This window comes from Mesorhizobium sp. WSM4814 (assembly GCF_055811595.1).
The window spans coordinates 433,748-644,716 of sequence record NZ_JBVVQT010000002.1 but is presented as its reverse complement, the minus strand read 5'-3'; the positions used below and the strand labels follow the sequence as shown (position 1 = coordinate 644,716).

The 210,969-nt window shown below is 61.4% G+C and carries 198 protein-coding genes, 3 tRNA genes and 5 pseudogenes; 78 read left to right on the top strand and 128 right to left on the bottom strand.

The genetic code is table 11. The features are described from left to right. Positions 1 to 159: 159 nt before the first annotated feature. From AC0L2V_RS06430 to AC0L2V_RS06400, 7 genes are all read right to left on the bottom strand, one after another. On the bottom strand, positions 160 to 417 hold the full coding sequence (locus AC0L2V_RS06430) for a PepSY domain-containing protein (RefSeq protein ID WP_027151749.1): 258 nt from the start codon (positions 415 to 417) through the stop codon (positions 160 to 162). Positions 418 to 545: 128 nt separating this feature from the next. Beyond that, positions 546 to 1,625: an ABC transporter ATP-binding protein gene (locus AC0L2V_RS06425; protein ID WP_473519689.1), complete on the bottom strand. Its 1,080-nt coding sequence runs from the start codon at positions 1,623 to 1,625 to the stop codon at positions 546 to 548. A gap of 36 nt (positions 1,626 to 1,661) precedes the next feature. Further along, positions 1,662 to 2,537 (bottom strand): carbohydrate ABC transporter permease, encoded by an 876-nt coding sequence (locus AC0L2V_RS06420; protein ID WP_473507721.1) that lies wholly within the window; start codon positions 2,535 to 2,537, stop codon positions 1,662 to 1,664. 1 nt (position 2,538) lies between these two features. Beyond that, entirely contained in the window at positions 2,539 to 3,606 is a 1,068-nt protein-coding gene (locus AC0L2V_RS06415; protein ID WP_473507720.1) for a carbohydrate ABC transporter permease, read from the bottom strand. A gap of 69 nt (positions 3,607 to 3,675) precedes the next feature. Continuing rightward, positions 3,676 to 4,938 (bottom strand): ABC transporter substrate-binding protein, encoded by a 1,263-nt coding sequence (locus AC0L2V_RS06410; protein WP_473519688.1) that lies wholly within the window; start codon positions 4,936 to 4,938, stop codon positions 3,676 to 3,678. 448 nt (positions 4,939 to 5,386) lie between these two features. Further along, positions 5,387 to 5,461 (bottom strand) — tRNA-Val (locus AC0L2V_RS06405). 128 nt (positions 5,462 to 5,589) lie between these two features. Further along, positions 5,590 to 6,273 carry a phosphoglycolate phosphatase gene (locus AC0L2V_RS06400; RefSeq protein WP_473507718.1) on the bottom strand — a complete coding sequence of 228 codons (684 nt, stop codon included), beginning with the start codon at positions 6,271 to 6,273 and terminating at the stop codon, positions 5,590 to 5,592. Positions 6,274 to 6,442: 169 nt separating this feature from the next. On the opposite strand from AC0L2V_RS06400, the gene rpiA reads away from it, so the two are divergent. The 3 genes from rpiA to gor all read left to right on the top strand — a co-directional run bounded on the left by rpiA (position 6,443) and on the right by gor (position 9,259). Beyond that, a complete protein-coding gene (gene rpiA, locus AC0L2V_RS06395) occupies positions 6,443 to 7,171 on the top strand; it encodes a ribose-5-phosphate isomerase RpiA (RefSeq protein ID WP_473507717.1) in 729 nt (242 codons plus the stop codon). Next, the gene (locus AC0L2V_RS06390) at positions 7,158 to 7,724 is read left to right on the top strand and encodes a DUF2059 domain-containing protein (protein ID WP_473507716.1); all 567 of its coding nucleotides are present in this window, start codon (positions 7,158 to 7,160) and stop codon (positions 7,722 to 7,724) included. The genes rpiA and AC0L2V_RS06390 overlap by 14 nt, the downstream gene beginning before the upstream one ends. 146 nt (positions 7,725 to 7,870) lie before the next feature. Further along, positions 7,871 to 9,259, top strand: a complete 1,389-nt coding sequence (gor, locus tag AC0L2V_RS06385; RefSeq protein WP_473507715.1) for a glutathione-disulfide reductase — start codon at positions 7,871 to 7,873, stop codon at positions 9,257 to 9,259. A gap of 117 nt (positions 9,260 to 9,376) precedes the next feature. On the opposite strand, the gene AC0L2V_RS06380 is transcribed toward gor, so the two are convergent. From AC0L2V_RS06380 to AC0L2V_RS06370, 3 genes are all read right to left on the bottom strand, one after another. After that, positions 9,377 to 11,281, bottom strand: coding sequence for an ABC transporter ATP-binding protein/permease (locus AC0L2V_RS06380; protein WP_473519687.1), 1,905 nt, complete (start codon positions 11,279 to 11,281; stop codon positions 9,377 to 9,379). A 502-nt stretch (positions 11,282 to 11,783) separates the two neighbouring features. Next, positions 11,784 to 12,464, bottom strand: a complete 681-nt coding sequence (locus tag AC0L2V_RS06375) for a DsbA family oxidoreductase (RefSeq protein ID WP_473519686.1) — start codon at positions 12,462 to 12,464, stop codon at positions 11,784 to 11,786. A gap of 23 nt (positions 12,465 to 12,487) precedes the next feature. Next, entirely contained in the window at positions 12,488 to 14,302 is a 1,815-nt protein-coding gene (locus AC0L2V_RS06370) for an extracellular solute-binding protein (RefSeq protein WP_473519685.1), read from the bottom strand. Between the two features lie 233 nt (positions 14,303 to 14,535). Here AC0L2V_RS06370 and AC0L2V_RS06365 point away from each other — a divergent pair, with 233 nt between their 5' ends. Continuing rightward, entirely contained in the window at positions 14,536 to 15,165 is a 630-nt protein-coding gene (locus tag AC0L2V_RS06365; RefSeq protein ID WP_473519684.1) for an invasion associated locus B family protein, read from the top strand. A 151-nt stretch (positions 15,166 to 15,316) separates the two neighbouring features. Here the strand turns inward: AC0L2V_RS06365 and hspQ are convergent, their stop codons facing one another. Next, the gene (hspQ, locus tag AC0L2V_RS06360; RefSeq protein WP_023801843.1) at positions 15,317 to 15,640 is read right to left on the bottom strand and encodes a heat shock protein HspQ; all 324 of its coding nucleotides are present in this window, start codon (positions 15,638 to 15,640) and stop codon (positions 15,317 to 15,319) included. Between the two features lie 200 nt (positions 15,641 to 15,840). Continuing rightward, positions 15,841 to 17,052, bottom strand: a complete 1,212-nt coding sequence (locus tag AC0L2V_RS06355) for a UbiH/UbiF family hydroxylase (protein WP_091591743.1) — start codon at positions 17,050 to 17,052, stop codon at positions 15,841 to 15,843. Positions 17,053 to 17,115: 63 nt separating this feature from the next. Here AC0L2V_RS06355 and AC0L2V_RS06350 point away from each other — a divergent pair, with 63 nt between their 5' ends. The 8 genes from AC0L2V_RS06350 to AC0L2V_RS06315 all read left to right on the top strand — a co-directional run bounded on the left by AC0L2V_RS06350 (position 17,116) and on the right by AC0L2V_RS06315 (position 25,482). Beyond that, entirely contained in the window at positions 17,116 to 18,054 is a 939-nt protein-coding gene (locus tag AC0L2V_RS06350) for a DUF2182 domain-containing protein (RefSeq protein WP_091590986.1), read from the top strand. A 12-nt stretch (positions 18,055 to 18,066) separates the two neighbouring features. Next, positions 18,067 to 18,681, top strand: coding sequence for a DUF1326 domain-containing protein (locus tag AC0L2V_RS06345; protein WP_023801840.1), 615 nt, complete (start codon positions 18,067 to 18,069; stop codon positions 18,679 to 18,681). Beyond that, the gene (gene pcsA / locus AC0L2V_RS06340) at positions 18,678 to 19,514 is read left to right on the top strand and encodes a phosphatidylcholine synthase (protein ID WP_023801839.1); all 837 of its coding nucleotides are present in this window, start codon (positions 18,678 to 18,680) and stop codon (positions 19,512 to 19,514) included. Before AC0L2V_RS06345 ends, pcsA begins: the two co-directional genes overlap by 4 nt. Positions 19,515 to 19,548: 34 nt before the next feature. Continuing rightward, positions 19,549 to 20,526, top strand: coding sequence for a quinone oxidoreductase family protein (locus tag AC0L2V_RS06335; RefSeq protein ID WP_473519683.1), 978 nt, complete (start codon positions 19,549 to 19,551; stop codon positions 20,524 to 20,526). 229 nt (positions 20,527 to 20,755) lie between these two features. Continuing rightward, the gene (locus AC0L2V_RS06330; protein ID WP_473519682.1) at positions 20,756 to 22,333 is read left to right on the top strand and encodes an ABC transporter ATP-binding protein; all 1,578 of its coding nucleotides are present in this window, start codon (positions 20,756 to 20,758) and stop codon (positions 22,331 to 22,333) included. Next, positions 22,330 to 23,442, top strand: a complete 1,113-nt coding sequence (locus AC0L2V_RS06325; RefSeq protein WP_128169542.1) for an ABC transporter permease — start codon at positions 22,330 to 22,332, stop codon at positions 23,440 to 23,442. The genes AC0L2V_RS06330 and AC0L2V_RS06325 overlap by 4 nt, the downstream gene beginning before the upstream one ends. Continuing rightward, positions 23,442 to 24,362 (top strand): ABC transporter permease, encoded by a 921-nt coding sequence (locus AC0L2V_RS06320; RefSeq protein WP_031255985.1) that lies wholly within the window; start codon positions 23,442 to 23,444, stop codon positions 24,360 to 24,362. The genes AC0L2V_RS06325 and AC0L2V_RS06320 overlap by 1 nt, the downstream gene beginning before the upstream one ends. A 52-nt stretch (positions 24,363 to 24,414) precedes the next feature. Next, positions 24,415 to 25,482: a BMP family ABC transporter substrate-binding protein gene (locus AC0L2V_RS06315; protein WP_023801834.1), complete on the top strand. Its 1,068-nt coding sequence runs from the start codon at positions 24,415 to 24,417 to the stop codon at positions 25,480 to 25,482. A gap of 172 nt (positions 25,483 to 25,654) precedes the next feature. Here AC0L2V_RS06315 and rimO read toward each other — a convergent pair whose 3' ends face one another. Together rimO and AC0L2V_RS06305 are read right to left on the bottom strand one after the other, a co-directional pair. Next, on the bottom strand, positions 25,655 to 26,968 hold the full coding sequence (gene rimO / locus AC0L2V_RS06310) for a 30S ribosomal protein S12 methylthiotransferase RimO (protein ID WP_023801833.1): 1,314 nt from the start codon (positions 26,966 to 26,968) through the stop codon (positions 25,655 to 25,657). A 192-nt stretch (positions 26,969 to 27,160) separates the two neighbouring features. Then, positions 27,161 to 27,847 carry a TerC family protein gene (locus AC0L2V_RS06305; protein ID WP_023801832.1) on the bottom strand — a complete coding sequence of 229 codons (687 nt, stop codon included), beginning with the start codon at positions 27,845 to 27,847 and terminating at the stop codon, positions 27,161 to 27,163. Positions 27,848 to 28,163: 316 nt separating this feature from the next. On the opposite strand from AC0L2V_RS06305, the gene AC0L2V_RS06300 reads away from it, so the two are divergent. The 6 genes from AC0L2V_RS06300 to AC0L2V_RS06275 all read left to right on the top strand — a co-directional run bounded on the left by AC0L2V_RS06300 (position 28,164) and on the right by AC0L2V_RS06275 (position 31,779). After that, entirely contained in the window at positions 28,164 to 28,958 is a 795-nt protein-coding gene (locus AC0L2V_RS06300; protein WP_473519681.1) for a DUF6597 domain-containing transcriptional factor, read from the top strand. A gap of 68 nt (positions 28,959 to 29,026) precedes the next feature. Further along, positions 29,027 to 29,425, top strand: a complete 399-nt coding sequence (locus AC0L2V_RS06295; RefSeq protein ID WP_473519680.1) for an SRPBCC family protein — start codon at positions 29,027 to 29,029, stop codon at positions 29,423 to 29,425. 29 nt (positions 29,426 to 29,454) lie between these two features. Continuing rightward, the gene (locus tag AC0L2V_RS06290) at positions 29,455 to 29,811 is read left to right on the top strand and encodes a VOC family protein (RefSeq protein WP_473519679.1); all 357 of its coding nucleotides are present in this window, start codon (positions 29,455 to 29,457) and stop codon (positions 29,809 to 29,811) included. Positions 29,812 to 30,167: 356 nt separating this feature from the next. Then, a complete protein-coding gene (locus AC0L2V_RS06285) occupies positions 30,168 to 30,653 on the top strand; it encodes a hypothetical protein (RefSeq protein ID WP_473519678.1) in 486 nt (161 codons plus the stop codon). Beyond that, entirely contained in the window at positions 30,650 to 31,243 is a 594-nt protein-coding gene (locus AC0L2V_RS06280) for a hypothetical protein (RefSeq protein ID WP_473519677.1), read from the top strand. The genes AC0L2V_RS06285 and AC0L2V_RS06280 overlap by 4 nt, the downstream gene beginning before the upstream one ends. Then, positions 31,219 to 31,779: a hypothetical protein gene (locus AC0L2V_RS06275; RefSeq protein ID WP_473519676.1), complete on the top strand. Its 561-nt coding sequence runs from the start codon at positions 31,219 to 31,221 to the stop codon at positions 31,777 to 31,779. The genes AC0L2V_RS06280 and AC0L2V_RS06275 overlap by 25 nt, the downstream gene beginning before the upstream one ends. On the opposite strand, the gene AC0L2V_RS06270 is transcribed toward AC0L2V_RS06275, so the two are convergent. The 5 genes from AC0L2V_RS06270 to AC0L2V_RS06250 all read right to left on the bottom strand — a co-directional run bounded on the left by AC0L2V_RS06270 (position 31,760) and on the right by AC0L2V_RS06250 (position 37,083). Next, entirely contained in the window at positions 31,760 to 32,911 is a 1,152-nt protein-coding gene (locus tag AC0L2V_RS06270; RefSeq protein ID WP_473519675.1) for a hypothetical protein, read from the bottom strand. The two genes, AC0L2V_RS06275 and AC0L2V_RS06270, sit on opposite strands and share 20 nt — an antisense overlap. Positions 32,912 to 33,246: 335 nt before the next feature. After that, positions 33,247 to 33,456 carry a hypothetical protein gene (locus AC0L2V_RS06265; RefSeq protein WP_023801824.1) on the bottom strand — a complete coding sequence of 70 codons (210 nt, stop codon included), beginning with the start codon at positions 33,454 to 33,456 and terminating at the stop codon, positions 33,247 to 33,249. A 118-nt stretch (positions 33,457 to 33,574) separates the two neighbouring features. Beyond that, entirely contained in the window at positions 33,575 to 33,808 is a 234-nt protein-coding gene (locus AC0L2V_RS06260; RefSeq protein WP_473519674.1) for a hypothetical protein, read from the bottom strand. A 642-nt stretch (positions 33,809 to 34,450) separates the two neighbouring features. Further along, positions 34,451 to 34,675 (bottom strand): hypothetical protein, encoded by a 225-nt coding sequence (locus AC0L2V_RS06255; RefSeq protein ID WP_473507700.1) that lies wholly within the window; start codon positions 34,673 to 34,675, stop codon positions 34,451 to 34,453. Positions 34,676 to 35,367: 692 nt separating this feature from the next. Continuing rightward, the gene (locus AC0L2V_RS06250) at positions 35,368 to 37,083 is read right to left on the bottom strand and encodes a hypothetical protein (protein ID WP_473519673.1); all 1,716 of its coding nucleotides are present in this window, start codon (positions 37,081 to 37,083) and stop codon (positions 35,368 to 35,370) included. A 353-nt stretch (positions 37,084 to 37,436) separates the two neighbouring features. Here AC0L2V_RS06250 and AC0L2V_RS06245 point away from each other — a divergent pair, with 353 nt between their 5' ends. The 3 genes from AC0L2V_RS06245 (at position 37,437) to AC0L2V_RS06235 (ending at position 40,218) form a co-directional block, all read left to right on the top strand. Further along, positions 37,437 to 37,748: a hypothetical protein gene (locus AC0L2V_RS06245; protein ID WP_473493192.1), complete on the top strand. Its 312-nt coding sequence runs from the start codon at positions 37,437 to 37,439 to the stop codon at positions 37,746 to 37,748. 366 nt (positions 37,749 to 38,114) lie between these two features. Then, complete coding sequence (locus AC0L2V_RS06240) at positions 38,115 to 38,876, top strand: porin family protein (RefSeq protein ID WP_473519672.1); 762 nt, start codon at positions 38,115 to 38,117, stop codon at positions 38,874 to 38,876. Positions 38,877 to 38,955: 79 nt separating this feature from the next. After that, entirely contained in the window at positions 38,956 to 40,218 is a 1,263-nt protein-coding gene (locus tag AC0L2V_RS06235) for an alpha/beta hydrolase (protein WP_473519700.1), read from the top strand. An 88-nt stretch (positions 40,219 to 40,306) separates the two neighbouring features. Here the strand turns inward: AC0L2V_RS06235 and AC0L2V_RS06230 are convergent. Continuing rightward, positions 40,307 to 40,417: pseudogene (locus AC0L2V_RS06230) on the bottom strand (mechanosensitive ion channel domain-containing protein); the annotation flags it as partial. Between the two features lie 236 nt (positions 40,418 to 40,653). Between AC0L2V_RS06230 and AC0L2V_RS06225 the strand changes: the two are divergent. The 6 genes from AC0L2V_RS06225 to AC0L2V_RS06200 all read left to right on the top strand — a co-directional run bounded on the left by AC0L2V_RS06225 (position 40,654) and on the right by AC0L2V_RS06200 (position 48,155). Then, the gene (locus AC0L2V_RS06225; protein WP_473519671.1) at positions 40,654 to 41,529 is read left to right on the top strand and encodes a peptidyl-prolyl cis-trans isomerase; all 876 of its coding nucleotides are present in this window, start codon (positions 40,654 to 40,656) and stop codon (positions 41,527 to 41,529) included. Positions 41,530 to 41,576: 47 nt separating this feature from the next. Continuing rightward, positions 41,577 to 42,566 (top strand): HupE/UreJ family protein, encoded by a 990-nt coding sequence (locus tag AC0L2V_RS06220; protein WP_473519699.1) that lies wholly within the window; start codon positions 41,577 to 41,579, stop codon positions 42,564 to 42,566. A 21-nt stretch (positions 42,567 to 42,587) separates the two neighbouring features. Beyond that, complete coding sequence (locus tag AC0L2V_RS06215) at positions 42,588 to 43,703, top strand: hypothetical protein (RefSeq protein ID WP_473519670.1); 1,116 nt, start codon at positions 42,588 to 42,590, stop codon at positions 43,701 to 43,703. 116 nt (positions 43,704 to 43,819) lie between these two features. Continuing rightward, positions 43,820 to 45,703: a DUF3604 domain-containing protein gene (locus AC0L2V_RS06210; RefSeq protein ID WP_473519669.1), complete on the top strand. Its 1,884-nt coding sequence runs from the start codon at positions 43,820 to 43,822 to the stop codon at positions 45,701 to 45,703. Positions 45,704 to 46,361: 658 nt separating this feature from the next. Beyond that, positions 46,362 to 47,918, top strand: coding sequence for a DUF1254 domain-containing protein (locus AC0L2V_RS06205; RefSeq protein WP_473519668.1), 1,557 nt, complete (start codon positions 46,362 to 46,364; stop codon positions 47,916 to 47,918). A 3-nt stretch (positions 47,919 to 47,921) separates the two neighbouring features. Next, a complete protein-coding gene (locus AC0L2V_RS06200; protein ID WP_473519667.1) occupies positions 47,922 to 48,155 on the top strand; it encodes a hypothetical protein in 234 nt (77 codons plus the stop codon). A gap of 155 nt (positions 48,156 to 48,310) precedes the next feature. On the opposite strand, the gene AC0L2V_RS06195 is transcribed toward AC0L2V_RS06200, so the two are convergent. After that, a complete protein-coding gene (locus AC0L2V_RS06195; RefSeq protein ID WP_473519666.1) occupies positions 48,311 to 50,386 on the bottom strand; it encodes a mechanosensitive ion channel domain-containing protein in 2,076 nt (691 codons plus the stop codon). 152 nt (positions 50,387 to 50,538) lie between these two features. Continuing rightward, a pseudogene (locus AC0L2V_RS06190) lies at positions 50,539 to 50,795 on the bottom strand (hypothetical protein); the annotation flags it as partial. Positions 50,796 to 51,239: 444 nt separating this feature from the next. Between AC0L2V_RS06190 and AC0L2V_RS06185 the strand changes: the two are divergent. The 8 genes from AC0L2V_RS06185 (at position 51,240) to AC0L2V_RS06150 (ending at position 59,993) form a co-directional block, all read left to right on the top strand. After that, entirely contained in the window at positions 51,240 to 52,877 is a 1,638-nt protein-coding gene (locus tag AC0L2V_RS06185) for an arylsulfatase (RefSeq protein ID WP_473519665.1), read from the top strand. A gap of 72 nt (positions 52,878 to 52,949) precedes the next feature. Beyond that, positions 52,950 to 53,549, top strand: a complete 600-nt coding sequence (locus AC0L2V_RS06180; protein WP_473507686.1) for a hypothetical protein — start codon at positions 52,950 to 52,952, stop codon at positions 53,547 to 53,549. 56 nt (positions 53,550 to 53,605) lie between these two features. Further along, entirely contained in the window at positions 53,606 to 54,613 is a 1,008-nt protein-coding gene (locus AC0L2V_RS06175; protein WP_473519664.1) for an HAD family hydrolase, read from the top strand. 17 nt (positions 54,614 to 54,630) lie between these two features. Beyond that, positions 54,631 to 55,599 carry a formylglycine-generating enzyme family protein gene (locus tag AC0L2V_RS06170; protein ID WP_473519698.1) on the top strand — a complete coding sequence of 323 codons (969 nt, stop codon included), beginning with the start codon at positions 54,631 to 54,633 and terminating at the stop codon, positions 55,597 to 55,599. A 66-nt stretch (positions 55,600 to 55,665) separates the two neighbouring features. Then, positions 55,666 to 57,024 (top strand): DUF3300 domain-containing protein, encoded by a 1,359-nt coding sequence (locus tag AC0L2V_RS06165; RefSeq protein ID WP_473519663.1) that lies wholly within the window; start codon positions 55,666 to 55,668, stop codon positions 57,022 to 57,024. A 20-nt stretch (positions 57,025 to 57,044) separates the two neighbouring features. Then, on the top strand, positions 57,045 to 58,031 hold the full coding sequence (locus tag AC0L2V_RS06160; protein WP_473519662.1) for a DUF2950 domain-containing protein: 987 nt from the start codon (positions 57,045 to 57,047) through the stop codon (positions 58,029 to 58,031). Between the two features lie 217 nt (positions 58,032 to 58,248). Then, complete coding sequence (locus AC0L2V_RS06155; protein ID WP_208602475.1) at positions 58,249 to 58,764, top strand: hypothetical protein; 516 nt, start codon at positions 58,249 to 58,251, stop codon at positions 58,762 to 58,764. Further along, positions 58,761 to 59,993, top strand: coding sequence for an HlyD family secretion protein (locus AC0L2V_RS06150; RefSeq protein WP_473519661.1), 1,233 nt, complete (start codon positions 58,761 to 58,763; stop codon positions 59,991 to 59,993). The genes AC0L2V_RS06155 and AC0L2V_RS06150 overlap by 4 nt, the downstream gene beginning before the upstream one ends. Before the next feature lie 186 nt (positions 59,994 to 60,179). Here AC0L2V_RS06150 and AC0L2V_RS06145 read toward each other — a convergent pair. Next, a pseudogene (locus AC0L2V_RS06145) lies at positions 60,180 to 61,828 on the bottom strand (alpha/beta hydrolase). 694 nt (positions 61,829 to 62,522) lie between these two features. Continuing rightward, a complete protein-coding gene (locus tag AC0L2V_RS06140) occupies positions 62,523 to 64,571 on the bottom strand; it encodes a family 16 glycosylhydrolase (RefSeq protein ID WP_473519660.1) in 2,049 nt (682 codons plus the stop codon). 702 nt (positions 64,572 to 65,273) lie between these two features. On the opposite strand from AC0L2V_RS06140, the pseudogene AC0L2V_RS06135 reads away from it, so the two are divergent. The 5 genes and pseudogenes from AC0L2V_RS06135 (at position 65,274) to AC0L2V_RS06115 (ending at position 69,452) form a co-directional block, all read left to right on the top strand. Continuing rightward, a pseudogene (locus AC0L2V_RS06135) lies at positions 65,274 to 66,166 on the top strand (tyrosine-type recombinase/integrase). 10 nt (positions 66,167 to 66,176) lie between these two features. Next, a pseudogene (locus AC0L2V_RS06130) lies at positions 66,177 to 66,917 on the top strand (IS91 family transposase); the annotation flags it as partial. A 674-nt stretch (positions 66,918 to 67,591) separates the two neighbouring features. Further along, on the top strand, positions 67,592 to 68,005 hold the full coding sequence (locus AC0L2V_RS06125) for a DUF5602 domain-containing protein (protein ID WP_473507740.1): 414 nt from the start codon (positions 67,592 to 67,594) through the stop codon (positions 68,003 to 68,005). Further along, positions 68,002 to 68,526, top strand: a complete 525-nt coding sequence (locus AC0L2V_RS06120; protein ID WP_473507679.1) for a plastocyanin/azurin family copper-binding protein — start codon at positions 68,002 to 68,004, stop codon at positions 68,524 to 68,526. Before AC0L2V_RS06125 ends, AC0L2V_RS06120 begins: the two co-directional genes overlap by 4 nt. 107 nt (positions 68,527 to 68,633) lie before the next feature. Next, positions 68,634 to 69,452, top strand: coding sequence for an ATP-binding protein (locus AC0L2V_RS06115; RefSeq protein ID WP_473519659.1), 819 nt, complete (start codon positions 68,634 to 68,636; stop codon positions 69,450 to 69,452). Positions 69,453 to 69,466: 14 nt separating this feature from the next. Here the strand turns inward: AC0L2V_RS06115 and AC0L2V_RS06110 are convergent, their stop codons facing one another. After that, a complete protein-coding gene (locus AC0L2V_RS06110) occupies positions 69,467 to 70,318 on the bottom strand; it encodes a LysR family transcriptional regulator (RefSeq protein WP_027153958.1) in 852 nt (283 codons plus the stop codon). Between the two features lie 141 nt (positions 70,319 to 70,459). On the opposite strand from AC0L2V_RS06110, the gene AC0L2V_RS06105 reads away from it, so the two are divergent. Then, positions 70,460 to 70,777, top strand: a complete 318-nt coding sequence (locus AC0L2V_RS06105; protein ID WP_139172500.1) for a hypothetical protein — start codon at positions 70,460 to 70,462, stop codon at positions 70,775 to 70,777. Positions 70,778 to 71,833: 1,056 nt separating this feature from the next. On the opposite strand, the gene AC0L2V_RS06100 is transcribed toward AC0L2V_RS06105, so the two are convergent. Continuing rightward, positions 71,834 to 72,109, bottom strand: coding sequence for a hypothetical protein (locus AC0L2V_RS06100; RefSeq protein WP_473519658.1), 276 nt, complete (start codon positions 72,107 to 72,109; stop codon positions 71,834 to 71,836). A gap of 229 nt (positions 72,110 to 72,338) precedes the next feature. Between AC0L2V_RS06100 and AC0L2V_RS06095 the strand changes: the two genes are divergently transcribed. The 6 genes from AC0L2V_RS06095 (at position 72,339) to AC0L2V_RS06070 (ending at position 78,304) form a co-directional block, all read left to right on the top strand. Then, positions 72,339 to 73,481 (top strand): helix-turn-helix domain-containing protein, encoded by a 1,143-nt coding sequence (locus tag AC0L2V_RS06095; RefSeq protein WP_031255952.1) that lies wholly within the window; start codon positions 72,339 to 72,341, stop codon positions 73,479 to 73,481. 484 nt (positions 73,482 to 73,965) lie between these two features. Next, a complete protein-coding gene (locus AC0L2V_RS06090; protein ID WP_473507676.1) occupies positions 73,966 to 74,640 on the top strand; it encodes an ATP-dependent DNA ligase in 675 nt (224 codons plus the stop codon). A 146-nt stretch (positions 74,641 to 74,786) separates the two neighbouring features. Beyond that, a complete protein-coding gene (locus AC0L2V_RS06085) occupies positions 74,787 to 75,005 on the top strand; it encodes a DUF3072 domain-containing protein (protein ID WP_091591041.1) in 219 nt (72 codons plus the stop codon). A gap of 141 nt (positions 75,006 to 75,146) precedes the next feature. Continuing rightward, positions 75,147 to 76,607 (top strand): phospholipase D-like domain-containing protein, encoded by a 1,461-nt coding sequence (locus tag AC0L2V_RS06080; RefSeq protein WP_473519657.1) that lies wholly within the window; start codon positions 75,147 to 75,149, stop codon positions 76,605 to 76,607. 153 nt (positions 76,608 to 76,760) lie between these two features. Next, positions 76,761 to 77,561 carry an endonuclease/exonuclease/phosphatase family protein gene (locus AC0L2V_RS06075; protein ID WP_287193318.1) on the top strand — a complete coding sequence of 267 codons (801 nt, stop codon included), beginning with the start codon at positions 76,761 to 76,763 and terminating at the stop codon, positions 77,559 to 77,561. A gap of 449 nt (positions 77,562 to 78,010) precedes the next feature. Continuing rightward, entirely contained in the window at positions 78,011 to 78,304 is a 294-nt protein-coding gene (locus tag AC0L2V_RS06070) for a hypothetical protein (RefSeq protein WP_091591761.1), read from the top strand. 433 nt (positions 78,305 to 78,737) lie between these two features. On the opposite strand, the gene AC0L2V_RS06065 is transcribed toward AC0L2V_RS06070, so the two are convergent. Continuing rightward, a tRNA-Ser gene (locus AC0L2V_RS06065) sits at positions 78,738 to 78,827 on the bottom strand. A 408-nt stretch (positions 78,828 to 79,235) separates the two neighbouring features. Between AC0L2V_RS06065 and AC0L2V_RS06060 the strand changes: the two genes are divergently transcribed. The 8 genes from AC0L2V_RS06060 (at position 79,236) to AC0L2V_RS06025 (ending at position 87,356) form a co-directional block, all read left to right on the top strand. After that, a complete protein-coding gene (locus AC0L2V_RS06060) occupies positions 79,236 to 80,456 on the top strand; it encodes a septal ring lytic transglycosylase RlpA family protein (protein ID WP_473507674.1) in 1,221 nt (406 codons plus the stop codon). A 208-nt stretch (positions 80,457 to 80,664) separates the two neighbouring features. Further along, complete coding sequence (locus tag AC0L2V_RS06055; RefSeq protein ID WP_473507673.1) at positions 80,665 to 81,831, top strand: D-alanyl-D-alanine carboxypeptidase family protein; 1,167 nt, start codon at positions 80,665 to 80,667, stop codon at positions 81,829 to 81,831. A gap of 64 nt (positions 81,832 to 81,895) precedes the next feature. Then, complete coding sequence (gene tmk / locus AC0L2V_RS06050; protein WP_473507739.1) at positions 81,896 to 82,567, top strand: dTMP kinase; 672 nt, start codon at positions 81,896 to 81,898, stop codon at positions 82,565 to 82,567. Then, the gene (locus tag AC0L2V_RS06045; protein WP_473507672.1) at positions 82,564 to 83,619 is read left to right on the top strand and encodes a DNA polymerase III subunit delta'; all 1,056 of its coding nucleotides are present in this window, start codon (positions 82,564 to 82,566) and stop codon (positions 83,617 to 83,619) included. Before tmk ends, AC0L2V_RS06045 begins: the two co-directional genes overlap by 4 nt. Before the next feature lie 81 nt (positions 83,620 to 83,700). After that, on the top strand, positions 83,701 to 85,254 hold the full coding sequence (gene metG, locus AC0L2V_RS06040; protein WP_473507671.1) for a methionine--tRNA ligase: 1,554 nt from the start codon (positions 83,701 to 83,703) through the stop codon (positions 85,252 to 85,254). Further along, positions 85,254 to 86,048, top strand: a complete 795-nt coding sequence (locus AC0L2V_RS06035; protein WP_473507670.1) for a TatD family hydrolase — start codon at positions 85,254 to 85,256, stop codon at positions 86,046 to 86,048. Before metG ends, AC0L2V_RS06035 begins: the two co-directional genes overlap by 1 nt. Before the next feature lie 3 nt (positions 86,049 to 86,051). Next, complete coding sequence (locus tag AC0L2V_RS06030; protein ID WP_473507669.1) at positions 86,052 to 86,870, top strand: MBL fold metallo-hydrolase; 819 nt, start codon at positions 86,052 to 86,054, stop codon at positions 86,868 to 86,870. A gap of 15 nt (positions 86,871 to 86,885) precedes the next feature. After that, positions 86,886 to 87,356 carry a YbaK/EbsC family protein gene (locus AC0L2V_RS06025; protein ID WP_473507668.1) on the top strand — a complete coding sequence of 157 codons (471 nt, stop codon included), beginning with the start codon at positions 86,886 to 86,888 and terminating at the stop codon, positions 87,354 to 87,356. Positions 87,357 to 87,412: 56 nt separating this feature from the next. Here AC0L2V_RS06025 and AC0L2V_RS06020 read toward each other — a convergent pair whose 3' ends face one another. Beyond that, complete coding sequence (locus AC0L2V_RS06020) at positions 87,413 to 88,066, bottom strand: TetR/AcrR family transcriptional regulator (protein ID WP_091591074.1); 654 nt, start codon at positions 88,064 to 88,066, stop codon at positions 87,413 to 87,415. 243 nt (positions 88,067 to 88,309) lie between these two features. Here AC0L2V_RS06020 and AC0L2V_RS06015 point away from each other — a divergent pair, with 243 nt between their 5' ends. Further along, positions 88,310 to 89,257 (top strand): homocysteine S-methyltransferase family protein, encoded by a 948-nt coding sequence (locus AC0L2V_RS06015; RefSeq protein WP_473507667.1) that lies wholly within the window; start codon positions 88,310 to 88,312, stop codon positions 89,255 to 89,257. A gap of 509 nt (positions 89,258 to 89,766) precedes the next feature. Here AC0L2V_RS06015 and AC0L2V_RS06010 read toward each other — a convergent pair. The 4 genes from AC0L2V_RS06010 to AC0L2V_RS05995 all read right to left on the bottom strand — a co-directional run bounded on the left by AC0L2V_RS06010 (position 89,767) and on the right by AC0L2V_RS05995 (position 92,621). Next, positions 89,767 to 90,954: a MalY/PatB family protein gene (locus tag AC0L2V_RS06010; RefSeq protein ID WP_473519656.1), complete on the bottom strand. Its 1,188-nt coding sequence runs from the start codon at positions 90,952 to 90,954 to the stop codon at positions 89,767 to 89,769. A gap of 44 nt (positions 90,955 to 90,998) precedes the next feature. After that, on the bottom strand, positions 90,999 to 91,145 hold the full coding sequence (locus tag AC0L2V_RS06005; RefSeq protein WP_473507659.1) for a hypothetical protein: 147 nt from the start codon (positions 91,143 to 91,145) through the stop codon (positions 90,999 to 91,001). Positions 91,146 to 91,193: 48 nt separating this feature from the next. Beyond that, positions 91,194 to 91,763, bottom strand: a complete 570-nt coding sequence (locus AC0L2V_RS06000) for an OsmC family protein (protein WP_473519655.1) — start codon at positions 91,761 to 91,763, stop codon at positions 91,194 to 91,196. A 204-nt stretch (positions 91,764 to 91,967) separates the two neighbouring features. Beyond that, positions 91,968 to 92,621 carry a TetR/AcrR family transcriptional regulator gene (locus AC0L2V_RS05995; protein ID WP_473507658.1) on the bottom strand — a complete coding sequence of 218 codons (654 nt, stop codon included), beginning with the start codon at positions 92,619 to 92,621 and terminating at the stop codon, positions 91,968 to 91,970. A gap of 496 nt (positions 92,622 to 93,117) precedes the next feature. On the opposite strand from AC0L2V_RS05995, the gene AC0L2V_RS05990 reads away from it, so the two are divergent. Both AC0L2V_RS05990 and AC0L2V_RS05985 read left to right on the top strand, forming a co-directional pair. Continuing rightward, entirely contained in the window at positions 93,118 to 93,612 is a 495-nt protein-coding gene (locus AC0L2V_RS05990; protein WP_473507657.1) for a cysteine hydrolase family protein, read from the top strand. A 222-nt stretch (positions 93,613 to 93,834) separates the two neighbouring features. Beyond that, a complete protein-coding gene (locus tag AC0L2V_RS05985; protein WP_473519654.1) occupies positions 93,835 to 95,163 on the top strand; it encodes an acyl-CoA dehydrogenase family protein in 1,329 nt (442 codons plus the stop codon). Here AC0L2V_RS05985 and AC0L2V_RS05980 read toward each other — a convergent pair. The 4 genes from AC0L2V_RS05980 to AC0L2V_RS05965 all read right to left on the bottom strand — a co-directional run bounded on the left by AC0L2V_RS05980 (position 95,064) and on the right by AC0L2V_RS05965 (position 97,463). Beyond that, positions 95,064 to 95,300: a DUF2076 domain-containing protein gene (locus AC0L2V_RS05980; RefSeq protein ID WP_473507655.1), complete on the bottom strand. Its 237-nt coding sequence runs from the start codon at positions 95,298 to 95,300 to the stop codon at positions 95,064 to 95,066. The two genes, AC0L2V_RS05985 and AC0L2V_RS05980, sit on opposite strands and share 100 nt — an antisense overlap. A 124-nt stretch (positions 95,301 to 95,424) precedes the next feature. Continuing rightward, positions 95,425 to 96,141 (bottom strand): Bax inhibitor-1/YccA family protein, encoded by a 717-nt coding sequence (locus AC0L2V_RS05975; protein WP_091591079.1) that lies wholly within the window; start codon positions 96,139 to 96,141, stop codon positions 95,425 to 95,427. A 21-nt stretch (positions 96,142 to 96,162) separates the two neighbouring features. Then, positions 96,163 to 96,936 (bottom strand): anti-sigma factor family protein, encoded by a 774-nt coding sequence (locus tag AC0L2V_RS05970; protein ID WP_023799216.1) that lies wholly within the window; start codon positions 96,934 to 96,936, stop codon positions 96,163 to 96,165. An 8-nt stretch (positions 96,937 to 96,944) separates the two neighbouring features. Next, positions 96,945 to 97,463 (bottom strand): sigma-70 family RNA polymerase sigma factor, encoded by a 519-nt coding sequence (locus tag AC0L2V_RS05965; protein WP_027153985.1) that lies wholly within the window; start codon positions 97,461 to 97,463, stop codon positions 96,945 to 96,947. A gap of 362 nt (positions 97,464 to 97,825) precedes the next feature. Between AC0L2V_RS05965 and AC0L2V_RS05960 the strand changes: the two genes are divergently transcribed. From AC0L2V_RS05960 to mazG, 3 genes are all read left to right on the top strand, one after another. Further along, entirely contained in the window at positions 97,826 to 98,992 is a 1,167-nt protein-coding gene (locus AC0L2V_RS05960) for an OpgC family protein (protein ID WP_473519653.1), read from the top strand. 182 nt (positions 98,993 to 99,174) lie between these two features. Next, on the top strand, positions 99,175 to 100,359 hold the full coding sequence (locus AC0L2V_RS05955; RefSeq protein ID WP_473507653.1) for an amino acid aminotransferase: 1,185 nt from the start codon (positions 99,175 to 99,177) through the stop codon (positions 100,357 to 100,359). A gap of 87 nt (positions 100,360 to 100,446) precedes the next feature. Further along, positions 100,447 to 101,271, top strand: a complete 825-nt coding sequence (gene mazG / locus AC0L2V_RS05950; RefSeq protein ID WP_473507652.1) for a nucleoside triphosphate pyrophosphohydrolase — start codon at positions 100,447 to 100,449, stop codon at positions 101,269 to 101,271. A 6-nt stretch (positions 101,272 to 101,277) separates the two neighbouring features. Here mazG and hflX read toward each other — a convergent pair whose 3' ends face one another. The 8 genes from hflX to dusB all read right to left on the bottom strand — a co-directional run bounded on the left by hflX (position 101,278) and on the right by dusB (position 111,541). After that, positions 101,278 to 102,669: a GTPase HflX gene (gene hflX / locus AC0L2V_RS05945; RefSeq protein WP_473507651.1), complete on the bottom strand. Its 1,392-nt coding sequence runs from the start codon at positions 102,667 to 102,669 to the stop codon at positions 101,278 to 101,280. Further along, the gene (gene hfq / locus AC0L2V_RS05940; RefSeq protein WP_006202172.1) at positions 102,670 to 102,915 is read right to left on the bottom strand and encodes an RNA chaperone Hfq; all 246 of its coding nucleotides are present in this window, start codon (positions 102,913 to 102,915) and stop codon (positions 102,670 to 102,672) included. A 145-nt stretch (positions 102,916 to 103,060) separates the two neighbouring features. After that, positions 103,061 to 103,921: a D-amino-acid transaminase gene (locus AC0L2V_RS05935; protein ID WP_473507650.1), complete on the bottom strand. Its 861-nt coding sequence runs from the start codon at positions 103,919 to 103,921 to the stop codon at positions 103,061 to 103,063. Between the two features lie 188 nt (positions 103,922 to 104,109). Then, positions 104,110 to 105,471, bottom strand: coding sequence for a nitrogen assimilation response regulator NtrX (gene ntrX / locus AC0L2V_RS05930; RefSeq protein ID WP_027153990.1), 1,362 nt, complete (start codon positions 105,469 to 105,471; stop codon positions 104,110 to 104,112). After that, positions 105,461 to 107,746: a sensor histidine kinase NtrY-like gene (locus tag AC0L2V_RS05925; protein WP_473519652.1), complete on the bottom strand. Its 2,286-nt coding sequence runs from the start codon at positions 107,744 to 107,746 to the stop codon at positions 105,461 to 105,463. Before AC0L2V_RS05925 ends, ntrX begins: the two co-directional genes overlap by 11 nt. 170 nt (positions 107,747 to 107,916) lie before the next feature. Then, complete coding sequence (ntrC, locus tag AC0L2V_RS05920) at positions 107,917 to 109,377, bottom strand: nitrogen regulation protein NR(I) (protein WP_023799224.1); 1,461 nt, start codon at positions 109,375 to 109,377, stop codon at positions 107,917 to 107,919. Then, complete coding sequence (locus tag AC0L2V_RS05915) at positions 109,374 to 110,516, bottom strand: two-component system sensor histidine kinase NtrB (RefSeq protein ID WP_287056874.1); 1,143 nt, start codon at positions 110,514 to 110,516, stop codon at positions 109,374 to 109,376. The genes ntrC and AC0L2V_RS05915 overlap by 4 nt, the downstream gene beginning before the upstream one ends. Then, the gene (dusB, locus tag AC0L2V_RS05910; RefSeq protein WP_473519651.1) at positions 110,513 to 111,541 is read right to left on the bottom strand and encodes a tRNA dihydrouridine synthase DusB; all 1,029 of its coding nucleotides are present in this window, start codon (positions 111,539 to 111,541) and stop codon (positions 110,513 to 110,515) included. Before dusB ends, AC0L2V_RS05915 begins: the two co-directional genes overlap by 4 nt. Before the next feature lie 218 nt (positions 111,542 to 111,759). Here dusB and AC0L2V_RS05905 point away from each other — a divergent pair, with 218 nt between their 5' ends. Together AC0L2V_RS05905 and AC0L2V_RS05900 are read left to right on the top strand one after the other, a co-directional pair. After that, positions 111,760 to 112,989 carry a bifunctional 2-C-methyl-D-erythritol 4-phosphate cytidylyltransferase/2-C-methyl-D-erythritol 2,4-cyclodiphosphate synthase gene (locus AC0L2V_RS05905; RefSeq protein WP_473507647.1) on the top strand — a complete coding sequence of 410 codons (1,230 nt, stop codon included), beginning with the start codon at positions 111,760 to 111,762 and terminating at the stop codon, positions 112,987 to 112,989. Further along, positions 112,986 to 113,495, top strand: a complete 510-nt coding sequence (locus AC0L2V_RS05900; RefSeq protein WP_473507646.1) for a CinA family protein — start codon at positions 112,986 to 112,988, stop codon at positions 113,493 to 113,495. Before AC0L2V_RS05905 ends, AC0L2V_RS05900 begins: the two co-directional genes overlap by 4 nt. Here the strand turns inward: AC0L2V_RS05900 and AC0L2V_RS05895 are convergent. The 17 genes from AC0L2V_RS05895 to AC0L2V_RS05815 form a co-directional block, all read right to left on the bottom strand. Then, positions 113,471 to 113,929, bottom strand: a complete 459-nt coding sequence (locus tag AC0L2V_RS05895) for a type II toxin-antitoxin system RatA family toxin (RefSeq protein WP_023799229.1) — start codon at positions 113,927 to 113,929, stop codon at positions 113,471 to 113,473. The genes AC0L2V_RS05900 and AC0L2V_RS05895 overlap by 25 nt on opposite strands. Before the next feature lie 12 nt (positions 113,930 to 113,941). Next, complete coding sequence (gene lipA, locus AC0L2V_RS05890) at positions 113,942 to 114,907, bottom strand: lipoyl synthase (protein WP_473507645.1); 966 nt, start codon at positions 114,905 to 114,907, stop codon at positions 113,942 to 113,944. A 132-nt stretch (positions 114,908 to 115,039) separates the two neighbouring features. Then, positions 115,040 to 115,297, bottom strand: coding sequence for a GlsB/YeaQ/YmgE family stress response membrane protein (locus AC0L2V_RS05885; RefSeq protein ID WP_023799232.1), 258 nt, complete (start codon positions 115,295 to 115,297; stop codon positions 115,040 to 115,042). 96 nt (positions 115,298 to 115,393) lie between these two features. After that, positions 115,394 to 116,857, bottom strand: coding sequence for a dihydrolipoyl dehydrogenase (gene lpdA / locus AC0L2V_RS05880; protein WP_473519650.1), 1,464 nt, complete (start codon positions 116,855 to 116,857; stop codon positions 115,394 to 115,396). 19 nt (positions 116,858 to 116,876) lie between these two features. Further along, complete coding sequence (locus AC0L2V_RS05875; RefSeq protein WP_473507643.1) at positions 116,877 to 117,515, bottom strand: SGNH/GDSL hydrolase family protein; 639 nt, start codon at positions 117,513 to 117,515, stop codon at positions 116,877 to 116,879. Between the two features lie 148 nt (positions 117,516 to 117,663). Next, on the bottom strand, positions 117,664 to 119,076 hold the full coding sequence (locus AC0L2V_RS05870) for a pyruvate dehydrogenase complex dihydrolipoamide acetyltransferase (protein WP_473507642.1): 1,413 nt from the start codon (positions 119,074 to 119,076) through the stop codon (positions 117,664 to 117,666). Between the two features lie 9 nt (positions 119,077 to 119,085). Then, positions 119,086 to 119,379: a DUF5076 domain-containing protein gene (locus tag AC0L2V_RS05865; protein WP_473507641.1), complete on the bottom strand. Its 294-nt coding sequence runs from the start codon at positions 119,377 to 119,379 to the stop codon at positions 119,086 to 119,088. 4 nt (positions 119,380 to 119,383) lie between these two features. Continuing rightward, positions 119,384 to 120,772, bottom strand: coding sequence for a pyruvate dehydrogenase complex E1 component subunit beta (locus tag AC0L2V_RS05860; RefSeq protein ID WP_128169073.1), 1,389 nt, complete (start codon positions 120,770 to 120,772; stop codon positions 119,384 to 119,386). 15 nt (positions 120,773 to 120,787) lie between these two features. Further along, a complete protein-coding gene (gene pdhA, locus AC0L2V_RS05855; RefSeq protein ID WP_473507640.1) occupies positions 120,788 to 121,834 on the bottom strand; it encodes a pyruvate dehydrogenase (acetyl-transferring) E1 component subunit alpha in 1,047 nt (348 codons plus the stop codon). 171 nt (positions 121,835 to 122,005) lie between these two features. Next, positions 122,006 to 122,329 carry an FtsB family cell division protein gene (locus AC0L2V_RS05850; protein ID WP_023799238.1) on the bottom strand — a complete coding sequence of 108 codons (324 nt, stop codon included), beginning with the start codon at positions 122,327 to 122,329 and terminating at the stop codon, positions 122,006 to 122,008. Between the two features lie 199 nt (positions 122,330 to 122,528). Next, positions 122,529 to 123,803, bottom strand: coding sequence for a phosphopyruvate hydratase (gene eno, locus AC0L2V_RS05845; RefSeq protein WP_473507639.1), 1,275 nt, complete (start codon positions 123,801 to 123,803; stop codon positions 122,529 to 122,531). A gap of 403 nt (positions 123,804 to 124,206) precedes the next feature. After that, a complete protein-coding gene (locus AC0L2V_RS05840; protein ID WP_023799241.1) occupies positions 124,207 to 124,572 on the bottom strand; it encodes a PRC-barrel domain-containing protein in 366 nt (121 codons plus the stop codon). A 97-nt stretch (positions 124,573 to 124,669) separates the two neighbouring features. Then, positions 124,670 to 124,873, bottom strand: coding sequence for a dodecin family protein (locus tag AC0L2V_RS05835; protein WP_023799242.1), 204 nt, complete (start codon positions 124,871 to 124,873; stop codon positions 124,670 to 124,672). A gap of 101 nt (positions 124,874 to 124,974) precedes the next feature. Next, the gene (kdsA, locus tag AC0L2V_RS05830) at positions 124,975 to 125,805 is read right to left on the bottom strand and encodes a 3-deoxy-8-phosphooctulonate synthase (RefSeq protein ID WP_023799243.1); all 831 of its coding nucleotides are present in this window, start codon (positions 125,803 to 125,805) and stop codon (positions 124,975 to 124,977) included. Then, positions 125,802 to 126,713, bottom strand: coding sequence for a VOC family protein (locus tag AC0L2V_RS05825; RefSeq protein WP_473519649.1), 912 nt, complete (start codon positions 126,711 to 126,713; stop codon positions 125,802 to 125,804). The genes kdsA and AC0L2V_RS05825 overlap by 4 nt, the downstream gene beginning before the upstream one ends. 210 nt (positions 126,714 to 126,923) lie before the next feature. Continuing rightward, on the bottom strand, positions 126,924 to 127,214 hold the full coding sequence (locus AC0L2V_RS05820; RefSeq protein ID WP_027154007.1) for a Dabb family protein: 291 nt from the start codon (positions 127,212 to 127,214) through the stop codon (positions 126,924 to 126,926). Positions 127,215 to 127,322: 108 nt separating this feature from the next. Then, positions 127,323 to 127,457, bottom strand: a complete 135-nt coding sequence (locus tag AC0L2V_RS05815) for a hypothetical protein (protein WP_023799246.1) — start codon at positions 127,455 to 127,457, stop codon at positions 127,323 to 127,325. A 242-nt stretch (positions 127,458 to 127,699) separates the two neighbouring features. Here AC0L2V_RS05815 and AC0L2V_RS05810 point away from each other — a divergent pair, with 242 nt between their 5' ends. Continuing rightward, the gene (locus tag AC0L2V_RS05810) at positions 127,700 to 128,956 is read left to right on the top strand and encodes a class I SAM-dependent methyltransferase (protein ID WP_473507637.1); all 1,257 of its coding nucleotides are present in this window, start codon (positions 127,700 to 127,702) and stop codon (positions 128,954 to 128,956) included. A gap of 207 nt (positions 128,957 to 129,163) precedes the next feature. Here AC0L2V_RS05810 and AC0L2V_RS05805 read toward each other — a convergent pair whose 3' ends face one another. Continuing rightward, positions 129,164 to 130,429: an NAD(P)/FAD-dependent oxidoreductase gene (locus AC0L2V_RS05805; protein WP_473519648.1), complete on the bottom strand. Its 1,266-nt coding sequence runs from the start codon at positions 130,427 to 130,429 to the stop codon at positions 129,164 to 129,166. Positions 130,430 to 130,633: 204 nt separating this feature from the next. Between AC0L2V_RS05805 and AC0L2V_RS05800 the strand changes: the two genes are divergently transcribed. Then, complete coding sequence (locus AC0L2V_RS05800) at positions 130,634 to 131,290, top strand: 5-formyltetrahydrofolate cyclo-ligase (protein ID WP_473519647.1); 657 nt, start codon at positions 130,634 to 130,636, stop codon at positions 131,288 to 131,290. On the opposite strand, the gene AC0L2V_RS05795 is transcribed toward AC0L2V_RS05800, so the two are convergent. Beyond that, the gene (locus AC0L2V_RS05795) at positions 131,287 to 131,760 is read right to left on the bottom strand and encodes an Lrp/AsnC family transcriptional regulator (RefSeq protein ID WP_023799250.1); all 474 of its coding nucleotides are present in this window, start codon (positions 131,758 to 131,760) and stop codon (positions 131,287 to 131,289) included. The genes AC0L2V_RS05800 and AC0L2V_RS05795 overlap by 4 nt on opposite strands. Positions 131,761 to 131,919: 159 nt before the next feature. Between AC0L2V_RS05795 and ald the strand changes: the two genes are divergently transcribed. Both ald and AC0L2V_RS05785 read left to right on the top strand, forming a co-directional pair. Then, positions 131,920 to 133,035, top strand: coding sequence for an alanine dehydrogenase (gene ald / locus AC0L2V_RS05790; RefSeq protein WP_091591151.1), 1,116 nt, complete (start codon positions 131,920 to 131,922; stop codon positions 133,033 to 133,035). A 200-nt stretch (positions 133,036 to 133,235) separates the two neighbouring features. Beyond that, a complete protein-coding gene (locus tag AC0L2V_RS05785; RefSeq protein ID WP_473519646.1) occupies positions 133,236 to 134,537 on the top strand; it encodes an outer membrane protein in 1,302 nt (433 codons plus the stop codon). A gap of 221 nt (positions 134,538 to 134,758) precedes the next feature. Here AC0L2V_RS05785 and AC0L2V_RS05780 read toward each other — a convergent pair whose 3' ends face one another. The 6 genes from AC0L2V_RS05780 to AC0L2V_RS05755 form a co-directional block, all read right to left on the bottom strand. Then, on the bottom strand, positions 134,759 to 135,226 hold the full coding sequence (locus tag AC0L2V_RS05780; RefSeq protein ID WP_091591155.1) for a DUF1203 domain-containing protein: 468 nt from the start codon (positions 135,224 to 135,226) through the stop codon (positions 134,759 to 134,761). Between the two features lie 77 nt (positions 135,227 to 135,303). Next, positions 135,304 to 136,110: a 4-hydroxy-tetrahydrodipicolinate reductase gene (gene dapB / locus AC0L2V_RS05775; protein ID WP_473519645.1), complete on the bottom strand. Its 807-nt coding sequence runs from the start codon at positions 136,108 to 136,110 to the stop codon at positions 135,304 to 135,306. Between the two features lie 112 nt (positions 136,111 to 136,222). Further along, positions 136,223 to 136,786: a GNAT family N-acetyltransferase gene (locus AC0L2V_RS05770; protein WP_027154015.1), complete on the bottom strand. Its 564-nt coding sequence runs from the start codon at positions 136,784 to 136,786 to the stop codon at positions 136,223 to 136,225. A 5-nt stretch (positions 136,787 to 136,791) separates the two neighbouring features. After that, on the bottom strand, positions 136,792 to 137,643 hold the full coding sequence (sseA, locus tag AC0L2V_RS05765) for a 3-mercaptopyruvate sulfurtransferase (protein ID WP_473519644.1): 852 nt from the start codon (positions 137,641 to 137,643) through the stop codon (positions 136,792 to 136,794). Between the two features lie 83 nt (positions 137,644 to 137,726). Continuing rightward, positions 137,727 to 138,470: an alanyl-tRNA editing protein gene (locus AC0L2V_RS05760; protein ID WP_473519643.1), complete on the bottom strand. Its 744-nt coding sequence runs from the start codon at positions 138,468 to 138,470 to the stop codon at positions 137,727 to 137,729. Continuing rightward, positions 138,470 to 139,504: a cysteine synthase A gene (locus tag AC0L2V_RS05755; protein WP_077377624.1), complete on the bottom strand. Its 1,035-nt coding sequence runs from the start codon at positions 139,502 to 139,504 to the stop codon at positions 138,470 to 138,472. Before AC0L2V_RS05755 ends, AC0L2V_RS05760 begins: the two co-directional genes overlap by 1 nt. A 214-nt stretch (positions 139,505 to 139,718) precedes the next feature. Between AC0L2V_RS05755 and AC0L2V_RS05750 the strand changes: the two genes are divergently transcribed. Then, positions 139,719 to 140,540: an SDR family oxidoreductase gene (locus tag AC0L2V_RS05750; protein WP_473519642.1), complete on the top strand. Its 822-nt coding sequence runs from the start codon at positions 139,719 to 139,721 to the stop codon at positions 140,538 to 140,540. A 96-nt stretch (positions 140,541 to 140,636) separates the two neighbouring features. Beyond that, positions 140,637 to 141,611 carry an alpha/beta hydrolase gene (locus AC0L2V_RS05745; RefSeq protein WP_473519641.1) on the top strand — a complete coding sequence of 325 codons (975 nt, stop codon included), beginning with the start codon at positions 140,637 to 140,639 and terminating at the stop codon, positions 141,609 to 141,611. A gap of 94 nt (positions 141,612 to 141,705) precedes the next feature. Here the strand turns inward: AC0L2V_RS05745 and AC0L2V_RS05740 are convergent, their stop codons facing one another. From AC0L2V_RS05740 to AC0L2V_RS05730, 3 genes are all read right to left on the bottom strand, one after another. Next, positions 141,706 to 143,127: a DEAD/DEAH box helicase gene (locus AC0L2V_RS05740; protein ID WP_287194174.1), complete on the bottom strand. Its 1,422-nt coding sequence runs from the start codon at positions 143,125 to 143,127 to the stop codon at positions 141,706 to 141,708. Between the two features lie 345 nt (positions 143,128 to 143,472). Further along, positions 143,473 to 143,703 carry a type II toxin-antitoxin system RelE/ParE family toxin gene (locus tag AC0L2V_RS05735; protein ID WP_473519697.1) on the bottom strand — a complete coding sequence of 77 codons (231 nt, stop codon included), beginning with the start codon at positions 143,701 to 143,703 and terminating at the stop codon, positions 143,473 to 143,475. Between the two features lie 63 nt (positions 143,704 to 143,766). After that, positions 143,767 to 144,003: a transcriptional regulator gene (locus AC0L2V_RS05730; protein ID WP_473519640.1), complete on the bottom strand. Its 237-nt coding sequence runs from the start codon at positions 144,001 to 144,003 to the stop codon at positions 143,767 to 143,769. Between the two features lie 375 nt (positions 144,004 to 144,378). On the opposite strand from AC0L2V_RS05730, the gene AC0L2V_RS05725 reads away from it, so the two are divergent. After that, positions 144,379 to 145,911, top strand: coding sequence for an acyl-CoA carboxylase subunit beta (locus AC0L2V_RS05725; RefSeq protein ID WP_473519639.1), 1,533 nt, complete (start codon positions 144,379 to 144,381; stop codon positions 145,909 to 145,911). A 35-nt stretch (positions 145,912 to 145,946) separates the two neighbouring features. Here AC0L2V_RS05725 and AC0L2V_RS05720 read toward each other — a convergent pair whose 3' ends face one another. Both AC0L2V_RS05720 and AC0L2V_RS05715 read right to left on the bottom strand, forming a co-directional pair. Beyond that, complete coding sequence (locus tag AC0L2V_RS05720; protein WP_473519638.1) at positions 145,947 to 147,950, bottom strand: hypothetical protein; 2,004 nt, start codon at positions 147,948 to 147,950, stop codon at positions 145,947 to 145,949. Beyond that, positions 147,947 to 149,479, bottom strand: a complete 1,533-nt coding sequence (locus AC0L2V_RS05715) for an NAD(P)H-hydrate dehydratase (protein ID WP_473519637.1) — start codon at positions 149,477 to 149,479, stop codon at positions 147,947 to 147,949. Before AC0L2V_RS05715 ends, AC0L2V_RS05720 begins: the two co-directional genes overlap by 4 nt. A 437-nt stretch (positions 149,480 to 149,916) precedes the next feature. Here AC0L2V_RS05715 and AC0L2V_RS05710 point away from each other — a divergent pair, with 437 nt between their 5' ends. The 4 genes from AC0L2V_RS05710 to AC0L2V_RS05695 all read left to right on the top strand — a co-directional run bounded on the left by AC0L2V_RS05710 (position 149,917) and on the right by AC0L2V_RS05695 (position 161,236). Continuing rightward, on the top strand, positions 149,917 to 150,255 hold the full coding sequence (locus tag AC0L2V_RS05710) for a P-II family nitrogen regulator (protein ID WP_006205430.1): 339 nt from the start codon (positions 149,917 to 149,919) through the stop codon (positions 150,253 to 150,255). 57 nt (positions 150,256 to 150,312) lie between these two features. Beyond that, the gene (glnA, locus tag AC0L2V_RS05705) at positions 150,313 to 151,722 is read left to right on the top strand and encodes a type I glutamate--ammonia ligase (protein WP_023799265.1); all 1,410 of its coding nucleotides are present in this window, start codon (positions 150,313 to 150,315) and stop codon (positions 151,720 to 151,722) included. 317 nt (positions 151,723 to 152,039) lie between these two features. Further along, a complete protein-coding gene (locus AC0L2V_RS05700) occupies positions 152,040 to 155,333 on the top strand; it encodes a hypothetical protein (RefSeq protein WP_473519636.1) in 3,294 nt (1,097 codons plus the stop codon). Beyond that, complete coding sequence (locus AC0L2V_RS05695) at positions 155,330 to 161,236, top strand: DEAD/DEAH box helicase (protein ID WP_473519635.1); 5,907 nt, start codon at positions 155,330 to 155,332, stop codon at positions 161,234 to 161,236. Before AC0L2V_RS05700 ends, AC0L2V_RS05695 begins: the two co-directional genes overlap by 4 nt. A 397-nt stretch (positions 161,237 to 161,633) precedes the next feature. Here AC0L2V_RS05695 and AC0L2V_RS05690 read toward each other — a convergent pair whose 3' ends face one another. Together AC0L2V_RS05690 and AC0L2V_RS05685 are read right to left on the bottom strand one after the other, a co-directional pair. Next, positions 161,634 to 162,674, bottom strand: coding sequence for a glutamine synthetase beta-grasp domain-containing protein (locus AC0L2V_RS05690; protein ID WP_473494207.1), 1,041 nt, complete (start codon positions 162,672 to 162,674; stop codon positions 161,634 to 161,636). A gap of 21 nt (positions 162,675 to 162,695) precedes the next feature. After that, complete coding sequence (locus AC0L2V_RS05685) at positions 162,696 to 162,992, bottom strand: hypothetical protein (RefSeq protein WP_473519634.1); 297 nt, start codon at positions 162,990 to 162,992, stop codon at positions 162,696 to 162,698. Here AC0L2V_RS05685 and AC0L2V_RS05680 point away from each other — a divergent pair. Next, a complete protein-coding gene (locus AC0L2V_RS05680; RefSeq protein WP_473519633.1) occupies positions 162,992 to 163,186 on the top strand; it encodes a DUF2735 domain-containing protein in 195 nt (64 codons plus the stop codon). The two genes, AC0L2V_RS05685 and AC0L2V_RS05680, sit on opposite strands and share 1 nt — an antisense overlap. A gap of 85 nt (positions 163,187 to 163,271) precedes the next feature. Here the strand turns inward: AC0L2V_RS05680 and AC0L2V_RS05675 are convergent, their stop codons facing one another. The 7 genes from AC0L2V_RS05675 to AC0L2V_RS05645 all read right to left on the bottom strand — a co-directional run bounded on the left by AC0L2V_RS05675 (position 163,272) and on the right by AC0L2V_RS05645 (position 171,582). Beyond that, positions 163,272 to 165,158, bottom strand: a complete 1,887-nt coding sequence (locus tag AC0L2V_RS05675) for an MFS transporter (RefSeq protein ID WP_473519632.1) — start codon at positions 165,156 to 165,158, stop codon at positions 163,272 to 163,274. Between the two features lie 286 nt (positions 165,159 to 165,444). After that, positions 165,445 to 166,236, bottom strand: a complete 792-nt coding sequence (locus AC0L2V_RS05670; protein WP_473519631.1) for an ATP12 family chaperone protein — start codon at positions 166,234 to 166,236, stop codon at positions 165,445 to 165,447. Positions 166,237 to 166,247: 11 nt separating this feature from the next. Next, positions 166,248 to 167,162 carry a DMT family transporter gene (locus tag AC0L2V_RS05665; protein WP_167366359.1) on the bottom strand — a complete coding sequence of 305 codons (915 nt, stop codon included), beginning with the start codon at positions 167,160 to 167,162 and terminating at the stop codon, positions 166,248 to 166,250. A gap of 11 nt (positions 167,163 to 167,173) precedes the next feature. Beyond that, positions 167,174 to 168,154 carry an RluA family pseudouridine synthase gene (locus AC0L2V_RS05660; protein ID WP_091591186.1) on the bottom strand — a complete coding sequence of 327 codons (981 nt, stop codon included), beginning with the start codon at positions 168,152 to 168,154 and terminating at the stop codon, positions 167,174 to 167,176. A gap of 132 nt (positions 168,155 to 168,286) precedes the next feature. Continuing rightward, positions 168,287 to 168,664, bottom strand: a complete 378-nt coding sequence (crcB, locus tag AC0L2V_RS05655) for a fluoride efflux transporter CrcB (protein WP_128169094.1) — start codon at positions 168,662 to 168,664, stop codon at positions 168,287 to 168,289. Between the two features lie 68 nt (positions 168,665 to 168,732). Then, entirely contained in the window at positions 168,733 to 170,043 is a 1,311-nt protein-coding gene (locus AC0L2V_RS05650; RefSeq protein WP_473519630.1) for a replication-associated recombination protein A, read from the bottom strand. Between the two features lie 51 nt (positions 170,044 to 170,094). Then, positions 170,095 to 171,582: a DegQ family serine endoprotease gene (locus tag AC0L2V_RS05645; RefSeq protein ID WP_473519629.1), complete on the bottom strand. Its 1,488-nt coding sequence runs from the start codon at positions 171,580 to 171,582 to the stop codon at positions 170,095 to 170,097. A 135-nt stretch (positions 171,583 to 171,717) separates the two neighbouring features. Between AC0L2V_RS05645 and AC0L2V_RS05640 the strand changes: the two genes are divergently transcribed. Then, the gene (locus AC0L2V_RS05640) at positions 171,718 to 172,323 is read left to right on the top strand and encodes a hypothetical protein (protein WP_473519628.1); all 606 of its coding nucleotides are present in this window, start codon (positions 171,718 to 171,720) and stop codon (positions 172,321 to 172,323) included. Between the two features lie 66 nt (positions 172,324 to 172,389). On the opposite strand, the gene rplQ is transcribed toward AC0L2V_RS05640, so the two are convergent. The 31 genes from rplQ to rpsL all read right to left on the bottom strand — a co-directional run bounded on the left by rplQ (position 172,390) and on the right by rpsL (position 191,738). Next, the gene (rplQ, locus tag AC0L2V_RS05635) at positions 172,390 to 172,821 is read right to left on the bottom strand and encodes a 50S ribosomal protein L17 (protein ID WP_023799277.1); all 432 of its coding nucleotides are present in this window, start codon (positions 172,819 to 172,821) and stop codon (positions 172,390 to 172,392) included. 136 nt (positions 172,822 to 172,957) lie between these two features. Then, positions 172,958 to 173,968: a DNA-directed RNA polymerase subunit alpha gene (locus AC0L2V_RS05630; RefSeq protein ID WP_023799278.1), complete on the bottom strand. Its 1,011-nt coding sequence runs from the start codon at positions 173,966 to 173,968 to the stop codon at positions 172,958 to 172,960. A gap of 206 nt (positions 173,969 to 174,174) precedes the next feature. Continuing rightward, positions 174,175 to 174,564: a 30S ribosomal protein S11 gene (gene rpsK / locus AC0L2V_RS05625; RefSeq protein WP_023799279.1), complete on the bottom strand. Its 390-nt coding sequence runs from the start codon at positions 174,562 to 174,564 to the stop codon at positions 174,175 to 174,177. A gap of 158 nt (positions 174,565 to 174,722) precedes the next feature. After that, complete coding sequence (gene rpsM / locus AC0L2V_RS05620; RefSeq protein ID WP_023799280.1) at positions 174,723 to 175,091, bottom strand: 30S ribosomal protein S13; 369 nt, start codon at positions 175,089 to 175,091, stop codon at positions 174,723 to 174,725. A gap of 191 nt (positions 175,092 to 175,282) precedes the next feature. Beyond that, the gene (locus AC0L2V_RS05615; RefSeq protein ID WP_287176086.1) at positions 175,283 to 175,903 is read right to left on the bottom strand and encodes an adenylate kinase; all 621 of its coding nucleotides are present in this window, start codon (positions 175,901 to 175,903) and stop codon (positions 175,283 to 175,285) included. Next, positions 175,900 to 177,240: a preprotein translocase subunit SecY gene (secY, locus tag AC0L2V_RS05610; RefSeq protein ID WP_091591192.1), complete on the bottom strand. Its 1,341-nt coding sequence runs from the start codon at positions 177,238 to 177,240 to the stop codon at positions 175,900 to 175,902. The genes AC0L2V_RS05615 and secY overlap by 4 nt, the downstream gene beginning before the upstream one ends. A 190-nt stretch (positions 177,241 to 177,430) precedes the next feature. Then, the gene (gene rplO, locus AC0L2V_RS05605) at positions 177,431 to 177,904 is read right to left on the bottom strand and encodes a 50S ribosomal protein L15 (protein ID WP_027154037.1); all 474 of its coding nucleotides are present in this window, start codon (positions 177,902 to 177,904) and stop codon (positions 177,431 to 177,433) included. Positions 177,905 to 177,926: 22 nt separating this feature from the next. Then, positions 177,927 to 178,124, bottom strand: a complete 198-nt coding sequence (rpmD, locus tag AC0L2V_RS05600; protein ID WP_006205449.1) for a 50S ribosomal protein L30 — start codon at positions 178,122 to 178,124, stop codon at positions 177,927 to 177,929. Positions 178,125 to 178,149: 25 nt separating this feature from the next. After that, a complete protein-coding gene (rpsE, locus tag AC0L2V_RS05595) occupies positions 178,150 to 178,713 on the bottom strand; it encodes a 30S ribosomal protein S5 (protein WP_006333394.1) in 564 nt (187 codons plus the stop codon). A 156-nt stretch (positions 178,714 to 178,869) separates the two neighbouring features. Continuing rightward, positions 178,870 to 179,229, bottom strand: a complete 360-nt coding sequence (gene rplR / locus AC0L2V_RS05590) for a 50S ribosomal protein L18 (protein ID WP_023799284.1) — start codon at positions 179,227 to 179,229, stop codon at positions 178,870 to 178,872. A 191-nt stretch (positions 179,230 to 179,420) separates the two neighbouring features. Next, positions 179,421 to 179,954 (bottom strand): 50S ribosomal protein L6, encoded by a 534-nt coding sequence (gene rplF, locus AC0L2V_RS05585; RefSeq protein ID WP_023799285.1) that lies wholly within the window; start codon positions 179,952 to 179,954, stop codon positions 179,421 to 179,423. Between the two features lie 113 nt (positions 179,955 to 180,067). Next, a complete protein-coding gene (gene rpsH / locus AC0L2V_RS05580; protein WP_006205453.1) occupies positions 180,068 to 180,466 on the bottom strand; it encodes a 30S ribosomal protein S8 in 399 nt (132 codons plus the stop codon). A gap of 12 nt (positions 180,467 to 180,478) precedes the next feature. Beyond that, entirely contained in the window at positions 180,479 to 180,784 is a 306-nt protein-coding gene (rpsN, locus tag AC0L2V_RS05575) for a 30S ribosomal protein S14 (RefSeq protein ID WP_023799286.1), read from the bottom strand. Between the two features lie 27 nt (positions 180,785 to 180,811). Then, positions 180,812 to 181,390 carry a 50S ribosomal protein L5 gene (gene rplE, locus AC0L2V_RS05570; protein ID WP_023799287.1) on the bottom strand — a complete coding sequence of 193 codons (579 nt, stop codon included), beginning with the start codon at positions 181,388 to 181,390 and terminating at the stop codon, positions 180,812 to 180,814. Next, entirely contained in the window at positions 181,383 to 181,697 is a 315-nt protein-coding gene (gene rplX / locus AC0L2V_RS05565; RefSeq protein ID WP_013531428.1) for a 50S ribosomal protein L24, read from the bottom strand. The genes rplE and rplX overlap by 8 nt, the downstream gene beginning before the upstream one ends. A gap of 12 nt (positions 181,698 to 181,709) precedes the next feature. Next, complete coding sequence (gene rplN, locus AC0L2V_RS05560; RefSeq protein ID WP_006205457.1) at positions 181,710 to 182,078, bottom strand: 50S ribosomal protein L14; 369 nt, start codon at positions 182,076 to 182,078, stop codon at positions 181,710 to 181,712. Positions 182,079 to 182,150: 72 nt separating this feature from the next. After that, complete coding sequence (gene rpsQ, locus AC0L2V_RS05555) at positions 182,151 to 182,390, bottom strand: 30S ribosomal protein S17 (protein WP_023799288.1); 240 nt, start codon at positions 182,388 to 182,390, stop codon at positions 182,151 to 182,153. Positions 182,391 to 182,401: 11 nt separating this feature from the next. Continuing rightward, positions 182,402 to 182,602, bottom strand: a complete 201-nt coding sequence (gene rpmC, locus AC0L2V_RS05550; RefSeq protein ID WP_023799289.1) for a 50S ribosomal protein L29 — start codon at positions 182,600 to 182,602, stop codon at positions 182,402 to 182,404. Between the two features lie 13 nt (positions 182,603 to 182,615). Continuing rightward, the gene (gene rplP, locus AC0L2V_RS05545) at positions 182,616 to 183,029 is read right to left on the bottom strand and encodes a 50S ribosomal protein L16 (RefSeq protein WP_023799290.1); all 414 of its coding nucleotides are present in this window, start codon (positions 183,027 to 183,029) and stop codon (positions 182,616 to 182,618) included. A gap of 27 nt (positions 183,030 to 183,056) precedes the next feature. Further along, complete coding sequence (gene rpsC, locus AC0L2V_RS05540; RefSeq protein ID WP_023799291.1) at positions 183,057 to 183,782, bottom strand: 30S ribosomal protein S3; 726 nt, start codon at positions 183,780 to 183,782, stop codon at positions 183,057 to 183,059. Further along, entirely contained in the window at positions 183,782 to 184,171 is a 390-nt protein-coding gene (rplV, locus tag AC0L2V_RS05535; RefSeq protein WP_023799292.1) for a 50S ribosomal protein L22, read from the bottom strand. The genes rpsC and rplV overlap by 1 nt, the downstream gene beginning before the upstream one ends. 2 nt (positions 184,172 to 184,173) lie before the next feature. Beyond that, a complete protein-coding gene (gene rpsS / locus AC0L2V_RS05530) occupies positions 184,174 to 184,452 on the bottom strand; it encodes a 30S ribosomal protein S19 (RefSeq protein ID WP_006205463.1) in 279 nt (92 codons plus the stop codon). A gap of 16 nt (positions 184,453 to 184,468) precedes the next feature. Further along, a complete protein-coding gene (rplB, locus tag AC0L2V_RS05525) occupies positions 184,469 to 185,302 on the bottom strand; it encodes a 50S ribosomal protein L2 (protein WP_027154041.1) in 834 nt (277 codons plus the stop codon). Positions 185,303 to 185,325: 23 nt separating this feature from the next. Continuing rightward, entirely contained in the window at positions 185,326 to 185,619 is a 294-nt protein-coding gene (locus AC0L2V_RS05520) for a 50S ribosomal protein L23 (RefSeq protein WP_010909275.1), read from the bottom strand. Further along, on the bottom strand, positions 185,616 to 186,236 hold the full coding sequence (gene rplD / locus AC0L2V_RS05515) for a 50S ribosomal protein L4 (RefSeq protein WP_027154042.1): 621 nt from the start codon (positions 186,234 to 186,236) through the stop codon (positions 185,616 to 185,618). The genes AC0L2V_RS05520 and rplD overlap by 4 nt, the downstream gene beginning before the upstream one ends. Further along, complete coding sequence (gene rplC, locus AC0L2V_RS05510; protein WP_091591200.1) at positions 186,236 to 186,982, bottom strand: 50S ribosomal protein L3; 747 nt, start codon at positions 186,980 to 186,982, stop codon at positions 186,236 to 186,238. Before rplC ends, rplD begins: the two co-directional genes overlap by 1 nt. 93 nt (positions 186,983 to 187,075) lie before the next feature. Further along, positions 187,076 to 187,384 carry a 30S ribosomal protein S10 gene (rpsJ, locus tag AC0L2V_RS05505; RefSeq protein ID WP_006205468.1) on the bottom strand — a complete coding sequence of 103 codons (309 nt, stop codon included), beginning with the start codon at positions 187,382 to 187,384 and terminating at the stop codon, positions 187,076 to 187,078. Positions 187,385 to 187,447: 63 nt separating this feature from the next. Continuing rightward, on the bottom strand, positions 187,448 to 188,623 hold the full coding sequence (gene tuf / locus AC0L2V_RS05500) for an elongation factor Tu (protein WP_091591201.1): 1,176 nt from the start codon (positions 188,621 to 188,623) through the stop codon (positions 187,448 to 187,450). 66 nt (positions 188,624 to 188,689) lie between these two features. Next, positions 188,690 to 190,780, bottom strand: a complete 2,091-nt coding sequence (gene fusA, locus AC0L2V_RS05495; RefSeq protein WP_023798114.1) for an elongation factor G — start codon at positions 190,778 to 190,780, stop codon at positions 188,690 to 188,692. A gap of 30 nt (positions 190,781 to 190,810) precedes the next feature. Then, on the bottom strand, positions 190,811 to 191,281 hold the full coding sequence (gene rpsG / locus AC0L2V_RS05490) for a 30S ribosomal protein S7 (RefSeq protein WP_008875664.1): 471 nt from the start codon (positions 191,279 to 191,281) through the stop codon (positions 190,811 to 190,813). Positions 191,282 to 191,366: 85 nt separating this feature from the next. Continuing rightward, the gene (gene rpsL / locus AC0L2V_RS05485; RefSeq protein ID WP_006333356.1) at positions 191,367 to 191,738 is read right to left on the bottom strand and encodes a 30S ribosomal protein S12; all 372 of its coding nucleotides are present in this window, start codon (positions 191,736 to 191,738) and stop codon (positions 191,367 to 191,369) included. A 462-nt stretch (positions 191,739 to 192,200) separates the two neighbouring features. On the opposite strand from rpsL, the gene AC0L2V_RS05480 reads away from it, so the two are divergent. Continuing rightward, on the top strand, positions 192,201 to 192,482 hold the full coding sequence (locus tag AC0L2V_RS05480) for a transcriptional regulator (protein ID WP_473519627.1): 282 nt from the start codon (positions 192,201 to 192,203) through the stop codon (positions 192,480 to 192,482). Between the two features lie 109 nt (positions 192,483 to 192,591). Continuing rightward, positions 192,592 to 193,527, top strand: a complete 936-nt coding sequence (locus tag AC0L2V_RS05475) for a Gfo/Idh/MocA family protein (RefSeq protein WP_473519626.1) — start codon at positions 192,592 to 192,594, stop codon at positions 193,525 to 193,527. Positions 193,528 to 193,864: 337 nt separating this feature from the next. On the opposite strand, the gene rpoC is transcribed toward AC0L2V_RS05475, so the two are convergent. The 14 genes from rpoC to AC0L2V_RS05405 form a co-directional block, all read right to left on the bottom strand. Next, positions 193,865 to 198,061 (bottom strand): DNA-directed RNA polymerase subunit beta', encoded by a 4,197-nt coding sequence (gene rpoC / locus AC0L2V_RS05470; RefSeq protein WP_128177802.1) that lies wholly within the window; start codon positions 198,059 to 198,061, stop codon positions 193,865 to 193,867. A 184-nt stretch (positions 198,062 to 198,245) separates the two neighbouring features. Then, positions 198,246 to 202,382 carry a DNA-directed RNA polymerase subunit beta gene (gene rpoB, locus AC0L2V_RS05465; RefSeq protein WP_023798118.1) on the bottom strand — a complete coding sequence of 1,379 codons (4,137 nt, stop codon included), beginning with the start codon at positions 202,380 to 202,382 and terminating at the stop codon, positions 198,246 to 198,248. Positions 202,383 to 202,635: 253 nt separating this feature from the next. Next, positions 202,636 to 203,013 carry a 50S ribosomal protein L7/L12 gene (gene rplL, locus AC0L2V_RS05460; RefSeq protein WP_023680442.1) on the bottom strand — a complete coding sequence of 126 codons (378 nt, stop codon included), beginning with the start codon at positions 203,011 to 203,013 and terminating at the stop codon, positions 202,636 to 202,638. 54 nt (positions 203,014 to 203,067) lie between these two features. Then, positions 203,068 to 203,586, bottom strand: a complete 519-nt coding sequence (rplJ, locus tag AC0L2V_RS05455; RefSeq protein WP_023798119.1) for a 50S ribosomal protein L10 — start codon at positions 203,584 to 203,586, stop codon at positions 203,068 to 203,070. A gap of 412 nt (positions 203,587 to 203,998) precedes the next feature. Next, positions 203,999 to 204,697, bottom strand: a complete 699-nt coding sequence (gene rplA / locus AC0L2V_RS05450) for a 50S ribosomal protein L1 (RefSeq protein WP_027155818.1) — start codon at positions 204,695 to 204,697, stop codon at positions 203,999 to 204,001. A 4-nt stretch (positions 204,698 to 204,701) separates the two neighbouring features. Next, the gene (gene rplK, locus AC0L2V_RS05445; protein ID WP_023798121.1) at positions 204,702 to 205,130 is read right to left on the bottom strand and encodes a 50S ribosomal protein L11; all 429 of its coding nucleotides are present in this window, start codon (positions 205,128 to 205,130) and stop codon (positions 204,702 to 204,704) included. 169 nt (positions 205,131 to 205,299) lie between these two features. Further along, positions 205,300 to 205,827 carry a transcription termination/antitermination protein NusG gene (gene nusG / locus AC0L2V_RS05440; protein WP_006333333.1) on the bottom strand — a complete coding sequence of 176 codons (528 nt, stop codon included), beginning with the start codon at positions 205,825 to 205,827 and terminating at the stop codon, positions 205,300 to 205,302. A gap of 27 nt (positions 205,828 to 205,854) precedes the next feature. Beyond that, positions 205,855 to 206,058: a preprotein translocase subunit SecE gene (secE, locus tag AC0L2V_RS05435; protein WP_013531408.1), complete on the bottom strand. Its 204-nt coding sequence runs from the start codon at positions 206,056 to 206,058 to the stop codon at positions 205,855 to 205,857. Positions 206,059 to 206,430: 372 nt separating this feature from the next. After that, positions 206,431 to 206,506, bottom strand: a tRNA-Trp gene (locus AC0L2V_RS05430). A gap of 35 nt (positions 206,507 to 206,541) precedes the next feature. Then, positions 206,542 to 207,051 carry a metal-dependent hydrolase gene (locus tag AC0L2V_RS05425; protein WP_473519696.1) on the bottom strand — a complete coding sequence of 170 codons (510 nt, stop codon included), beginning with the start codon at positions 207,049 to 207,051 and terminating at the stop codon, positions 206,542 to 206,544. Between the two features lie 112 nt (positions 207,052 to 207,163). Then, positions 207,164 to 208,831, bottom strand: a complete 1,668-nt coding sequence (locus AC0L2V_RS05420; protein WP_473519625.1) for a COG3904 family protein — start codon at positions 208,829 to 208,831, stop codon at positions 207,164 to 207,166. Positions 208,832 to 209,009: 178 nt separating this feature from the next. Next, the gene (locus AC0L2V_RS05415; protein ID WP_473519624.1) at positions 209,010 to 209,498 is read right to left on the bottom strand and encodes a hypothetical protein; all 489 of its coding nucleotides are present in this window, start codon (positions 209,496 to 209,498) and stop codon (positions 209,010 to 209,012) included. Beyond that, on the bottom strand, positions 209,486 to 210,649 hold the full coding sequence (locus tag AC0L2V_RS05410; RefSeq protein ID WP_473519623.1) for a hypothetical protein: 1,164 nt from the start codon (positions 210,647 to 210,649) through the stop codon (positions 209,486 to 209,488). Before AC0L2V_RS05410 ends, AC0L2V_RS05415 begins: the two co-directional genes overlap by 13 nt. A gap of 244 nt (positions 210,650 to 210,893) precedes the next feature. Then, positions 210,894 to 210,969, bottom strand: a 76-nt coding sequence (locus tag AC0L2V_RS05405) for an EF-Tu C-terminal domain-related protein (protein ID WP_454589835.1), incomplete at its 5' end; no start/stop codon positions are given.

Genomic DNA, 210,969 nt, shown 5'->3' with positions numbered 1-210,969 from the left:
ACACCGTCACATCAAAGGAATGCGCCAACTACTTCACCGAGGCCGGCTATGTCCCAACCTAAAATCATCGCGCTCTAACGCAGGGAGAGCGGGCGCCGGAACCCGGCCGCGCCGCCATGAGCGTCGCCGAGCTGGGCACGTATTGCCTGGAGGGCCGATCTATTTGGGTTCGGCTGTCACCGGATCGTAGGTGATTTCGACCTTCGCCTTGTCGGTCGTGTAATAAGTAACGGTGTAGGCGCCGCTGTCCCAAGCGACCTCGTCGACGTAGCGAAAGTCGTCGCGTTGCTCGACCTTGGCGATTATCTCCGACAGTTTCCTGGCATTCTGCGGCGGCAACGGACTTCCGTCTGCGGCAAGGGCCGGTTCACCGAAAAAGAGAACTACGACGCCTGTCGCCAAAACAAGTCTGAACATGGCTTTCCCTCGCTTCTCGCGAAAGTAGAAACTCGCGGCCATGCAGGTTTGTTCCGGGCAGGTTTGTTCCGGGTTCCGGAATGGACACAAGCGAATTGCGCCGACGCATCCTGTTGTCGTTGCTCACGCTAATGCGTCTGCAACTCGTCGGGGAAGAGGTGGGCCAAGGCCGCGTCGAAGGTGAGCTCCAGAGCGTCACCCGGTTGAAAGACCTTGTCTTCATTGAAGGCGGCAATGAGCTCGCTGTTATCGCGAAGTGTCAGGTCCACGACCGTCTCGCTGCCCAATCGCTCGGCATGGGCCACGATGCCATGCAGCAAGCCTTTTCCAGATTGCACCGGCCGCAGGTACTGCGGACGGATACCCAGGATGGCCTTGCCGTCTTTCCGGAAGGCGCGCCTTCTGGTCGCTACCCTGATCGGCTCCAGGGATTGGTTGCCAACCATTGCCGCTTCGCCATCGAGGGCGAGGACGTCGACGTTCAGGAAATTCATCGACGGGGCTCCGAGAAAGCCGGCTACGAACCTGTTGGCCGGCTCGTGATAGAGCTCCATCGGTGCTCCGATCTGCATGACTTGACCGTCCTTCAGCACGACGATCCTGTCAGCCAGCGTCATCGCCTCGACCTGGTCGTGGGTGACGTAGATCATCGTTGTGCCCAGTTGCCTGCGCAGCCGGCCGATTTCCATGCGCATGTCCATGCGCAGTGCGGCGTCGAGGTTGGAGAGCGGCTCGTCAAACAGGAAAACAGCCGGTTTCCGGGTGATTGCGCGCCCGATGGCGACGCGCTGGCGCTGGCCGCCCGAAAGCTGACTTGGCCGGCGGTCGAGCAAATGTTCCATTTGCAGGATGCGTGCGGCCTCGGCCACCTTCTGCTGCTTTTCCTGCCTGGAAGCGCCCGCGATCGTAAGGCCGAACGCGATGTTCTCGCGCACGGTCATGTGCGGAAAGATGGCATAGCTCTGGAACACCATCGCAACACCGCGTTGCTTGGGCTGCAGCTGGTTGACCACCCGGCCTCCGATCTCGAGGGTGCCTTCGGTTATGTCCTCGAGTCCGGCGATCATGCGCAGCAAGGTGGATTTTCCGCAGCCCGACGGTCCGACAAAGACGACGAACTCGCCATCGTTGATGTGGATATCGACGCCTTTGATGATTTCGACGCGACCGAAGGATTTCTTGACGCCCTTGAGTGAGACCTCAGCCATGAGCGATGGCTCCCGTTTCCTGATTCATGTGCGGCGTCAGCCCTTCACGCCGGTCGAGGCGATCGACGCGATGAAGGCGCGCTGCAGCAACAGGTAGAAGATCAGCACCGGGACGGTGATAAGGGTGAGATAAGCCATGACTTCGCCCCAGGCGACGTTGAGTTGAAAGAAGTAGCCGAGGCCGACCATGACCGGGCGATAGCTTTCCTGCTGCACCACGATGAGCGGCCAGAGATATTGGTTGTACATGACGAGGAATTTCAGGATGGCGGCAGTCGCCAGAACCGGCCCTGAAAGCGGCATGACGACGCGATAGTAGACCTGCCACCAATTGGCGCCCTCCACCCGGCTCGCCTCGATCAGTTCGCCCGGCAGCCCTTTGAAATACTGCACGAACAGGAAGATCGTCAGCCCGTCGGCGATCCACGGGACAATCTGCACCCGGTAGCTATTGAGCCAGCCCCAATGCAGCCCATCAAGCCCGATCCAGGGCAGTTTCGAGACCAGCAGCAGGAGCGGGATAGCGATGGTCTCGAAAGGGATGATCAGCGTCGCGATGACGATCGAGAGCAGGACATCGCGCCCCTTCCACCGCAGGAAAGCAAACGAGAATGCGGCCAGCGAACAGATCAGCAACGAGAGAAGGACGGTCGCCCCGGTGACCAGAACCGAGTTTAACACGAACAGGCCGACCGGCGCCCGCCGGAACGCTCCGAAATAATTGTTGAGGCTGATGTCGCCGACGGGCAGGAAGGCACGCAGGCTGGAAGTGTCCGCGAGAAGCTGACTGTCCGGCTTGAAGCTCGAGTTGATCATGAACACGAGCGGAAAGACGAAGATCAGCGCGATCAGGCACAGCACCAGATAGCGGACGAACAGCCTGAGGCCGTAATTGTCGGGATCGAAGGCCATCCTAACGCTCCCGTGTCAGCCAGCGCTGGATGAGTGAGATCGCCAGCACGATCACGAACAGGATGACCGAGATGGTCGAGCCGCCGGAGATGTCCTGCTTGCCGTAGCCGCGCTCGACCGCCTGGAAGACGAGGGTCTGGGTGCTGTCGAGCGGACCGCCATTGGTCATCACGTCGATCTGGGCGAAAAGCGCGAAGCCCTGCATGGTGATCACGACAAGCACAAGCACGGCGGTGTTGCGCAGGCCCGGCCAGGTGACATAGCGGAAGGTCTGCCATCTTGAAGCCCCCTCGATGGCGGCGGCCTCGTAGAGCGTGGGGCTGATCGTCTGCAACCCCGCCAGCCAGATGACCATGTGGAAGCCGACGGCCTGCCAGATCGACATGGCCATGACTGCGGGCAGCGCCGTCGAGGGATTGCCGAGCCAGTCGACGGGCTGGAAGAGGCCGAAGGTGAGGGCCTGGAGGATGCTGTTCAACAGCCCGTTCTGGCCGTCATAGATGAACCGCCAGAGGAGCGAGACCACGACGATGGAGACCACCACCGGCATGAAGTAGATGGTCCGGAACAGGTTGATGCCCCTGACCTTGTGGTTGATCAGCAAAGCAAGCATCAGAGCGAGGCTGCCCTGTACCGGCGCCACGACCAGGACGAACAGGAAGGTGTTTACCAGCGCCTTCATGAACACAACGTCGCTGGCGATGACGATCATGACGTTTTCGCCGGACTGCCAGCGAAACCACTCGCGCATGCCGCGATACTGAGGATAGGCCTCGCTACGGGTGATCTCGCGCAGGCGCGGATACTGGATTTCGCCGGCCTCGTTTCGGATCGTTTCGCCAGCATCGTTGCGCTCTGGCTCAAGGGTCACCACCGCAAGGCCCAGCAGCTGCTGATAGTTTTCCAACCCGACGAACTGGGTGGGATTCGGCGACAGCAGCCGCTGATTTGTCAATGACAGACCGATCGCGAAGAAAAACGGCAGCACGATGAATGTGAAGATGAGTGCGAAGCCCGGCAGGGCGAATGTCCAGCCCGCCCGGTTCGACAGGGTTAGCTTCGACGCCATTTGCGGTATCCGCCCAGCAAGCCACAGAGGGTGGAGTCCGCGGCTGGCGAGGACCCCGGCGCGACAGAACTAGCGGTGACCGTAGCCACCATTGCTTTCGATGTCAGCGTCGATCTCGTCGACCGCCGCGTCAAGCGTGTCGGCCACGTCGGCGCCATTGGCGATATCGGCCAGTGCTTTGGTGAAGACCTTGGCCTGGACCACGTAGCCCGGGGTGACCGGGCGCACCAGGGCTTGTGCCTTGGAGAGGTCGAAAAACACCGCGAGCGGGCCGCCATCCTTGTAGTTCTTCGTCATCTGCGCCGCCGAGGGCGTCGGCGGGATCAGGCCGATGCCGTCGGAGAAGGCGGCCAGGTACTTGTCCTGCGCGGCGAACTTGATGAACTCGGCAGCGCCTTCCGGATGTTTCGACTTGGCCGACACGCCGAATTGCCAAGATCCCGCGCCGATCTTGTTGCCGGCGCCGAAATCGGGGGCTGGAAGGAAGACAACGTCATCCACGGCTTCCATCGTTGCCACCGCGCGCCAGTTGCCGTTCCACTGGAAGGCGAACTTGCCGCCGATGAAACCGGTCTGCTGATCGGCCGGGTCCTCGCTGGTGCCAGGCGCATAGCCTCCGGTAAACAGCGCTTGCCACCACTTGCCGAACGCCCGCGCAGCCTCGCCGTTCAGCGCGCCTTCCGCGGTCTTGTAGGTCGAACGGTCGACAATGTCGCCGCCGGAGCTCTGCAGGAACGGCGAGAAGGCGTAGGAATACCACTCGGCCTGGTCGTTCATGCCGAGATCAAGGGCGAATTCATACTTGCCGGAGGCCTTGGCGGCATCGAGCGCGGCCATGAATTCCTCGCGCGACCAAGGCTTGTCGAGGGTCGGGGTGCGCAAGCCCAATTCATCCAGCGTCGATTGGCGTGCAAAAAGCGCCACCGCCGCCTCCCACAGACCGACCGAATAGAGCTTGCCATCCCACACGCCTTTGGCGCCGGGCAGGAAGTCGGCGAACTCGCTCTCGTCGATCGGCAGCGGCTGCAGATAGCCGGCCCAGGCCCAATTGGGCATGACGGGCCCGTCCACATCCAGGATGTCGGGCAGGTTGCCCGCCAGGGCCGCCGCCGCGACGGAATCGTTGTAGCTCTTCTCGGGGAAGCTCTCGATGGTCACCGTCCAGTCGGACTGGCTGGTGTTGAAGTCGGAAATAATCTGGTTGAGGATTCGCGACTCCACCTCATTGCCGGCGCCGTGATACCACATGGTCAACCTGGTCTGCGCCAGCGCGGGCGCACACAGACAGGTCGACGCGATCACCACACCGGCAAGGTGTTTTGTCAGGTTCATCGGTTATTCCTCCCTTTCGACTTTAAGGTCGCCGGCTGGATCCAAGGTCGAGGCCGCCAGGACAGCGGGCCGGGAAGCCAGCGCTCAGTTTCGGGTCGGCCGCTACGGGCCCTTGATGGGGTCCAGCAATGTTCGCGGAAGCCGGACGCATTTGCAATTGCGCAGTTTCACCTAATCGGAGCAGGAGGTCGACGGCGATTTCCCCTCGTCAGTTCGCGGGCCACTGAGATAGCAGTTCACCTAGGACGATTTTGTCCTGCGTCAACTTTCTCCCGGCCGCGTTCAATGTGCAGCTTGAGCGATTCCAAGGGTAGACAGCGCCTTGTGATGTGTCCCCGGCTGCCTGGCGAATCGCATGAACCGGGTCTTGGCAGACCTTGCGATGAGGCGGAAGTTCGAAGCGTAGGCGGCTCCGAAGCGGACGGCACTTTGTACGGGAAGCGGGTATTGGTGGGCGATGCAGGGATTGAACCTGCGACCCCACCCGTGTGAAGGGTGTGCTCTCCCGCTGAGCTAATCGCCCGCTCGTTGCCCGAAGGCCAAGCGCGCCGCGATATAAGGGAGGCCGGCCGGGGAAGTCAAGGCGATGTGCTGGCGTTCCGACGAAGACCGAATGCAGGCCCGCCGGCAGCGGCCCGGTCGCCGTCGCGCTCAGTGCCCGGCAGCGGTAATCAGGCGTTCGGTCAGACCAAGCGTCAGCGCATCGAAATGCGAGATCACCGCCGACGGTTCGAATTCGCGCACATGGCGGTCGGTGTAGCCGAAATCGACCGCCACCACGGGAATGCCGGCCGCCTTGGCCGTATCAATGTCGGTCTGCGAATCACCGACCATCAGCGCGCGGTGCGGATCGCCGCCGGCGAGCAAAATGGTTTCGGTCAGATGGCGCGGGTCGGGCTTGCGGAACGCAAACGTGTCCTGACCGCAAATCGCCGCGAAATGCTTCGCCAGGCCGAGCGCCTCGATCAGCGCCACCGAGTTGGCTTCGTATTTGTTCGTGCAGACGGCCAGGAGATAGCCAGCCGCCTCGAATCGCTCGATCGTCTCGACGACGCCGGGGTAGGGGCGCGATTTGCCCGGGATGTTATCGGTGTAATGATCGAGGAAGAGTTTTAGCAATCGGTCGTGTTCCTCCACCACCAGCGATCTCTGCTGCGCGGCGTGCGCGCGCTCGATCATCACCCGGCCGCCATGGCCGACGAAGCGCTTGAACCCGGCCTCATCGACGGCTGCGAGTTCGCTGGCGGCAAGGCTGTGGTTAAGGCTGTCGAGCAGGTCCGGCGCTGTGTCGATTAGCGTCCCGTCGAGGTCGAACACGATGATCGGTCGGGTCATGGCCTGTCCTGTGACGATTACGCTGCCTGCAGGCGATAGCCGCTGCAGCCCATCCAGGCAAGCCGTGCCGGCTCAATCCACAGGGCGTCAATCCACAGGGCAAAGTCTTTGACCGGACGGGCAAAGATGCTAGGAGCGCCGAAACAAATTTTGGGGCTAGACACACGGCATGGATGCGAGACAATTGAAGGTCGAGGCCGCGCGGGCGGCACTTGCCCATGTCAGCGATGGCATGCGGCTTGGCATCGGCACCGGCTCGACGGCCGACGAGTTCGTGCGGCTGCTCGCCGAAAAGGTCGCCACCGGACTTACCATTATCGGCGTGCCGACCTCGGAGCGCACCGCTATCCTCTGCGGCGAGCTTGGCGTGCCGCTGTCGACGCTGGAAGAAACGCCCGAGCTCGACCTTACCATCGACGGCGCCGACGAGATCGATCCGGAGCTGACATTGATCAAGGGCGGCGGCGGTGCGCTGCTGCGTGAAAAGATCGTGGCGGCGGCTTCCGCCCGCATGATCGTCATCGCCGACCGTTCGAAGATGGTCGAGACGCTCGGCCGTTTTCCACTGCCGATCGAGGTCAACCCGTTCGGCCTGCGTGCCACTGAAATCGCGGTCGCCGCGGCAGCCGGAAGGCTCGGCCTTTCCGGCCCCGTCACATTGAGGATGACGGGAAGCCAGCCTTTTGTTACAGACGGCGGCCATTTTATCCTCGATGCATCTTTTGGCCGCATTCCGGATACAAGAGCGCTTTCGAATGCTCTCCATGCCATTCCGGGCGTGGTCGAGCATGGTCTTTTCATCGGGCTGGCATCAGCGGCCGTCATAGCCGGCGACGGCGTCCAAACCGTCCATGCCGCCCGAAAACCAGGGAGTTCTACCGATCATGACGTTGCATAACCGGGTTCGCCGTTTTTCTGCAATTCTGGCAGCTTCGGCCGTCTTTGCGTTTTCATCGCCGGCGTTCTCGCAGGACGTCAGCGAAGGGCACCTGAAGGCGGCCCGCGCCGCAGTCGCGGCGATCGACGCGACGGACCCGTTCGACAACATCCTGCCGCAGGCCGCCGCCGCGCTTCAGCAGCAGCTTATCCAAAAGAACCCGGACATGCAGGAGCTGATCGGCAGAACGGTTAGCGAAAAGGCTCTGACGCTGGCCTCGCGCCGCGCCGATCTCGAGAAGGAAGCGGCCCTGGCCTATGCCAAGGTATTTTCCGAAAAAGAGCTTACCGAAATCGCCGCTTTCTACAATTCCGATACCGGCAAGAAACTGCTCGACAGCGGCCAGGCGGTGACGCGTGAGCTGCTCAAGGCCGCCGAGATATGGCAGAACGGCCTCGCTCGCGATCTCGCCCAGCAGGTCGGCGAAACGCTGGCCGCGGCGGCAAAGGCCACAGCACCGGCAAATGCCGCGGCTCCTGCTGATGGCACGCAGCCGGAAGCACCGAAGAACTGAGGATAGTTTCCGGCGGCGTTATCGCCGCTGGACCGGAAAGCCCGCCTCCGTTGCGCGTCCGACAGGATGGGCTGCGTCCGGGCTTTTCTTTTGCTGGTTTGCAGCCTACCTGTCTCAGACATTTTTGAAGGGCAAGGAGCCGCGCCATGGCCGTCTATGACTACGATCTTTTCGTCATCGGCGGCGGCTCCGGCGGGGTGAGGGCGGCGCGCATGGCGGCGGCACTCGGCAAGCGCGTCGGCATTGCCGAGGAATACCGCTATGGCGGCACCTGCGTCATCCGCGGCTGCGTGCCGAAGAAGCTCTATGTCTATGCCTCGCAATTTCCCGAGCACTTTGCCGACGCCGCCGGTTACGGCTGGACCGTGCCGCAGGCGAGCTTCGACTGGCAGAAATTGGTTGCCAACAAGGATCGCGAGATCAGCCGGCTGGAAGCCATCTACAGGAAAAATGTCCAAGGCGCCGGCGGCGAGACGTTTCAGTCACGCGCCATGCTGGTCGATCCGCATGCGGTGCATCTTCTCGGCGAGGACCGCACCGTCACCGCCGACCAGATTCTCATCGCCACCGGCGGCCGCCCGGCACCGCACCCGGCTCTGCCCGGCCATGAGCATTGTATCTTTTCCAACGAGGCCTTCGATCTCAAGGAATTGCCTGACGCGATCATGATCGAGGGCGGCGGTTATATTGCCGTCGAATTCGCCAACATCTTTCACGGCCTCGGCGTCGACACCACGCTGGTCTATCGCGGCAAGGAGATCCTCTCCCGCTTCGACATGGATCTCAGGCGCATGCTGCACGAGACGATGGAAAAGAAGGGGATAAAAATCCTCTGCCATGCCGTATCCGAATGGGTCAGGAAGCGTCCGGACGGGCGCCTCGACGCTGTCGTCACAGGTGGCAAGGTGCTGACGGTCGATCAGGTCATGCTCGCCATCGGGCGTCTCCCCAACACCGAAAACATGGGGCTTGAGGGCGTCGGCATCGAGATGACCAGGACAGGCGCTATCCATGTCGACCAATATTCGCGCACCAGCATCGACAACATCTGGGCCATCGGCGACGTCACCAACCGCGTACAATTGACGCCGGTGGCGATCCATGAGGCGATGTGTTTCGTCGAGACCGCCTTCAAGGACAACCCGACCGCGCCCGACCATGACACGATCGCCACCGCGGTGTTCTCGCAGCCCGAGATCGGCACGGTCGGCCTGTCGGAAGACGAGGCCATAAAGCGGTTTTCCGACGTCGAGGTCTACCGCGCCAGCTTCCGGCCGATGCGCAACACGCTGTCGGGCCGCGACGAAAAGATGCTGATGAAGCTGGTGGTCGACGGCGCCTCGAAAAAGGTGCTCGGCGCGCATATCCTCGGGCCTGATGCCGGCGAGATGGCGCAGCTTCTCGGCATTCCGCTGAAGGCCGGGCTGACCAAGGATGACTTCGATCGCACGATGGCCGTGCACCCGACCGCGGCGGAAGAACTCGTCACCATGTACAAGCCGACCTACCGGGTGAGGGACGGCGAGCGCGCCTGACGTTTTTCCCACACCCTCGCCAACGGAGCACTCGATGCTCGCAAGCAATGGCGCCGCACCACCCGACCACAGATCACCAATCCGATGCGACACTGTGCAACGATATTCTGTTCGCCGCTATTTCTGCCTGATGCGGCGAGGGAAGCGCAGCCATCTTTCCTCGACCGGCCTTGGTTCCGCGACTGGCCTGGGGTGCGCGAGGATGGTGGTGAGCTCGACCGGCAGGCTCGGCGCCAGCGGCTTCTTGATGGCGACGCCATCCGCGATGGCAACGATGCTGTGGTAGAATTCGGCGCCCGAAAGCGACCTTGGCGGCACGGCCTCGTGCATGATCGAGATCACCGTGACGTCTGGACAATTGTCCTTGATCGCCTGATGGAAAGCGATCTTCCCTTCCGGATCGAGCGCCCCGGTCGCCTCGTCAAGGAACAGAAGCCCCGGCTGCTGCAGCACGATACGAGCGACAACCAGCTTCTGTTTCTGGCCGCCCGAAAGCACCTGGTCCCAGCTCATTCCGTCACGGCTTTCATCGGCCATGTGTTCGATGAAATCGCCAAGGCCGGCCTTGTGCATCGCCGATGCAACCTGGGCGTCGGTGTGATCGCGCTCTGAACCGGGCAGGCAGACCAGTTGCTTCAGCGAGACCTGCTGCAGCTTGACCTCCTGGGCGGCATAGAAACTTTCGACCCCTTCCGGGAAGACGATGGAGCCGCGGCCATAGGGCCACAGGCCGTTGATCGCCTTGATCAGCGATGTCTTGCCGCAGCCGGATTCGCCCTTCAGGAACGTCCACTCGCCACGCCGGAAGCGCAAATTCGCAGCACTCAGGAAGGGGGTGGCGTCCTCGCCCTGGTGGGTCAGCTCGAGTTTCTGGATGGTCAAGCCGAAAACCGGGTTCTGACGGTCGTAGCGGAAATCGGAACAGCCGGTGAGACTGTAGAATTCCTGCGGGTGTTGGACGTTTTCGATCGCGTTGGCGAGTTCGGTCACGCGTTGGCTGTTGGCGCGCAGCGCCGCAATGGAAGGCATGACATGGATGAACCACGAACATTGACCGATGAGCGAGTTGACCATCTCGGAGCCGGTTATGTAGCCCTTGAGGTCGAAACGGTTGTGGATGTAGGGCACCAGGCCCGGCGCATAGGCGACAATGCGGGCGCCGATGAAAGTGTAGACCAACTCGAAAGAACGATAGCTGGTGTTGACGATGTTCAGCCTTGCCCAGGTACGGTCGATGTCGACATAAAGCCGGTCGTGCATCGTCTTTTGCACATTCTCGCCCTGGGAGGCGGCGACGTGGAAACTGCGGCGCAGGAACGTGGTCAGTTCGCCGCGATAACTGCCTTCGGATTGCTGCATCCGGATGTTGAGCCGTTCCAGCAACCTGCCGAGCTTCACCGCGATCCAGGTGTTCAGCGGCACGTAAATGGCGACCGCCAGGAAAGCCAGGACCGCGCTGCCATAGCTGCCGAGGAACTCCAGCCCTTTCACCTCTGCCGAGGTTTCAAGCAGTTTCTGGCCGACGAAAAAAAGCGATGTGGCGACAGCCATGACCCCCATGGCGAGGCCGATGGCTCCGCCGGTCATGTCCTTGATCGATTCCTGGACGCGCTGGTCGATGTTGTCGGGAGCAGCAGCGCCGGAGGAACCGTGCTGAGCATGGAAATGGGTGTGATTGGTGTCGAGAAGCGCTGCGTTGAAACCGCTATCCAGCCAACCGCGCCATTTGCGATGCAGCGTCGCGGAGACAAAAGTGCGGATGCCGGTAAAGCCCGCGTCCTTGAGCACGACCAGAAGGATGAGCACGCCGGCGTTGGTGAGCAGCGATGCGAGCGGCGTGGTGTTCGCGGCATCGTGGTAGAAGGCAATCGAGTTGACCAGTTCTCCGGATGCTTCGGCGAACCAGACGCCAGCCTTGCTGGAGAGCGCGGTAAACAGGGCGATGACCAGCGTCAGCGTCCAGGCCTCCACCCAGCGGTCCGAGAACCAGTAGGCCCGCATCAGTCCCCAGAAGCTGCGCATCGAGGAAACTGGTGTCAGGAGCGGCGGCCTTGCGGCACCGCGGAGCCATTTTTCCGATATTGAATGTCGCTCTGGTCTACCGACCCGAATCACAATCCCGCCCAACCCTCTTTTAGTTTTGTTACAGACAGTAACACCAATTGATCATTTTCCATTATCTTTTCTCGGACCGTCGAGGATTGAACCCCTGGCCGTTGCCATTAAGCAACAGCGGCAACGCCTTGCGACGTCGCCCTCGACGCAGATTATCCGTGTAATATCAATGAGTTGCTGATTCACGTGTGCAAGCGTCAGCATCTTCCCCAAGGGAAAGCTTTTTGCACAGTTTTGTTGGGAAGAGCGTGATCGATCGGCCGATTTTATGCTGCGGAAGACGAATCGACGCAAAGCGCGCCGTCATCTTTGTTGCCTTATCGACCGGGAAAGTGACCGGAGGGCGTTGGCCCGGAGGGCGTTGGCTGCTGTGGCGATGTCGCCAAACGCGCCTATGGAAGGACGTCTATCAGTTCGCTTTCTTCAACTCGCCCCGCGCCTTCGCCGCCGCAACCTGGCGAATGGCGTCGGTGAGCGTGTCAACGTCTTGCGCGCCCATCACCGCATACTTGCCCTCAAGCAGAAAGCACGGCACGCCCGTGATGCCCATGCTCGATGCGGTGGCGATTTCGGTGCGCACCGCCTCGACATCGGCGTCCGTCGGCAAAAGCGTCTCGACGACGGATGCATCCATGCCGGCCTCGCGGGCGGCGTTGATCAGCACGGCATGGTCGCCGAGATTGGCGCCTTCCTCGAAATTCAACTGGAACAGACGTCGAACCAGCCGGTTCTGCATGACCTCGCCGGCGGCACCAGCCCAGCGGATGAGGCGGTGCGCGTCCAGCGTGTTGGGCGCAACCTGTATGGCGGCGAAGGCGAAATTGATGCCCTCGGCTTCGCCCAATGGCTCGATGCGGGCGTGGATCTCGCTGACGCGTTCGTCACTGCCGAATTTGGCCATCATGTATTCGCGGCGATCCTTGCCTTCGGGCGGGATGGTTGGGTCGAGCTGGAACGGCCGCCAGCGAATATGCACCTCGACCTCGTTTGCCGCGGCGATCGCCTTGTCGAGCCGCTTCTGGCCGATGAAGCACCAGGGGCAGACGACGTCGGAGACCACATCGACGGTAATCGACTTCTCGTCGCTCATCTTGATCTCCTGTTCCGAAGAGGTCACTTCGGCTTGCGCCACCATGTCGGCAGTCGATAACCGGATATGGGGGTCTTTCGCGGATGTTCCAGATAGCTCCAGTAGGCGAGCCATTGCTGCGTGTTGTGCTGCATCGGAACCATGTAGTGGCCGGAGATCAACAACCTGTCGAGGACCCGGACGGCGGCAACATAATCTTCGCGGCTGCGGGCGTCGACAATCGCCTCAAGTGCTGCATCAATCGCCGGATCGGCGACGCCGGCAAGGTTGAACGACCCTTCGGCATTGGCGGCAGCCGATCCCCAGCGCCCGAATTGCTCGATGCCCGGCGACAGCGAGTTCTCGAAGCCGCTGGCGCCGATCAGCACCTCGAAATTGAAACGTTGCTTGCGTGACTGGATCTGGTCGCCGTCAAGGCTGCGGATGGTCACATCGATGCCGATCTTCGCAAGCGTGCGCTGGTAGATGGCGGCAAGGCGCTCCTCGTTCTGGGAGGCGGTCAGGATCTCGAAGCCGAAGGATTTCCCCTCGGGATCGAGCATCACTCCATCCTGCAAGGCATAGCCCGCGCCCTTGAATATGTCGAAGGCGGCTTTCAGCACCTTGCGGTCCTGGCCCGAGCCGTCGGTGACAGGTGGCCGCCAGGTGCCGTCCATGACATCGGCTGGCACACGACCCGGGTAGGGCGCCAGGAGCGCCTTTTCCCTGTCGTCGGCCGGATGGCCGAGTGCCGACAACTCGGAATTCTGCCAATAGCTCATGGTGCGCATGTACTTGCCGCCAAACAAGTTCTTGTTGGCCCATTCGAAGTCGTAGAGCATGCCGAGCGCGCGTCGAACCACCGGATTGGAAAACTTCTGCAGCCGCGTGTTGAACAGGAACCCCGTCACCACTGGCGGGATGCCGGTGTCGAACGTTTCGGCGATCACGTCGCCCTTGTGGAAGGCCGGGAAGTCGAGATCTCGCTCGCGCTTGACCGGATCGCTGTCGTCAGCGATGGCGCAGATGCCTTTCTTGAAAGCTTCCAGCTTGGCGTTGGCGTTGAGGAAATATTCGATGGTGATCTGGTCGTAATTGTCGAAACCGCGCTTGGCGGGGATGTCCTTGCCCCAATAATTCGGGTTGCGCTTGAACACGATGCGCTGGCCAGGCGCCACATGCGCCACGGTGTAGGGGCCGCTGCCGAGCACCGGTTTCAGCGTGGTCCTGTCGAAGGTCGCCTTGTCGAAGGCGTGCTTCGGCACGATCGGGGTCATCGCGATAACCAACGGAGTCTCGCGATTAGCCTTGTCGTTGAATGTAAAGCGCACGCTGCGGTCGCCGGTCTTTTCCAGTTTGGCGACCATGCTCATGCGGGCGCTGTAGGGTGGCCGGCCTTTCTCGGTAAAGACCTCGTAGGTGAACAGCACGTCTTCCGCAGTCACCGGTTGGCCATCAGACCATTTGGCCCTCGGATCGAGGTGGAATTCGATGCTCTTGCGCTCCGGATCCATGTCGGCAGTGTCGGCAAGCAGGCCGTAAAGACTGAAGGCCTCATCGTCATTGCGCTGCATCAACGGCTCGAAGACGAGATTGCCGAAAATCCTGTCGATCATGCCGCGTGCCGTCGTGCGCAGGCTTTTCAGGATGAAAGGGTTGAGATTGTCGAAGCTGCCAACGACGCAATAGGTGATGCTGCCGCCCTTCGGCGCATCGGGATTGGCGTAGTTGAAATGTGCATAGTCGGCCGGCAGCGCCGGCTCGCCCTGCATGGCGATCGCGTGTTTCGGCTCCGACAAGGCCGGCTGGGGCGAAAGGGTGATAATCGCGGCGATCAGCCAAACAAGAACGCGGCCCATGACCGTCTCCTTACCGGGTCGGCTTGATGATTCGGAGCGCACCCTAACATGAGCCGACCGCCTCCCGGTCAATCGCGAGCTCAAGAATTGCTGACATCAGGCTGGATTCGGCACCGCTTGCAGTGTAACACGCCGTTCGAAGTCATTCTGTTGCCTCATTTCGGCAACAGTTAGCTGGACCGCCACGGCGCGAAGAAGCCGGTCCCGGGATCATTTGAGAGGAAGTGCACGATATGACGAGCCTGAACAGCAACGCATACCGCCTGTCGGTCATGGCCGCTGGCGTGGTCGGCTTTTTGGGCGCACAGCTTCCCGCTGCTCTCGCGCAGCAGCAACAGCAGATTCCGCAGGGCTGGTTCAAAGCCTGCACCAAGCAGGAAGACGTCGACATCTGCAATGTCCAGAACATCACCACTGCCGGCAACGGCCAGCTCGTCACCGGCGTCAGCCTGATCGAATTGAAGGGCAAGGTAAACCGCAAGGTGTTCCAGGTGACGGTTCCGAGCGGTCGCCTGATTCCTCCCGGCATTGGCCTCCAGATCGACACCGCGAAGGCGCAGAAGCTCGACTATGTGATCTGCTTCCCCGACCGCTGCGTGGCGGAAGTGCCGCTGACCGACCAGCTCATCAATTCCTTCAAGAAGGGTTCGAACCTGACGCTGACCTCAGTCAATTTTCAGAACCAGCCGAACCCGATCAAGGTCGCTCTGGCCGGCTTCAGCGGCGCCTTCGACGGGCCGCCGCTGCAGCAGTCGGACATCGAGGATCGGCAGAAGAAGCTTCAGGATTTCGTTGCCAAGAACAATCAGGACTTCGCCAAGAAGCTCAAGGAAGAGCAGGACAAGGCGAAGACCGCCAACTGATTCCTGAGGCAAACAAGACAATTTCTCAAGCCAACAAAAAGCGGGGTCATGCCCCGCTTTTTTGTTCTGTCCGGCCATTTCTTGATCCCACGAGGCCCGCAATCGCGTCAGGTCCCCGCGATTTTCGTCAGGTCCCGCAATTTTTATCAGGTCAATGTCTTGACTGGCGTCTCGGCTCGTAGCGTCCGTCCGGCCTCTTGTCGAACATCTCGCCGATCTCCGGATGCCGCACCGGTTCGCCAGACCGGTCCTCGAGCAGGTTCTGCTCAGACACATAGGCGATGTATTCCGTTTCCGAATTCTCGGCGAGCAAGTGGTAGAAGGGCTGGTCCTTGCGCGGCCGCACATCCGCCGGGATCGCCTCGTACCATTCGTCGGTGTTGGCGAATTGCGGGTCGACATCGAAAATGATGCCGCGGAACGGAAACAGCCGGTGGCGGACCACCTGTCCGATCGAAAATTTGGCTGTTTTCATCATGGTACTCACCACTAAGTCCTAGAGTGCCGCGTCCTTGGAATGCGCAAAGACTCCCTAAGACCTTGAATTTACGCGTTACGCTTCAAAAAATCGAGCCCGACTTATGGCTGATACCTGACCTATTTGACGCAGACGCCGCATGATTTCAATGCCGAACGCTTGACGCCCCGCCAAGCTACGGGCCAGCCCGCCCTTCGCTAGCGCCGGATCTGTTTCCTTAAGCCGCCGGCGAGCGCTGCAAAACCACTGCCGGGCCGCAGCCCCTCGCGCATGAAAAAGGCGCGGAGCGGCGCGAATCCGCCGAGCACGCCAAGGCCAGCACTGCGCGCCATCTGTGCCGGCAGCATCTGCGAGAGCAGCGACTTGTTGAGCAGGTTGACCGCATTGCTGCGCGCCAGGATGTCGGGCCGGCGCTTGAAATCATAGGCTGCGAGGGCCTTGACGGCGCCCGGGTCGTCCCTGTTTTTGCAAGTAATTCCAATCAGATCATCGATATCCCTGATACCAAGGTTGAGACCTTGCGCGCCGATCGGCGGAAACACATGGGCGGCTTCGCTGACAAGTGCCACCCGGTTGCGCGCGAAGCACCGCGGCGTCACGCCGGAAAGCTGGTAGACCTGCCGCCCGGGTTCGACGGAAACCCGGCCCAGCATCGATTGCATCCGCTGTTCGATCCGCATCGAAAGCGCCGCGTCGTCCAGTGCGGCGAGTTCCTTCGCCGTTTCCGGCTCTACCACCCAGACAAGGCTCGACCGGTTGCCGGGCAGGGGAACCTGGGTGAACGGGCCGGTCTCGGTGTGGAACTCGGTCGAAGTGAACGCGTGGTCGCTGCGGTGGCCGAAATTGAGAACCAATGCCGCCTGCGGATAGGACCGCGCCGACGTCGAGATGCCGGCAGCCTCGCGGGCCGGCGACAGACGGCCATCGGCAGCGACGGCCAGCGATGCCGTGATCTCGCTGCCGTCAGACAGGATCGCATGCGCATGGTCGCCCTCGAGGCGCCAGGTCTCTATCATCGCTTTTCGCCATTCGATGCCGGAATGGGCGGCAACAACACGGGCAAGTGCGGGGTTGAGCGCACTGTTGGGTAAATTCAATCCGAACTGCTCCTCGCCGATTTCGCTGGCGCGGAAAATGACCACCGGGCTGCGGATCAGCCGGCTGGTTGCATCGACGATGCGCATCACCTTCAGCGGTGCGGCCTGGGACCTCACCGCATCGAGGACGCCCAACCGTTCGAGGATCTTCAGGGCCGGGTTCATCAGGGCCGTCGTGCGGCCGTCCTGGCCATTTGCCTCGGGTCCAACGAGCGTCACGGGAAAGCCGGCGTCTGCGAAACCAAGCGCTGCAATCTGCCCTGCCGGGCCACTGCCGGCCACCAGTATCCGTGCTGTGTCCCGACGGTCCAATTTCGGCTTCCCGGTTGCGATGCGAGGCGGTCGGTCCGACCTGATGAGCATATAGATCAGATCATGCAGCTTGATCAACGCGGCGATTCGGCCCATTCGATTGCCATGACCGCCGAAGACCATGATTTCAGTCATCTCGACCGTTTCGGCCGCGCCGCGGCGAGCGTCTCGCGCAATCCTCGACTGGCGGTGAACATCGTTTTGGGCGCAGCCGTCGTCCTGGCCTGGCTGCTGCTTGGCGCCGTGGCCATACGTGGCGCCGAAAGCCGGGTTCCGGGTATCGATGCACCCGGCGACACGATGCTCAGGTACCTGCCGGGGCTGCCGCTGCCGGATCTTCTCGAGCGCTTCTTCAGTCTTTGTCTTGCACCTGCGCCGCTCGACGGGGGCGTCGGCGCGCAGGCCGGAGCGCTCATCGTCATGTGGTTCCTGATGGCGGTCGCCACCATGCTGCCTTCGGCGGGGCCGATGATCCGCACCTATTGCGAGATTGCCGATACCGCGCGGATCAAGGGCGAAGCGGTTGTCCATCCGCTGATCCTGGTCGCCGGTTACCTCAGCGTCTGGTTGGCTGCGTCGGCAGTGTTTGCGGCGCTGACGCTCATCGTTCACGCCTTCGCCTCATCTGTGCAGATGCTCGATCCGGTGGTCGGAGCGACAGGAGCGGCTGCGCTTCTGGTTGCTGGCCTCTACCAGTTCAGCGGCCTGAAGGAAGCCTGCCTGACAAAATGCAAAAGCCCGTTCTCGATCCTGTTTTCGAACTGGAGCGCGAGGCCCGGCCGCATTTTCCGGCTCGGCATGGAGCAGGGTGTCTGGTGCCTCGGCTGCTGCTGGGCGCTGATGCTGGTGATGTTCGCCGTCGGTGTGATGAACGTGTTCTGGTTGGCGTTGATCGGCCTCTTCACCCTGATCGAAAAACAGACGGCGGGCAGGCTGCCAACCCGGATCGCCGGTGCGATACTGCTTGTCTGGGCAACCGCCCTGCTAGTAGTCTCGGCATAGGGAGAGAATTCTATGGCGGATCAAGGCTGGGCAATGAAAGGAGAGTTGGTGCTCTCCTGCAATTGCACGGTTTTTTGTCCTTGCGTGCTGTCTCTCGGCAGTCATCCGCCGACCGAGGGCTATTGCCAGACCTGGGCGGGGTTCCGCATCGATGCCGGCCATTTCGGCGAGGTCGAGCTGTCCGGCCTCAATCTTGGGCTGGTCATGGAAATCCCCGGCTATATGAGCCGCGGCAACTGGACCGCCGGACTGTTCATCGACAAGCGCGCCTCAGTCTACGCGGTAAAGGCGCTGACCAGGATTTTCACCGGCAAGGCTGGCGGGACCACCTCGCTGCTCTCCATCCTGGTCGGAAAGTTCCTCGGCGTCGAGCAGGCGCCGATCACTTATGAGACGCGCGACAGGACGCGGATCTTCCAGATCCCGAAGATCATCGATGGAGCGGTGACGCCGATTTCCGGCAAGGACCGCGACAAGGATACGGTGATCAGCAATTCGGAGTACTGGATCGCACCGGAAATCATCGTCGCCAGGTCCGACAAGAGCAAGATGCGGGCCTTCGGTCGCAACTGGAATTTTGCCGGCCGCTCGGCCGAAATCTGCAAGCTGGACTGGCGGGGCCCGTGAGCAAAAAAACAACGGCCAGAAAAATCACGGCCGGAAAAATCACGGCCAGGAAAATCGCCGACAAGATTCCGAGGCCGAAGAAGAAAGTCACATGGCCGCAGGCGCGCGCATTTTCGGTTCATCTGCTGACCGCATCGGGCTCGTTCCTGGCGTTCCTGTCGCTGGTTGCGGCGAGCGAGCAGCGCTGGACGGCGATGTTCTGGTGGCTGGGGCTGGCGCTGTTCGTCGACGGCATCGACGGGCCGATCGCCAGGAAGCTCGAGGTCAAGGAAATCCTGCCGACGTGGTCGGGCGAACTCCTCGACAACATCATCGATTACGTCACCTATGTGCTGATACCAGCCTTCGCGCTTTACCAGCGCGGCTTCATGGGTGAGGGCCTGTCGTTCCTGTCGGCGGCGATCATCGTCGTGTCGAGCGCGATCTACTATGCCGACACCGGGATGAAGACCAAGGAAAATTTCTTCAAGGGGTTTCCCGTGGTCTGGAACATGGTGGTGTTCACGCTGTTCGTCATCGAGCCGGGACAATGGGTTTCCTTCGCCGTGGTCGTGGTGGCCGGCATCCTGACCTTTGTGCCGATCAATTTCATCCACCCGGTGCGGGTGGCGCGGCTGCGGCCGATCAACCTTGGCATGACGCTGCTATGGTGCGCTTTCGGAGCGCTGGCGCTGGCGCAGGCAGCTCTTGCCGCCTTCTACGACCAGATCGGCGTCCTGGGCGAGCAGGTGAGTGTCTTCACCAAGATCGGCATCACGGTCACCGGACTTTACCTCGCATGCATCGGCGGTATCATGCAGCTCTTTCCAACGCTCGGCGCCAAGAAAACCTGATCCCATAGAGTCTGGTCCCAAGAGAGCCTCATCAATGTCCAAAGCAATACGCATCCACGCCCATGGCGGTCCGGAGGTCCTGACCTATGAGGACGCCGATCCGGGCCAACCCGGCTCGGGGCAAATCCTGGTCAGGCACACGGCGATCGGCCTCAATTTCATCGACGTCTATCATCGCTCCGGCCTTTACCCGCCGCCAGGCGGTTTCCCGCTGATACCCGGCAGCGAGGCGGCCGGGGTGGTCGTGGAAGTGGGCGCGGATATCGACTGGCTGAAGCCGGGCGATCGCATCGCCTACGCCGTGACGACTGGCGCCTATGCCGAGCAGCGCGTGATCGCGGCCGATCGCGTCGTCAAGGTGCCGGACGGTATCAGCGACGAACAGGCGGCCGCCATGATGCTGAAAGGGATGACGGCGGAATATCTGCTGCGCCGTACCTTCAAGGTGAAGGCGGGCGACACGATCCTGTTTCACGCGGCGGCCGGCGGTGTCGGGCTGATCCTCGGCCAATGGGCCAAGCATCTTGGCGCAACCGTGATCGGCACCGCCAGCTCCGCCGACAAGATCGAGCTCGCCAGGGCGCATGGCTTCGACCACGTCATCAACTACCGCGAGCAGGACTTCGTCGCCGGCGTCCTCGCCATCACCGGCGGCAAGAAGTGCGACGTCGTCTATGATTCGGTCGGCAACGACACCTTTCCGGCCTCGCTCGACTGCCTGAGGCCGCTCGGCATGTTCGCCAGCTTCGGTCAATCGTCGGGACCGGTCCCGCCGTTCAGCATGTCATTGCTGGCGCAGAAAGGTTCGCTGTTTGCAACCCGTCCGACGCTGTTCGTCTACAACGCCAGGCGCGAAGACCTGGAGGCGTCCGCCGCCGCGCTGTTCGAAATCGTGCTCAGCGGCGCGGTCAAGATCAAGATCAATCAGCGGTACGCGCTCCAGGATGCCGGCAGGGCGCATTCCGACCTCGAAGGCCGCAGGACGACCGGGACAACCATTCTTGTCCCCTGAGCCTTGCCATCGCTTTGAGCGACGTGCGTCCACTTGGACGCACAAAAGCATGCTCTGACATTTTGAATCCACGCATCGTGCTTTCCGAAAATCGATTTCGATTTTCGGGCCGATGCGTTAGGTTTCCGCTGAAATTCTTGAAGCTCTTTCAAGACGGGTGCCGCTTTGCGACGACAGCAGGCCGCGCATACCATGCCTGCGGGAACACAGAACATATCTGGCAAACCAGATGGGAGGCACTGTGAGTGCAAATCAGGACGACGCCAACCTGCTTGAGGTTCGTGGCCTTACCAAGACGTTCGGCACACTGACAGCGTGCGACGATATCGATCTCACCGTCGCAAAAGGCGAAATCCATGCGTTGCTCGGCGAGAACGGCGCCGGCAAGTCGACGCTCGTCAAAATGCTGTTCGGAACGCTGGAGCCCAATTCGGGCGAGATTTTCTGGAACGGCCAGGCGGTCAAGATCACCAATCCCGGCTTTGCGAAGAAGCTTGGCATCGGCATGGTGTTCCAGCATTTTTCGTTGTTCGAGGCACTGACTGCGGCCGAGAACATCGCGCTGTCGCTGGACGACGGTTCGCCGATCAGCACGATTGCCGCGAAGGCGAGGGCGCTTTCCTATAGCTACGGCCTGCCGCTCGATCCGCAATCGCTGGTCGGCGACCTCTCTGTCGGTGAGCGTCAGCGTATCGAGATCATCCGCTGTCTGCTGCAGACGCCGCAACTCATCATCCTCGACGAGCCGACTTCGGTGCTGACGCCGCAGGAAGCCGACAAGCTGTTCGAGACGCTCGAACGGCTGCGCTCGGAAGGAAAGTCCATCCTCTACATTTCGCACCGGCTGGAAGAGGTCAAGCGTATCTGCGACCGCGCCACTGTGCTGCGCCACGGCAAGGTGGTTGGCCATTGCAATCCGCGCAAGGAAACCGCGGCATCGCTGGCCCGCATGATGGTCGGCAACGACGTGCAGGCCGTGGTGCGCGCGCCGGCCCAGGGTATCGAGACCGCGCAGCCGCTGCTTGAAATCCGCGCGCTCAGCCGCAAGCCGGCAACGCCGTTCTCGATCCCGCTCAGAAACATCAACCTGACCGTACGCGCCGGCGAAGTGATCGGCATTGCAGGCGTCGCCGGCAACGGCCAGGGCGAGTTCTTCGAATCCGTTTCAGGCGAAGTGCCGCAGCAGGATGCCGCCTCGGTACGCATCCGCGGCAAGGACGCCGGCGGCCTCAGCATCACCGGCAGGCGGCTGATGGGCGCTGCCTTCGTGCCGGAAGAGCGGCTCGGCCACGGTGCAGCACCGCGCATGAAGCTTTCGGAAAACCTGCTGCTGTCGCGCCATGCCACCGACGGCAAGGTGTTTGTCGGCGCCGGCGGAATGGTCAAAAGCGATGCGATCTATGCCGCTGCCCAACGCATCATCAAGGCGATGGATGTGCGCAAGAGCGCTGCGGACCCGGAGGCGGCAGCGCTCTCAGGCGGCAATCTGCAGAAATTCATCGTCGGCCGCGAACTCGACCGCAGGCCAAGCGTCATGGTCGTCAATCAGCCGACCTGGGGCGTCGACGCCGGTGCGGCCGCCCATATCAGGCAGACGCTTATCGAATTGGCGCGCAGCGGCTCGGCAGTGCTGGTCATCAGCCAGGATCTCGACGAATTGTTCGAGATATCCGACGCGATCGCGGTGATGCACAATGGCGAGTTGTCGAAGCCTTTGCCGATCGCCGAGGCGACGTTCGAAAAGATCGGACTGCTGATGGGCGGGGCCGAGCCGGGCCACGCCGAACACGCTCTGGAGACGTCATGATGCGCCTCGAACTCGTCAAACGGCCGCAGCGCTCGATGCTGTTCTCGGCGCTGTCGCCCTTCATTGCATTCGTGCTGACGATCATTGCCGGCGCCATCCTGTTCGCGCTGCTTGGCGTCAATCCCTTGAAGGCGTTCCAAATCTACTTCCTCGAGCCTGTCAGTCAGGTCTGGCAGCTGCATGAGCTGGCGATCAAGGCGGCACCGCTCATCCTGATCGGGGTCGGCCTGTCGGTTTGCTACAGAGCCAACATCTGGAACATCGGCGCGGAAGGCCAGTTCATCCTGGGCGGCATCGTCGGATCGAGCATTCCGGTGCTGTTTCCGCAGTTTGAAGGGCCGCTGGTGCTGCCGCTGATGCTGCTGTTCGGCATGGTCGGCGGTGCCGCCTACGCCGCCATTCCCGCCCTGCTCAAGGCGCGCTTCAACACCAACGAGATCCTGACCAGCCTGATGCTGGTCTATGTCGCGCAGCTGTTCCTCGACTGGCTGGTGCGCGGGCCGTGGCGCGATCCGAAGGGTTTCAATTTCCCGCAGACGATACAGTTCAACGACTCGGCGATATTGCCGGAACTGATGCCGGCCTCCGGCCGCGCCAATTGGGGTTTCGTGTTCGCGCTGGTCGCGGCGGTGCTGGTCTGGATCCTGATGAGCCGCATGCTGAAGGGCTTTGAGGTCCGCGTGCTCGGCTCAAGCCCCAGGGCAGGGCGCTTCGCCGGCTTCGGCATCCACCGGATGGTGTTCTTCGCCTTCATGCTGTCGGGGGCACTGGCCGGACTTGCCGGCATCTCGGAAGTCTCCGGCGCCATCGGCCAGCTGCAGCCGGTGATTTCGCCCGGCTACGGCTTTGCCGCCATCATCGTGGCGTTCCTCGGCCGGCTCAATCCATTAGGCATTGTCGCGGCGGGCCTGGTGCTGGCGCTGACCTATCTTGGCGGCGAGGCGGTGCAAAGCGCGCTCGGCATCTCCGACAAGGTGGCGCGCGTGTTCCAGGGCATGCTCCTGTTCTTCGTGCTCGGCTGCGACACGCTCATTCACTACCGCATTCGTCTGATCGGCCTGGCTGCGCCGACGCTTGAAGCCGCGCCGAAGCTGGAGGAGGCCCGCTGATGGACATCACCGTCAACATTCTTTTGACCATCGCAACCGCGGCGACGCCTTTGCTGATCGCGGCGATCGGCGAGCTGGTGGTCGAACGTTCCGGCGTGCTCAATCTCGGCGTCGAAGGCATGATGATCATGGGGGCGGTCGGCGGTTTCGGCGCCGGCTATCTCACCGGATCGCCATGGATCGGGTTGTTGGCGGCGATCGCCCTGGGTGCGGTGTTTTCACTGCTGTTCGCCGTCATGACCTTGTCGCTGGCCACCAACCAGGTTGCGACCGGCCTGTCGCTGACACTGCTCGGCCTGGGGCTTTCCGGCATGATGGGCACCAGCTTTGTCGGCCAGCCCGGCGCGAGGCTGCCAAACCTCGACATTCCCGGCCTGACAGCGATGCCCGTCGTCGGCAGGTTGCTGTTCGGCCAGGACCCGATCTTCTACATCTCGATTGCATTGACCGCCGCCGTCATGTGGTTCCTGTTCAAGACCCGCACCGGACTGACGCTGCGCTCGATCGGCGACAGCCACACATCGGCCCATGCACTTGGCATCAAGGTCATCCGCTACCGCTATCTGGCAGTGATCTTCGGCGGCGCCTGTGCGGGCCTTGCCGGGGGCCACCTGTCGCTGGTCTATACGCCGCAATGGGTGGAGAACATGACCGCCGGGCGCGGCTGGATTGCGCTGGCGCTGGTCGTGTTCGCATCATGGCGGCCATGGCGGGTGCTGGCGGGCGCCTATATCTTCGGCGCGGTCTGGATCGGCCAGCTTCATGCACAGGCTTTCGGCATTCCGGTTCCCTCGCAACTGCTTTCTTCGTTGCCCTATCTGGCAACCATCGTGGTTCTCGTTCTAATCTCGCGCAACAAGCGTTTGACGATGATGAACACACCGGCTTCCTTGGGGCAGCCATTCGTTCCGGATCGCTGACGATAAAAAGACAAACGGGAAGCTCCAAGGCTTAACTCAGAGAGGTAACACGATGAAAAAACTGCTTATTGCGCTGATGACCGCGGCGGCGGCATTGTCGCTGGCGGCGACCGCCGAAGCGCAGGAAAAGCTGAAAGCCTGTTGGGTCTATACCGGCCCGATCGGTGATTTCGGCTATTCGTACCAGCATGACCAGGGCCGCCTGGACGTGGAGAAGGCGCTCGGCGACAAGGTCGAGACCGCTTATCTGGAGAACGTCTCCGAGGGTCCCGATGCCGATCGTGCGTTCGAGCGCCTGGCGCGCGAAGGATGCAAGATCATTTTCGGTACGTCCTTCGGCTTCATGGACCCCGAAGTGAAGGTCGCCAAGAAATTCCCCGACGTGATGTTCGAACACGCGACCGGCTACAAGACATCAGAAAATCTCGGCATCTACAACGCACGCTTCTACGAAGGCCGCTACATCCTCGGCCAGATTGCCGCCAAGCAATCGAAGTCGGGCGTCGCCGGCTACATCGTTTCGTTCCCGATTCCCGAAGTGGTGATGGGTATCAATTCCTTCATGCTCGGCGCCCAGTCGATCAAGCCGGATTTCAAGGCGAAGATCGTCTGGATCAATTCATGGTTCGATCCGGGCAAGGAAGCCGATGCCGCCAAGGCTCTGTTCGACCAGGGCGCCGACATCATCGTCCAGCACACCGACTCGACCGCTGCCCTGCAAGTCGCCGAAGAGCGCGGACTGCAGGGCTTCGGCCAGTCTTCGGACATGATCAAGTTCGCCCCCAAGGCGCAGTTGACCTCGATCGTCGACGATTGGGGCCCGTACTATATCGGCCGGGTGAAGGCCGCGCTCGACGGCACATGGAAACCCGGCAATGTCTGGCTGGGCATCAAGGACGGCGCCGTTAAAATGGCCCCTTACACCAACATGCCCGACGACGTGAAGGCGATGGCGGAAGCCACCGAGAAGAAGATCGTCGAAGGATGGAACCCGTTCACCGGCCCGATCGCCAAGCAGGACGGCACGCCGTGGCTGAAGGAAGGCGAAGTCGCCGACGACCCGACGCTGCTCGGCATGAACTTCTACGTCAAGGGCGTCGACGACAAGCTGCCGCAGTAAGCGCAAGATGGGCCAAAATCTTGACAGGAAGGGCGCCGCGCGGCGCCCTTTCGTTTAGCAAGAGCCCGAAATAGGGATCGATTTCGGGAAGGGTCATGCGCAAAATCAGGTGCTATGTTATGCGGCGTCCTTTGTCGCCCGAAAGGACGCGGCGCCGTAGGGCGAGATGCGGTCAGACCGCTGAGCCGTAAAGATCGTAGGCGTCGGCACGGTCGATCTTGACGGTGACGACATCGCCGGCGCGCAACGGGCGCCGCGACTGGATATGCACCGAGCCGTCGATTTCGGGTGCGTCGTATCTGGTGCGGCCCTTCGCCGAGGTGCCATGCGCCTCGTCGATCAGCACTGGCAGACGCTTGCCGACCTTCCTGGCGAGTTGCGTTGCCGAGATCTTCTGCTGGCGCTGCATGAAACGGTGCCAGCGCGCCTCCTTGATCTCCTGCGGTACCTGTTCGAGGCCGAGGTCGTTGGAGCGGGCGCCCCTGACCGGCTCGTATTTGAAGCAGCCGGCGCGGTCGATCCTGGCTTCGTCCAGCCAGTCGAGCAGCATCTCGAAATCGTCGTCCGTCTCGCCGGGGAAGCCGACGATGAAGGTGGAGCGGATCGCCAGATCCGGACAGATTTCGCGCCAGCCGCGAATGCGGTCGAGCGTCTTTTCGCCATGGGCGGGCCGACGCATGTTCTTCAGCACTCGCGGCGAGGCGTGCTGGAAAGGAATGTCGAGGTAGGGAAGGATCGTTCCTTCGGCCATCAGCGGGATGACATCGGCGACATGCGGGTAGGGATAGACGTAGTGCATGCGTACCCAGACGCCGAGCTTGCCGAGTTCCTCCGACAGATCGAGGAATTTGGCCCGCACTTCGCGATCGCCGAACATGCTGGTCTGGTATTTGATGTCGATGCCGTAGGCGCTGGTGTCCTGCGAGATCACCAGGATTTCCTTGACGCCGGCCTTGGCCAGTTTCTCGGCCTCGCGCAGCACGTCGGCCGCCGGCCGCGAAACGAGATCGCCGCGCAACGCCGGGATGATGCAGAACGTGCAGCGGTTGTTGCAGCCCTCCGAAATCTTGAGATAGGCATAGTGGCGCGGCGTGAGCTTGACGCCTTGCGGCGGCAAAAGGTCGACATAGGGATCGTGGCTCGGGGGCGCGGCCTCATGCACCGCAGCCATCACGCTCTCGTAGGCCTGCGGACCGGTGATGGCGAGAACGTTGGGATGTTTTTCGCGGATGACGTCCGGTTCGGCGCCGAGACAGCCGGTGACGATGACCCTGCCGTTCTCCGAAAGGGCGGAGCCGATGGCATTGAGCGATTCATCGCGAGCCGAATCGAGAAAGCCGCAGGTGTTGACGACGACCAGATCGGCGCCGTCATGCTTGCGCGCGATCTCATAGCCCTCGGCGCGCAGGCGCGTGATGATGCGCTCCGAGTCCACGAGGGCTTTGGGGCATCCAAGGCTGACGAAACTGACGCGAGGGGCAGACATTTGCGCTTTCCAATGGACGCGGGCCGGAAACCCTTAGGCCCGGCCCGGAAGTCTCGATGCATGTTGATCTTTTGAACTTTCGCAGAAGCTCAATTCGCACGGCGCAATAGCATAGTTCCGCAATCAGGCAAACCGAGGAATGGCTTGGCGCCTCGGGCGGGCCTGCACGCTAAGACCGGCACTGCTCAGGTTTCAATGACCGCCCGGCCCGAACCAGGGCGCCAGGAACGCAAACTGTTCGGGCCACTGCTGCACAGCACCATCCAGAAGCATCTTCACGGCGACATAGAAAATGATCACCAGGCCGATATAGGCGATCCAGCGGTACTTATGCAGGAGGCGAGCGACAAACGAAGCGGCGAAGCCCATCAGCGCAATCGACAGCGCCAAGCCGATGATCAGGACCGTCGGATGGTCCATCGCCGCGCCGGCGACTGCAAGGACGTTGTCGAGAGACATCGAAACGTCGGCAATGACGATCTGCCAGGCTGCCTGAGCGAAGGTCTTGCGCGGCCCCTTGCCGCCAATCGTCCCGCTTTTGTCATAATCGACATTCGACAACGCTTCCGTCGCGTCATGTTCCTGCTCGTAGCTGACACGCAACTCGCGCCACATCTTCCAGCACACCCAAAGCAGCAGCAGGCCGCCGGCTATGAGGAGAATGGGGCCGATGGTGAGAAGCCACTGGGTGATCAGAGCGAAGAAGATGCGAAGCACGGTGGCCGCCGCAATGCCGACGAGAATCGCCTTCTTGCGCTGATCCGACGGCAGGCCCGCCGCAGCAAGGCCGATGACGATGGCATTGTCGCCGGCAAGCACAAGGTCGATGGCAATGACCTGGAGCAGGGCCGCGAGGCCGGCGGCGGTAAAAATTTCCATCAGCTGGAATTTCCTTGCTTGGTCGCCAATCGTTCGTGCCCGGACGCCCTAACGTGTATGGTTCCCGTGCGTCAAGGCTCCATGGCGATAAAGACGGCAAACTGCCTATCGCGGGCGACATCTCCAGCAGCCGGTGAAAGCTGCCAATCGAACGGCGCCCCGGTCGTCAAGACGCATTGCACCGCAGACGCCCGCTCACAGTGCAGGCCCCAAACGAGAGGTGGAGCACAGAGGACAGGGTTGAAGCCCGCCGCCAGCGCAATAGATTTCGGGGACCGAAGGGTACGATGCCTAAAGTTCCTCACAGGAGAGGCTCGTGACGTCCGACAACACACCCGTCCCTTCCGGGGCACCAATCCTTTCCGGGGCAATCGGGGAGTACCGCGAGTTCGATCCTGCGGCCGCACTCGAAGGGCATTTCCAGTGTGCCTGGTCCAATACATTGCGCCCGGACGCGGCGAGCCTGTCGGCCGTGGTCCCCGACGGCTGCGTCGACATCACCTGGATCGACGGCGATTTGGTCGTGGCGGGCCCCGACGTGGCCGTTGCCCTCTCTACTCTGACACCTGGCTCTACGGTGATCGGCGCCCGCTTCCGACCGGGTGCGGCAAGCCGATGGCTCGGCCTGCCGATGTCGGAAATTGTCGGCGGCCGGGTGGCGCTCAGCCACTTCTGGGGAGCGCTTGCGCGCGAAATCGCCGAAAAAATTGGCGAGGCGTCCTCGACGATAGAGCGGATGCGGGCGATGCAAGCGGCACTCTGCAGGCTTGCGCCGGATGTCGAGCCGCCGCCTGCGGACATGGGATTTGCCTTCAACGCGCTGAAAACCGAATCCGCCGGTCCGGGCATGGCGGTGATCCTCGACCGGCTCGACGTCAGCCCGCGAACGCTTCGCCGCCGCTGCCAGGAGGCTTTCGGCTATGGCCCGAAGACGCTCGACCGCATCCTCCGCTTCCAGGGGTTCCTGAACCTGGCGCGGCAGTCCACCGAGCCGCGCCTGGCCGGTCTGGCGTTCGAGGCGGGCTATTCCGACCAGGCGCATCTGACGCGCGAGGTGCGGCGCCTGTCGGGCTTCTCGCCGGCGACGGTTCTGCGGCAGCTCGGCGCCTGAGCTGGCCGTTTCGTTCAATACGCCACCGCCAACGCGGCCTAGTCTGCCTTCGTTGAAAGGAGGCAGATATGACGATCTACAAATCCCGCATCATCACCCTGTCCATCGACCGGGACTGGCGCGAAGTCTATGACTTCGCCTCCATCCCTGAGAATTTCCAGCGCTGGGCGGCAGGCCTCGGCAGGCGCTTCGAAAGATCGGGCGAGGAATGGACCGCGGAGGACTTCGACGGCCGGCCCATCCGCATCCGCTTCTCCCGGCCGAACGAATACGGCGTCCTCGATCACATCGTCTTTGCCGATGACAAGGAAACCCGCAATGCGGTGCGCGTGGTTCCTAACGGGACCGGCGCGGAGGTCATGTTCGTGCTGTTGAGGACGCCGGACATGACGGAGGAGATATTCGCTGCCGACGCCGAGGCCGTGCAGCGCGACCTCAACAGCCTGAAGGCAATGCTCGAGCGCTGAGCATCCAAAAACCGCGAAAGGAGAAGATCATGGCCAGATCCAGCAACGACATGCGCATCGATTATGTCGAGTTTTCCGTCGGCGACATCGCGCGCTCGCGCGATTTCTATGGAAAGGCTTTCGGCTGGTCCTTCAAGGACTACGGGCCGAGCTATTGCGAGTTCAACGACGGCCGCCTGACCGGCGGCTTCGCTCTGGGCGGCCAGGGCAAGGCGGCAGGCGGGCCGCTGGTGATCCTTTATGCTGACAAGCTCGACGAGACCCAGCGCCATGTCGAGGAAGCCGGCGGAAAGATCGTCAAGCCCGCCTATTCCTTCCCGGGCGGCCGCCGCTTCCACTTCTCCGATCCCGACGGCTACGAGCTGGCGGTGTGGTCGGATAAGTGAAGAGGTGAGGGGGCGCCGAGCCGAGCCCGGCGCCTCTATCGAATGGTGTGGGGCCGAATGGTTTAGGCGAGCCCATCGGACTTAATGCCGCTCTTGGCGTCAGCCGCGGAGATTGAACACTGGCCGGGCGGGCCACGATCCGATTGCGCGGCTGGTGGCCTGCGCTGAACCCCTTTGGAGATGCCTGCCACTGCTGTTGTAACAAATCATTTTCGCATCGTATAAGGCTGGCCCGAGGACCATCGCATACCGCACGGCGCATGACGGAACCGACACGAACGACAATACGGCAACGGCTGTATGCTTTTCTGATTGCAGGCCTGGGCGGGCTGGCCGCATCGGCAATCTCGTTTTCAATGACGCTCTACGAAGCTGCCCACCCGCCAAGGACGCCGGTTGTGCAGGCGGGCCAGCAAATCGATGCCGGTCGCTGGTTTGTGACCTTGCGAACGGCACGTGTCGGAACCGTTCCGCCGACAGGCGTTCCGCCATCGCGGCCCGTGCAGCTTGTGATGGTGGATATGGATGTGGTGAACCGTTCCGCCACTCCCAACAACGTGCTCCATCGCGTCGTCACGCTCAGCGCGCCGGCGCAAAAGCTGCCCATGCCAACGGTTTATCTCGAGCGTGACAAGTACCTGGCGGGATATTTCAATCCCAACATGCCGGAACGCCTGACCATGGCCTGGGAGTGGCCGGCCGGTGTGCCCGTGCCCGACAAGGTGACGATCACCGTCACCGGCCAGATCTACAAGTTGCGCGACAATGTCTACGGTGCAAGCGGGTGGTTCGAACGTGATCCCGTTGCGACGGTCGATCTGCCGGTGGAGAAGGCGCCATGATACGCATGTTGCGTTCGGCGCTGGCGCTGCTGTTCGCTGCCGCCGTGCTCTACGGCATGCAGCATACGCGTCCGCTGTACAGCGACATTACATCGCCGATAGTCGCTTCGGGCGGCATGAACAAGCGTGTGGAGGCCCGCGCCTTCGCGCTTTCGCTGGACAGCGCCAGGGTGGCGCGTGTGCTCAACGTCGAGACCTTCGGCAAGTCAAAGACCTACACGAGTTCCGGCGTATGGGTTGTGGTCGAAGGCGAGGCCGAAGCGAAATTCAAGTCCCTGGGTCTCACATCGGGCGAGTGGCTGAGCCGCAGCGGCATCCGTTATGTCCTGACCGACCGCTTGTGGGCGACGATCGAAATGATGCCGGGCGATGTCTACCAGCCCGGGCTGCCACGCCGGGTCCTTCTGGTCTTCGAAGTGCCGGAGGATGCCGTCGCCGGCGGCACCGTCGTGGTCGCACCCACAAAATTGCTGCCGCTCGACGACGAGATCCGCATCGCCACGACTATTTCCGGCAAGGACATCGAGCCGGCTATCATCATACGCCGCAACGAAGAAAGGCCGCCATGGACAGTTCTCCCGCAAAGGTGACGTCAACGCGGCGAGGCTACTGGCTGAGCATGATGGCGCTGGTGGTCGCACTGCCTGCCGCGCTGGCCGTGCAGACGTGGGGAAGCATCAAGGACTGGCGCTCCCAACATCTGCGCCAGCCGCTATCTGCGAGCTTGGGACAGCCGATCGATTATGCCGGCGCCAGTTGGACCGTGACACGCTTCACCAGACTGGCAGGCAGCGCGGGCAGCGTCGTCGTGCTTGCCGAATTCGAAGCTCTCGCTGCTGACCCGAAAGCGCTCGGCTCGGTACCTTGCGAGGTGCGGCTTTCCGATGGCAGCGGTCGCGAATGGCGGCCAACCCTGTTTGCCGATCCGGTGGTCAGGAAGCAGTATCCGGGGGCCGAGCAACGGTCCCTGTGCGGCGGCATGGCATTCGCGGCGACGGAGCCTGGCAAACCGGCACGGATGGCTGCCAGCTTTTCGATCCCACCTGCGGCGAGCGGCCTCAGGCTGTCGATCGCCCTCTACTCGGCGCTGCCGAGTTATCTCAGCGTCAGCGAGCCGCGGACCTGACGCCATTCGCTGCGCCAGCCATCGCGACTGCGGTTTCGAGCACGGCTGCAAGCAGCGCGACCCTGACCGCGTCGAGCAGGATTCCTCCGTCGAGTTCGCTTGGGCTGCCGATGAACAGGCTGATGGCATCGGCGAAGACCTGCCAGGTCCCGAGATCATGCGCTCCGATCAGCCTCGTCAGGCCATACCATGCCCAGGCGCCGGCCCAGGAGATGGCCTGATAGGCGATGACGAAGGTGACAAGCGTGGCCAGGCCGGCACTGAGCGTCAGCTTGACGCAGGTCCAGACCGGCGAATAGCGGCTGCGGTAACCGCCAACGAAGTGAGACGCGAAATCCTTCAGCCACTTCTGCCAGGAGGTCGCTTGGGATGGCGCAGGACCGGAAGCGGCCGGCGCGGAAAGCTCATAGCCGTTGATGATCGCTGCCATCACCAGCCAGACAATCGGCAGCAACGCGAAAAAGAATAGATTGTGAAGCTGCTCGCCGAAGGGAAGCGGCCGGAACTCCACGGGAACGAACTGGCCGGCCGCGGCCGCCTGACTTATCGGCGCAAGCAAATCGAGGCTGAATTGTTGCAAAGCGGCGCCTGCGCCAAGCCAGCGGATGAACTGGTCCTTCCATACGCCGAGCGCATAAAGGCCGATGAAGACCCAGGTTGCGTCCGTCGCCACGATCAGCAGCCGCCAGTAGGGGTGAGACGCGCGCGCATCCAGTCGCTTGGCGGCAAAACGCACCAGCCAGCATATGACGATCGACAGTGCCACGCCGCTTGACTGAAGAATGGCGAAGATGTCGACGCTCTTGCCGAACTCGGCCTGGGCGAGCGCCATGCGCGAATATTCGCGAACCGTATCGCCAAGAAAACCCCAGGCGGCGTAATAGGCGAAGAACGGCAGGATCGCAGCGGCGGTAATCGCCAGGACCGGCTCCCGTTTCGTTTCGTCCACTGTCTTTTTGGCTTTTTGCCTCAGTGCCGCCACCGCCGGCATATGCGGCCGGAGCACCACGAACATCATGACCAGCACCGTCAGCTTGGCGAGGACCACCAGCGACAGCATGACCATTCCGCCCAGCGGGAATTGCAGGCCGATCGTCACGGCGCCCTGAAGCAGCAGACCACGAGCGATCATGCCCAGGCAGCCGACAAGCAATAGCTGCGGCCAGCACTGGACAAGCAACCGCGCGGTTAATGCAAGCGGCCGAAAAATGTCCTCAATTGCCGTGGTCAAATTCAAACCACCTGGAGTTGAATACGATCGGAGGCCCTTGCAGGCGATGGGAGCTGCGGTTCAACCATGGCGTTCGGCCTCCGTCAAATAAGTTCATGGCGCAGCCATGCTCGGCCAAGTTGTTTCCGGGCGATCGGGGATCCTATCATCTTACAAATCAATTCATCAATTCGCCAAAACCCTTTGGAATCACAGGGAAGTCGAACCTGGCTCTTAACCGCATAAGCAGCGTTGAGTTATTGCCATGCCCCATGCGCAGTCAATAGCTTGTGCTTTTCGAAGATCGCCAGTTTCTGCGGATAAGTGATCCGCACCTTGGCGTTGCACCCGTCGCATCTGAAGTGGGCGATCGTTTTCAGCGCAGAGCCCTTCCTTACCGCCGGATGCGAGCAATCCGGACAAGCGAATGTGAGGGCAACATCAGACAGGTCTTCGGCCAAACCCATTTCCATCTCCTTCGCAAGCGCTGTGGCTACACTCTGGCGAGACTCAAAAAGCAATTACGATGCCAATCCGGCTGTGCCAAAGCGGGACAAGAACGATTCGTCAGGGAAAGCCGCCAAGCTAGCGCGCCTGTTCTGCGCCCTTTGGACGACGAAGCGACCTGACCTCCTCCAGCAGTTCGCGCTCACTGGTCGTAATGTTTCGGAAGATTGCGACAATCATCACCGCCAAGGCTTCGGCATCCCGGCTCAAAGGGTCGATGTGTTCTTCTGCACAAACCTGATCATACACGCGTTCACAAATAGCCAGATCGTGAGGGCTGAGGCGGGTGCGATTGAAACGCCGGTGCGGCATTGCGAACCTTCGAGGCTCGCTGCCTGTGCAAAGAAGCGGGCCTTCACAACAAACGCGAGTCGTCGAGTGGTCGTTCCCGGCTACAAGCTTTTGTTACGCCGACCAACGGCAGGATCCGCGTCTCGGCTCCTTGCGATTACGCCAAAGTGGCCTTCGTGGGATGACGTATAAATTCGTCTGTGGTCGTCATTTGACGACTGTTCAAAGCGGTATCCGTTGAGCATTCTCAGCGCCAAGCGCGGGGGCGGAGATGTTTTTCAAACAGAATCCACAGAATCCAATGGATCATCTAACAGACGATCCCATTATCCGCTGCGATATCGCAGATCGGGTATTAAAGGCCGCCGAGAGCGATGGGAATCTCCCGATTGCGTGGCGCGTGTACAGATCGCCGCAAGTCGCAGAAAAAACCCGTCAAACCGGCGCGTCTGCTGGTCCAATGCACGTTGTGCAAAAGCATGCTCTCGGGCCTGACACGAGGGTGCGCAGCCGAGCGGCCGGCGCCGCTTGGGGGGCGTGGGGTAAGAACGCTTGACGGCGCCGGCCAGGCGGATTGGGGGGTCCGCCACCGCTGGATAGTATCGATCTTGGCAAATCAAGTAATTCCGTTATCGCGGAATGTCAGGAGCCGGTCGACAACGCTCAGTCCTTTGCATCGTCATTGTCCTGCACTGAGCCGTCGTTTTCATCTGCCGGGCCTTCATACCCGGCCAACTGCCGATCGGCCACTTCTTTGGCGAGGCCTACCAAGGCGTCGACCTCTTGCATCTGGTCCACATGACCGCCATTGGCGACGTGTTTCCGGATCCTCTTCAGTTGATCAGAGGTTCGTCGCAACGTTTGCGCGATTGACAGCTTCTTGGCCACGCCTCGCATCTCCTGCATCCCAACCAACCATCCAGACGAGCAAGCGTTCCGGCGCGAAACCGTTTGCGGCAAAAAAGTCGATACTCCATCGACCGGCTCGATACAGCCCTCGCAACTGCGACAGGCCGTCGTGGCATCAAAGGTGCGCCGCAATGGGTCAACACGTCTGGCACCGCAATTGCGTGGGCATCAATGGGGGGCGAGTGGGGGGCCCCCGCCGCTTCGCAAATGGAGCGGCGGGGTTTTTTTGCGTTTTCAGCCATTATCCTTCATTGGCAAATGCTCAATGACGCAGCACCTCGCCAAAGATGATGCCTCTGATGTGCCTGTTGGTTCTAATCCTGGAAGTCCGCGCCTTCCATTGAGCAAGTTCGAGTGGCCCGGCAGCTCTATTGGGGGACTGTCAGCAGGCAGCCGGGCCAAGACCGCCAGCGTGCTTAAGAGGAGGCGCTGTGCTGGCTGAGCAAAACCTGCGCTCAAGACAACGCAATGGCATCATTCGAACGAACACTTCCGTCCATCCAGATCTCGTTGTTTTTGATGCCGGCTTCGCCGCAGGGCAGGTGAGAGGCGGGCGCCGCTGACTTCCGAGGTAAAGCCGCCGGACTGCTTGAGCTTCTTCGAGACGGCCCGGGAGTCGTTGGGCAGCTCTGCACGTAACAATTAGTCGGATCCTGTCTGCAGAATTATGGTCAGTCTGCGACGCCAAGGCCCGCTTTCCTTAGCGAGCCGAGGAAAAACTCGACATCTTGCGAACGGGCCAACCGCGCCGAAACCACCTGGCGCATGTTGTTCACCAAATCAGGTTGATTTTGGTTCAGCCATGCGACCTCGCGATCAGCCGCGATTTTGTATCCTCCCTCGCCGAAAACGGCAGCGGCAAGCAGATGATAGATCGGATTCGACGGAAATGGCGATTTGTTGATCCACATGGCTGCCTGCGTATAATCCCCGCTGAAATACGAGCAAAGAGCCAGATCCACGTCATAGTAGCCTGGCCCTGGGTTCTTCTGACGCGCCTCCGCTATCAACTGGCATCCGTCATGCCAATTTCCAGAAACCGCCAGGCGCTCTCCATATTCACCCATAAACTCGGTGTCGTTCGGGTTGATGGTTAAAGTCTGCTTGCCCACTTTCAATGCGGCATCGATCTCCTTGTGGAAATAGAGCGCAACCATTTCGGCCTGGCGTCCCCGGATGTTGACAGGATCAAGCCCCACAGATCGCCTTGCCGCCGCCAAGGCGCGATCGAGCGCAGCGGCGGACTCTGCCGGGTCGGCTGAAAACTCGAATCGGTAGTCATCTATGTAGATTAGCGAGAGAAGACCCCAGGCGGTGGCGTAGGTCGGAAAGCGGTCCACCGCCTTCTCAAGGCACGCGCGTACCGATGACCGGCTTTCTGCATCGACACCGACCCGATATGCGTAAAAAGAAAGCGTGCAAGAGTAGGCGGCCCAATCGTCGGGCGGATTGACGACGTGGAGATTGGCGTCTGCCTGGAAGATGACGCCGTATGCCTGGGCCAGGCTAGATGACACATTACGCGCGATGTCCGTCTGGACTTCCACAAGCTGCGCCACTTTCAGCCCGCCATCATAGCTTTCTGCCCATAGAACCGAGTTGTCCGCCCGGTTGAGCAGCCGGACCCGAAGCCGGAAGGCATCGGTCGACAGGTTCACGCTTCCGGCCAGGACAAATCTTGCCGGCGAGATCGATGGATCCTCCTCCTTTGCGGCCGACTCCACGACCACGATATCCTTGAACTTGGAAAGCTGGCTGACGACTTCCTGCCTCAATCCGCTCGCAATCGCCCTGGAGGCTTCCGTTCCTGAAAGGTCGTCAAACGTCTCGACCAGCAGTCGCGGGATCTCAGGCGAAGTCGGGCGAACGTCGCTCCTCGCCAATCCCAATGCCAGAACAGCCAATGCCGCGACGATTGCCGCAAGAGCCACCGTCAGCCATGATGCCTTCATCCATCGAGCAGGGGGCGAGACTTTCTCTGCTCGGTCGACAGGCAAGTCCGGCTCAATGGTCTCGAGGGGCGATCGCACCGAGAACGTTGGAACGTAACCGCCTTTCGGGATCGTGATGAGAATAGGATCGTCGTGTCCGGCAGTCAGGTAGTATCGCTCGAGCCCGCGCCGCAGGTGGCCAGCCTCGATCCGGACAATCGGATCGGTCTGCGGGTCGAAGGACATGTCACGGCCGAACACTTCGACTGCGATCGAATAGGCCTTGATACGATCACCGCGACCCGCCAGCGTCTCCTCAACCACATGGCTGAGGAAGCGGCGCTCGCGACCGGTTGCATCGAAGTCCGCGCTGTTGAGGATCAGGGCAAGCTGGGCACGACAATCCTCTGGGGCGAGCCCATGCTCCCTCCCTATGGCTGGTTCCGCCCGGATCACCTTGGTTCCCTCACCTGACGTTCTGGGGGTGACCACTCCCAGTTATATTTCTTTTTTCGCCGGTTACCCTCGCTGCGCAATTTATAACCGCGAGCCTGTTCTTGCAATACTCCCAGTAGTCTGAACGGATAACGCTGGGACGACGGCGACGGTTCGCGCAATGCACCGGCGGATGACAACGGATCAAAGAGTTAGGCGGCCTCGCCGGCAGCGCAATTTGAATTTGCGATTTTAGGCTTGGTGCCGACCGCTATGGATGTTCAGAAATTACCCTGTCGCCCACGTAACTTACATTCCGCAGCCGCCTCCCTGCGATAGGCTACGGTGGTTTCGGAAAAACACGAATTTGCGCCATGAGGATGGACGACGAACCGGCTGATAGACAAAGAGCGGTCTCGGCGGCGGTTCGTCGGTTCCCGCAATTTGAATTGGCGATCCATCGGCTGTTGGGCCGAAGTGAGGGCTTTCAGGATATGTGCGAGGAACTTGCAGAAGCGGAGCTGGCACTCTTGAGGATCGACAAGGTGCCGCCGGCATTGCGCGAGTCCAGACGAGCCGAATGGCAGGAACTGGTGGATCGGTTGGTTGGGGAGGTCGGAGCCGTGCTGCGCGCGGATGCCGCCCGGAAACCGCACGTCATTCCTTGGCCGCCACGCCAGAATTAAGCGGAGGCTGGCTTGGAATTTCTGTCTGGCAATCGACCTCCACAAATTATAGCAGCCGTGCTCCCGGCCCTGCTTGTCGTCACGGTAAGCCCCGATAGCGGACCCGACGGGCTCGATTCCGCACGGGAATTGCCCTGAAGTAAGCCCAGCACTGTCCGTCCGTGGCAGCCACGAACCAAACGAACCGCTGTCGACATCAAAAAAGATCGGAATCCGATATCCATTGGCTGAGCAGCGCGAATACAGATATGTTGTCACTGTGGGCGCGATCGCATCGGCCATGAAGTAAAAGACGGAACTAGAGGGGACTTCGATATGGGAATCATCCGAGCTCTCGTGTTGGCTTCGGCGGGAACAGCAGCAGCGTTGTTTGCGGTGCCGGCGATCGCTGCTGACGCTGCGACGCAACTTCCTGAAGCCGCGCCCGTGCCTGCTGAAGCCGTGCCGGCCTGGACCTTCACCGCAGAACCCTATTTCTGGATGGCAGGAATGAAGGGCAGGGTCGGCGTCAGGGGCCTGTCGCCGGTAGATATCGACGTCGATTTCGGCCAGATCTTCGACCACATCGATTGGTCTCCCCCGCCGGTCATGCTTGCCGGCGAGGCGCGCAATGGCCGCTACGCTCTTTTCACCGACTTCATCTACCTGGGACTCGAGGCCGATGGCACGTCGCCCGGCCCATTGGCTCTTTTTTCGGCCGAAGCGAACATGAACACGGTGGTGTGGACCTTCGGCGGCTCCTATCGGGTCGTCGACAATGGCACCGCGACCCTGGACGTTCTGGCCGGCGGACGGCTTTGGCACCTCGATGCGGATCTGACCGTTACTGGCCCTCTCGCCGTAAGAGAGGCCAGCGGCAGCAAGACCTGGGTCGACCCCATTATTGGCGTGGCCGGCGATGTTGCTCTCGGCAACGGTTTCGGACTCCATGGCGAGGCGGATGTCGGTGGCTTCGGCCTTGGCGCCGACATCGATTGGCAAGTGCAGGGCACGCTTCAATACCGGTACCGTGATTGGGTCACGCTGGAAGCGGGATATCGCTACCTTGCCGTAGACTACGACGACGACCGATTTGTGTTTGACATAGCAATGCAGGGACCAATCATCGGCGCCAGATTTCGGTTCTGATCGGATCTGAGCCTGGGACGACTTCCAACGGGAGAAGAGTTTGGGGAACTGTTTCGTGAGCCCGTCCAAAGTCAGGCGTATCAGCAACGTCTTGTTGGCATCGGCGTTGGTTGGCCTGCTGTGGGGGTGCGCGTCCCGTCCGACGAATGTGCTGCTGCCCGTGGCCGATACCTCGCCGTCCTCCAGCAAGGTGGAGATGCTGGTCGCAACGACACGCAGTCGTTCCTCCAATCCGGCACAAATGTATACGGGCGAGCGCGGACTGGCCCCCTCGTTCGCCGAAATTACGGTTTCGATCCCTCCGCCATCGGTCCGCAAGGTTGGAGAGGTTGCATGGCCCAAGAAGCTGCCATCAAACCCGGCGACTGATTTTGCAGTCGTGCAGGCCCAGGAATTGACGCTCGAGACAGCGAAGGGGTGGCTTAGCGCCTCGGTCAGGAAGAGCCCGGATCACAGCGTCCTCGTCTTTATTCACGGGTTCAACAATCGCTTTGAAGACGCGGTCTATCGCTTTGCGCAGATCGCAAAGGACACGGACACGCAGAGCGTCCCGATCCTGGTCACCTGGCCCTCCCGAGGCAGTGCGCTGGCGTATGGCTACGATCGTGAAAGCACCAACTACACGCGAAATGCGCTTGAACTGCTGTTCCAATATCTTGCCCGCGATCCCCAGATAAAGGAAGTTTCGATCCTAGCCCATTCGATGGGCAACTGGCTTGCGCTGGAAGGCTTGCGCCAGATGGCCATCCGCAATGGCGGCCTTCCGAAAAAGTTCAAGAACGTCATGCTGGCCGCGCCAGACGTCGACGTCGATGTGTTTCGCACTCAGATTGCCGACATGGGCAAACAGCACCCGCAGTTCACCCTCTTTGTCTCGCAGGACGATCGCGCGCTCAAAGTTTCGCGACGGGTCTGGGGCGATATCCCCCGGCTCGGATCGATTGATCCGGAACAAGCTCCATACAAGGAAGATCTCGCCAGCAACAACATAACCGTCATCGATCTGACGAAAGTCAAATCCGGAGATCCTTTGCATCACGGCAAGTTCGCCTCGTCACCGCAGGTCGTGCAACTGATCGGGGCGCGTATGGCCGGCGGCCAGACGTTGACCGACAACAGGATAGGCCTGGGCGACACCATCATTCACGCAACGACCGGTGTGGCGGCAGCGGCGGGCAGCGCAGCAGGGTTGGTGATTGCCGCACCCGTTGCAGCCGTCGATCAAAACAGCAGAGAAAATTTGGGCAATCACATCGGCGCCTTGACGGGTTCCCAGGCCAGCCAGAAATCGGGTGCAGGCAAGGAATGTGTTGGCTCCGCCACAAAAGATTGCAAGAGGTAGCCCCTCGGTTGGCCTGCGCGGCGTAATTTCGAGGTTCGTCTCCGGCTCCAAGTGGCTCGGCAAAACTGTGCCAGGGACCGCTAGAATTGCACAGTGTCACTGATCGTATCGAAATCTTCTCCACGGTCCCTTTGGTGCCGGATGCTTTGATGAATTCGCCGGAGCGAGAGCATCGTCGTGCGACGTGATCGGCTCGCAATCGATGCTCACCGTAATTTTGGCACGACTCCTCACACGCTCAGCAGCGGCTTTGTTGTTGCCCTGTTACGTGCTTGCCCACGTAAATTACATTCCGCCCCGGATCTTTGGGGCCTACCATCCATGCAGGAGCGAAAGAAGTAGTCTTCGAAGTATCACACTCGAATGGCTCTGATGCGAGATGCTGTCGTCTTGGACCGAACCATGGATGCGACAGCAGGGGGCGCAGGAAAGCGTATGATATTGCTCAGGGAGCCTCTGCTGCATTTTGCCGTCATCGGTGCGATCCTGTTTGGCGGCTATTCCTGGCTCAACGACAGGCGTATCGAAGCCACAGCCGCCGAGCCGATCCGGATCGGTGAAGGCGACGTGCGCTGGCTCAAGCAGACCTGGTCGAGCCAATGGCTGCGTGAGCCAACCGCCGATGAGCTCAAGGGTCTTGTCGACGATCTGCTGAATGAGAAAGTGATGGCGCGCGAAGCGCAGGAGATGGGCCTTGAGCAGGACGACACCATAATCCGCCGCCGCCTGGCGCAAAAGCTGAAATTCCTTGTCGAGGACACGGCCCAGCTTGCCGAGCCGACCGAAGCGGAACTGCGGCAGTTCCATGCCGCCAACTCTGCACACTTCGAGACGCCCGGAAAACTCTCGTTCAGGCAGGTCTACTTCAACCCGGAGCATCGCAAGGATGCCGCGGCGGACGCGACCGCCGCGCTGGGTGCGCTGTCAGCGAATACAGAGGACGGTTCGACCGCGGGCGACCGGCTGCTGTTCGGCGACAGCTTCGCCGATATCGACGAGTTGGCGCTGTCCGGGATGTTCGGTGCCGATTTTGCGCGCGCGGTGTTTGCACTCGAAGCCGGCGGATGGCAGGGGCCGATGAAATCCGGCTATGGCTTTCACCTGGTGCTCGTCACGCAGCGTACAGCGACCGCGCTGAAGCCCTTCGAGACGGTCAGGGATGCGGTCCTTTCTGAGTGGCGCTCTGCGAAGCAGACCGAGTTCAGCCGCGATTATCTGATCGGGCTGCGCAACAAGTATGGCGTCGAGCTGGACGACACCACGAAAGCGGTACTGGGGCCCGAGCCCGCACCGAAAGTGGCCACGCAATGAACCCGCTGGCCAAATGGTGTGCACTCGTCCGAGGTGCCCGCGCCGCGATGCAGTGCGTTCGGCCGGTCGTGCTGTCAGCGGCCATCGCCACGCTGTTCTCGGCGGTTGCATCGGCGCACGAGGTGCGCCCAGCCTATCTCAGCGTTCAGGAAGAGGCGCCGAACGAGTTCAGCGTGCTGTTCAAGACACCGATGCAGGGTGACGCGCGTTTGGCGCTGTCGGCAGCATTCTCGGGCAAGGTCGAGAACCTCACGCCGGTCGTCTCGCGCCCGACCGGCGACGCAATGGTGCAGACCTGGCAGATGCGCGCGGTCGAGCCGTTGGAAGACCAGGTGGTATCGATTGACGGCCTGCAAAACACGATGACCGATGCGCTGGTGCGCGTCGAGTTCGCCAGCGGCAACGTGTGGATCGAGCGGCTGACGCCCGGCGCACCGGAAGCGACGATTCCTGCAACGCCAAGCCGCTGGTTTACGGCCGCCACTTATTTCAAACTTGGCGTCGAGCACATTCTGTCAGGCTTCGATCATCTGCTTTTCGTGCTGGCCCTGCTCATCATCACCGAGGGCTCGTGGCGGCTCATCAAGACGGTGACCGCCTTTACCGTTGCGCACAGCATCACGCTCGCGCTGGCGACGCTCGGCTTTGTTCACATCCCTTCGCCGCCGGTCGAGGCGGTGATTGCGTTGTCGATCGCGTTCGTCGCCGTCGAGATCGTCCACGTACGGCAGGGGCGCAGAAGTTTAGCCGCTCGAGCACCCTGGCTGGTGGCATTTGCTTTCGGGCTTCTCCATGGCTTCGGTTTTGCCGGCGCCCTTAGCGAGATTGGACTGCCGGCGGGACAGATTCCCGTTGCGCTGCTGTTCTTCAACCTCGGAGTGGAAGTCGGACAGCTTCTTTTTGTCGGAGCCGTGCTTGCGCTGGTCGCACTGGGGGTTCGCAGGCGATCGCTGCCGGCCTGGCTGGATCTCGTACCGCCATACGCTATCGGCACGATTGCAATGTTCTGGGTGATCGAACGTGTGGCGGCCTTTTGAGATTGTCGGGAAGGGCGACATATGAACACCTCGCTCAGGGATCGGCGAACCGGGCTGACAAGCGCAGCACTGGCATCGCTGATGTGCATGATTGCCGCGGCGTTCCTGCTGACCGCCACGCCGGCGCATGCTTGTGTGCTCTGTATGCCCTATCCCAAGGTGACGAATGCCGACCAGGTTGTCGGGAGCGGCACGGCGGTTTTCGCGCGCGAGAACCCGGCAAGACCTTTCTCCTACGCAGTGCGGGAAACATTCAAGGGACGCTACGACGGCAGCGCCATCCCTTTGTTCCTCGATTCGACGACGGCGCGCGCCCTCCAGCTGTATCCGGCTCTCCAGGTTATTCTTGTCCAGAACGGTCCCGGCGGGGCCTGGAGGGCGCTTGGCATGGCGGGGCGCGAGTATCAAAGTGTAATGCGCCAGGTGGCGCAATGGGACAAGAGCTCGAAGACGCTGGCCGAACGCGCGGTGTTCTTCGCCACTTACCTCCGGCACGAAGATCGCAGGCTCGCCGAACTGGCCTTCCTCGAGGTCGCGCGCGCGCCCTACGCAACGCTGCGCGAACTCAGAACAAGAGTTGCGCGTGACGACATCTATCGAATCGTCAACGACTTGTTTCACGTCGAATGGCATGGGCTCTACATCCTCATGCTCGGCATGTCGGACCGCCCGGACGACATCGCCTTCGTTCGCGGAAAACTGAAGACCGCGGCGGAGTATGAGCTGACGATCAATCTCGGTGCCTATGCCACTGCGCTCATCGAAATGACCGGCGCGGACGGGGTGACGCGGCTCGCGGAAGAATACTTCGTCGAGCCGGGCCGAAGTAATGCTGAGATGCTCGAAATCGTGAAAGCACTGTCGGTACAGGGGACGGGCGGGGCAGTCGAACTGCGGTCCGCGATCATCGAAGCTTACGGTCGCCTGCTCGCGCATCACCCCGAGCTTGCCGGGAATGTCGCAAATGACCTGTCCAATTGGAAAGTGGTTCGTTTCGTGCCCCGGCTGCGTGAAATTCTGAATGCGGGCGTTGGCCTGGACGAAGCATCGCATTTCGCGATCGCCATGTACCTTTCAAGCGCTGATCAAGGCGGGAGTTCCAAGGCCGTGTTGACGCGGTCCGGTGGTCTCCGATGAACAGTTTTCCAGGGAATGATTGGCTTGGGCATGCACCAAACAGTTGGAGGAGGACTATGATGAGAACGCTCGGACTTTTGCACTTTGTTTCAGTCGCCGCTCTTGGAGCTGCAAGCATGACAGGCGCGCTGCCCGCTGCAGCGCAGGATTCCGGCACCCTGGACAAGGAAGCGGCAGAGAAGGTCTTTCCCGCCAAGAAGCCCTATTCGCCGGCGGCCGGCCGAAATTTCCCGACGCGGCCGCTGTTTGGCGACACGCATACTCATACCTCGTTCTCGATGGATGCCGGCGCTTTCGGCGCGCGCCTGGGACCACGCGAGGCCTATCGGCTCGGCAAGGGCCAGGAGGTGATGGCTTCGTCTGGGCAATTGGTGAAACTGTCGCGGCCGCTCGATTTTCTCGTCGTGACCGACCATTCCGACAATATGGGCTTTTTCCCGGATCTGCTTGCGGGCAAGCCGGCGCTTCTCGCCGATCCGCTCGGCCGCAAATGGTACGATATGGTCCAGTCGGGCAAAGGTGCGGAAGCTGCGATCGATATCATCACCTCCTTTGGCGCCGGCAAGTTCAAGGGCCCGATCCTCTATTCCCCCGACTCCGCCCCCTATCGCTCGGCATGGCAGGAAACCATCGACGCGGCAGAGGAAGCGAACGAGCCGGGACGCTTCACGGCGGTCATTGGCTATGAGTGGACATCCAACACGGGCGGCAACAATCTGCATCGCAACGTCCTGTTCCGCGACAATGGCGACCGCGCCAGCCAGGTCGTCCCATATACGGTCCTTCCTCCTGGCAGCGATAATCCGCGCGACCTGTGGAAATGGATGTCGGCCTATGAGGAAAAGACCGGCGGCGACGCGCTGGTGATCGCGCACAATGGCAACCTCTCGAACGGCCTCATGTTCCCGATGGTGGAACCGGGCATTAACAAACCCATCGATCGGGAATATGCCGAAACGCGATCCAAATGGGAGCGGCTTTACGAAGCGACCCAAATTAAAGGCGATGGAGAGACGCATCCTTTCCTGTCGCCGAACGACGAGTTCGCCAGCTTCGAGCGGTGGGACAAGGGCAACCTCGACCTGACGGTCGTCAAGACGCCCGACATGCTGGAGTTCGAATATGCGCGCTCGGCGCTGAAGAATGGGCTCAAGCTGGAGAAAGAACTCGGCATCAATCCATACAAGTTCGGCATGATCGGCTCGACCGATGCGCATACTGGGCTGGCCGCGGTCGAGGAGGACAATTTCTTCGGTAAGACATCGAGCAGCGAGCCCAGCGCCGAGCGGGCCACGCACCCGTTCATCAAGACCGAGAAGGCGACCATCATGGGCTGGGAGCAGACGGCGTCCGGCTATGCCGCGGTGTGGGCGACCGAGAATACGCGTCATGCCATTTTCGATGCGATGGAACGCAGAGAGACCTATGCAACAACGGGTCCGCGGATGCTGGTTCGCCTGTTTGGCGGCTTCGACTTCGTCGCCGCGGATGCCGATACCCGTAGCCCGGCGCTGGCCGGCTATACCAAGGGCGTGCCGATGGGTGACGATCTCACTGCCGCACCGGAAGGCAAGGCGCCGACCTTCCTGGTTGCAGCGCTGAAGGATCCGATCGGCGCAAACCTCGATCGCTATCAAATCGTCAAGGGATGGCTGGATGCTACCGGAAAGGTGCAGGAAAAGGTCTACGACGTTGCGTGGTCGGGCGATCGCAAGCCGGGCGCGGACGGCAAGGTGCCCGCTGTCGGCAGCACAGTCGATGTCGCCGACGCCACCTGGACCAACACGATAGGCGCCCCGGAACTGGTCGCCGTCTGGACCGATCCAGAGTTCGATCCGACGCAGCGGGCGTTTTATTACGGCCGCGTCCTGGAGATTCCGACGCCGCGCTGGACGGCCTACGACGCCAAGTATTTCGGAGTGAAAATGCCGCCGGAAGCCACGATGGAGATGCAGGAGCGCGCGTACACCTCGCCGATCTGGTACAATCCGGCCGGCTAAAGGAAACGCCGGTTTTTTGCTTGGCTGGCGTTGGGGCAGGCGGATCGCGCGCCGCCTGCCAAGACAGGAAGGCTCAAACATGCGACAAGCTCCTTCCTCAAAACGACCTGCCTGATTGTTGTGTTGCCGGTCTGGCTCATTGTTCTGGCGCTCATTCGCGCCGAGTCGGATCAAGTCCGCGATCGAGCCGCTGAGCCAGCAAGCCCCAGGCAGTCGCATAGTTAGGAAATCGCCCGACCACCCAAGGCAAACGCGTGGGAACGAGGCCCACCGGTATGCCGTCCGCGATCCGGTGGACTTGGGCACGACAGTCTTTCCGCGCAGGGGGATTGAACTTCCTTACTGCGGAGGCATCCGCCGGATCACCGTACCCTCGCGTGTTGAGGTTTTCGACCGCTCGTGCCTCGTTTCTTCGTCAACTACGGGTTGGTCCACGTAATTTACATACTGCGGCTGGCACTGCACGAATGCCGAGCCTAAGTTGCTTTGAATAACGTGGCGCAATGCCAGCGAGTATCGGCCAAAAGGCAAGAAAAGCATTTTCAGCGCAGCGCGTCGGTTCCCGATCTGTCGGTTGATGGACCGGACGCTTCTGTTCCCGAAAAAATGAGAAGACCGGCCGCCCCGCGGCCTGAACCGCTGTGAAGGATGAAAAGCCATGAAACACTACCTGAAATTGGCCGGCTCTATTGCGACCGCTGCACGCACGACGAGACTGCTTTGCGCCACCGCCGCGGCGGTACTGATCGGCATGAGCACCGCTTCCGCCGAAGCGCCGAAGATGAAGATGACGACGCCGATACCGGATTCCATCGTTACGCCGGAAAGTGTGGACACCAGGATTGGCAAACTGAATTTTTTCGATGGCTTCCCGGATGACGCCACTTCGGAGAAGATCTACGACAATCTCGATTTCATGCGCGGCGTCGATGCTTTTCTCAACGCCATGCCTGGTGCATCCGTCGAAGCTATGCGGGTTGGATTTGCCAGCCAGGGAGCCGACAACAACCAGACCATCCTGGTGTTCGAAAACCTGGCGGACTCGCATTCGCTGTTCCTGACGGCCAACACCGAAAGCATCTACAATCTCATGTGGCTGGACACCAAGGCTGGCCCGCTGGTCATCGAGACACCGCCCAATATCCTGGGCATGATCGACAACCACTGGTTCCAATATATCGGCGATGTCGGCAATGCCGGACCGGACAAGGGCAAGGGCGGAAAATACCTGCTTTTGCCGCCGGGTTACCAAGGCGAGATACCTGACGGCTATTTCGTGTTTAAGACGTCAACCTACGGAAACCTGTTCTTCTGGCGCGGCTTCCTCGAGAACGGCAGTACCGCCACTGCTGTCGAAAACACCAGGAAATTCGCCAAGGTTTATCCTCTTTCGGAAGCTGACAACCCGCCGCCGATGAAGATCATCAATTCTTCCGGCAAGGAGTTCAACACCATCCATGCCAATGATTTTCATTTCTACGAGGAAGTGAACGACATCGTCCAATACGAGCCGGAGGAGTCCTATCACCCGGAAGTGTTGGGACAACTCGCCGCCATCGGCATCGTAAAAGGCAAACCCTTCGCGCCGGACGAGCGGATGAAGAAGATCCTCACTGAAGCCGTGGCCGTCGGCAATGCGACAGCGCGCACCATTACCTTCAAGACTCGTATGAAGGACGCCTACTACTATCCGGACAGTGCCTGGTTCACCGGCTTTGTCGGCGGCAGCTACGAGTTTCTTCTGCAGCCCGGCGTTCGCTATCTGGATGCCCGTGTCCTGTTCCACTACTATGCGACGGGCATCACGCCGGCCATGGCGATAAAGCGCGTCGGCATCGGTTCGCAGTACGCAGGCGCCACGACCGACAAGGACGGCAAGCCGTTCGATGGCGGCAAGACCTATAAGGTGCATCTGCCGCCAAACATTCCGGCAAAGAATTTCTGGTCGTTTGTCTTGTATGACAACCAGACCCGTTCGATGCTGCAGACGGACCAGCAATTCCCCAGCATCGGCAGCGACAAGAAAGACATCGTGATCAACGCGGACTCCTCGGTCGATGTCTGGTTCGGCCCGACAGCGCCGGAAGGCCATGAGACCAACTGGGTCCAGACGGTTCCCGGCAAGGGCTGGAACGTTCTTCTTCGCCTCTATGGTCCGCTGCAACCATGGTTCGACAAGACCTGGAAGCCCGGCGAGATCGAACTCGTCCCGTGACAAGTGGATACGGTTGGCCATGGGGCGCGGATCCCATGGTCCCGCTGGCGCTCTTCTCATTTCAACGTCGGCGTCGAACTTGGCCAGCTGATATTTATTGCCGTCGTGCTGGTCGCCATTCATCTAGTCCAGCGCGTTTATAAATTGCCGCGGCAGGCGGTTGTCGCCTCAGCCTATGTCATCGGGACGATCGCAGCGTTCTGGAGCATTGAGCGCTTTGATTCAATGTTCATGTAGCGGGCGTGGAGCGCGATCCCAAGGGTACAATGAAATCCGAGCAGCGATCCGATCCACACGAAGACTCCGACCCGTGGTGGATGCTCGCCCCCGCTTCATGCCTTTCTCAGAAAGGACAGGCCGAGTTCGGATGACGTGGACAGGACCGCGCAGCTCTATGGCGTGTCGCTCACCGCCTCCAAGGGGGCCTTGCTCTTTTTCAGGATTTGGTTTGCCTGATGAGCAGCGGCCGCAGTCTCCCCGCCACCCTCGACGTGAACGGTGGGAACCGCGATCTTGATACCGTTCTCCTCGAAGGCCTTCTTGATCATCATGAAGGCGCGCCGCTTGATGCCGAATTGGGTCCCGGGCTTTGTCATCAGCTTCATCCTGAGAACGATCGCGTAGTCCCCGAAATTGTCGATGCCTTGCATCTTGAGCGGCTCGATCGTGTCAGCCGCAAATTCCGGGTCTGCCGCCAGCTCCTGGCCTATCTTCTTGATCAGCTTGCGCGCCAGGTCCACGTCGGAATCATAGGTCACGCCGATCGTGATCTTGTCCATCACCCAATCCCTGCTCATGTTCTGGACCGCCCCGAGTTCACCGAACGGGACGGTATAGATGGGGCCGCGATGATGCCGCAGACGCACCGACCGCAGGCTGAAGGATTCGACCGTGCCTTTGTAGCTGCCGCTCTGGATGTATTCACCGACCCGGAAGGCGTCGTCCATCATGTAGAACACGCCGCTCAGCACGTCCTTGACCAGGGTCTGCGAGCCGAAGCCGATGGCGATGCCGAAGATGCCGGCGCCGGCAATCAGCGGGAGTATCTTCACGCCGAGCCCAGCGAGGATCGTTAGCACGGTGACCGCGGCTATGAACACGGCAAGGGCGTTGCGGAATATCGGCAACAGCGTGCGCAGCCGGCCGCTGCGGGCCAGCTGGTCGGCGCTGCTCCCATCCGCCTGCGCGAGGTTCATGCGATATTCGATCAAGGCCTTCGACAGTTGCCAGAGCAGGTCGGCGATCAGCAAAATGATGATGCCGTGGAGCAGCCCGGTTATCAGGAAGCCGCCGGTTTCGCTGCCGGCGAGGCTCGCGGCCCTGATCCGCCAGATGTGGGCGAGCCATGCGACCGCCGCGGCAATGACCGCCGCCCTGGCGCCCCTGACAATGAGCACGTTGAGTGCGACGCCCATCGCGCCGCTGCGCTTCGACCTGCCGGCGAAGGCCTGTGCCGCGGCGCCGACGCCGCGCAAGGCTGTCGGCAGCACCAGGGCGAAAATCCCAAGCCACAGGACGCCGAGCAGGCCGGCGACCCAAGCCATCCAGAGCACGATCAGGGACAAGGTGAGAAACCATTGCTTGACCAGAGAGCCTCGCCCGTCGGGCCGTTGCCAGACGACCTCGATTGCGGTCGCCAGAACGCCAAGCCCGAACAGGAAGGCGGCGAGCTCTGCAGCCTCTTGAGAAAAGCCCAAGCCAGGCATGAGGCTGGCGATCGCCCAGCCGAACAGCAGGAACCCGGCCACAAGGCTGACACGCCACCGCCAGAAACGGGTCGAAGCTTCGCTTTCGAAAAGCCGAGTCGGCTTGTCCGAGGGGGCGCTTGTCGCACCGCCGAACGCAAACAGCAATCGGGCTGCCGCCCGAACGATACGGAACGCGATGAACGCAAGAAGCAGGGTCAGAATGATCCTGCGGAGCAAGGGTGGCCATCCGAGTGCCAAGAAAGAACCGGCGCTGGCGAGAGCAAAAGTCAGCAGGGCGACAGTCTCGAAGAGGACCGCTTGTCCGGCGTCTTCCTGAGCAACCGCGCTCCTCGTCCTGGCGAGCGCTCGTCGGACCGCCCACTCGGCTCCGAAACCGACCGCGATCAGGACCGCCAGGATGCCCATGACCAGCCCTGGCCTGCCGGAGTTCACGTCACGCGAGACAATTTCGGCGGCTCGCGAAAATTCTTCCGGCAGGCGCGGGATCGCGGCGCCGAGCGCACCGATACGGGCACGAATACCCGTCTCCACGCTCAAGATGTCCTCGGAAATCGACAGGCCGGGCTCGTCCGTGGCCGCTGGAATCTTTCCCTCGAGCCATGCCTTTAGTTGCGGATCGGACAAAAGCTCGAGGAACTGCTTTGCCTTTTCGGGCGGAAGGTCGGGGGAGGGCTGTTGAGCTAGCGAAGTTCCCTGCAAGAGCGCTAGCAAGAGCACGACGATAACTGGCAAGAACCCGAGCCGTAGCTTGTAATTCATGAGTGCCTCGAGTTTTGAATGCCGCAGCTGTACATATTGGCTCCTCGCCCTTTTATGGGCACTGTTCTGGCTGCATGCTACGTCTCCGGGCAGAGTGGCTGCAAGCTAAGGGCGCAGTCAAAATCCATCGGACTCTTTGTGCCCATAAAAGACCGGACAACGAGTCCCAGAATCGGACCTTCCTGCACGACATCGAGGAAACCGTCGTCGTTGCTGTAGTCGACGCCCAGTGCCCGGTACCCGATGACCGATGAGACGCGGTCGTTGAAACGATGGCCGATCGCCCCGGCGACATCCCAGTCGATGTCGGCTTCGCCGGCGCCGACGAGCCCCACCGGTCGACCTCGGGCCTGACCGAAGAGTTTCCGCGAAGACCGGCCATGGCATCCACCCAGGCTGCGCCGTCGCTTCACTGAAGGGGAAGTCGATGTCGACCGTCCACACCCTCCTGTCGCGGAATGCCTCATTTGCGGATCGCAAATTCGGCATGCGGCAGGCGTCGCTTGCCGCCGAATATCACTGCTCCCTGCCAGGAGTTTTGCCGTTTGCTGCCATAGCGCCATCCCTTATGCGCTAGAATGCGCACAGTCTTTTTGATGTTGCCAGTATCAGTATGTAAGTTACGCAGTCGCCCGACACTTGCGCTGGCCGAGCGGATTCCGTCCGTAGGTTACCGTTAATTACCTTCCGCCCCGAGCGGCAATAGGCGAACCTCACGAAGGGCGATTTTGTCGGGGGCATGTCTGAAGCGTCCTGCCACCAGTTTCGTCTCGTCGACAGAACGCGGAGCATGCCAGGGAACCGAAAACTCGGGTCATCCTGGAAAAGCGATACAGTCAAAGGAGGACGTCAGATGAGTGACAAGCAGGCGAATCCAGACCGACAACCGAACCGGCGCGACATTTTGCTGACCGGAGGATCTGTGCTCGCCATTTCGGCTGTCGCATCCGGAATAGCCACGAGCGCGAAAGCTCAAGCAGCCGGCGCAAAACCCAACATCCTCGTCATTTTCGGCGATGACGTCGGTTATTGGAACCTCAGCGCCTACAACCGGGGCATGATGGGCTATCGCACGCCGAACATCGATCGGATCGCCAAAGAGGGCGCGATCTTCACCGACCACTATGCCCAGCAGTCCTGCACAGCCGGGCGCGCCGCATTCATTACCGGCCAATCCTGCTTCCGCACCGGCCTGCTGAAGGTAGGCCTGCCGGGTGCCAAGGAAGGGCTGTCGGAGAAAGACCCGACACTTGCGGAACTGCTCAAGCCGCAGGGCTATGTTACCGGGCAATTCGGCAAGAACCATCTCGGCGACCGCAACGAGCATCTGCCCACCGTTCACGGCTTCGATGAGTTTTTCGGCAATCTCTATCACCTCAATGCCGAGGACGAGCCTGAGCATCCCGACTACCCGAAGAACCCCGAGTTCAAGGCCAAGTTCGGTCCACGCGGCGTGATGAAATGCAAGGCCAGTGCAACCGACGATCCTACCGAAGATCCGCGCTTCGGGCGGGTGGGTAAACAGGAGATCGAGGACACCGGTCCGCTGACGAAGAAGCGCATGGAAACTGTAGACGAAGAGTTCCTCGGCAGCGCGCTCAACTTCATCGACCGCTCGAACGCCGACGGGAAGCCGTTCTTCTGCTGGTTCAATTCGACCCGGACCCACATCTACACGTTTCTCAAGGAGGCCTCGAAGGGCAAGACCGGCTTGGGCATCTATGCGGACGCCATGGTGGAGATGGACGGCATGGTTGGCCAGCTTCTGGGCAAGCTCGATGACCTCGGCATCGCCGACAACACCATCGTCCTTTGGACGACCGACAACGGCGCGGAGGTTTTCTCGTGGCCGGACGGCGGCACCACGCCTTTCAAAGGCGAGAAGAACACAAACTGGGAAGGTGGCTACCGCGTGCCGTGCATGATGCGCTGGCCGGGCGTCATCAAGCCCGGAACCGAAATCAATCACATAACGTCACACGAAGATTTCGTGCCGACGCTGGTCGCAGCCGCAGGCGAACCAGACGTGACGGCCAAGCTGTTGAACGGATACGAAGCTGCTGGCAAGACGTTCAAGGTGCATCTGGACGGCTACAACCAACGCGACGTGTTGGCCGGCGAAGGCGAAGGCAAGCGCCACGAATACTTCTACTGGACCGATGACGGCAATCTCGCCGGCTTGCGTTACGAACGTTGGAAGATGGTCTTCCTCGAGCAGCGCGAGGAGGGGCTGGCCGTGTGGGAGAACCCGCTGATTCCGCTGCGGTTCCCGAAGCTTTTCGACATCAAGGGCGACCCGTTCGAACGGGCGCAGACGGACGCCGGGGAATACGACAGATGGCGTGTCGAGCACGCCTTCGCGCTCGTGCCGGCGCAGGCTTATGTCGCCAAACACCTGCAGACCTATGTCGAGTTCCCGCCGCGGCAGAGGCCCGGCAGCTTCGCACTCGACCAGGTCCTGGCGAAACTGCAGGAGGGTGGCAGAAACTGAGTCTTCGCTTTGAATAGGCCGCGCTCGCACTATCGGCAGGCGCGGCCTCCAGGCCAACTCGGAAGCAGGTCAATGGCAGTCGCAAACAACAATCCTTCGACCGAGACCATTGCTCAGAGGGCAAAGAACGAGCTGCGCGAGTACGCGCTCCTGTCCTTGTATCTATTCGTCTGCTTTGGTGCGCTCGTTCTCTACAAGGCAGCGATCCTTGGCGAGGAGGGCATCAGCTATCTGCCATCAGGCCTGGCGGCCATCAAGGCACTGATCCTGGCGAAGTTCATAATGCTCGGGCAGATGATTCGATTGGGCGACCGGCGCGGAGGAGGAAGAATCGCCTACGTCATAGCCTACAAGGCCTTGCTCTATCTGATCCTGCTTCTCGTTCTCTCGGTCATCGAGGAAGTCGTCGTCGGTTTGATTCATGGGCGATCGGTCGCCGCCTCGCTCGCTGAGTTCGGAGGCGCCAAGCTGCCTCAGACGCTGGCGACAAGCCTGATCATGCTGCTGATATTGATCCCCTATTTGGCGTCCAGGGAACTGAATGTCGCCCTTGGCGAAGGCAGGCTCTGGACGCTGCTGCTCGAACGCCGCGACGGACCTCGGTCAGCCGGTTTGGCAGCTGCCGCGAAAGAGCCAGGCCCAACGAACCCGAGCGATCACCCTTACCAGTGATCGCTTTTTGATGATGGCGCTCCTGATGGGCGCTGACCTACGGGAGACATCAAGCCATGACCAATCTTGCTTGCGCCGCGAAGCGCTACCTGGTGTCCATCCTCCTGTTGCTGGGGGCCGCTGCCTCTGCCACTGCGCAAGGCACCGATCAGCTACCATCCTGGAATGACGTCCAGTCCAAGCAGGCGATCGTCGCGTTTGTCGAACGTGTGACTGCGGAAGGCGCGGCGGACTTCGTGCCCGAAGCAGAGCGCGTCGCCGTCTTCGACAATGACGGCACGCTGTGGGGCGAGCAGCCGCTGTACTTCCAGCTCCTGTTCGCACTCGATCGGGTCAAGGCAATGGCCCCGCAGCATCCGGAGTGGAAGGACAAGGAGCCCTTTGCCTCGTTGCTCAAGGGCGACGTGAAAGCTGCACTCTCAGGCGGCGAGCCGGCGATCGTGGAGATCGTCATGACCACCCACTCCGGTATGACAACAGTGGAATTCGACCAGATCGTTCGCGAATGGATTACCACCGCCAAACACCCAAAGAGCGGCCGGCTCTACACCGAGATGGTCTACCAGCCGATGCTGGAGCTGTTCGCGTATCTTCGCGCCAACGGTTTCAAGACTTTCATCGTCTCCGGCGGCGGCATCGATTTCATGCGTCCCTGGACGGAGAAGGTCTACGGTATACCGCCCGAACAGGTCGTCGGCAGCAGTGGCAAGACCAAGTTCGAGATGCGCGACGGAACGCCGGTGCTCATGCGGTTGCCGGAAATCAACTTCATTGACGACAAGGCGGGCAAGCCTGTCGGCATCCACCAGCACATCGGTCGCCGGCCAATCGCGGCGTTTGGCAATTCGGACGGCGACTTGCAGATGCTGCAATGGACATGCTCGGGACCTGGCCCGCACTTTTGCCTTTATGTGCACCACACCGACGATGAGCGCGAATGGGCCTACGACCGCCAGTCGCACATCGGCCGTCTGGACAAGGGTCTCGACGCCGCAGCCGATTCTGGTTGGACGGTTGTCGATATGAAGAAGGACTGGAACCGGGTGTTCGCCTTCGAGAAGTAAGGATTCGGAGCAAGACGATGCGTCAAGTTGTGGAACGCCAGGCTCAATCTACACAGGTCGAAGAGCCATTCCTGAACATGGTGTGGATTCCCGGCGGGACATTCGTCATGGGATCGGACAAGCACTATCCCGAGGAGGCGCCGGCGCATAGGGTGGCAGTGGGCGGCTTCTGGATGGACGCCTGCACCGTCACCAACCGCGAGTTTGCTCGCTTCGTCGATGCAACTGGTTATGTCACCTCGGCCGAACGTCCGGTAAATCCCGACGACTATCCCGGAGCGAAGCCGGACATGCTGGCGCCATCGTCCGTGGTGTTCAGCAAGGCCAAACAGCGTGTCGATCTTCGCGATCACTACAATTGGTGGGTCTACGTGCGCGGCGCCAATTGGCGCCATCCGCGCGGGCCGGCGAGTTCGATCAAGCGGCTGGCCGACCATCCGGTCGTGCATGTGAACTTTGAGGATGCCGAAGCCTACGCATCGTGGGCGGGCAAGGAATTGCCCACCGAGGCTGAGTGGGAATTCGCGGCGCGGGGCGGGCTCGACGCGGCCGAATTTGTCTGGGGCGATGAAATGGCACCCGATGGCCGACACATGGCCAATATTTGGCAAGGTGAGTTCCCATGGCAGAATCTCTGCGAGGACGGCTACGAGGGGACGTCACCCGTCGCCTCCTTTGCCGCCAATGGCTACGGCCTCTACGACATGGCTGGCAATGTCTGGCAGTGGACCACGGACTGGTACCAGGAACACGGCAAGATCGACAGCCCGTGCTGCACGGTTGACAACCCCCGCGGTGCCAAACGGGACGACAGCCTCGATCCACGGCAGCCGCAGATCAGAATCCCGCGCAAGGTGATGAAAGGCGGATCGCATCTTTGCGCGCCCAACTATTGCCGGCGCTACCGCCCGGCCGCGCGGATGGCGCAGCCCGTCGACACGTCGACGTGCCATTTAGGTTTCCGCTGCATTGCACGCAGAACGTGACAAACACTGCCAAAAACGCCCGGCGCAAAGCCTGCCGGGACAGAGACAGACAGGGAGGATCGAAGCATGACGGGCAATGAGATGTTGAAGGTCGGCGCGGCGGCGCTGGCGCTGCTGCTTGCCGGGTTTGGCTCGGCGCATCCTGCCCTTGCACAAGAACAGGTCGCGGCGGCTGACGCTTCGGGTGATGCGACGACTTCGCCGGAGCCGCTGAGCGCCGACGAGATGGAGGTCCTGGTTGCGCGGATTGCGCTCTATCCGGACGAGCTGATCGCAGTGATCACTGCGGCAGCGCTCTATCCGCTTGAGATCGTCGAGGCGGCGCGCTTCCTCGACCGCTACGAGAAGGACAAGAGCCTGAAGCCGAAGGAGAGCTGGGACGGCTCCGTGGTGTCGCTGCTCAACTATCCCGGCATCGTCAAGATGATGAGCGACGACCTCGAATGGACGCAGACGCTCGGCGACGCCATCGCCTACCAGCAGAAGGACGTGCTGGTTGCCATCCAGCAGCTGCGCGACGAGGCGGTCGCCAAGGGCGTCATCAAGACCGACGACAAGATCCAGGTGGTCAAGGAGAACGACAATGTCGTCATCAAGTCGGCGAGTTCCGAAGTGATCTACGTCCCGCAATATCCGCCGCAGATGTTTTATGAGCCGGGTTACGTGTGGGAACCGATCCGCTATTATCCCGATCCTTACCCCTATTACTGGTATCCGGGAGCGACCTTCTTCGCCGGGGCGGTGACTGGCGCCATCTGGGCCGCCGCCGTCGACTGGAATGATTGGGGCGTGTGGGGCGGCCGCTGGAACGGCAACGACATCAACATCGACTGCAACAATTGCTTCAACAACCGCGACTTCAACGGCAAGATCAACCTCAACGACGTCGACTGGAAGAACATCGATCGCAGCAAGATCAACATCGACCGCAACCAGTTCAACAAGTTCGACCAGACCAACATCAAGAACCGGATCGAGAAGAATGGCGACAACGCCATCCGCGACCGCGCCCGCGACATCAAGAAGAACGACAAACTCGCCAACAGGGTGCCGGGCAAGACGGCCGCAACGAGAGATGTCCGCAAGAGCACGCTCGACGGGCTGAAGAGCCAGGGCGGTCAGGCGGCAAACAGGCCGGGCAACCGGCCGAACGTCAACCGTCCAGAAGCCAGGCCCGCCGTCGCCGACCGCCCCACCGCCAACCGCCAAACCGCCAAACCGGCAAAGATCAACCGCCCGGCCGGCAAGCCGAAACCGGCGGCAAGGGTCGACAATCGGCCGAAGAAGCCTTCGGGGCTTGGCAACGTCGATCGCGGAAAGGTGACCAAGGTCAGCTCCAACCGCGGCCACCAATCCATGGGTGGCGGCAGCCGTGGTGGCGGCCACAAGCAGATCAAGCGCGGCGGCGGCGGACGCCGGCGTTAACGGAACGGGAGGACCGGATCATGACACAGTTATTTAGCACCCCCCGTCACACGGGAGTATTTCATATAATCCTTCTCCACTCTGTCTGCGCCCTGGCACTTGCAGTGGGCATCGCTGTCTCGCAGCCAGCATTCGCGCAGGACGCGCCGCAAGCGCCGGAGATCACTGCGTTTGCGGCCGCTGCCGAGCCGCCCGTCTTCGACACGCCAGAAGCGGCTGTCGAGGCGTTCAAGAAGGCGCTGAACGATGCCGGCAACGGTGCGGTTGCGGCCCTTCTCGGCCTCGATGCGGAGAAGCTGAAGGCCGACGAGAACGCGGACGAGACGCTGGCGGCGATCAAGGAGGGTGTGGCCAAGCAGCTCGTCCTCGATGGCGAGGGCGACCGCCGCACGCTGCAGATCGGCGACAAGTTATGGCCGCTGCCTTTTCCGATCGTCAAGGGCGAGGACGGCAAGTGGGCTTTCGACACCTATGCCGGGCTCGAAGAGATCGTGAACCGGTATGTCGGCGAAAACGAGCTCACCGCGATCGAGACGATGCGCGCCTATGTCGATGCGCAAGAGGACTATGCATCGCAGGACCGCGACGAGGATGGCGTGGAGGAGTTCGCGCAGAAACTGATCAGCTCGGAAGGCGCGACCGACGGGCTCTACTGGCCTACCGACGACATCAACGGTGAGAGCCCGGCCGGTGCCAATATCGATCAGGCCGAGCTTGAGGACGCGGCCAAGGGCGAAGGCTATTTCGGCTACAAGTACAAGATCCTGACCGGCCAGGGCGACCAGATCGCCGGCGGCGCCTACGACTACGTCATCAACGGCAACATGATCGCCGGCTTTGGCCTTATCGCCTGGCCGGCCAAATATGGCGAGACGGGCGCAAAAACCTTCGCCGTCAACCAGCACGGCGTCGTCTACGAGGCGGATCTCGGGCCAGCCACCGAGCAGATCGTCAAATACATCGACCGCTTCAATCCGGACGATACGTGGCAGGTCGTGGGCGACTGAGAGAAATGGATCAAAAGCCGGGTTATTTTCGAGTCGATCGGCAAAACCCTGCGCTGTGGCAGAAGAGGTGGTATGGAATTGAGCTTCGCATTCATGGCCAAGCCCGGCCACCAGTCCGTCGTCAGGCTTGCCCAGCAGAAAGCCGCCCAGACCGCACAGGGTGGCGAACAGGAAGCGGCGATCATCAGGCAGCGCCTGATATTTTGGAGTGATGGCAATGTCCGAAGCGATGCATCCCCTAGCACCCCATCATCTGCCGGGCTTTATTGTGGCTCCGGGAGAGACCGATGTTCTCTTCACCGGAACGGTAATATTCATCATCGCACTGCTCATGATGCTTGGCAGCCTGTATTTCTGGCTCCATTCGCTGCCTGAGCGCATCGCGCATGGGGCCAGCCAGGTCCAGTTTCAGTTGGTGGCGGTTCTGGCGTTGCTCGCGCTGTTCACTCACATCAATGTGTTCTGGGTTGCGGCATTGCTGCTTGCGATCGTTCCCATTCCCGACTTCTGGACGCCGTTGTCCACCATGGCTGAATCGCTTTCCAGGATGGCCGCCGACAGGCGCCAGGCGCCCGCACCTGCAGCATCTGCGCCGGAAGCAATTGCTGCGGGATCGCCGCTGTCGGTGAACGACGCGCCATTTTCCCAGGTGCGGGTTGTGGAGCTCGAGGCTCCATCCACGCCGCCCGACGACCAACACCGTGTTCCAGCAAACGAGGAGCGCCGGCCATGATCGAGTTACTGCTATGCTCAGTCGTGACGATCCTGCCCGATTTTCTCGTCCGGCGTTTTGTCCAGGGAAAGAGGATCGGACGTGAGATCACGCTCTATTCGGTGTGGTATGAACTCCGTTATGGCATAACCGCCTGCCTGGGACTCACCATCGTTCTCCTGACGCTGATCCTTTATTACCATCCATCGACAACCAGCGCCGTTTCTTTCTTTCGCACGGTGCCCATTCTTCCCGAAGGCTCCGGCCGCGTTGAAGAGGTCTATGTGGGTCTCGGGGAAAAGGTGAAATCGGGACAGCGGCTCTTCAAGCTCGGCAGTTCGACCCAGGAAGCCGCGCTTGAAACTGCGCGGCTGCGTGTGTCGGAGATAGATGCGGCGCTGGAGTTGGCGAAGACCGAGTTGGTGACGGCCGATGCCCGGATCCAGGAAGCGCAGAGCGCCTATCAGCAGGCCGTGGACGAACTCGCGACCAGAACCGAACTTCAGAGGCGAAACTCCGGTACGGTTGCGCAACGGGAGATCGAGAAGCTTCAGAATATCGTCGATGGTCGCCAAGCCGCGGTGTCTGCCGTCCTGGCTAGCAAGCAGTCCGTCGAAGCCCAGATCGCTTCGGTACTGCCGGCGCAGAAAGCCAGCGCCGAGGCAGCACTTGCCCAGGCGCAGGTCGAACTGGACAAGACGGTCGTCTATGCGGGAGTGGACGGAACGCTCGAGCAGTTCACGCTACGCAAGGGAGATATAGTCAATCCTATCATGCGGCCCGCGGGAGTGCTGGTTCCCGCGGAGGCAGGCAGGCGGGCGCTTGTGGCGGGCTTCGGCCAGTTGGAGGCGCAGGTCATGAAGGTAGGCATGGTTGCCGAGGCCACCTGCATCTCCATGCCGATGACCATCATCCCGATGGTTGTGACCGAGGTGCAGGATCTTATCGCAACCGGCCAGGTGCGCGCGTCGGATCAACTGATCGACGCTCAGCAAGTGGTCAGGCCCGGGACGATCACCGTCTTTCTGGAACCGCTTTTCCAGGGCGGGTTCGAAGGCGTTCCGCCGGGAAGCAGCTGTATTGCCAATGCGTATACCAACAACCACGACCGGCTGTCCGAAGAAGGACTGAGCACCTCGAAATGGCTGTTTTTCCACGTCATAGACACGGTCGGGGTCGTGCACGCCGTCATCCTTCGAATTCAGGCGCTGCTCCTTCCGGTACAGACGCTTGTCCTCTCCGGGCACTGAGAACCACGTCGGCAGCGGCCTGCCGACCCTTGCGAGATCGCCGACGTGGGCGTTGAGGCCGATCACGGTGAAGAAGTAGACGAGCAGGATGTCGCGCGCCGTCAGGTCGAAATCGACCTTGATACCGGAGAAGAGATAGACCAGCCCGATCGCACCGCGAACTTGGCCTTCGCCAGCCGCGCCCCTTCACCGCCGTCGCAAAAATTCCAGCTTCAGCCGGTTGATCTGCTCCGCGGTCCATCCCCGAACGTCCGTCACTTCGATCCAGGCATCGAGGTAATGCTCCGGCGCATAGACATGCCCGTACCCCATCGGGGCCGTTGTGGCCATCGCCATGTCGACGGTGAGCTGGAGAAGCGTCACGACCGGATACCATTTGAGCTCGGGAGACACGTCGGAACCGCGCGGCCCCGCCATCCATTCCGGCTGTCGGTACAGGGACCGGTAGTCGAAGAACGTCACCGGGTCGCTCGCATATTGAAGATAGACGATCCGCATCGGTCCCCAATGTGCGTCCGGGATCGCCAGGCCGTTCTCCTGGCTCGTGAACCGCACATACGACCCGTCCCTGAAGCGCGGCAGCCAGGCTGGCGATCCTCGCTCGCGGTCGTCGGTGACGGAACGCCAGATCCTGCTCGGAAATGGCGGGCCGCTCCAAAGTGCCCCCTGATACGGGTCGCCGATCACTTCGAACAACTCGGCGGATTTCTCGGAGCTCAAGGCGCCAAGGCTCAGCCCATGCAAACAGAGCCTGGGGCGCCTTTCCTTGGGAAGCGTGGTCCAATGCGCGTAGACTTCCGCAAACAGGGCGCGAGCTGCCTCGGCGCCATAGCCGGGCTCGACCAGGAGGGACAGCCAGCTTGTGAGATACGAATACTGCATGGCGACGCTCGCGACGTCGCCGCCGTGGAGATATTCGACGGTGTCCATTGCAGCAGGGTCTATCCAACCGGTGCCTGTCGGCATCACCACGATCAGCACCGAGCGATCGAATCCGCCGACGCGCTTGAGCTCCTCGAGGGCGAGCTTTGCGCGCTCCTCGGCTGTCTCCGCAGACCGCAATCCGACATAGACGCGGATCGGCTCACGCGCATCCATCCCCAGGAACGAGCCTAAATCCTTGCTCGTCGGCCCGGTCGCGATGAACTCCCGTCCCGCCCTTCCTAGCTCATCCCACTCGATCAGCGAGGTATCGCTTCCGGTCTTGCCGGGGTCGGCAGGCTGTTGGGTCTCGGGCTCGATCAGTTCATCGAATGCCCGGAAGGACGAATCCGCGGCATGGAGCGCAACCCTGAAGAAAACGCCGTTGACCACCGTCCAGAATAACGCAGCCGCAGCGGCAATGCCGATCACGTATGACACGCGTTTCGGCACGATCCGGCCAAGCATTCGCGAGATGAACAGGAACGTGACCTGAAACAATCGCGCCAAGAGGATCAAGAGCACGAAGGTCAGCAACGCGATCAGACCGACCTTCAGGGGGTGCGCAGTCTCTACCGGCTCGAACCTCATGTGCTGCCGGATCGAATTTTGCCATTCCGAAGCCTGCCAGAGAAACGCCACGGCAACCAGGATGCAGGTGGCCGCAGCGACGAGTTTGATGGCCCGCAAGATGCGGCCGGTGGACTTGGGCAACTCCAGGTAGTCGGCCAGCCGGCGCCCGAACACGCCAAGCCCATATCCGGCCGCGAAAGAGCATCCGGATAGAACGCCTTGCGTCACAAACTTGCGTGAAGCAGCGTAGGGGTGAGCGAGGCCGCAAAGAAGAGTGTTCCGAACAGCAGGCCAGCGGCTGAGAAGGAACGCCAGAACCTGAAGATCCAGAATAGCCTCATTGGAGCAGCCACGTGCGATCGCTGGAATGCTTCGAGGCAGCTTGCCGTGCAAGATACGTCGGCGCAACCCGCATGCGCGGGCGACGCCACGAACTCGATACCAATCTGGAGCAGTCTTTGTTCTGGAGCAGTCTTTCCAAACTTTAGGGGTGCGGTCGCTCGCCGTTCACCGCGCGTGTCAAAGGAGACTGAGCAGCGCGGCACGATGGCCGAGCTTCATCGTTTGTGGAGGTTAGAAACGGAGTTTGGCCACAACTCACAAAGCGCAAGGATAATAACCACCGAGTTTCGCCAAAGCCAGCCTATTCGCCGCCGACCGTATAGCTGGGGCGGGGCGAAAGAACATCGCCAGCTTCAAGCTTGCCGCTATCCGTCCGGCCCGGTTGTGGCCCGGAATGCGCTCCGCGATAACCGCTCAGGGTCAGAGGTTCACCATTGGCAAAGTTGAGACTTCTGCGGCCGGAGAGCGCGTCGGAAAAGAAAGTGTCCCGTGAAGCGTATCCTTCGGCGCCCGGCCAACTGCGGACTGTGACGAATGCCAGGGTGACACCCAACACAGTTTATGACGCAGTAGAACTAATTTAGAGCATCCCTCGAAAAAGAAGTCACCGGTTTTCGGACAAATCGATGCGCAAACAAGAAGTTACAACGGTGCGCTTGATCGCTTTTTCACGCGCACCGCTGTAGCGCCGGATCAGATCACGAAAAAATCGTCGGCCAGCAGCGTCGGCCTGTTCGTCAGCGTCGCAAGCTGTGTCATGCCGCCTGCGACGTTTCCGTTGGAATCGTAAAACAACGCACCCGTAACCTTGTCATAGATGATGTGGTCGTCGGCGTCGTGCGCGCTAGTCCCAGCGAAGAAGTAGCTCGGCTTGAGGGCTCCCGTGGTGGCTCCAAGCCCCTGCATTACCGAATTCTGGAGCCTGAATGCATCGGCCGTATGGTTGAAATCCGTGATGATGTCGCGGTTGGCCACTGAGAGCGGCGCGCTGAAAACGAAGAAATCGTTGCCGGCGCCACCAGTAAGCCGGTCAATGCCCAGGCCGCCCATTAGTGCATCGTTGCCACCCCGCCCAAGCACGGTATCATTGCCTCGGCCGCCGTCCAGTTTGTTGTCGCTGTCGTTGCCGTCGAGCACATTGTCGAGGGAATTTCCCGTGGCTCCGACGTTGGCGTTTCCGGTCAGACGCAGATTTTCTACCAGCCGGCGATCGACCGCCAGTGAGTACGTGACCAAGCTGAAAATCTGGTCGAGGCCCGCTTCGTCGATGACGTTGTCCAGCACATTGTCCACATAATAGGTATCGTTGCCGGCTCCGCCATTCATCTGGTCGGCCCCGGTCCCGCCATCGAGAAGGTCGGCGCCATCATAGCCCGCTAACCGGTCGCTACCCGCCCCGCCCCTTATGGTGTCGTTGCCGGCAAGGCCGACCAGCGTGTTGTTCCCATTGTTCCCGGTCAGCTCATTGTCGGAAGAATTGCCGCGACCATCGATAGCGGCAAGGCCGATGAGAGTCAGATTTTCGACATAGGATGGCAGTGAATAGGTGCTCGAGCTGAACACCCAATCTTTGCCCGCCGCATCGCCCTCGACCACGCGGTCGAGCGCATTGTCGACATAGTAGGTATCGTTGCCTGCGCCGCCCTCCATCTTGTCGATTCCGACTCCGCCGTCGAGCAGGTTGCTGCCAGCGTTGCCGACCAGCGTGTTGTCGAGTTCGTTACCCATCGCGTCGATGTCGGCAACGCCGGTGAGTGTGAGCTGCTCTATTTGCTGGCCGGACAGCGAATACGTCATCGACGTGATGACCACATCGATGCCGGCGCCGTCAGCCTCGATGACGACGTCGAATGCGTTGTCGACGCGGTAGGTATCGTTGCCGAAACCGCCGGACATTTTGTCAGCACCGGCTCCGCCGTTCAGAACGTCATCAAAGCTGCCGCCGTTCAGGATATCCGCTGCATCCGTCCCGGTCAGGTGCTGCTCCATCACGCCCGGCGCGGCATAGGCGCGCACGTAGTCGATGACCATCTTGTAGGTGCCGGACGCCCGCTCGACCTCAAGGGGATTCATGGCAAGCGAGGCCAGCATATAGAGCGGCGTGCGGAAGGACTCGCTCATTGGAAAGCGGCTCAGCTCCTTGCCGTCATAGTACACGGTGATCCAGTCCGTCGTGATCCTCGCGCCGTAGGTGTGAAACGCCCCGTCGAACATCGAACCGGGGAGGCCCGTATAGTTGCTTTCCCAAGCGTGGCTTTCCTTATTGCGCAAGTGCACCGCCTGGTGATGACCATCGGGATCGCCCCCATACGCTTCAACGATGTCGACCTCGACGCGTGGCAAAGTCTGATCGGGCGACAGCATCCAGAAAGCCGGCCAGGCTCCCGCCCCGCCGTGAAAGGCTGCGCGCATCTCGAAGTACCCGTACTCTTGCGCGAAACCCTGGCCGGCGCTGTTAACCGTTTGCATCGTTCCCGACTGCCAGGCGCCGTCCACCTGCTTCATGGTAATGGTCAGCTTCCCGTCAGAGACGGAGAACGGATTCGTTGCCCCCACCGGCGACATGAACGTGGCGGCCCCATAGGGGGCATGCACAGGCGCGTACCACTTGCCGGTGCCGTTGTTCGGCACGACATCAAGCGTGTTGAACTCGTCAGAAAAGGAGAGCTTGAACCCGGAGAGGTTCAGCTTCGATCCCTTGTACTGTTCGGTCCAATCGCCAGGAAGAGCAATCGCAGCCATTGATGGGCTCCTCGTTCTCGCAACATTTTCGCGGTTGACCCCCCACCAAGATCAAATCGTCCATTTGTTAACGGAAGGATAATGGACACCGATTCCGCTGCAAATGGGGTCAGTGCGGTTATCCCCAACGCTCTACGAGAAATCTTGGAGATGTCGCAAATCGGTTGACGTAGCCGGCACACGGTACTGCGAATCCTCCGATACCGTCACGTCGGGCTCGAACGTCGCCGCCAACCAGCCGCTCCTTCTCCGCCCGCGACCAGCGCCGCCGGCGCTGCCCCAAGGTGATCACTTCCACGCGCAATCGTCATAGGACACCTCCCCAGGATTATTCCCCGGACTTGCAATGTTCTTCCTAAGGCGACAAGGCGGCCTTCACCGTAGGCTTACGTTGTAGGCCGGCGGAGGCGGCCTACAGTCGGGGTTTCAAGAGGCTCACGACGCCTCGCCAGCGGGGTGGCGCGACGGTCGGCGCAGATAGCGTGGCCGAACGTCCGTTTTCTCAATCCGATTCGGACCTGCAATCTCGCCTCCGGAATGACCATTAGGGGTCACAGAACGAACCCGCTCGCGCGGGAGGGCGCGGGTTCGAGGCTTGGTGGTTTATCGGCAGCGCCGGTGAGGTTGTAATCGACGAGGGGTGACGGACAGGCTCGGCCTCCGAGCATGAAGGGTCAACCTTCAGCTTGAGAGGAGCATCCGATGACCATCTCTTCGCATCCGTCCGGCAGCGCGCTTCGCGAGCGCATGATCGAAGACATGAACGTGCGTGGCTTCACCGAAGACACGCGCCGTAACTACATCCGCTGCGTGAAGAGATTTGCGGCGTTCATCGGCCGCTCGCCCGGCGCGGCAACGGCTGAGGATCTCCGCCGTTTCCAAGTGCACCAGACCGAGAGCGGCATGCGGCCGCCGGGCATCAACAGCTCGGTTTCGGCGCTGCGCTTCTTCTTCACCGTCACGCTCTCTCTCGTCGTCTCGCGATAGTCCACCAGCCACCCAAGCTGCCGCTGGTGCTGAGCGCCGAGGAGGTAGCGCGGCTGCTCGAAGCGGCGCCGGGGCCGAAATACAAGGCGGCGCTCGGCACGGCCTATGGCGCCGGGCTGCGGGTTTCCGAGGTGGCGGCGCTCAAGGTGACCGACATCGACTCGGCGCGCATGCTGATTCGCGTCGAACAAGGCAAGGGCCGCAAGGATCGCCACGCCATGCTGTCGCCGCATCTGCTCAAACTGCTGCGCGCCTGGTGGCGGGAGGGCAAGCGCCGCGGCGTGATGTTGCCGCGGGGCTGGCTGTTCCCAGGACGCAATCCGGTCATACCGCTCTCCAGCCGCCAGCTGAACCGCGCTGTTCATGCCGCTGCGGAGGCGGCCGAGATCAGGAAACGGGTGACGCCGCACACGTTGCGCCACAGCTTCGCCACCCATCTCCTGGAGCAGGACATCGATATCCGCATCATCCAGGTCCTGCTCGGGCACGCCAAGCTCGACACCACGGCGCTCTATGCCCGCGTCGCCACCAACACGATCCGCACCGTGATGAGCCCACTCGACCGGATCAAGCTGCTGACGGAGGACGAGACGCGACCGGACAGATGACGCCGCGGCGGTGAGCCGCCCGTCACTGGAAGTCGCCGACATCTTCCATCGCCATGGCGCCACCTGGCGCGCGGCGCATGCCGGTCATCTCAGCCTCGGCCAGATGAAGGTGATGTCGGCGATCGAGAGCTGCCGTACCGCTGCCCTCGGCGGCCATGTCGAGGCTTGAGAGGACTGCGGCCACAGCCGGATCGCCTATAACAGCTGCCGGAACCGGCACTGCCCCAAATGCCAGAGCGCGGCGGCACGGGACTGGCTCGCCGCGCGCCAGGCCGATCTCTTGCCGGTCGGCTACTTCCACGTCGTGTTCACGCTGCCGGCCGAGATTGCCGACATCGCCTACTACAACAAGGCCGTGATCTACGACCTTTTGTTCCGCGCCGCCTCCGAGGCGCTGCTCACGATCGCGGCCGATCCAAAGCACCTCGGCGCGCGCATCGGCATCACCGCCGTGCTCCACAGCTGGGGCTCGGCGATGACCCATCACCCGCATGTGCACATGATCGTGCCCGGTGGCGGTATCTCGCTCGACGGCGAGCGCTGGGTGCATTGCAGGCCGGGCTTCTTCCTGTCCGTGCGCGTGCTGTCGAAGTTGTTCCGACGGCTCTTCCTGTCGAAGCTCGCCGACGCCCATGCTGCTGGGCGACTGCAGTTCTTCGGCGGTCACGACGGTCTGAATGAGCACAGCGCCTTCGCTCAATTCCTGGCGCCGCTTCGGAGGAAGAACTGGTTCGTTTATGCCAAGCCGCCAATCGTCGAGTGGCGGAGGGAGAGCAACTGAGATCCAACCTTCTCCAACTCGCACTGGTTCGCGCACGCTGGCAAATGGGATCTAGGCATGGCTCAAGTGCCTGGACACCAGAACGCCAGGCTCGACGCAGCAAATATGCAAATTGGTGGAAATTGCCGGAAGCGGCTTAGCTTCGAGAATCGCCAACGCCTCATCGGATGACCGTGCCTGTCGGAGTCGCGCCCGAACCTGAGATGCCCGAAGCAGCCGGCATATTTGGGAAAGGGCAGGGAGGAAGGCGGACGTGGCAGAGGGCGGCCAAAGTATAGTGTAAATAGTTCTCAGTGGACTGAGGAGTGGAGATGAGGCTGGCTGTCCCGGACGCGAACTCTCTCGCGTCCGGGCTAATGGCCCGTTTTGAGGCGTTTAGGCTCCCGCCGGAAATTGAGGCTGAACATATTCATAGCAATTCAGAGGTAATGGTAGATTTTTTGAAAATCAAGCAAAACAGGTACGGGCCTGACTAGCAGAAATAATGCTTTTAAATGCCAGTTATTTTCGTTTGACGAACAGAACAGTCTCCTGCTTGCTAGCTGGGCGCGAACATGCCGTGTCAGAAAGTGAAGATCGAATTTTTAGACGGACTTCCAGATCTTCAGCCGTTGCAATTTTTATTTCAACCAGGAGATGCCGTGATGAAAAAACTCGTCCTCGCAGTTGCCTTGACAGTGGGCAGTTCGCTTTGCGCCATGGCGGCGAATGAGGTCACCAAAGCTCCGCCAGCCGCTCCTTACGAACAGGTCAGCAAGCTTGTGAAACTGCCCGACTTCCTGCCGGGCATGGGCCAACTTTTCGTCGATCCGACGACATTGCCTGCCGGACCATTCTTTGCCTATGACCACGATGGCGAGCTTGTCAGCACGATTTACATGCTGCCGATCAAAGACCTCAATCCGGACAAGCGTTTTGACGACCTCGCTTCACCCGGCGGCAATGTCGACCATGTGGACGTCTACTACAATGCCGGCCATCCGGGGGTAGAAGAGCCGCATGTCCATGTCGTGCTGTGGCATGTTTCAGCGGCTGACGAGGCACAGGTCGCCAAATGACACTGACGCGTCGTGAGATACTGGGCGCTGGCGGCGGGCTCGCCGCCGCCCTTTCCCTCTCTTCTCTGGCCGTGTTGGGTGGCGAGATGATCGAAGTCAAGATGCAAGGGCGCGACGACGGTTCACACGTCTGGTTCGACCCGATAGGCATCCTGATCAAACCAGGACAGACGATCCGTTGGACCAATCTCAATCCCGGCAATTCGCACACGACGACGGCATACAATCCCACAAACTTCGAGCGGCCGCTCCGCATGCCCAAAGCGGCAAAATCTTGGGATTCTGACTATCTACTGCCCAACGAAAGCTTTTCGGTTACTTTCACCGAGCAGGGGGTCTATGATTATTACTGCATTCCGCATGAGCATGCTGGAATGGTCGGTCGTATCGTCGTCGGCGAGCCCGAGGCGCATGACTGGACGGAGCTAACCGGAGCGAAGGGAGACCTACCGGAAGAGGCCGTCAAGGCCTTTCCGATGGTCGAAGACATCATGACGAAAAGGATCGTGCGGCGCGCCTAGGCATACGTGCAGGATGCATGACACCAGCAACAGGAGAACCCAAACGACGATGCGAATGGGAGCCCGAGTTTCCTGTTTGTCGTCAATGATCGATAGGGGCGACCATCATGACCGGCAGCGCGTTTCCATACGATAATGAAACACGAGCGAAGCGCGACGAGCGTCCGGTAGATATGCCTCCCGGTGCTCGGGCTGCAGCCCAACAACGTGAGCGTGCCACACATCGGCTTGCCGCCTTAGGCGAGATGACTGGCGGTATTGCCCATGATTTCAGAAACCTCCTGGCAGTCATCGGATCCGGCCTGAGGCTTGCCGAAATAAGAGCCGAGGAGCCCGAAAGCGTGAGGACCTACATTGCTGCAGCGCGGCAGGGAATCGATCGAGGTATCGAACTGACGTCACTGGTACTGGCCTTCGCAAAACATCAGGAACTCGAAATCCACGCTGGCAATTTGAATGAATTCCTCAGGTCTTTTGAGCCTTTCCTGAGATATGGCGCAGGCCCCGATGTCCGCGTCAAGCTGGAGCTTGGTTCCGATATCCCGAACTGCTTGATCGACCCGGCGCTGTTCGACTCTGCAGTGCTTAATCTCGTAATGAACGCACGAGATGCGATGCCAAGTGGCGGGGAGATCCGCGTCACCACTGAGCGATTGGTGCAGCCGGCCCCGACGCCTGACCTGCCCGGGCCCGAAACCTACGCATGCGTTCGCGTCAAGGACGGTGGTTGCGGCATGGCTCCGGAAGTCTTGCGAAAGGTGTTCGATCCTTTCTTCACGACGAAGGGTGAGAAGGGCACCGGGATAGGGATGTTGCAAGTGCAGGCATTGGCGCAAATGGTTGGTGGTCGGATCCGGATAAAGAGTGAGCGAGGGATTGGAACAACGGTCGACCTTCTGTTCCCGTCAATCCAAGCGGACCTTTAGACGCCCAACAACTCCTACAATTTGATGTCGGCGCTCGCGACGGAATGCAATCCTGCCAGGGCGGGACCTACCACGCTCTCGTCCGCACTTGCGGATTGCACCGCGTAAACCGGATAGGAGAACTGCGGCATTTCAGGCACAAGGTGCAGCCGGCCGGCCTCCATGTGAGGCCGCACAGAACTCATCCTGAAATATCCGGAGCCGCCAGTCGCAAGAACATAGCTCAGTGCGAGCGGACCGAGATCGAAAGAAAGATCCGGCGCAGCACTCGGGAAATTCATCCCGTGGTGAAGTTCAAAATCCGGCCCCCAATCCATATAAACATAATCGGATTCGTCCAGGAGGCGCGCTTCGGAATTGGTCGTCACGAGGACGAGTTTTTCCTCCAGAAGCAGATCGATCTTCAAACCCGGTCTGTGGGGGGGCGCGTACATGATAGCCAAGTCGACCATTCCTGACGCAACCTGATTGATCAAATCCTTCGGCACATCGACGTGTACTCGAAGTGCAATATCCTGAAGCGACCCGCGCATCCATCGGACCCAATCGAGCAGAAGAGGTTGCGCTAGGCTGACTTCGCTGCCGACCGTCAGAACAGCTCGACGTCCCGGGGGCACGGCAACCTGGTGAAGGGTGCGTTGCCATAGTTGGACGAACATCGGCGCGTGGCGCAGAAATTGCTCACCGGCCGGGGTGAGAGAAGCTCCGCCTTTGTGGCGAACAAAAAGCGCGCGGCCCAATTGCTGCTCGAGGTTGCGAATCCGTGCGCTTACGGTCGTCTGGGCGACATTCAAGCGCTCCGATGCCCGAATGAAACTCCCTGTCGAAACGATCTCGATGAAAGTCCGGGCGAGTTCAATGTCCATAAAACATATAGCATAAAAATTGCGTTTAAATGTCAATCAATTTCGTTTGCTAGATAGCTAGTCAGAGCAATAGGCTTCGAGATTATCCACCCAGCTCTGCGCTGAATGCTGCGCAGCGCCGGTGGGAGGGAGCGCAAGCAAATGACCGACAGGAGTTCGACCATGTCCCCAGTGCAGCAGGAACTTAGCGTCACCAGTGGTTTGCGCACGGTTGCACCCGCCCGGCACCATTCAAAGGTCGTGAAATTCATCAGCGAGGTCGCCAAGGCGGCGGCCAACGATGCACCGACCTCGGTTGAGATCTTCTCTGACAGCGGCCACTGGTACTGTCGGGTTCGCCGCGGCCATGAAAAGACCCGGCCGATGGGTCCCTATACCAAACAACAGGCCGAGCGGATCCAAGAAGCTCGGAGAATGTCGATCGCAGAAAGAGGAACCTCTCGGATCATGTTCGAGTAAGCGAGGATCTCACGATCACGCCGGCCTGACGGCAAGATCCACTGGCACGCGGAACGATTCCGAGGGTGAGCCCCATCAGTGGAACATTCCTTCTGTCCGCATGCTGGTTTGTGAGCGCGTCGTGCGCTTAAGACAGGAGAAAGGAATACGAAACGAATCGTTTTGACCTCGGCCGTGTTGGCGCTTTCCGCCGGCCTTTCCTTTGCCCAGACGACGAGCGGAACTTCGGGCGAGACCTCCACGACCACAACCACGACCACGCTTTATCTGCCGGGCTTTCTAACCCGGCCAGTTGCCGGTGGGCCATTTCTTTAGCGAGACCCACTAGGGCATCGACCTTTTGCAGCTGGTCCGCGTCACCGCCATTGGCGACGCGTTTCCGGATCGTCTTATCGCAATGCCCCTTGGGCGGCTAATAGCCTGTACTTTTCGAAGATCGCTAGCTTCTGCGGATAGGTGATCCGTACCTTGGCGTTGCACCCGTCGCATCTGAAGTGCGCGATCGTTCTTAGCGCAGAGCCCTTCCTTACCGCCGGATGCGAGCAATTCGGACAATCGAATGTGAGCGCAACATCAGACAAGTCTTGGGCTAAACCCATTTCCATCTCCTTCGCAAGCGCTGTGGCTACACTCTGGCGGGACTCAATGGGGCAATGCAGATGCGAATCCGGCTGTGCTAACGCGAACAATTCGTCAGGGAAAGCCGCCAAGCTAGTGCGCCTTCTCTGCGCCCTTTGAGAGACGAAGAGACCTCAATTCATCCAGCAGTTCGCGCTCCTTGGTAGTAATGTTTCGGAAGATTGCGACAATCGCCACCGCTAAGGCCTCGGCATCCCGGCTTGAAGAGTCCATGTGTTCATCTGCGCAAACCTGATCGAACACGCGTTCGCAAATAGCCAGATCATGAGGGCTGAGGCAGGTGCGATTGAAACGCCGACGCAGCATCTGTGCGAACCTTTCAGGGCCTGTTGCCAGTGATTGAGGCGGACTTTTTTTGTCGATGAACCGCTGAGGCGTGATTGGAATAAGTTTACTCGCTGACCGATAATTGGTCTTTCAATAGTCCCAAATCAGGGCGCACTCGCGAGATCTATACTGTCCAGCAATCATAAGTTGGCGGTAATCCCGCAATTTTTGTTCTGGGACATGAAATCCTCGCCGAAATTCCGCCGCCTCTTTCGGAGTTCGTGTGCAACCGAGTCTACTGGCGGTGACTTTCAAACTCGCCAGTGAGCATCCGACCTTGGCTGCAATATCTTTCAAAGGTTCGTTATTAAAATATCCATCAAGAATTATCTTGCGACGAGCTTCTGTTTTGAGGTTTGCGTTCATTTCGTTGCCTCCTCAACTACGCTTTCACCGTGCCAGACTCTATACGCACCACGTTGAAGAGTGTCGTTATCGTCGCATCCAGAAACTTATCTCGGAATGCATTTCTTGCTGTAACCCAGTGTGATAGCCCTCTGTGGACTCGCGTTCAGCTGGTCTTGCCAGATGGCTGTGATACACCACATGATTGCGGTGGCGATGGGCATACCGGAATCGGATACGGCACTACGCGATGGACGCTAAGAGGCAGGACAAGGCGCTTGCGAGGCAGGCGCTTGAGCGCGATCGACGTCGTTGGCCGCGCGAAGCTCAGCCTTACAATGAGGCTGCCCCGTCACTTGCGCCGGCGCTCGAACCTTTGCCCTTTTCGACGCTCGAACTGGCGCCAGAAGATCAATTCGTCGCTTGGCAGGCGCATATGGCTCCGCTTGTCGAGATCAAGTTGCCGGATGACAAATCGCTCGACGATGGCTTTCCCGCCGACCACACGGCTTGGAACCTCGGCGGCATGCTGATCGTTCAACAGCGCGCACCGGCACATAGTTATATGCGTTCTGCTGCGAAGCTTCGGTCCAGCTCGATCGATCACTGGTATATCGCTTTGCCGCATACTGGCCGGTCGTGGACGGAGGTCGATCGCCGCGTAGCGGAAAACCAGCCGGGCAAATTGGAGATTAGATCGCTTGGCTACCCGTTTCGGGGGAGGGCAACGGAATCCCAAAGTCTCTTTCTCTATTTGCCGCGTGATTTGTTCGCCGATGCGGCGGCAACCCTGGACGCAAAGAATAATTCAATTCTGTCCGGCAACTTTGCCAACCTTTTGCTCGACTACCTCAAGAACATCGAAGCAAGACTGCGCAGTCTCACGGTTGACGATCTGCCCCGCATCGTGCACGCAACACGCAGCATGATCATTGCCTGCCTCTCGCCCCCGGCGGAACATGCCGCGGCCACCGAACAATTGGTGAGTGTCGCGCTGATGGAGCGAGCCCGTCGATACGTCCACAACAATCTGGATGCGGCTCATCTGACGCCGGATTCAATGTGCCGGGCGCTCGGCGTCTCGCGCTCTCGTCTTTATCAGTTGTTCGAACCGAGCGGTGGTGTTCTCCACTACATACAAAGTCGCCGACTTCTGGCAGCCCATGTTGCGCTTAGCAATCCGGCGGACAGCCGGCGCATTGTTAATATTGCCGAAGCCGTCGGGTTTAGTTCAGCGGCTAATTTCAGCCGAGCTTTTAGCAAGGAATTCGGCTACAGCCCCCGCGAAGTCCGAAGCTCCGTGGTGTTACCGCGCCCCGCCCACTCTGTTTCGCATGCCGGACACGAGGAGGCCTCTTCCTTTGAACATTGGCTCAAAGCGCTCGGAAGCTGAGTACAGGATCGGGAAGCTCATGGACCAGAATATTTTCGTGTCGCGTCCACCGCGCCATCAATTATAGCCAATTCCCGATTTATCGACCAACTGTTCATCGATGTCGCCGCGCATCACAGCGGAGCATACATTGCAACTACGCAGCATAAGACACTTGTTGAGACCGCGAGTCGTATGTTTGCCAAGTCAAGAAACAAAGAGATAGAGCGGTTCTGCGGTTCCTTGAAATGACGAACCGCTCTAGCCCGGATTATCTCACCAGCAAAGGGCTGCGTAGGCTGGCGGCGATCCCGGACAGCAATTAGCCGGTCGGGAACGGTGCAAGAGCGCCGCGCCGGGCAAGATATGTACGCCGGGATAAGTATTAGGATGCAAAGCTAACGACAGATCGGCTTCGTGCGTAGATGCTTGCAATGCTTGGCGGGGGCTCGGCGGCTTGGCGGGGGCTCGGCACAGGTGGCAGGCATCATGTTGGGGAGATGTCGTGCTGCCTGTGCCGATAGCCGCCGCTGCGCGGTCAAAGGTGGCGTCATTGAGTAAGCGTGCCAAGGTCGTTGGCGGCCGGCTGGAGTTTCTTCCGCCGCAGATCCCGACTCGGGTCGAGCGGCCGCCTGAAGGTGAGGGCTGGGTCCACGAGGCCAATCTCGACGGCTATCGAACCCAGATCATCATCGATAATGGCGGTGTGCGTCTTTACAACAAGAACGGCCGCGACTGGACCACGAAATACTGGCCCATCGCACTAGCCGTCGATCTGCCATGCCGGACTGCCATTCTCGACGGCGAAGTCATTGTTCCCGGCGAGCAGAGCGCTTTCGATTGCCCTGCGCTGGAAGCGGCGATCTGGAACGAGCCGAGCCGGCTGGTGTTCGTCGCGTTCGATATCCTCCATCTCGACGGCCACGATCTAGGCTCCTTGCCGCTGCTGCAGCGCAAGCAGGCGCTGTGGCAACTGATTGAGCCTGGCCTCGGCAAGATCCAATACAGTGAGCATTTCGAGGGCAGCGCGCTGGCGCTCTTCCGCACCGTCGAGAAGATCGGGCTCAATGGAATTATCTCGAAGCGCGCCGACAGCCGCTACAGGAGCGGACTGTCGAGCACATGGCTGAAGGCCAAAAAATTTGAAGAAGCCGACTCCCGAGTTGGGGGTCGTTTATGAGCCAGGCACGGCTCCAATGCCCTGATCGCTGCTCACGGGCGTCCTCACCGATTTGAGGCCTACGCGGGCGGACGCGACGCGCATACCAATCTGGCGGAACAAATCATGATCATTCTCATTGTGGTGATCATCAAGGGAGATTGATCATGGGTGACCGGCACAACCCAAAAATCGAGGCACCGGCAAATGTCGAAAAGGACCCGGAAGATTGGATCAGCGGAGATGATCCCATGACCCCCGCACAAGCCTCCTATTTGAAAACTTTGGCCGAACAGGCCGACGACCCTGACGCCTATGCTGACGGCCTCAGCAAGGCGGAAGCCTCTAAACGCATCGATGCACTCCGGGAGAAGTTAGGCCTGTAGTGCCCGCTCGTGGCTGTTGGCCTCCGGCGACGGGGCCGTTCCATCGAACCCGACAGCGGCTCTGTCCAGTTTGTTACCGTGGTCTGACCCCGGGGATGAGTTGCATTGCGTTCTGCAACCGCTCGCTGGATAGTCCTGGCGATGTTGCAGACCTTATTGACTCATTGGCCCCAGGTCCTCGCGATCATTTCGGTGGTGATGGCGGCCATCGGCATCGTCCACGCCATAATGACGAAGGAAGACGTCCGCGCCGCCACGGGTTGGGTCGGCGTGATGTTCCTGTCGCCATTCCTCGGCGCGATCATCTACGCCGTTGCCGGCATAAACCGCATCCGTCGTGCCACGATCAGCGCCATGCGGCCCCTTTCCAGCGAGGCGGCTTCCGCAAAACATGAGCGCAACTTTGCCGCCGAGGAACTGATTGCCGAGCGGTACGGCCAACGCTTCACCGGCCTGAAGACATTGGGCGACAGGGTGGCCCGGCGTGCCCTGACCTCGGGAAACGCGATTGCGATATTGGAGACAGGTGACGAGGCCTATGCCGCAATGTGCCGAGCGATTGACGGCGCTCAACGCACTGTCCTGCTCGAGACCTACATCTTCGACAATGACGATGTCGGGCGGCTTTTCGTGGAATCTCTCGCGCGAGCCGTCCAGCGGGGTGTCAGCGTTCGCGTGCTGATCGATGCCGTCGGGGCGCGTTACTCCGTCCCCAGCATTCTTGGGCGCCTGCGAGAGGCGGGAATCCCGGCAGACCTCTTCAACGGCAACATTGTCATGGGCCTGCGTCTTCCCTACGCCAACCTCAGAACGCACCGGAAGATCCTGGTCGTCGACGGCACGATTGCGTTCACCGGAGGGATGAACATCCGAAAGGGATTCTCAGCCGAGTTCGCCGGCTCCTCCAGCGCGAGGGACACGCATTTTCAGGTCACCGGGCCGGTCGTTGCCGACCTTTTTTCGGTTGCCGCCGAAGATTGGCGCTTCGTGAGCGGCGAGTTCCTGAAAGGCGACACCTGGCAAGTGGCCGCGCTTCCCGCGGCTCCCGGTCAACCGATGCTGGCGCGGGCGGTTGCATCCGGGCCGGATGCCAGCATCGAAACGAACCACAACTTGCTGATCGGGGCATTTTCCGTCGCCCGCAAATCGATCCGCATCATGTCGCCCTATTTCCTGCCGGATCGGGAACTGATCAGCGCGCTGACGACCGCAGCCAGGCGAGGCGTCGAGATCGACATCGTGGTACCGGCGATGAACAATCTTTTCCTTGTTGACCGGGCGATGACGGCGCAATTCGATCAGGTCCTGAAGCACTATTGCCGCGTATGGCGCACGCAGGGCTCGTTCGATCATTCGAAGCTGCTGTCGGTCGATGGAGTTTGGGCTTTTATAGGATCCTCCAATCTTGACGCCCGGTCCCTGCGGCTGAATTTTGAGATTGATGTAGAGGTTCTTGATGCAGGCTTTGCTGCGGAGATTGAAGCGCGGATCGGATCGGCAATCGCCTCCGCCACGTCTGTAACGATCGAAACCTTGAGAGCCCGGCCATTCATCGTCCGCCTGTTCGACCGAGTGTTGTGGCTGGGATCGCCCTACCTTTAGAGGCTTTCTCGTTCTGCCCGAGGCAATTCGGGCGACGCAGCCATCGCTCCTTTCGAGCGCCGCATCTCGTCAGGGCAGGAAGCAGCGATTGCAGATCCTGTTTGAGTGAGACAAAGCTAAGTCTTGAAGGTAGTGAGGACGAGCAGCAGACTCATGCAAAGAACTGGACAGAGCTTTCCTGCAAGTGTGCTCAAATCCATTCGCGACAGAAAGAAGCAGAAGGCGAAGGCTGCGCCGTCCGAAGGGACACGCCCTGCGGGGACTCTGGTCGCATCTTACAATGTTCACAAATGCGTGGGCGTCGACAGAAAGTTCGATCCCGAACGAATCGGTCGCGTCATCCGGGAAATCGGCCCGGATGTCATTGCGTTGCAGGAAGCGGACAATCGCTTTGGAGATCGTGCCGGCCTTCTGGATCTGCTGCGTCTCGAATTGGAAACAGGCCTGGTGCCGGTGCCGGTGTCCGGAAACGGCAAAGGACACGGCTGGCACGGCAACGTTCTGCTTTTCAAACGGGGCATCGTTCGCAATGTCCATCAGATAAAGCTCCCGGGGCTGGAGCCGCGCGGAGCCCTGGTTGCCGAAATCGATCTGGACGAGAAACGAACTCTGCGCATTATCGCAGCCCATCTCGGCTTGCTGCGCCGATCGCGCTCCGAACAGGCCCGTGTCGTGCTCGAAATCATGAACAGACCGGACGAAAAACCAACACTGCTGCTCGGCGATTTGAACGAATGGCGACTCGGAAACCGTTCCGCGCTGAATACGCTGCACACGACTTTCGGTCCCGCGCCACCGGCGGTCCCCACCTTTCCATCGAGTCTGCCGCTGCTGTCGCTCGACCGGATCATGGCAAACCGACACGGAATGATCTCATCCGTCGAAGCCCATGACACGCCGCTTTCGCGGGTCGCCTCCGATCATCTGCCGCTTATAGGATTCGTTCGCCTGTGATGGTGCTGCCCAGCCCCATGAATGGAGATCGGTTCAAAGGGAAGCTCTAGCCGGACTGGCGGAGCGGGGCGGCCCAGCGGCTTTGGTTGCGGAGGAGGTCGCTGGGCCTGGCGAGCCTTCGGGGGCGTGCTCCACTTGGCTGGTGAATATGTGCTGCAGATCGACGAAGCTCGACATCCAGGCGCTGATTGACAGGCTCCGCCGTGACCACGGCTCGATGCATGACGACCTGGTCGGGCTATTTGTTTGCTCAAATTGCAAGGCTGCCGGCCGTGACCGCCGGCACGTTGAGAGCGTCCTCGGTTGCGGGCTCCAGCGGCACGCCGTCAATTCGCACGGGGCGGGCGGTTTGCTCCAGTCCGGAAATTCCGATTTGGAGGCCGCCATTGCACAGCTGCCCTGCGACATGCGAGTTTGTCAACCAAATGGCTCATCATGGGAGTCTCGTCATGTCCATTCGCCGGATTGCGTTGACCTCGGCAGCGGTCACGCTTGCCTTCACAACCCTCGCCCAGGCCAGGCCGGACACCCGCGCCATGACCTGCCAACAGACGCAGGCGCTAATCCAGAGCCATGGCTCGGCGGTGCTGACCACCGGCCCGAACACCTATGCCCTCTACGTCCGCCGGTACAGCAATGCGTGCGACTGGTCGGAAATCCCAGCGGTAGGGTTTGTGCCGACGCTCGATGGCCAGTGCTTGGTTCATCGATGCAGAGAGCCGCTCTACACTCCTCCCGGCTGACGGTGACGAGCATAGCTATTCTGCTGCGCCTTTCGGCAGGTAGCCCTTTTCCCGCAGATACGTGGTCAGGATCTTCTCGACCATCGATGACCGCCGCTACGCCGCTCGCTCGCCACAGCGCTGTTGAGGGCGCGCTCGCCAGCGGCTTCGCTACCGCCGACCTACGCCACGCGGTGGGACACGACCGGAAGTAGCCAGAAGTGCTCCCCAAAGAGTCAAATCTCATGTTCCAGTCTTGGAACTGGTTTCCCCAGATTACGGCATAACCCAAGATCGGAACGAGGCTCGCAAATTGCGGGAGCCTAGTCCGGGTTAACGAAGCAGCATATGTCCATCTTGGGCTGCATTTCATCGGTGGCCTGCAAATCACTGTCCGTAGATTAGTGCGTAACTCTGGCAAATCGATAAATTACTTAGATAAATCAACGGCAGTTGGCGGAGGGAGTGGGATTCGAACCCACGGTGGGCTTGCACCCACGCCGGTTTTCAAGACCGGTGCCTTAAACCGCTCGGCCATCCCTCCATCGTGATTTTTCAACCACCTGGATGCTCGTCCTGATCGCAACGCGTACCCTGTGGGCACGCCTCGGAGATCGTTCGCTCTTCATTGCTCTAGTGCGCCCAACGAAGTCCTGTCAACCGGCTGTTGCCGGTTCCTGCCAGGGGCAGGGCACGGGTGCTTGACGGCGGGGCTTGAGCAGGACGAGCAGCGCTGCGCCGAAGCTCGAAACGCCGTGATTTCTCACAGCGATCGCCGGGACGGCTTGTGCCACAATCTCGCCCGGTTCCGACCATAATCGGTTAATACGGTGATAAACAATTCCTGTGCACAAGGGATTGCGAATCAAGGTGTCGCTGGCATTGTCGGGTAGGTTTTGGCCCTGCCGACGGTCAAGTTGCGGCGCCTTTGTTGAGAGGGGACAATCGAAAAATGCCAAGCACGACGCGCCCGCGTCTTCGTCGCGCTTCCGCTTTCGCGTTGTGTGCCCTGTCGGCTGCCTTGCTGGCGGCTTGCGCGGCGCCGCCACAGCCAAAGGCAATGGTCAACAAGAAGCCTCGCTCCAAGGAATATTTTGCCGAATCCGAATATGGCGTAAAAGCCAGCCCGCGCGTTAGCTTCAAGATGTCGGGCCTGCAGCGTGGCGGCGGACGCGATCAGCTCGGCAAGCCCTATCAAGTGCGCGGCAAGTGGTATTATCCGAAGGAAGACAAGCGCTACGCCAAGAAGGGTCTCGCCTCCTGGTATGGCGAAGCCTTCCACGGCAGGCTGACCGCCAACGGCGAAGTCTACGACATGACACATCTGACCGGCGCGCATCCGACAATGCCGCTGCCGAGCTATGCGCGGGTCACCAATCTGAAGACCGGCAGCTCGGTCATCGTGCGCGTCAACGATCGCGGTCCTTACCATGAGGGGCGCATCATCGATGTGTCGAAGCGCGCCGCCGAAATGCTCGACTATGCCAATATCGGCACGGCCAAGGTGAAGGTCGAATATGTCGGACGGGCGCCGCTTCACGGCAAAGACGAACACTATCTGATGGCCTCTTACCATCCCGGCAACAGGGCGCCGGATCCGTCGGACGGCCTGCCCACCGGCGTCATGATCGCCATGAACGGACCATCGCCGAGCACGGCGTTGGCCGCCGCCGCTGCCTTTCCCGGTCAGTTGACGAATTCCGCATCGGCACAGCCGGTCGTGGCGGCGCAGACGCCGGCCGCCGGCAGCGTGACGCTGCCCGATTTCGGGCCGATCGTGCCGGAACGGCCGCAGATCAATCTGCCGCAATCGCCGTTCAGGGTAGCGACGCTGTCTTATGCGAGCGAACGCGTGCAGCGCGCCTCCACTGTCTTTGCCGCGCTGGATGGCGCCGGGCCCGCCGAAATCCTGCAATCGTGGAAGCGGCAAGTTCCTTCGGCCGCTTCGCCCACCGACTATATCGCGGCGGGCTCGTTCGAGGATGCCGCCGAGGCGCAGCAGGTGGCAACCCAGCTTTCCGGCTTCGGCAACACCGAAATCCAGCGCTCGGAATTCGAGGGCAAGGACTGGTATTCGGTCAATCTCTATCCGGACGGCCATGGCAGCCTGGACGACATGCTGCAGGCGGCATGGTCGCATGGCGCGCCGGACGCGCTCGTGGTTCGGAATTGACCGGCAAAACTTGAAGTTTTGGCCGGTTGTCCATCGCGCGGTTGCTCGGCCGGGACAAAGCCTGATAATGCATGTCGCGCAAAAATGTGCAGCGGTTTTGCGATAACGACATGCATAAAACAACAGCCTAAAGCACGTCGCGTGAAGTCGTCGACGGCGACGCGCTTTAGGCTTGCCCGGAACTACCGGCTGACAGGTCGAACTTCTCATGAAATTTCGCTTCGCCGCGCCTCTCGCCGGGCTTCTGGGTTTTGGCCTGCTGCTGCTTTCGCTGGCTCCGGCCGCGGCGCAGCTTTTCGAAACCAAGGCCGCACAGGCCTTCATGATCGATGCCGAAACCGGAACGGTGCTGTTTTCCAAGGATGCCGACAGGCCGATTCAGCCGGCGTCACTGGCCAAGCTGATGACGATGGAGGTGGTGTTCAACGCCATCAAATCGAGGCGCGTGACGCTTAACGATACATACGTGGTGAGTGAGAACGCATGGCGCACCGGCGGCGCGCCATCCGGCACGTCGACGATGTTTGCCCAGCTCAAGTCGACGGTCCGGCTTGAAGACCTGATCCAGGGCGTGACGGTCCAGGCCGCCAATGACGGCTGCATCATCATCGCAGAAGGGTTTGCCGGGTCGGAGGCGAATTTCGCGACTGGAATGACCGAGCGCGCAAGGCAGATTGGTCTCGAGAAATCGACATTCGTCAATGCAACCGGCCTGCCGGCCGATGGTCAGCAGACGACGGTTCGAGAGCTTGCGCTCCTTGCCCTGCATATCTGGCGCGAGTACCCGGACCTCTATCGCTACTACGGCCAGAAGGATTTCACCTGGAACAAAATCACCCAGAGGAACCGCAACCCGCTGCTGGCGATGGATATCGGCGCCGACGGCCTGGCGATGGGCAGGAGCGAGGCATCCGGCTTCGGCATCGTCGGCTCGGTCAGCCAAGGTGGCAGGCGGGTCATTGCGGCGATGAGCGGCCTGGCAAGCGACCGCGAGCGCGCCGAGGAAGCGCGAAAGCTGCTCGACTGGGGCCTTCGTTCCTTTGAGAAAACCGAGATTTTCGCCAAGGATGAGGTGGTCGGCGAGGCCCAGGTTTTCGGCGGTGCGAAATCCGGCGTGGCGCTGAAGGCAAAAGCGCCCGTGGTCATCTTCCTGCCGATCGCCAACCGCGACAAGCTGACCGCCAGGATCGTCTATGAGGGACCGGTTGCAGCCCCCGTGGAGGAGGGGCAACCGGTGGGTGCGCTGCGGGTCTGGATCGGTGACACGCTGAGCCAGGAAACGCCGCTTTTCGCCGCCGAAAGGGTTGGCGTCGGCTCGCTGCCGCAACGCGCGCTCGATGCCGCCAAGGAACTGGCGGTCGGCTGGCTGCGTTAGCAGCCGCGGCGTGGACCTTTTCTCAAGTCCGGACTATTACGGTCCCTCAGCATGGACAAAGGCTTTGGTGAGCGGATTCTTCATCACCTTCGAAGGCGGAGAAGGGGCAGGCAAGTCGACGCAGATCGAGCGCCTGGCCGGCAAGATGCGCGCCAAGCAATACGATGTCGTTGTCACACGCGAGCCGGGCGGCTCGCCAGGCGCAGAGGCGGTCCGGCATGTACTGCTTTCCGGCGCTGCCGAGCCATTCGGCCCCAGGATGGAGGCGCTGCTGTTCGCCGCCGCGCGTTCCGACCATGTCGAGCAAGTCATCCGGCCGGCGGTCGAGCGCGGCTCGGTCGTGCTTTGTGATCGCTTCATGGACTCCTCGCGCGTCTACCAGGGCGTCACCGGCGGCCTCGATCCAGCCTTCATGGACGCGCTGGAAAAGGTCGCCATCAACGGCATGGTGCCCGACATGACGCTGATCTTTGATCTCGACCCGGCCGAAGGACTGCGGCGCGCCACCGCACGGCGCGGCACCGATGCCGGCGCCGACCGCTTCGAAAAGGAAACGCTTGATATCCATCAGCGCCGCCGCGAAGCGTTTCTGGCGATCGCCGCGGCAGAACCCGAGCGCTGCATCGTCGTCGACGCGTCCGCCGACCCCGACACGGTGGAGAATGTCGTCGCCGGCGCCGTGTTCGCGGCGCTGGAGACGATGACGCCGAGACACAGGAAGCAGTCGCCGGGATGATTTTCGAACGGATCGCACCAGAACAGCACGACACGCTTGACGGCATACCGGAGCCATCCGAGACGCCGCGCCTGGTCGGACATGACCAGGCAGCGAACATGCTGGCATCAGCCTATCGCTCCGGGAAGCTGCCGCATGCGCTGATCTTTGTCGGGCCGGTCGGCATCGGCAAGGCGACGCTCGCCTTTCATCTGGCGCATCATCTGTTGAAGCATCCGGCGTTCGAACAGGCGCCGGAGGTCCTTGCCGTTCCCGATCCGGCGTCATCGCTGTTTCGCCAGATCGCCACCGGCGCGCATCCCTCGGTGCTGCATCTGACCCGCCCACCGAACGACAAGACGAAAAGCTTCAAGACGGTCGTCACCGTCGACGAGATCCGCAAGGTCAGCCGTTTCCTGTCGCTGACCTCGCATGACGGCAGCTACCGGGTGGTGATCGTCGACCCGGCCGACGACATGAATACCAATGCGGCCAACGCCTTGCTGAAGAATCTTGAAGAACCACCTGCACGCACCTTGTTCATCCTCATCGTCCACGCGCCGGGCAGCCTGTTGCCGACCATCCGCTCTCGCTGCCAGATGGTGCGGCTGACGCCGCTGGATGCCGAGAGCCTGATGACGGTCCTGGAGAGCGTCGAACCACCGCCACCGGACGATCCTGCGGCGCGCGCGGCTTTGGCCAAGCGGGCAGGGGGCAGCGCGCGCACCGCAATCCTGTTGACGCAGTATGGCGGGCTGGAAATCGCCGAGACGCTCGACGCCCTGGCGACAGCGGCAAAGAGCGATGTTGCCGGCGCCTATCGCCTCGCGGAGGCGGTCGCCGGGCGCGACCGGGCAATCCAGTTCGATATCTTCAATCGCCGTGCGCTCGACCTGCTCTCGACCGGCGCAAGCCAGGCCGCGCTGGCGGGCGATCTGGCGCGGGCCAAAACGCTGTCCGATACTTGGCACGAGGCCTTGAACGCTATATCTGAGACCGACACCTACAATCTCGACAAGAAGCAGCATGCCTTGACCATGATCGACCGCCTGAATTCTGCAATGCGAATGTGACGGCCCATCGGGATGGCAATCGCCGTTTCGATGCGATATCCACCGCTACATCTTCATTCAGACATTCATGACGGCTCATCCATGGCACGCGACAAATACTACCTCACAACGCCGATTTTCTATCCGAACGGCAAGCCGCATATCGGTCACGCCTACACTGTCATCGCCAGCGACACGATGGCCCGCTTCCAGCGGCTCGACGGCAAGGACGTCTTCTTCGTCTCGGGAACCGACGAGCACGGTTTGAAGATGCAGCAGACGGCGGACGCCGAAGGCCTGACGCCGAAAGCGCTTGCCGATCGCAATTCGGCGATCTTCCGCTCGATGTATGAAGCGATCGGTTGTTCGAACGACGTTTTCATCCGCACCACCGAGGAGCGCCATTACAAGTCCTGCCAGGCGATCTGGACGCGCATGGCGGAGAATGGCGACATCTACCTCGACCGCTACAGCGGCTGGTATTCGGTGCGGCAGGAAGCCTATTTCGACGAGGCCGAAACCAAGGTCGGCGACGACGGCGTGCGCCGCGAGCCGCTCGGCTCGCCGGTCGAGTGGACCGAGGAAGAGAGCTATTTCTTCCGCCTTTCCGCCTATCAGGACAAGCTGCTCGCGCTCTATGAAAGCAACCCCGAATTCGTCGGTCCGGCCGAGCGGCGCAACGAAGTCGTCAGCTTCGTCAAATCCGGACTGAAGGATCTGTCGATCTCGCGCACCACGTTCAAATGGGGCGTGCCGGTGCCGGGCGACGACAAGCATGTGATGTATGTCTGGGTCGATGCATTGACCAACTACATCACGGCTGCCGGTTATCCGGATGCGGCCGATGACAGATGGTCCTTCTGGCCGGCGAACGTCCACGTCATCGGCAAGGACATCGTCCGCTTCCATGCCGTCTACTGGCCGGCCTTCCTGCTGTCGGCAGGGATCGAACTGCCGAAGCGCGTATTCGCGCATGGTTTTCTGTTCAACCGCGGCGAAAAAATGTCGAAGTCGGTCGGCAACGTCGTCGATCCGTTCGCGATGATCGAGCATTACGGTCTCGACCAGGTGCGCTATTTCTTCATGCGCGAAGTGCCGTTCGGCCAGGACGGCAGCTACAGCCACGACGCCATCGTCAACCGCACCAATGCCGACCTCGCCAACGGCCTTGGCAATCTGGCGCAGCGCTCGCTGTCGATGATCGCCAAGAACTGCGGCGGCGTAGTGCCGAAACGCAGCGAACTGGCGGAGGCCGACAGGGCAATCCTCGATCAGACTGTGGAGGCGCTTGCTGCTGCACGCAAGATGATGGCGGAGCAGGGCATCCATCTAGCGCTGGCGGCGATCTTCGGCGTCGTGGCGGAGGCCGATCGCTACTTCGCCTCGCAGGAACCGTGGGCGCTCAGAAAGACCGATCCGGCGCGCATGGAAACGGTGCTGTGGACGACCGCGGAAGTCGTCCGACGCGTGGCGCTGCTGTGCCAGCCCTTCATTCCGGGGTCGGCCGCCAAGCTGCTCGACCTGCTGGCCGTACCGGCGGACAGCCGCGATTTCGTGCATGTCCACGCGGACCATGCGCTGGTATCGGGGGTTACTCTGCCCGCGCCGGAGGGCGTGTTTCCGCGTTACGTCGAGCAGCCGGACGCGAACATCTGATGTTGGTCGACAGTCACTGCCATCTCGACTTTCCGGATTTCGCAGAGGAGCGGGCGGCCATCGTCGCCCGCGCCTTGGCCGCTGGAATCGGTCGCATGGTGACGATCTCGACGCGTGTGAAGCGGTTCCAACAAGTGCTTGAGATCGCTGAATCTTTCGACGAAGTCTATTGCTCTGTCGGCACCCATCCTCACAACGCCGCCGAGGAGATGGACGTGACTGTCGAGGCGCTGGTCCGGCTGTCCGCTCATCGCAAAGTGGTGGCGATCGGCGAGGCCGGGCTCGACTATTTCTACGATCATGCGCCGCGCGATGCGCAGGCGCAGGGCTTTCGCACGCACATCGCCGCAGCGCGCGAGACGGGCCTGCCTCTGGTCATCCACGCGCGTGATGCCGACAGCGACATGGCTGATATCCTCGAGGACGAAACAGGGAAGGGCGCCTTCCCCTTCGTCCTGCACTGTTTTTCGTCAGGGCGCAGGCTGGCCGAAATCGGCGTGGCGCTCGGCGGCTATGTTTCGTTTTCCGGCATCGTGACTTTCAAGAATTCAGCCGAGCTGCGCGCCATCGCCGCCGATGTGCCACATGACCGCCTGCTGGTCGAAACCGACGCGCCGTACCTTGCGCCGGTACCGTTTCGCGGCAAGCGCAACGAGCCTGCCTATGTCGCGCACACGGCCAAGGTGCTGGCCGAAACGATCGGCGTCAGCGAGGCTGACATCGCCGCTGTCACCACGGACAATTTCTTCCGGCTGTTCAGCAAGATGCCGCGCCCGACCGCGCTGAGCGTTTGACGCATGAGCGACCGGCTGCGCCTCACCATTCTCGGCTGCGGCTCATCGCCGGGCACGCCGCGCATCACCGGCGACTGGGGCAATTGCGATCCGGCCAATCCGAGGAACCGGCGCATGCGCACCGCAGCGCTCATCGAGCGGATCGCGGCAAACGGCGACAGGACCACAGTCGTCATCGACACCGGGCCGGATTTCCGCGCGCAGATGCTGCTGGCTTCAGTCAGGCGCATCGATGCGGTCGTCTTTACGCATCCGCATGCCGACCACATCCACGGCATCGACGATTTGCGCGGCTTCGTGCTCGAGCAGCGTCATCGGATCGATATCCACGCCGACCAGCCGACCATGCTGCGGTTACGGGAAGCGTTCGGCTATTGTTTCGAAACACCGTTAGGCAGTTCCTATCCGCCCATTGTCGAGCCCCATATCATCGACCATGCCAGGCCGGTGGTGATCGAAGGCGAGGGGGGTGCCCTGACCCTCGAGCCGCTGCCGCAGATCCATGGCGACATCATATCGCTTGGGTTTCGCATCGGCGGCCTCGCCTATTGCCCCGATGTCAGTGATTTCCCCGACGCCACCGCCGAACGGCTGCGCGATCTCGACGTGCTGGTCATCGATGCGCTGCAATACAGGCCGCATCCGAGCCATCTGTCGCTCGGCCAGGCACTCGGCTGGATCGAAAAACTGGCGCCGAAAAAGGCCGTACTGACGCATATGCATGTGCCGCTCGACTACGCTGCGGTGGTGGCCGAGACGCCGGCCGACGTCGACCCGGCCTATGACGGCATGACGATCGAAATCCTTTATGAATCTGCATGATAGGTTCGGTTCTTCATGGCTGGAAGCATTGATCGTGTGACCAGGGCAGCGGCCGATGCCGGCCTCGACATCGAAATCAGGCGCATGGGCGCCTCGACACGAACCGCCGAGGAAGCCGCCGCGCAATGCGGCTGCACAGTCGCCCAGATCGTCAAATCCCTGGTGTTCCAGGGAGAAACCAGCGGAAAGCTGTTTCTCTTCCTGGTTTCCGGCTCCAACCAGCTCGACCTGGCCAAGGCTGCAGCACTGGCCGGCGAGCTGCTGAAGCGCGCCGACCCGCGGCAGATCCGCGACGAGACTGGATTTGCAATCGGCGGCGTGGCGCCGATCGGCCATCTGATTGCAATCCCGGCGTTCGCCGACGAAACGCTGCTCGGTTTCGATCGTGTTTGGGCAGCGGCCGGCGCGCACGACGCGGTGTTCGCCGCCGAACCACAGGCGATGGTCCGGGCAGCGCAAGCTGTCGTGGCGACGCTGGCAGTCTGAATCGAACGCGCCTGATACGCAGTCTCGAGGCTGCAGCGAGCGCCGACCGGCGCACTCTATTCGGCGGCGACTGCGGTGGGCGGCTGCATGATTTCGGGCGCCGCCGGCGCGAACAACATCTTTACGACGTTGCGGAAGGCGAGGATCTGGCGTTCAAGGACACGCGGGTCGCCGAGCCCGCGCGACATGATGATGCCGCCATCGATCACACAGGAGAACATGATGGCGACGTCGTCGAGGTCCATGCCCTTGCGGGCAGGATAAACGGCCGCGATCTCGTTCAGCGCATCGCGAAACCGCCCGTTCCAGGAGCGGACGGCGGCGGCGGCGATGTCGCGAACGGTGCGGTCAAAGAGGCGCTCCTGATAGGTGAACGTCGCGATCAGGCAGCCGGGGTGGCCGTTCGGCAAGTCACCCATCAGCTCGGCAAGCAGCTTGAGCGTGATCAGGAACGACTGCAACGGATCATCGGACAATTGCCGGCCGCGGTGAAACACATCATCGAAGATGCGGTCGTTCTCCTCGACGTAGCGCAGCATCAAGGCGCGGGCGAGTTCGTTCTTGTCTTTGAAATGATAGAAGAAGCCGCTCTTGGTGATGCCGGCTTCGGCGATCACCTCCTCGATGGACGTCGCGCCGAAGCCCTTGGCGAGCACCGAGGCCTCGGCGATCTCCAGAATGCGTTCGCGCGTTTCCGCACCTTTGCGCATGGCCGAATGCCCTCAGATCTACTGTACCGGCGGTATGGTTTTCACACCCGCCACCATCGGCACCGATAGCAATATGACCGGCCCAGCGCGGCTATCCGTCTGTAATTGCTGCGGTTTCCGCTTCGGTGGAGTACCGGACCACAAGCCTTCTACCGCACCGGCGGCACGTACTGCTAAAACCTGGCTATTGCGAACCGGCCGCCATCAGGTCGGCACGGTGTCATCTTACCACTGGAGACAAACATGGCCAAGTACCGCCAGAATCTGCCGCAACTCGCCAACAGAACATTCCTGAGCGATGGCGGCATGGAAACGACCCTCATCTTTCACGAAGGCCTCGACCTTCCGCACTTTGCTTCATTCACGCTGATGGCAACGGCTGAAGGCCGGCAGAAGCTGAGGGAATATTTCGTTCGTTATCTGACCATTGCGCGCAGAAGCGGGACCGGCTTCATCCTCGACACGCCGACGTGGCGAGCCAACCCCGATTGGGGAACCTTGCTCGGCTACGGGCAGGAAGCGTTGCGGGCCGTCAACGAGGCCTCGATCGAGCTTCTTCTCGACCTGCGCAATGAGTTCGAGACCGCCGAAACGCCGTGCGTCATCAGCGGCGCGATCGGGCCGCGCGGCGACGGCTACAAAGCCGGCAAGATGGACGCCAGCGAGGCGGAAGCCTATCACGCGGCGCAGATCGAGAGTTTCGCGCGGACCGAGGCCGACATGGTTGCAGCCTATACGCTCACCAATTTCCACGAGGCAATCGGCGTGGCGCGGGCTGCCAAGGCGCATGAGATGCCGTGCATGATCTCGTTCACGGTGGAGACGGACGGCAAGCTGGTGACCGGCACGACGCTCGGCGAGGCGATCGACAGGGTCGACGACGCGACAGACGGTGCGCCGGCCTACTATATGATCAACTGCGCCCATCCGACGCATTTCATGCAGGCGCTGAACAAGGGCGAGCGCTGGCTCGATCGCGTCTATGGCGTGAAGGCGAACGCTTCAACCAAAAGCCATGCCGAACTGGACGAATCGGAAACGCTCGACGCGGGCGACCCGGACGATCTCGGGCGGCGCTACAGCAGGCTGACAGCCTCGTTTCCGACGATGCGCATCCTGGGCGGCTGCTGCGGCACCGACCACCGGCACGTCGCGGCGATCTGCGAGGCCTGCGTGCCACAGGCGGCGTAGGAACTTGTGTGCGTCGCAGGAGACGCAACGCCATCAACCGCAGTTCCGCTGGTTCCAAAGGAAACAAGGAACTGCGGTTGGGCCGAAAAGCAACGCAATCACAACGCACATCAGTTCCATAATCTATCTTATGCGACTTTCTGATGGGTGGAATTCTCAGCGTGAACCGACGGAAAGCCTCTCTGATTTTGCGTCGATCGGCTTAGCGTAGGATTTCGTCCCCTACAGCACCGAAATCCTCAAGACCATCAAAATGACCGCCTCGCCTCCCTTTTCGGCTTCCCCGATCGTCTCGCCAATGGCCACACGCCCGTGCTGTGATCTTCGGAGCCGGTCACGGCAGCACCTATCCCGGCACGGCAAGCCGGTCTGCTGCATCGACGCCGGCGACATCCCGACCACCATGCATGCGGCGACTGAGGCCGAGCACAAGACCCCCGGCCGAACAGGCCGGTGCCTTCCGCTTTGTCAGCAAAAACCGAAACTTCCCGCCGAAGCGATCTTCGGGGTTACCAAAGCGGCTTTGCATCCGCGTTGATTGTTTGGGCCCCTCGCCCCGCAAGCGCCTGGTGTATATGCATGAGGGCGCGCGACAGCACTGGCCGTGGGCATGCGATGTTGAGGCGAACATGGCAGCCACCGTTCGACACGAACATCTCACCGCCTTCCAGTACGACGCCTGCTTTTTCCAGGAAGAAGCGCGTCAGGTTGATCGGCCGTGGGAAATAGGCCGACAAGTCGACCCAGGCGAGATAGGTCGCATCGGGGATCTTGAAGCGGGCTTGTTGCAGATGTTGGCCAAGGAAGGCCGCAACCATCCGAAAGTTTTCGTCGAGATAGGTGCATAGCGCGTCCAGCCACGCACCTCCATCTGCGTAAACCGCGACCGCCGCGGCAAGGCTGATCGGATTGACGAACGGATAGTGCCGCTCGCGCCACTGCGCGCGAAGCGACGGATCCGGGATGATGACGGTCGCGAGCATCAGTCCAGCGAGGTTGAACGTCTTGCTGACCGCCATACAGGTGACGATGTCCTTGCTGTCCGGAAACAGCTTCGCCAGCGGGAGGTGCCGTTTGCCCCGACGCAACAAATCGGCGTGAATTTCGTCCGACACCACACGAACGCCATTGGCGAAGCAGAATTCGCCCACACGGCGCAGTTCGTGCTCCGTCCAGGCGCGGCCGGTTGGATTGTGTGGGTGGCACAGGAAGAACAGCGTGACAGACGGGTCCTTCACCTTCGCCTCGAAATCGACGAAGTCGATTTCATAAAGCCCATCCTTCAAGACGAGCGCGGATGACACCAGTTCATGGCCGGTCTGAACGGCTGCGCGCTGGAAATAGCCATAGGCGGGCGTCAGGGTCAGAATTTTGTCCCCTGGCGCGCAAAGATACTCCGCAAGCGCATAGAGCGCCGGGATAACGCCCAGCGACACCTGCAAGGCCTCGCGTTCGAAGCGCCAGTCGTATCGCTCGACGCACCAGGCATGGAACGCGTCGTAGAGTTCGTCGCCCATGTTCATCGTGTACCCGAAGATCGGGTGCGCCAGCCGTTCCGTCATTGCATCGAGGGCAGCTTGCGGCGCGGCGAACTGCATGTCCGCGACCCACATCGAGATCAATTCAGATCGAGGGACTGGCAACTTCAAATCGGCGTCGCCGCCGAACAGATAGTTCTCGAAACCGTCCTCGGCCACGGCGTTGGTCGCGGTGCGTGGAATGATGCGGTCGAAGTCGAAGGTCATGGGTGCGCCAGTATCAACAGGACTGCGAGCGACGGCATTGCCGCCATCATGTTGGGAGGGCCGGCCGACATTGGACGGCCAATGACGACGCGATTGGCAAGAGTGGCGCCCGACAGGTCGCAGGAGGTGAATAGCTTGCTCATGGTAGTTGCGGGCGCCCGGTGTCGACAGGAAGGTTGGCTTGGAGGGACCTAGGCCTCGACGATCTCCAGCTTCGAGACCATCCGGATCGCCTTTGAGAAGTTCGCCAGGTTGACCGATGTCCTGGTGACGACGGCGTGAAGTTCTTCCAGCCGGTCGCGCGGGGCGTCGGTCGTCAGGCGAACGACGTAGCTGACCTCGTCGTAGCCGGGGTTGACGCTCTCATCGAGCCCGAGGAAACCGCGAAGGTCGAGTTCGCCGTCGGTCTCGATCTCGAGGCTGTGTACGGTGATGCCCATCGCCGCGGCATTGACGACGTGACCGACGGTCAGGCAGGCATTAAGCGCCGCCATCAGCAGTTCCTGGGGGTTGGGCGCCGAATTCTGGCCGAGCAGTTCGGTCGGCTCGTCCGCGGCGATCTCGAAGTTGCGCTGATGCTCCAAACCGCCCAGCGAATAGTGGCTGACGGTCGCGACGGAGCGGGTCTGGCCGGCCCACTTCGTCTTGACGTTGAACCGCGCGCTGCGCTTCGACGGGTCTTCGGCGACCCCCATTGCGAACTGTTGAAGGGCGGCAACATCGATGCCATTGGGGTCGATGCTATTGGGATTGTCAGTCATGTGAGAATGTCCTTGTTTCTGGATGTGGAGTGATGGTGGAAGAGGATCGACCCCAGGCGGCGGGTAGCCGCCTTTTTAGGTCGCGAGATGTGGTCACCACGGACTTTGTCGTTGCCGCTCCAACCCGACTAGTTGGTTGGCTCTCAAGGGAAATGGATGCCGCCACGGTTCACCGAACCCCGGGGCCCGACCGCGTGGCCGTTCTCAGGTGCCTTCTATGATGAGGCGGATGATGCCGTCGTCGATGACATCGCCGTCTTTGGTTGCCCAGTCGATGAAGCTGGAACCCTCCAGCAAACTTAACAGCATGAAGGCCTTCTGCCTGGCGCCGCACCCGAGTGGAATTTCGCCGCGGCCTATTCCCTGCTCGATGATCCCGCTCAGCCACTTGAGCTGAATGTCGAAGAAGCGTTTGGTCATCTTTTGCAGCCCAGCCGGGAGCGCCGACATTTCCGCGGCCAGCGCACCACACAAGGGCAAAAACCCGCTCTCGGTGCTCCTCCGGAACATTGCAAAGAAGGCTTCGAGACGTGCGATGACGCCACCGTTCTCGGCCTCGATCCGATCGAAGTCACGCCGGACCCGATCAATATAGGCTTCGACGATGGCGGTCCCGAGATCCTCCTTGGCGGGGAAATGATGGTGGATGGTCGGCTTGCTGATGCCCACCGTTTTGGCCAGATCGGCATAACTGAAGGCCGCATACCCTTTGGTCCGTATCAGACCCTCCGCGGTCCTTATCAGTGCATCACGTGTTCCGATTGCCATGGCCTTTCCATCCGCCTCGCCTCTTGGCGCGCGCCGTTCCAATTGCTTCACCTTACCGGTCGGCGCGCAGCCAGCCGATCGCTCGATCAAAGCTGCTCATAGGTTTCGAGCGCGCGGGAGGAATAGACGATAGGCCCCTCTCTCGCGTGGCGGCTTCCACCTTATGGAAGGCGCTCGTAACCGGCGGGTCGCATTTGCCAATCCGCCGACCCGCTTGACCAGCGCGCCCAGTCTTTCGTTCCAGGTGTCGGATTGTCCCGCCAGCATGAACTTTGACTCTCTTAACCTACCTACTAGTCGGTAGATAGAGGAGCGATCGCCATCTATCAAGCTGGGAACGTCTGTTTGACAGCGATCTTGGCCTGTCGGCTCCGGGCGGTCCTGGCCGAGGCCTATCTTATGCGACTTTCGGATGGGTGGATTCCGGCATCATGCCGGCGTGGCGCCGGGCGGCCTCACCTTGCGCAGGTGATCGACCTGATCGCAGGCCTCGGCAAACGGTGTCGTGTCTCTAAACCGCTTTGACAACCGTCCAGAGATACGACGTCGTCACAAAGCTGCATTCGGCGCTTCATACAGCTCGACCATGGTCAAACGCTGCCTCATCATCATCGACCTGCTGAATGAGTATCTCGACCTTTGGGACGCAGATAGGGCCGATCGACTGGTTCAGAATACCAACCGGTTGGTGGGCGCTTTCAGAAGTTTACAGCTCCCGGTTATCTGGGTGCGGCAGGAGTTCCGTTCGGATCTCAGTGACGCATTCCTTGAGATGCGCGACAAACGTATCGCCGTTACAATTCAGGACACGAGAGGTGCCCAGCTTCACGCGGGGCTCGATTGGCAGCCAAGGGATGCGACGATCATCAAGAAGCGTTACAGCGCGTTCTTCAAGACCGGGCTTGACGAGCTACTGGCGGAAATGGGCATCGATGAACTGGTCTTATGCGGCGTGAATACGCACGCCTGCATCCGAATGGCTGCGGTAGACGCCTATCAACGAGATTTCGGGTGGTCCTGGCCGAGGAATGCGTCGGCTCCTACGACGCAGAGCACGCGCGCGTCTCCCTGGATTACATGAACGGCAGGATAGCCAAAATAGTGACTGTTTCTGAGATCGTTAAAGCTCTCGGCGCAATCCAATGAACATCTCAAAGGCGCCGCAACCTGCCGTCAGACGGTCGTACCTCGAGTCACGGGACAGTAGCTTCCATGTTTCGGATGTAACCGAATTCCCCTTCTGGTGAAATTGTCCGGTAGTCCGCTGCTCCGATCATCGCGCTCCGGAAGTCAGGAGGATCGGATGGACAGTTATGACGTCGACAATTGTTTCGCTGCCGAGCGCCACAATCAGATTCGCGATAAGGCACGGGCCTTTGCGGAGGCCGAGATCCGGCCCCGTATATCTGCCATGGAAGCCTCGCGGTCTGTTGACTATGACCTATCTCGGCGGATCGCCCGCCACGGCTGGATCGGCATCACCATCGGCAAAGAATTTGGCGGCCTGGGTCTCGGGCATCTGGCCAAGACCATCGTCATCGAGGAAATCTCGCGCGTCAGCGGCGCCATGGGAGCGATGGTGCAGGCCTCGCAGCTAGGCGTCGCGAAAATTCTCCATTTCGGCAACGAAAGCCAAAAGCGGAAATGGCTTCCGGCCATCGCCAAGGGGGAATGTCTGCCGACCATTGCCGTAACCGAACGCCAGTCCGGCAGCCACGTGCTCGGCATGGCGTCCAGCGCAGAGCGCGACGGCGACGGCTATATCCTCAACGGCCACGAGACGTATGTCGGCAATAGCCATGTCGGCGATCTGCATGGGGTGATCGTCCGGACCGGAGGCGGCTCGAAGGGTCTGTCCGCGTTCCTCGTAGAGGCGGATCGCCCCGGCCTCTCACGCGCCGCACTGAAGCCGGCGATGGGCTTGCACGGCTTCGGTTTTGGGGAACTTGTCTTCGACAACTGCCGGGTCCCCGCTGAAAACCTGCTCGGCAAGGAGGGCGACGGCTTGGCTGTGGCCTATTCTTCCAGCATCCTCTACGGGAGGCCCAACCTGACCGCCGTCGCGCTCGGAATCCACCATGCGCTTGTCGACGAAACCGTGGCATTTGCCGCACAGCAGCACCGTTACGGCAGCCCTCTTTGCGAACTTCCGACCATTAAGCAGAAACTCGGCCAGATGCAGTCGCGGCTGATGACCGCCCGGCTCGCCGCCTATCACGCAGTGCATATGCTGGACCGCGCCGTGCCGTGTGACCCTGAACTGATAAATGCCAAGCTGATCAACGTCGAGCACGCCTTGGGTTCGGCCCGCAATGCCATGGAGGTGCATGCCGCCTGTGGATTGTTCGCCGACCGACCCATCGAAAGATTGCTGCGGGATGCGCACCATATCTTCGCGCCGGCGGGCATCTCTGACGTGCAGCTCCTCAGGTTGGCAGAGTTCGCCTTGGGCACCTCGAAGACACAGTGGTCACAGCGGCTTGCTTCGTCGGCTGGATCGCAAGCGTATCGCCACCATGGATGCCCGGTCTCCTACCAGCCAGCTTCGCCCGAGGCAGCCACCCAGCGACAGGCCCGTATCAGCCCGACCTTTTCCTCGATTGCCGTGCCTACCCTCCCCGGCGCCATGTAGTATGGGGCGCCGGGCTGCCGGGCAATCTGATCGTTGATGAAGCGTTCCGCTTCGGCGTCGCGCGGCGGCGTCTGCCGCTCGACATTGGCAAGTTTCTCGAAAAGATTGGCGATCGCCTGCTGGTCGTTCCTGTCCATGGCAAGCAACTCCGATATCCAGGCGCGCCGCGTTCCGAAAGATTTTCGCGACGCGCTTCAAGTCTCTGTTCATGCATGTCGCTGCTCCAAAAATGCTGCCGCGACATGCATGGATTTGACGCGGCTATTCGCGCTCGCCGGTGAAGTTCAACAGCAGCTGGAAGATGTTGATAAAATTCAGATAGAGCGAGAATGCACCGAAGACGGCGAGCTTCTGCTGCGATTCCGCACCGAAGTTTTCAGCAAATTGCTCCTTGATCGTCTGGGTATCCCAGGCGGTGAGGCCGATGAACACGGCGATGCCGATCACCGAGATGGCGAACTGGAGCGCGGTCGAGCCGAGGAAGATGTTGACGATGCTGGCGATCACCACGCCGATCAGACCCATGATCAGGAAGGACGAGAACTGGGTCAGGTCGCGTTTGGTCGTGTAGCCGTAAAGGCTGGTCGCGCCGAACATGGTGGCGGCGATGAAGAAGGTGCGCGCGATGCTGGTCCCGGTGAACACCAGGAACACGGACGCCAGCGACAGGCCCATGACCGCACAGAATGCCCAGAACATCGCCTGAGCGCCGGCCGCGGACATCGTCTGCATCCGGAACGAGAACAGCAGCACGAAGGCGAGCGGTGCCAGCATCACCACCCACTTCAACGGAGTGGAAAAGATCGGCACGTAGAGGGCTGGCGTGGAAGCCACGACGAAGGCGATCACGCCGGTAACGACGAGGCCAACGCCCATGTAGTTGTAGACGCGCAGCATGTGCTGGCGCAGGCCTTCGTCATAGACGGCGCCGGTTTGGGCTCCAACGCCGGTGCGGTATCCTAGATTGGGGGTGTTCATGCGGGTTCTCCTTTGTGAAGGTCAGTAAAGCGTGTTGGCGAGCGTTTCTGCGGTGCGATCGAGATCGCGGACACCGCTTCGGGCGACGACTGCGTAAGCAACTTCGCCGATCTGGAAATAGGCCGAGGAAATTTCGCCCGACGGGGCGACGGTCGGCTGGACCACGTCGAACGTTCCGGGCCTGATCGCGAAGAGCGAGACCAGTCCCAGGTCTGTTGTTTCGACAGCCATCTCGACGCTCGGGCCGAACTGCGATGGATAGATCTGGACGTCACGGACTTTCCAGTCCTTCGGCAGCGACGGCATGACGATCGCCGTGGCGGCGCGGATTTCGTCCGCATCGTAATCCGGCGCTTCGGGCTGGGATGACATCGCCTCGCGTATGATCGTCGTCCTGTGTGCCCGGATCGCCTCTTCCAGATAGACGGGCGGCTGGGTCGAGGCGACGACTTTCGTCACCGATATCGGCCCGACGATCCCGTTGGCCAACCAGCCCGCAGCCAGCAGGACTGCGACCGCCGCAGCCCGCTGCAACGTGCGCAAGGCGCGCCCTCGAGCCAGTCCCCGTTCCAGCCGCCGTGCCGCATCAGCCGTCGCCGGCCGCGCCATGCCCTTGCATCCGGCAAGCGCCAGGCGCAGTTCGTCGCGCGTCCTGAGGTCGGACATCACGCGGGCGGCAGCCTCCGGACGGGCGGACAGAAACGCCTCGACCTCAATGCGGCGGGCAACGTCTAGCTGGTCGTCGACATAGGCGTCGAGGTCGGCATCGGTCACCGGGTCGCGCAGTTCGCTCATCATGGACATCACGGGCCTCCCACGATCTTGAGGTGGCTTTTCGCATGTGCCGGCAATTTGTCCTCCATCTCGCGAAGCGCTGCGCGCGCCCTGCCGATGCGCGACATCAGCGTACCCAGCGGTACGCCGCTGGCCTCTGCCGCCTGGCTGTAGGTAAGTCCCTCGATGGCGACGAGATGCAGCGCCGATCGCTGCTCATCCGGCAATTTGAAAAAAGCTTCGCGCACCTGTGCCAGGCGAACGGAATGCTCCTGGGGTGCCTGCATGCTGGCGTCGGCAAGATATCCGGCCTGCTCGACGCGTACCGCTTCGGATTTGCGGGACCGCAGGCCGTCAATGAAAGCGTTGTGGACGATCGACAGCAGCCATGCGCGCAGGTTTCCGCCGGATCGAAAGGTGCCGCGCCGCTCATAGGCACGCACCAGCGCGTCATGCACAAGATCCTCTGCTTCCGCGCTGTCGCGCGTCAGAGAACGCGCGTAGCGGCGCAAAGAACCAAGCTGTCCTACGATATCGAAGCGTGGCATCGACCCTCTCACGTCCTGTTTACGGAGCATGGCAGGCTTTTAATCCCGCTCTTTGAGTTTTTTGAGTTTTTTGCGATCCGGGATGTCAGGCACAGCCGGTACAACGCCACCAGTGCGCGTACGGCTTCCTTGTCCGGGAATGAGCGGCCCTCCCCGCAGCCGCCTCAGTTCGCCGCGCGGTTTTAGCGCCACCGGGGATTTCGATGTTTATCCCTGAATTAATTTGTGACGCGAAAAATCGCGAAAGTGTCATCTTTTTCGGGGCACTTGCGAGTTATAGGCAGGAAACATTCACCGCCGAATCTTCCCTTCGCCGACGGCGCTTTGGGCCCGCTTTTGTTCAACGAATTTATCGACCCGACATGACAAGCCCCGACATGACAGGCAATGTGCCAGCCCAGCGGGATACCCGCATCGATGTCTTCCGCGCGCTAGCGCTGCTGACGATCTTCGTCAACCACGTGCCGGGGACGATCTTCGAGTATGTCACGCACAAGAATTTCGGCTTTTCCGATTCGGCCGAAGCATTCGTGCTGATTTCGGGGATTGCCGTTGGGCTCGCCTACGGACTGAAGTTCCAGCCGGGGAATCGGTTGCTCATCACCCTGAAGGCCTGGCGGCGTGCCGGTGTCCTCTATGTCACCCACGTCATGACCACTGTCGCGACGCTGGCGATCTTCTCGGCGGCTGCATTGCATTTCTCGCGGCCCGATCTTTTGAAGCTGATCAACATCCAGATGATCATTGAGGACACGCCGGAAGCGCTGCTCGGCATCGCGGCGCTCGGGCATCAGATCGGCTATAACAACATTCTTTCCATGTATGCCGTCGTACTTCTGATGATGCCGGTTTTCCTGTGGATCGGCACTTTCAGCCTGCGCCTGATGCTTGCTGCGTCCGCTCTCCTCTGGCTCATCGCCGGCATTTTCCAGATCGCGCCTTCGAATTTCCCCGGCGACGGCTTCTGGTTCCTGAACCCGCTCTCCTGGCAGTTTCTTTTCGTCATCGGCATCGCCGGCATGCTGCATATCAAGCGCGGCGGCGAAATCCGCTTCAACTGGATGATGGCGAGCGCGGCCGTCCTGTATCTGGTCGGCGCGCTGATCTGGGTGCGGCTGCCGCTGTGGGGCATCGAGACGGCCTCCGGCCTGCCTACTGTGCTGACTGGCTTCGACAAGACGTTCCTGTCGCGGTCGCGCCTCATGCACATTCTGGCGATCGCCTATCTGATCGTGGCAATCCCGGCGCTTTCCAACCTGGCGAAGACGAGGCCCGGACACCCGCTCGCGGTTCTCGGCAAGCATTCGCTGCCGGTCTTCATCGCCGGAACGATCCTCGCCATGATCGCGCAGGTCATGAAGGTCGTCAGCCCGGGCGGCCTCCTCTACGACGCGATCCTGATCTCGACAGGCATCGCGCTGCAGTTCGGCTTCGCCTACTACCTCGAATGGTTGCCGCGGATCGGTTGGGGCGGCAAGAAGCGGCAATCTGGAGCCGCCTTGCCGTCTGCTGCTCTCAAACCGGCATGATAGAACGGCGCGACGCGCCGTGCGATCAAGGCCTTTCGACGGTGCGAGCCTCGCCTCCAAGCCACGCTTTGGATTGCTGTGTCCAGTCTCCCGGTTGGCGGTTTCAGCCTGGCGCAAATGAAAACCGCTGGCGCAGCGCAGCCGATTTGCGTATCACTCCGCCGCCAACGGAAACCGCGCCGATGTTCGAAGACCTCCAGCCTGCCCCAGCCGACAAGATCCTCGCCTTGATCGGCCTCTATCGTGCCGATCCCCGCCCCGGCAAGGTCGACCTCGGGGTTGGCGTCTACAAGGATCGCGATGGCAAGACGCCGGTGATGCGCGCATTGCGCGAAGCCGAAAAGCGATTGCTGCAGAGCCAGGACACCAAGACCTATCTCGGCCTTGCCGGCGACACCGGCTTCAACACGGCGATGGCGAGGCTGGTCTTTGGCCCTGCGGCCGAGCTGACGCGCATCCGTGCGGCGCAGGCGCCCGGCGGCTCGGGCGCGCTGCGGCTGGTGGCCGAGCTGCTCAAGAGGACGCGATCCGACGCGACGATCTGGCTGTCGGACCCGACCTGGCCGAACCACATGCCGGTGATGCGCGCCGCCGGCCTGCAGATACGCGAATATCCCTATTTCGACGCAGTCTCAGGTGCTGTTCGCTTCGCCGACATGATGAGCGCGCTGGCGACCGCCAGGAGCGGCGACGTGGTTCTGCTGCATGGTTGCTGCCACAATCCGACAGGCGCCAATCTGGACATCGCGCAGTGGGCTGAAATAGCAGACATCGTCGTCGAGCGCGGCCTGCTGCCCTTTGTCGACATTGCCTATCAGGGGTTTGGCGAGGGCCTTGACGCTGACGCCGCCGGCTTGCGCCTGCTGGCAGCGAAAGTCCCGGAAATGGTGGTTGCCTCGAGCTGCTCGAAGAACTTTGCCGTGTATCGCGACCGCGTCGGCGCGGCGATGATCCTGGCAAAAGACAGCGCGCAGGCGGATGTCGCAATGAGCCAGATGCTGTCGGCGGCGCGCGCCATGTACTCGATGCCGCCGGACCACGGCGCGGCCGCGGTGCGCATCGTGCTTGAAGACGCCACGCTGCGCGCCGACTGGGAAGCGGAGCTCGAGGAGATGCGCCTGCGCATGCTGCGGCTTCGGGTGCAGTTCGCCGAAGCGCTGCGGCGGCAGTCCAATTCCGATCGCTTCGATTTCGTCGCCAGCCATCGCGGCATGTTTTCCCGGCTTGGCCTGTCCGAAGCGCAGGTCGAGCGGCTGCGCGCCGAGCACGGCGTCTATATGGTCGGCGACAGCCGCATCAACGTCGCCGGCCTGCCGGAGGACGGCATGGACGCGCTCGCCAAGGCGATCGTCTCCGTGCTCGACTGAGGTTTTGAGCAGCAGCGCTGTGGACAATCGCCCCTCGCCTGCCGACGGCGTTGGCTGCACCGTCGGACGCAGGGTAGCATTCGACCGATGAAACCTTCGAAAGATATTTCCCGGCTGATCGAGATCATGGCGGCGCTGCGGGCGCCGGAAACCGGCTGCCCGTGGGACGTCGAGCAGGATTTCTCGAGCATCGCGCCCTACACGATCGAGGAAGCCTACGAGGTGGCGGACGCTATCGCGCGTGGCGACCTGGACGATCTGCGCGACGAACTCGGCGACCTGCTGCTGCAGGTCGTCTACCATGCGCAGATGGCCGAGGAGGCCGGCGAATTCACCTTTGGCGACGTGGTCCAGGCCATCACCACAAAAATGATCCGCCGCCATCCGCATGTCTTCGGCGACGATGAGGCGCGCAGCGCCGGCATGGCCAAGGGCATGTGGGAGAAGATCAAGGCCGAGGAAAAAGCCGAAAAGCGAAACGCCCGCCTCGCCCGCGGGCACGATCCGGAGGATCATGGCAAGGGTTTTCTGGACAGCGTACCGGTCGCCCTGCCCGCTTTGACGCGGGCGCTCAAGCTGCAGGAAAAAGCGGCCCGCGTCGGCTTCGACTGGAGCGAGGCCGCGCCGATCCTCGACAAGATCGAGGAAGAGATCGGCGAGTTGCGCCAGGCCCTTGCCAAGGGCGATACGGCTTCGATCAAGGACGAGTTCGGCGACATGCTGTTTGCCGTCGTCAATCTCGGGCGTCATCTCAAGGTTGATTCCGAAGCGGCGCTCAGCGGCACCAACGAGAAATTCCGGTCGCGGTTCCACTATGTCGAGCAAGCGCTGGAAAGGTCCGGAAACACCCTGGAAAAGGCGACGCTCGACGAGATGGAGGCGCTTTGGCAGCAAGCTAAAAGCGCGAAGTAACAGAAATTACCCGTTGTTTTTACGGTGCAATCTGGCTTCTATCTCTTCGTGTGCGCTTCGCGTCGCTTTGAGCGACACGGTTATACCGCCATCTTCATTGTCGGTGCGCGAGACGACGTCGCCATTGCGGTAGAGCCAGTCGACGAACCCAAGCTGGTCAGGCTTGAGCGTGACGGTCTGCGTTTCCAGTTCGCCTGAAACTCGTGTCTCGATGATCGCCTTCAGCACATCGATGCCCTCGCCGGTGGCGGCCGATATGGCAATCGGCGGTGCCTTGCTGCCGTCGATGCCGTCGGCGAGCAACCGCTCCCGGTTGCCCGCATCGAGCCGATCGATCTTGTTCCACACTTCGATGACGCGCCTGCTGTCGCCGGCATCGACGCCGAGATCGGCGAGGATACGCTCGACATCCTCGGCCTGGGCGGCCGTGTCGGGATCCGAAATATCGCGCAAATGGATGACGAGATCGGCCTCGACCACCTCTTCGAGCGTTGCCCGGAAGGCCGCGATCAGATGCGTCGGCAGGTCCGAAATGAAACCGACGGTGTCCGAAAGGATGACCGGCGTGCCGTGCGGCAGCCGCACCCGACGCAGTGTCGGGTCGAGCGTGGCGAACAGCATGTCCTCGGCCAGCACCCCAGCTCCGGTCAGCCTGTTGAACAGCGTCGACTTGCCGGCGTTGGTATAGCCGACGATGGCCACGACCGGGAACGGCACCTTCTTGCGCTTGGCGCGGTGCAGGTCACGCGTGCGTCGCACTGTTTCCAGCTCGTGCTTGAGCTTGTTGATCTTGTCCTGCAGGACGCGGCGGTCCGATTCGATCTGCGTTTCGCCAGGGCCACCGAGGAAACCGGCACCGCCGCGCTGGCGCTCGAGGTGAGTCCAGCTTCGCACCAGCCGGCCCTTCTGATAGTTGAGGTGCGCCAGATCGACCTGCAGCGTGCCTTCCTTGGTCCGCGCGCGCTCGCCGAAAATTTCCAGGATCAGGCCGGTGCGATCCAGCACCTTGGCGTTCAATTCCTTCTCCAGGTTGCGCTGCTGCACCGGCGTCAGCGGATGATCGACAATGACCAGTTCGGCACGGCCCTCTTTGACGATCTCGGCGAACTCCACGACCTTGCCGCTGCCGAGCAGGGTGGCAGGCCGGGGATCATTGACGGTCACCACAGCGGTATGGATCGGGTCGAGGTTTATGGCTTGGGCAAGGCCAACCGCCTCGTCGTGGCGGGCCTCGGCAGATCGCGTCAGACGCGGACGATTGGTGTCCTCGTCGCCGCGCGGCTGGCGGGTAAGCACCGGCACGATGACCACGGCGCGGGTCGGGCCTTCGGCCTCCGCCCCCGGCTGATTTGCTGGTTTTTCGCGAACGCTGCGATCCGCGTCTTTCTTACGTGCCAATCAGGCGCCCTGGCTTTCCTCGCCATCGAACATCTGAACCGGCTGGCTCGGCATGATCGTGGAAATGGCGTGCTTGTAGACGAGCTGGGAGTGGCCGTCTCGACGCAGCAGAACACAGAAATTGTCGAAGGAAGTGACCACGCCGGTCAACTTCACGCCGTTGATGAGGAAGATGGTGAGTGGGTTTTTGCTTTTGCGAACTGAATTCAGGAACAGGTCCTGAAGATTTTGCGATCGTTCCGCCATTGTTCTTGTCTTTCGCCGATCCCCTTCGGTTTGCAGGCCAATGCGCCAAATTAACTGGCACATGTCAAGCGCGCAAACACCGTCTTGCCGTCAATAACGACAAGCAGAACGAGATATATTGATGTTCATTCCACCTGTGCGGTTATCAGGCTGGACTTTTTTCCGCAACGTCAAAAAAGGCGTGCCGCAAGGAAAGTGTTATCGAGCCTGGGTGGCCGTTGGCGACCGGAGCACCGTCGATCGCCACGATCGGCATGGCGATTGTGGTCGCGGAGCTGATGAAAACCTCGCGCGCGGCCTTGGCTTCGGCGACCGAAAAGCCCCGCTCCTCGATCTTCAGGCCGAGCTTGGCGGCCACGTCGAACAGCGTGGTGCGGGTGATGCCGCGCAGGATGCCGTGCTCGGCCGGACGCGTCACCAGCACGCCGTCCCTGGTGATGATCCAGGCGTTCGACGACCCACCTTCCTTGACGGTGCCGTCGGCATCGATGAACCAGGCTTCCTGGGCGCCGGCTTCCTTGGCCTTCTGCTTGGCGAGCACGTTTGGCAGCAGGCCGACTGACTTGATGTCGACCCGGTCCCAACGGTTCTCCGGCACGGTGATGACCTTGATTCCGCTTTCGGCCCTCCTGGCGGCAGCAGCGGGGTCGACTTTCCTGGCGGTAATCACCAGCGACGGCTTCGTGCCCGCCGGGAAAACAAAATCACGGCTGGCGACGCCGCGCGTCACCTGAAGATAGACCAGGCCATCGGCGACATGGTTGCGGCGGACCACCTCGCGCAGGATGATCGGCAACACGCCAGGGGTGACCGGCCAGTCGATCGACAATTCGGCCAGCGAGCGGTTCAGCCGTCCGAGATGGCGAGGCATGTCAACGATGAAGCCGCGCGCCACCTCGCAGACCTCGTAGACACCGTCGGCGAACTGATAGCCACGGTCCTCGATATGCACGAAAGCGTCGGCGTGAGCGACATAGCGCCCGTTCACATAAGCAATGCGCGGCATGGGTCACCCCTGAAGAAGTCAGCGCATGGCCCCCGAAAATCGGAATCCATTTTTCGGGGAAGACCATGCGCAAAAAACAAAATGCTACAGCGTCCGTTGCGCGTCCCGAAAGACGTGCGGCAGCGTTTCTTATGCGATTCCGCCGCCGCCGTAACCGATAATTGCGTAGGCCACGACCGGATTGGCTGTCAGACGCCCAGCGACTTCAGCTTCCGGTGAAGCGCCGAGCGCTCCATGCCGATGAACTCGGCCGTTTTCGAGATGTTGCCGCCAAAACGGTTGATCTGGGCGATCAGATAGTCCTTCTCGAACTGTTCGCGCGCCTCACGCAACGGCAGCGCCATGATGTGCTGATCGGATTGGTTTGGCGTGCGCGGCATGACATCGCCGATCTCGGCAGGCAAGAGATCGGCGGTGATCGGTGCGTCGATATCGTCGCCGCGCGCCAGGATCATCAACCGCTCGACGTTGTTGCGCAACTGGCGAACGTTGCCTGGCCAGTTGTGCGCCTGCAGCACCGCCAGCGCGTCGTCGCCGATGCGCCGCGGCCGGATGCCGGCCTGGCGAGCGATCTGCTTCATAAAATTGTCGACAAGATAAGGGATGTCCTCGCGCCGCTCGGCCAATCCCGGCACCATGACCGGAACCACCGCCAGGCGGTGATAGAGATCCTCGCGGAAACGACCGTCGGCGATCATCGCCTCCAGGTTCTGCGAGGTCGACGAAATGATGCGGACATCGACCTTGACCCGTTTGGTGCCCCCTACCCGCTCGAACTGCTGTTCGACCAGCACGCGCAAGATCTTGTTTTGCGTTTCGCGCGGCATGTCGGCCACTTCGTCGATGTAAAGAATGCCGCGATGGGCTTCCTCAAGCGCGCCGACCTTACGTTCGACACCGTTGGATTCGGTGCCGAACAGCTCGACCTCCATGCGTTCGGGCGTGATGTTGGCGGCGCTCAGCGTGACAAACGGGGCGCCCTTGCGCGCCGACAGCGTGTGGATGGCGCGTGCCGCGAGTTCCTTACCCGAGCCGGAGGGGCCGATGATCATGACGCGGCTGTTGGTCGGCGCGACGCGCTCGATGGTCTGGCGCAACTGGCTCATCGCCGACGACATGCCGATCAGGTCGAAGGTTTCGCCGCTGCGCAGCTTGAGATCCGAAACCTCGCGTCTCAGCTTCGAGGTTTCAATGGCACGTTCGGCGATGAGGATCAGCCTGTCGGCCTTGAACGGTTTTTCGATGAAGTCATAGGCGCCGCGGCGGATGGCCGAGACCGCCGTCTCGATGTTACCGTGGCCCGAGATCATCACCACCGGCAGGCTCGGATGCATCGTCTTGATCTCGTCCAGCAACGCCAGTCCGTCCAGACGCGAGCCTTGCAGCCAGATGTCGAGGAAAATCAGCCTCGGCGCCCGGTCGGCGATCGCCGCCAGGGCGCTGTCGGCATCGAATGCCGTGCGGGTTTCGTGACCTTCGTCGCTCAGGATACCGGCGACAAGCTCGCGGATGTCTTCCTCGTCATCGACGATGAGAATGTCAGACGCCATTATCGACCTTTTCAGTTTCTCTTTCGGGTTCCGTCCTGCCTTCGCCGCGCGACGGCACGGTGGCGGCGAGCGGCAGGATGATGCTGATCATCGCGCCTCGCCCGTCGTGGAAATCGGCCGGCGCATCATGCAATTCGAGCCGGCCGCCATGGTCCTCCACTATCTTCTTGACGATAGCGAGGCCGAGGCCGGTGCCCTTCTCGCGTGTCGTCATGTAAGGCTCGAGCAATCGCTGGCGGTTCTCGCGCGGCAAGCCCTTGCCGTTGTCGATGACATCGATGCGAATCGTACCATTCTGGCGCCCGGCTTGAATCCGGATTATGCCGTGCGAGCGGTCCTTTTGATCAAGTCCGTCAATCGCCTCGGCTGCGTTCTTGATGACGTTGCCAAAGGCCTGCGCCATCAGGCGGCTGTCGAACGTGCCTTTGAGCGGTTCGTTGCCGAATACGCGCTCGAAGGTGATATCGGAGCGGCTCACCTCGACGAGGAACGAGGCTTCGCGCAACGATTCGCGCAAATCGAGGGCCTTCATTTCGGGCTTGGGCATGCGTGCGAAAGCCGAGAACTCGTCGACCATGCGGCCGATGTCCTCCACTTGCCTAATGATCGTATCGGTGCACTGATCGAAAACCTCGCGGTCTTCGGTGATGACCTTGCCGTAGCGGCGCTTGATGCGCTCGGCCGAAAGCTGGATCGGCGTCAGCGGGTTCTTGATCTCGTGGGCGATGCGCCGCGCCACATCCGCCCAGGCCGAGGAACGCTGCGCCTGGACCAGATCGGTGATGTCGTCCACCGTCACGACATAGGATTTCTCCTCCGAACCGTCGTCGCCGGCCTCGACCGTGATCTGCACGTTGAAGGTGCGCTCCGCACCGGCGCGATAGAAGGTCACCTGTTCGCGATGGACAGGCTTGCCCGACTTGCGGCCGATCTCGAAGACGCGGCCAACATGCGGCAGCATGGCGGAGAGATTTTGCCCGAGTGCGGCGGTGGCGGATATGGCCAGCATCGTTTCGGCCGACCGGTTGACGATGGTGACGATGCCATACGGATCGACGCCGATAACGCCGGCGGTGACACCGGCAAGCACGGCTTCCGAAAAACGCCGCCGCTCGTCGATCAAATCCTTGGCGGACAGAATCTCGTTACGCTGCGATTTCAGTTCCAGCAGCATCTTGTTGAAGGTGTCGCCGAGCGAGGCGACGTCGCCGTCGGAGGGCCGAACCGGCACGGCAACGTCGAGATTGCCGGTCGCGACCTCGTCGGCCGCGCCGATGAGCTGGCGGATCGGCCGCACCAGGCGGTCGGCCACGGCGATGCCGGTCCAGATGGCGGACAGGATGATGATCAGCGTCAGCGACAAATAGGGAAGTGCAAAGGCCACCTGCGAGGTGCGGCGACTGTCTTCGAGGCCGCGATATTCGTCGCTGTTGGACCTGACAATCTGCCGCGCCTTGATCACCTCGGGATCGACGAGCCGGATGGTGTAGAGATAGAGCCCTTCGATCTCGCGCAGTTTGACGATGGCGCCCATGATGTTGCGCGTCTTCGGCTCGATCAGCACCGGCCTGCCGTCAGCGGCACCGCTCATGGCGCCTTCCGGCGGCTCCGGCATGGCAAAATCGGCGTCGGTCTTGGCGCTCATGACGAACGAACCGTCGGACCTGATCAGTGCGGCATGGGCCAGCGAGCGTCCAACGGCTTCCTTGTTCATCAGATCGAGGAAGCCGGTTCGATCGAGGCCGTAGAGCGTGCGGGAGGCGTCGAGATCGTAAGCCATCGACAGGGTCGTTCCCTGGAGGTTGCGCGCGTTCTCCTGCACATAGGCATCGGCTATCGACAGCGACGAATTGACGATCGTCTTGGTGCGGATTTCGAACCAGCGATCAAGACCGATATCGAGCGTGATCGAGGCGATGATCGCCACCATGATGGCGGGAATCGCGGCGACCAGCGCGAACATCGCGACGATCCGCACATGCAGCCGCGACGCCGCCTTGCCGCGCCGGCGCGCCATCACGATACGATGTACTTCGCGGCCAACCAGCGCGATCAGGAACAGGATGAACGCCGCATTGACGGCGATTAGCGCCAGCGTTGTGCTCTCGTCCGGCGTGATCGGCGTGGCACCGACGAGGATGGCGAAGGAGATCGCCGCCGTAACCAGCGCACCGGCAATTGCCACCACGCCCGGCAGCGCAAGCAGCCGGCGCCCGTCACTTGTGCGGGGTTCGCTGAAAAGCGTTTCGCTCAGTCTCGATGCCCGTGGAGCCATGTCGCCGTCTAGAGCCAGTGATTGCGTCGGATGTATGCAACGCATTGTGGCGATTATGCAACAAGTGTGGCCTGGACGGAACTGTTTCGGCGCTCGATCCCCCGGAAAAGGCTTCGCTCTGTCACACCGGCCCGAAATTCGGGATCGATTTGTTGAAAGAAAACGGCGCTCTATGCTTGCCTGGTCGATTTGTAGACGTTGACGCCGAGTTCGCGAATCTTCTTGCGCAGCGTGTTGCGATTGAGCCCGAGGAGCTCCGCAGCCTTGATCTGGTTGCCGCGGGTTGCCGTCATCGAAGCAAGCACCAGCGGATATTCGACCTCGGAAAGGATACGCTGATAGAGGCCGGCGGGCGGCAAGTCGCCGGCGAACGAAGCAAAATAGCGCTGCAGGAAATGTTCCACCGCCTGGCCGATGGACAGGTCGTCGGGAATGAGGTTGCCGCCGCCGGGAACGACCGGCCTCTCGCCGGTCTTCAGTTCCGCCTCGATGACTTCGGCAGAAATCTCGTCCTGCGAATAGAGCGCGGCAAGTCTGCGGACAAGATTTTCGAGCTCGCGCACGTTGCCCGGCCACGGATAGCGCTTCATCAGCTCGATGCCGCCCGTGGAAATGCGCTTGGTCTGCAGGCCTTCGCTGGCGCCAAGCTTGAAGAAGTGCCGGACGAGATCCGGAACGTCCTCGGACCGCTCGCGCAGCGCCGGCAGCCTTAGCGGCACGACATTCAGGCGATAGAACAGATCCTCGCGGAAAAGCCCTTGATTGATCAGCGTGCGCAGATCCTTGTTGGTGGCGGCGACGATGCGCACGTCGGTCTTGATCGGCGTGCGGCCGCCGACGGTGGTGTATTCGCCCTGCTGCAGGACACGCAGCAGGCGGGTCTGCGCCTCCATCGGCATGTCGCCGATCTCGTCAAGGAAGAGCGTGCCGCCTTCGGCCTGCTCGAAACGGCCGGTGGAGCGGTTCTGCGCGCCGGTGAAGGCGCCCTTCTCGTGCCCGAACAGTTCCGATTCGATCAGGTCGCGCGGGATCGCAGCCATGTTGATCGCGACGAAGGGGCCGCCGCGGCGGCGGCCATACTCGTGCAGCGCGCGCGCGACCAGTTCCTTGCCGGTGCCCGATTCGCCTGAAATCATCACCGTCAGGTCGGTCTGCATCATGCGCGCCAGCATGCGGTAGATATCCTGCATGGCGGCCGAGCGGCCAACTAGCGGCATGGTTTCCGGCGGCTCGTCCGCCCGCGCATCGATCTTCGGCCGTCGGGGCTCGGAAAGCGCCCGGTTGACGATGTTGAGAAGCTCGGTCAGGTCGAACGGTTTCGGCAGATATTCGTAGGCGCCGGTTTCGGAGGCGCGAATCGCGGTCATGAACGTGTTCTGGGCGCTCATGACGATGACGGGCAGTTCCGGTCGCGCCTTCTTGATGCGCGGCAGCATGTCAAAGGCGTTTTCGTCGGGCATAACCACGTCGGTGATGACGAGATCGCCCTCGCCCGCCGCCACCCAGCGCCACAGCGTCGAGGCGTTGGACGTCACGCGCACCTCATGGCCGACGCGCGAAAGCGCCTGATTGAGGACGGTGCGGATGGCCGCATCGTCGTCGGCGACGAGAATATTGCCGCGAACCGTCATTTGCGGTCTCCTTCGCCATCGTCGTCAGTGCCGAACGGCGTTTCCTTCCAGGCTGGCATCAGGATGCGGAAGGTGGTTGCGCGCGGCGTCGAATCGCATTCGATGATGCCGCCATGCTCGCCGACGATTTTTGCGACCAGCGCCAGACCAAGCCCCGACCCGTTCGGCTTGGTGGTGATGAAGGGGTCGAACAGGATCGGCAGGATATCTTCGGAGACGCCAGAACCGTTGTCGCGCACGCAAAATTCCAGCGGCAGCGACACGCGGCCCTGCGATCCTGGAACGGAAACACGGATGCCCGGCCGGAACGCGGTCGACAGGGTGATCTCGCCTTGCGGATCGCCGCCAATGGCCTCGGCCGCATTCTTGACCAGGTTGAGGAACACCTGGATGAGCTGGTCGCGGTTGGCGAAAACCGGAGGCAATGATGGATCATAATCCTCCAATATCTTGATCCGCTTGGCAAAACCGTTCTTGGCAATCGCTTTCACATGGTCGAGCACGACATGGATGTTGACCGGATAGCGATCGACGGGCCGCTCGTCGGAAAACACCTCCATGCGATCGACCAGCGAGACGATGCGGTCGGTCTCGTCGGTGATCAGCCGGGTCAGCGCGCGATCCTCGTCGGAAGCCGACAATTCGAGCAGTTGGGCGGCGCCCCGGATGCCGGATAGCGGGTTCTTGATCTCGTGGGCAAGCATCGCGGCAAGGCCGGTCACCGAGCGTGCCGCACCGCGGTGCGTCATCTGCCGGTCGATCTTGTCGGCCATCGACCGTTCCTGGAACATCACCACGACGGAGCCCGGGAATTCCGACACCGGCGCGACATAGAGATCCACGACCTTCTCGATGCCGAGGCGCGGCGACGACACGTCGACCCGGTATTCGTTGACGGGTGCCCGGCGCTCGCGCACCTGGTCGACAAGCGTCAGCAACGGGCTGCCGAAGGGAATGAGCTTGGATAATGTGTTGCGGGCGAGCATGGTCGCGCTCGAGCGGAAGAAATCCTCGGCATCGGCGTTAGCGAAGGTGATGAATCCTTCCGCATCGAGCATGATCACCGGGCGGCGGATGGTGTTGAGCACGATGTGTGCGGCGTCCGCCATGTCCATGTTCTGTGCAACGGTGGCATTCATGCTGCGCTCCGCAGGTTCATCGCCTCGGCAGCGCTTGAAAACACCTCGCGCAACGCCGCAATGACGCGGACGGGCTCGAAGCAGGTAAGGATGGCCCTTCGCTGCTCATCAACGACGCCAGCGGCGTGGCGGTCGAGATACCAGCCAAGATGCTTGCGCGCCTGGCGCACGCCGCTTTCGATGCCGTAGAGCGACAGCATGTCCTGATAGTGGGCAACGACGTAGTCGGCCAGCGCTTGCGGGCTTTCCGGCACACCGGGCGTCATCTCTTTTGCCGCGGCTGCCGCGATGCTGCCTGCCGTCCAGGGCGCGCCGTAATGGGCGCGGCCGATCATCACCGCGTCGGCGCCCGACTGGTCGAGGATCATTGCTGCCTCCGCCGGCGAGCCGACATCGCCATTGGCAACGACCGGGATCGAAACGGCCTGCTTTATGCGTGCGATGGCGCGCCAGTTGGCCTTGCCCTGGTAGAACTGGCAGCGCGTGCGGCCATGCACCGTCACCATCTGAATCCCCGCCTGCTCGGCGCGGCGCGCCAGAACAGGCGCATTGAGCGCGCTTTCGTCCCAGCCGAGCCGCATCTTGACCGTGACCGGCACCTCGACGGCGCCGACCACCGCCTCGATCAGCGACAAAGCGTGATCGAGATCGCGCATCAGCGCCGAACCGGCATAGCCGCCCGTCACCTTCTTGGCTGGGCAGCCCATGTTGATGTCGATGATGTCGGCGCCCTCGCCCGCGGCTATACGGGCGCCCTCTGCCATATGCACCGCCTCACGGCCGGCAAGCTGGACCATGTGCACCGGCAGCCCGGAATGGCGGATGCGCAGGCCGCAACCGGCTCTGCCCCTGGCAAGTTCGCCGCTCGCCACCATCTCCGACACCACCAACCCGGCGCCATGCGCATAGGCACGCTGCCGGAACGGCTCATCTGTTATGCCCGACATGGGCGCGAGAAAAGCGCGATTGCGGATTCTCACACGACCCACATCCAGCGGAGATGCCAATTTGGTCAGGTCAAGCATGCACAAAAACCAAGCATTTTTAATAGCTGCACATTCACTAGCCAGAATGGCGGCAATGTGCAACGCGCAATGACGTCGCATTAAGGCGCATTTGGGAAAATGCTGGCACTAGCCAAAGTGCGGTGCGTGTTGGGGAGGCTATTGGCACTTTGCATCTGCGCATGATCTCTTCCGAAAAGCGATTCCACTTTTTGGGATGATGCGCTAAGCGTCTCGGCATGACAGACGCAAGCGAAAAGCAGGCTTTGGCTGCGGACGACAAGGTTGCCGTCGTTATCGTCGCCGCCGGCCGCGGCGCGCGCGCCGGTCAGGCCGACGGGCCGAAGCAATACCAAAGGATCGGCGGCCGTGCCGTCATCGCGCGCACATTGGACGTGTTTTTGGCGCATCCGGGAATCGGTCCTGTCGTCGTCGCCATTCATGCCGACGACAGCGGACTTTTTCGCAGCGCCGCCGGCGCCAACGCCGATCGGGTGGTCACGGTGACCGGTGGCGCGTCCAGGCAGGACTCCGTCCGGCTCGGATTGCTGGCGCTGAGAGGCCATGCGCCGCGCCGGGTTCTGGTCCATGATGCCGTCCGCCCGTTCGTCGACGCGGAATTGATAGACCGCACGATCGCCGCCATCGGCGAGCGCCAGGCAGCGCTGCCTGCCCTGCCCGTCGCCGATACGCTGAAACGCGAATCGGCCGCCGGCATGATCGGCGAGACGGTTTCCAGGAACGGGCTTCATGCCGCCCAGACGCCGCAGGGCTTCCCGTTCTGGCCGATCCTGGCCGCCCATGAAAAGGCCCATCATCTGGGCAAGGCGGACTTCACCGACGATGCCGCGATTGCCGAATGGGCGAATATTCCGGTGAAAATCGTCCCGGGCTCGCCGGACAATGTCAAACTCACCTGGGCAAGGGATATCTCGATGGCGGATCAGCGGCTTTCCGGCGAACGGCCGCGTTTTCCGGACATCCGCACCGGCAATGGCTACGACGTCCATGCCTTCGAGCCCGGCGACCATGTCGTCCTGTGCGGCGTCTCGATCCCGCACGACAAGAAACTGTCCGGCCATTCGGATGCCGATGTCGGCCTGCACGCCTTGACCGACGCGCTGCTCGCCACTTGCGGTGCGGGCGACATCGGCACGCATTTCCCGCCATCGGACCCGCAGTGGAAAGGCGTGGCCTCGCGGATCTTCGTCGAGCATGCGGCAGGATTGGTGCGCGCGCGCGGCGGGCGTATCGCCAACGCCGACATCACGCTGATCTGCGAGGCGCCGCGCGTCGGCCCGCATCGCGAAGCAATGACCGAAATCCTTTCGGCAATGCTGGCGATTTCCCGGGACCGCATCTCGATCAAGGCGACGACCAACGAAAAGCTCGGCTTTGTCGGACGCGAGGAAGGCATAGCCGCCATCGCCACCGCCAGCGTCGTGTTTCCAGGTGATGTCCCCGAATGAGCAACAGCGATCTCGCAGATGCCCTGCTTCAAGCCTGCCAACAGCGCGGCATCATGCTGGCGACGGCCGAGAGCTGCACCGGCGGCTTGATCATCGCCGCCTTGACCGACATCGCCGGCTCATCGACGGTGGTCGACCGGGGTTTCATCACCTATTCCAACGAGGCCAAGACGGAAATGCTCGGCGTTTCCGCCGCCACGCTCAAGGCGCACGGCGCGGTCTCACGGGAAACGGCGGTCGAGATGGCAGCCGGCGCCTTGGCCCATTCGCGCGCCGGGCTGACCCTTGCCGTCACCGGCATTGCCGGTCCGGGCGGCGGCTCGACGGAAAAGCCCGTCGGCCTGGTCTGGTTCGGTATCGCCTTGACCGGCCGGCCGGTCGTCAGCGAATGCCAGTTGTTTGACGACAAAGGCCGCAAGTTCATCCGCCGGGAGACCGTCAGACACGCGCTTGAACTGGGCTTGCGCGCGCTCGCCGCCGATCAGGCTGCCGGCGCTGCGCCATAGATGACGTCGGCGCGCTTCTCGAACGCCTCGGAAAACATGCGGAAGGCGCGATCGAACATCGCTCCCATCACCGCACCCAGAATACGACTCTTGAATTCGTAGTCGATGAAGAAGCAGACATTGCAGCCGCCGTCGGCCGGCTCGAAACGCCAGGCATTGCTCAGATATTTGAACGGACCGTCGATGTATTTGACGTCGATGGCCTTCTCGTCAGGCTTTAGCAGCACCTGCGTGGTGAAAGTCTCGCGGATCGCCTTGTAGCCAATGCTCATGTCGGCGACGAGGAGGGTGCGTCCGTCGCGTTCCTTGCGCGAGCGAACCGTCAGCGCCTCGCAAAGCGGCAGGAATTGCGGATAGGATTCGACATCGGCGACCAGAGCGAACATCTGTTCCGGCGTATGCGCAACGCGGCGATGGGCTTCGAATTGTGGCATGAAACCAGTGTGTTAGGCGGACTTCTTGAGAAACGCTTCCCGTGCCGCGCGCAGCTTGGCGAAATCGTCGCCGGCGTGATGCGACGAACGCGTCAACGGGCTCGATGCCACCAGCAGGAAGCCCTTGGTCTTGCCGATCGTCTCAAAAGACTTGAATTCCTCCGGCGTGACGAAACGGATCACCGGATGGTGCTTTTTCGATGGCTGCAGATACTGACCGATGGTCATGAAGTCGACATTGGCCGAACGCAGATCGTCCATCAATTGCAGGATCTCGTTCCGCTCCTCGCCAAGGCCAACCATGATGCCGGATTTGGTGAAGATCGAGGGATCGAGTTCCTTGACCCGCTGCAGCAGCCTGATCGAATGGAAATAGCGGGCGCCCGGCCGGACCGTCAGATAGTTCGACGGAACGGTCTCCAGATTGTGGTTGAACACATCTGGCTTGGCCGCCACCACGATCTCCAGCGCGCCGTCCTTGCGCAGGAAGTCGGGCGTCAGGATTTCGATCGTCGTCGAAGGCGTTGCCGCCCTGATGGCGCCGATGACCTCGGCAAAGTGCTGAGCGCCGCCATCGGCGAGATCGTCGCGGTCGACTGAGGTGATGACGACATGGGTTAGACACATTTGCTTGACGGCGTGGGCGATGCGCGCCGGTTCATCGGGATCGAGCGCGGTCGGAATGCCGGTGGCGACGTTGCAGAAGGCGCAGGCGCGCGTGCAGATCTCGCCCATGATCATGAAGGTGGCGTGCTTCTTCTCCCAGCACTCACCGATATTGGGACACCCGGCCTCTTCGCACACCGTCACCAGCCTGTGCGACTTCACGATGTCGCGCGTCTCGGCATAGCCTTTCGACATCGGCGCCTTGACGCGGATCCAGTCGGGCTTGCGCAGCACATCCTGGTCAGGCTTGTGCGCCTTTTCAGGATGCCGCAGGCGCGGCGCATTGGCGATCGTGTCGAGGACGGTGACCATCAGAAATCCAGTTCATTCGCGATCGCCTTCCGGCGTTCGCTTCACAAGTCATCTAGGACTTTTCGCGGCAAAGAAAAAGGCCGCGGCGACGCATGCCGCCACAGCCGTTTTCGCATGGCAAGAGTTCAACAACTAACGGCGCACCATGCGCCCTGCCAAGATCAGCAGGCAGGCGCCAACGAAACCGGTGATCAGATAGGCGATCCAGCCGGTGCCGAAGGCGCCGATGTTGAGCGCCTGCAGGATGGCATTCAGCACGATCGCGCCGACGATGCCCAGAACGATGTTCATCAAGATGCCCATGTTGCTTTTCATGAACATCTCGGCAAGCCAGCCTGCCAGTCCGCCGATGATGATGGCTGCGATCCAGCCCACGCCATTCACGTCCATATGCCCTCTCCTCTGGTGATAAATGCATGCGGAAACGAATTACCTTACGGTTGAGTTCCTTGGCTCTCACCTTTTGAGTCTCACGCGGTCAATTTATCACGCGTTCAGCGCGCGGCCATAAGCGTCGAGCACGCTTTCCTTCATCATCTCCGACAGCGTCGGGTGCGGGAAGATCGTGTGCATCAGTTCTTCCTCGGTGGTCTCCAGGTTCATCGCCACGACAAAGCCCTGGATCAGCTCGGTCACTTCGGCACCGACCATATGCGCGCCGAGCAACTGCCCGGTCTTCCTGTCGAAGATGGTTTTTACGAAACCCTGGTCCTCGCCGAGCGCGATGGCCTTGCCGTTGGCGGCGAACTGGAAGCGGCCAACGCGGATGTCCTTGCCTTCGGCCTTGGCTTTCGCTTCGGTCAACCCGACGGAAGCAACCTGCGGGTTGCAATAGGTGCAGCCCGGAATTTTCAGTTTGTCAGTGGCGTGCACGCCGGGGACGTTGGCGATCTTCTCCACGCAGACCACGCCTTCATGCTCGGCCTTGTGGGCGAGCATAGGCGGGCCGGCAACGTCGCCGATGGCATAGATGCCGGGCACATTGGTGTTGCCGTAGCCGTCGACGACGACGCAGCCGCGCTCGGTCTTCACGCCGAGCGCCTCGAGGCCGAGATTCTCGATATTGCCCTGCACGCCGACGGCCGAGATCATCCGGTCGGCGGTGATCTTCTCGACCTTGCCGTCCTTCATCTCGACATGCGCGGTTACCGAGTTCGCAGCTTTTTCGACCTTGGTGACCTTGGCATCGAGGATGATCTTCATGCCTTGCTTCTCGAACTGCTTTTGCGCGAATTTCGAGACCTCTGCGTCCTCGACCGGCATCACCGCCGGCAGCAACTCTACCACCGTCACCTCCGCGCCCATGGTGCGGTAGAATGAGGCGAATTCGATGCCGATTGCGCCCGAACCCATCACCAGCAGCGATTTCGGCATCTCCTTCGGCACCATCGCTTCGAAATAGGTCCAGATCAGCTTGCCGTCGGGCTCGATGCCGGGCAACGCCCGCGGCCTGGCCCCGGTCGCCAGGATGATGTGCTTGGCAGTGTATGTGCCCTCGCCCTTGACGCCCTTGGGCGCCGGCGGCTGTGGCTCCATCGGCTTCTTCGACGATTTCGACACGACAATCTCGCCCGGCCTGTCGCCGGAAGCCGCCTTGGACAGCTTGGCTTCGCCCCAGATGACATCGACCTTGTTCTTCTTCATCAGGAAGGCGACGCCGCCGTTCAGCCGCAGCGAGACCTTTCGCGAGCGGTCGACCACGGCAGCGGTATCGACGCTGACCTTGCCGTCGATCTTCAAGCCGTAGTCCTTCAAATGATCCGAATAGTGCATGATCTCGGCCGAACGCAGCAGCGCCTTGGTCGGGATGCAACCCCAGTTGAGGCAGATGCCGCCGAGATGCTCGCGCTCGACGATCGCTGTCTTGAACCCGAGTTGGGCGGAACGCACCGCCGTGACATAGCCGCCGGGACCGGAGCCGATGATGATGACGTCGTAGTTCTCAGCCACGGATTTCTCCCATGATTCTCTAGAGTTCCAGCATGACGCGCACGATTGGCGCCAATGCCTGCCCGATTTTGCGCGTGTTCTCTGCGTCGAGATGGACGCCGTCGAGTGGCGTGGTCTCGGCCACCGAGCCGGCATCGAAGAAGCCGCAGCCGACCTCGTCGGCAAGGACGGAATATTGTGGCGCCAGCCGCTTCGACGCTTCATCGCCGCCGGCGAACATTTCCTTGAATTCGGCGTTTTCCGTGCGGCTGACGGCGGGCGGCGCGACGATCAGGATTTGCGGCGACGGCCAATCGAACGGGTAGTCGTGACCGCGCACGATGTCGATCAGGCGCTGCATGCCTTGCCTGGCGGCGACCGGATTGCCGTGAATCCACGGCTTCATGTCGTTGGCGCCGAGCATGATGATGACCAGGTCGATCGGCGCATGCGTCATCAAGATCGTCGGCAGCACTCTTGCGCCGTTACGGTCGGCGCCGGCCAAATGGTCGTCGAAAGCCGTTGTGCGGCCGTTCAAGCCTTCGGCGATGACCTCGACGCTGGCTCCCAACGTCGCCTGCAGCACACTCGGCCAGCGGTCGTTGAGCGGGTGGCGATCCAGACTTGCCGCATCATAGCCCCAGGTCAGCGAATCGCCGTAGCAAAGGACTGTTTTCATGCGTTTGCCCCACTCCGGTCGAAATCTGCCTGCGCGCCCCTCACCCGCCAACCCACGAACAGCCAATGCACGACGATCGTTGCAACGCTGGAAAGGCTGAAGGCAAAAAGGCTGGTGAAGAGTTTTTCCGCACCGCCTTGTTTCCCTTCTAGACCAGCATGCCCATCGGGTTTTCGATCATGCGCTTGAAGGCGCCGAGCAGTTCGGCGCCGAGCGCGCCGTCGACGGCGCGGTGATCGGTCGACAGAGTGACTGACATGATTGTAGCGATGTTGATCTCACTGTTCTTGACCACCGCGCGCGCCTCGCCGGCGCCGACCGCCAGGATCGTCGCATGCGGCGGGTTGATGACGGCGGCAAAGTCCTTGATGCCGAACATGCCGAGATTGGACACCGCAGTGGTGCCGCCCTGGTATTCTTCCGGCTTCAGCTTGCGGCTGCGCGCGCGGCTGGCAAGATCCTTCATCTCGTTGGAGATGACCGACAGCGTCTTTTCGTCGGCACGCCGGATGATCGGCGTGATCAGCCCGCCGGGGATCGACACGGCGACACCGACGTCGGCATGCTTGTGCTTGACCATGGCGCTCTCGGTCCATGACGCATTGGCATCCGGCACCGCCATCAGCGCCATTGCCATCGCTTTGATGACCATGTCGTTGACCGACAGCTTGTAGGCCGGCGCCTCACCCTTGTCGGTCTTCTTCACCGGGGCGGCCGCATTGAGCTGCGTGCGCAGGGCCAGGAGCGCATCAAGCTCGCAGTCGAGCGTCAGGTAGAAATGCGGGATGGTGGTCGTGGCCTCGACCAGCCGGCGCGCAATGGTCTTGCGCATGTTGTCATGCGGGACAAGCTCGTAAGAGCCGTCGGCAAACAGTTTCAGCACCTGGTCGTCCGACATTGGCTTGGCTGCGGCCGCCGGAGCCGGAGCGCCGGCAGGTGCGGCTTTCGCGGCGGGTGCCGCCTTGGCGCCGCCGCTGGAAATCGCTGCGTCGACATCGGCCTTGACCACGCGGCCATGCGGGCCGGAGCCGGTCACCGCGGAGACATCGACACCGGCTTCCCGGGCGATGCGACGGGCCAGCGGCGAGGCGAAGGTGCGACCGTCCGACTGGCTGATCTCCCCCCTTGTGGGGGAGATGGCCGGCAGGCCAGAGGGGGGCGCTTCGTTCCTCGCCGCTGGCGGGACAGCGCCCCCCTCTGTCGACTTCGTCGACATCTCCCCCACGGGTGGGGAGATTGGCGCCTTATCCTGTTTTGCCTCGGCTTTTGCCGGAGCGGCAGCGCCGTCACCGCTCTTGGCGGCAGCCGCCGCATCTTCACCTTCGGCGGCGAGCACGGCGATCAGCGCGTTGACCTTGACGCCTTCGGTGCCGGCTGGAACCACCAGCTTGGCCACCGTGCCCTCATCGACAGCTTCGACTTCCATCGTCGCCTTGTCGGTCTCGATCTCGGCGATCACATCGCCCGGCGAAACCTTGTCGCCCTCCTTGACCAGCCACTTGGCAAGATTGCCCTCTTCCATCGTGGGCGACAGGGCCGGCATGGTGATGTTGATCGGCATTTTTCCTCCTCAGTTCCGCCCGGTTAGTGAACGGTGCTGGATATTGAACTGCTCCGACATTCTGCCTCGATAGCCTTCTTCCAATGCCTGAAGCGTCTCGATTTCAGGGATGTCATCTTGTTCCAGTCTCATCCTGGCTATGTGCATGCCGACATCAGCGAGCACCATGCCCCAGTTGTGAGCATTTGGTCCAAAGAGGTCTTGCATCGTGACGACCGCGTCCGAACCAATCCAGACGCGGAGTATTTCATCGAATTCGCTGTTCTCGACGACCACCGCGGGAACTTCTAGTTCGCGCGACATCTCGTTAACCCCGGTACGTCACGGCTTTCACCGCCTCGATGACTTCCGCGACATTGGGCAATGCCAGCTTTTCGAGGTTTGCCGCGTAGGGCATCGGCACGTCCTTGCCGGCAATGGTGATGACCGGCGCGTCGAGGAAATCGAAGGCGCGCTGCGACACCTGGCTGGCGATGTGGTCGCCGACCGAGCTCTGCGGGAATCCTTCCTCCACCACCACGAGACGATTGGTCTTCTTGACCGAGGCGATGATGGTGTCGAAATCGAGAGGGCGGATGGTCCTGAGGTCGATGATCTCGGCATCGATGCCCATGCCACGCAATTCGGCCTCTGCCTTCACCGTGTAGCTCATGCCGATGCCGAAAGAGACGATGGTGACATCCTTGCCCGACTTGTGGATGCGCGCCTTGCCGATCGGCAGCACGAAATCGTCGATCTTCGGCACATCGAAGGACTGGCCGTAGAGGATTTCGTTCTCGAGGAAGATGACCGGGTTCGGGTCGCGGATCGCGGCCTTCAGCAATCCCTTGGCGTCGGCGGCGGTGTAGGGCATCACCACTTTGAGGCCGGGAATGTGGCTGTACCAGGCGGCATAGCACTGCGAATGCTGGGCGGCGACGCGGGCGGCCGCGCCGTTTGGCCCGCGGAAGACGATGGGCGCGCCCATCTGGCCGCCGGACATGTAGAGCGTCTTGGCGGCGGAGTTGATGATATGGTCGATCGCCTGCATGGCGAAGTTGAAGGTCATGAACTCGACGATCGGCCTCAGGCCGGCCATCGCCGCGCCAACACCGACGCCGGCAAAACCGTGCTCGGTGATCGGTGTGTCGACGACGCGACGCGCCCCGAATTCCTGCAGCAGCCCTTGCGTGATCTTGTAAGCGCCCTGGTACTCGGCGACCTCCTCGCCCATCACGAAGACGTCTGCGTCACGGCGCATTTCCTCGGCCATCGCGTCACGCAGCGCTTCGCGCACCGTGGTCGAGACCATCTCCGTGCCGGCCGGGATGTCGGGATCGGCGGCGATTTCGGTTCTCGGCGCCGCGGCGACAGGTGCTGCGCCCTCGCTTTTGGCCGCAGCAGGCGCTGGCGCTGCAGTTTCCGCCTTGGCAGGTTCCTCGCCGATGCCTTCGCCTGCCTTGTCGACGTCTTCACCATCAACGGCGAGCACGGCGATCAGCGTGTTGACCTTGACACCTTCGGTGCCGGCAGGAACCACGATCTTGGCTAGCGTGCCTTCGTCGACGGCCTCGACTTCCATCGTCGCCTTATCGGTTTCGATCTCGGCGATGACATCACCAGCGACAACCTTATCGCCCTCTTTCTTCAACCATTTGGAAACATTGCCCTCTTCCATAGTCGGCGAGAGAGCGGGCATGAGAATTTCGATCGGCATGGCCTTGCCCTCTCGTTATAGTACGATATCGGTCCAGAGCTCGGACGGATCCGGCTCTGCGTCGTTCTGGGCAAATTCGGCGGCGTCGGCGACAATGTCGCGGACCTCCTTGTCGACGGCTTTGAGCTCGTCCTCATCAGCCCACTTCTTGTCGAGCAGGCGCGCCTTGACCTGCTCGATCGGGTCGCGCTCGGAGCGCATCTTCTGCACTTCTTCCTTGGAGCGGTATTTTGCCGGATCGGACATCGAGTGGCCGCGGTAGCGATAGGTCTGCATTTCGAGAATCAGCGGCCCCTTGCCGTCACGGCACCATTCGGTGGCGAGATCGCCGGCTGCCTTGACTGCACGGACGTCCATGCCATCGACCTGGATGCCGGGGATCTTGAAGGAGGCGCCGCGGTGCGAAAAATCCGTCTCGGCCGACGAACGCGTTACCGAGGTGCCCATGGCATAGCGGTTGTTCTCGATGATGAAAATCACCGGCAGCTTCCACAGCGAGGCCATGTTGAAGCTTTCATATACCTGGCCCTGATTGGCGGCGCCGTCGCCGAAATAGGTCAGTGTCACATTGTTGTTGCCACGATAGCGATTGGCGAAGGCGAGGCCGGTGCCGAGCGAAACCTGCGCGCCGACAATGCCGTGGCCGCCGTAAAAATGCTTCTCCTTGGAGAACATGTGCATGGAGCCGCCCTTGCCCCTGGACAGGCCGCCGCGGCGCCCGGTCAATTCGGCCATGACGCCGCGCGGCGACAGTTCCATCGCCAGCATGTGACCATGGTCGCGATAGGCGGTGATCATCTGGTCGCCGTCGATCAGCGCCATCTTCATGCCGGTGACAACTGCTTCCTGGCCGATATAGAGGTGGCAGAAGCCGCCGATGAAGCCCATGCCGTAGAGCTGGCCGGCCTTTTCCTCGAAGCGGCGAATGAGCAGCATGCGCCGGTAGGCGTCAAGCTCCTCATCCTTGGTGAAGTCGAGAGGTTTGGGGGCTGAAAGCCCTGCCGATCTGCCGTCGGATTTGGGTTTGGTTTTGGCAGGCGCTTTTCTGGCGGCGGTGGCCATGCATCACTCCCTGTTGGCGTCTCTTGCGGACACTGAGGGAGATCAGTTCTCCCCACCGATTTGGCAAAGGCTAACACGCAAGAAAGCGTTTCGCCATGCCGAAAATGCATGGCTGACATGCGTCTAAGCGATTAAAATCGTTGAAAATATCGGCGATTAACTTGAATTTGGTTATCTTGCCGTGGCCGGTAGCATGATGGTGATTTCGTCGGCGTGGGACACATTGAGCGCCTTGCGCGCCTGCTCGTCGAGCATGTCCTTCTCCAGCGTGCCCTGATGCATGAGCTGAACACGCCGCTGCAGATCGAGCCGGCGCGCCTTGACGGCATCGAGCTTACCTTGCAGGTCGACTGCTTCGGCTTGCAACCGGTATTTGGAATAGATGCCGAATTCGCCGTGGTAGGCATGAAAGCCGAAATAGGCGAGGAACGCCACGCAGAGCGAGGGGATGATCAGCCGACCGGTATTTCTCTGCTTGTGCTGACGTGTCCACATGACCCAAATCCCTTAGAGCACCGCGCGCGCCTGGACGCGCAAAGGGCGCTCTAACCACTCTGCGACCTAGCCCTTTCTCGCCCGATTGTGCTTAATGGACGGTTACGGACGACCGGATCTGGCGGTGTTGAAACAAAAAAGGCGAGAATGCCCCGCCCTTTCGTTTTCGGATTTTCTGGGTTTTAGGATTTTCTGCGGCTCAGCCCTTCACGATCGACTTGCCGGCGTAGAGCGCCTGCTTGCCGAGCTCTTCCTCGATGCGGATGAGCTGATTGTACTTGGCCATGCGATCCGACCGCGACAGCGAACCCGTCTTGATCTGCCCGCAATTGGTGGCGACGGCGAGATCGGCGATGGTCGAATCTTCGGTTTCGCCCGAGCGGTGCGACATGACCGCGGTGTAGCCGGCCTTGTGCGCGGTCTCGACGGCATCGAGCGTTTCGGTCAGTGAGCCGATCTGGTTGACCTTGACCAGGATAGAATTGGCGACGCCCATGCGGATACCGTCGCGCAGCCGGGCCGTATTGGTGACGAACAGATCGTCGCCGACCAGCTGGGTCTTGTTGCCGATGAGGTCGGTCAGCGTTTTCCAGCCGTCCCAGTCGTCTTCGGCCAGCCCATCCTCGATGGTGATGATCGGATAGTCCGCGGCGAGCCTGGCCAGATACTTGGCCTGGGTCTTCGGATCGCGGGTCTTTTTCTCGCCTTCATAGACGTAGTTGCCGTCCTTGAAGAATTCGGTCGCGGCGCAGTCGAGGCCGAGCGCAACCTCTTCGCCCGGCTTGAAGCCGGCCTTCTCGATCGATTCCATGATGAAATCGAGCGCTGCGGGCGCGCTTTTCAAGTTAGGAGCGAAGCCACCCTCGTCGCCGACATTGGTGTTGTGGCCGGCGTCCTTCAGCCGCTTCCTCAGCGTATGGAAAATTTCCGAACCCCAGCGCACGCCGTCACGCAGTGTCGGCGCACCAATCGGCAGGATCATGAATTCCTGGAAATCGATCGGGTTGTCGGCATGGGCGCCACCGTTGATGATGTTCATCATCGGCACCGGAAGCACATGCGCCTTGGTGCCACCGACATAGCGGTAGAGCGGCAGGCCAGCCGCCTCCGCCGCAGCCTTGGCCACCGCCAGCGACACGCCAAGGATCGCATTGGCGCCGAGGCGGCTCTTGTTGGGTGTGCCGTCGAGCTCGATCATGGTCTGGTCGATGTGGATCTGGTTCTCGGCTTCCATCCCGCCGATAGCTTCGAACAGCTCGCCATTGACGGCCTCTACCGCCCGCAGGACGCCCTTGCCGAGGTAGCGGGCGCCGCCGTCGCGCAGCTCGACCGCCTCATGCGCGCCGGTCGAGGCGCCGGAAGGCACCGCAGCGCGGCCCATCGAGCCGTCTTCGAGCACGACGTCGACCTCGACGGTCGGGTTTCCGCGGCTGTCCAGGATTTCGCGCCCGACAATGTCGATGATGGCAGTCATTGCGATGTCCCCGATTGATCTGACGAAGCGTCGCGCACGTCTTAGCCAAAGTGCCGCAAAACGCAATCGGGGCGTCCGCAAATAGTGCCGCCACTTCCGCCACATCGAATCACGAAGCACAAATTGCTGTCATCATAAGTCATGTCGGTCATAGGCCTTGGCGGCATGCGGCTTTCTGGTTTATGCTCACAGCTGCGCGGGGCGAAACAGGAGGAGTTTCGCCATGTCTCAGTTGAGCGGTATTGTGAGTTTGTTCCTGATCGCGGCGGCGTTTTTGACGTCGTGTGACACTCAGCAGCCTCAACAGGGCGCGGTAGAGTTGTCGACCATTGCAGCGGAGTAGATATCCTGCAAAAAAGGCCCCCGGTTCAACCGGGGGCCTTTTGATTCCGGCAGAGCAAGATCAATGCCAATAAGGCTCTACCCTGTAGTAACTGTATGAAGCATCACGCGCGGCCTCGCCGTCGGCGCCCGTCAATTCGTTGATCGAATAGGCGGGAGCTGCCTTCAGTTGCTCCTTGGTGAACGGCACGACATAGCCGCCCTTGTTCTCGTCATAGTCGAGGCTCGCCCACGGAATGGCGTGGTATTTCTCGCCGATGCCGAGAAATCCGCCAAAGCCGATCACGGCAAACATGATTCCATTCGACAATTTGTCGAGCATGACATCCTCGATGTCGCCGATGTGCGTGCCTTCCGTGTTGTAGACGGAAGTGCCGATCACCCGCGAGGCAGCGATGGCTTCAGTGTGTCCTGTCTGGGTTGTCATGATGTGCTCCTTTTGTCGTTCACTTCAGCTTCGACAATGAGGAGAGGGCTGCGAAGGTTCCAGACTTTTATGGACGCGGTCATACGTGCAGGGCTGATCACTCAGCGAGGATGAAGGTGACCTTCATGTTGACGCGGTAGGCGGAGATCGTGCCGTTCTCGACGACGACCTTCTGGTCCTGGATCCAGGCGCCTTCGACGTTTTTCAATGTCTTTGCCGCGCGGGCAATCCCCTGTTCGATGGCGTCCTGAAAGCTCTTATTCGACGATGATGTGATTTCGGTGACGCGGGCGACGGACATGGCTTCGTCCTCCAAGGCACTCGGTTGCCTGGGCAGCGTACAACCGGCGCCTGTTGATCACAAGTTTCGGGTCGGACTTAGGGCTGGGCCGCTGAACTTGCTCAGCCCTTGGCGACGCGATCGAATGCCATCAGCCTTTCAAGCAGCGCCCGAAGGTCCTTCAGCGGCACCATGTTGGGACCGTCGGAGGGGGCGTTGTCGGGATCCTGATGCGTCTCGATGAAGACGCCGGCGACACCGACCGCAACCGCGGCGCGCGCCAGCGTCTCGACGAAGCGCCGATCGCCGCCTGACGAGCCGCCCTGCCCGCCCGGCTGCTGCACCGAATGCGTGGCGTCGAAAATCACCGGCGCGCCGATCTCGGCCATGATCGGCAGGGCGCGCATATCGGACACCAGCGTGTTGTAGCCGAAGGACGCGCCGCGCTCGGTGACCAGCACATTGGCGTTGCCGGAACCGGTGACCTTGGCGACGACGTTCTTCATGTCCCACGGCGCGAGGAACTGGCCCTTCTTCACATTGACGACCTTGCCGGTTCTTGCCGCCGCGATCAGCAGATCGGTCTGGCGGCTGAGGAAAGCCGGAATCTGCAGGATATCGACATGCGGCGCCACGAGCGCGCACTGTTCCTCGGTGTGGATATCGGTCAGGATCGGCAGCGAAAACGCCTTGCGCAAATCGTCGAAGACGGGCAGCGCCGCATCGAGCCCGGCGCCGCGCGTGCCGCCAAGCGAGGTGCGGTTGGCCTTGTCGTAACTGGTCTTGTAGACGAGGCCCAGCCCGAGCTTCTCGGTCAGTTCCTTCAGCGCGCCAGCCATGTCGAAGGCGTGCTGGCGCGATTCAAGCTGGCACGGGCCGGCAATCAGCGACAGCGGCGCGCTGTTGCCGAAGACGACATTGCCGACGGTTACGGACGAATTGGGCTTGCTCATGCTTTCTCCTGGAAAACGAAGGCCGCACCCTGCCCGGATGCCGGCCACACGACAATATCATCGCCGCGTAAGTCATGTTCTACGGAACTTGCTGCAAGCAGCTTGGCGACCGTGTCGGCGGAACCAACTGAAAAGACGATCGCCGCGAAGCGGAGTTCCGATGGCGCGCCGGCAGGTATGCCGAAGCGCGATTCGAAAGCGACGGGGTCAAGGAGGGTCAAGGTCGCGTTCGGCAGCTCAAACGCAGTGCTGCTCCCCGGCACGGTCGCCGGACTGTGCGTCGCGATCGAAATCAATCGGCGCTGTTCGGATGGCTCGGTGCTGACCGCCACGACCTCGACAATGCCGTTTGCGCCATTGGCGTGGACCTGCAACGCGCTGCGGTCCACTTTCGGCGCATTGATCCGCTCGCAGGCAAACAGGAATGCGTCCGTCGCCCCGGTGCCGGAGGCGAAGGCCAGTTTGAACGATGCCGTGTCGCTGTTTCCCGCCGCGTCGGTGAAGGTGCGCGAAAAGCTCAGCATGTCTCCAGCCGACAGGCCGGCTTCGACATAGCGTGCGTGGTCGGCATCCGCACTTTGGGTGCCCAGGACAAGGGCGGAAAATCCCTCATTGCCGCAGCTGTCGCGATAGGCGCGATCGCGCGCGACGAAGGCGTTACCGTCGGCGATCGCTTTCGCCGCCGCTTGCGCATTGCCCACTGCCAGCAACTCGAGATAGGTGCCGTCCTCAAGGAAGACGCAGCAGTTTTCCGTGCCGAAAGGATGGATGCCGGTCGGCGCCCCGACAAAGCCAAGCGAAGCCAGCCGCGCCCGTGCCACGTCGAGGCTCGCGGTCGGCAGGACAAGATGGTCAAGCGGACAGGGGCCGGGCGGATAAGCGCCGGGCGAATGAGGGCGTGCTGGCATCGTCTCGATCATGCCGGCGCGGTGTGCATCATTCCGGAAGTTGGTTCAAGAGCCCTCGCCTGACGCGCAGGGATTTCATATAGCGGCAGCGGTCGTCGCGATGGCTGTTCTTGGCCACGCTGCCTTGGCGACGCGCGAAAGCGGCAGGGCGCTGATCCGACCGAACCAACGGCCGCAGATGGGTGCGCTCCTGCTTCGGTCAGTTTCCCTTCAAGTCGCAGCCACGATGTCCGCCGAATAGCGCAATTCACGCAGCGGTTTGACCTGGCTGGTCGTCTCGGCATAGAGCGGATGCGCCTTGTACGCGGCCAGAGCGGCGTCATCCTCGAACTCGGCATAAACGACCACGTCGATCTCGTCCGAAAGCGGGTCGACCTTGCTGTTGAGCGTCACCTCGAACAGACGGGAATGGGGGATGTTGCCCAGCGCCAGCAAGCCCGTGCGTACGGCCTCGACGTCCTCTTTGTGCCGTGCGCTGAAGAAAACGATATGCCGGATCAACCCCAGCCTCCTCGATCGATGTGCAGCCATGTTTTGTGTGGGCAACACGATTGCGTCAACCGGCAACGATGTCGCGGCAACAACGCGTTGGGTCGAAGGCGAGGAAACCTACATCATGCTGGTGATGTAGCGCACGATGCGGTTAATCTCCCTGACCGTGGTGTCGAGATAGCTGCCCTGATTGTAGAGCCCGTCCCAGATCAGGAAGAACGTGACGGCGCAGATGACGATGACATAACGCATGGCTAAAACTACTGCATCCGGGTGGCTGCAACCATAGTGATTCCGGCGTTGATCAGCGCCCTCCCCCAAAATCTTTCCATGATCCGTGCTCGCTTGCCTTGGCTCTTGAAGTTCCCCTTGATGACGTGAAAGATTGCGCGGGAATTCATCGGGAAGCGGCGTTCGCGCCCTGCCGATGAACTGCGAGAGAGTTGGAAACCGGCGATTTTGCGCCGGCGCCGCAGAAGTCCCGGGGGCGTGACATGGCTCACAAGGAAGACACCAGCGTTGCGTCGGGCGACGCGGTCAAGTTGGACGAATTCAATTTCGCCGAGACCGTCAAAGGCCTGCCGGCCAAGGCGCGCATGGTGCTGTCGGCGGCGATGAACCTGCCGCGTGGCTCGCTCAAGGTGAGGATGCCGGACGGCCGCGCCGTCCTCGTCGGCGGCAAGGGCCCGGGTCCGGACGCCGAACTGGTGCTCAAGAACTGGCGCTTGCCCGGCCGCGCCTTCACCGGCGGCACCATCGGCATCGCCGAATCCTACATCGACGGCGATTGGGACAGTCCCGATGTGACCAGTTTCCTGGAACTGTTCGTCGTCAATTCAGAAATCGGAGAGCGCATCGCCGGCGGCGCCAGCTGGTTGATCAACGCCGTCCAGCGTGTCCGCCACTGGTTCAACCAAAACACTCGCACCGGCTCGAAGCGCAACATTTCGGCGCATTACGATCTCGGCAACGCCTTTTACAAGGAATGGCTGGATCCGAGCATGACCTATTCGTCGGCGCTCTATGCGGCTGGCGCCAACGATCTGGAAAGCGCGCAAGCCGCCAAATATCGCGCGCTGGCCAAGGACACGGGCATCGGCGCGAACGACCACGTGCTTGAAATCGGTTGCGGCTGGGGCGGCTTTGCCGAATTCGCGGCGCGCGAGATCGGCTGCCGCGTCACCGGGCTGACGATCAGCCGCGAGCAGCATGATTTCGCCAGAGCACGCGTCCAGAAGGCTGGATTTGCCGACAAGATCGACATCAAGCTGCAGGACTACCGCGACGAAACCGGTTCCTACGACCGCATCGCCTCGATCGAGATGTTCGAGGCGGTCGGCGAAAAGTACTGGCCCGTGTTTTTCGGCAAGATGAGGGATTGCCTGCGACCTGGCGGCACCGCCGGCCTGCAGATCATCACCATCAACGAGAAAGCCTACGACACCTATCGCGGCCGGCCGGATTTCATCCAGCGTTACGTCTTCCCGGGCGGCATGCTGCCGACGCCGTCGATCCTGAAAACGCTCGGTAAAGACCATGGCCTTGCTCATCTGCGCGAGCGCATTTTCCCGGACGACTATGCCCGCACGCTCGCCGAATGGCGCCACCGTTTTTGTGGGTCATGGGAAAAGATCGTCCCGCTCGGTTTCGACGACCGCTTCAAGAAGCTCTGGGAGTTTTACCTGCATTATTGCGAAGCCGGCTTCCGCGCCAGCTACATCGATGTCCGCCAGGTGGTTTACAGGACTTAGGGTGGCGACGACTAATTTCCGCATGGGATCAATTGGTTCTCCGTCGAACATCAAGTCGATGATGCGGTTCGAGCCGGCTGCTGTTCAATGGCGTGCCAGCCTTCAACAGCGTGCCAAGTCCTGACCGAAGCAGAGCTTCGCGCCTGAATCCGGTCGAGTCCATACGGGAACAGATGACGTGCGGATGCATGTGCGCGGGCGGAAACGTCAGCGCCTGTCATCGTCGCCTTGGGTGATCAGCCGCGCGCTGCGCTGCCCTGTCAAGTAGATCCATAGCCAGCTCAGCGAAACCGCAAGCCGGTTACGGAAGCCGATCAGGAAATAGATGTGCGCCAGGCCCCAAAGCCACCAGGCCAGCCGGCCGGTGAGCTTGATCCAGCCGAAATCGATCGCGGCGGCGCGCTTGCCGATCGTCGCCAGGTCGCCGTCATGCCTGTAGCGGAAAGGCCGCGGGGCTGCGTCGCCGGCAAGCCGGGCCTTGATCGTCGCGGCGACATGCCGGCCCTGCTGCTTGGCGGCCGGTGCCACGCCGGGCACCATGCGGCCATCCGGCCGCAGGACGTGTGCAGCGTCACCGACGACGAAAATTTCTGGGCTGCCCGGCACGGTCAGATCGGGCTCGACCAGCACCCTGCCGGCGCGGTCCGCTGCCGCCCCCAGCCATTCGGCGGCCGGCGAAGCGGCGACGCCTGCTGCCCACAGGATAGTCCTGGCCGGCAGATGCGTTTCACCGAAGACGACACCCTCCGCGTCGCAACGTGTCACCGGCCGACCGAGTTCGACCGTCACGCCAAGCCGCTCGAGCGCCTTGCTGGCATAGTCGGAGAGTTCCGGCGCGAAATTGGGGAGGATACGGTCACCGGCCTCGATCAGCACCACGCGCGTCTGCCGCGTATCGATGTTGCGGAACTCGCCGCGCAGCATCTCGTGCGCCAGTTCGACAATGGTGCCGGCCAGTTCCACGCCGGTCGGTCCGCCACCGACGATCGCCAGTGTCAGCAGCGCCTGGCGCTTGGCGGGATCGGTCTCCCGCTCGGCCTGCTCGAAGGCAAGCAGGATGCGCCGTCGAATGGTGGTGGCGTCCTCCAACGTCTTCAGCCCCGGTGCGAAATTCTCCCACTCGTCATGGCCGAAATAGGCGTGGCGGGCGCCGGTGGCCAGCAGCAGCGTGTCGTATCCAACCGCGCCGCCATCATCGAGCAGCACGTTTTTGCCGGCGCGGTCGACGCCGCTGACGGTGGCCAGCAGTGTCGTCACATCCTTGCGCTTGCGCAGGAGATGGCGGATCGGCCAGGCGACTTCCGAGGTCGCCAGTGCCGTGGTCGCCACCTGATAGAGCAGCGGCTGGAAAAGATGATGGTTGCGCTTGTCGATCATGGTGATGCGCACCGGCGCACCGTCAAGCGCGCGGGTGAATTCGAGACCCCCGAAGCCCGCCCCGACGACGACGACATGATGGCTGGTTTTGTTCATCTCATTCACTCCGGGAGCAGGTTGGGCGCAGGTGGGGCGGGAGCGCAGACTGGACAGCAATTTCGCCAAGGCTGATGTAGCGACTTTTGTGCACCGCAACAACATCCGACTTTGCCGACTGCACGCCCTGAGATGTCGCTGTTGTACATGCCCCCATCCTGCCGCCGAGTATAATTTCATCGAAGCAGACGAAAGGAGAGGAACTTGGCTAGCGATCATGACGACGGTCCGGGGCAATATTCCTCGCCGCCTTGCTTCATGCACGAGCTCGACCCGGAATTCCGGCCGCCCCTATCCGACTGGAACGACGTGAAACGGTGGCGCAAGGCCGAGCGCGAGCGGCTGATTGCGGCGCGCCTCGCTGTCCCGGCTGAAGTGCGGACGGCAATGTCGCAGCGCATCGGCGAAAACCTCGACGCGGTGATCGGCGACATTGCCGGCCGCATGGTCAGCCTCTACTGGCCGTTCCGCGGCGAACCGGATTTGCGGGCCTGGATAGCTTCCGTCAATGAGCGCGGCGGCCGTACCGCACTGCCCGTTGTCGTCGAAAAAGCCCGCCCGCTTATCTTTCGCGCCTACGCACCGGGCGACCGGCTTGAGAAGGGTGTCTGGAACATCCCGATCCCGGCTGGAGGCGATGCGGTGCTGCCCGACATCGTCATCTCGCCTGTCGTCGGCATCGATCCGAGACAGTATCGGCTGGGCTATGGCGGCGGCTTCTTCGACCGCACGCTGGCGGCGATGCCGTTCAAGCCGCTGGTCATCGGTGTCGGCTACGAACTGCAGCGCATCGCCACCATCTACCCGCAGCCGCATGACATCCCGATGGACCGGGTGGTAACGGAGGCTTTCAAAGCCTAGGCAAGTTCCGGCTTCATCCCGACCGCCGTCCGGTCGACGATCTCGCGCAAGGCGAACGACGAGTTGATCTTCGTCACATGCGGCATTGCCGACAGCCATTCCTTGTGGATGCGCTCATAGTCGACGAGGTCCTTTGCCGCGATGCGCAGGATATAATCGTATTCACCCGACATCAGGTGGCAGGACAACACGTTCGGGCAGCGCTTTATCGCCGCCTCGAAATCCGACAGTGTCTTTTCGAATTGCCCCGACAGCGATATATGCACAATCGCCGTCATCTGGTGGCCAAGAGCGGCATTGGACAGCCGGGCGTGGTAGCCGCGGATGGTTCCGGATTTCTCCAGATTGTCCAGCCGCCGCGAGCAGGCCGACTGTGACAGGCCGACCTTCTCGGCAAGCGCCGCGTTGGGTATCCGCCCATCCCGTTGCAACGTTTCGAGGATGGCGATATCAATCCTGTCGAGCGGCATTTTTCGGGATTCCTGCGACAATCCAGCTGTTTTACGCAACGATTATCGAACCGCACCGTCTTGCGCAAGCGTATTCGCAAACACCTACGCGACGATTCGTGGTTCACTGTCTCTCAACAGCGAACATGCCCCAAAAGGCTGGAGCAGGAGGAGAAGAAGATGCGCGTCGGCTGCCCCCGGGAAATCAAGAACCACGAATACCGCGTCGGCCTGACGCCGGGATCGGTCCGCGAATATGTCGCGCATGGCCACGAAGTGCTGGTCGAGACCGGCGCCGGCGCCGGCATCGGCGCCGACGACAACGCCTATCGCGCCGCCGGCGCCACCATCGCCAAGACGGCCGCCGACGTGTTTGCCAAGTCCGACATGATCGTCAAGGTCAAGGAGCCGCAGCCCAACGAATGGGTCCAGCTCCGTGACGGCCAGATCCTCTACACCTATCTCCATCTCGCTCCGGATCCGGAGCAGACCAAGGGCCTGCTGGCCTCGGGCGTGACGGCCATCGCCTACGAGACGGTCACCGACGACCGCGGCGGCCTGCCGCTGCTGGCGCCGATGTCGGAAGTCGCGGGCCGCCTGTCGATCCAGGCGGGCGCCACCGCGCTGCAGAAGGCCAATGGCGGCCGCGGCGTTCTGCTCGGCGGCGTGCCCGGCGTGCTGCCTGGCAAGGTCACTGTGCTCGGCGGCGGCGTCGTCGGCCTGCATGCCGCACGGATGGCGGCCGGCCTTGGCGCCGACGTCACCATCATCGACCGCTCGATCCCGCGCCTGCGCCAGCTCGATGATATCTTCGGCGGCCGCGTCCACACCCGCTACTCGACGGTCGAGGCGCTGGAAGAGGAATGTTTTTCGGCCGACATCGTCGTCGGCGCCGTGCTGATCCCGGGTGCCGCCGCGCCAAAACTCGTTTCGCGCGAAATGCTGTCGGGAATGAAGAAAGGCTCGGTGCTGGTCGATGTTGCCATCGACCAGGGCGGCTGCTTCGAGACCTCGCACGCCACAACTCATGCCGACCCGACCTATGAGGTCGACGGCGTCGTTCACTATTGCGTCGCCAACATGCCGGGCGCGGTGCCGGTCACCTCGGCCCAGGCGTTGAACAACGCGACGCTGCATTACGGCCTGCAGCTTGCCGACAAAGGCCTGAAGGCGCTGGTCGACGATCATCATTTGCGCAACGGCCTCAATGTCCACAAGGGCAAGATCACCAACCGCGCGGTGGCCGAATCACTCGGCTATGAGTTGGTCGAGCCGAAGGCCGTTCTCGCCGCCTGAACCCGCCGCTGATTCTCTCCCGAAAGAGCCGCCGACGCCCCCGGCGGCTCTTTTTTCCACAAGAAAATTTCACGGTTTGCGTTCAGCAGACCGGCTTTACCCGTTTTGCTTGCAATGTGTCATTCCTGTGGCTTTTTTGTTACATCCGCCGGCGTGGGCAGGTGCTAGACGGCTGACGGGTTTTTCAAAAGGCAGGGGCAATGACCAGCAAACGATTCGCAAAATCTCTTCTTCTTGGCGCAGTTTCCGTACTGGCGCTCGGATCGGCTTCTCAGGCCGCCGACGCGCTTGTGCCGGTGGTCGAAACGTCGGCCTTCAACTGGAGTGGCATTTATGTCGGCTTCGGCGTTGGCGCCGGCGCCAATGTCCACGAGCTCAGCAGCGATTTCCTTCCGGGCTTCTCGTTGAACGGCATTGGTGGTGAAGGCGTATACGGTGAACTGACCGTTGGATACGACTATATGGTGTCGCCGCGCTTCCTGATCGGCGGACTCCTGGACGCCCATATCGGCAACATTGAAACCACGCTCGATGTAGCTGGACTGGAGGCTTCGGTCCGCGAGACCTACGGTTTCGATGCTGGTCTGCGAGCCGGTTACCTGTTCACGCCGAACACGTTGGGCTATGTGCTCGGCGGCTATTCCTGGCAGAAATACAAACTCGACACCAACGCTGGTTTTGACCTGGATTGGGACCAGAGCGGTTACTTCGTCGGAGCCGGCGTTGAAACGGCCATCAACGGCAACTGGACCATCAAGACAGAATATCGCTATACCCGCTTCGGTACCAATGATGATCTGCTTTCCGAGTTCGGTTTGCCGGATGGCGCCCTCAATATCGACACGTCGCGGCATACGTTCCAGGTCGGGGCCAACTATCGCTTTGGCGCCCAGAATGGCGGCGTCGCCTCTTTTGAAGCGCCTGCCTACAACTGGACCGGCTTCTACGTCGGCGGCGCCGCCGGCGCGGGTGCGTCGGTGCATCAGATCGAAGTTCCGCCGCTTGGCGGGCTCGAGTTCAACGGGCTCGGCGGCGAAGGTGTGTTCGGCGAATTGAACGTCGGCTATGACCATGATTTCGGCAGCTGGGTCGCAGGTGTCATGGTGGATGCCCGCTACTCCGGCATGACCTCCGAGTTGGAATTTCCAGGCGGATCGATCAATCTGGATACCGATTACGGCTTCGATGTGCTTGCCCGCGTCGGCATGAAAGTCAACGAATCGACACTCGCCTATGTGCTCGGCGGTTACAGCTGGGAGCATTTCGATCTGAATGCGTCTTCGCCCATAGGCGACATCCTCGATTGGGACTCCAGCGGCTTCTCGGTGGGTGGTGGTCTGGAAACGGCCATGTCCAGCAACGTGACCGTCGGCCTCGAATACCGCTACTCGCAGTTCTCCGAGGAGGATTTTTCGTCCGAACTTGGGCTGCCGGACGACTCTCTCACCTCCACGCCTTCGTTCCACACCGTCCGCATTGGTGCGAAGTACAAGTTCAACTAATTTTCGAGCCGTCCAGACAACAGTCAAAGCCCGTCGGTCATTCCGGCGGGCTTTTTCTTTGGGTAAAGAAATATAATGCAGGCAGCAAAAAAGCGGAGCCAAAGCCCCGCTTCCTCTGATATCGAGATCTCCCGCCGGTTCATCCGCGGTCGGCAAATCGATCGACAATCATTCCATAACGCGACATTGCGACAGGCGCACGACAGCTGCGACAGATCCGGTCACGCGCGCTCGATCCGGCACTGATAGCAGTTGTTGCGTGCCGAGCGAACATGCACATAGGCGATATCGTCGCGCTCGAACAAACTCTCGGCCCGCGCCGCGATAGCGCCCGTCGGGATGACGCCGCCGCTGCCGTAGACGATGCGATCGTCGCTGCCGTAACCGCGCACGATGTAGTCGCTGCCTTCGAGAATTTCGGGAAGCGCCTCGGCCTCGGCAGCGCGCTCGCAAGGCTCGGCATGCAGGAAGATCGGACCCGTCTCGGCATAAGGCTGCAATTGCGGGAATGGCCGATAAGCCAGGACAAGGTACGCTTCTCCAGCGGCGACGTTCTTCAGGCAGTGGCGGCAAGGCACGCCGTCACCGTCGGATATTTTCCGCTCTGGGATCAGGCCATAGGCGTCCGGCCCGCCGCGCTGCAAAGCTCTGACGCCTTCCGTGGGCAAGGCCTTGAACTGGATGGTCATGGTGCAATCTCCGATGTCGTCGACCGGAAATTACGTCGCTGCGCCAGCGCTTCCCACCCGATTCCTGCCAATCTGGATCAGTCCATCAGCGCGTCGAGACCGCGCACCAGCCCTGTGATCTCCTGTACCCGCCGGATGGCGAGCAGCGTGCCGGCCACATAAGGAGCAGCGGACGAGCCGGCATCGTGGCGGATGGTCAGCCGCTCGTCGGGCAGGCCGAACAGCGCTTCGCAGGACAGGATGTAGGAAGGCAGGCGAAGCGCGTGCACCTGCACCCCCTCGCCCGTGCCAACCGCAGCACCGCGCGTTCCCGGCACACCGGAGATCTCCGAGACCGGCCGCGCGGTCGAAGCTCTGCGGACATCGGCCAGCGCTTCGGCAAGCTCGCGCGCCGTGCCGGACGGCGCGTCGGGTTTCCTGGCGCTGGCATAGTCGATGACCTCGACATCCGGCACGTATTTCGCCGCCATCAGGGCAAACCGCTTCATCAGCGTGGCGGTGATCGAAAAATTACCGGCGGCAACGACGCCGACATGGTTGGCGCGGGCTGCAGCATCGATCTCGCCGAAATCGGCCGCACCCAGCCCCGAGGTGCCGATCACCACGTGCCGTCCGTTTTCGATGGCCAGCAGCGCATGGTCCTTCACGACATGCGGTTTGGTGTAGTCGACCAGCACGTCCGACGGCACCTCCATTGCCTCGGCCAGCGAGGCGGCAACGATGATGCCGTTTGCCGGCAGGCCGACAAGCAGGCCGGAATCCTGCCCAGCGCCGCTGCGTGACACGGCCGCGGCCAGCGCCATGTCGCCTTGCGCCCCGATCGCCGGAACCAGTGCCTTGCCGACCCAGCCGGTCGCACCGGCCATCACCACCCGAATCATCATTGATCCTCCCATCGCCATTTCGAGCGCCACGCGTTCCCTTGGATGCGTGGCGAACGCTCCAACAGTTTGCCTCCGAGCTGAAGCATCGATGAAATTCAGTCTGCGGAGAAAATCATGGCCGCATGACGCTGGCCGCACGTTCGGCGAAGGTCATTGGATGCACCATCTCCTTCTTTTGCGCGACCGGTTCAAAGCCGAGCTTCTGATAGAGCGGCAATGCCGCTGGATGGTCGAGCGTGCAGGTCTGCACCGTCACCCGCCTTGGCCCGTGCGACCAGGCGGCGTCGATCGCCGCACCCAGGAACCAGCGGCCGATGCCTTGGCCGGTGGCGTGCTCCATCATGCCGAAATAGGCCAGTTCCACTTCTCCCGGCAGATGCGGCTTCAGGTCGAAAAAGCCGGCCGGCGACCCGTCGAGATACAGCACCCTGATGTCCCGGTCCTCGCGGTGGATCCCGGCAGAAAGCTCCTCGTCGCTCAGCCTCAGCACGTTGACCCAGTGCCATTTGCGGCCCACCCGATCCATCAAATAGCGGTAGAAATGCAGCGGAATGTCCTTGGTTTTCAGCAATGCGATCTGGCGGTTATACGGCAGCGGCGGCGAATAGGCCGGCGGCGCATGCATTTCGAGAAACGTCACCGTGACCTCGATGTCTTCAAGCGCGCCGTTTTCCATCGCAGTCAGTCCTTGCCCGTCTCGACGGGCGTATCGCCAAGCCCACCCCATTCGGTCCATGAACCGTCGTAGAGCCTGTTGTCGGTGTGGCCTAGCGTCTCGAGCGCCAGCGTGATCGCCGCCGCCGTAACGCCTGAGCCGCAAGAGGTGACGACCGGCTTTGACAGGTCGATGCCGGCGTCCTCGATCACCTTGCGCAACCGGTCTTTCGACAGCAACTCGCCATCCTCGGCAAGCGCCGAAAACGGCGCATTGCGCGCGCCGGGCATATGACCCGAGCGGACGCCGGCGCGAGGCTCCGGCTCGGTACCGGCAAACCGGCCAGGCGAACGCGCGTCGGCGATCTGGCTTTCTCCGGTCTCGACGATCCGGCGCATGTCGGCCAGGCTGGCGACGCGAGCGGCATCGAAGTCGGCATGGAACACGCAAGGCGCGATCTTCGTCGGCTCCGCCGTCACCGGCCGTCCAGCCGCTTTCCAGCGATCGAAGCCGCCGTCCAATATGTAGACCTGGAACACCCCCATGACACGGAACATCCACCAGGCGCGCGGCGCCGAGAAGAAGCCCGGGCCGTCATAGACAACGATGGTGTCGTCGGCCGAAATGCCCATGGCGCCGACATATTGGGCGAAATGCTGCGGCGACGGCAGTGTGTGCGGCAGTGGGGAATCAGGATCCGAGATCGCATCGTGATCCAGGAAACGGGCGCTCGGAATGTGCGCTGCGTCATATTCGGCGCGCGCGTCGCGTTTCTGCGCCGGCAAATACCAGGACGCGTCGACGATGGTCAGGCCAGGCTCGCCGAGGCGCTTCTGCAACCAGTCCGCATCGATGGTGAAAGGGCTGTCTTCGGCCATTGTTCTTCTCCTGCCCGCCTTCGATAATCTGTTTATCAGGCCGGCTGTTTATCAGGCCGGCTGTTTATCAGGCCGGCTGTTTATCAGGCCGGCGGCATTGGTCCAAAGCGTATTCGGAAGCGCCGGTTCTCGCGACCCTTCTTCTCGATCTTGCCGATATGGATCTCGCCGACTTCTCCAGTGCTCTTCACATGAGTGCCGCCGCAAGGCTGGCTGTCGATCGAGGCGTTCTCGCCAATGCAGACCAAGCGGATCTTGCCCGTGCCGACCGGCGGCCGAACATTCTTCGATTTCACCAGTCCCGGATTGGCCGCCAACTCCTCGTCGGTGATCAGCCTGACAAAGACCGGGTGGTCGGCCCGCACCAATTCCATCAGCCGGGCCGTCACGTCTTCCCTGGTGAAGCCGGCATCCGGAATATCGAAATCGATACGGCTGTCGTCCTCGGAAACCGAGGCACCGGTGATCGGGAACGGGCAGACGACGGTAAGCAAGTGGCAGGCTGTGTGCATGCGCATCAGCAGATGCCGCCTCTGCCAATTGAGGGCAAGCTTTACCGGTTCGCCGACCTCAGGCACCGCCTGCTCAGGCGGCGGCACATGGATGATGTCATCCTTGGTCTCACCTGTGATGGTGGCGGCAACAGCGATCAGGCTGCCGTCGGCGCGTTCGAGGGTGCCCGTATCGCCGGGCTGCCCGCCCGACGTGGCATAGAAGATCGTCCGGTCCAGAATGATGCCGCCACGGTCGTTGACGGCGACAACCACGGCATCAGCCGTCCTGAGATAGGCGTCGTCGCGAAACAGGGCATCCGTCCTGTAAGCCATCACGCAACCTTTTCGAACGGCACCGAGATTGTGCTCCGCTGCTCCATCCAGCCCGGCACCGGCAGCTGCTTCTGACGCAGGAATTCCGGGTTGAACAATTTCGACTGATAGCGCGTGCCGTAGTCGCAAAGCACGGTCACGATGGTATGGCCGGGACCCATCTCACGTGCCAGCCGGATCGCGCCGGCAATGTTGATGCCGGTCGAGCCGCCGACGCACAGGCCTTCCTCCTGGATCAGGTCGAAGACGATCGGCAGCGCGTCCTCATCCGGGATCTGGAAGGAGAAATCCGGCGTGAACCCTTCCAGATTGGCGGTGACCCGCCCCTGCCCGATGCCTTCGGTGATCGAGCTGCCTTCGGATTTCAGCTCGCCGCTGGTGTAGAAGCTGTAGAGCGCCGCACCGAGCGGATCGGCGAGCGCGATCTTGACGTCCTTGCTCCTGGCCTTGAGCCCGAAGGCGACCCCGGCCAGCGTTCCGCCGGAGCCGACCGCCGAGACGAAACCGTCGACCTTGCCGCCGGTCTGGGCCCAGATTTCTTCCGCCGTGGTGCGGGTATGGCCATCACGGTTGGCGACGTTGTCGAACTGATTGGCCCAGATCGCGCCGTTCGGCTCGGACCGGGCCATCTGCTCGGCCAGACGGCCCGACAGTTTCACATAATTGTTGGGGTTCTTGTAGGGAACGGCAGGCACCTCGATCAGCTCGGCGCCGAGCAATCTGATCGTGTCCTTCTTCTCCTGGCTTTGCGTCTCCGGAATGACGATTACGGTGCGGTAGCCAAGCGCCTTGGCGACCAGTGTCAATCCGATGCCGGTGTTGCCGGCCGTCCCCTCGACGATCACCCCGCCCGGCCTCAAGAGTCCGCGCTGCTCGGCGTCGCGGATGATGAACAGCGCGGCACGGTCCTTGACCGACTGGCCCGGATTCATGAATTCGGCCTTGCCCAGGATCTCGCAGCCGGTTTCTTCCGAGGCTTTGTTGAGGCGGATCAGAGGCGTATTGCCGATCGCTTCGATCACAGAACGGGGCATGGAGATTCCTTTATGCTTGCGGCCGAACCCTAGAAACCCGAAGCTTGGGTTTCAAGGCAAGAATTTGCCTGGTCCAGCAGCATTTCCGGGCTGCAATTTCCTAAAACAGACGTTGCGTTGCGCCAATCATTGAAGCTCACCATTGAAAAGCGCTCTTTTCATCCGATTTCTTCACCGCTAGAGCACAGGCTAAGAAAAAGTCGCAGGGCATAGCATGACACTTTATCGGGCCGACCCGAAGCACGGCGTCGCCTGGATTACCGGCGGCAGCAGCGGTATTGGCCGCTCACTGGCCAAGGACCTTGCGGCGCAAGGCTATGTCGTCGCGGTGACGGCGCTCGACGACGATCCGATCGATACGCTTGTTGTCGAGACGGCGCAGATGCCGGGCCACGTCACGGCCTATCCCTGCGACGTCACCGACGAGAACCGCATGGCAAGGACGGTCGCGGCGATCGAGAAGGATCTCGGCCCGATCGTCTTGGCCGTGTTCAATGCCGGGAGCTATATTGCGACCGTCGGCGAAGACCTCACTGTCCGTGGATTTCGCCAGTCCTTCGATGTCAATTATTTCGGCATCATCAATGGCCTGGTGCCGGTCATCGAGCGCATGCGCGTCCGCGCGCGCGGCCATATCGTCCTGGTCGGTTCGGTCACTGCCTATTTCGGCTGGCCGACCACGGCCGCCTATGGCGGCACCAAGGCGGCGATCAATATCCTCGCCGAATCGCTGAAGTACGATTTCGACAAGATGAACGTCCGCATCCAGGTGATAAACCCGGGCTTCGTCGACACCCCATTGACCGAGAAGAATTTGCTGCCGATGCCCGGGCTAATGCCCGTCAATCGCGCCTCGCGCCGCATGGCGCGCGGCATCAAGTCCGGCGGCTTCGAAGTCACCTTCCCGCGGCGCTTGAGCTGGGGCCTGAAACTGCTCAGAATCCTGCCGAGACCGTTCTGCCGATGGGTCATCAGCACCGCGACCAGCTGGAAGGCGCGTCCGCTGAATTTCGACCGCAAGCCGCCGAGCGAATAGACCGGCCATCAAGTTGGCGATCCCGCCGCCGGCGGGACGTCGTTGCCTGTTTGCCATCGTGGCCATTAGGTTGAGATTTATTGCGTGGAGTCTGCGATGGGGCGACGGATCGTGCTTGCGGTATTGGGTCTCGCCGTCATTCTCGTCCTTGCCTACGTCTTTGGCCCGCGCGTCCCAGCCGACACCACGATCCGCTTCGATCCTTCGGTGATCGGCGATGACCCGCAAGCCTATCTGGCACGCAAGGAGGCGGCCGTACCTGATATCCACGACGGGCTGGAAAAGGAAATCATCTGGGCCAATCCGATGGTTCACGCCAGGACGCCGCTGTCAATCGTCTATATCCACGGCTTTTCGGCGTCGAAGGGCGAGGTTCGTCCGCTTCCCGACGAGGTGGCCGACCAGCTCGATGCCAATCTTTACTATACCCGTCTCACCGGCCACGGACAGGGCGGTGCCGCAATGGCCGACGGCAGCGTCAACGCCTGGATCAACGACTATGAGGAAGCGCTCGCCATCGGCCGAGCGATCGGCGACAAAGTGATCGTCATCGCCACCTCGACCGGCGGCTCGCTGGCAGCCTGGGCTGTGACGCAGCCTGGCGCATCGGACGGGGTGGCGGCCATAGCGTTCATCTCGCCGAATTTCGGCGTCAAGGCTTCCGGCGCCGAACTTCTGACCATGCCGTGGGGCCGAGAGATCGCCGAGCTGGTCGCCGGCAAGGAGCGCAGCTTCGTGCCACGCAATGCGCTGCACGAGAAATTCTGGACCTGGCGCTATCCGATCGCGGCGACCCTGCCGATGGTGGCGCTGACCGAGCTGGCCTATGGCGCGCCGGTGGAGAAGGCGACCATCCCTGCCCTCTTCATCTTTTCCGATTCGGACAGGATCGTGCGGCCGGACCGCACCCGCGACATCGCCGGGCGCTGGGGCGCGGCGCACGAACTGGTGCCGGTGGACGATACCGGCGATCGGGACAATCATGTCATTGCCGGAGACGCGCTGTCGCCAGCAACCACAGCTTTCCTCGCCCAGCGCATTGTCGTGTGGGTACAGGCGGTGGTGAAGTAGATTTCTGGCGAAAAAGGCGACCGAAGCATCGCTCCGATCGCCTTTTTCATTGTGAGCAGCCGACCCGACGGCGCGGGCCGGATGCGCTATCTGATTACGCAGCCCGCGCTGCTGGCCGCTTGCCGCCGAAACGACGCTTGTTGTTGCCCTTGAACGCCTTGGCGCCCTCCGGCTTGCGCTCACCGGCGAAGGCCGGCTTGTCGCCGAAGCGCTTGTTGCCGTTGTTGTGGCCGCCCGGCCGCCTGCCGTCGCGACGACCATTGCGGTCGTTGGCCGGCTCGAAGCTGCGCTCGTTCTTTTCGGCAGGATTGCGCTGCGGGTCGGGACTGCCGAGATGGTCGGCAACGATCGGCAGCTTGGTGCGGATGATGCGCTCGACCTGGCGCAGCTTGCTGTTCTCGGACGGGTCGCAAAGCGTGATGGCGATGCCATCCATGCCGTTACGACCGGTGCGGCCGATGCGGTGGACATAGCTCTCCGCCTCGTCCGGCAGGTCGAAATTCACCACATGGCTGATGCCGGGCACGTCGATGCCGCGCGCCGCGATATCGGTCGCCACAAGAATGCGCACCGAACCCTCGCGGAAATCGTTCAGCGCCTTCTGGCGGGCGTTCTGCGACTTGTTGCCATGGATGACGGCGGCCTTGAAGCCATCGCGCTCGAGGTCCTTGGTCACCCTGTCGGCGCCATGCTTGGTGCGCGAAAAGATGATGACGGACTTCATCGCCTCGTCGGCGAGCATCGTCGCCAACACCTGGCGCTTCTGCTTGGTGCGGGCAAAGACGACGCCCTGCACGATCTCGGCCGCCGCGGTGCTGTGAGGCGCCACTTCGACGCGGATCGGGTTCTTCAGCAGACCCTTGGCCAGCTCGGCGATTTCGGCCGGCATGGTCGCCGAGAACAGCACCGTCTGACGGTCCGGCGCGGTCGCCCTGGCGATGCGCTTGACGTCGTTGATGAAGCCCATGTCGAGCATGCGGTCGCCTTCGTCGAGCACCAGCCATTTGGTGTCGGCAAGCACGAGGTCGCCCTCACGCACCAGATCGGTCAGCCGGCCGGGCGTGGCAATCAAAATGTCGACGCCGGGAGCGATCTTCTTCACCTGGCTGAAGCGCGAGACGCCGCCAAGCACGAGTGCTGTCGAGACATGCGCGCCCTTGGCGAGCAGCTTGATCATCTCTTCGATCTGCACGGCGAGCTCACGCGTCGGCGCCAGGATCAGCGCACGAGCGGTCTTCGGCCGGCGCTTGGTGCCGAGCGCGATGATCTTCGAAAGGATCGGCAGCGCGAACGCCGCGGTCTTGCCCGAACCAGTCTGGGCGATGCCGAAAATGTCACGGCCTTCCAGCTGCGGCGGGATCGCCTGGGCCTGGATCGGCTTCGGATCGGTGAAGCCTGCGCCATGGGTGGCCTTGAGCAGCGCGCCCGTAATTCCAAGTGCTGCGAAACCCGAAAGCTCGCCAGTGTCCTTACCGGTCAGATTGTCGTTACCGGTCAAAGTGTTTTCGTTGTTCAAAATATTTCTTCTTTCACGCGGCTCCTGGCCGCAAACATCGATGGCGGCAGGGCGCAACCTGCCGTCGAAAAACTGTCATGAAACGACAAGGCGGGCGGACGTTATCGTCCGCACGGCTGCGCTGTCGTGCCCGCAGGCATCATGCCACGGGGCTTTTTCGCCGCCTTGCCGATATGCCGGAAAGAGGGAAAACAGACGCAACCAGTCTCATTCGTCGAGAAGGCCGGATAGGTCCCGGCCCAAGCGCCTATGCCGCCGCATATGGCCCAGTTCGCCGCGAAATGCAAGGGGCGTCATGTTGCAGCGCAGCAAAAACAGCCACGACGAGCAGCCGTGAAGGTCTGCTCAAACTTCTCCCGGCCATTCCCTCGCCCCATGCTGGACGAACAGAACTTCTATTTGAGTGTCTTTTACCCGATACGCAACGACGTAGGGTGTGCCGGAAATCACCAGTTCACGAGTGCCGCTGATCTCACCGACACGTCCGATGAACGGATTGGCGGACAACAGCCGAGCCGTCTTTGAATGAATGTCATTGACCAGGCGGGCGGCAGCACGCGGGTTACGCTGGCCGATGTAGTCGCCGATTGATGCAAGCTCGATCAGATAGTGTCGGGTCCAGACAATTCGCGCCGACCGCTATGCCTGACCATATTTGTTGAGAACCGCCGCGATCTCTTCTTCGTTTGCGAAGTCACCACGGTCGGCGGCATCGATCCCCGCCTGAACACCGGCGACCCACTTTTCCTGCCACGCCAGAGAACGGCCATGGGACAGCGCGTCCTCAATGATCTGATCGCGAGTCAGGGTTGAGCGCGAGGCCAACATGTCGATCCGGCGGTTCAAATCCTCGGATATTTCTATGCTGTTCTTCATGAGTTCAGTTTGCCATATCCGGCGAATGCCTGCCAAGAAGTTTCGCTGTTGAAGGCTGTTTGTTCCCTGTTCGATCCGCGCCAGAGGCAGATCGTGTCCGCAAGGGGGGAACTTGCTATTCCTCGTTCCGCGCCGTGGAGTCCATTTCCAATTCGCCAATCTCGACATCGAGCGCGGGCGCTGCCTCCCCAGCAAGCGAAGCGGGGGGCGGTTGGTAAGCCGCACCTAACAGACGGCCAGCTATGCCCGCCAGCGTATCGAGATCGGCGGCGAAAGCACGCCAGCGTTGCGAAAACAAAGCAGGCCGAAAAGCGGCGCTTGCGCTCGCTTACCGCCATGATTACCACAAATCAGCTTCTATTTGGGGACCGAGCGATGAAGGACGTGCTGAAGGAACTCGAGCGCCGCCGCGCCATGGCGCGCATGGGCGGCGGCAAGGCCCGTATCGACGCTCAGCACAAGAAGGGCAAACTCACCGCGCGCGAACGCATCGACGTCTTTCTCGACGAAGGCTCGTTCGAGGAGTTCGACATGTATGTCGAGCATCGCTCGACCGATTTCGGCATGGAGAAAACCAAGATCGCCGGCGACGGCGTCGTCACCGGCTGGGGCACCGTCAATGGCCGGCCGGTCTATGTCTTTGCCAAGGACTTTACCGTGTTCGGCGGCTCGCTGTCCGAGGCCCACGCCGAAAAGGTGGTCAAGGTGCAGGAGATGGCGCTGCGCAACCGCGCGCCGATCATCGGCCTCTACGACGCCGGCGGCGCCCGCATCCAGGAAGGCGTGGCGGCACTTGGCGGCTATGCCGAGATATTCCAGCGCAATGTGCTCGCCTCCGGCGTCATCCCGCAGATTTCAGTGATCATGGGCCCTTGCGCCGGCGGCGACGTCTATTCGCCGGCGATGACCGACTTCATCTTCATGGTGCGCGGCACCTCCTACATGTTCGTCACCGGCCCGGACGTGGTGAAGACAGTCACCAACGAGACGGTAACCGCCGAGAGCCTCGGCGGCGCCTTAGTCCACACGACGAAGTCGTCGATCGCCGATGGCGCTTACGACAATGACGTCGAGGCGCTGCTGCAGATGCGCCGGCTGGTCGATCTGCTGCCTGCCTCCAATACGGCTGATATCCCCGAGATCGAATGTTACCAGTCGGTCACCGATCACGATCTGTCGCTCGACCGACTGATCCCCGACAACGCCAATAAACCCTACGACATCAAGGAGTTGATCCTTAAAGTTGCCGATGAGGGTGACTTCTTCGAGATCCAGCAGGATTTTGCAAAAAACATCGTAACCGGCTTCGGGCGCGTCGAAGGGCGCACGGTCGGCTTCGTCGCCAACCAGCCGATGGTTCTGGCCGGCGTGCTCGATTCGGACGCCAGCCGCAAGGCGGCGCGGTTCGTACGCTTCTGCGACTGTTTTTCGATTCCGATCGTCACCTTCGTCGACGTTCCAGGGTTTTTGCCCGGCACCGCGCAGGAATATGGCGGGCTGATCAAGCACGGCGCCAAGCTCTTGTTCGCCTATGCCGAAGCGACCGTCCCGAAGATCACCGTCATCACCCGAAAAGCCTATGGCGGCGCTTATGACGTGATGGCGTCGAAGCATCTGCGCGGCGACATGAACTATGCCTGGCCGACGGCGCAGATCGCAGTGATGGGCGCCAGGGGCGCGGTCGAGATCATCTATCGCAAGGACATCGGCGATGCTGAGAAGATCGCAGCACATACAAAGGCTTACGAGGATCGTTTCCTGTCGCCCTTCGTCGCCGCCGAGCGCGGCTATGTCGACGAGGTGATCATGCCGCATTCGACCCGCCGCCGCATTGCGCGTGCGCTGCGCATGCTGCGCAACAAGGACATGCAAAACCCCTGGAAGAAGCACGACAACATTCCGTTGTGAGGCGCTGATGTCGCGAAAGCAACCACAGCAAAAGCCTACTCCGCTTCCGCCGCGCCGAACCCCGCGCCCATCGTCGCGCGGACGGCGCCCGACCACGGCGTGGCATGATTGTCGATGCGCATCTGGAAGATAAAATAGGTCGGCGAGCAGAAGCCGACACCTTTCACCTTGCCGATACCAGGCGTGTCGGGCGGCAGCGATTGGCACATGTAATCTTCGCGGCAGAAATGATCGGCCGAGCAAGCCGGCCGGTTGCCGCGATTGACGGCGCCGCCCAAACACTGGTCGAAATTATTGGTCGCCACGCAGATGTCGAATTTTTTGCCGCCGACCAGCCCGCAGATCTCGTTCGGCATCGGCTTGCCCGGCTTGAAGCCGGCAAAGGCACGGTCCTTGTCATTGCATCCGCGATAGGCGATGCCGGCCGGCACACCGATCTTCGGCGGCCGGCAGGTGTAGGCGGTGCGCGAAATGTCGGTGGCGAAGGCCGCGAACTGGCCGGTAATGCTGTAGCGGTCATTGAAAGGCTGCGTGCCGTTGCTGGCGATCGAGCCGGTCAGGCATGGATGGCCGGAAAACATCTTTTCGCTGTCCTTGGGCAGCAGGCATTGCGCCAGTTTCGTCCGCACCCCCGATGCCGTCGCCAGCGCCGTGCAGACGGTGCCGCCGCCGCATTGCCAGGTCGTGCCGAAGCGGGCCGCATCCTCCGGCATCAAACACGGCATCGCCATTTCGGCCGGTGCGTAAGCGACCTCGCCGGCGTCTTTCCATGCGGCCGGCGGCGCGAAGGACAGCGGGCGGAGCCGGTTCGGCTCCTTGCCGTCGGCGGTCGCACGCAGCCAGGCTTCGCGCCGCGGCATCTCGGCATGGAGATGCGGCGAGATGCCGACCTCGATGCGGTTCAGCGGCGATGTCGTCTTGTCGTCGAGGCCGATGAAATGGAAACCGGCGGTCGAACCAGCCTGATGGCAACCCTGGCAGGCGCCATTGTCGAGCCGCTCGACCAGCGCTTCCGGCGTGCGCAGCAGCTTCAGCGCGGAATAGTCCAGCCCGGAAAAATCCGCGGGCTGGAACAGCGGCGTGAACGGGTGATTGGCCTGCCTTGCGCTGCCGAAAGTCGACCACGAGATGACTTTCTTGGCCAGGAATTCATCCGGAATTTCGTAGACGCCGAGATCGACCGCCGCGAGATTGGCGCTGATATAGTCGGCAAGTTTTGCTTTCAGCGCGGCGTCGTCGGCAAGCCGCGCCAGGTCGGGCGTGTTTTCCAGCGGCTTTTCGCTGACCGTCTCTCCATCGACGCCAAAAATCCGCATGAGGTAGGCAGCCTGGCCGCCAAATTCGGTCTCCTGGCCGGAGGGAAAGCGCACCATCTGGGCGTTGAGCTCGAGCTGCTTGAAGCTCAGTCCGGCCTTTTCAAGCGGCCCGCCGATGAGCCAGCCGATGTCGACGGTCTCATCGAGCTGCGGCGTCCAGCGTCCGGCAACGCCGACGCAGCCGCCATCGGCGTCCGGCGCGACGCTATAGATGGCATTGAAATTGAACGGCAAGCGCGAGGCCAGAACCTTGCCGTTTTTCTTGAAGCTGTAGGCAAGACGGTAGATGAAACGGACCTCGCCGCAGCCCCCGTCGCCTCGTATTTCGGCGAAATCACGCCGATCGAGCCGGTTGACGACACCGACCAGCCGAAAGCGCGCGGCGTCGGTCTTCAGCCAGCGCATGTCGATGATGCGGCCGACATTGCCGTCGGTGACTTCGTAGAGCGACCGCCCGCCAGCCTTCATCTCGGCGCGCAGCGCGGCGACATCGCCGGCAATCGTTTCGACGATCTGATGATAGGCCGGCGCCTTGTCATAGAGCGTCTTCAGGTCGCCCTTGCCTTCGACATCGAAAATGCCGGCGAAATCAAAACCCCTGGCGTCGAGTGCGGCGAGCACAGCCGGATCGTCGACGATCATCACCGGACCTTCGGCGCGCGCCAGGCTGGCCAAGAATAAATTGGCGAAAATCACAGCGATCAAGGCGAGCCGACGGTTCATTCAGCGGTCATCCCGTTGCGATTTTCGGCAAGCTCGCTCAGCACCGGCACCAGCGCCAGCGGCAAGTCTTCAGCGATCAGCCCAGGTCCGAAACGGCTGCCGGCCTCAGCGTGAATCCAGACCGCCGCGCAGGCGGCTTCGAAAGCCGGCATGCCTTGCGCCAGAAAGCCGGCGATGATGCCCGACAGCACGTCGCCCGACCCGGCTGTGGCCAGCCATGGCGCGCCGTTGCCGTTGATCGCCGCCCTGCCATCGGACGCCGCGATCACCGTGTCCGCGCCCTTGTAGACCACGATGGCGCCGGCGCGCGCGGCGGCAGTGCGCGCCTTGGCCAGCTTGGACAGGGTCTTGTCTGCGGCGATGTCCGCAAACAGCCTGGCGAATTCGCCCTCATGCGGCGTCAGCACCAGCGCTGGCGCGTTCAGACGACGGGCGGCTTCGAACAGAACGTCGGGCGTATCGCGAAACGAAGTGATGCCATCGGCATCGAGCACCAGCCCGTCGACCTTGCCGTCTTGCCGCCCCCCGGTGGCCAGTACGCCAAGGGCAAAATCGCGTGTTTTCTCGCCAACGCCAAATCCGGGTCCGAGGACAAATGCCGATGGCCGGCGGCCCTCGATGAATTCCTGCACGTCCGCGATGCTGTCGGCCTTTTTCAGCATGATCGAAGTCAGATGCGCGGCATTCACCTGCACGGCATTCGCCGGCGACAGCACGGTCACCGCCCCTGCCCCGCTTCTGGCCGCGGCAAGCGCCGACAGCCGTGCGGCACCCGTCGCCGATGGCCCGCCGGAAAAGACGCCGACATGGCCGCGCCTGTATTTATGCGCGTCGACGGCTGGGACCGGGAAATTTTCGAGCCAAATCGGCGGGATGTTCTCGAAGGTGAGCGGTTCAAGCTGAGCAACGATATCGTCGCTAATGCCGATATCGGCAAGCACCAGCTCGCCGCACATCCCGCGCCCAGGCAACAGCAGATGGCCGGGCTTTTTTCGCGCAAACGTCACCGTGATTCGGGCGCGAAATGCCGGGCCGAGAATCTGGCCGCTCTCGCCTGACACGCCTGAGGGCAGATCGACCGCGACGACAGGCAGGTTCAGTTCTGTCGCAACCTCGACCGCCCTGGCGGCATCGCCGGACAGCGGCTTGGACAGCCCTGCCCCATAAAGCGCATCGACCAGGATCGAACCTCTATCGGCAGCAAATTCCGACAGCGGCCGGGGCCTGACAGGGCATTCCGACGCGGCGAGCGCCGCGTCGCTGCCGGCTTTGGGCGAGCTGGATGCCCACAGCAAGACGTCGACGGCGCTGTCCCCAAGCATGCGGGCGACGACATAGCCATCGCCGCCATTGTTGCCGGGCCCGCACAGCACGTGGACACGCCTGGCAGCCGGAAAATGGGCGAGCACCACCGCAGCGACTGCGCCACCCGCATTGCGCATCAGGCCGATGCCGTCGAATGGTCCGGCGGAAATCGTCAACCGGTCGGCCTCAGCCATTTCGGCCGGAGACAGAATTTCATTGCTCATGGATGCCGATCCGCATTGGCTCAAGCCGATCCTGTGGTCAAACCCAATCCTTGTGGTCAAACCCCGATCCCTGTGGTCAAACCCCGATCCCCTGTGGTCAAACATTGTCCAGTTTTCGGTTCGAAGCAAACGGCGATGAAATGGCACGATCTGTAAGCACATCGTTAGGGACAATGGCGTCCTCGAAGCACAATTGCCCGCGAAATGCTCTATCTGCCCAATTATTGTGCGGACGGTAGCGTCGACAATGTGTAGGTTCCCAGTATCCATGACGCAGCCAATGCAGCGAATGACGCGAATTTAGCCCTCAACGCGGCATGGCATCGAAATCGCGTGATACCGCTTCGAATCCCCTCAAATTGGCACGGTTCGTGCTTGAAAGAGGCGCAAGCGGGGCTCACAACCCGTCTTTTTTGACAGTGGAGGCCACTTTTTACATGAAAAAGATCGAAGCGATCATCAAGCCGTTCAAGCTAGACGAAGTGAAGGAAGCGCTTCAGGAGGCCGGGCTGCAAGGCATCACCGTAACGGAGGCCAAGGGTTTTGGCCGGCAGAAGGGCCATACCGAACTCTATCGCGGCGCTGAATATGTCGTGGATTTTCTGCCCAAGGTGAAGATCGAGGTCGTGCTCGGCGACGACGCGGTCGAAGGCGCGATCGAAGCCATTCGCAAGGCGGCCCAGACCGGCCGCATCGGCGACGGCAAGATCTTCGTCTCCAACATCGAGGAAGTCGTGCGCATCCGCACCGGCGAAACAGGGATGGACGCGGTCTGAGGATTCTGATTTCAGATCATCTCCTCGAAAAAACGTCATCAGACAGGGAAACATGACATGACGACAGCCAAAGACATCATGAAGCAGATCAAGGACAACGACGTGAAATTCGTTGACCTGCGCTTCACCGATCCGAAGGGCAAGCTGCAGCACGTGACGATGGATGTCGTTGAGGTCGAGGAAGACATGTTTGCCGACGGTGTCATGTTCGACGGGTCCTCCATCGCCGGCTGGAAGGCGATCAACGAGTCCGACATGGTGCTGATGCCCGACACCGAGACGGTGCATATGGACCCATTCTTCGCGCAGTCGACCATGGTCATCCTGTGCGATATCCTCGATCCGATCTCCGGAGAATCCTACAACCGCGACCCGCGCGGCACGGCCAAGAAGGCTGAAGCCTATATGAAGGCGGAAGGCATCGGCGATCAGATCTTCGTCGGCCCGGAAGCCGAGTTCTTCGTGTTCGACGACGTCAAGTACAAGGCCGATCCGTACAACACCGGCTTCAAGCTCGACTCCACCGAATTGCCGTCCAACGACGACACCGACTACGAGACCGGCAATCTCGGCCACCGCCCGCGCATCAAGGGCGGCTATTTCCCGGTGCCGCCGATCGACTCGGCGCAGGACATGCGCTCCGAAATGCTGACCGTGCTCGCCGAAATGGGCGTGCGTGTCGAAAAGCACCACCACGAAGTCGCCGCTGCCCAGCACGAGCTCGGCATCAAGTTCGACACGCTGGTCCGCAACGCCGACAAGATGCTGATCTACAAATATGTCGTGCACCAGGTCGCCAACGCCTACGGCAAGACGGCCACCTTCATGCCGAAGCCGGTGTTCGGCGACAACGGCTCGGGCATGCACGTCCACCAGTCGATCTGGAAGGGCGGCAAGCCGACCTTCGCAGGCAATGAATATGCCGGCCTCTCGGAGAGCTGCCTGTTCTACATCGGCGGCATCATCAAGCATGCCAAGGCCATCAACGCCTTCACCAACCCGCTGACCAACTCCTACAAGCGGCTGGTGCCGGGCTATGAAGCGCCGGTGCTGCTCGCCTATTCGGCCCGCAACCGCTCTGCCTCCTGCCGCATTCCATTCGGCTCGTCGCCGAAGTCCAAGCGTGTCGAGGTCCGCTTCCCCGATCCGGGCGCCAACCCCTACCTCGCCTTTGCCGCCATGCTGATGGCCGGGCTCGACGGCATCAAGAACAAGATCCACCCGGGACAGCCGATGGACAAGGATCTCTACGACCTGCCGCCTAAGGAACTGAAGAAAATCCCGACCGTCTGTGGTTCGCTGCGCGAAGCGCTGCAGAGCCTCGACAAGGACCGCGGCTTCCTGAAGGCCGGCGGCGTCTTCGACGACGACCAGATCGACAGCTACATCGAGCTCAAGATGGCCGAAGTGATGCGCTTCGAAATGACCCCGCATCCGGTCGAGTACGACATGTATTACTCGGTCTGAGCGGATCGGCTAAGCGACAAGCAAAACCCCGCCGGAGCGATCCGGCGGGGTTTTTGCTTGGGATGGGGAGCGTGGTCGACCAAGGGCCAGCCCTCCCTGCCCCATTTGAGACCTCGGGGGAGATGCCAAGGCCAGCAGTGCCGCAGTGCATGCCCGAGAAGTAATCGATCCTGCCGGGATTTCTACCGAGCCCATAGGAACTCGTCGATACGCCTTCCTGTGCCGACAACATCCTCTGCACAACCAGATCCTACAGGCGGCTTAAGCTTGCAATCCTCGTCAGCGCCGTTTAATTCCTTCATTGGGGATGGGGAACTATGGCAGGCCAGACTTTATATGCAACAAAGGGTGTGCAACCGCTCAATCCGAAACTGTCGACTGCTGAATTGATCCTGCGTAGAAAGTTGTTGCAGGCTGGCTCATCACCATTCATTGCTCATATTGACCTTGACGAAAAGGTAAGCGTCGGTCTCCGTGCTGCTGCCGCTGATTTTGTGCGCGGCCAAGGAGATCGAATTCCTCGCCTGATCCAAGTCTCTCCGGCATGCGGCCTATGGCTGCTCGTTCGCGCAATCAGGGAAAATTACGGCCGAGATGAGGGCAACGCGATCTATCCGTGCATAGCGGAAGCGTTTAGCGTCAGTGGGGACATCCATAATAGTTGTCGCGAACAGCTTAATCGTGAATTCCGGCGTGCTTGTCGAAGGTTTGGTCTGGCTGTGGCAGGGTACAGACCGGTCGGCTATGTGGATGATTACATTTTCCAGGCCGGCGTTACACACCGTCATCTCGGTGCGCTAGTCGACGCTTTTTTGCAAGCGGAAGCTGGCCTCGGGCCGCCGCCTGATGACGACACTCAGCGCCTCTTTGGTTGGCAGGAACAGGCCACAGAATTCGCCCCTTGGTCGCTGACACGTTTGCGAAACGTCCTGCAAGGAGACGAGACCGCCTACCATGCCCAGTGTTTCGCACGCCTGCGTCGCGGCGAGGGGAGCAACCACGGGTTCGAAATTGCAGTGGCCGCTGAACTCGAACGCTGCCTAGCATCGTCCACAGGCGCTCGAATTGAACGGCTCGCGTTTCCAACACTCGTCTTTCATGATGATGCGGTTGCGCTTGCTGCGCCTCCCGGCGTAGCGGTTGTGGTTAGCGTGGGTGGGCGCGAGCGTTCAATACCCGCCGGCGGGCGGTTGACGCTGCCCCTCCCTTGGCCTGCTACTCTTGCATGGACGCGTCCGGATAAAGCAGGACCAACGCCTCTGCCCATTCCAATTCTGTCGGGGGATCGGAAGCTTTTGGCATTTGACGCCGAAACCGGGCGCTTCCTCAAAGCAATCACATCTTTTGCCGACCAAACACCGGTTCATCTTGACGCAAGGGAGGTGACATTAGTGGCCCAAGCGGCGTTTCGTGCAGCTGGGGAACACGCTGTTCCTCTCGGGCGGCAAGCATTTGGTCTGGTGGTTACCTTGACCGAGCGGATAGCGATCGAGGTCGGAAACGACAAGCTTTGGATTTCTCCGCCGTCGCGCCCGTTGCTTGACGTTGAAGTTTCTCGTTTTGGACGTGGGTCGTTTGGGCCGCTCTGCGGCCGCCCCCACTCAGTTCGTGTTCGATTCCCGGGCGGACGTCCCGAGGGGAGGCTTGAGCTAGTCGTCGGGCATCCTGCCATGGTCGAGCCGCTTCACCTGCCCATCGAGACCGGCGACGATCTCAAAATCGATCTTGCCTGTGTTTTACCGGAGCGCGGGCCGGTTGGGCTTCTACGGATCCACCTTGTCTTCGCGGCAGGAGAACGAACGCTAGTTCGCTCAAGCCACTGGGTTTGGCCTGGATTGCAGGGGTTCGTTGATGGCGCACGCTTTGATGCGCCTTCGTTGCCCCCAAATCTGGTTCTGGATCAATCTAAGCATGTCGCGCAATTTGGCGGTCAGTTGTCCCTTGTGCTCGATGATCAGTACCGAACCGCAGAGCTCGTGGTTGCCACGGACAGTGACCGGCTGGTTTCATTTGAGTTTTCACGCCCCGGTGTGACAGTTGCCTTGGTTAGCGACGACGGCACGGAGCGGTTTGTGCCCTTCGGATCCACGGTTGCCGCCGGGGGCGACAGCACCGATAGTCTCGTGATCCGCAATACTTTTGGAAATGCTGCGCTGGATGTACGGGGTCGTGTTGAACCAGACGCCTTTGGCCGTACAGGGGTGCGGCGTATAGCGGTTGCAGCACTTACGGGCGCGTCCGATCATGATGAAATCCGGCTCCTGCCCCACAGCAGGCCTGAGGCCAACCGTGTTCTTGTAAAGACGGCACCGACTACTGCGCCGCTCACCTTCGCGATCGAGAAAAATCCTAGAACCCGGGATTTCGACTTGAAATTGACCTTTGCTCAGCCGATTGATGGGGTGACGCTCACTGCGACAAATCTCGCGACTGATGAGCGGATCGAAGCAGCGCTCGCCCTTGGTCGTAGACCTGTTGAGATTGCTGCTCGCGGGTTGCTTTCTGGAGCGATTGTTGGGGCAGATCGCGGATCGGCTGAGATCTTCATCCACACGGTGGTGCTACCGCCAGGCCTTTGGACGGGAGAGTTGCTCATCCGCAATGAAGGCGGCGATCGATGGATGCCCATCGTCAATGCCCGTGGCGATCGCTATCTGCTCGGATTGGCAGGGAGGGAGCAACCGGCCAACCTACCGACCGACCGAGTGCTGTTTCAGCGTCTGACTGATGCTCTAAACCGCTGCGTCGCAGTTGAGTGCTGGCCGAGCTATGGGACCCTTGTCGAGACGCTTTGGCGACAGACCGGGAAGAGGCTTACCGACTCTCCGGAAAACAAGCAGGCGCTTCTCGCGGCCGTCGGTCGGCCCCTGCCACTCGACTCGTCGTCTACTTGGGTCCCCCTTCGTCATCCGATCGAACTTGCACCCGATCTTTTCTCGGCAAAAGCGAAGGATTTTTCGTATCTCGCCGGTTCCGATGTTGAGGGTATCGCGGAACTGGCAGCGATAGCCAATACCGCTGGCATGGTGCGCGTCCGCGACGCTGTTGGCCCTGGCGTGAGTCTTCACTTCTTCCGTGGGTTTGCGAATTTCGACGAGGCGAGCAGGAAACCAAATGTCAGACTCCGCGACTTCCAGTTCGGTAGTTACCGTGAAGCGCTTCGCCGGGAGCAGGATGAGCGCGGTGTGTTTTGGCGTCCGCGGGACGGCCGACTATCAGCCGCCCATCACGAGTGGTGTATCAACAAGTTCGTGGAACGGGTCGAGCGCGTCGCGCCGCTAGGCGTCACCAGCAACCAGCAAAGACTCGGCCCAGCCGCGCAACTCGCCAATGCCGGACGTTCGATCGCGCGCGGACTCGCGATACGAGTTGATGAAGCCGTTGTTGAACGTCTCGATGTGGCTGAGGGCCTTCCGGCCCTGTTTTCGCTGGCGGCACAAAAGTTCCGCCGATTGGAAGCGCAGGCGCTGTGGACTCAACTTATCGCGCGCACCGGCCGGACGCATGCCGAATTGCTCCGCGACTTCGGCTTCTTGTCTCGGCTCGCACCGGAGCTGTTGGGCTTCTATTTGCTCCTGTGGGAGCTCGAAAGTTTGAGTCATCGCGCATGAACGACCTTGATCCCCTTCTCCTCCGTGATCGCCTCAACGAAAATCTGGCACGCTACATCACGACGGCAGTGCCGCTTTCTGATCAGCGGGTGCCCCGACTCGCGAAAACCGTACGCGAGGCGATCTTTGGCGCGGACACACACCTGGTCAACGGACCTTTCCTGGAGAGTTTGCCTGACTTCGAGAAGGGCCGAAGTATTAAAGACTTGGTCGAGGCAGGAAAATTTGACGAAGCATGGCGCGGAATGCTTGAGGCCGACAACAGTAAACTTTTCAGTCGGTCGCTGCACCTGCATCAAGAAAGGGCGATAGAAGCCGCGCTGGAAGAACGCAACTATCTTGTCGCTACCGGTACGGGCAGCGGAAAAACGGAGGCATTCCTTTATCCGATCGTCAACGAACTGCTTTCTCAGGGTGATCTTGGGCGTCCTGGAGTACGGGCCGTTCTGGTCTATCCGCTAAATGCGCTCGCCAATGACCAGCTATACTATCGAATCGCACGTTTGCTTTTACGCGAGCTAGGCGACCCTGGGATCACATTCGGCCGTTTCACGGGACAAATCCGTTCCGACGTAGGACGTGCAGAAGAAGAGCGCCGTTTGCTGGATAATCCCGGCCTTGTGGAAGCGCTTCAGCTTGGAGACCGCATACCGCGGTCGTGGGCGCTCGCCCGAGGCGAGATGCTCGAACGCCCCCCTCACATCCTAGTGACCAACTATGCAATGTTGGAACACCTGCTGCTGTTGCCGCGCAACGCGCCGTTATTTGCCGGCGCAAACCTGCGGTTCTTGGTCCTTGATGAGATCCATTCCTACGCAGGCGCACAGGCAATCGAAGTGGCGTTTCTGCTACGCAAGCTAAAAACGCGGCTAGAAATCGAACCCGGGCAGGTCCGCTGCATCGGCACGAGTGCCAGCCTTGACCCCGATCGCAGCGATGAGCTGGTTAACTTTGCCGAAGATCTGTTCGGCGAACGATTCGGCGAGAGCGCCCGCTCCGTCATTACGGCCAAGCGCAAACTACACCCCGCACTCGGAGTGCAGCGCCCAACCAGTTCCGTCGCCGTCGACACCTGGGCAAGGGCCTCCGAAGCAGTGGCGGCGCTGCAAAAGGCCCCGCAGCCTGATGCCGACTCGTGGAATGCCATTGTGCGACAGCTGGGTCTTGGAGGCCTAGCGATCCAAGGTGGACACCAAGACCTCGGATCCGGCCTCCTCAACCTGGTATCAGGTACAATAGAGGCAAGAAAGCTTGCACAGATCCTGGCGAGTGGACTGGTGCGCTTCGAGCAAGCGGCAAGCAACCTTTTCCCTGAAGCTCCAGCCGCCAAGCGCCACGCTGCGTTGCGTGGGCTGGTCGCGCTCGGCGTGCTTGCGAAGAATGATTCAGCGGACTTCCCATTGCTGCCAGCGCGGTATCATTTGGCAGTTAGCGGAATTGAGGGAGGGGTTGTTCGACTTCACGCTGGCCAGGAGGAGCCGTGGGCAGACTTTCGCCCGCAACGTTCATATGCCAGCGATGATCAGACACCCTACTATCCCGTTTTGGCTTGCCGCAACTGCGGCGAGGCATTTATCGAAGGCTGGGAGGGTGACGCGCGACTGTATGCAAAACCCCAACCTGGCGCGCATCGCGTTGTACTTCGTCTCGTCAAAGGAGGTGCTGCACTCGAGGACGGCGTCGATAACGAGACCGAAGAAGAGGATGGCGCCGATCTCTTAACCATTGAACCGGCGACGGGCGACCTCGTTTCGCCGCGTAGTGGTGAGACGGTCAGCCTTGAGCGAGCGCCAATGCGCGAGGATGATGCCGACCGACGCCGCTATGTCCTTAAATGTCCTGCCTGCGGCGAAACAGGTGGACGCTTTGCGGAGCCAGTTACGGGCCTACATCCAGGCGACGACGCTTTCGCGGCGGTAGCAACCCAACAATTGGTCGAAGCGCTGCCTCCATCTCCGATGGGTGATGTTGCCCTTCCCATGCACGGCCGTCGTTTGCTGGTCTTTTCAGATAACCGGCAAGATGCAGCATTTTTCGCACCATTCTTCGAGCGTACATCGCGCGACGGTGCTATCCGTGCATCGATTGTGGCAACCGTCGCAACAGCAGAGATTGATGAAGAGCTAAGCGTTCGCGACTTGCGCGATGACGCTTGGAAGCGTCTCCGCGGTCGCGGCCAGCGAGCCTTTGCGGTAATGCGTCCGGGCGGCCTTGATCCGCTGATGGATCGTGAAACAAAAACAAGGCTCCTTGCCTGGATCGTAGCAGAATTCTGCTTAGGGGGCAGTTCGCGCTCATCGCTGGAATCCTTGGGTCTCGTCTATGTAGATTACGATCCGCGACTTCTAGCGCGGGCGGCGCAAAGGCTAGGCGCTGCGGTGCCACAGCTGAAGCTGGAAGCCGAAGAACTGTGTCGTATTTTCCTCGATATGATCCGCCGGCAGCGGCTAATTACAAGCTTAGACGACGAGCTCGATCTATCCGACTCCTCAATCTGGGGCGAAGGGCTCGATCAATCCGGCCGCGCTCTGGTCCTTGTCAAATCGCCCGCTCAGAAGATCACCGTCGGACTTGTTCCTGCCAGCGCTCGACCCAACCGCTTCTACTGGTTCCTTGTAGACAGGCTTGGCCTGAGCCGCGAGGAGGCGACTGCGGCCCTCAACGCTTTCTGGGAGGGAACTGCGGGTCTCCTCACCTCGCATGGTACCGGCAGAGCGCTCGACCCAGCGACGCTCCGATTTGGCAGCGGCAGCAACAAGCCGTTGTACCGTTGTTCGAGTTGTGGAACTCGCTCGATGCGGTCAGTGAGATCGCAATGCTCATCCTGGCAATGCAGAGGAAAGCTTGGCCCCGTCGTTGGCGATGGGCGTTTCAGATTCGAAGCTGACAATCATTATGTTCATCGGTACCGCTCCAGCGAGCCCCAAGCTGCTGTGGCGCGCGAACACACCGCTGCGATCGGCACTCAGCTGCGCGAGAGCCTCGAAGAGGGGTTTCGGAAGGGCAGTGTGAATATCCTGAGCTGCACCACAACCATGGAGATGGGTGTCGATCTTGGTGACCTGGAAGCAATTGTGTGCCGCAACGTACCGCCGACCATCGCGAACTACCAACAGCGGGCTGGTCGGGCCGGACGAAGGGCGCAGGCCGCGCCTATCGCACTCACAGTAGCACGCAACGGCAATTTCGATCAGGAGCAGTACCAGGCGTTTGATCGCTATTTATCTGCTCCTCCACCCGTCCCATTCATAGCGCTCGACAATCCCGACTTCTTTCGGCGTCATCAAGTCTCATTGGTGCTCGCAGGCTTCCTTCGTCATCGGATTGCACAGTCGACCAAGGCAGGTGCTCCCCGACTGGCGGATATATTTGGCGCTCAGTTTGGCAGCGGCGAACTGAGCGATTTTACAGATGCCGTGTCGGCCTTTATCGAGAACGCAGGTGGCCAATCTGCCCTGGTCGAAGGTGAGGCTCTTTGTCGGCACATCCCTTCCAACATCACTACGATCGGTCTGGCGGGCGCAGAGCTTGCTCGCCACTTCCAACGTCAAATTATTGCCTTTGCCACCGATATCTCGCTTCGCTGGCAGACCCTACAAGCGCGGCGGGAGGGTGCTCGGGAAGAGGGCAAAGATGGTCTCGCCTGGGCTATGCAGAACGAACAGGAGCGATTGCTCAGCCAGTTCCTTGTAGACGCGCTTTCGCGGGCAGCCGTTATACCCACCTACAGTTTTCCCGTTCATTCCTGTCGGCTTGAAATTACGAGGGAAAGGGGCCGGAGTTCCGCCGGAAGAGGTGGAGCTGGAGACGAGCCGATCCAACTCGATCGCGCTGCAACTCTCGCTGTCAGCGAATATGCGCCTGGTGCCGAAGTCGTGGCCGCCGGAAGAATCTGGGTCAGCGCCGGCATCGTACGATATCCCAAAGATTTCATGCCCGAGCAGTTTTATCGAGTTTGCGCTCACTGCGGGCATGTTGATATTCAGCGCTTCCGCGAAGATCTGCCCGAAAAATGCAAGCAGTGCGGTGGCGAGGATGGACAGAGTGGAGCCTTTGTCGAGCCAAAAGGCTTCTTGACTTCCTACAGAGATAGAGAGGGCCGAGATCCCGGCTCGTCTCGCGTCCGTCAACGTCGAGCAGAAGAAGCGCGGCTCGTCACGCAGGCACCCTTTCAGGCATTTGAAGATACAGACCTTCGCAGGCTTCGTACATTCTTTGCCCCGGCGAATCCTGGAGCTGAGGCGCAAACACCGGCGGGCAAACTGTTCGTTCTGAACCGGGGGCCTTTTGGGCAAGGGTATCTGAGGTGTCCCAAATGCGAGTTCGCTGCCGCGGCGACGCCCGGTTCGAGGTTAGGAAAGACCGTCAAAACGCCGCATGACGATCCTCGTACGGGCGATAGATGCAACGTTGACGAAATAAAATGGCCAATAGGACTAGGGCACGTCTTCGAGACGGATGTGCGAGCCATCTCTTTCGGAAGCCCAATCCCCTCGGCTCCCGCAGCCATCGTCCAATCGGGCGAGATTGAACGCTACGAGCAGAGTTTCCTTCGTACGCTCACCGAGGCCCTTCGGCTAGCATCAGCGCGATTGCTCAACGCCAGCCCGCGCGACATTCTCGGAACCTATCAATCAGATACCAGCCGACCGACAATAATCCTTTACGATGCGGTCGCGGGCGGCGCCGGCTATTCTCGCCGGCTCTGTGACGGTGGGCGGTTTGCTGCAAGTAGGATCTTGGACCGCGCCATCGAGGCATTAGACTGCCCGAACAACTGTGGAAGTTCCTGCGCGCTCTGTCTGAATGACTACGGCAACCAAAGTTTTTGGGAGCAGTTTGATCGAACGTTAGTTCTGCCTTGGCTGAAAGATTTGCGTCGTGACAGCGCGGAAATAGTCGGTGCGCCGTCCTATGCACGGCGTTGGGAGGACCCGTCACGCTCGGCTCTCTCGCAGCGTTTTCAGGGAAGCGGGCACATTATTTTCTTTGCGCCTGCGATCCATGGCAGCCGCGACGCAGACGAAGCCATTGCCACTGCACGGTTTGTTCGGGACGCCGCCGACGCGGTTCCAGGCCGAAAGCTGACGATCGTGGCTGCCTCCGGTTTGCCGGCCTCGCTAGCTATGGTCACTGGAAACGATCTTCCTGCTATTGAAATATTAGCAAGACTTGAGGAAGAGGGTCGGCTCGAGATGCACCAGCTTCCTCCCGAATGTTTTTCAAGTCAGCTTCCACGTATTCTCGCAATCGGTCCTGACGGTTTGATGGCGTTCTTTTCGGACGAAACAGATCGCCCACTTCTCGATTCTCTAATCCCTGGCCGCACCTTCGTATGTTCCAGCCTTGCGGAGGAAGATGCTGGCAAGCTGCTTCCGATCGTGAGTCAATCCGTACGCGTGGGAGGCGCGCTAACAAGAGTGTTGGCCAATACGCGACGCTGGGATTTTGCTCCAGGCGAGACCCGCGACCTTGCTGAACCATTCTCGATCGCAGTGACGGGGGAACCGGCTGAACTTACCATCCTCGACCCATTTATTCTTAGGGGGGAGCGAAACCGCCAATTGGCCGCGGATTTTTTGGCAGCTTTGGTTGGTTTGGGGGTGATTATCGAGTTGATCACCCTTGTGTGGAAGCCAGATGATACGCGCAGAGCGGATCAGGCCCCAGAAAGCGTCATGCTGCAGGAATCGGACTTCAGGGTAAGGTTGGCTAAAGCCGGGATCGGAAATATTCGACTACGGTTCAATCCACATCAACATCGGCGCGGAACTCATTTTCATGATCGCCAGCTGATTATAAAGATAGCCGGCAGGAAGCCGCTCAAATGGGACATAAGTTCCGGCATCGACAACTTGATGGACCCTCTAAAAGAGGCAAAGCTATATGCATTTTCTGAGTAGCGGCAGGTGAACGGGCTCTGCACTGTTGTTCGCTCCTCGGCGGCTGGCTCGGGAAATTGTCTAGGTTCTAAGGTAGCGCACACGATTTTAACGGCTACTTGCTTGCAGGAATCCGACACTGGTATCGACTGCGCTCAGCGTCCGCTCGCGGCGCATTGTAACATTTCGGAATGGATGTCCTGGGCAGGATCGCTGACCAACCGGCCCGCTGTCGACTAGCGCCCTCTTGGTCAGGCCATCGCCGCAAACAGCACGGGCCAGCCGTAGGTCAGCACCAGGATCCACGGCTACAGCGGCAGCATGGTCCGACCCAGTTGGTGTCGTCGCCCTGGCAAAAAGCCGGCGCGGCGGAGAGCAGTCACGGCGCAGACAGAGGGGTCTGCGCCGTGACGCGTGCTCAAGCGGCAGCCGAAACCTCGGCGCTGGTCGGGACCGAGGCGATCGTCTTCAGGATCTGCGAAGCGATCTGGTAGGGGTCGCCCTGCGAGTTCGGGCGGCGATCCTCGAGATAGCCCTTGTAGCCGTTGTTGATGAAGGAATGCGGCACGCGGATCGAGGCGCCGCGGTCGGCGATGCCATAGCTGAACCTGTTCCATGGCGCGGTCTCATGCTTGCCGGTCAGACGCTTGTCGTTGTCCGGCCCGTAGACGGCGATGTGATCCATCAGGTTCTTGTCGAAGGCGGCCATCAGCGCCTCGAAATAGTCTTTTCCGCCGACTTCGCGCATATAAGCGGTCGAGAAGTTGGCGTGCATGCCGGAACCATTCCAGTCGGTGTCGCCGAGCGGCTTGCAGTGGTATTCGATATCGATGCCGTATTTCTCGGTGAGGCGCTGCATCAGGTAGCGGGCCATCCACATCTGGTCGGCGGCCTTCTTGGAGCCCTTGCCGAAAATCTGGAATTCCCACTGGCCCTTGGCCACCTCGGCGTTGATGCCTTCATGGTTGATGCCGGCGGCAAGGCAGAGGTCGAGATGCTCCTCGACGATCTGTCTGGCGACGCTGCCGACGTTGCTGTAGCCGACGCCGGTGTAGTACGGGCCTTGCGGCGCGGGGTAGCCGCTCTCGGGGAAGCCGAGCGGGCGGCCGTCCTTGTAGAAGAAATACTCCTGCTCGAAGCCGAACCAGGCGCCCTCGTCGTCGAGGATGGTGGCGCGCTTGTTGGATGCGTGCGGCGTCACGCCGTCCGGCATCATGACTTCGCACATGACGAGCACGCCATTGCTGCGCGCCGGATCGGGATAGACGGCGACCGGCTTCAGCACGCAGTCGGACGAGTGGCCTTCGGCCTGCATGGTCGAGGAGCCGTCGAAGCCCCACAGCGGAAGCTGGTCGAGCGTCGGGAACTCGGCATAGTCCTTGATCTGCGTCTTTCCGCGAAGGTTGGGAACCGGGGTGTATCCATCGAGCCAAATGTACTCGAGCTTGTATTTCGTCATTCTAGCCTCTCGTTGTTTTGATCACCGAACCTTGGACGGCGCCGGCATGCCAGCCACCCTGCAGCCGACCTGCCGGATTATCAAAAAGCAATTCGTGTGCCATTCTCGCCGGCCAAGGATGCGACAAAACTGACGCCGCATCCCGACAAATCCGCTGCCGCGTAATCGCAATGCGTCCGGATCAATCACAAGCATGCTCTGCATAAATACCAGGCAGATACTGATCTTTTTATAATCATATTGCCTAACTGGATTGCAGAACTTATCTTGGGGAAAGATTGAATCGGCAAGGCTCTGCTCAAGAAGGGAGACCGACAATGGAAATCACTCCTACCCGTCAGTCGGCCAAAATCCTGATGTTCCCGGTGGCAACGCGCGCTTCTGCCTTAAATTTAAGCGGAAAGGCTAAGTTCGCGGCAGAACTTGCTTCATTGCGTAACCGTACGGATTTCGGAAGCGGCTGGTATCACGAAGCGGCCATCGAGGAAGAAAAACAGGACCGGAGGAGCTAACCTTTCCTCCGCATCGCTTTTGACGAATTGCAAAGCCCGGCGCGATCGCTCGCGCCGGGCTTTTCATTTTGCCGTCAGGCAAGGATCAGGTCTTGGCGTGCAAGTCCGTTCCCAGCGTATCCCTGACAAAGATCGTACCGATGACCAGCGACATCGCCGCGATCACCACCGGATACCAGAGGCCGTAATAGATATCGCCGCTGTAGGCGCTGAGCGCGAACACCGTCGCCGGCAGCAGGCCGCCGAACCAGCCATTGCCGATGTGATAGGGCAACGACATGCCGGTATAGCGGATGCGGGTCGGGAACATTTCTACCAGGATCGCGGCGATCGGTCCGTAGACCATGGTCACGTAAATGACCAGGATGAACAGGACGCCGATGACCTTTGCCCAGTTGACCTGTTCAGGGTCGGCAAACATCGCAAAGGCGCCTGCCGCCGGGACGCTGTAGACGGTGATCTCGGGCACCGCCGCGGCCTCATCGGCCGTCAGCAGCTTGTCCTTGACCGCCCGGTCGGCCGCAACCGTCGTCTTGTCGCCGGCGCGGATTGCGGCGGCGTCGAGCTTCAGTTCCGGATTGGCCGCGACGAAGGCGTCAAGCTTCTGGTCGGCGACCTTGGCCGCAGCACGCTTCAGCGGATAGCCGCCGTCCCGCAATGCAATGTTGATTGCCTTCTTGAACGCGGCGTCGCTTGAAGTTGCCTTGTCTGCGGCTGCCACGGCATCATAGGACGCCACCGTTGCGGTGCCGATCTTGACACTGGCCGCGGTCCCCGGTGCCGCTGTCGTGACAATGTCATAGGGCACCGAGCTCTTGGCAAGGAAGTCCGTCGCAATATCGCACGACGTCAGAGGCTTGCGCGTTCCGGTCGGATTGAACTGGAACTTGCAGTCGCCAGGTGCAGCGGTAATCGTGGCACGGGTGTTTTGCTGTGCGGTGGCGAGCGCCGGATTGGCTGCCCAGGTCAGCGCCTTGAACAGCGGGAAGGTGGTGACGATCGCCAGCGCCAGGCCCGCCATGATGATCGGCTTGCGGCCGATCTTGTCGGAGAGCCAGCCGAACACGACGAAGAAGATCGTGCCGAGCGCCAGCGCGATGGCGATCATGATGTTGACCGACTGGCCGTCGACCTTGAGCACGTTCTGCAGGAAAAACAGCGCGTAGAATTGGCCGTTGTACCAAACCACGGCCTGGCCGGCAGTAAGGCCGAAAAGCGCCAAAATGGCGATCTTGGCATTCTTCCACTGTCCGAAGGCTTCCGTAAGCGGCGCCTTGGAGCCCTTGCCCTCGTCCTTCATGCGCTGGAAGGTCGGCGATTCGGCAAGCGACAGACGAATCCAGACCGATATGCCGAGCAGAATGGCTGAGAGCAGGAATGGAACACGCCAGCCCCAGGCCTCGAAATCCTCCTTGCTCAGCGAATTTTGCACGATAAGGATGACGACCAGCGACAGGAACAGGCCAAGTGTCGCCGTCGTCTGGATCCACGATGTGTAGAATCCGCGGCGGTCGTCGGGCGCATGCTCGGCCACATAGGTCGCCGCACCGCCATATTCACCGCCGAGCGCCAGGCCCTGCAGCATGCGCAGCGCAATCAGGATAATGGGTGCTGCAATGCCCCAGCTCGCCGAACCAGGCAGCAGGCCGACCAGGAAAGTCGACAGGCCCATGATCATGATGGTGACGAGAAAGGTGTATTTGCGACCTACGAGATCACCGATGCGGCCGAACACCAGCGCGCCGAACGGGCGCACGAGGAAGCCAGCGGCGAAAACCAGCAGCGTAAAGATGTTGCGCGTCGCTTCCGGATACGAGTTGAAGAATGTCGAGCCGATCGCCGCAGCCAATGCGCCGTAGAGATAGAAATCGTACCATTCGAAAACGGTGCCGAGCGAGGAAGCGAAGATGACTTTCTTCTCTTCCCGCGTCATTCCGCGGCTTGCTCTGCCGGCGGTCACTGCCATTGCCATGAATTCGTCCTCCCGTGACATCTCGCTGTGCTTGATGCTGCGCGGTGTCGCCTCTGGGCTCGAACTCGGGCAGCTATCGCCGCGAGAAGTGACAGAAAGCGCCGCCCAGAGGCAGCCCGTCTTTGGGATTATGACTTTGGTCCAATGCATCGGCCCGAACATCGGAATCGATGTTCGGAAAGCACGATGCATAGATTCAAAGTGTTAGAGCGTATTTTGCACGTCCAACTGGAACGCACGTCGCTCTAATAAGGCAAGGCGAAACGAATGAGGGCGGCGATTGCCGTCAGCCCTTGAGCGCCTCGATTAGACCGACCGCCGCCATGAAATCGCGTTTGCGGTGGGCACGGCGGGCGACAGCTTCCGCGTCATGGCCCCAGTGCTCGGCCTGCCAGTCCTCGTCGACATGGCCGGCGGCCCAGGCTGCCTCGCCGTCGATCTCGCCGAAATCGACGGCCAGCGCCAGCAGTGCCGATCCCGTCAGCGAGGTCATGACGTGGATGGCGGCAAGCCGGAGCGGGTCGGCACGCTGGGCAAGATGAACGCCGAGCACCGCGATGCTCTCGCGCGGCTGCTCGACATGGATCACCCCTTCGGCGAGGTGAAACCGGGCGCCGAGCGCGCTCCGCGCCCAATCGATGACGGGATCCCAATATTCGTTCTGCCGATCGAAGAGCCCTTGGGGGGCGTCGGCGCGATAGCAGAGCAGGTCTGACGAGGCAAAGCGCAGGATGTCTTCCAAAACCGCTTGCGGGTCGCTGGCAACGCCGTCGATGGCCGTGTTGACCAGACGCATGACCGGCATCGTCATCGGGTCGATCGTCTCGCCTTGCGCGGCGAACTCGCCGGCGACCAGAGCGGCGGCTTTTTCGGTCGGCAGGATCAGAAACGCCTTGCCCGGCGTACGGACCGGCTTGCCATCGAGATGAACCGCAAAACCAGCTTCGGCCGGTGCGACCGAGACGGCTTTGTAGAAGCGTTTCGGCAGATGCGTCTTCATCTGGATCTGGGCACGGCGTACCGGATCCGGATCGGAAAGCTGCTTTCCCGCTTCGAGGTCGTTGAGAATATCGCGCATGCCGGAGCCTTTCATCCGGGGATCTGTTTTCGGGCCGGCCGATTCACAATGATCAGACCGGCTGCGATGAGGCCGAGTGCCAGGAAAATACGGATGGTCAGCGGCTCGTTCAAGAAGATGGCGCCGCACAGAACGCCGAACACCGGCGAAAGAAAGGTGAAGCTCGACAGGCCCGATGCCGGATAGCGCCGCAGCAACCAGAACCAGAGCACATAGGTGAAGGCGACGATGTAGACCGCCTGGAAAAGCAAGGCCAAGGTCGGCAAAGCGGCGAAGTCGCGGACGGGCGGCCCGGCGAAAGGCAGCACCAAGGCGCCGACCATCGCAGCGCCCGCCAGTTGGTAGAGCAGCAACTTCTCGGCGCTCGTTTCCGCCAGTTTCGTGCGCTTGATGACGATGTAGGTCAAGGCCCACAGAATGCCGGCGCCGAGACTGAGCAGATCACCAATCAGGGTCGCACCGTTATCGGCGCTCAACTGATCGGAGAACACCGCGACCAATCCGGCGAAAGCGAGCAGAAGGCCGACGAGCCGGCGCGCGGTGATGCGTTCGTTGAGCAGGAAATGCCCGCCGACCAGCACCCAGAACGGCATGGTGTTGACCAGCAAGGTGTTGCGCGCGACGGTCGTCTGTTCGAGCCCGACATAGAGAAACAGGAACTCGAGACCAAAGAGCGCGCCTGCCAGAATGCCGGCGACAAGGGTTCCGTCGCGGCTGAAAAGCGCAATGCCGCGCCAGCGGCACCAGACGAGAACGCACAGCCCGCCGATGACCGACCGCGCGATCGACAGGAAAACGGGATCGTAGCCGGCATAGGAGATCTTGGCGGCGACGTAGTTCAGCCCCCAGGAAAAGGTCAGTCCGACCATGATGGCGGCGGCGGCCATGTCGACCCTGTCGCGGCGGTCGAGCGTATCGGTGGCCATGCCCACTGGACCTAGTCCTCCGCGCTGGCGTCGTCGAAGCCGATCAGGTTCCAGCTCTGGCGCATATGCGGCGGCATCGGTGCGGTGACGTCGATAAAACCCTTGTCGGGATGCGGGATGACGATGCGGCGCGCGTGCAGATGCAAGCGGTTCTGCATGCCGCCGGGAAAATCCCAATTGGTGTCGGCCTCGAAATATTTGGGATCGCCGATGATCGGGCAGCCGATGTGAGCGGCATGGACGCGAAGCTGGTGGGTGCGGCCGGTATAAGGCTCCATCTCCAGCCAGGACAGGGTCTGCGCCGCCTGCTCGACGATCCGGTAATAAGACACCGCGTGGTCGGCGCCCTTTTCGCCATGCTTGGCGACGCGCACGCGGTCGCCGTCGGGCGTCGGTTCCTTGATCAGCCAAGTCGAGATCTTGTCCTCGCGCTTCGGCGGCACGCCCTTGACCAGCGCCCAATAGGTCTTCTTGGTCTCACGCGCCCGGAACGCCTCGGCAAGCTTCATGGCGGCGAGCCTGGTGCGGGCGACGACCAGCACGCCTGACGTGTCGCGGTCGAGCCGGTGCACCAGACGCGGTTTCTCGCCCTTCTGGCTGCGCCAGGCTTCCAGCATGTCGTCGACATTGCGGGTGACACCTGAGCCACCCTGGACGGCGAGGCCGGCCGGCTTGTTGAAGACAAACACTTTTGGATCTTCATGGATCAGCATCTTGGCCAGAACGTCGGCGTCGCCCTGGTTGCGGATCGAGTGACCGGTGAGCGGGCTCTCGCCCTTCTTGTCCACTTCGAGCGGTGGGATGCGAACCGTCTGGCCCGGCTCGACGCGGGTATCGGCCTTAACCCTGCCGCCGTCGACACGGATCTGGCCGGAGCGCAGCAACTTTTGCAGATGGCCGAAGCCAAGACCCGGAAAATGGGTCTTGAACCAGCGATCGAGCCGCATGCCCGCCTCGCCGGCCTCCACCGTGATCTGTTCTACGCCTGCCATTGTCTCGTTTTTACCCGTTTCCAGCGCATGACCTGAAATCGATCTTCGGAAAGGGTCATGCGCAAATCAAAAAGCTACAGCGTCCTTGGCGCGCCTGAGGGGCACGCGGCGCTGCAAGCGGGGGCAATAGCATTAAGGCAGGCTTCTTGCGAGCCAAAGACCCAGAAACAGGGCAATGATCGCGCCAATGAGGCTGGCAAGGGCGTATCCGAACGCCGGCAGCGTCGCGCCGCGCTCCCACAGCGTCGCGAAATCGAGCGAAAAGGCGGAGAACGTGGTGAAGCCGCCGAGGATTCCGGTGGCGACGAACAGCCGAAGCTCGTTCGATCCGCCGTAGCGCCGCGCCAGGGTCGTGATGAACAGGCCCATGGCAAACGAGCCGACAATGTTGATCGCCATCGTGCCCCAGGGAAAACTCGGGCCGACAAGACGCAGCGCAACGAAATTGACGACGTGGCGGAGCCCGGCACCAATAGCGCCGCCCGCAGCAACGAGGAGGAGATTGATCATCGCCGTTTACTGCCCTTACAGGGTGGCTCGGTCAATCCCTGCTCCTGAGCGGGAAAGTAGGCGCGAGCCTACTTTTTCCGCTCGCCGCGCAGCTTCGCCCAATAGTCGAGCCGCTTCCTGATATCACGCTCGAACCCGCGCTCGGGCGGATCATAGAATTTACGGCGGCCCATCTTTTCCGGAAAATAATCCTGTCCGGAAAAAGCGTCCGGCTCGTCGTGGTCGTAACGGTAGCCGGCGCCGTAATCTTCTTCCTTCATCAGCTTGGTCGGGGCGTTGAGGATGTGTTTGGGCGGCAGCAGCGAGCCGAACTCCTTAGCCGCCTGTGTGGCGGCCTTGAAGGCGGTGTAGACGGCGTTGGATTTGGGCGCGCTGGCGAGATAGACCGTGGCCTCGGCGAAGGCGAGTTCGCCCTCTGGCGAGCCCAGATAGTCGTAGGCATCCTTGGCGGCATTGGCGACGACCAGCGCCTGCGGGTCTGCCAGCCCGATATCCTCCATCGCCATGCGCACCAGGCGGCGGCCGAGATAGAGCGGATCCTCGCCGGCGTCGAACATGCGGGCGAGATAATAGAGGGCGGCGTCGGGGTCGGAGCCGCGCACCGATTTGTGCAGCGCCGAGATCAGATTGTAATGGCCGTCCTGGCCCTTGTCGTAGATCGGCGCGCGGCGCTGGACGATGCGCAGCAGGCCCTCGGCGCTGAACACCTCGCCTGACTTGGCGGCGCGCCAGACCTCTTCTGCCAGCGTCAGCGCAGCACGGCCATCGCCATCGCTCATGCGGACGAGCATCGCCCTCGCCTCGTCGTCGAGCGGCAGCGCCCTGCCCTCGGTCTCCTCGGCCCGGGCCAGCAGCTTGGCGATGCTGTCCTCACCGAGCGAATGGAAGACCAGCACACGGGCGCGGGATAGAAGCGCGGCATTCAGCTCGAATGAGGGGTTTTCGGTGGTGGCGCCAACCAACACGACGGTGCCGTCTTCCATGACAGGCAGAAAACTGTCCTGCTGGGCCCGGTTGAAGCGATGGATCTCGTCGACGAAGAGCAGCGTCTGACGGCCGTTGGTGCGGCGCAGCCTCGCCGCCTCGAACACTTTCTTCAAGTCGGCGACACCGGAAAACACCGCCGATATCTGTTGGAACGCAAGGCTGGTTTCGCCGGCAAGCAGCCGCGCGACCGTAGTCTTGCCCGTCCCGGGCGGCCCCCAGAAGATCATCGAGCCGAGCGAGCCGGAGCCGATCAGCCGCGTCAGCGCGCCGTCGGGTCCGGTCAGATGCTCCTGGCCGACGACCTCGCTGAGGTTCTGCGGGCGCAGCCGGTCGGCAAGCGGCCTGCCGGGCGCCGCCTTTTCCGGTTCATCGACACTGAACAGATCGGCCATGCACGTCTTTTCGTTGGAGCGCGATCTCGTCCGAAGGATCGACGCTCGGGCTCAGTAACGCAACACCTGGCGCAGTATCTGCCCGCCGCGCTCGACGGTAAAGCGCCACCAGCGCGTCTCCTGCATGGCTGCCTGTTCCAGGGTCGCGGCGGTATCGATGGTCAAGCCGTTGACCTCGCGAACGATGTCGCCCGGCTGGAAGCCGAAACCGGCTGCGGGCGAACCGCGATTGATGTCGATCACCGTAACACCCTTGACGTCCGTGCGGATGCCGAGCCGCTGGGCGAGCCGCGGCGACAGTTCCGCAACCTTGGCACCGGAGAACGGGCTGCGACCGCGCAGCGTCACTTCCGCGAGTTTCGCACCTTCCGGCGCACGCTCCAGCGCGATGTCCGTCGCCGCTTGCTGGCCTTTGCTCAGAACGGCGAAGCTGGCATTGGTGCCGATCGACAGCGTCGCCATCCGGTAATCCAGCGCCTCGATGCTCTCGACCGGCGTGCCATTGAGCGACAGCACAACGTCACCGGCCTTGAGCCCCGCCTTGGCCGCCGGCCCGGCTTCGTCGACGGACGAAACCAGCGCCCCGGTCGGCGTCTCGAGACCGAGCGATTCGGCGATTTGCGGCGTCACGCGCTCGAATTCGGCGCCGATATAGGGCCGCTCGAAGAAGTCGCGCCCGGCCTTGGCCGCATCGGCAAACGCGCGAACCATATTGGAGGGAATAGCAAAGCCGATGCCGATCGAGCCGCCGCTGCGGCTGTAGATCGCCGTGTTGATGCCGACCAGTTGGCCACCCATGTTGATCAGCGCACCGCCGGAATTGCCGGGATTGATCGCAGCGTCGGTCTGGATGAAGAAACTGGAATCGGAAACGCCGATGTGGCTGCGGGCAAGTGCCGAAACGATGCCGCTGGTGGTGGTCTGGCCGACACCGAAGGGGTTGCCGATGGCCAACAACAGGTCACCGACCTCGAGCGCGTCGGAATCGCCGATGGCGACGACCGGAAATGGCTTGTCGGCGGAGATCTTGAGCACGGCGAGGTCAAGCGTTTCGTCCTTGAGCAGCACCTTGCTGTCGAATTCACGCCCGTCCGCGGTGGCGACCTTGACCTGATCGGCGTCCTTGATGACGTGGAAATTGGTGACCACTATGCCTGTCGGGTCGACCAGCACGCCGGAGCCGAGCGAGGACTGCGCACGCGGCTGCGAACGGCCGAAGAACTCTTCGAAGAACGGATCGCCGTCGAAGGGCGACCTCAGCCTGGCCGTTTGCGAGGCATAGACATTGACCACAGCCGGCGCCGTCTGCTTGACCAGCGGCGCAAACGACAGTTGCATCTCCTCGCGGCCGAACGGCACGCGCTTGTCTGGACCGGAGGTGGCATTTTCGCCTTCGGCGCCGCGCAACATGTCGGTCAGCACGTCGGACAGACCGGGATCGGCCTTGGTGTCCTGAGCCAGCGCCTGCCTGGCGGCCGGCACGACTGCCGCCGCCGTCAAGGCGCAGAGTAGAACAAGGGACAGCCGTTTTACGCGCATTCCGAATCCTCCGGGTCGGGCGCCATTGTCCCGACGATTGTGCAAAATGAAAGGCTAAGTCGATGTAATCGAATTATTTTTGGGTAGCAAAGCAGCTATAGGTCAGTTTGAAACCGGAAAGCCTCGTCGGCCCTCATGAAAAAACAACTCGTTTCATTCCGTGATTTTTTGAAGACCGGCACTTTGGGGCCGGTTTCCCCTTCTATGAGAATGACCGACGTTGCCAGCGCACTCGGCACACCTGAGCACGCCGATCCGGTCTATTGGACTTTCGGAAAGCTCGAAATCTCCTTTGATGACGAAGCGCCTCACCAGATGAACTGGTTCCAGATCGAAGAAGCCGGTTATCTCGAAGGCGACTTCGAAGTTCTCACCGATCACCTTGTGCTGTCACTGGATGGGTTGAGCGGGGGTACGCAGCCCTCGAAGTTCCTGGCTGCAGGCCTGTGGGCTTCAGAAGACGCCAAAGTGTTCTATGCCGCTGTGAGCGACGACATCCTGCTCAACATCTGCGCCGGCCAGATTCAGATACATTTCCGGGTGAATACCGACTTCATCGAGGATCAAAACGCACAAAGGTACTTGAACAATTTCGAGATGTCGCAATTGGTCAGCGATATCGATTCCCGAGCCACCCTCGACAGTATCTATTCCTATCCCTACCCGAAGGTCGAAGAGATACCGGGTGCTTTCAATTGGAAGCTGCTAAGCGGGCGCGACTACCTGACCATTCTTCGATAGGCGGCAAAGATCGGCAGACGAAAGGGGCCCACAGGCCCCTTTGAACTCTCTTAGAAAAACCGAAGCTTATGCGGCTGCGGCTTCTTCGTCGGTGCCTTCTGCCTCGATGCGGGCACGGTCGCCGGCGCCCTTGGCCGAGGTGTCGCGATCGACGAACTCGATGACCGCCATGGCGGCATTGTCGCCGTGGCGGAAGCCCGCCTTCATGATGCGCAGATAGCCGCCGTTGCGGGTGGCGTAGCGCGGCGCGATCGTGTCGAACAGGCGCTTGACGACGCCTTCATTGCCGATCTGGGCAATCACCTGGCGGCGGGCGTGGAGGTCGCCGCGCTTGCCGAGCGTCACCAGCTTCTCGACGATCGGACGCAGATCCTTCGCCTTCGGCAAGGTGGTGAGGATCTGCTCATGCTCGATGAGCGATACGGCAAGGTTGGCAAACATCGACTTGCGATGGCTTATGCTGCGGGCGAACCGGCGGCCTTTAAATCCGTGGCGCATGGCTCTTCTCCTGGTGTTGTGGGCGGTTGGCCCGGCTGTTTCGTTTTGTGAATGGTCAATAGTGAATGGTGAATGGAAGGGCTCTACCTCTCGGAAGTCGCCGACCGGCGACCATTCACCATTCTCAATTCACCGGTCAGTATTGATCTTCGTAACGCTTGGCGAGGTCTTCAATGTTTTCCGGCGGCCAATCCGGCACTTCCATGCCGAGGTGCAGGCCCATCGCCGCCAACACTTCCTTGATCTCGTTCAGCGACTTGCGGCCGAAGTTCGGGGTGCGCAGCATCTCGGCTTCGGTCTTCTGGATCAAGTCGCCGATATAGACGATGTTGTCGTTCTTCAGGCAGTTGGCCGAACGCACCGAAAGCTCGAGCTCGTCGACCTTCTTGAGCAGCGCCGGATTGAAGGCAAGCTCGGTCACCTGCTCGGCGGCGACTTCCTTCTGCGGCTCGTCGAAATTGACGAACAGGCCAAGCTGGTCCTGCAGGATGCGGGCGGCGAAAGCCACCGCGTCCTCGCCCGAGATCGAACCGTCAGTGTCGATCGTCATGGTCAGCTTGTCGTAGTCGAGAACCTGGCCCTCGCGGGTGTTCTCGACCTTGTAGGAGACCTTCTTGACCGGCGAGTAGAGGCTGTCGACCGGGATGAGGCCGATCGGCGCGTCTTCGGCGCGATTGCGGTCGGCCGGCACGTAGCCCTTGCCGGTATCGACGGTGAACTCCATGCGGATTTCAGCGCCCTCGTCCAGCGTGCAGATGACGTGGTCGGGATTGAGGATCTCGACGTCGCCGACCGTCTGGATGTCGCCGGCCAGAACAGCGCCCGGTCCCTGCTTGCGCACGACCATGCGCTTGGGGCCGTCGCCTTCCATGCGGATGGCGATTTCCTTGATATTCAAGACGATATCGGTCACGTCCTCACGCACGCCGGCGATGGACGAGAATTCATGCAGAACGCCGTCGATCTGCACGGCGGTCACCGCCGCGCCACGCAGCGAAGACAGAAGCACGCGACGCAGCGCGTTGCCGAGGGTCAGACCAAAGCCGCGCTCGAGCGGCTCGGCGACCAGCGTGGTCAGCGTCTTCTTCTTCGAAGAGAACTCGATCTTGTTCGGCTTGATCAGTTCCTGCCAATTTTTCTGGATCATGATGCTTTCCTTCCGTTGACCCGCCACCATCCAATCGTGGCGGGCGACCTGGAATGCCGTGGAGGAACGCTCCTGGCGTTCGCGCGGCGTTCGGTAATTTTTCCCTAAAGCGCGTAGCGCTTCAGGTCTCTGTTCTTATGCCTGTCGTTGCCCCAAAACCGCTGCGCTCTCGGTTCAGGCCCGAGGCAATGCTTGGGCGACAATCTTTAGACGCGGCGCTTCTTGCGCGGGCGGCAGCCATTGTGCGGGATCGGCGTCACATCACGGATCGAGGTGATGGTGAAGCCGGCTGCCTGCAATGCGCGCAGCGCCGATTCACGACCCGAGCCCGGTCCGCAGACCTCGACCTCAAGCATGCGCATGCCGTGTTCCTGGGCCTTCTTGGCAACGTCCTCGGCAGCCATCTGGGCAGCGAACGGGGTCGACTTGCGAGATCCCTTGAAGCCCTGGGCTCCCGCCGACGACCAGGCAATCGAATTGCCCTGCGCGTCGGTGATGGTGATCATCGTGTTGTTGAAGGTCGAGTTGACGTGGGCAACGCCCGACGAGATATTCTTGCGTTCGCGACGGCGAACACGTGTGGCTTCCTTGGCCATGATGGTCCTTTCAGTTGATCTCTACACCGCCGTAATGCCAGCGGCTCCACCTTCGTAAGGGAGTAGGGGAATAGGGCAGTAAGGGAGTATGTTAGTACGGCGCGGTCGTCCGCGACCAAACATACTGCCCTACTGCCCTACTCCCTTATTCCCCTAAATTACTTCTTCTTGCCGGCGATCGACTTGGCCGGGCCCTTGCGGGTGCGCGCATTGGTATGCGTGCGCTGGCCGCGAACCGGCAGCGAGCGGCGATGACGCAGGCCGCGGTAGCAGCCGAGGTCCATGAGCCGCTTGATGTTCATCGACACTTCGCGGCGCAGATCGCCCTCGACCTGGTAGTCACGGTCGATCGTCTCGCGGATCTGCAGCACTTCCGCGTCGGTCAACTGGTTGACGCGACGCTCGGCCGGGATGCCGACCTTGTCGACGATCTCCTGGGCGAAGCTCTTGCCAATGCCGTGAATGTACTGAAGCGCAATGACGACGCGCTTGTTGGTCGGAATGTTGACGCCGGCTATACGAGCCATGTTCTTCTCTTCTCCATGTGGGCCGGACAAGCCGGCGCTGTCAAAGTTGCCCCGCGTCCGGTGGAGGCCGGCCCATGCGGGAGTTTCCAGTTCAAAGCGGCTGCCTTGCCCTTGCGGGCAAGCAAGCCTCATGCCTGATAGGAAGACGGGCCGCCATACCCCAGCGAACAGCTCCAGTCAAGCGCAATCGTTTATTTTCCGTTCGCAGACCGTTGCGCCGCCGCTGGGGTCGCAGCCGTGAGCACCGCTTCGATCTGCCGCGTCACCGCATCGATATCGGCCATGCCGTCGACACCTCTCAGCTTGCCCTTGGCATAGTAATAGCCGATCAGCGGCGACGTCTTCTTGTAGTACTCCTTCAGGCGCTCTTCGAACACCGCCGGATTGTCGTCCTTGCGCACCGGCAGACCCGCGGCCTTGGCCTCTTCGGCGCGCTTGCCGATTCGGCCAACCAGCGCCTTGTCGTCGACGACAAGTTCGATGACGGCGTCGAGAGTCAGGCGGCGAGCCGAGAGCATCGATTCAACCGCGTCCGCCTGCACCAGGGTTCGCGGATATCCGTCAAGGATGAATCCCCTTGCGCAATCGGCCTGATCGATACGCTCGGCGACGATAGCGTTGACGATGGCGTCGGAAACCAGTTCGCCAGCGTCCATCACCGCCTTGGCCCGTTTGCCGACTTCGGTGCCGGCCTGGACAGCAGCGCGCAGCATATCGCCCGTCGAGAGTTGGGGAATGCCGTATTTTTCTACCAGTCTTTGTGCTTGCGTCCCCTTGCCCGCCCCTGGCGGCCCAAGCAATATCAACCTCATCTGGCTTTCTTCCCCCCGCGCAGCTTCGACTTCTTGATCAGGCCCTCATACTGGTGCGCGATCAGGTGACCCTGAATTTGCGCCACCGTGTCGAGCGTTACACTGACCACGATCAGAAGCGATGTGCCACCGAGGTAGAATGGTACGCCAGTCGCTGAAATCAGGAACTCGGGCAGCAGACACACCAGCACCAGATAAATGGCGCCAACGACAGTTATGCGGGTAAGGACATAGTCGATGTAATCCGCGGTGCGCTCGCCCGGACGGTAGCCCGGAATGAAACCCGAATGCTTCTTGAGCTGGTCGGCGGTGTCCTTCGGGTTGAAGACGATCGCCGTATAGAAGAAGGCGAAAAACACGATCATCGCCGCATAGAACGCCATGTAGAGCGGCTGGCCATGACCGAGTGCCGCCAGGACGGTGCTGGCCCAGGCTGGCATGTTGGTCGTCTGCGAGAAGCCGGCGACCGTCGCCGGCAGCAACAGCAGCGAAGAGGCGAAGATCGGCGGAATGACGCCGGCCGTGTTGAGCTTGAGCGGCAGGTGCGAGGTGTCGCCCTGGAACATGCGGTTGCCGACCTGGCGCTTGGGATACTGGATCAGCAAGCGCCGCTGGGCGCGCTCGAAGAACACGATCAGCGCGATGACGACGACGGCCAGAACGATGATCGCCAGGATCAGGCCGGTCGACAGCGCGCCGGTGCGGCCAAGTTCCAGCGTACCGGAAATGGCTTGCGGCAGGCCGGCGACGATGCCGGCAAAGATGATCAGCGAAATGCCGTTGCCAATGCCGCGGGCGGTGATCTGCTCGCCGAGCCACATCAGGAACATGGTGCCGCCGACCAGCGTGATGACGGTCGAGATGCGGAAGAACATGCCGGGATCGCTGACGATGCCGCTGCCGCCTTCCAGCCCGACCGCAATGCCGTAGGCCTGGACCAGCGCCAAGAGCACGGTGCCGTAGCGGGTATACTGGTTGATGACCTTGCGGCCCTGCTCGCCTTCCTTCTTCAGCGCCTCCAGTGACGGGATGACGGAGGTCATCAGCTGCATGATGATGGAAGCGGAAATATAGGGCATGATGCCGAGGGCAAAGATCGCCATGCGCTCGACGGCGCCACCGGCGAACATGTTGAACATGCCAAGCACGCCCTTGCTCTGCGACGAGAAGGCCTGGGCGAAAGCGTCGGGATTGATGCCGGGCAGCGGGATATAGGTGCCGAGGCGGTAGACCAGCAACGCACCAACGGTGAACCAGATGCGCTTCTTCAGATCCTCCGCCTTGGCGAAGGCCGAGAAATTCAGATTCGAGGCTAGTTGTTCAGCAGCCGAAGCCATGCCTGATTCTCCGCTTGGTCACGCTCGATGGCCCGCAACTCAGGCGGCGCGTGTCACCGAAGCTCACGAGATAAGCTCCGGACTGCAAACATGCAAGCGGCCGCGTTGACGCGGCCGCCATATTGAGCAGATCAAAGCGCAATCAAAAGCGAAACGTGTCCCGCTCTGCCGATCGCGCTTCAAATCGCCGTTACTCGGCTGCTGCCTTTTCCGGCAGCTTCACCGAACCGCCGGCCTTTTCGATCTTCTCGATGGCAGCCTTGGAGGCGCCAGCCACGTCGAAGGCAAGCTTCGACTTGATCTCGCCGTCGGAGAGGATGCGCACGCCGTCCTTGACGCGGCGGATGACGCCGGCCGCGACCAGCGCTTCGGCGGTCACGGTCGTCTTGGCGTCGAGCTTCTTGGCATCGAGCGCGGCCTGGATGCGGGCCAGCGACACGACGGCAAAGCTCTTGGCGAAGATGTTGTTGAAGCCGCGCTTCGGCAGACGCCGGTAGAGCGGCATCTGGCCACCCTCGAAGCCGTTGACGGCGACGCCGGAGCGCGCCTTCTGGCCCTTGACGCCGCGACCGGCGGTCTTGCCCGAGCCGGAACCGATGCCGCGGCCGAGACGCTTCCTGGAATGCGTCGCGCCGTCCTTGTCACGCAGATCGTTGAGTTTCATCTGAGTTCTCCTGCGCTCTGGTTCAGCCCTCGTCCACGACGCGGACGAGATGCTGGACGGCAGCGATCATGCCGCGCACGGAGGGGGTGTCCTCCAGCGTGCGCTGCTTGTGCATCTTGTTGAGGCCGAGGCCGACCAGCGTCGCGCGCTGCTCCTTCGGCCGGCGGATCGGCGAACCGATCTGCTCGACGGTGATGGTCTTGGTTGCTTTCTTGGCCATGGTCAATATCCCTGGTCAGCGTCGACTATTCTTCGGCCGCAACGGCGGTGCCGCGGCGGGCCTGAAGGGTCGAATACTTGATGCCGCGCGCGGCAGCCACATCCTTGGGATGCATCTGGCTCTTCAGCGCGTCGAAGGTGGCGCGAACCATGTTGTAGGGGTTAGACGAACCCATCGACTTGGCGACCACGTCATGCATGCCGAGCGTCTCGAAGACGGCGCGCATCGGGCCGCCGGCGATGATGCCGGTACCCTGCTTGGCAGCGCGCAGCAGAACGCGTCCGGCACCCCAGCGTCCTTCGACGTCGTGATGCAGCGTACGGCCCGAGCGCAGCGGCACGAAGATCATGTCGCGCTTGGCCGATTCGGTCGCCTTGCGGATCGCCTCTGGCACTTCGCGCGCCTTGCCGTGACCGAAGCCGACGCGGCCCTTCTGGTCGCCGACAACGACAAGTGCTGCAAAGCCGAAGCGCCGGCCGCCCTTGACGACCTTGGCGACGCGGTTGATGTGGACGAGCTTGTCCACCATGCCGTCGTCGCGCTCTTCGCGATCACGGCCGCGGCCGCCATCCCTACGTTCCTGTGCCATATCCTGTTCCTTGTTTTTTTCCGGAAGCACGGTTGATGATGATATCCGGTTCCCTCTGTGGGTTGCCGGGAGCGAAACTCATTTTTCCCTTCGCATGATCTTATCCGAAAAGTCTGCAACTTATTGCTGCGCTGACCTCCGGTTCGTGATCATGCTTTAGAAGCTCAAGCCACCTTCACGGGCGGCCTCGGCCAGCGCCTTGACGCGGCCGTGATAGATGTACGGTCCGCGGTCGAAGACGACTTCCTTGACGCCGGCCTTCGAAGCGCGCTCGGCAATCAGCTTGCCGATTGCCACAGCGGCGGCAGTGTCGGCACCGGTCTTGAGCGAACCCTTGAGGTCCTTCTCCAGCGTCGAGGCGGCAGCGATGGTGTGGCCCTTGGCGTCGTCGATGACCTGGACGTAGATGTTCTTCGACGTGCGGTGGACCGACAGACGCGGACGCTCGCCGGCGACCTTCTTGATCTGGCGGCGGACGCGCTGAGCGCGGCGTTGGGTGGAGTCTTTCGAGCCCATGATATCAGTTCCTTGCCTTCAAAAAACGGGGGCAATCCTGTGCGGTAGGACAAGCCTCCCGCGACCGCTCCCCGCGGCGTTGATTTGCAGTGAATGGTGAATGGAAAAATGGTGAAAGGTAGAAACTAGGTGCCCCCGGCTCCTGCCCATCCTACTGCCATTTTACCATTCACCATTCACCATTGACGAAATTACTTCTTCTTGCCTTCCTTGCGGACGATCTTCTCGCCAGCGTAACGAACGCCCTTGCCCTTGTACGGCTCAGGACCGCGATATTCGCGGATCTCGGCAGCGACCTGACCGACCTTCTGCTTGTCGATGCCGGTCACGGTGATTTCCGTCGGCTTCGGCACGGTGATGGTGATGTCCTGCGGCGTTTCGTAGACGACGTCATGGCTGAAGCCGAGCGCCAGCTGCAGGTTCTTGCCCTGCATGGCGGCGCGATAGCCGACGCCGGTGATCTCGAGCTTCTTTTCGAAACCGTCCTTGACGCCCTGCAGGATGTTGACGATCTGCGTGCGCGACATGCCCCATTTGGAACGGGCGGTCTTGGTCTGGTCGCGTGGCTGGACAGCGATCTCGCTGCCTTCCATCTTGACCAGCACTTCGTCGTTGACCACGAACTTCAGCTCACCCTTGGGGCCCTTCGCCGTGACGGTCTGGCCGTCGACGGTCGCGGTCACGCCCTGCGGCAGCGAAACGGGTTTCTTTCCAATACGAGACATTGTTGTCTCCTCTTTCCTTAACTGCTGTGAATGGTGAATGGTGAAATGGTGAATAGCGCGATCAAAGTCTCGTGCAGTCTCACCATTCACTATTCACCATTGACCATTCACCCTTAGAATATCTGGCAGAGGATTTCCCCGCCGACATTCTGTTCACGCGCTTCGTGGTCGGCCATCACGCCCTTCGGCGTCGAAAGGATGGCGATGCCGAGGCCGTTGGCGACGTGCGGGATCGACTTCGCCGAAACGTAAACGCGACGGCCCGGCTTCGAGACGCGGGCGATTTCGCGCACCACCGGCGCACCGTCGAAATACTTCAGCTCGATCTCGATTTCGGACTTGCCGTTGTCGAAGTCGGTCTGGCTGTAGTCGCGGATATAGCCTTCCGCCTTCAGCACGTCGAGGACGCGGGTGCGCAGGCGCGAGGCCGGCGTCGAAACGCTCGACTTCTTGCGGCCATAGGCGTTGCGGATGCGGGTCAGCATATCGCCGAGAGGATCGCTCAATGACATGTTATGTCCTCCTTACCAGCTCGACTTGACCAGGCCCGGGATCTGGCCGTTATTGCCGAGATCACGAAGCGCGATGCGCGATACTTTGAGCTTGCGATAATAGGCACGCGGACGTCCGGTGACTTCGCAGCGGTTGCGGATGCGGATCTTGGCCGAGTTGCGCGGCAGTGCCGCAAGCTTCAGCTGAGCGCGGAAGCGCTCTTCCATCGGCTTGGACTGATCCATGATGATCGCCTTGAGGACCTTACGCTTGGCAGCGTACTGGTCCACAAGCTTGCGGCGCCTGTTGTTCTTCTCGACTGAGCTGGTCTTTGCCATTTCAGATTTTTCCTTTTCTCGCTGCCGTTACTGGCGGAAGGGGAAGTTGAAGGCTTTGAGCAATGCCCTGGCTTCGTCGTCCGTCTTCGCAGTCGTACAAACGATGACGTCCATGCCCCAGATCTGATCAACCTTGTCGTAGTTGATCTCCGGGAACACGATGTGTTCCTTGATGCCCATGGCATAGTTGCCACGGCCATCGAAGCTCTTCGGATTGAGCCCGCGGAAGTCGCGGACGCGCGGCAGCGCGATGTTCACGAGGCGGTCGAGGAACTCGTACATGCGTTCCTTGCGCAGCGTGACCTTGGCGCCGATCGGCATCTTTTCGCGGACCTTGAAGCCGGCGATCGAGTTGCGCGCATGGGTGACGACGGCCTTCTGGCCGGCGATCAGCGCAAGATCTTCCGCTGCGATCGAAGGCTTCTTCGAGTCGCCGGTCGCCTCGCCGACGCCCATGTTCAGCACGATCTTGTCGATGCGCGGAACCTGCATCTCGTTCTCGTAGCCGAACTGCTCCTGCAGCGCCTTGCGGATGGTCTCGTTGTAGACCTGCTTGAGGCGCGGCGTGTTCTGGGCAGTCGCCTGCTTGGTTTGAGCCTTAGCCATTGATGACTTCTCCCGAGCGCTTGGCGACGCGCACCTTCTTGCCGTCCTTCTGGAAGATGAAGCCGACACGGGTCGGCTTGCCATCCTTGGGGTCGGCCAGCGCGATGTTCGACAGCTGAATCGGCGCTTCCTTGGTGATGATCCCGCCCTCTTGGGACTGGGACTGCTTCTGGTGACGACGGATCATGTTGACGCCGCGCACCAGCGCGGTGTCTTCCTTCGGCTGTACCGAGAGGACTTCGCCCGAACGGCCCTTGTCCTTGCCGGCCAGCACGACGACCTTGTCGCCTTTTCTAATCTTCTGCATTGGTCCGGCTCCTTACAGCACTTCAGGCGCGAGCGAGATGATCTTCATGTGGTTCTTGGCGCGGAGTTCGCGCGGAACCGGTCCGAAGATACGCGTGCCGATCGGCTCTTTCTTGTTGTCGACGAGAACGGCCGCGTTCTTGTCGAAACGGATCACGCTGCCGTCCGGGCGGCGGATGTCCTTGGCCGTGCGAACCACGACCGCCTTCATCACATCGCCCTTCTTGACGCGGCCGCGCGGGATGGCTTCCTTGATCGACACCACGATGATGTCGCCCACGGAAGCGTATTTCCGCTTCGAGCCGCCCAGCACCTTGATGCACATGACACGACGGGCGCCGGAATTATCCGCGACGTCGAGGTTTGTTTGCATCTGAATCATGACTGGCCGCCTTCTTCTCTTCTAACGGGACGGGCTCAAAGCCCCTCCCCGGTCTGTCCAAAATTCGTTGTTTTACGCCTGGTCCGAAGACACGACGGTCCAGCGCTTGTCCTTGGAAATCGGCTTCGATTCCTGGATGAACACCTGATCGCCGACCTTGTGGGCGTTGTTCTCGTCGTGCGCCTTGTACTTCTTGGTCATGCGCACGGTCTTCTTCATCACGGGATGCGTGAAGCGCCGTTCGACCTTGACGACAACCGTCTTCTCGTTTTTGTCGCTGACGACGGTGCCCTGCAGAATGCGCTTTGGCATGGTTTTCGTCCTTAAGCCTTCTTAGCCGCGGATTTTTCCGCAGCGATGGTCTTGATACGCGCAATGTCCTTGCGGACCTGCCTCACGCGCGCGGTCTTCTCGAGCTGGCCGGTGGCCTTCTGGAAGCGCAGGTTGAACTGCTCCTTCTTCAGGCTGGCCAATTCGTCGGTCAGCTGGTCCTGGGTCTTGGTCCGGATGTCTTCGGCTTTCATGATCAGCCCGTCCTTATTCTGCGATGCGCTGTACGAAGCGCGTCCTGACCGAGAGCTTGGCCGCGCCGAGACGCAGCGCCTCACGGGCGGTTTCCTCATTGACGCCGTCGATCTCGAACATGATGCGGCCGGGCTTGACGCGCGCCGCCCAGTAATCGACCGCGCCCTTGCCCTTGCCCATGCGGACTTCGGTCGGCTTCGACGTCACCGGCACGTCCGGGAAGATACGGATCCAGACGCGGCCGGCGCGCTTCATCTCGCGGGTGATCGCGCGGCGGGCCGCCTCGATCTCACGCGCGGTGACGCGGTTCGGCTCAAGCGCCTTCAGCCCGAAACCGCCGAAATCCAGATTGGTGCCACCCTTGGCGGCACCGTGGATACGACCCTTGAACTGCTTGCGGAACTTTGTGCGCTTTGGCTGCAGCATCGTTCTAACTCCAAATTCTCAACTGTCTCAGGCGTTTTCGCGACGGCGACCGCGTTCGCGCTCACCACCACCGCCATGCGCATGATCGCCCTCGGTGGCGCGGCGCTCCGAAGCCATCGGGTCGTGCTCGAGGATTTCGCCCTTGAACACCCAGACCTTGACACCGCAGATGCCGTAGGCGGTGTGTGCTTCGGCCGTGCCGTAGTCGACGTCGGCGCGCAGCGTATGCAGCGGCACGCGACCTTCGCGATACCATTCCATGCGCGCGATCTCGGCGCCGCCGAGACGGCCGGCGCAGTTGATGCGGATGCCTTCGGCACCAAGGCGCATCGCCGACTGCACGGCGCGCTTCATGGCGCGGCGGAACGCGATACGCCGCTCGAGCTGCTGGGCGATCGACTGGGCGACCAGCGTCGCGTCGATCTCGGGCTTACGCACTTCGACGATGTTCAAATGCGTCTCGGACTTCGTCATCTCCATCAGCTTCCTGCGAAGCTTCTCGATGTCGGCGCCCTTCTTGCCGATGATCAGGCCCGGACGCGCCGCATGGATGGTGACGCGGCACTTCTTGTGCGGACGCTCGATCACGACCTTCGAGATCGCAGCCTGCTTGAGTTCCTTCTCAAGATACTTGCGGATCTTGATGTCCTCATGCAGCAGCTTGCCGTACTCGCCGGTGTTGGCGAACCAGCGCGAATCCCAGGTGCGGTTGATGCCGAGACGCAGACCGATCGGATTGATTTTCTGGCCCATTATGCGGCCTCCACTTTTTCTTCGACTTCACGAACGACGATCGTGAGGTGCGAGAACGGCTTCTCGATACGGCTGGCGCGGCCACGGCCACGGGCATGGAACCGCTTCATGACGATCGACTTGCCGACATAGGCTTCCGCCACGATCAGCGCATCGACGTCGAGGTCGTGGTTGTTTTCCGCGTTGGCGATCGCCGATTCCAGCGTCTTCTTGACCGTGCCGGAAATCCGCTTGGCCGAGAATTCGAGATCGGAAAGCGCTGTCGCGACCTTCTTGCCGCGGATCAGCGCGGCAACCAGGTTCAGCTTCTGCGGGCTGATACGGATCGTGCGCAACACGGCGCGCGCTTCGTTGTCAGCAAGCCTGCGCGGAGCTTTGGCCTTGCCCATGATTATTTCCTCTTCGCCTTCTTATCCGCGCCGTGACCGTAATAGGTCCGGGTCGGAGCGAATTCACCGAACTTGTGACCGACCATGTCCTCGTTCACCGAAACGGGAACGTGCTTCTGGCCGTTGTAGACACCGAAGGTGAAGCCGACGAACTGCGGCAGGATGGTGGAGCGACGGCTCCACATCTTGATCACCTCATTGCGACCACCTTCACGAACCTTGTCCACCTTCTTGAGAAGGTAGCCGTCAATGAAGGGGCCTTTCCAAATCGAACGAGTCACTTGGCGTTACCTCTTCTTAGCTCTTGCGCTGATGGCGCGAGCGCAGGATGAACTTGTCGGTCGCCTTATTGGACCGCGTCTTCTTGCCCTTGGTCGGCTTGCCCCAAGGCGAAACCGGATGGCGGCCACCCGAGGTGCGGCCTTCGCCGCCGCCGTGCGGATGGTCGACCGGGTTCATGGTCACGCCGCGGTTGTGCGGACGTTTTCCCCGCCATACCGTGCGGCCTGCCTTGCCGTCATTGATGTTGCCGTGGTCCGGGTTGGACACGGCGCCGACAGTGGCCATGCACGAGCCGTGGACGACACGCTGCTCGCCGGAGTTCAGGCGCAGGATCGCCATGCCCTGGTCGCGGCCGACGAGCTGGGCATAACCGCCAGCCGAACGGGCAACCTGGGCGCCCTTGCCCGGCTTCAGCTCGATGTTGTGGACGATCGTGCCGACCGGCATCGAGGCCAGCGGCATTGCATTGCCCGGCTTCACGTCGACCGCTTCGCCGGCCACGATCTTGTCGCCGGCAGCAAGGCGCTGCGGAGCGATGATGTAGGACAGCTCGCCATCATCATACTTGATCAGCGCGATGAAGGCGCTGCGGTTCGGATCGTATTCGATACGCTCGACCGTGCCGACAATGTCGAACTTGCGGCGCTTGAAGTCGATGATGCGGTACGTACGCTTGTGACCGCCCCCGATGAAGCGGGCGGTGATGCGGCCGTAATTGTTGCGGCCGCCCGATTTGGTCAGGCCCTGGGTCAGGCCCTTGACGGGCTTGCCCTTGTAGAGGCCCGAGCGGTCGACGATGACCAGCTGGCGGGTGCTCGGCGTTATCGGGTTGAATTTTTTCAGTGCCATGTCTGTTGTCCTCGCGGTCTTGCTCAGAGACCCGTCGCGACGTCGATCGACTGGCCGTCGGCCAGCGTCACAATCGCCTTCTTGACGTCGCTCTGGCGGCCGATCGTGCCGCGGAAGCGCTTGATCTTGCCCTTGCGGACAAGCGTGTTCACGGCCATCACCTTGACGCCGAACAGCGCTTCGACGGCAGCCTTGATTTCCGGCTTCGACGCCTTCTTGGCGACGTTGAAGACGACCTGGTTCTGCTCGGAAGCCATGGTCGACTTTTCGGTGATCGCCGGCGAGACGATCACGTCGTAGTGACGAAGGTCGGTCATTTGAAGCGCTCCTCGAGAGCCTCGACGGCGGCCTTCGAAAGGACCAGCGTGCCGCGGCGCAGAATGTCGTAGACGTTGATGCCCTGGATGGGCAGCACGTCGATGTTCGGGATGTTCGTCGCCGCCAGCTTAAAATTCTTGTCGAGCTCGGCGCCGCCGATCAGCAGGGCGTTGGACAGGCCCAGCGTCGCGAAATTCGCGATCAGCGCCTTGGTCTTGGCCTCGGTCAGCATCAGCTCATCGATGATGATGAGCGAGGCGCTCTTGGCCTTGGCCGAGAGAGCATGCTTGAGGCCCAGCGCACGCACCTTCTTCGGCAAATCGTGCTCGTGGCTGCGGACGACCGGGCCGTGGGCCTTGCCGCCGCCGCGGAACTGCGGAGCGCGTGCCGAATGGTGACGGGCGCGGCCCGTACCCTTCTGCTTGTACATCTTGGCGCCGGTGCGGGCGATCTCGGCGCGACCCTTGGTCTTGTGCGTGCCCTGCTGCTTCTTGGCAAGCTGCCAGCGCACGACGCGCTGCAGGATGTCCTCGCGCGGATCAAGGCCGAAAATCTCCTCGGAGAGTTTCACCTTGCCGGCGTCCTTGCCGCCAAGCGTTGTGATCTTGAGGTCCATTATTCCGCTCCCTCTGTGGCCGGGGCATCTACTGTGGCCGGGGCATCGTTCTTGGCGCCATCATTGGTTGCAATGGCGCGGATTGCGGCGGGCTTCGGCGCATTGGCCGGCAGCGCAACCTTGGCTGCGTCACGGACCAGGATCCAGGCGCCCTTCGAACCGGGAACCGCGCCGCGGATCAGGATCAGACCGCGATCGGCATCGGTCGAGACGACCTCGACATTCTGCGTGGTGACGCGGGTGTCACCCATGTGGCCGGCCATATGCTTGCCCTTGAACACCTTGCCCGGGTCCTGGCGCTGGCCGGTCGAGCCGTGCGTACGGTGCGAGACCGAGTTGCCGTGGGTCGCGCGGCCGCCGCCCATGTGGTGCCGCTTGATGACGCCCTGGAAACCCTTGCCGATCGTGGTTCCCGTCACATCGACCTTCTGGCCGACGACGAAATGATCGACGGTAATCTCGGCGCCGACATCGATCATGTTGTCGGCGGAGACGCGGAACTCGGCAACCTTGGCCTTCGGCTCGACGGAAGCGGTCGCGAAATGGCCGCGCATCGCCTTCGACGTGTTCTTCACCTTGGCAAGGCCAACGCCGAGCTGGACGGCGGTATAGCCGTTCTTCTCCTGCGTGCGCTGCGCCACGACCTGGCAGTTCTCCATCTGGAGAACGGTGACGGGAACATGTTCCCCGGCATCGTTGTAGATGCGGGTCATTCCCACCTTCTTTGCAATCACACCTGAACGCATCGGTTCATTCCTTTAGAGTTCCCTGTCGGGGCTTTCGCCCCTCCACGCCTCTTGTTCCTTCAGAGTTCCGGGTCGCCCCGCCGCTCTGGTTCCTTAGAGCTTGATCTCGACGTCGACACCGGCGGCAAGATCGAGCTTCATCAAAGCGTCGACCGTCTGCGGGGTCGGATCGACAATGTCGAGCAGACGCTTGTGCGTGCGCATCTCGAACTGCTCGCGGCTCTTCTTGTCGACGTGAGGCGACCGGTTGACCGTGAACTTTTCGATCCGCGTCGGCAGCGGAATGGGGCCGCGGACGTTGGCGCCGGTGCGCTTGGCCGTCGACACGATTTCCCGCGTCGAGGCGTCAAGCACCCGGTGATCAAACGCCTTCAGGCGGATGCGGATATTCTGTCCGTTCATGCGTCACTTCCTTGTTCTGGCGCGGCGCGGGCAGCGCCCGCGACAGATCGGTTTAAGTCCAAATTACTCTTTGATGGTGACGACGATGCCGGCACCGACGGTGCGGCCGCCTTCACGGATGGCGAAGCGCAGCTTCTCTTCCATGGCGATCGGCACGATCAGCTCGACATCGACGGTGATGTTGTCGCCCGGCATCACCATCTCGGTGCCTTCCGGCAGCGACACGATGCCGGTCACGTCGGTCGTGCGGAAGTAGAACTGCGGCCGGTAGTTGGTGAAGAACGGCGTGTGACGGCCACCCTCGTCCTTGGTCAGGATGTAGGCTTCAGCGACGAACTTCTTGTGCGGCTTGACCGTGCCCGGCTTGGCCAGAACCTGGCCGCGCTCGACACCTTCACGGTCGACACCGCGCAGCAGCGCGCCGATGTTGTCGCCGGCCTGGCCCTGGTCGAGCAGCTTGCGGAACATCTCGACGCCGGTGCAGGTCGTCTTGGTGGTCGGACGGATGCCGACGATCTCAAGCTCCTCGCCGACCTTGACCACGCCGCGCTCGACGCGGCCGGTCACCACCGTGCCGCGGCCAGAGATCGAGAACACGTCCTCGATCGGCATCAGGAACGGCTTGTCGAGCGGACGAACCGGCGTCGGGATGTAGTCGTCGACCGCAGCCATCAGCTCGCGGATCGAATCCTCGCCGATCTTCTTGTCGGAATCTTCCAAAGCCGCAAGCGCCGAACCCTTGACGATCGGAATGTCGTCGCCGGGGAACTCGTTCTTGGTCAGGAGCTCGCGCACCTCGAGCTCGACCAGCTCGAGAAGCTCGGCGTCGTCGACCTGGTCGACCTTGTTCAAGAACACCACGATCGAGGGCACGCCGACCTGGCGGGCCAGCAGGATGTGCTCGCGGGTCTGCGGCATCGGGCCGTCGGCGGCCGACACAACCAGGATCGCGCCGTCCATCTGCGCGGCACCGGTGATCATGTTCTTGACGTAGTCGGCGTGGCCGGGGCAGTCGACATGGGCGTAGTGGCGGTTGGCCGTCTCGTATTCGACATGCGCCGTCGAGATGGTGATGCCGCGCGCCTTCTCCTCGGGCGCCGCATCGATCTGGTCGTAGCGCTTGTATTCGCCAAAATACTTGGTGATCGCCGCCGTCAGCGACGTCTTGCCATGATCGACATGGCCAATCGTGCCGATGTTCACATGAGGCTTTGTACGCTCGAATTTACCTTTTGCCATGTGATCTCTCCATTCCTGCTCGCCCGTGCGGGCTTTGAATTAAGTTAGCGCTGCAACCCGTTGGGGTTACGCGTATTTCTTCTGGACTTCCTGAGCGACCGCGGTGGGGACCGGCTCGTAGTGATCGAACTGCATCGTGTAGGCCGCGCGGCCCTGGCTCATCGAGCGCAAATTGTCGACGTATTTGAACATGTTGGCGAGCGGCACCATGGCGTTGACAACAACCGCCACGCCACGCGATTCCTGGCCCTGAATCTGGCCGCGACGGCCGTTCAGATCACCGATGACGCTGCCGACATAATCTTCCGGCGTCACCACTTCGACCTTCATGATCGGCTCGAGCAGTTGCACGCCAAGCTTGGGCGCCGCTTCACGGAAGCAGGCACGGCCGGCGATTTCGAAGGCGAGCACCGAGGAGTCGACATCATGGTAGGCGCCGTCGATCAGCGTCGCCTTGACGCCGATCATCGGGAAGCCAGCGAACGGGCCAGAGGTCATGACGCTGTTGATGCCCTTTTCGACACCGGGGATGTATTCCTTCGGCACAGCGCCGCCGACGATCTTGGATTCGAACAGGAATTCGCTGCTTTCCGGATTCGGTTCGAACAGGATCTTGACACGGGCGAACTGGCCGGTGCCGCCGGTCTGCTTCTTGTGGGTGTAGTCCTGCTCGTGCCTGCGGGTGATCGTCTCGCGATAGGCCACCTGCGGCGCGCCAACATTGGCCTCGACCTTGAACTCGCGACGCATGCGGTCGACGATGATGTCGAGGTGGAGTTCGCCCATGCCGGAGATGATGGTCTGGCCGCTTTCCTCGTCGGTCTTAACGCGGAAGGACGGGTCCTCGGCGGCCAGGCGATGCAGCGCAAGGCCCATCTTTTCCTGGTCGTTCTTGGTCTTCGGCTCGATCGCGATCTGGATGACCGGATCGGGGAATTCCATGCGCTCGAGGATGACCGGATGCAGCGGATCGCAGAGCGTGTCGCCAGTCGTCGTGTCCTTGAGGCCGGCCAAAGCGACGATGTCGCCGGCGAAAGCCTCTTCGACGTCAGCGCGCGAATTCGCATGCATCTGCAGCATGCGGCCGATGCGCTCCTTCTTGCCCTTCACCGTATTGTCGACCGAAATGCCCTTCGTGAGCTTGCCCGAATAGATGCGGGCAAAGGTGAGCGAGCCGACGAACGGGTCGTTCATGATCTTGAAGGCGAGCATCGACAGCGGCTCGCTGTCGTCGGCGTGACGCTCGATCTCGGCGTCAGTCTTGGCATCGACGCCCTTGATGGCCGGAACGTCGGCCGGCGACGGCAGATATTCGACGACTGCGTCAAGCAACGGCTGCACGCCCTTGTTCTTGAAGGCCGAGCCGCAGAACATCGGGTAGAACTTCACCGCGATGGTGCCCTTGCGGATCAGGGCGCGGATCTCGTCATTGCTGGGCATCTTGCCTTCGAGGTAATTCTCGAGCGCCGTCTCGTCCATTTCGACGGCGGCCTCGATCATCTTCTCGCGATATTCTTCGGCACGTGCCTTGAGGTCGTCCGGGATCTCGACGACGTCCCAGGCGGCGCCCAGCGTTTCGTCGCGCCAGACCAGCGCGTTCATCTCGACGAGATCGACGACACCCTTGAACTCGGTCTCGGCGCCGATCGGCAGCTGCATGACGACAGCCTGCGCACCGAGGCGCGAGCCGATCATTTCGACCGAGCGATAGAAATCCGCGCCGATCTTGTCCATCTTGTTGCAGAAGATCATGCGCGGCACGCGGTACTTGTCGGCCTGGCGCCAGACGGTCTCCGTCTGCGGCTCGACACCGGCGTTGGCGTCGAGCAGCGCAATGGCGCCGTCGAGCACGCGCAGCGAACGCTCGACCTCGATGGTGAAATCGACGTGGCCGGGAGTGTCGATGATGTTGAAGCGGTGCATCTTGCCGTCACGAGCCTTCCAGAAGGTCGTGGTCGCGGCGGACGTGATGGTGATGCCGCGTTCCTGCTCCTGCTCCATCCAGTCCATGGTCGCAGCGCCGTCATGGACTTCGCCGATCTTGTGCGACTTGCCCGTGTAGTAGAGGACGCGCTCGGTGGTCGTCGTCTTGCCGGCGTCGATGTGCGCCATGATACCGAAATTGCGGTAGTCTTCGATTTTATATTCGCGGGCCATGGGAGGTGCCTCTTCAGTCTCGTTCGCGCTTTACCAGCGGTAGTGCGCGAAGGCGCGGTTGGCTTCTGCCATCTTGTGGGTGTCTTCACGCTTCTTGACGGCGGTGCCGCGGTTGTTGGCCGCGTCCATCAGCTCGCCGGAGAGGCGGTCGACCATCGTGGTCTCGTTGCGGTTGCGGGCGGCGGCGATCAACCAGCGGATGGCCAGCGCCTGACGGCGCTCGGGGCGCACGTCGACCGGAACCTGGTAGGTGGCGCCGCCGACGCGGCGCGAACGCACTTCCACATGCGGCGCGACATTGTCGAGCGCCTGATGGAAGACGGTGACCGGCTCCTGCTTGGTCTTGGACTGGACCTGGTCGAGCGCGCCGTAGACGATGGTCTCGGCAACCGACTTCTTGCCGTCATACATGACGGCGTTCATGAATTTGGTGACGATCAGATCGCCGAACTTCGGGTCCGGGTTGATCTCACGCTTTTCTGCACTGTGACGACGGGACATTTTTTCTCTGCCTCAATTCTGCGTGGTGGCCTGGATCCCGGATCGTCGCCTGGCGCCGTCCGGGATGACCTTGGCTACGCTTCGGTCACTTCGGCCGCTTGGCGCCGTATTTCGAACGGCGCTGCTTGCGGTTCTTCACACCCTGCGTGTCGAGCACGCCGCGGATGATATGGTAGCGGACGCCCGGAAGATCCTTGACGCGGCCGCCGCGGATCATCACCACCGAGTGCTCCTGAAGGTTGTGGCCTTCGCCGGGGATGTAGCCGATCACTTCAAAACCATTGGTCAGGCGGATCTTGGCCACCTTGCGCAGCGCCGAGTTAGGCTTCTTCGGCGTCGTTGTGTAGACGCGCGTGCAGACGCCCCGCTTCTGCGGGTTCTGCTGCATGGCCGGGACCTTGTTGCGCTTCACCGGCGCAATGCGCGGCTTGCGGATCAGCTGGTTGACGGTAGGCATTAAACCCTCTTGTCTCTCAATTCCGTGTCTCGCCCGGTCAGGGCCGCTCAAAGCGTCATTTCCATACGCAAAGTCGGGCCACAAACCGCGCCTCGCGGTCTTGCCCGAACAAATGGCAGAGGAAGCGGAAACCGCTTCATGCACGCCGGAAATGTCTTTTCGCTCGTAAAACGAACCCTGTTTGAGGCAAACTCCAAAGCGTGTCGCTTCGGAAGGGAGAGCCTCACATCGGTTCTGACTGGCCGGCTTCTACTCGCAAGCCTGTTGCCCGTCAACCCCGGAGCACCAAATATTACGCTGAAACCGAGGCTTGGCAGCCATGCGAAAAGCGCATGTAATTTTCTTTCGCCATTTTGCAAGAGCAAGGAAGAAAGTGACCGGCCCTCGGCTGTTGCATAGCCACGCTTCATGCGAAAAAGCGACATGAACAGCGCAAATCCCCTCGCCCGGAGGAATCGGCCCGTGAACGACAATGATGAGCGCCCGGTCACCATCATCACCGGCCGGGCGTGGAAAAGAAAGGGCGGCAAGCCGGAAGGCGTCCACCTCATGCTGGTCGCGCCCGACGACGATTCGGCGGTGCGCCGGGCGCTCGAATCACTCGCGGCCGAAGGCTACGCCGAGGCGGAGCTCGACCAGATCGGCGACCTGGACGGCGTGCCCGATGAAGAGCCGCATTTGTCGGCCTATCAGGGCGCGCTCGAAGGCGAAGTGTCGATCATCACCTTCGACGTGCCGCTGTGACCAGCCATGTCCCTGGCCGTCGCGGTTGGGGCCGTCGCGGTCTGGCACTGCTTGCCCGGCATCAGTTCTCTGCTAAGAACCAAGCGCAATATCAACCTGCGGAGTTCCCATGTCCCTGAATAGCGGTCCCATCAAGCTCGGCATCGTCGGCGTGGGAAAGATCGTTCGCGACCAGCACCTGCCGGCCCTGGCCAAGGACCGCGACTACCTGCTCACCGCCGCCGCCAGCCGGCACGGCAAGGTCGACGGCATCGCGAATTTTCCTGATATCGAGGCGATGCTCGACGCCGTGCCGGAGCTCGAGGCCGTATCGCTCTGCATGCCGCCGCAGTTCCGCTACGACGCCGCGCGGACGGCGCTGGCGGCGAAGAAGCATGTTTTTCTGGAAAAGCCACCCGGCGCCACGGTCAGCGAGGTCGAGGATTTGAAAGCACTGGCGGCGGCAAACGGCGTCTCGCTGTTTGCCAGCTGGCATTCGCGCTATGCGCCGGCGGTTGAAGCGGCGCGCGCATTTTTAGGCTCGACCACGATCAGGTCGGCTGCCATCAACTGGAAGGAGGACGTGCGCCGCTGGCACCCCAACCAGGACTGGATCTGGGCGCCGGGCGGCTTCGGCGTGTTCGATCCCGGCATCAACGCGCTGTCGATCGCGACCCACATACTGCCGGCGATGTTCATCAGCTCGGCGATCCTCGATTTTCCCGAGAACCGCGCCGCCCCGATCGCCGCGCACATCGCCTTCCGCACCTCGAACGGCTTGCCGGTGGCGATGGAGCTCGACTGGCGCCAGACCGGCCCGCAAAGCTGGGACATCCTGGCCGAGACGGACAAGGGCGCGATGGTGCTTTCTGGCGGCGGCGCAAAACTCGCGGTCGACGGCCGCGTCGTTCACGACGAGCCGGAAGCCGAATATCCGATGCTCTACAAGCGCTTCGCCGAGATCGTGCGCGCCGGCGTTTCCGACGTCGATCTCGCTCCGTTGCAGCATGTCGCCGACGCTTTCATGCTCGGCAAGCGCAATGTGGTGGAAGCGTTTTTCGATTGACGCCGCGGCGCTGCAAGGAGTGGCCTTCGCTCCGGCCCTGACCATCTTGCAAGCGTCGCGCTGCCCCTCATCTGGCTGCCGCCATCTTCTCCCCGTGAACGGGGAGAAGGACGCCTTCATCAATGATTTCGTCGTACTCCAGCGTCCCTCCAGCCAGTTCATTCTCCCCGTTTACGGGGAGAAATGCCCGGCAGGGCAATGAGGGGCGGCGCCGGACGATCGAAACAAGTCGCAACACTCGACGACGCCTCCTCCAGTCCGTCGCCAACCTCAACACGCAAAAAAGCCGCCGGGTTGCCCCGACGGCTTCGTTGCCTGAGATCTGTACCCGCCGCGCTTACTGCGCGGCGGAAGCCATGTCGGTCAGCATCGGATCGGCGACCTCGACGCCCGACGCCTTGCGGCGCTCGTCGATGATCAGCTCGTCGCGCGAGGTGGCGATGCGCCGGATCTGGCTCATCGTGCCGCCGGTGCCGGCCGGGATCAGACGGCCGACGATGACGTTTTCCTTCAGCCCCTGCAGCATGTCGGTCTTGCCGGCAACCGCCGCTTCGGTCAGTACCCTGGTCGTCTCCTGGAAGGAGGCGGCCGAGATGAAGGACGGCGTCTGCAGCGAGGCCTTGGTGATGCCCAACAGCACCGGCTGGCCTTCGGCCGGCTTCTTGCCGTCTTCGACCAGGCGCTCGTTGACCTCTTCCAGCTCGATCACGTCGACGTGGTCGCCCGGAATGTAGGTCGAGTCGCCCTGCGCGGTGATCTCGACCTTCTGCAGCATCTGGCGAACGATCACCTCGATGTGCTTGTCGTTGATCGACACACCCTGCAGACGGTAGACCTCCTGGATCTCGTTGACGAGGTAGGACGCAAGCGCCTCCACGCCCTTGATCGCCAGGATGTCATGCGGCGCCGGATTGCCGTCGAGGATGTAGTCGCCCTTCTCGATGACGTCGCCGTCCTGGAGATGGAACGGCTTGCCCTTCGGGATCAGGTATTCGACCGGCTCAAGCGTCGAGTCATGCGGCTCGATGATGATGCGGCGCTTGTTCTTGTAGTCGCGGCCGAAGCGGATCGTGCCATCGATCTCGGCGATGATGGCGTGATCCTTCGGACGGCGTGCCTCGAACAATTCGGCAACACGCGGCAGACCACCGGTGATGTCCTTGGTCTTGGCGCTTTCCATCGGGATACGCGCCAGCACGTCGCCGGGGCGAACCTGTGCACCCGGCTCGACCGAAAGAATGGCCTCGACCGAGAGCAGGAAACGAGCGTCGCCGCCCTTCGACAGTTTGCCGACCTTGCCCTTGGCGTCCTGGACGACGATCGCCGGCTTGAGGTCGTTGCCGCGTGGCGTCGAACGCCAGTCGATGACCTCGCGCTTGGTGATGCCGGTCGATTCGTCGGCCGTTTCCTGGACGGAAATGCCGTCGACCAGATCCTCGAACGCCACCTTGCCCTCGATTTCGGTGAGGACCGGGCGGGTATAGGGATCCCACTCGGCGATGCGCTGGCCGCGCTTCACCTTGTCGCCATCGTCCACGAAGATGCGCGAACCATAGGTAAGGCGGTGCGTGGCGCGCTCCTTGCCGGCCTCGTCGAGGATCAGCACGGCCATGTTGCGGCCCATGACCATCTGCTGGCCGTCGGAGTTGCGCACCACGTTGCGGTTGCGGATCTCGACCTTGCCCTCATACGAGGCTTCAAGGAACGACGAGTCCACCACCTGCGCCGTACCGCCCATGTGGAAGGTACGCATGGTGAGCTGGGTGCCCGGCTCGCCGATCGACTGCGCCGCGATGACGCCGACAGCCTCGCCCTGGTTGACCGGGGTGCCGCGGGCCAGATCGCGTCCGTAGCAGACCGCGCAGACACCGACCCTGACGTCGCAGGTCAGCGCCGAGCGGATGCGGACCGACTGGACGCCGGCCTTTTCGATCTGCTCGACGTCGCGTTCGTCCATCAGGGTTCCGGCCTTGACCAGAACCTCACCGCTGACCGGATGCGTGATGTCGTCGAGCGCCGTGCGGCCGAGAACCCGCTGGCCGACGGAAGCGACGACCTGGCCGGCATCGACGATCGGCTGCATGGTGAGGCCCTTGTCGGTGCCGCAGTCGACGGAGTTGACGATGCAGTCCTGCGCCACGTCGACCAGACGACGGGTGAGGTAACCCGAGTTCGCCGTCTTCAAGGCGGTGTCGGCCAGACCCTTGCGGGCGCCGTGGGTCGAGTTGAAGTACTCGAGCACGGTCAGGCCTTCCTTGAAGTTCGAGATGATCGGCGTTTCGATGATCTCGCCGCTCGGCTTGGCCATCAGGCCGCGCATACCGGCAAGCTGGCGCATCTGGGTGGGCGAGCCGCGCGCACCGGAGTGCGACATCATGTAGATCGAGTTCATCGGCTTTTGGCGGCCATTGTCCTCGAACTCGACCGCCTTGATGCGGGCCATCATCTCGTCGGCGACCTTTTCCGAGCACTTGGCCCAGGCGTCGACGACCTTGTTGTACTTCTCGCCCTGGGTGATCAGGCCGTCATTGTACTGCTGCTCGTATTCCTTGGCCAAGGCCTCGGTGTCGGAAACCAGCTTGATCTTGGCATCCGGGATCAGCATGTCGTCCTTGCCGAACGAAATGCCGGCGCGGCAGGCGTGGCTGAAGCCGAGGGCCATGATGCGATCGCAGAAAATGACCGTCTCCTTCTGACCGCAATGGCGGTAGACGGTGTCGATCATCTTGGAGATGTTCTTCTTGGTCATCTCCTGGTTGGCGGTCTCGTACGGCACATTGACGTTCTTCGGCAGAAGCTCGCCGATGATCATGCGGCCGGGCGTGGTGTCGTAGATCTTCGACACGACCTTGCCGTCCGCATCGACCGAGCGGAAGCGGCCCTTGATCTTGGAGTGCAGCGTCACCGCCTTGGTCTCGAGCGCGTGCTGGAGTTCGCCCATGTCGGCAAACACCATGCCCTCGCCCGGCTCGTTCTGGTTGACGATCGAGAGATAGTAGAGACCCAGAACCATGTCCTGCGACGGCACGATGATCGGCGCGCCGGAAGCCGGGTGCAGGATGTTGTTGGTCGACATCATCAGCACGCGGGCTTCAAGCTGCGCTTCCAGCGACAGCGGCACGTGAACCGCCATCTGGTCGCCGTCGAAGTCGGCGTTGAAGGCCGTGCAGACCAGCGGGTGAAGCTGGATCGCCTTGCCTTCGATCAGGATCGGCTCGAACGCCTGGATGCCGAGGCGGTGCAGCGTCGGCGCACGGTTCAGGAGCACCGGATGCTCGCGGATGACCTCGTCGAGGATATCCCAGACCTCCGGACGCTCCTTCTCGACCAGCTTCTTCGCCTGCTTGACGGTCGAGGAATAACCCTTGGCGTCGAGACGGGCATAGATGAAGGGCTTGAACAGTTCGAGCGCCATCTTCTTCGGCAAGCCGCACTGGTGCAGCTTGAGCTCCGGACCGGTCACGATGACCGAGCGGCCGGAATAATCAACGCGCTTGCCGAGCAGGTTCTGGCGGAACCGGCCCTGCTTGCCCTTCAGCATGTCGGACAGCGACTTCAGCGGACGCTTGTTGGCGCCGGTGATGACGCGGCCGCGACGGCCGTTGTCGAACAGCGCGTCGACGGCTTCCTGCAGCATGCGCTTTTCATTGCGCACGATGATGCCGGGCGCGCGCAGCTCGATCAGCCGCTTCAGGCGGTTGTTGCGGTTGATGACGCGGCGATAGAGATCATTGAGATCGGACGTGGCGAAGCGGCCGCCGTCCAGGGGAACCAACGGGCGCAGGTCCGGCGGGATCACCGGGACCACCTTCATGATCATCCATTCCGGACGGTTGCCGGACTCCATGAAGTTCTCGACGACCTTGAGCCGCTTCAGATACTTCTTCTGCTTGAGCTCGGACGTGGTCGAAGCCAGCTCCGAACGCAGGTCGCCGGCGATCTTCTCCAGGTCCATGCCGGCCAGAAGGTCGTGGATGGCCTCGGCGCCGATCATGGCGGTGAACGAATCCTCGCCATATTCGTCGACGGCCATCATGTACTCTTCCTCGCTGAGGAGCTGGTGCTCCTTCAGCGCGGTGAGGCCGGGCTCGGTGACGATGTAGTTCTCGAAGTAGAGAACGCGCTCGATGTCCTTCAGCGTCATGTCGAGCAGCGTGCCGATACGCGACGGCAGCGACTTCAGGAACCAGATATGGGCGACCGGCGCGGCCAGCTCGATATGGCCCATGCGCTCGCGACGGACGCGCGACAGCGTGACTTCGACGCCGCACTTCTCGCAGATGACGCCCTTGTACTTCATGCGCTTGTACTTGCCGCACAGGCATTCGTAGTCCTTGATCGGACCGAAAATGCGCGCGCAGAACAGGCCGTCGCGCTCCGGCTTGAAGGTGCGGTAGTTGATGGTCTCCGGCTTCTTGATCTCGCCGAACGACCAGGACAGAATCTTCTCAGGGCTGGCGAGCGAAATCCGGATGGAATCGAACACCTGTGCAGGCGCCTGGGGATTGAAGAGATTCATGACCTCTTGGTTCATGCCGTTCTCCTTTTCGGGGTCATCGAAAACCCCTTGCATCTAGCGCGGGCCAAACGCCCGCCGACTTGGTCGACCATCGGTCGAAAAACTCTTGTTTGAGCATGATCTTGGCCGAAAACCGGTAACCACTTTTCGGGATCATGCTCGGCGTCCGGCCGCGGGGAACCGCGACCGGACGTCTTGCTTATTCGGCCGCGTCGGGCAGCCGGATCGGATTGTCGTCGAGCTTGGTGTTCTCCAGCTCGACATTGAGGCCCAGAGACCGCATTTCCTTGACGAGAACGTTGAAGCTCTCGGGGATGCCGGCCTCGAAGGTGTCGTCGCCTCTGACGATCGCCTCGTAGACCTTGGTGCGGCCGGCGACGTCGTCCGACTTCACCGTCAGCATCTCCTGCAGCGTGTAGGCGGCGCCGTACGCTTCGAGCGCCCAGACCTCCATCTCGCCGAAGCGCTGGCCACCGAACTGCGCCTTGCCGCCCAGCGGCTGCTGGGTAACGAGCGAGTACGGCCCGATCGAACGCGCGTGGATCTTGTCGTCCACAAGATGGTGAAGCTTGAGCATATATATGTAGCCCATCGTCACTTTGCGATCGAACGGCTCGCCGGTGCGGCCGTCATAGAGCTGCGACTGACCGCTGGTGTGCAGGCCCGCCTGCTCCAGCATGATGTTGATGTCGGCCTCGTGCGCGCCGTCGAACACCGGTGTCGCGATAGAGACGCCGCGGCGCATCTGCTCGCTGAGGCGAACGACGCTCTCGTCGTCATAGTCACGGACCGGCTCGTTGCGGTCGTTGGCTGGCATGAAGCTCTCGAGCGTCTTGCGCAGCGGCTTGATGTCGCCGCCTGTCTTGTAGGCGTCGATCAACTCGCCGATCTTCCTGCCCATTCCGGCGCAAGCCCAGCCCAGATGCGTCTCCAGGATCTGGCCGACATTCATGCGGCTCGGCACACCCAGCGGGTTGAGCACGATATCGGCATGCGTGCCGTCCTCGAGGAACGGCATGTCCTCGACCGGAACGATCCGCGACACGACACCCTTGTTGCCGTGCCGGCCGGCCATCTTGTCGCCGGGCTGCATCTTGCGCTTCACGGCCACGAAGACCTTGACCATCTTCATGACGCCGGGAGGCATCTCGTCGCCGCGCTGCACCTTCTCGACCTTGTCCATGAAGCGCTGTTCGAGCGCCTTCTTGGAATCGTCGTACTGGCCACGCAGGGCTTCCAGTTCGCTCTGGAGCTTTTCGTTCTCCACCGCAAACTGCCACCACTGCGAACGCGGATACTCGTCGAGCGTGTCCTTCGACAGCTTCGAGCCCTTCTTGAAACCCTTCGGCCCGGCAATCGCATCCTTGCCGACGAGAACGTCGGACAGGCGCGAATAGACGTTGCGGTCGAGAATCGCCTGCTCGTCGTCGCGGTCCTTGGCGAGGCGTTCGATCTCCTCGCGTTCGATCGCCATGGCGCGCTCGTCCTTCTCCACGCCGTGGCGGTTGAAGACGCGCACTTCGACGACGGTGCCGAAGGTTCCGGGCGGCATGCGCATGGAGGTGTCACGCACGTCCGATGCCTTTTCGCCAAAAATGGCGCGCAGAAGCTTTTCTTCCGGCGTCATCGGGCTTTCGCCCTTCGGCGTGATCTTGCCAACCAGGATGTCGCCCGGCTGCACTTCGGCACCGATATAGACGATGCCAGCCTCGTCGAGGTTCTTCAGCGCTTCTTCCGAGACATTGGGAATGTCGCGGGTGATTTCCTCCGGCCCGAGCTTGGTATCGCGCGCCATGACCTCGAACTCCTCGATGTGGATCGAGGTGAAGACGTCGTCGGCGACGATGCGCTCGGACAAGAGGATCGAGTCCTCGTAGTTGTAACCGTTCCACGGCATGAACGCGACCAGCACATTGCGGCCGAGCGCCAGATCGCCAAGCTCGGTCGACGGACCGTCGGCGATGATGTCGCCCTTGTTGACCAGGTCGCCCATGCGCACCAGCGGACGCTGGTTGATGCAGGTGTTCTGGTTCGAACGCTGGAACTTCATCAGCCGGTAGATGTCGACGCCCGACTTGCCGGGATCGAGATCTTCGGTGGCGCGGATGACGATACGCGTCGCGTCGACCTGGTCGACGATGCCGCCGCGGCGGGCGCCGATGGCGGCGCCGGAGTCACGGGCGACGATCGGCTCCATGCCGGTGCCGACGAACGGCGCTTCGGCGCGCACCAGCGGCACGGCCTGACGCTGCATGTTCGAGCCCATCAGCGCGCGGTTGGCGTCGTCGTTCTCGAGGAACGGGATCAGGGCCGCGGCCACCGACACCATCTGCTTGGGCGACACGTCCATCAGATCGACGTTTTCGCGCGGCGCCATCATCACTTCGCCGGCATTGCGGCAAATGACGAATTCGTCGACGAAACCACCATTCTTGTCGAGCTCGGCATTGGCCTGGGCGACGTGGTGCTTGGCCTCTTCCATCGCGGAGAGATAGACGACCTCATTGGTCAGCTTGCCGTTGACGATCTTGCGGTACGGGCTCTCGATGAAGCCATACTTGTTGACGCGCGCAAATGTGGCCAGCGAGTTGATCAGACCGATGTTCGGGCCTTCCGGCGTCTCGATCGGGCAGATGCGGCCGTAATGCGTCGGATGCACGTCGCGCACCTCGAAGCCGGCGCGCTCGCGGGTCAGACCACCGGGTCCAAGCGCCGAGAGACGGCGCTTGTGGGTGATCTCCGACAGCGGGTTGGTCTGGTCCATGAACTGCGACAGCTGCGAGGAACCGAAGAACTCGCGCACGGCGGCAGCCGCTGGCTTGGCGTTGATCAGGTCCTGCGGCATCACCGTATCGATCTCGATCGAGGACATGCGTTCCTTGATCGCGCGCTCCATGCGCAACAGGCCGACGCGGTACTGGTTCTCCATCAGCTCGCCGACCGAGCGCACGCGGCGATTGCCGAGATTGTCGATGTCGTCGATCTCGCCCTTGCCATCACGCAGTTCGACCAGCGTCTTGACCACGGCCAGAATGTCGTCCTTGCGCAGCACGCGCACGGTGTCCTCGGCCTTGAGTTCGAGGCGCATGTTCATCTTGACGCGGCCGACGGCCGACAGGTCATAGCGCTCGCTGTCGAAGAACAGCGAGTTGAACATGGCTTCGGCGGTTTCCAGCGTCGGCGGCTCGCCGGGGCGCATGACACGGTAGATGTCGAACAGCGCGTCCTGGCGGCTCTCGTTCTTGTCGACGTTGAGCGTGTTGCGGATATAGGCGCCGACATTGACGTGGTCGATGTCGAGAACCTTGATCTCGTCGTCGCCGGCGGCGAGAAGCACTTTTAGCGTCTTTTCGTCGATCTCGTCGCCGGCCTCGAGGAAAATCTCGCCGGTCGCATAGTTGACGATGTCCTCGGCAAGGTAGTTGCCAAGCAGATCCTCGTCGGTCGCCTTGATCGCCTTGAGACCCTTTTCGCCGAGCTGACGGGCCTGGCGTGCGGTGATCTTCTTGCCGGCCTCGACGACGACCTCGTTGGTGTCTGCATCGATCAGGTCGCCGACAGCCTTGAGGCCGCGGAAACGCTCGACGTTGAACGGGATGCGCCAGTGGTCGCCGGCGCGCTTGTAGGTGATCTTGTTGTAGAAGGTCGACAGGATCTCCTCGGCATCCATGCCGAGCGCCATCAGCAGCGACGTCACCGGAATCTTGCGGCGGCGGTCGATGCGGGCGTGCACGACGTCCTTCGAGTCGAACTCGATGTCGAGCCACGATCCGCGATAGGGGATGACGCGCGCGGCAAACAGCAGCTTGCCCGACGAGTGCGACTTGCCCTTGTCATGGTCGAAGAAGACGCCCGGCGAACGGTGCATCTGCGAGACGATGACGCGCTCGGTGCCATTGACGATGAAGGTGCCGTTCAAGGTCATGAGCGGCATGTCGCCCATATAGACGTCCTGCTCCTTGATGTCCTTGATCGACTTTGCGCCGGTATCCTCGTCGATATCGAACACGATGAGGCGCAGCGTCACCTTGAGTGGCGCGGCATAGGTCAGGTCGCGCTGACGGCATTCGTCAACGTCGAATTTCGGTGCTTCGAACTCGTACTTCACGAATTCCAGCATCGAGGAGCCGGAAAAGTCGGAAATCGGGAACACCGATTTGAAAACCGCCTGCAGTCCCTCGTCAGGACGCCCGCCCTTGGGCTCCTCGACCATCAGGAACTGGTCATAGGATGCCTTCTGAACCTCGATCAGGTTCGGCATCTCCGCAACTTCCGGAATCTTTCCGAAGAATTTGCGTACGCGTCTGCGGCCATTGAAAGTTTGTGTCTGGGCCATCGTCGCTCCTTAGCTCGATTCTCGGGGCGAGCCTCGCCGCGGCTCGCCTTGCATTCTCGGCCACCTTCGGCGGCGGCCTTTATTTGTTCACCCGCCACCTGTCGGTGGCCGGCCAAAACGGGAGAAAACCCGTTTCCTGAAGGCCGGCTTACGGCCCTCAGGAAAGAGGTTTTCGTACTCTTCGCGTTACGCAGCCTCCCTTCGCGCCAAGGGAGCGGCGGACGGCGCGAAGCCGCCCGCCGATATCAAACGCTTACTTCAGTTCGACCTTGGCGCCGGCTGCTTCCAGCTGGGCCTTGAACTTGTCCGCGTCGGCCTTGGAAACAGCTTCCTTGACCGGCTTCGGAGCCGCCTCGACCAGGTCCTTGGCTTCCTTGAGGCCAAGACCGGTGATGGCGCGAACTTCCTTGATGACGTTGATCTTCTGAGCGCCCGCCTCGGTGAGAACGACGTCGAATTCCGTCTTTTCCTCGACCGGAGCAGCAGCAGCCGCAGCACCGCCGGCGGCAGCAACCGCCACCGGAGCAGCAGCGGAAACGCCCCACTTTTCTTCCAGAAGCTTCGACAGCTCGGCCGCCTCGAGGACGGTCAGCTTCGAAAGGTCGTCTACGATCTTTGCCAGATCAGCCATTGCAATATTCCTTCATGAGGTTCGAACGTGTGTTTGTGATAGCGAGGAACGGCCTCATGCCGCCTCGTCCTTCCGGGCGTAAGCGCCGATGACACGCGCGACCGAAGCCGCAGGCGCATTGACGATCTGGGCGATCCGGGTTGCCGGCGTGGCGATCATGCCAACCAGCCTGGCGCGCAGCTCATCGAGCGACGGAAGTGTGGCGAGTGCCTTCACACCGTCGGCGTTGAGCGAGGTGGTGCCCATTGCGCCGCCGAGAATGACGAGCTTGTCATTTCCCTTGGCGAAATCGGACGCGACCTTCGGCGCCGCAATCGGATCCTCCGAATAGGCGATCAGCGTCTGTCCCTTGAACAGGTCGATGATCGATGCGGAGTCCGTGCCCTGAAGAGCGATTTTGGCGAGACGGTTCTTCGCGACTTTGACGGTGCCACCGGCGACACGCATTTTCGACCGAAGGTCGTTCATTTGCGCGACGGTAATACCGGCGTAGTGGGCCACGACGACTGAACCAGCGCCCGAAAACGCTTCATTCAGGCCCGTGACGAGTTCGCGTTTTTCCGCTCTGTCCACTGCCTATCTCCAGTTGACCCCAATCCTGTTAACGGGAACATTCCCATTACGAGGACAGGTGTCGGGTTGCCTTTTGCCGGCCGGGCCATCCAGTAACGGATCTCCCGAACGACGCTCGAGGATCCTGCCCCCTTTCGCCACACCAGCCGGCAAGCCGAATGGTGCGCAGACAAAAGGCAAACACGGTTCGAACCTTTCATTGGAGCAGTCGCTCCGTTGTCCGGTCTTCACCCGTCTCATGCAGGCCCACATGAATTAAGGCCCCCTTGAACCAAGGCCTGGGGCCGCCCGCAATCTCGGACAGGATGTCCGGAAGCCTTCCGACTTCCGGTACCGGGCCGCCAAGATAAATCGGAGGCCCGGAATTCTGTTTGCGGATCAGCCCTTTAGCGGCAGATCCGAATGGTTCGTATCAGGACGCTGCCAGCGTCGAGACGTCGAGCTTGAGGCCCGGGCCCATGGTCGAGGTGACCGACACCTTCTTGACGTAGTTGCCCTTGGCGCCAGCCGGCTTCGCCTTGGTCACGGCGTCAGCGAAGGCGCGGACGTTCTCTTCCAGCGCCTTGACGTCGAACGAGATCTTGCCGACGCCGCCATGAACGATGCCGGCCTTCTCGACGCGGAACTCGACCGCGCCACCTTTCGACGCCTTGACGGCGGCGGTAACGTCGGTGGTGACAGTGCCGACCTTCGGGTTCGGCATCATGCCACGCGGGCCGAGCACCTTGCCCAGACGGCCGACCAGCGGCATCATGTCCGGCGTGGCGATGCAGCGATCGAAGTCGATCGTGCCCTTCTGGACGATGTCGACCAGATCCTCGGCGCCAACGATATCGGCGCCGGCCGCCTTGGCTTCCTCGGCCTTGTCGCCACGCGCGAAAACCGCGACGCGGACGGTACGGCCGGTGCCGTTCGGCAGGTTGACCACGCCACGGACCATCTGGTCGGCATGGCGCGGATCGACACCCAGGTTCATCGCGATTTCAACGGTCTCGTCGAACTTCACCGAGGACCGGTCCTTGAGCAGCTTCAGCGCATCACCCAAGGCATAGGCCTTGTTGGGATCGATGCCTTCGCGGGTCTTCGATACACGCTTTGCAATCTTTGCCATGATCTCAGCCCACCACTTCCAGACCCATCGAGCGGGCGGAGCCCTCGACCATGCGCATGGCCCCCTCGATATCGGTCGCGTTCAGATCCTTCATCTTCTGCTCGGCGATGGCGCGCACCTTGTCGCGGCCGATCGTGCCGGCCTTGACCTTGCCCGGCTCCTTCGAGCCCGACTTCAGGTTTGCGGCCTTCTTCAGGAAGTAGCTCACCGGCGGCGTCTTCATGACGAAGGTGAACGACTTGTCCTGGTAGTAGGTGATCACGACCGGAACCGGCGATCCCTTTTCCATTTCCTGGGTCTGCGCGTTGAACGCCTTGCAGAACTCCATGATGTTGATGCCGCGCTGACCAAGCGCCGGTCCGATCGGGGGCGACGGCGTCGCCGAGCCCGCGGAAACCTGGAGCTTGAGCTGGCCTGCAATTTTCTTAGCCATCTCTTCCTGCCTTTATCTCATGCCGGCCCCAAATCTGGGCAACACCGGCGGTTGCAGTCTGGTGGTGCGGTTCCTGCAGCGGGCTAAAGCCGCATTCGCCTCCCACCCGTTTTGGCGGCGATTTCCACGCCGCCTCCCTCACCGCCGAATTGGCGACAAGGATTTCGGATCAGCCCTTTTCGACCTGTCCGAATTCGAGATCGACCGGCACGGCGCGCCCGAAGATCGAAACTTCCACCTTGAGCCGCGCCCGCTCCTCGTCCACTTCCTGGACGAAACCGTTGAACGAGGCGAACGGACCGTCCGAGACGCGGATCGCCTCGCCGATCTCGAAAGTGACCGACGGCTTCGGCCGCTCGACGCCTTCCTGCACCTGGTTCAGGATGCGCTGGGCCTCGGCCTCGGTGATCGGAACCGGCTTCGAATCACCCAGGAAGCCGGTGACCTTCGGCGTGTTCTTCACGAGCGAGAACACTGCGTCGGTCAGGTTGGCCTTCAGCAGCACGTAGCCCGGGAAGAACTTGCGCTCGGCATCGACCTTGCGGCCGCGGCGTATCTCGACGACCTTCTCGGTAGGCACCACGATCTGCTCGATGTCAGCGGACAGGCCTTTCTGCTTGGCCTTGTTCTCGATGTCCTCAGCGACCTTTTTTTCAAAGTTCGAATAGGCGTGGACGATGTACCACCGCGCAGTCATTTCAAGGCTTCTCCGTAATCGCCGGACTCAGCGTCCAATGCCCAGAATCTGCTCGACCGCGAGGCCCATGAGCTGATCGGCAGTAAAGAAAAAGATCATCGCGATCACAGCGAACGCCAGAACCATCACCGTCGAGATCATCGTTTCGCGACGCGACGGCCAAGTCACCTTGGCGGTCTCCGCGCGAACCTGCTGGAGAAAGACGAATGGATTTGTGGTTTTCGAAGCCATGTGCCGCTCTGTCTGCAAGACCCGTTGACCGGATCTCCTGGATGATCCCGCTGGCCGGGATGTGCCGCCTGAGCCTGTGTTCGCGCCGAATCAGCGCAATCATTTCGCCCATGCAAATCGGACGCGTAAAGCCGGCTTCCCAGCTCCACGCGTCGCGTGTCTGTTTCGTCTACATAAAACCGATTCTTGATCCACGCAAGTGGCAAGTGTCCGCTTTATGCCAAACGCCGCCTCGGAACCATCCAGTCGTCCCGTTCCGGCTATGGCGCTCTTATGCCTCAAGACAGCTTATATGGCAAGCCACCGCGCGATTTTCAAAAGGTCGATGCGCGGAAGACCAGAAATTTTTCATGAATTGGCCATTTCGAAAAATGGCACGGGCAGCAGGGCTCGAACCTACGACCTGCGGTTTTGGAGACCGCCGCTCTACCAACTGAGCTATGCCCGTATCGCGCGCTGCTATTTCATAAAGCGGACAAGAACTCAAGTCGAGTTTTCAGGCGTGGCCGCGCCGGGCTGCAATCGTCGAAATCCGAGGACCAGCGCCCAGACGCATATCAGAAGTTCGAGGGCAAAAGTCCAATGCAACATGAAGCTCATGACCCAGTTGCGATACATCGCCGGGACCGTGACGAGTTCGAGCGCGCGCCGGTCGAACGGCATTAGCCACATGATAGGCGACGCCACCGAGTCCAGGATCATGTGTATCATTGCGGCGGCAAAGAAGGCGCCGACGGGGGCCAGATATCGCGGATCCCGCCATTTCGTGACCGACACTGCCACAAGGCCAACCGCTGCCCAGAAGAGCGGCCAGTGCGTGACGTAGGCGTGGTGATGGGTTCGTCCGCCATCGACAAAATGGAAATAGACCATGTCGAGGTCCGGGACGACGCTGCCGAGCATTGCCGCCGCCATGATCCCCGATCTGCCGGGCCAACGATTTCCCACGAAAGTACCGAGTATGTAGCCAGCCGAAAGATGAGCGATCAGCATCGTCAAACCTTGTTCATTGCCGAATCGATCGAACGTCGCGGCGGATTGTGGCGCATTCAGGAAGGACTACCCCGCCTCGCCCTATCGCGCTGGGCCGGGGCGTGACTGCGCCTTACAGCTTGACGGCCGCCTCGGCCTGAACCTCGGACGTCGACACGACGCGGCAATTCTGTGGCATTGGCTGCGACTTGCAGATGGTCGGGCCGGTAAATTCATCGGCCGAACCAAGTCCGGTCGTCAGCCCGACTTTCAGCATCATCTCGGGTTCGAGCTGCCGATGGCGCGAGGCCGGCACCGACCGCATCGCCGCCAGCAGACCGGGTCCGACCGCCATATCCCTGAGAAAGGTTTTGACCCGCTGCTCCAACCCGATCGGGTGCACGGTCAACTGCGCGCGAGGACCGACAAGGCGTCTGACACCGCCGGCAAGCATGATCGGACAGGCCGCGCCACACGCGCCGCTCGCATCGATCGTCAGCCCGACATGGACGCCATCCCTGGCGGTGCAATCCGCCTTGTCCGGCTCGCATCCAATGAAGTCCGTCCGCGCAACCGCCACGTCGAGCTTGCGTTCTCGGATCAACCTTCCGGCGGCCAGAGCGCCGAGCACGTCGCCTCCCGGCGAGTTGATCACCACGGGCAGTCGCCGGTCACCGATCGTGTCCAGCAGTTGGCGCAGCCGTTCCGGCGTTTGAGCGCTGATCGTGCCTTCCGCCGAGATCCATTCGGGACAATTGGGATCGCAGAGAAAACTTCTGCCGCGAACCAGGACGAAGCGCATATCGCCAACATCGGCCCGCTGCCCGGTTTCAGGTTCGACCGGCGCGGCGGGAGCGGGCTTGGCGTACGCCACCACGTCGCCGGCCGGCGCCGGTATTTCCCTGCAGTTCGCGGCCACCGGATCGGTGTTGCACAGGGTTGGCGCGGTCAGCAGGTCGACGGCATCCAGGCTGGTCACCAGCTTCGCCTGCAGCATGTCGTAGGGAGCCAGTTGCTGGATGCTGCTGGCCGGCGTGTTCTTCATCGTCTCGAGCACGGCCTGGCCGACGCCCATTTCGTTCAGATAGGCAGCCAGTCTTTTCTCCACCGACTTGCTCATCTCGTAGGTCTTGTAGCTGCCGGCGTTCTTGCGGCCGACGATCTTCTTGCTGAGGATCTTCTTCTTGCCCCCGACCACGCGATAGGTGGTCCGGTACTGCAATTTCGTGCGGATGTAGGTCGTGGTGATCTGATGTACGCCGAGAAAGGCCCATTGCCCGACGACGCGCTTGATGCCGCCGGCAAGCATCAGCGGACAGGCTGAATTGCAGATGGCGCTGCTGGCATAGGCATTGCCGAAATAGCGAGCGCCCTTGCCGTCGTTTTCCTTGCAGCCCTTGGCATCGGGCTGGCAGCCGGTGAACCGGGTTTTGCCGACCGCGATATCGAGCTTGTTCTTGCGGAGCAGCCGGCCAAGCGCCAGCGCCGCTTCGACGTTGCCGCCGGGAGAATCCACGACAACGGGCAGTTTTCGGCCACCAAGCCCCTTGAGCGTGCGTTTGAACAGGGCCGGCGTGCCGGCCTCTATCGAGCCTTCAGCCGATATCCATTCCGGGCAGGTCGGTTCGCAACCAGGCGCGCTGCTGCGGACGACGACAAACCGCATCGTCGGACCAAGATCCGGCGCGGATTTTTTGGTGTTCGCCGCGAAGGCAGCGTGTCCCATGACCAGGAACGACGCCAGCAAGATCATCCCAAGCATCCACCATGCCTGGCCATTCAGACGGTGCCATGGAACCATTCGGGCAAGTCCCCCGCAATGCAATCTATACTAGTTCAGCTTTGCCGGCTTGCAACAGCGTTTTGCGACGATGGCGCAAGCGCCGGCCGTACCCAAAAAAGTATGCCGGCCGTATCCAAAAGCGAGACGGGCGGCCCGAAGACCGCCCTTCGAGGTAGGGCTTTGGGTATTTCAACGGCTACGGCTTTGGTGTGAATTGTGCGTCAACCTTGAGCGCCGATACCGCCGGGCAATTTTGCGGCCTCGGTTCGGTTTTACAGACAGTTGGCCCCACCAAATGGTTCGCCGATTCAGGTCCCGTCGTCAGTCTCATCGTCAACATTGTGCCGGGTTCGAGCCGGAGCCGGTTGCGCTTATAATCGAAGCGGTCGAGCGGCATCGGCGGAAACAGATGCTGCCTGACCGACATTTCCGCAAGATAAGAGCGTATCCGCTCCGCGAATGCCAGTGATTGAACGCTGACTGGCACCTTGGGGCCCACGAAACGTCTGACGCCCCCAGCAAGCATGATCGGACAGGCGGCATCGCACCCCGCACCTAAATCGGTCGCGACACCAGGATAGAACCCATCCGGTGGCGCGCACCCTTTGTCCTGCGGCTTGCACCCGGTAAAATCGGTGCGCGCAATCGCGACGTCAAGTTTGCGGTCGCGGATCAATCTTCCCATGGCAAGGCGCTGAGCAAATCGCCTCCCGGCGAACTCACGATCAACGGCAGACGCCGGCCGCCGACGGTATCGAGCAATTGGCGAAATATCTTCTGCGAATCGGGCGTGATCGTGCCTTGCGCTGCAATCCATTCGGGACAATCGAGACCGCATTTCGGATCGCTGCTCCGGACCAGGACGAAACGCATCGAATTGTCGACCGGCGCTGGACGGGCCGACGGAGTGGCTGGAACGGCCCCTCGGACGGCCACCACTGCCGTCTTGGCCGGCTTGGCATTCGCAGGGACCTCCCTGCAGTTTGCCGGCGCCGGGCTCCGCCGGCATATGCCCGCCAGCGCAAGTATGTCGAGGGTGTCCCTGCTGGTGACCAGCTTCATCGTCAGCATGTCGTCGAGGGCGATCTGCCGGATATCACTGGCAGGCGTGGCCTTCATTGTGTCGAGCACGCCCCGCCCGACCCCCATCTCCCTGAGATAGGCCGAGATCTTTCTCGAAAACGCCTTGCTCATTTTATAGGTCTTGTAGCTCTCGCCTTGAGTGATGGTCTCCGTGGTGACCCGATATTTTTTGCCACGGATGGTTTGATAGGTGGTTCGAAAATGCCGTGTTGAGGGGAAATACGTGGTGGTGATCTGATGAACACCCAGATAGGCCCAGCTGCCCGCCACGCGGCGGACGCCTCCGGCAAACATCAGCGGACAGGCGGAATTGCACATGGCGCCACCGTCGGACGCGACGCCGAAATAGGCTACGCCTTTGCCGTAGCTGGCCCCGCAACCCTCCATCCCCGGCCAGCAATCGGAAAACTCGGTCTTACCGATGGCGATGTCGAGCCTGTTCTTGCGTATTATGCGACCGAGCTGGAGCGCAGCGTCGACATCACCGCCAGGGGAATTGACGATAATCGGCAGTTTGCGAGTGCCGAGCTTTTTCAGTACCCGCTTTAGTAGAGCCGGCGTGCCGGCTGCGATGGCGCCTTCTGCTGAAATCCATTCCGGACAGTTGGGCTTACAGCCGACTGCACTGCTGCGGGCAATGATGAACCGCATCTCCGAAAAACCATCGGACGAACTGCCCGGAAGGTACCATGACTTCGGATCCCATGTCCTAGGATCGGACACATCCTCGGCTTTCGCGGCAAAGGCAGCCATCACGATTGCGACTACCGGCGCCAGGCGAACCAGCCCGCGCCACCACCCGGCCATACTGCTTAAACGGCGTCCCCAGACCACGCTTGGCAAAAGCCCCCTCGATGCAACCTATAATAGTGGCGGCGGTGGTGCTTGCAATAGCTTTGAAACGACCGCGCAAAATTGTTCTGCGTGGAGCCAGTAAACGAAGAAGGGCGGCCCGAAGACCGCCCTTCCCTGTCGATCCGGCGGATGCCGGTATCGATTACTCTTTGATGGTGACGACGATGCCGGCACCGACGGTGCGGCCGCCTTCACGGATGGCGAAGCGCAGCTTCTCT

What these genes read in the sequence shown, in the direction of transcription:
- AC0L2V_RS06430 (WP_027151749.1), bottom strand. Translation starts at nt 417, where the DNA reads ATGTTCAGACTTGTTTTGGCGACAGGCGTCGTAGTTCTCTTTTTCGGT.
- AC0L2V_RS06425 (WP_473519689.1), bottom strand. Translation starts at nt 1,625, where the DNA reads ATGGCTGAGGTCTCACTCAAGGGCGTCAAGAAATCCTTCGGTCGCGTC.
- AC0L2V_RS06420 (WP_473507721.1), bottom strand. Translation starts at nt 2,537, where the DNA reads ATGGCCTTCGATCCCGACAATTACGGCCTCAGGCTGTTCGTCCGCTAT.
- AC0L2V_RS06415 (WP_473507720.1), bottom strand. Translation starts at nt 3,606, where the DNA reads ATGGCGTCGAAGCTAACCCTGTCGAACCGGGCGGGCTGGACATTCGCC.
- AC0L2V_RS06410 (WP_473519688.1), bottom strand. Translation starts at nt 4,938, where the DNA reads ATGAACCTGACAAAACACCTTGCCGGTGTGGTGATCGCGTCGACCTGT.
- AC0L2V_RS06400 (WP_473507718.1), bottom strand. Translation starts at nt 6,273, where the DNA reads ATGACCCGACCGATCATCGTGTTCGACCTCGACGGGACGCTAATCGAC.
- rpiA (WP_473507717.1), top strand. Translation starts at nt 6,443, where the DNA reads ATGGATGCGAGACAATTGAAGGTCGAGGCCGCGCGGGCGGCACTTGCC.
- AC0L2V_RS06390 (WP_473507716.1), top strand. Translation starts at nt 7,158, where the DNA reads ATGACGTTGCATAACCGGGTTCGCCGTTTTTCTGCAATTCTGGCAGCT.
- gor (WP_473507715.1), top strand. Translation starts at nt 7,871, where the DNA reads ATGGCCGTCTATGACTACGATCTTTTCGTCATCGGCGGCGGCTCCGGC.
- AC0L2V_RS06380 (WP_473519687.1), bottom strand. Translation starts at nt 11,281, where the DNA reads ATGCGCAGCTTCTGGGGACTGATGCGGGCCTACTGGTTCTCGGACCGC.
- AC0L2V_RS06375 (WP_473519686.1), bottom strand. Translation starts at nt 12,464, where the DNA reads ATGAGCGACGAGAAGTCGATTACCGTCGATGTGGTCTCCGACGTCGTC.
- AC0L2V_RS06370 (WP_473519685.1), bottom strand. Translation starts at nt 14,302, where the DNA reads ATGGGCCGCGTTCTTGTTTGGCTGATCGCCGCGATTATCACCCTTTCG.
- AC0L2V_RS06365 (WP_473519684.1), top strand. Translation starts at nt 14,536, where the DNA reads ATGACGAGCCTGAACAGCAACGCATACCGCCTGTCGGTCATGGCCGCT.
- hspQ (WP_023801843.1), bottom strand. Translation starts at nt 15,640, where the DNA reads ATGAAAACAGCCAAATTTTCGATCGGACAGGTGGTCCGCCACCGGCTG.
- AC0L2V_RS06350 (WP_091590986.1), top strand. Translation starts at nt 17,116, where the DNA reads ATGCAGCTTGATCAACGCGGCGATTCGGCCCATTCGATTGCCATGACC.
- AC0L2V_RS06345 (WP_023801840.1), top strand. Translation starts at nt 18,067, where the DNA reads ATGGCGGATCAAGGCTGGGCAATGAAAGGAGAGTTGGTGCTCTCCTGC.
- AC0L2V_RS06335 (WP_473519683.1), top strand. Translation starts at nt 19,549, where the DNA reads ATGTCCAAAGCAATACGCATCCACGCCCATGGCGGTCCGGAGGTCCTG.
- AC0L2V_RS06330 (WP_473519682.1), top strand. Translation starts at nt 20,756, where the DNA reads ATGGGAGGCACTGTGAGTGCAAATCAGGACGACGCCAACCTGCTTGAG.
- AC0L2V_RS06325 (WP_128169542.1), top strand. Translation starts at nt 22,330, where the DNA reads ATGATGCGCCTCGAACTCGTCAAACGGCCGCAGCGCTCGATGCTGTTC.
- AC0L2V_RS06320 (WP_031255985.1), top strand. Translation starts at nt 23,442, where the DNA reads ATGGACATCACCGTCAACATTCTTTTGACCATCGCAACCGCGGCGACG.
- AC0L2V_RS06315 (WP_023801834.1), top strand. Translation starts at nt 24,415, where the DNA reads ATGAAAAAACTGCTTATTGCGCTGATGACCGCGGCGGCGGCATTGTCG.
- rimO (WP_023801833.1), bottom strand. Translation starts at nt 26,968, where the DNA reads ATGTCTGCCCCTCGCGTCAGTTTCGTCAGCCTTGGATGCCCCAAAGCC.
- AC0L2V_RS06305 (WP_023801832.1), bottom strand. Translation starts at nt 27,847, where the DNA reads ATGGAAATTTTTACCGCCGCCGGCCTCGCGGCCCTGCTCCAGGTCATT.
- AC0L2V_RS06295 (WP_473519680.1), top strand. Translation starts at nt 29,027, where the DNA reads ATGACGATCTACAAATCCCGCATCATCACCCTGTCCATCGACCGGGAC.
- AC0L2V_RS06290 (WP_473519679.1), top strand. Translation starts at nt 29,455, where the DNA reads ATGGCCAGATCCAGCAACGACATGCGCATCGATTATGTCGAGTTTTCC.
- AC0L2V_RS06285 (WP_473519678.1), top strand. Translation starts at nt 30,168, where the DNA reads ATGACGCTCTACGAAGCTGCCCACCCGCCAAGGACGCCGGTTGTGCAG.
- AC0L2V_RS06280 (WP_473519677.1), top strand. Translation starts at nt 30,650, where the DNA reads ATGATACGCATGTTGCGTTCGGCGCTGGCGCTGCTGTTCGCTGCCGCC.
- AC0L2V_RS06275 (WP_473519676.1), top strand. Translation starts at nt 31,219, where the DNA reads ATGGACAGTTCTCCCGCAAAGGTGACGTCAACGCGGCGAGGCTACTGG.
- AC0L2V_RS06270 (WP_473519675.1), bottom strand. Translation starts at nt 32,911, where the DNA reads ATGATCGCTCGTGGTCTGCTGCTTCAGGGCGCCGTGACGATCGGCCTG.
- AC0L2V_RS06265 (WP_023801824.1), bottom strand. Translation starts at nt 33,456, where the DNA reads ATGGGTTTGGCCGAAGACCTGTCTGATGTTGCCCTCACATTCGCTTGT.
- AC0L2V_RS06260 (WP_473519674.1), bottom strand. Translation starts at nt 33,808, where the DNA reads ATGCCGCACCGGCGTTTCAATCGCACCCGCCTCAGCCCTCACGATCTG.
- AC0L2V_RS06245 (WP_473493192.1), top strand. Translation starts at nt 37,437, where the DNA reads ATGAGGATGGACGACGAACCGGCTGATAGACAAAGAGCGGTCTCGGCG.
- AC0L2V_RS06225 (WP_473519671.1), top strand. Translation starts at nt 40,654, where the DNA reads ATGATATTGCTCAGGGAGCCTCTGCTGCATTTTGCCGTCATCGGTGCG.
- AC0L2V_RS06220 (WP_473519699.1), top strand. Translation starts at nt 41,577, where the DNA reads ATGCAGTGCGTTCGGCCGGTCGTGCTGTCAGCGGCCATCGCCACGCTG.
- AC0L2V_RS06215 (WP_473519670.1), top strand. Translation starts at nt 42,588, where the DNA reads ATGAACACCTCGCTCAGGGATCGGCGAACCGGGCTGACAAGCGCAGCA.
- AC0L2V_RS06210 (WP_473519669.1), top strand. Translation starts at nt 43,820, where the DNA reads ATGACAGGCGCGCTGCCCGCTGCAGCGCAGGATTCCGGCACCCTGGAC.
- AC0L2V_RS06205 (WP_473519668.1), top strand. Translation starts at nt 46,362, where the DNA reads ATGAAACACTACCTGAAATTGGCCGGCTCTATTGCGACCGCTGCACGC.
- AC0L2V_RS06195 (WP_473519666.1), bottom strand. Translation starts at nt 50,386, where the DNA reads ATGAATTACAAGCTACGGCTCGGGTTCTTGCCAGTTATCGTCGTGCTC.
- AC0L2V_RS06185 (WP_473519665.1), top strand. Translation starts at nt 51,240, where the DNA reads ATGAGTGACAAGCAGGCGAATCCAGACCGACAACCGAACCGGCGCGAC.
- AC0L2V_RS06180 (WP_473507686.1), top strand. Translation starts at nt 52,950, where the DNA reads ATGGCAGTCGCAAACAACAATCCTTCGACCGAGACCATTGCTCAGAGG.
- AC0L2V_RS06175 (WP_473519664.1), top strand. Translation starts at nt 53,606, where the DNA reads ATGACCAATCTTGCTTGCGCCGCGAAGCGCTACCTGGTGTCCATCCTC.
- AC0L2V_RS06170 (WP_473519698.1), top strand. Translation starts at nt 54,631, where the DNA reads ATGCGTCAAGTTGTGGAACGCCAGGCTCAATCTACACAGGTCGAAGAG.
- AC0L2V_RS06165 (WP_473519663.1), top strand. Translation starts at nt 55,666, where the DNA reads ATGACGGGCAATGAGATGTTGAAGGTCGGCGCGGCGGCGCTGGCGCTG.
- AC0L2V_RS06160 (WP_473519662.1), top strand. Translation starts at nt 57,045, where the DNA reads ATGACACAGTTATTTAGCACCCCCCGTCACACGGGAGTATTTCATATA.
- AC0L2V_RS06155 (WP_208602475.1), top strand. Translation starts at nt 58,249, where the DNA reads ATGTCCGAAGCGATGCATCCCCTAGCACCCCATCATCTGCCGGGCTTT.
- AC0L2V_RS06150 (WP_473519661.1), top strand. Translation starts at nt 58,761, where the DNA reads ATGATCGAGTTACTGCTATGCTCAGTCGTGACGATCCTGCCCGATTTT.
- AC0L2V_RS06140 (WP_473519660.1), bottom strand. Translation starts at nt 64,571, where the DNA reads ATGGCTGCGATTGCTCTTCCTGGCGATTGGACCGAACAGTACAAGGGA.
- AC0L2V_RS06125 (WP_473507740.1), top strand. Translation starts at nt 67,592, where the DNA reads ATGAAAAAACTCGTCCTCGCAGTTGCCTTGACAGTGGGCAGTTCGCTT.
- AC0L2V_RS06120 (WP_473507679.1), top strand. Translation starts at nt 68,002, where the DNA reads ATGACACTGACGCGTCGTGAGATACTGGGCGCTGGCGGCGGGCTCGCC.
- AC0L2V_RS06115 (WP_473519659.1), top strand. Translation starts at nt 68,634, where the DNA reads ATGACCGGCAGCGCGTTTCCATACGATAATGAAACACGAGCGAAGCGC.
- AC0L2V_RS06110 (WP_027153958.1), bottom strand. Translation starts at nt 70,318, where the DNA reads ATGGACATTGAACTCGCCCGGACTTTCATCGAGATCGTTTCGACAGGG.
- AC0L2V_RS06105 (WP_139172500.1), top strand. Translation starts at nt 70,460, where the DNA reads ATGACCGACAGGAGTTCGACCATGTCCCCAGTGCAGCAGGAACTTAGC.
- AC0L2V_RS06100 (WP_473519658.1), bottom strand. Translation starts at nt 72,109, where the DNA reads ATGAACGCAAACCTCAAAACAGAAGCTCGTCGCAAGATAATTCTTGAT.
- AC0L2V_RS06095 (WP_031255952.1), top strand. Translation starts at nt 72,339, where the DNA reads ATGGACGCTAAGAGGCAGGACAAGGCGCTTGCGAGGCAGGCGCTTGAG.
- AC0L2V_RS06085 (WP_091591041.1), top strand. Translation starts at nt 74,787, where the DNA reads ATGGGTGACCGGCACAACCCAAAAATCGAGGCACCGGCAAATGTCGAA.
- AC0L2V_RS06080 (WP_473519657.1), top strand. Translation starts at nt 75,147, where the DNA reads ATGTTGCAGACCTTATTGACTCATTGGCCCCAGGTCCTCGCGATCATT.
- AC0L2V_RS06075 (WP_287193318.1), top strand. Translation starts at nt 76,761, where the DNA reads ATGCAAAGAACTGGACAGAGCTTTCCTGCAAGTGTGCTCAAATCCATT.
- AC0L2V_RS06070 (WP_091591761.1), top strand. Translation starts at nt 78,011, where the DNA reads ATGTCCATTCGCCGGATTGCGTTGACCTCGGCAGCGGTCACGCTTGCC.
- AC0L2V_RS06060 (WP_473507674.1), top strand. Translation starts at nt 79,236, where the DNA reads ATGCCAAGCACGACGCGCCCGCGTCTTCGTCGCGCTTCCGCTTTCGCG.
- AC0L2V_RS06055 (WP_473507673.1), top strand. Translation starts at nt 80,665, where the DNA reads ATGAAATTTCGCTTCGCCGCGCCTCTCGCCGGGCTTCTGGGTTTTGGC.
- AC0L2V_RS06045 (WP_473507672.1), top strand. Translation starts at nt 82,564, where the DNA reads ATGATTTTCGAACGGATCGCACCAGAACAGCACGACACGCTTGACGGC.
- metG (WP_473507671.1), top strand. Translation starts at nt 83,701, where the DNA reads ATGGCACGCGACAAATACTACCTCACAACGCCGATTTTCTATCCGAAC.
- AC0L2V_RS06035 (WP_473507670.1), top strand. Translation starts at nt 85,254, where the DNA reads ATGTTGGTCGACAGTCACTGCCATCTCGACTTTCCGGATTTCGCAGAG.
- AC0L2V_RS06030 (WP_473507669.1), top strand. Translation starts at nt 86,052, where the DNA reads ATGAGCGACCGGCTGCGCCTCACCATTCTCGGCTGCGGCTCATCGCCG.
- AC0L2V_RS06025 (WP_473507668.1), top strand. Translation starts at nt 86,886, where the DNA reads ATGGCTGGAAGCATTGATCGTGTGACCAGGGCAGCGGCCGATGCCGGC.
- AC0L2V_RS06020 (WP_091591074.1), bottom strand. Translation starts at nt 88,066, where the DNA reads ATGCGCAAAGGTGCGGAAACGCGCGAACGCATTCTGGAGATCGCCGAG.
- AC0L2V_RS06015 (WP_473507667.1), top strand. Translation starts at nt 88,310, where the DNA reads ATGGCCAAGTACCGCCAGAATCTGCCGCAACTCGCCAACAGAACATTC.
- AC0L2V_RS06005 (WP_473507659.1), bottom strand. Translation starts at nt 91,145, where the DNA reads ATGAGCAAGCTATTCACCTCCTGCGACCTGTCGGGCGCCACTCTTGCC.
- AC0L2V_RS06000 (WP_473519655.1), bottom strand. Translation starts at nt 91,763, where the DNA reads ATGACTGACAATCCCAATAGCATCGACCCCAATGGCATCGATGTTGCC.
- AC0L2V_RS05990 (WP_473507657.1), top strand. Translation starts at nt 93,118, where the DNA reads ATGGTCAAACGCTGCCTCATCATCATCGACCTGCTGAATGAGTATCTC.
- AC0L2V_RS05985 (WP_473519654.1), top strand. Translation starts at nt 93,835, where the DNA reads ATGGACAGTTATGACGTCGACAATTGTTTCGCTGCCGAGCGCCACAAT.
- AC0L2V_RS05980 (WP_473507655.1), bottom strand. Translation starts at nt 95,300, where the DNA reads ATGGACAGGAACGACCAGCAGGCGATCGCCAATCTTTTCGAGAAACTT.
- AC0L2V_RS05975 (WP_091591079.1), bottom strand. Translation starts at nt 96,141, where the DNA reads ATGAACACCCCCAATCTAGGATACCGCACCGGCGTTGGAGCCCAAACC.
- AC0L2V_RS05970 (WP_023799216.1), bottom strand. Translation starts at nt 96,936, where the DNA reads ATGAGCGAACTGCGCGACCCGGTGACCGATGCCGACCTCGACGCCTAT.
- AC0L2V_RS05965 (WP_027153985.1), bottom strand. Translation starts at nt 97,463, where the DNA reads ATGCCACGCTTCGATATCGTAGGACAGCTTGGTTCTTTGCGCCGCTAC.
- AC0L2V_RS05960 (WP_473519653.1), top strand. Translation starts at nt 97,826, where the DNA reads ATGACAAGCCCCGACATGACAGGCAATGTGCCAGCCCAGCGGGATACC.
- AC0L2V_RS05955 (WP_473507653.1), top strand. Translation starts at nt 99,175, where the DNA reads ATGTTCGAAGACCTCCAGCCTGCCCCAGCCGACAAGATCCTCGCCTTG.
- mazG (WP_473507652.1), top strand. Translation starts at nt 100,447, where the DNA reads ATGAAACCTTCGAAAGATATTTCCCGGCTGATCGAGATCATGGCGGCG.
- hfq (WP_006202172.1), bottom strand. Translation starts at nt 102,915, where the DNA reads ATGGCGGAACGATCGCAAAATCTTCAGGACCTGTTCCTGAATTCAGTT.
- AC0L2V_RS05935 (WP_473507650.1), bottom strand. Translation starts at nt 103,921, where the DNA reads ATGCCGCGCATTGCTTATGTGAACGGGCGCTATGTCGCTCACGCCGAC.
- ntrX (WP_027153990.1), bottom strand. Translation starts at nt 105,471, where the DNA reads ATGGCGTCTGACATTCTCATCGTCGATGACGAGGAAGACATCCGCGAG.
- AC0L2V_RS05925 (WP_473519652.1), bottom strand. Translation starts at nt 107,746, where the DNA reads ATGGCTCCACGGGCATCGAGACTGAGCGAAACGCTTTTCAGCGAACCC.
- ntrC (WP_023799224.1), bottom strand. Translation starts at nt 109,377, where the DNA reads ATGACGGTTCGCGGCAATATTCTCGTCGCCGACGACGATGCGGCCATC.
- AC0L2V_RS05915 (WP_287056874.1), bottom strand. Translation starts at nt 110,516, where the DNA reads ATGAATGCCACCGTTGCACAGAACATGGACATGGCGGACGCCGCACAC.
- dusB (WP_473519651.1), bottom strand. Translation starts at nt 111,541, where the DNA reads ATGCTTGACCTGACCAAATTGGCATCTCCGCTGGATGTGGGTCGTGTG.
- AC0L2V_RS05905 (WP_473507647.1), top strand. Translation starts at nt 111,760, where the DNA reads ATGACAGACGCAAGCGAAAAGCAGGCTTTGGCTGCGGACGACAAGGTT.
- AC0L2V_RS05900 (WP_473507646.1), top strand. Translation starts at nt 112,986, where the DNA reads ATGAGCAACAGCGATCTCGCAGATGCCCTGCTTCAAGCCTGCCAACAG.
- AC0L2V_RS05895 (WP_023799229.1), bottom strand. Translation starts at nt 113,929, where the DNA reads ATGCCACAATTCGAAGCCCATCGCCGCGTTGCGCATACGCCGGAACAG.
- lipA (WP_473507645.1), bottom strand. Translation starts at nt 114,907, where the DNA reads ATGGTCACCGTCCTCGACACGATCGCCAATGCGCCGCGCCTGCGGCAT.
- AC0L2V_RS05885 (WP_023799232.1), bottom strand. Translation starts at nt 115,297, where the DNA reads ATGGACGTGAATGGCGTGGGCTGGATCGCAGCCATCATCATCGGCGGA.
- AC0L2V_RS05875 (WP_473507643.1), bottom strand. Translation starts at nt 117,515, where the DNA reads ATGAAAACAGTCCTTTGCTACGGCGATTCGCTGACCTGGGGCTATGAT.
- AC0L2V_RS05870 (WP_473507642.1), bottom strand. Translation starts at nt 119,076, where the DNA reads ATGCCGATCAACATCACCATGCCGGCCCTGTCGCCCACGATGGAAGAG.
- AC0L2V_RS05865 (WP_473507641.1), bottom strand. Translation starts at nt 119,379, where the DNA reads ATGTCGCGCGAACTAGAAGTTCCCGCGGTGGTCGTCGAGAACAGCGAA.
- AC0L2V_RS05860 (WP_128169073.1), bottom strand. Translation starts at nt 120,772, where the DNA reads ATGCCGATCGAAATTCTCATGCCCGCTCTCTCGCCGACTATGGAAGAG.
- pdhA (WP_473507640.1), bottom strand. Translation starts at nt 121,834, where the DNA reads ATGGCCACCGCCGCCAGAAAAGCGCCTGCCAAAACCAAACCCAAATCC.
- AC0L2V_RS05850 (WP_023799238.1), bottom strand. Translation starts at nt 122,329, where the DNA reads ATGTGGACACGTCAGCACAAGCAGAGAAATACCGGTCGGCTGATCATC.
- eno (WP_473507639.1), bottom strand. Translation starts at nt 123,803, where the DNA reads ATGACTGCCATCATCGACATTGTCGGGCGCGAAATCCTGGACAGCCGC.
- AC0L2V_RS05840 (WP_023799241.1), bottom strand. Translation starts at nt 124,572, where the DNA reads ATGACAACCCAGACAGGACACACTGAAGCCATCGCTGCCTCGCGGGTG.
- AC0L2V_RS05835 (WP_023799242.1), bottom strand. Translation starts at nt 124,873, where the DNA reads ATGTCCGTCGCCCGCGTCACCGAAATCACATCATCGTCGAATAAGAGC.
- kdsA (WP_023799243.1), bottom strand. Translation starts at nt 125,805, where the DNA reads ATGAGCAAGCCCAATTCGTCCGTAACCGTCGGCAATGTCGTCTTCGGC.
- AC0L2V_RS05825 (WP_473519649.1), bottom strand. Translation starts at nt 126,713, where the DNA reads ATGCCAGCACGCCCTCATTCGCCCGGCGCTTATCCGCCCGGCCCCTGT.
- AC0L2V_RS05815 (WP_023799246.1), bottom strand. Translation starts at nt 127,457, where the DNA reads ATGCGTTATGTCATCGTCATCTGCGCCGTCACGTTCTTCCTGATCTGG.
- AC0L2V_RS05810 (WP_473507637.1), top strand. Translation starts at nt 127,700, where the DNA reads ATGGCTCACAAGGAAGACACCAGCGTTGCGTCGGGCGACGCGGTCAAG.
- AC0L2V_RS05805 (WP_473519648.1), bottom strand. Translation starts at nt 130,429, where the DNA reads ATGAACAAAACCAGCCATCATGTCGTCGTCGTCGGGGCGGGCTTCGGG.
- AC0L2V_RS05795 (WP_023799250.1), bottom strand. Translation starts at nt 131,760, where the DNA reads ATGCCGCTCGACAGGATTGATATCGCCATCCTCGAAACGTTGCAACGG.
- ald (WP_091591151.1), top strand. Translation starts at nt 131,920, where the DNA reads ATGCGCGTCGGCTGCCCCCGGGAAATCAAGAACCACGAATACCGCGTC.
- AC0L2V_RS05785 (WP_473519646.1), top strand. Translation starts at nt 133,236, where the DNA reads ATGACCAGCAAACGATTCGCAAAATCTCTTCTTCTTGGCGCAGTTTCC.
- AC0L2V_RS05780 (WP_091591155.1), bottom strand. Translation starts at nt 135,226, where the DNA reads ATGACCATCCAGTTCAAGGCCTTGCCCACGGAAGGCGTCAGAGCTTTG.
- dapB (WP_473519645.1), bottom strand. Translation starts at nt 136,110, where the DNA reads ATGATGATTCGGGTGGTGATGGCCGGTGCGACCGGCTGGGTCGGCAAG.
- AC0L2V_RS05770 (WP_027154015.1), bottom strand. Translation starts at nt 136,786, where the DNA reads ATGGAAAACGGCGCGCTTGAAGACATCGAGGTCACGGTGACGTTTCTC.
- sseA (WP_473519644.1), bottom strand. Translation starts at nt 137,643, where the DNA reads ATGGCCGAAGACAGCCCTTTCACCATCGATGCGGACTGGTTGCAGAAG.
- AC0L2V_RS05760 (WP_473519643.1), bottom strand. Translation starts at nt 138,470, where the DNA reads ATGGCTTACAGGACGGATGCCCTGTTTCGCGACGACGCCTATCTCAGG.
- AC0L2V_RS05755 (WP_077377624.1), bottom strand. Translation starts at nt 139,504, where the DNA reads ATGCCCCGTTCTGTGATCGAAGCGATCGGCAATACGCCTCTGATCCGC.
- AC0L2V_RS05750 (WP_473519642.1), top strand. Translation starts at nt 139,719, where the DNA reads ATGACACTTTATCGGGCCGACCCGAAGCACGGCGTCGCCTGGATTACC.
- AC0L2V_RS05745 (WP_473519641.1), top strand. Translation starts at nt 140,637, where the DNA reads ATGGGGCGACGGATCGTGCTTGCGGTATTGGGTCTCGCCGTCATTCTC.
- AC0L2V_RS05730 (WP_473519640.1), bottom strand. Translation starts at nt 144,003, where the DNA reads ATGAAGAACAGCATAGAAATATCCGAGGATTTGAACCGCCGGATCGAC.
- AC0L2V_RS05725 (WP_473519639.1), top strand. Translation starts at nt 144,379, where the DNA reads ATGAAGGACGTGCTGAAGGAACTCGAGCGCCGCCGCGCCATGGCGCGC.
- AC0L2V_RS05720 (WP_473519638.1), bottom strand. Translation starts at nt 147,950, where the DNA reads ATGAACCGTCGGCTCGCCTTGATCGCTGTGATTTTCGCCAATTTATTC.
- AC0L2V_RS05715 (WP_473519637.1), bottom strand. Translation starts at nt 149,479, where the DNA reads ATGAGCAATGAAATTCTGTCTCCGGCCGAAATGGCTGAGGCCGACCGG.
- AC0L2V_RS05710 (WP_006205430.1), top strand. Translation starts at nt 149,917, where the DNA reads ATGAAAAAGATCGAAGCGATCATCAAGCCGTTCAAGCTAGACGAAGTG.
- glnA (WP_023799265.1), top strand. Translation starts at nt 150,313, where the DNA reads ATGACGACAGCCAAAGACATCATGAAGCAGATCAAGGACAACGACGTG.
- AC0L2V_RS05700 (WP_473519636.1), top strand. Translation starts at nt 152,040, where the DNA reads ATGGCAGGCCAGACTTTATATGCAACAAAGGGTGTGCAACCGCTCAAT.
- AC0L2V_RS05695 (WP_473519635.1), top strand. Translation starts at nt 155,330, where the DNA reads ATGAACGACCTTGATCCCCTTCTCCTCCGTGATCGCCTCAACGAAAAT.
- AC0L2V_RS05690 (WP_473494207.1), bottom strand. Translation starts at nt 162,674, where the DNA reads ATGACGAAATACAAGCTCGAGTACATTTGGCTCGATGGATACACCCCG.
- AC0L2V_RS05680 (WP_473519633.1), top strand. Translation starts at nt 162,992, where the DNA reads ATGGAAATCACTCCTACCCGTCAGTCGGCCAAAATCCTGATGTTCCCG.
- AC0L2V_RS05675 (WP_473519632.1), bottom strand. Translation starts at nt 165,158, where the DNA reads ATGGCAATGGCAGTGACCGCCGGCAGAGCAAGCCGCGGAATGACGCGG.
- AC0L2V_RS05670 (WP_473519631.1), bottom strand. Translation starts at nt 166,236, where the DNA reads ATGCGCGATATTCTCAACGACCTCGAAGCGGGAAAGCAGCTTTCCGAT.
- AC0L2V_RS05665 (WP_167366359.1), bottom strand. Translation starts at nt 167,162, where the DNA reads ATGGCCACCGATACGCTCGACCGCCGCGACAGGGTCGACATGGCCGCC.
- AC0L2V_RS05660 (WP_091591186.1), bottom strand. Translation starts at nt 168,154, where the DNA reads ATGGCAGGCGTAGAACAGATCACGGTGGAGGCCGGCGAGGCGGGCATG.
- crcB (WP_128169094.1), bottom strand. Translation starts at nt 168,664, where the DNA reads ATGATCAATCTCCTCCTCGTTGCTGCGGGCGGCGCTATTGGTGCCGGG.
- AC0L2V_RS05650 (WP_473519630.1), bottom strand. Translation starts at nt 170,043, where the DNA reads ATGGCCGATCTGTTCAGTGTCGATGAACCGGAAAAGGCGGCGCCCGGC.
- AC0L2V_RS05645 (WP_473519629.1), bottom strand. Translation starts at nt 171,582, where the DNA reads ATGCGCGTAAAACGGCTGTCCCTTGTTCTACTCTGCGCCTTGACGGCG.
- AC0L2V_RS05640 (WP_473519628.1), top strand. Translation starts at nt 171,718, where the DNA reads ATGAAAAAACAACTCGTTTCATTCCGTGATTTTTTGAAGACCGGCACT.
- rplQ (WP_023799277.1), bottom strand. Translation starts at nt 172,821, where the DNA reads ATGCGCCACGGATTTAAAGGCCGCCGGTTCGCCCGCAGCATAAGCCAT.
- AC0L2V_RS05630 (WP_023799278.1), bottom strand. Translation starts at nt 173,968, where the DNA reads ATGATCCAGAAAAATTGGCAGGAACTGATCAAGCCGAACAAGATCGAG.
- rpsK (WP_023799279.1), bottom strand. Translation starts at nt 174,564, where the DNA reads ATGGCCAAGGAAGCCACACGTGTTCGCCGTCGCGAACGCAAGAATATC.
- rpsM (WP_023799280.1), bottom strand. Translation starts at nt 175,091, where the DNA reads ATGGCTCGTATAGCCGGCGTCAACATTCCGACCAACAAGCGCGTCGTC.
- AC0L2V_RS05615 (WP_287176086.1), bottom strand. Translation starts at nt 175,903, where the DNA reads ATGAGGTTGATATTGCTTGGGCCGCCAGGGGCGGGCAAGGGGACGCAA.
- secY (WP_091591192.1), bottom strand. Translation starts at nt 177,240, where the DNA reads ATGGCTTCGGCTGCTGAACAACTAGCCTCGAATCTGAATTTCTCGGCC.
- rplO (WP_027154037.1), bottom strand. Translation starts at nt 177,904, where the DNA reads ATGAAACTCAACGATCTGCGTGACAAGGACGGCGCGACGCATTCCAGG.
- rpmD (WP_006205449.1), bottom strand. Translation starts at nt 178,124, where the DNA reads ATGGCCAAGAAAGCAACCAAGACCATCACCGTCGAGCAGATCGGTTCG.
- rpsE (WP_006333394.1), bottom strand. Translation starts at nt 178,713, where the DNA reads ATGGCACAGGAACGTAGGGATGGCGGCCGCGGCCGTGATCGCGAAGAG.
- rplR (WP_023799284.1), bottom strand. Translation starts at nt 179,229, where the DNA reads ATGGGCTCGAAAGACTCCACCCAACGCCGCGCTCAGCGCGTCCGCCGC.
- rplF (WP_023799285.1), bottom strand. Translation starts at nt 179,954, where the DNA reads ATGTCTCGTATTGGAAAGAAACCCGTTTCGCTGCCGCAGGGCGTGACC.
- rpsH (WP_006205453.1), bottom strand. Translation starts at nt 180,466, where the DNA reads ATGTCATTGAGCGATCCTCTCGGCGATATGCTGACCCGCATCCGCAAC.
- rpsN (WP_023799286.1), bottom strand. Translation starts at nt 180,784, where the DNA reads ATGGCAAAGACCAGCTCAGTCGAGAAGAACAACAGGCGCCGCAAGCTT.
- rplE (WP_023799287.1), bottom strand. Translation starts at nt 181,390, where the DNA reads ATGGCTAAGGCTCAAACCAAGCAGGCGACTGCCCAGAACACGCCGCGC.
- rplX (WP_013531428.1), bottom strand. Translation starts at nt 181,697, where the DNA reads ATGCAGAAGATTAGAAAAGGCGACAAGGTCGTCGTGCTGGCCGGCAAG.
- rplN (WP_006205457.1), bottom strand. Translation starts at nt 182,078, where the DNA reads ATGATTCAGATGCAAACAAACCTCGACGTCGCGGATAATTCCGGCGCC.
- rpsQ (WP_023799288.1), bottom strand. Translation starts at nt 182,390, where the DNA reads ATGCCAAAGCGCATTCTGCAGGGCACCGTCGTCAGCGACAAAAACGAG.
- rpmC (WP_023799289.1), bottom strand. Translation starts at nt 182,602, where the DNA reads ATGAAAGCCGAAGACATCCGGACCAAGACCCAGGACCAGCTGACCGAC.
- rplP (WP_023799290.1), bottom strand. Translation starts at nt 183,029, where the DNA reads ATGCTGCAGCCAAAGCGCACAAAGTTCCGCAAGCAGTTCAAGGGTCGT.
- rpsC (WP_023799291.1), bottom strand. Translation starts at nt 183,782, where the DNA reads ATGGGCCAGAAAATCAATCCGATCGGTCTGCGTCTCGGCATCAACCGC.
- rplV (WP_023799292.1), bottom strand. Translation starts at nt 184,171, where the DNA reads ATGGGCAAGGCCAAAGCTCCGCGCAGGCTTGCTGACAACGAAGCGCGC.
- rplB (WP_027154041.1), bottom strand. Translation starts at nt 185,302, where the DNA reads ATGGCACTGAAAAAATTCAACCCGATAACGCCGAGCACCCGCCAGCTG.
- AC0L2V_RS05520 (WP_010909275.1), bottom strand. Translation starts at nt 185,619, where the DNA reads ATGACCGACCTTCGTCACTACGACGTGATCGTCTCGCCGGCGATCACC.
- rplD (WP_027154042.1), bottom strand. Translation starts at nt 186,236, where the DNA reads ATGGACCTCAAGATCACAACGCTTGGCGGCAAGGACGCCGGCAAGGTG.
- rplC (WP_091591200.1), bottom strand. Translation starts at nt 186,982, where the DNA reads ATGCGTTCAGGTGTGATTGCAAAGAAGGTGGGAATGACCCGCATCTAC.
- rpsJ (WP_006205468.1), bottom strand. Translation starts at nt 187,384, where the DNA reads ATGAACGGACAGAATATCCGCATCCGCCTGAAGGCGTTTGATCACCGG.
- tuf (WP_091591201.1), bottom strand. Translation starts at nt 188,623, where the DNA reads ATGGCAAAAGGTAAATTCGAGCGTACAAAGCCTCATGTGAACATCGGC.
- fusA (WP_023798114.1), bottom strand. Translation starts at nt 190,780, where the DNA reads ATGGCCCGCGAATATAAAATCGAAGACTACCGCAATTTCGGTATCATG.
- rpsG (WP_008875664.1), bottom strand. Translation starts at nt 191,281, where the DNA reads ATGTCCCGTCGTCACAGTGCAGAAAAGCGTGAGATCAACCCGGACCCG.
- rpsL (WP_006333356.1), bottom strand. Translation starts at nt 191,738, where the DNA reads ATGCCTACCGTCAACCAGCTGATCCGCAAGCCGCGCATTGCGCCGGTG.
- AC0L2V_RS05475 (WP_473519626.1), top strand. Translation starts at nt 192,592, where the DNA reads ATGTCCCTGAATAGCGGTCCCATCAAGCTCGGCATCGTCGGCGTGGGA.
- rpoC (WP_128177802.1), bottom strand. Translation starts at nt 198,061, where the DNA reads ATGAACCAAGAGGTCATGAATCTCTTCAATCCCCAGGCGCCTGCACAG.
- rpoB (WP_023798118.1), bottom strand. Translation starts at nt 202,382, where the DNA reads ATGGCCCAGACACAAACTTTCAATGGCCGCAGACGCGTACGCAAATTC.
- rplL (WP_023680442.1), bottom strand. Translation starts at nt 203,013, where the DNA reads ATGGCTGATCTGGCAAAGATCGTAGACGACCTTTCGAAGCTGACCGTC.
- rplA (WP_027155818.1), bottom strand. Translation starts at nt 204,697, where the DNA reads ATGGCAAAGATTGCAAAGCGTGTATCGAAGACCCGCGAAGGCATCGAT.
- rplK (WP_023798121.1), bottom strand. Translation starts at nt 205,130, where the DNA reads ATGGCTAAGAAAATTGCAGGCCAGCTCAAGCTCCAGGTTTCCGCGGGC.
- nusG (WP_006333333.1), bottom strand. Translation starts at nt 205,827, where the DNA reads ATGACTGCGCGGTGGTACATCGTCCACGCCTATTCGAACTTTGAAAAA.
- secE (WP_013531408.1), bottom strand. Translation starts at nt 206,058, where the DNA reads ATGGCTTCGAAAACCACAAATCCATTCGTCTTTCTCCAGCAGGTTCGC.
- AC0L2V_RS05425 (WP_473519696.1), bottom strand. Translation starts at nt 207,051, where the DNA reads ATGCTGATCGCTCATCTTTCGGCTGGCTACATACTCGGTACTTTCGTG.
- AC0L2V_RS05420 (WP_473519625.1), bottom strand. Translation starts at nt 208,831, where the DNA reads ATGGTTCCATGGCACCGTCTGAATGGCCAGGCATGGTGGATGCTTGGG.
- AC0L2V_RS05415 (WP_473519624.1), bottom strand. Translation starts at nt 209,498, where the DNA reads ATGGGAAGATTGATCCGCGACCGCAAACTTGACGTCGCGATTGCGCGC.
- AC0L2V_RS05410 (WP_473519623.1), bottom strand. Translation starts at nt 210,649, where the DNA reads ATGGCTGCCTTTGCCGCGAAAGCCGAGGATGTGTCCGATCCTAGGACA.